Genomic DNA, 230,686 nt, shown 5'->3' on the forward strand with positions numbered 1-230,686 from the left:
GGTCCTGCCCAAGATCCTGCGCCTGCCCACCAGCGCCTGGATCAACAAGCCCGCCGAACCCGAACCCGAACCCCGCCTGACACCAGTCGGTTAACACCCGCTGGCCTCAATCCCTTGACACTTACCGCTTCGTTGACGCGACCACGGACCGTAAGTGTTAAATCAGAGGTGAACGGAGAGTGCAAGACGCGTACAGTGCGGGCCCTGTGCTACTCCCAAGGACTGCCAGATCATTGTCCTCATGGGGCATCTTGCCCATCCGGAAGAACCGCTCCTGGCCGAACGACGTTGTCCGGTCAGACGGAGAGGCTACTGACCCTCGCGATCGAACTCCCCGGCCTTCACACCCGTGATGAAAGCTCGCCATTCGTCGGGTGAGAAGGTGAGAATCCCATCACCTGCGTTCTTTGTGTCACGAACTTGGACTTGCATGCCCTGACGGCGCACTTCAACGCACTGGTCGCCGGTGTCAGAAGCCCTAGCCTTGTGCCAAGCGGTGTCGCTCATCGTCGATGCTCCTTGATCGGAACAGCCATGCCAGACAGAAGTCTAGCGTTTTGCATGAATCGCTGCACCGTTGCCTTCTCTTCGACGAACCGACCTCCATCGAGGGCAGCCACGTACGCGACTGCAGGTAGGTCGTCATCGTCGAACTGCAGAAGGGTGTAGGCACCTCTCATCGAGGGGTGCCCGCCCAGTGCGAACGGGAGGTAGCGCACGCTGATATTGGGTCGTTCGTCGAGCTCGATCAGGCGATTGATCTGCTCGGCGAGTACCGCTGGGCCGCCCAACTGGTGGTTGAGAGAGGCTTCGCTGAGAATCAGCTTCAGGTGAACCGGCTGGCTACGTTCGAGCGTGGCCGCTTGGCGCTCCACTCGCAGCTTGAGTAGTTGCTCGGCCGCTTCGGAATCAGGCGGGGGGTTTACGGCAAGGATGGACCGGTGATAACTATCGGTCTGAAGCAGTCCGTGGATGAGTTCTTCGTTGCACACCATGATGGTCGAAGCTGCTCGCTCGAGTTCGAGGTACAGGCCAAACTTCTGATCCCAGACCGCAGAGCTGAAGTCCTCCCACCAACCAGAGTCTTCTGCCTTCATAGCCCAATCGACCCACTGGGAACGGGTGCCAAGGTCCACCCGATAGATGTCGGCCAGAGCCTGAACTTCAGACCAACGGTAGGGACCCTGCCCAGTCTCGATTCGCCAGAGCTTCTGCCGGCTTCCGAAGACACGAGTATTAGTAACGTCGGTCATGGTCATCTTGGCGGCGATACGTGCCGTCGCCAAGGAACGGCCTAATGTGCGCTTCAACATTTCGCTCATACGGAGAGCCTTGCAGCGTCAGAGTTCTGGCTCAATGGGTACGTTTCGCAACAGTCAGCCCTACTACAAAGTACCTTAAATTTGGCAGCGCTTGATTTATCTAAGGTCTCGGCGTTGGGCGACACTTGATGTAGGACGCTGCTCATCGGGATCTGATGCCTGTGCGGCTGGGAGGAAGCCGGGCCACTACCGATGGCAGATCATCTGCGTCGTCCGCGAAGTCGCTTTTCCAATGGGCGCTCGACTGCGACATGCAGGATGCCGGCGAGAGCAATAGAGCTCGCAACGAAGATCAACTCCACCGCCACCGATTCGGGCCGCGTAAAAGGCGGGGGCCAGAGCCAGAGTAATGTGTCCCGCGCGAATGCATGAACTAAGTACAAGGCGAACGACCACTCACCCAGGACAATTAGGTAGCGTCGGCGAAATAGACTGGGTGCGCCCGTTGTATCGGCGCGTGCACCTGAAGTGATAAGTACGATCCAGGCGGGCATGAGTAACAGCGCCGCGTAAGCATCGGCCAGCGTCCAGTCAAGAAGCAGAATAAGGGCCACTTTTACCGCCGCAACGCAGATGTAAGACAAGACTGCAAATATTGCAGCCTGGCTGACGCGTAGTACGGGGATCGGATACCGCATAGCCAGGGCGATAATAATTCCGAGTGTGAATTCTCCGACTCTATACAGCGGATTGATGTAAGTAATCGCATGATTGAACTGCGGTGTCGTGAGGAGTAAAAAGACGGCTGGTGTGACTGCCAAGTAGAGAACAATCGCGACAGCCACCCTTAGAAGTTTCCCCGGCTGCATCTTGGAAAGCCAGCGGTAGGTGAAGGGAAAAGTAGCATAAAAAAAGGCCTCACATGAGAGAGACCAGCTAGGGGCGTTGCCAGCCAGATACCAAGAAGGCGTTGGTGCCCAGGCTTGTAAAAGGAGAACGGCAAAAATGGTCGTGTACCAGGTAGCGAAGGCAGGGCCAAAGACGAGCGTGCTCAGGGCGATCAAGGTTGTTACGATATGTAAAGGATAAACTCTGGCCCAGCGGCGCCTATAGAAGGCTTTAGGGCTGTCGCCCACCCGGGCAGACCAGGTCAACACAAAGCCGGATAAGACGAAGAAGAAGCTGACTCCCACTACGCCCAGGTCCGCCATAATGTTGAGCGCAGAGATATCAAGAATTGGCCGAAACGAGTGAACGGCGAGGATCAGCACTGCAGCGAAGAAGCGCATGGCAGTAAGAGAATCGAGCCGAGCTGGGTGTTGTTGGACAGATAGCGGGCCAGTGCTTTGGGCAGAACGCTGGGAAGTCGTCACACAGCCAATTATGGATATTACTCACAAGTCTCTGGCAGAAGTTACCAACTATAGGCCGTACACCCGAGGGGCGTCGGCTGGACTGGCGAGCACTAGCGCCACCGCGATGCATAGTGTGATACCCACGGACCACCTCTTTCCGGCACGGGATCGCCAAACGGGCGAGGGTAATATCGTCCGATCGAAGTTCGGTCTTCAGCAAACGTATTAGGCTGGAATCGACGGTCGAAATGCTCGGAATCTCTGACCCACAATGGGGTATACGGTAAGTTCCATGTGGAGACTTAGGGTGATTGCTGTCGAACGCTCTCTGCCTGGCGGGCTCGCGCGTGGGAAGTGATGCGGTGTCTCCACTCAACAGGTTCTGTCGATGGCGACAGAAGGCCGCCCAGCAACGGCGACACAAAATAGGGCTGTAATCGCTAGTCAGCCGCTAACGAATGTGGAGAACGGATGCCAGACCAGCTGCGCATTTCCGAGAACACCGAAGAAACAATTGAGTCCTCCCCGTCTATAGGGGAGGATGCGCCAAGTGGCAAGGACTGTCGGTTCGTTGTCCTCATTCCGAGCGTTCGCCCGGCAGAGGCCAGCCGGTTGATTGAGCGCATGGACTGGCCAGGCGCTGTAATAGTTGGTGCCAGTGGCGCGACTCCTGTCGACTCGTTTGAAATTCCAGAGCGTGAAGCACTGCGTGTACGGATCGAATCGGTTCCCATCGGGTACGCTTCAGCGCGCAACGCGTTACTAGACATTGCCCGAAAGGCCGGGTACTCCCACGGAATCTTCGTAGACGATGATATCGAGTTCGTTTCTGGAGGACTTTCCGAGCTGCTCCGCACGGCTCGAAGGTTTCCGGAGGCGTTCGTGGGGGGGAAAGTACGACGTAGAGTTGAAAATCAGGGGGCTCTGGCAAGGAATGTGCTGCCGGGGAGCTTCGCCCTCGCCGGAACCTCGCCGGCAAGTTTGTCGGCCAATGTTCTAGTTCTCCCATTGAGCGTTGAGTCGACGGAGACTAGATTTTCTGTGCTGCTCGACTTCACGGGTGGTGAAGATACGGAGCTGACCAGGCGCGCTGGTCGTCAAGGAGTCGCGCTTCTTCAAACGGAAGACATTATCGCGGAAGAAGTCTACGGCAGTACACGAGGATCCACCCACGCTCTTGTTCGGCGGCTTATCTGTAATCATGCAGTGCTTGGTCTGATTCGTGATCGGCGTACTGAGAATTTGGTGCTTGCATCTCGTGCAGTAAATCCCAGTCGCGTCGGCGGACTCCTTTACCACTCAGCGGCAATAGCGGCGACATTGTCTGCGCGATTTTCCCCCAGTCTTGCCCTGAGTCTTGCCAAAGCCGCTGGGTACGGTCTGGCTAAGCTTCAACTCCTTCCCACCCGATTGAATAAGCGCTACGAAACATGTTCGGTCGAATTTCTTGGAGGCTCTCGTTGATCTACATTCAACTCGCCGGGGGTATGGCGAATCAGCTTTTTCAGTGGGCTCACGGTCGGGCTCTGCAAATTCAGAATCCGGGGCTTTCCATCGCCTGGGATGCACGTATGGTCGTGCGACCAGCAGGAGCCGGTTACCAGCTGGCCTGGCTTTTGGACGAAGAATCCGTCATAACGCTCTCGTCGGCTTCTTCTGCTGGATGGCGTCTTGTCCAAGCTGTTTCGAAGGGCCTGTCTGACAAGATGTCGACGCGGTTGCCGGCGGTTCCGCCTGGAGGTCGTATGCGATCGACTTCGTTGGCCGATCTCACGAGCTTCAGTAACCATCAGTTGCATCATGACAACTACTGGGTCAAGGGATATTTGCAGGAAACGTCGGCACTCTTGCCTCACAAGGTGGTACTAGCTGAAGAACTTCAGCGTGCCTTAGATAAAGTCATTTCTCCTGAGCTTGCGCCGAAATTGGGGGAATCCTATGCAGTCGCCCACGTGCGACGGGGAGACTACGCATCCGTCCCGCGAAATCTGGAACGCTTGGGTGTTTGCGCACCAAGCTATTACGAGGCAGGGTTCTCCTTGTTGAAAAGTCAGTCAGAACGCTTAATCATAGTGTCAGACGATCCCAAATGGGCGTATGAGAACGTCGCAATTCTTTGGCCGTGGCCAGAGAAGGTCGAAGTATCAAGGTCGTCCTCACAGTTCGACGATTTTGCTCTCATCGCGCACAGCAGCGCAGCCATTTTGGCTAATAGCACCTATTCATGGTGGGCGGCTTTTGTCGGGTCGCCCACGAAAATCATTTCACCGTTTCCCTGGTTTGATATGGATGGTGACCAGGGGCCGGCGCTCGAAGACTGGGTGCTACTCAACAAGCGGACAGGGGATCTTGTTACAAATTAAAAGCAAAGACGGAAACTACCTTTGCATGTTTACGATGTTTTGAGCGATGGGCATAGTGCTTACTGGTCCGAGATCGTAGCTAGATGGAAGTACGGTTGGGCTTTTTCGACCAAATACCGAGTCCGGATAGAGAATAGGTAGCTCCGATAAGGTATGCAACAAGGCTTACCACCGCGCAGCCCATCGCCCCGAACATCATGATTGCTGGCACGAGAAGAACGACGGTGGCTAAGGCAGCAAGCGCAGTCGCCTTCGCCTGATGCGCTACCTTGCCAAGGGCGGCGAGGGCCCCTCCGCTTAAATCCATTAACATTCCGGGAACTGCAGCGAGTAGTAGTACGAAGAAGAGCATGGCGGCACCAGCGAACTCGTCGCCGTATAGGAGGGTCAGAACGAACCTTCCAAGAAAGGCCATAATTAGTGCTACAAGCAGTCCGATTATTGTGACGGCAGCAAGTGGGCGCCGCAAAATGGAAGCGTTCCCTTGCTGGGCAATCTGCCCCTGATAATTCATTTTCAAGGCACTTGTGAGCATCAGCATTGCTTCGCTCAATCCAACTGCGACAGCATACAATCCTAAGGCTTGTGGTCCCTCGACGCGTGCGAGTACAAGTTGATCAAGACGCAGTAGGATCGTAGAACCGATTCCAGCTACCCAAGCCGTGAGGCCGTATCTAAGGACGCCAAAGTCATCCGAAGGTTTCGCTTTGGGCGCTTTGAGCCAGGGGATGATCAGGCAAATTGCCCCGAGACTGACGGCGCCTGCGTAGACAATAAATCCTGTGGACGCTGTGAGGACGCCAAGGAAAGCGAGTAAAGCAACGATCAGGAGCCGAAGAGCGGCTTGAGACCACCTCTCGAATACAAGCGCTCCGGTGCGACTAAAGGCAAGGCAAGTACCCCTTGGAATGTTGAAGAACACCGCGGGGAGGCTCATACCCAGAACAAGAAGGTACATGTAATCGTGAGTGATTGCGGTTGCTGCTATTGCGCATAGCGATCCAACGAGTCCCGTTACACAGTAGATCCCACTGACCCGTCGCTCAGTAGAGGCTACACGGCCTCCTGATCTCCCGGTCGAAACCAAGATTGAATTTGACAGACCAATTTCGAGAGCAAATATTGCTAGGTTGAATAATGTAATCATGAGCGCGAATCGACCGCGTTCTTCCACACCCAGTGATCGAGCAAGAATGGGACCGCTGATCAGAGAGAGTAGGGCTGGCCCACCAATGCCACTCATAACGAGAGCAAGCCGCACGTAGGGTCGTCTGACCGATGTGCGTTGCGTTGTTGGTTCGGTCTCTTTCACTTCGGTAGTCATATGCTGTATGTCATCCAAGAAGCTCGGGTTGGTCGATTTTCGATGCCATGTGCTGCTACCCCTCCAACATCCTCCTGCAATCTCTCTCACGGATTGGCTGAGACCGCCCTGGTGCTGTCTCTATAGTTGCGATGGCGTTGGGCCGACATCCAATGCGCGAAGCAAGCGGGAAGTTGCAAAGCACGCATCGTCCGAAAGTTGTACGGTCACGGTGGGCCTCAATTGATCAAAGTACACCTGAGGTCGCCTCTTGTCGGGCCAAAGCGTGCCATCTCCTAAGTCTTTTTCCATAAATTCAGTCGCTTACTCCGAACGGCAGAGGTGATGGGACAGTTTGCCGGATTGCTTTGTGAAAGCAGAGATGCAACGGCGCAGCCTACGGCTTAGTGTCGTTGAATGCTCGATCTTCCAGACCACTCAGTGGTCAGACCCTTTCGCAGCCGTAACTAGTGACCTCCGGGGTTATTGGTAGTGGAGATGGCCATGGGATTTGGTAAAAGATTTTTTGGTGCCAACCTGGAAAACTGGCCAACTAACCCGTTGTACCCATTGCGCCGTCACCCGTTCTGGCAGGAGCCTTCGGATATCTGCAAGACGATGGGCAAGTGATCATTGGGCGAGATAATATGTCTCGGACGGCATGGGCGGGTTCGAGCGATAGTTTGATTCCCGTGGGTTGTGGCGCGCTACCGGCCCTTTTCGCCTCAGGCGAATTGACGCTCGCATATGTCGTTCGAATTATTCGGGGACGTCTATCTGGATCAGGGGTGAGGGAGATTCTTGTAAATCAGGTAAGTTCCTTGGTGGGTCGTGCTCGCGGCCGGCAGCATCAATGGGAAGTGGCGAACTTCAAGAAGTCCAGCCAACTTCGGGAGCACGCAGAGAGTCAGCTGGGGATCGATGTGATGATTCCAGTTATTGAAAAGGACCTGTGGTGTCTGGACCAAGTGATCGACAGTGTGAAAAGGTTCGTGCGACATCCAATTGGCAGGGTATTTATTGTTGCCCCGGCCTCTGTTGAATCGAAGCTTTCGCACTTGGATGTGGATTTTGTTTTTGAGGAAGATCTCATGCCTGAAACGGAATCATTTAGCTACCAGGTAGGAGCTGCAGACCGGCGAGGCTGGTTGCGGCAGCAACTGATGAAGCTCAATCTGCAGGTTTTGACGGAGCGGCCATGCCTTGTCATTGACGCGGATACAGTATTTGTTAGTCCGATTTCATACGAGTCAAACGGGCTAATCACTCATCTAGTGTCCGACGAGCGGCATCTTCCCTATCGGCAAGCGTACAGACGACTCGTCGGGGTGCTGCCGGTGAGTCGTATGTCGTTCGTTGCTCATGGAATGCTATTTGAGCCTGAAAAGCTTATCTCACTGCAAGAAAGATTGGAGCATAAGACTGGATCGACTTGGGCGAACGCCATTATTTCAGCCACTGACCGAACTGTGCTCAGTGGGTTTTCTGAGTATGAGACATATGGAAACTTTGTGAGGGTAGTTGAACCTGGTAAATATGCCTCTCAATATTGGTGGAACCTTGCCCTTCCCCGAGCGAAAGGCATCGGCCTAAACGATCTGATAAATGCCCATGGCGGTCGCTACTACACGGTGTCTCGTCATTCACATGCGCAGGCCTGAAAGCTGTCGCGATTTTGAGTGATTGATGTATCGAGGGTGAGGACTGTCAGGCTCGATCTGAGAGTTTCTTGGCTGGGACGCCTCCCCAGATTTCATTATCGGGGACTGAGCAGGTCACTACGGCGTTGGCCGCAATGATGGCAGACTCACCGACACGCGTAACCCCCGGCCCGCCAAGGATTTTCACGCCCGGGTAGAGAACAGCTCCGTCACCGATCTCAATCCCAACCATTTTGGATTGCTGCCATGGGACATGGGCGTCAGCCCTGCCAATTGTGACCTGGTGATAGAGCGTCACTCCCCGTCCGATCTTGGTGAGCGGATGAATGACAGTTCCCATACCCCGATGCTGCAGTTGGAGTTCGGGCCCGAGTGAGACTTCCTTCGGGAAGTCGACGCCGTACACGAGGAGCAGTTCGCGGGCTGCGCGGCCGAGTAGCGGGTGGCCCCGAAGGTAGACAAGCTTCTCCATGATTCCCATGAGCTGATCACATCCTGCTGATGGTGAGGTCTATGACGGTCATCATGTTGCTGACGACGTCGTTGATGTTGGGAACTGGCTGAGATGAGCGACGGTGCAGCAGGCCTGGACCATTTGCCATGTGGGAGAGCGCTTCTTCGGCGAAAGAGTCCGGACTGTCGGTCAGGATCTGGAGGTCTGTTCCAGGAGTGAGGAAGTCGTACTCCGGCGCATGGTGCGGGAACGGGGTGCTGAAGACAGGAATCTGCAGGGCCATCGCATCTACAGCTACCAAGCCCACACGACCAGGCATCCAGAGTGCTTTGGACACCGCGGCCATGTCGGCGAGCTCCGTAGCGTCAGCTCGTCGCATATGGCTGATGTAGCCGGCCGCGATTCCGGGCTTCAGAAGCGACTCTTCCTCCCCGGAACCGGCCACCAGAAGCAGGAATCGTTCATCGAGGCGATGTGCCGCGGCGCTTGCCTCAGTTAGGAAGGGAACCCTCTTGTCACCGTCCAGCCCGCCGGCGTACATGGCGACTGTCCTGCCTGAGATCTTTAGTCCGAAGGTCTCCGATACCGAGAGATCACGCAGACGTCGTTGATGGAGGCGCTCCTGTAGAACCGCGGTATCGGTCGAGTTTCCTACGGCCGTGACTTGGGTAGCAGGTACACCAGCAGAAATCAGATGCGCGCGACCCGAAGCGGTGTACGTCATGACATGGCTAGCACGTCGGGCGAGCAACGTCTTGACACGTTCCACGGACGGCCTGGACGCCCGAGTGTAGGACTTCCCATGACCCCAGAGAACAATCCCCCTCTTCTTTGGGCGGGGGAACAGAGCCTGCCAAGCGTTCACGTTGCCTACGTCCAGCTCCAGAATGCAGATGTCGCTCTGTGAGAACAGGTCTCGCAGTCCCCGGCGATACTTGAACTCGCCGACGGGCGTCTCCCATACGGAGGAGTCGACCTGTATATGCCAGGGTTGACTTGTGATGGAGTCGCCGCGCTTAGCCTGGGCTCCTTCAGCCTGGCCTGAAGCTACGATGAGGCGATCGCCTCGGAGTGCCAGCTTCTCGGCCAGGGCATTGAACAGGGGCACCCGGTAGTGCGGAACGTATGGTTGAACGTAGAGAACTTGCTTGCTCAAAACCTGACCGTTCTCGCTGGGGTACGTCCGAGGACGTCTGAGTACATTGCCGTGAGGTTCTGAACCATGGCCTCATTGGTCCACCGCTCCCGGTACAGCTGACGGCCTTTGTGAGACAGTTCGGTCTGGGCTGCCTGATCGGTGAGCAGGGCGGCCAGAGCTTCGGTGAAGCGGTCGACGGTTGGTTCGGCGAATCGCGCGGCGCCAGCATCGCTGATGATGCTCATCAGTGGAGTCTCAGTGGTCGATACGACAGGCGTGCCGATCGATAGAGCCTCGACGAGGACGAGGCCGAAAGGCTCGTTGCGAGCTGGGAACACGAAGGCTGTGGCGGTAGTGAGCTCCCGGTTCAACTCCTCGCGGCTCAGCTGTCCGATGTACTGGAGTCCGTTGCTGTCCGCCGCGGTGCTGCAGAAGCGGTGCAGTTCCGCCAGGTCGCCCTCGTCAGAGCCGGCGATCACGCCTTGTACGTCATGACCGAGTTCGCGTAGACGCTTCACAGACTCCGCGAAGACCATGACCTGCTTGCGAGGGTGTAGACGCGAGGCGAAGAGAAGTCGCTGAGGCCCTTTCGGGGGACTCCACGTCAGGGTCGGGAGCGGCACGGCGTTGTGGATCGTCGTGTTCCCCAGGGCCGCAACACCGAACGTGCTCAGATGCGGAACCTCGGCATCGGTGAGTGTCACGAAGTGAGCGACCTGCTTCAGGGCCGGACGGGTCAGGATGCGGTCGAAGCCTTTGAACAAGAGGTTCTTTGGTGCGCTGAGCATCCCGTGTGGCTGAACCACAAACGGGATGCGCATGCGCTGAGCCGTGCGGGCCGCGCTCAGCGAGAGGTAGTCACGGCAGACATGGATGTGCGCTAGGTCCGCATCCTTGAGTGCCGAGCGAACTGTTTCGATCCATCCTCGTCCCACCAAGAACCGGAGCCCCATCTGCTTGATGATGGGTCGCACGGGTACGAGAGACACTGGCAAGCCGCGTAGCTCTTGGGGAGGGTCTTGCCCCAGCCATCCCGCAACGAGTGTCACTTCGTGACCGGCGGTGCAGAGCGCGGTGACCTGGTTGACCACGACTTCCCAGACGCCGCCGGCAACCGATCCGGGACCGGCGAGGCTAGTGATGACCGCGATCTTCACTGATGGTGCTCCCTGCTGGGAACCTCGGTGAGATCGATGGTCTGTTCACGGTTGAGGAGGGCAATTTCTCTCCTCTTCGCACTGATCTGCCAGAAGTAGAAGGCGTGAGCGACGGCGTAGTGGAAGCCGGCCCTGCCGTCCAGGAACCCGCGGCGGGCCACGTATGAGTAGAAGAAGAAGGCGAGAGGCTTGAACGGGACTCGCGCATAACGCTTCCCACGTTCCGTGCGTACTCCCTGGACGGACTTGGCCAACGCCTCCCGTTCAGCGAGGTGGGCTTCCCAGTCGCTGTAGCGGTTATGCCGGGCGAAATAGTCGAACAGGGGGTCGCGGTCGTTGTGGTGCAAGGTCCCGGTGAGCCGGCCGATGCTGCCGTCAATCATGGGCTGGTAGTGGCCTTCGACTTCCCACATGTTCTTGACTCCTAGGTCATCGACGTGGGGCCAAGCCGACCGGGTGCGGTCGAGAAGCACGCGCTTGGTGACGCGGTGGCCGTGGCGGAGCATGCGGCCGAGGAACCAGTAGTCCAGTTCGACGTCATAGGCGGCATGGTCGAGTCGGCCTTGCATGAGCGCTGAGAGCTCGGCGGCCAGGCGCGGTGTCACCATCTCGTCGGCATCCAGGTACAACACCCAGTCGTACGTGAAGTCCAGGTTGAGGAGTGCCCATTCCTTCTTCTTGGGGTAGCCGCCGTCCCAGGTGAACTGGACGACCTTCGCATGGTGCTCCTCGGCGATGGCGAGGGTGCGGTCAGTGCTGTGGCTGTCCACGACAAAGACCTGCGCGAAGGGCGCGACGCTCTTCAGGGTGTGCTCCAGAACCCGTTCCTCATTGATCGTCATGATGATGACGGAGATCGGGATGGAGCCAGGGGTAGGGACCTTCATCAGAGTTCACCTGCTCCTCGGGTATCGGACACAAAGCTCGCTGCTGCAGACGACCGCGGTGTCGTCGCGAACTCGCCGAGGCGATCGGCGCGGCACTCATTGTGCGCAGAACACTACTGCAAGTGACACTAGGTGGCGGTGGAGTTGTTGATTGTGGGGCGATATGACCACCGGATGTCGGGTTGGGCTGGGTCGTCCTCGGTTTAATCGTCCCCCGAAGAGATGACTTTGCGGCGGTCCCAGAGTGGGTAGGGGACTCGCGAGTGGGGAGGGACTACGCAAAGGAAGTTTATTCGGGCAGCGCGCCGGAGCTCCGGTCCTTCAGTTCCGAAGACGTCGCGAGATCCGCCCGAATGGCGTTCTGTAGCGCGGGCTCGACCAGTGTGGCCAGCTCGGCTCTCGGGCGAAGAGATGCAGCCACGTCGAGAGCGGCCAGGGCTATGTCGGCGACCACGTCAGGTGGGACGCCGTCCAGGGCGCGAGCGACGCCGGTGAGCCCGCGCAGCACGGCCTCGGTCTGCCAGATCGGCGGTTTGGTCTCGTGTGAGGGGTGACTCGTTACCTGCTGGCGGAACGTGGTTCGCTCGGGGCCGGCTGGTTCGCTGCCGAACAGATGCTGGATGACTGCACTGCCGGCGGCGATGACCGCGAGGGAGATCTGCCGTTCCAGCTGGGCGTCATCTTCTTCCACGTCGGGGAAGAGCGAGCCCAGGTTGGCGCGGTCCAGGGGTAACAGCACGGTGAGGACAGTGCGGACGTACTCCTCATCGATCGCCATGTGAGTGCCCTTCGAGCCGGCGGTGGCGGCCTGATCTACTCGTTGACGTACTCGATGACCATCTCGGCTGCCTCGCGTACGAACTCGTCGTACGCAGCGCCGGTGAGACCGAGGAACTGGACGCTTGCGTAGCCCAGGAGCTGCTGAATTCGCTGGATTTCGTCTGGGGACAAGCCATCGATCATTGAATCGTCTTCGTAAGCCAGACGTATCACGGCTTCGCTCTTGACCGGAGGTAGCGCCTCAGCATTGGCGTATCGGCTCCGGGCCGTCTCGATGAAGTCCTGGATGCGGTCGCTTTCAGGAGGGTTCTCGCCGAGTGCCTTCTCGATGCCGAGCGTGAATACGGCGGCAACGCAGGCCTGGGTGCGTTCTATGCCGAACTCGCTGAACGGGATCGGAGGTTCGTCGGTCTCGGGGGCCAGCATCCAGCGGATGTGGTTCTCTTCGGCCGTTGCCATGTGCTCTTCGCCTCGCTGACGGGTCTCGGTGCGATTCTTCAAAGAAGAGTTGATGTTGAGCCTACCGCTCAGGGTCTTCCAGCTTGCTCCAGTGATGGAACTTCCGGATTGCCTGGCGCATGCCTTGCCCGACGGCGATCACCGTCACCACCGCGTCGACCGCGCTCCCCACCTCAAAGCCCTGGTTAGGCCCTGGTTTCCAGGCATCGCCGTGGGGTGGACGCGCGGCTGTCTCGGAGGTGGCACTTGGTGGAGGGGCGGGAAGCTTTCGATAGTCGCTGAAGGCATCGACGATCTTTTTCCCGGCCTCGGCAACATCCCCGGGATCTTCGGAGCTCGTACGCAGCGCCTCTGCCGCCTTGCTGAACCGGGATCTGCGACGCTTCGCGGCCGGCTTCACCTCGGGCTGCAGCGGGTCCTGATACGGAACGATCTCTATCCTTCAACCGCCGCCCTGTTTCAGGCCTTCGACCTGCTGAATGAGATCCTCGGTGGATTGCTTGAGGTTGTCGACGCCGCTGGTCATTGTCTCGAGCTGGGACTTTACGCTCAGCAGGGCCTCTGACAGGCCCTCCAGCCCGATGGCCTCAGCCTGCTGGATCATTTCGTCCGTCGAAGATTCGCTGCCCGCCGATGCGGCTCGTGCAGTGTCCAGCGCTGCGATCAAGCCTTCCAGCTCCGCGATCATGTCGTTGAGCGACGCCATGTTGCCCTCCGTGTCTAACTGCGCGAGTCGGTCGAGCGTAGCGACATGCGTCGGATTGTTGGACGGAATGTGATCAAACGCCCTCAAGGGGCAATGATTGGCACGAATTAATCGTTGTGGAGCCGATGATCCCGTCGACAGTCCGGAATGGCGGAGGTGGCCACATCGTCCTCTGTTGGAATCGTGGGCAACCAGAAGGGCCGGGGCACCCTCGTTGAGAAGGTGACCCGGCCCGTCATGCGTGGTTGATCAGACGATGCGGTGGTCGACCGTCACCGTCGTCGAGCAGGTGCCGATGTTCCCGGCCACGTCGGTGGCCTGGTAGTTCAGCGTGTACACCCGGTCGGAGCCGCGGGTCTGGGTGGCCCGGAGCTTTCCCTGGGTGTCGGGCTTGCCGGTCTCCCAGCCGACGATGTCGGCCGTGGAACTGCCCTGGTTGTCCGTGACCGAGGTCAGGCTGAAAGCGCCCGGACCGGAGAGCTTGTCACGGGTGCGGATGGAGACCTCGATCGGGATCAGGCCCGATTCGCTGGTCTTCAGGCGCTTCGGGCGGGGTGAGCAGTCGATCGAGGGTGCGGTCTTGTCGAGCTTGATCTCGTAGGTCTGTGGTTCCTCGACGTTGCCGTCCTTGTCGATGGCCTGGAACACGACCGTGCTCACGCCCTCCTTGGTGATGCGGATCGTGGCGGTATCGGCCTTCACGGTGGTGGTCTTCACCTTGGTCTGGCCGGAGACCGAATACGACAGGCTCTGCACGCCCGAGGCCGCGTCGGCCGCCTTCAGGGTCAGCGTGGTGTCGGCCGTGGCCCAGCCGCTGTCGCGGATCGCCGGGTCGGGCGTCACCGTGGTGGTCGGCGCCGTGACGTCTTTGGTGGTGATGCCCAGGTTCAGCACCGCGTAGTTGCTCACCGACCGGTCGTCGGTGCGGGCCACGGTGACCGTAAGGGCGTCGCTGAGCGCGTCACCGGTCAGGCCGGCCGGGGGAGTCACCGTCACGGTGACCTTGCCGTCGGCCCCCGAAGCCAGGTTGATCGGGTTCGGCTCCACCCCGGTCACGTAACCACTGGCGTCCACCGCACTCGTGGTGAACGAGCCGGCCGAACCATAATTGTGGACGTTGAACGCGAGTTTCGTGGCCACCCCGGCGGGGATCGTGGAGACGTCCGGTGCGGTGACCGCCAGCGTGGCCGGGGCGATCAGGTCGGAGCGGTCACGCACGAAGGTGCTGCCGGACTTGTCTTTTCCGGTGACGAACACGCGGAACGGTTCGGACGGCGTGGTGAACGTGCCGAAGAACTCCGACTCGAACTCCGTCAGCTTCAGCTTCGAGATCACCGTGCCGTCGGTGCGGCGCAGCTCGAAAGCGGCACTGGCGTAGTCGTCGCCGAGCGAGGCGTCGATGCCCACCAGCTGGCCGGCCGCCGGGGCGCCGTCGATCGGGCCCTGGTACTCCACCTCCGGATCACCGGCGACATCGGAGGGCGCCACGAACGTGGCCGACTCCAGCGAGAAGTTGCTGCGGCCGCTGACCACCGTGCTGGCCGTTCCGTCACCGGTCATGCGCAACTTCCAGGCGCCGACGGCGGGCTTGACCACGGTCACGATCTGCGTCGTGCCGGTGGATGGGGTGAGCACGGTGACGCCCGGGTCGGCTGGGGTCACGACCGATCCGTCGGGGCGCACCACCTCCAGGTCGAGCGAGCCGGTGGACGCCACGGAGAACGTCACCGTTCCCAGCCGCGAGTCGACCGGCACCGGCACCTCGGCCGCGACCGGGCTCAGGACCGTGGACTGCGAGAGCACGTCGACCAGGTCGGAGTGCACGACGGCGTCGGCGAGCTGGGTGATCACGTCGGCGTCGCCGTACGACAGGTCGAACACCTGGCCACCCGTGGCCCGGGCGACCTTCACATACGGGTTGGTCTCGGGAGCGGCCGCCGCGATGATGTCGTCACGGGTGCGGGCTGCCGCCGAGAGCTTCGGTGCCGGTTCCTGACCGGAACGCCCGGTGCTCTTGGCGCGCGTGGTGCCGGCCGACGATGAGAAGGGGCCGGAGCAGGAGCCGAACATCATCTGGTGAACCGTGATGTCTTTGTCCTTCGCCACCGCGGCCACCAGGTCGGCCAGACCCGCGTCTTTCGCGTCGGCGTCGGTGTAGCTGAACAGCGTGCCGCCCTTGTCCATGGCGTTCACCGCGGCCAGCTGCCCGGTCATGGACAGTTCGGGGCAGTCGCCGCCGCCACTGGCATACACGGACGAGATGGCCGATTTGAACGTGGCGGCGTCATCGGTGACGGTCAACGGGCCGGTGCTGGGGTCGTTGAACGGTGAGAGAACATATTGGCGAGGCTCTTCCGGGGTGCCGAGACGGGCGTCCACCAGCGTGGTCGCCTGGTTCTTCACCGACTCGATCACGCCACCCATGCTGCCGGTGTCGTCGATCGCGAAGCCCAGCGTCGGACCGACCCCGAAGAGGGCCGCGAGCTGCTTCTCGCTGAGCCGCGACTTGATCTCGCGTCGGATGAACTCCTGGGTTGCCTCGGTGGCCATCGCGGCTGCCTGCGGGTGTAGCGAGTCGTGCGGCGAGATGGCCCGCGAGTCGGTGTCTTTGTTGATGCCCGACACGCGCGACCCGGTGTCGAGAGCCCCGCCGTGGCGGCACTTCCCGGGCCGGTTGATCTTGTAGTAGCCACTGGTCAGCACCGGATCGGCGGAACCCGGAGCCGCCCGGCCGATCAGGGTGCTGCCGTCACAGGTGTTTTCCGTCGGGTCGGCGATCTTGCCGACCGAGGCCCCGGCCTTGCCGAGGTTGGTGTTGACGCCGGTGCGGCCCAACTCGATCCAGTTGGTGTGCGAGTAGAAGTCTTGCAGGGTGTGCAGGGCGCCACCGAGTGATTCCCGCGCGCCCGTGGTGTTGTTGGCGTCCATCTGGGTCTTGACCTGATTGACCAGATCGATCAGCCGGGCCTGGGACCCGCCGAAGTCTTCGCTGTCGAAATGCCTTTCGGAGGTCTGGACCTCGTCCACCTCGGCATTGGCGTCGTGGATCTCGTTGCGGGCGTCTTTCATGGTCTCGGTGAGATCCGAGATCCCGAAGAACTCCTTGTCCAGGGCCTCGACGGCGGTGTCGGTCATCGAGGTGTGGCTGGTGCTGCCCAGCGCCGAGTAGGCCAGTGCCCGGGTCGGTGCGAAACCCTGCGCCGAGAAGGCGTTGAGGCCCACCAGGATTCCCGCTGCGGTGGCGGTCACCCCGGCCCCGGCGATGATCCGGCGTCTGCCCTGATGTGTTCGTGGTCGTCTGACAGACATCTGATGTCCGTTCGTTGTGGACCGCCTGCGCGGTCCTTCCCCCATGACACAGGCCCCATCCCCCGGGGCCCGTCGTGCAGGACGGACTCTAGAGAGCTTGATCATGACGACGGACCCTCTGCGGGAGAGGTCATGCTTTCGCGGCGTGATGCGGTCCGAAGGGCGTAAACACCAAAGCCTCCCCACCAGCCATCTCCTTCGGCTAGCTTGATCATGTGCCGCCATCCGCCGAGGCATCATCCCCCGAACTCCGGGACACCTTGCGGCTCACCTCACCAGAGTCAGAATCTGGTTCGCCGAGCATCCTGGCCCATTTCTTCGATCCGGCCATCACGTCGAGCATCGTGCCGGCCGAGCGGGACCGTGACTGGATCTCGCAGACCGATCACCGGTTCGCCAAACGTTGTCTTCCGCTGATGCTGGCCAATCAGAGCGGCTGGTGGATTCTCAATCGGTCGTCGTTCCGGGCGGTCTGGAACGGGCGTAACGGGCGTGACGATCTGGTGCTCTCGACGGCCGCCGGCGCGGAACCGGGCTGGGCGGAGAGTCATTTCGGATATGGGGTCATCACGTTCTCGATTCCCGTGTTGTTCCGCACGCCGCCGGGTTACGACCTGTTGGTGCGAGGGCCGGCCAATCTGCCCAAAGACGGGGTGCAGGCGCTCGAAGGGCTGGTCGAGGCAGACTGGTCGGCGGCCACTTTCACGATGAACTGGAAGATGACGCGGGCGTTCGAGCCGATCCAGTTCGACGTCGGCGAGCCCATCTGCATGATCGTGCCGCAGCGGCGCACCGAGCTCGAGGAGTTCGCGCCCCGGCTGCTCGCCCTGTCAGACGATGCCGGTCTGCAGGGTCGGCATCAGTCCTGGAGCGACTCGCGCGCCGGATTTCTCCGGGAACAGCCCGGAAGCGATTCTTACGCCGGGCAATTGCACTATTTCCGGGGTGAAGACGTCGACGGGGCCAAGCACGTGGACGACCACCGGCTGCGGCGCTCGTTGCGACCGTTCACGCCGGATCCAACCGAAACTGAAACTGAAACCGAGACCGGGGGCCACTGATGCCGTTCAGAGCAGATCGCTTGCGTATCCAACTACCCTGTGGGGCCGGAGGGTCGATCCTGCCGACCCTGCAGACCCTGACCGCGAGTTGCGACGGTGGGTGCAGCGACTCGCCGCAGTCTGCGGTCTGCCCGCCGGTGCCGCCCCTACCGCCCTGCGGATCGGCGAGCCGGATCCGGGAGTTCGATCCGGACGACATCTGGGACCCGCTGGTCGACAGCATCGTGCTCCCCAAGGTTCAGGAGCGTCTCACCCTTGCCTCGGACGACCTTCCGTTGCTGCGGCGTCAGCTCGAGGTGAAGCTGAAGATGGCTGAGTTCGCCCAGGAAGCGGCCCAGCAGGCCCGGGCGAGGGTCGAGGAGCAGATGCGCGATCTGTCGGTCGCCGAGGAGCAGCTGGCTCAGCACCAGGCCGACGAGTAGAACGACGTGCCCCACCGCCCGGAGCGCTCCACGGCCCGGCCGGCGGTCTACCGATCGAACCCCGGGTATCGGCCGGTGGTGCTCGATCGGTTGCCGTCGGCCGAACGGGACTCTTTGAGCCGAGCCCACGACGGTTCGGAACTGTACGGCGCGCTGGTGCCGCGCGAGGGATCCGGCCTGGTGATGCGAGCACTGTCGTTCGAGTCGGCCCTGCTGTTCATGGCGCTGGCCGAGCCCGGACCTCTGCCGGACTTCGCCGCGGCACGGATGGGAGAGCGAAGTTCAACGTTGCGCCGGCTGATTCTCGACGGCGTTCTCCAGGTCTCCCGCCAGGATGAATTCATCTGCGGGCCCGAGTACTTCGAGGCCCAGAGCGGTCCGGTCGCATCGGGGGAGAGGGTGTACGCCCTGTCGATGGCCGCCCTTCGCTACGCGCAGCATCTCGAGAGTGTTCCGGAAGATCAGCTGGCCCAGAGACTCTACGGATACGGGCGGCTGCCGATGTCTGCCCGGCGGCGCCGGATGCTGCCCGACCGGGCGTCGGTGGCCGCCTTGCTCGGGGTGGGTGAGGTGACGCGAGGGCTGGCGTCGACCGGATGGACCGCCGGTGAAGACGAGCACTGGTATCACTGGTTTCCGCCGGCGCCCGACGGGCGGCGCCTGTCACCGCGGTACAAGCTGTATGTGAGTCCTGGAATTGAAGACGCAGGGGCAGCACTGGCGTCGGTGGCCCGAGTGCGTTCGTGCCTGGGTTTCAAGGCCGCTGCGGGAGTGGCCGGCATCTGCCGGCCCGACCGGATCGTCCTCTATTTTGCCGGCACCGAAGACCTGACCGCGGCCGCCGACACCTTGCGGGTACACCTGGCCCCGCTGACGGCGGCCGGGGTGAGTTTCACCGCGGCGGTCACCGACGACGGCATGCTGAGCTGGGGAGCCGACCCGCCGCGCGCCGACGGTGGCGGAACCCGGGCCACCAGCTGGCGGATGTTTCTGTGCCAGAGGCTGGCTCACTACCTGGTGGTGGCGCGCGAGGCCCGGGCGCCCGAGCCCTGGCGGTTCGCGGTCGAACGATTGCGCCTGAGCGGGATCGACACCGTGGCCTGGACCCCCTCGGCCCATTCCTGGGCAACGGCTCTCGAGACCGGATGAGATATGAGCAGCGACGACAGCACATCTGCGCTGATCCTGCCCGAAGACGTCGTGATCATGCCGGTCGAAGACGTACCCGCCGACCTGAGGGATCGATTCGTCCACCAGACCGGTGACTTCTGTGTGACGCGTCCTCTGGCTCGATCCGCCACCTGCGTGATCGACGCGCGCACCGCCGACCTGCTCGGATACTTCCGAACACCGAGCACGATTGTGGACGCGGTGATCGGCCTCAGTCAGGTCGGTTCGGCCGACGCGTTGGCGTTGCTCGACGAGGCCTTCCCGGTGCTGGCCGCGCTCACGGCCGAAGGTCTTCTCGTGCGGGAGAACTTTGGCACGGTGACCCCGGGTCTGGAGCCCGGGCACCGCCTCGGTGACGTGGAGATCGTCCGTTGCGTCAGGCTTCTGGACGATACCGAGGTCTACTCCGCGCGGCGTGTTACGGACGGCCTCGACGTGGTGGTCAAGCGGGCCGGTCGTTCGGCGGGCCAGGCTGTGATCCGGTCGCTGCACCACGAGGCGCGGGTGTTGCGCCGGCTGAAGGGTGACGGTGCCCCGGAGCTGTTCGATGTGATCGGCTCTGACGGTGATGAGCCGATCACGCTGATCGCGTCGTGGATCATGGGGGTCGACCTCGACACGGCATCAGCGGATGCCCGCAGCCAGGGACCGGCGTCGGGTGAACCCGTCGAACTGGCCGTGAAGGTGCTAGAGGCCTATGCGCGGCTGCACGGGAAGGGAGTGCTGCACGGCGATATCCATCCACGGAACCTCCTGATCGGACCGGCGTGCACGGTCACGGTCATCGACTTCGGGATTGCTCGGCTGCCCGGCGCGGGAGCTCCGGTGCGGGGTGGTGTGGACGTCTATCAGGCGCCGGAGGTGGCCAGGGCCCGCCAGGAAGACCCGCAGCTGCCGGAACCCACCGTCGCGGCGGAGATTTACTCGCTGGGTGCGCTGATCTACGGCGTGCTCACGGGTGGCCCCACCCACCTCTTCTCGCTGCAGCCCGATCGGATGCTCCGGCAGGTGATGGACGAGCCACCCTTGCCGTTCGAGCAATACGGCCTGCACAGCCCGCACGTGGAAGCCTGCCTGGCGGTGGCGCTGGACAAAGACCCTGACCAGCGGTTCGAGACGGTCGGCGATTTCACCCATGCCTTCCGCGCCGCCGCCGAACGTGACCGCAGCCCCATGCCCCTGGTCAATCTCCGGATCGCAGACGACCTGGACGAGTTACTGACCGAGGTGCTCGAGGAACTCGCGCCGGAGGGCGAACTCTACGCACGGGGGATGCCGGCGCCGACGGCCTCCATCGCGCACGGGGCCGCCGGCCTGGCCTACGGCCTGCTGCGCATTGCTGCGGCCCTGGACCGTGACGACGTGCTCGCGGCGGCGGATGTCTGGTCGACCGAGGCCGTGGCTCTCGCCGCCAGCGACTCGGGGCTGTCGGCCTTTGCGGACGAGACCCGGGCGATCGGGCCGCACCTGTTCGGCCCCGGGTCGTTCTTTCATCATGCGGGTGGCGTGCATGCCGTACACGCCCTGGTCTCGCAGGCGCGAGGCGACGCCGCCACGGCTACCCAGGCCATCGCGTCCTTCATGGAAACTGCCCGGCCTGACGAACGGTTCGATGTTGCCTTCGGCCGATCGGGGCTGGTGCTCGGCTGCGCGACCCTGTTGGAGACCTTCGGGCCTGACCACGCCGACCACGCTGCACTGCGGGGACGGGGAGACTCATTCTGCCGGGGGATCTGGGCGGAGCTCCAGACCGGGCCTGCGATTCTGGGGGCCTCGCACGGCCGGGCGGGCATGCTCACGGCACTCCTACGGTGGAGCCTCGTCACCGGTGGGTCGGTGCCGGAGGGCTTTTCCGATCAGCTGCAGGAACTGGCCCGACTGTCACGACCGTCGGGGCGTGGCCGGATCTGGCCCCGGAAGCTCGGAGAGACGGCCGAAGACGCCACCCTGGGGGCGAGCTGGTGCAACGGGGCCGCGGGCTATGTTCCTCTCTGGATTCTCGCTGATACCTGTTTCCCTGGCGAAGGTTACGCCGATCTGGCTCTGGTGAGCGCCTGGTCTGCCTACGAAGGAGCAGGCCCTGCCCCCGGTGGCTTCTGCTGCGGAACCACCGGACGGGCGCTGGCCCTGCTGGACCTGTATCGGTACACCGGTGACGGGCGGTGGCTGACCAGGGCGCGAACCCTCGCGAAGAAGGCCGAGGTGCCTGGCTCTTCGTCCTATCAAGGCCTGTTCCACGGCCGGATCGGGCCGGCTCTGCTGGCGGCTGAACTGGCCTCTCCCGATGTGGCCGGTCTGCCGTTCATGGCTGGCTCGTAACGGCCGACCGGCGCGCTATGAAAAGGAGCTCGTACTCCGGGGCTCGATCAGATGGTTTTTAGTCTGAGCCTGACTGCTGCGTTCCTTCATATGTCAGGGTCCCGCTCAACCCGTCCGATCCCGAAACTTTCCGTTGTGTACCGTCGGGAGACGCCTCTCCGAGCGTGAGTTGATCTGGGCACCAGCCGTTTTCACCCGGAGACTGGACCTTGACGGTCAATGTCTGCGGACCGCGCCAGATCAGTTGACCCCGGCAGCCGTAAGGGCTGTCGACCACCAGGTCCCCGGCCAGTTCTCCTTTGCTGAACGCACCGGTCAGGTTCACCGTGAGCTCTTTTCCCCCGGGGTCAACTGGGCCCGACCAGACTTGCGGCATGCCGGTCGGTGTGGCGCTTTCAATCGTGAGTGTGCTGGATGCCGTTGCTGGTGCGGCCGAGGAGACCTCATAGTCGGTGAGCATGAAAGATCCTTGATGTGCTTCGGCGACGATGGCGATCGTGCGGTCTCCATGGCGCGCTACCGACTGCACCGCGTCGCCCGCCATCCCGTAGGCCGGTGCTTCCGCTTGCCAGGTTGCGCCACCGTCCGCAGAGACCCAAACGGTGGTGACTGGCAGGTCGCCCAGATTCTTCGAGCTTCCGACAGCGATCAGGGTGTCTTCCAGTTGAGCAATATCGAGAACTCTGATGTCGCGGGATGAAATTTCTGAGGGGATAGGAAATTTGGCGGACGTTGACCAGGAGGCGCCCCCGTTGTCAGAGCGGGAATAGGTCGCCTCGACCGGCTGCCCGCTCTCGACCCCTAGGCTGCTCTCGTCCTGAGAGCTGGTCGAGGTGGTGGTCGGCAGGAGCTGCCAGCCGATGGCCGTGACATCTTCACCGGAGAAGACTGCCCCGTTCAGCATGTTCTGAGGGAGTGTTCCACCCTTGGACTGGATGACTTCGCGAGAATCATCAAAGGCGGCCACCTGGGATGTACTGGGGCCGTCACCGGAACAAGAAACCAGGACAGCCGGTTCAGATCCGGGTCGGACGCCGACCGGTAGGCAACCTTCACGTAGTCGTACCTCAGGTGCCCCCCAGTCGCCGGAGGGGCCGCGAACCCACACCTGTTCGTCCCAGACGATCACCGTGCGGTCGCCGTCCACGGCGACAGAGGGATATCCGAAGCTGCTGGGGCCCGCCATACGAAAATCTACGCCAGGGCCGGGCAACGTCACCCAGTGACGGCCGTCACGGGTCTCGTACAGCACCGCGTTGTATGAGCCTGGTGCGGTGATGGAGGGAATCTCGCCCAGGGCCACGACCCGCTGACCTTGCCCGGAGATCGCGAAGACGCTGGTGGCGCTGGCTTCACGGGCGCTCACGGCGGCCAGGTCACCCCGCGGCCAGGAGACGCCGTTGGAAGAGAACCACGACAAGGGCGCTCCGCTCACCGGATCGGAGCCCACGGCGACGAAACTCTCCTCATGGGCGGCGATCAGATGCGGTCGAGTCTCCATACCGAGAAGGAGCGGATCGAGGTTGTACCACTTCACGCTGTCTTCGCCCGGAGTATCGACCGGAGCCTCGCTCGAACAAGCTGCGGCGAGGCACGTCAGAAGGGTGAGCAGGAGGATCAGCCCGTGGCGGGGGATCAGCGCGGTGGACATGTCGCTCCGCTCCGGCCGTCGGCGGTGAGCTTCCGTTGGCCTTCATCGGTCTGGCTGAGGCGGTAGCGGGAAACGCCGGCTACGGCTCCGCCGGTGTACAGCGGACCGATCGTCTGGGTCCGATGGAGGCTGCCGCTGGTGTAATCGACGCTCACCGACCATTGATAGAGGGCGGAGCAGGCCCGGGCGTCGATCAGCACGTGGAGGGGTTCATCAGCGGTCACGACGTAGCCCCTCACCCCGGGTTCTCTGCTGGAGTCGGTTTTCTCCTCCTCGTCATTGGCGTCAACCTTGGTCAGTTCTCGCTGATCGAGATCAAGTTCGAGATGTTCCTGATGGGAAGGCCCGCCACACCCCTCCCCGGATTCCAAGAGCCAGTCATACTGCTGAACAGTAGTTTTGGTTATTTTGTGAAAGTGAACGTCTACCGTGGTGGTCCGATTCTCGGGCACGGTGATCAGTAGATCGAGGCGCCCCGTTCCCCAGGCAGCCGCTCCGGCCTTGGCCAGAACTCCGTGCGGTTCCTGGTTCGCCGGAATCTCGACCGCGTCGATGGCCGGACCGCCGTGCGGCATGGCCACGGCGATGGCGCCGGCGCAGGACGCCGTCGTCGGCCATTGCCAGGAGAGCTGAGGCTCCATACCCAACGCGCCCTCCACCCGATCACGAGCGAACCACGAAGAAATGTCGCCGCCCCAGGCGACCAAGCCCGTAGCGATTGCCCCCGCGGCCACCGCAGAGTAAGCCGCCAGCAACGGCCACCGACGCTTCGGGTCGGTGGGTGCAGCCTCGGCCGGCGGGCCGGCGATGCCCCGGAGAATGCGGGATCGCCGGGTGTGGCCGCCGGGTGCTCTGCGTGTCATGGGTCCCCCTGACCAGCGAGATCTGACCACAAGATCGTTGATCAAGATCGCACATTTGGGTCAGAACTACCCATGTCATGGCGACGGAAGGGGCCTAAATACGTTGTTCGGTCGCGAGGAGGGCTCGCTGCGGGGGTGCTTCAGCGGGCGGGCCGCGTCGCCGATGGGACGGGCATGATGGGTCGAGCCGGTGTCGTGCGGTCAGGTACTCCCGTGCAGCAGGTGCCTGAACAGGAGACGGTCTCTTCCCGGGGTCGGGTGGAGCAGTTCGGATATCGCATGGCCGTACCGACCCGGTTGGCCTCCGCCGATCAGGCCCCGCCGGTTCAGGCCAGGCAGGAGGGCGCCGCGCAACCCCCGACCGCGGTCACCATGGCCGTGACGGCCGATGGGCCGGGCTACGGCCCCCAGGATCGTCTTCGCGCGACCCGGGAGTGGAATTACTTCGAACTGTCCTGGGGAGCTGAATTTCAGCACAACCCCGGGCTGGGGATCAACGCGGGCGACGGCGAGGTGCGACAGCTCATCCGCTGGGACCAGGCGTTTGAGGTCAGTCACCAAGGTCCACCGCACGCCGGGTTCGCGGGTCTCCAGGCGAATGTCTGGCATGCGGACCGAGATGTGGCGGGGAATGTCTACGGCGATCGCAACGCACCCGGCACCCATCTCGAAGATGCCTACTATGCCGCTCCGGCCTGCCGGCAAGCGGACATGGATCAGGCGAACGGTCGCTACTACCGCGGGCACGATCTTCCTGCGGTGGAGAGTCGCTACCACGGTAGGTGGGATTTCATGCTCGAGGCACTCGACGTCAGCAACAACCCGGCGATGGTGGTCGGGCAGAGCGGGATCAAGGCTTTCGTGTTTTAGCGCGGTGGTCACGCAGGCCGGCCACCTTCAGGTTCGTGATCATGCGAACCTTCCCGGGGGAGGGTTCGCATGATCACGAACAAAGGGGCGTGGGAGATCGGGCCCTACCTCACTTGAGCTGGGTCAGGGGCACCGCGATCAGGTGGACCTTGCCGGGCCGGGCGCCCAGCGTGGTGTAGCCGCGGCCCGGGCGGATCTGGGTGCGTACCTGGCTGTGCGTGAGCCGGGCCCCGAGCAGGTCTGATTCCATGCTGTTCTGGGGAGCGAGCAGAATGCCCTGTCGGCTGCGCTTGGCCTCGCCGATCCAGCCTCCACCGGTACCCACCACGAGTTCCGGTGATCCCGCGAAGGCCATCCCCAGCTCATGGTCACGGCCGGTGGCTGCGATCTCCCGCAGCACCGCGCCCACCGGATGGGAGGGACCGAGCAGGTCCACGTCGTCGATGAGGACCACGGTGGGCCCCTGCTCGGCGTCGATCAGCTTGCGTAGTTCTTCGGGCTCGGGATGCAGACCGACCAGGACGTCGACGTTGCGGTGATTGATCATGCGCCGCAACGGTGACTCCCGGGGAGACAGCACGACCAGCCGGGTCCCGTTGGCCAGCAACGAGATTCCCAGCGCGCAGAGCACGTTGCTGCGTCCGGACCCGGCCGGGCCGACCACCGCGAAGCTGTTCTCCCGTCCGGCGAAGTCGACCGTCAGCGGGGTGGTGCCACCGTCGGCGAGCCCGAGCAGGGCCTTCAGCGGCTGGTGCTGCGTCTGCGGCCAGAGGCCGAACGCATCGGCGAACGACAGTTCGGACGGCATCGGCGGCACTGACACCGGCCGAAGGGCCTGCGGGATACCGAAGTCGCGGGCGGTCGTGGTCCGGCCGATCTCGCGCAGGGCGCGGGCCTGGCCCTCACCCGAGGGATCGGCGCCGAGCAACGCCACCTGTACTTCGAGCTGGTCCTGGGGCCGCCAGGCCCGGCCCGGGGAAATCACCGGTGGGATCCGGCTGATCGGTAGCCCGGTGAGCGACATGTCGCTGCGTTCGGTCATCCGCATGATCAGCTTGTTGTCGCTGAGCGAGGCCACCCGCCCGCCGAGCAGAACCCGGTCGGAGGTCATCACCAGGTGAATCCCGACCCCGGCACCCTCGCGGAGTATCTCCTGCATCTGGGCGTACAGATCCCCGCCGTCGTGATCGGTCAGGGTCGCCGCCAGCGGGTCCCAGCCGTCGACGAACACCACCAGGTGAGCCGGGGCCTGCCCGGCCGGCAGCTTGGCCCTCAGCTCGGGCAGGTCGGCGGCGCTGGCCTTGCCCAGCAGCTGGTGCCGGCGATCGACCTCGTCCATCAGCAGCCGGATCAGCCGGCCCAGACGCTCGATGTCGGAGCGCGGCACGACGCCCCCGCAGTGCGGCAGATCGGTGAGAACGCCCAGGGCGCTCCCGGCCGCCTCGATCCCGTAGATGTGCAGATCGGCACTGGAGTTGTCGCGGGCCAGAGCCCCGGCCACCGTGCGCAGTACCTGCGAACGACCGGCCCGCGGAGCCCCGATGACGAACAGATGGCCGTCGCTGCTGGGGTCGAAGTAGAGCGTGCGCTGCTCCTGCTGGCCGGGCAGGTCGGCCCGGGCGAACGGAGCCCGGAACATCCGGTCGACGGTGCGGCGGTCGATCCCGAGCTGCCGATCGGCCTCGTCCAGCTCTTCCAGCAGAAGACGCCCCGACAGCGCCGGCAGCCAGGGCCGGGGCTGCGGCGCACAGCCGGTGAGTTGCGTGGCCTCCTGGACCGCGTCGACGAGCTCGTCGAGGTCGGTGCGGGGAGCCTGGTCGCCGGGTGCGGTGGTGACCGTTCGGGCCGGGCCGGAGCGGCGCAGCGAGACCGGGCGACCCAGGCCGCTCCAGGTCAGCCGCTCGGCGACCGGCGCGGGGATCTGCTCCGGCGCCTCCGGCTGCTGGTCCTGCCGGGAAGTCCCGCCGACGTAACCGGCCTGGAAGGGCATGACGGAGCGGTGCCCGAGCCGGGCCAGCGCCCGGCCCGGGGTGCGGGTGGAGATGTGGGCGGCGTCATGGGTGTCGATCACGTCTGACGACTCGCCCGGGTCGGTGACCCGCAGGGCGATCCGCAGGTTGGTGTTGGCCTTGATGTCGCTGGTCACCACCCCGGCCGGGCGCTGGGTGGCCAGGATCAGGTGGATCCCCAGGGAACGCCCGCGCTGGGCGATGCTGACCAGACCGGGCACGAACGAGGGCGCCTCCCGGGCCATCGTGGCGAACTCGTCGATCACGAGCAGCAGTCGGGGCATCGGTGCCAGCTCCGGGGTACGCGCCCGGATCGCCTGGTACTCCGGCAGGTCCTTGGCCCCGGCCTGCGCCAGCATGTGTTCCCGCCGGCGCAGTTCGGCGGCGAACGAATCCAGGGCCCGCAGGGCGAGCGCCTCGTCGAGGTCGGTCACCATCCCCAGGGTGTGGGGAAGGTTCACACAGGCGTGGAAGGCACTACCACCCTTGTAGTCGACCAGGACGAACACCAGTTCGTCCGGGCGGTTCAGGGTGGCCAGGGAAATCACCAGAGACTGCAGGAGTTCCGACTTGCCGGATCCGGTGGTGCCGGCGACCAGGCCGTGCGGGCCGTCCGTCACCAGGTCGAAGTGCACGGGCCCGTCGAAGCCGGAGCCGAGCGGGAAGACGGTGCTGAACGGTTCCCGCGACCACCGGTCGGCGATCTGCTGGCCGGTGGGGACGTCGGGCAGACCGAGCAGTTCCATCATGCGCACCCGTTCGGGCAGCCCGGCCACCTCGTCCGGGGTCACGTCGCGCAGGCTGGACAGTGCGCGGGCAACGTTCTCGCACCAGGGCCGGCTGACGTCGTCCGGGCGGATCCCGGAGACGTCGGCCTGGTTGACCTGGCGCAGGGTGAGGGTCTGCTCACCGACCTGGACCACCGCGGTGCACTCTTCCGGCAGCAGTCGGTCCATCAGATCCACGGCCACCGAGAAGACCCTCACCGCAGGCCCTTCCACCAGGATCTTCATCACCCCGGGCACGTCGCGCAGCCAGCGCGCACCGTCCATCACGACCAGGATGTCGGGGTCGGCGAACAGCACCGTGCCCATCCGGGAACCCCGGGCCTCCTGCCGGGCCTTGATCAGCTGGAGCAGCTCGTTCACCCGGTTGGCCAAGGTCTCGGGATCGTTGCCGAACGTCAGCAGCGGGGAGCCGGGGCCCGCGGCGTGCGGTCGCACGTGAGGCAGCCAGCGAGCCCAGGCCCAGCGCTCGGGCATGGCCGCCGGCCCGTCCCCGACGCCGGGTCCGGCGAGCAGGTAGATCCGCAGGTCACGGGGACTGTGCAGGGTGGCGGCCTGAGTGACCAGCCAGCGGGCGACCGAGGCCGTGCGGTGCGCCGGCCCGGCGATCCCGACGACCCCCCGATCGGCGATCGACAGTCCGATCGGCACGTCCGGCACCTTCCACCGGTAGCGACGCTGTCCGTCTTCGCGGGCCGGATCGTCCAGCTCCATCAGCGAGGGCTGGTCGACGGTCCCGAACCGGGCCATGAGGAAGTCGCCGTCGGTGCGCCGGCGTTCCCACAGCCGACTGCCCGGTCCGGTGGCGATCAGACCCACCATGGCCGGATCGGGTGAGGCCTGGCAGCGGGCCTCCCGCTCCCGGTTGACCGTCTCGAAAACCTTGTGCTCGGCATCTTTACGGCGTTGCCGGTAGGTAGCGCTGTCTTCCCGGTAGCGCCGCGCCCCGCTGCGCCGGTCCTGCACCCAGTTGGCGATCATCATGATCGGGCTGATCAGGGTGATCAGCACGAAGTAGACCGAGTGGAACAGGAACACGAAGGCTATCCCGATGACCATCGGCGACAGCATCATCAGCAGGGGGAATCGGCGCTGGACAGGTGGTTTCGGAGGGACCGGGAGCTTCACCGGAGGCTGGGTGAGGGGTGGCACCAGCCGGGGCGGGCGGTTGAAGTCGCGGGCGATCTCGTCGACGGAAGGGCTGACCGCGGCATCGGCGTCGAACCGGTGCACCAGCCGCAGCAGCGTTTCCCCGATGGCCAGATCCATGCCCGGCTGCCAGCGACGCGCGCCCTGACTGCCCTGCATCATCTCCGCGTACTCGCGGGCGGCGTCTTCGATCACCTTGGCGTACTGCGGGTCGGGGGCGCCGACCTCCTCCCGCGGCGGCTCCGGCAGGCTGAGTCGCCCGCCCTCGACGGTCGCGGTCTCGTCGGCCAGGGTCATCCCGGTCTGGGTCAGCTTGTGGCCGCCCAGCCCGGCCAGCCAGGCCCGGCCGTGCCGGTCGACCGCCACTTCCGGCCCGCGTTCGGGTACGTCGGCCGAACTGAGCGTGACCCAGCTGCCGGGGGCCCGGCCGATGCCGTGGGTGCCGAGCTCGAGCGGCCAGATCCGGCCCGCGTCGGGGCCGCTGACCGCGTGGATCTCGAGCCAGTCGACCCCCGGCTCGGCCGGGCGCCAGTCGGCGTCGCGCGGCGGCGCCGGGGAGTCCAGGTCGAGCAGGTCGCCGCGCAGCATCCCGGCCTGCTCGATCGTCGCATCCGCCGGGAGCAGGATGCCCTTGCGGTACGGACGCGGCTGGTCGGGGTCGTCCGATGCCGGGTCGTCCGATGCCGGGTCGTCCGGTCGGGGGGCCGGGCGCAGGGGTGCCGGATCGAGGCCCAGAGCCTGCGCCGCGGCGGTGACCACCTCGTCGACGGTGTTGTGCTTGTTCACGTCCAGGACGATGTCGCCGATGTCGTCGATCTCGTCGGGGAGCGTTTGCCCCGGCGCGGGGCTGGACGCCAGGCTGATCACCAACTGCACGGGTGGATCCTTTCGGGGTGGCCGGTCAGGGTGACCTGGCCGCCGATGCTGTTCGAGAGGGTGCTTCTCACAACACGTCCTGGCTGCGGTCGCGGTGCGACCCGGCTGAACCGGCTGATGCTCCGCTGGTGAAGTCGTCGGCGGGTTCCGGCTCGTCGAGGGACCATCGCGGTGCTGTTGAGGCTGTCGGCGCTGTCGGCGCTGTCGGCGCTGTCGACGGTGGCGTCGGATCGGGCCATGCGGCGGCGCTCGCCGACGCCGAGCTGAATCCGGAATCGGCGGTGAACGTCTTCTCCGGACGAGCCCACTCGTCGTCCTCGTACACCAGCTCCGAGAGCTCAGTCAGCTCCGATTGCTCAGATTGCCAGGCCGGTCCGGGTGTTTCGGTGTAGGAATCGTCCCAGGCCGCGGGTGAGGCCGCCGCTGGCCGGCCGGTGATCGGGGCGGCGGCACTGATCGGTGTCTCGAGCGTGGGCTGGGGAGTGGTCTGCTGCGGCGCGGCGGGGTTCGGGCGGCGAGGGCCTCGGGCCAGCACTCTCGCCACGGCCTTCTCCACCGGGGCGGAGTCTGCGGTCAGTTCGAGATCAGGGGCATCCAGCCGACCGTCGGCGTCGATGGGTAGTTTCCAGCGCCGGCCGGGATAGGGCCCGGAGGTCACGACCCGCAGTTCGGGCAGGACGGAGACCAGCCAGGCCAGGGTCTGGGCCTGGGCCGGTGACATCCGGCTGCACACCAGCACGACCATCCGCTCGGCGGGCGGATGATCGAGCCGGGTCTGCAGTCGTTCCAGCACGGTGTCCAGATCCGGCCCGCGGAAACCCGGATGCACACCCGAGGTCACGATCAGGTCGAGTCCGTGACCGGCCAGCCCGCCCAGGAGTTGCGCGCTGATGGCGCACAGCAGGCTGTGCACCGGTCGCGGGGGACCGGACAGTTCGACTACCCCGGGGGCCTCCCACAGGTTCAGGAACAGCACCGCCGGGGTGCCGGGCAGCGCTGCCCGGGTGGTCCCGACGGCCAGATGGCCGACCATCCCGGTCTCCAGGATCGGCGTCATCCCGCTCCGGGCCGCCACCCACCAGCCGTGCGCCTCCCGAAAGCCCAGGGGAGTGGACGGAATGGTGGGGGCGGCGGGGAGGACGGCGACCACCTCCGCGCCGGACAGTGCGGCGTGACAGCGCAGGTCGTCCGGTTCGGTGCTGCGGTGCAGCGCGTCGGCGGTGGCAGCCCGCAGGATGCCGCCCAGATCGGGATCGGTCAGCTCGCGGGCCAGCAGGCGTACATCACCGGAGAAGCGGTGCCATCGCAGCAACGGACGGGCCAGATCGGCGGCGGTCTCCCGGAAGTACTGCCGAAGCCTTCCGAAAGTATTGCGCCACCCCCACTTACGTCCGTACCAGCGTCCGACGAAGCCGAGAACGACCAGCGCCTCGACCACGAGAACGATGGTCAGGAAGAAACTTCCGCTGAAACTGAAGCCGGTCATGGAACCTAGTCCGTCGGTGTTGTCTGCGAGGCGGTGGAGCGACAGCTGTTCTGTGTATCAGCTGGTGCCGCTGGAGGAGTAGCCCTTGTCGAGCTCGTTGAGGTTGCTGAGGATGGATTGGAACGTCGTGGAGAAATCGCCGATGTTCTTGATCGCCTCGTTCAGGTCCTCGGCGAACTTGGTGAACTGCTCACGCAGGAGAGGGCTGGACTGTTTCATCCACAGCCCGCCGCTCTCCTGGAGCAGGCTCTGCACCGACGTCTTCAAAGTGGTGAGAGAAGTGATGATGTCGTCCATGTTCGTGGACATGGTTTTCTGGACGTTGGTGATCTGGCTGGAGTCCACATTGATGTCGGGCATCGGATCCTCGTTCCTCGGTCTGCTCGGTCTGCTCGGTTGTGCTGATCAGCTCTTGCTGTCGCCGGAGCCGGCAGACTCCACGATCGACCGGTCCAGGTCTTTCAGCTGGGTGACGATGTTGTCGAACTGGTTGGCCCACTGCGGGATGCTGTTGATCGCCTCGGTGACCGACTTGTTGAAGGCCTCGTACTTCTCCTGCAGGGTCGGACTTGAGCTCGTCAGCCAGAGGCCACCGCCGTCGGCCAGCAGGCCGTCCACCGCCTGCTTCACGGCACTGAGCTTCGGCAGGGTGTCGTGGGTGGTGCTGTGCAGGTTGGTCGTCACCTCGACGACCTTCGTGTAACTCACCTTGATGTCGCTCATGTTCGGTTTCCCTTCTCCATCAGGATATTTCAGCGAGGTATGTAGTGATCGTCGACCGGTCCGGAGTCATCGGACGTATCGCTCTGTTCGTCGTCCTCGTCCGTCTCGTTCTCGGGAGGGCCACCGGTCTGGGTCCAGGTGTCCGACTCGTAGTTGCCCGTGTACTCCCGCCGCACTCCGTCCTCGTCCGTGACGACTTTCGTGTCGGTGTTGAGGAAGGTCTTGTAGTCGTCCTTGGTCTTGATCTCGTTCGGATCGTTGTTGGTCACCGTGGTCGTCGTGGTCTTGCCGTCGTCGTCCACCGTGACCGACTCGTACCCGAAATCCTTGACCACCTTGCCGTCGGCGTCCTTCTCGACGTCCGGGGTCACCGTCGTGGTCGAGGAGGAGTCGTTGTCGCTGTCCTTGGGATCCTGGAAAGAGCTCTTCACGGTGGAGTTACCGTTGGCCTGATATGTCGTCACGATCGTCTCCGTGGTGCCGTCGGAGTGCGTGATCGTCGTCGTGACCTTGCTGGGGGTGTCCGGAAAACCTGGGATTTCGTAATCGTACGAGGTGGTCTCGGAGTAGCCCAGGCCGGACGTCGATGTGACCGTGCTGGTCTCGATCTTCACTCTGCCCTCCTTGTCGTACGTCGTCTCGGTGAGAGCGCGGTTCTTCTTCTCTTCTTCAAGAGCCTTGATTTCTTCCGCGGTCGGCGCCTTGTCCGAGTGCGCGAATTCATCGCCGTCCTTGTTGCTGTTGGAGAAGTAGTCCGAGCCGGCAGGCCTGTCTCCCGCATCCTCCGGGACCGGAGTTTCGCCCTCGCCGTCGCCGTACTTGAAAAGATGCACCGGAGCCTGGTTGACCAGTGCGCCGTTCTCGTCGTAGATCGGGGACGGCGTGAACATCAGGTCTTTGTTCTTCAGGTACAGGTCGTGCTGATTCTTCTTAGACTCCCAGGTGCTCATGGCCTGCCGGCTCAGCAGCGATGACGCCTGCTGGGCAAAATCCGCATCCATGTCGAAGAACTTGGTGGCGACGCCGTCGAGCAGGAGGGCCAGGTCTTCCAGGCGGTCCATCGAGTCTTTGAAGGGCTTGTGCCAGGCAACGCGGAACCGCCGCAGTGCGCCGGTGAGCTCGCTGTCCCCGACCGCCCCGCTGTCGCTGTCCTCGTCACCCGTCCCTGAGGCCAGCTCGGGGACCTTGAACTCCACACTCCCCTTGAGCTCGCGGGCATCGGCGGCCATCTCGTGCAGCATGTCGTAGTCGATCTGTAGATCGGGACCGGAATTGTCCTCGGGCATCACGGTCTCCGTCCTACCTGGTGACCACCGGTGGGCACGGTCGGGTCGCAGGTGAGTGGGTGGGCCTGGACATTTTCCGCTGAGGTGCCGCCGGTCCGGTCGGGCACACCGGGAACTCTGTACCGATCGGCGTCGATTTCTGCATTTTCGGTCAGAGCTCGGAAGGTGCCCTGGCGCCGGATGGCGGCGAACGGGACGATTACCGGCTGGTGCCACGGGTTTGCCGACGGCTGGGGCACCCGGCCAAGGTTCAGCCACACCCCTGGGCGTCGGCTGAGGAGTGTTCTGGTGTCTCGTCCCCGTGACTGGTCGGCTCTCGAGCGTGACGATGACCCTACCCCGGGCGACCAGCAGGCCGTTTCCGACGTCGTCTCGTACATGAACCGGATGCAGACGGCCGCTAATGACGCCAACGATGGCATCGCCGCCATCATGCGCCGGTCGGGGGAGGGCGCTTTCGTCGGCAAGACCGGCGACTGGCTCCGCAAGGAGATCGAGGAGAAGACCAAAACCTTCCTGACAGCTGTTCACCAGGCGTTCAACGATGCGGCCCCGGCCCTGAGCTCGTACGCCACGAAGCTGAAGGACGCTCAGCTGAAGGCTGATACCGCGCTCACCGCGGCGCAGGCCCTGAGCGAGGACGATGTGGCCGGCCGACAGGCCGAGCAGCAGAAAGCGCAGGAAGCATCCGAGGATCTGCGTGAGGCCGCCCAGACGGCGGCCGATGCGGTCAACCGGGCGGCCGACGCGGCCGTCAACCCGTGGGCGAAGTCGGCGTGCGACCAGTTCTGGGACGCCGTCTTCTGGATCACGCTGGCGATCACCCTGGTGGCACTCGTCTTTGGTGGCGTCTTCGGGATGATCGCCTGGGCCGGGGCGCTGGCCATGGCGATTCACTCCACCGTTGATTACGCCCAGGGCAAGATCGGCCTCGGCGGACTGTTGCTGGCCTGGGCGGGCACGTTGTTCCCCGCCACGAAGGGACTCAACTCCATCTGGAAGTCCCAGGGCCTGACCTTCACCAAGTGGGCAGGACGCGGCTGGGACAAACTGGTGACGAAGTTCGGTGCGCGAGGGGCGGGCACCATCGTTCTCCTCTCCCCGGTGCTCGCCCCGGTGGGCCTTGCCGGGTGGCTGCTGTTCAAGGGCGGCACTTTCGCTGTCAAAGGGCTCCAGGGGCTGGGCAAAGCCGTCATGGCCCGTGGCTGGAATGTGGCCAAGATGGCCGTCGACTCGGTCAATAGCATCGGGAAGGCAGTCGAGAACTTCTGGGTGAACCATCTCGGAAAGGGCCAGTGGCTGCGGATCTTCACCCCGATCGAGGCCCACGAGGTACGGCTCATCGGACTCGGCAACGCCACCAAGCTCTCCATCGGCGGCCGCGGTCTGGGCATGACCCGGTACTCCAATGCCAGCATGCTGACCACGACGGGCCACGGGCTGGTGCAGATCTCCGAGGGCATCATCCGGCTCACCGGTCATGGTCTGGACGGTGGGATGCAGGCGTTCACCAGGTCCGGAACCTTCCTGACGCAGCTCACCCCCGATGAGCTCGCGGCGGTGGGCAAGCTGTCCGGGATCGTCAGTTCGCTGGACGGCGTGGTACCGGTCAACGACATCCTGAAGGCCTTCTCCGGATCCGAGATTCGCGATCTGCAGACCGGCCTGAGCAAGCTCGACGGCGGTGCGGGAACGAGCGCCCTCGACGGCACGCTCAACCCGGACTGGAGTTTCCTCACCCACGGCGACGACATGGTGCGCACGCCCAGCGGGCTGCACATCCCGCAGAGTGCCGTCTCGGCCGCGCACGGTGCATCCGGGATCGACGCCTTCTCGGCTTCGGGGATGGGTCACAACCTCGACGCGGCCGGCGTCAAGGTGCCCACCTCGGGGAACCTGGCCGACATCGACCTGGGCCGTGCGGGTGCGGGCGGTCTGACCGACCGGCTCCAGAACCTCGCCGACCTGGGTACCAGCGCTACTCCGGCCCGGGTTCCGGCCACGGGGATCAGTTCGGCCGCCGCGGTGAGCCATCTGGACACGCTCACCCGGATCGGTGACCTCAGCAGTTCCCTGCAGTCCGGGACGCTCGGGGCCGGCACCCGGGTGACCGACGGCATCTTCGAGGTGTCCACCGACGGACTGAAGATCACTGACGGTGTGCATCAGATCTCGTTCGACGAACTGAGGTTCACCGACGGAACGACGAGCATGGCTGCTGGTTCGGCCCGGCTGACCGACGGTTCCGCCTCGGTCGCCACCAGCAATCTCAAGGTCGTCGACACCGCCGCCGCAGCGGGGAAGGACACCCTCAAACCGCTGGCCGGCCTTCCGGGGCACGGTATCCAGGTGACCGACGGCGTCGCCTCGGTCGATCTGAGCAAGCTGATGGTGACCAACGGAGCCGGAAAGGCCCACCTGTCCACCGTGCGGCTGACCGATGCCAGTGGCTCGGTCGTGCTCGACATGAAGAACCTTCGGCTGACCGACGGGGTGAATTCGGTCAGCCTGGACAACGGCCTGAGCCTGGTCGACGGCGCCGGCCTGGCAGCCCGGTCCGGAACGATCGGCGGAGTCGACGGTTTGGCTGAGCACATCATCGGGGTGAGCACCGACCGGCTCGCGGCGCTGGACAACCTCAGCCAGATGATCAGCAAGGGAGCCGACGGCTCGACCACGCTCGACCTGTCCGGCCTGACCCGGGGGATGACCAAGGAGGGCGCCGCGGCGTCCCGGCCCGCTGTCGACCTGGGTTCGATCGCCCACACCAACAACGCCACGCTGCGTACGGCGATGGACGACTTCGTGGTCCACGAGTTCAAGAAACTCATGGACGGCGAATTCAAGATCATCAAACAGACCGACGAGTCGATCCAGGTGAAGCTCGACCGGAGCCCGGTCGACATGATCCGGGAGAAGTACGGCAACACGGCAGCCCCCCATGGCATCGCGGATGACGTCGTTCCAGGTTCGTCCCGGACCCGTCCGGCCAGTGGCGAGCCGGTTTCCTCCGTCCGAACGCCCCGGACCGGAGCCGGTTCCGCGACCCTTCCCCCACCCCTGGCCCGTACCGGTGACGTGGGCGACCTCCTGGCCGACCAGCTGCCCGGGGCCACTCGCCTCGACGATGTCGCCGAGCCCACCGCGCTGGACGGGGTGTCGGCGCTGAACCGCTCGGGCGACCACGTCGACGACGCCCTGGACAACGTCACGCCGGCCCACCAGGGATCGAGTAGTGCGGACGTCGACCAGGCCGGAGTTTCCGCGGAACGACCGGACCTGGCCGGCACCGAGGTCCAGACACCGGCCGTGACGCCTTCGACCGGCGAGAAGGTCGCGCTCTCGTTCGAGGAAGCGGTGGGTCCGCAGACCGGCGCGGCGGCAGTTCACCCCCCGTCCAGCGCGACACAGCCGGAACTGCCCACCCCGGGCCACCCGAATCCCGCCGTCGAGCAGCTCGAGACCCAGCTCAGCCGGGTCTGGGGGAACGCCGACCAGAACACCTTCGAGGCTGTCACGCAGTATCACCTGGCCCAGGGCGCCGTGGCCCAGGCCCAGACGGAACTGATCCAGACGCGGGCGCTCGGCCTGTCCACCGGCTTCGAGCTGGCCCGGCTGGAGAAGAACGTCCATGTGGCCCGTTCGGTGCTGGGCAAGGCCGAGGACCAGTTGAGCGATCTGGCCCTCGACCCGGTGGCGGTCAACCAGAAACTGCTCGATCTGGAAGCGATGGATGCCCGGTACGCGCTGCGCCGCCAGGAAGTGGTGAACCTGCACTCGCAGCGGGTTCTGGCGGCCGCCCAAGAGGCCGAGGCCGCATACAAGGCGGGGATTCCCGCGCCGGGCAAGCCGATCCAGGCCACCGGCCCGGCGTCGATGCACGTGGGGACGACGGATCCGGTCCAGGCGCTGAACGTCACCGCGGACGAGTGGGCCCAGATCGAGCGGGTGCTGAGCGATCTGCAGCTCAACCCGTCGGCGGTCAACCGGCGTGCGCTCGACACGACCCTGGACTCGCTGTCGGTCGACCGGCAGGCGTTCTCGGATCTGATGCGCAGCCGGGAGATCGGCCCGGCACCGTCCGAGCTCGCCCAGTTCCGGCAGGAGTGGGGTCGGACGACTGAGTCGGCGGAGGCCCCGGGACCGGTCCGGGGTGGCCTGAATGCGCAGGACATGGCGATGCGACAGGCACTGGCCCAGGCGCCCGAGTTCCGCTTCGTCCGCGACTACTTCTCCCAGCAGTTCATGCAGCACATCGACGCCTCGCAGCAGTACCTCAGCCATATCGGCGGACTGACGGCCGCCGATGCCGCGGAGGCGAATCTTCTGGCGGTCCGGCGGCTGGAGTACGCCCAGTGGGCCGCCGACCCGTTGCGCACCGGCTCGCATCCGGCCGGGATGAGCGAAGTGGACGTGCAGAACCTCTTCCGGAGCCAGGATCTGGCCATCCCGGAGGGCACCCGCAACCTGCCGGGAAACTCCCGGGACTGGCTCTCCCGCGGGGCGAACCACTCCGGGAAACCCTCCGGGGAACTGTCCCTTCAGGGTCTGGGCCGGATCTGGGACAACTACCTCGACCGGACCCGGCTGGCCCTGCGGGAACTCGGCTCAGCCGATCAGGCGGGGCCCGTGCCGGACCTGCAGTGGGCGCTGCAACGTCAGCTGGACGAGCTGGCTCCGTCGCTTCAGCAGGCATTTCGCCGCGAGATGCTGCTGGAGCGGCACCTGGTGCAGGCGACCGAGCAGTTCGACGCCCAGGTCAGTCAGGTCCTGCAGGGCTCCGGGCTCGACCTGAAGGCCGGCGCCGCGGAGATCTCCCGGGCCAGAAACGCCTTCGTCAATGATGTGCGCACCGACTTCGTCCGGGTCACGCAGCAACTCGAGGACGAACTGGGAACGGCCCCGCTGCCCGCGCTCGCCTCGGACGTCGACGACGTGTTCCTCGAGTACAGCCCGACGATGCTGAAGCCGGGGAACGAGACCGCCGGGGCCGCCGAGGATGCGGTGGGCGACGCACTGGCGACCTCCGGTGCCGCCCGGCCGGGCCCGTCGCTGGTGAATGACCCCCTGGTTCGCGCTCTGGACGACCGGCTGGAAGAAATTCTGGAACAGCGGTTCTGGGACCTCCAGACCGATGCTGCCGCCACGGCCCGGGTCACGGCCGACATGGCCACCCAGTCACCGCTGTGGAAGCAGACGCGCGCCGGTCTCCTCGACGGGGTCGCCGATCGCCTGCGCTTCGAGGTCGAGGCAACGACGGCGCTGCGGGCCGGCGGACGCGAGTTCGAGGACATGACCTTCGGCACCCGGATCGACGAGTCCCAGAAGGCCTTGCTGGGAGCTGATTTCCAGCAGGACCTAGGCGCGGCCTTCCATGAGGCATATCAGGCCTCCGGGTCGCTGCGCGGCTGGCTCGACGACGTGGGCTCCGACGCCTTCCGCGGCGGAGGCCAAGACTTCTGGCACGAATTCACCCCGGTGGTCACCTCCGAACAACGCCGGGAGCAGTTGTTCAACGCGTTCAAGAGCATGCCCGGCCAGCAGCGTGCTGCGACCGAGGGCGCGCACCTCGCCGCACCGGAGACGGCCGGTGTCCAGTCCACGGCGAGCCGCCCGTCGGCGGTGACCGAGCAACTGCATCAGCCTGCTGCGGCCACGCTCCGATCGGAGCAGGTGCCACTCGGGCAGGGTGCCGCATCGATCCCACTGCGGCGTCCCGCCCCGGTGTTCTCGAGCGTGAAGCTACTGCAGTCAGCCCCTGCCGAGGCGATCCTTCACGACGCGAATCTGATGCGGGTGCAGCTCGAACAGGCGGGCATGTCCACGCAGGCCGCGACCCGGGCGCTCGAGCCGTTCTCCGAACAGGCCCGGCACATCGTGGTCGCCGCCCAGAGATCCGAAGCCGCGACGAACGCACAGACAGCCGCTCATCAGCTCAACTGGCACTACCGACAGTTGCTGGACACCCGGTCTGCCTGGGTGGAGATGCAGGTCGACGTTCTTACCCTGGGCGAGCGCCTCGAGCAGCAAGCGCTCCAGGCGCTGAACCGGGCACCGCTGGAGCAGCTCAGTCCGGCCGAGCGGGCCGTGGTTCCCGACCAGGCGATCCGCAGCGTGCTCGGCCAGGTCTCCACCGACCTGGAGAGAACGCTTCAGACCTATGCCACGTCCGGGGAGTCGGAGGCCGCACGGGTGCGGCGGGTCCGCAGCGACGTCCATCGCCTGGTCACCTCGGTGGACCAGCAGATTCAGCAGGTGATCTCCGGCCCCACCGTGCCGGTCCTGCAGGATCGCTCCTGGGGGCTGGTGGCCCGGATGGGCAACCCGGTCGCGCCGGGCAGCCAGATGATCGCCGACGATGTCCGACGGCTGGCCGATCGGATGACCGAGCTGGGCCACGAAACCGAGCGGGTCCAGCAGGTGACAGCCGAATACCGAGCCGCCGCCGAGCTGATCGTGGCACCCGCCCGCGAGACCGCCGCTGCGACCGCGCTCGCTGCTGAACGCTACTTCGACCTCAACCAGAACATGCATGACTGGCTCAGCGCCCAGAAGACGGTGCAGGACTGGGTGGCGTCGACACAGCGCTGGTCCGACGCGCGGATCGCCCTGCTGAGCGACGGGCTGAGCGACGGGGCTACCCCGGCCGTCCGGGACCTGCTGGACGGGACCCGGGTCGACCTGTCGGCCCGGGCGACGCAGATCGCCGGGCAGGTGCAGGCACTGCTGAGCGCACCGGTCGGTAATGCCGGTCGCAGCGAGTTCGTGGCTTCCCTGACCGTGGCGCAGGAAGCACTCGCCGCCGGCCGGGAGGGGTTCCTCGACCACCTGCATCAGACACTCACACAGCTACCGGAACGAACCCTGGCGCACGGTGGTGAACGCGCCTCGACGGTGCCGGTCCCCGCCTTCGCCCCGCAGCAGTTGCCGGCGCAGGAACCCGCCAGGCCGCTGACCCAGGCGGCCGGTTTCGACACCTCGGTCATCCCGAGGCTGGACCCGTCGGCGGTACGTGGGCACCAGGGCCTGACCACCGAGCTGGAGAAGGTCTTCGCGGTTCGGCCGGATGCGCTGGCCGACTGTGTGTCGGTGTTGGCGACGCTGCACCAGGCGGTAGCCGGGGTGCGGGTGGCGGCGACGGTCGACGACGCCCTGACCTCGATCGCCGATCTGGGCCGGCGTCTGGGTAGCGACACCTGGGACCGGGTGGGCAGCTCCTGGGACGTGCTGGTCGAGACGGTGCGCCAGGGTGGGCATCTGACCGTCGGTTACGTGTACGCCTCTGCCATCAATGCCCCGATGCATGCCGTGGCCCTGGTGAACTGGCACGGTAACCCGTACTGGGTGGATATGCAGGCTGCCGGACTCGGGCTCGCCCCGGTCGTCCCGGTGGGCCACGTCCACGGGTACCGCCTCGAGGGGCCGCTGCCCGCGAGCGGAGCTCACGCACTGGTGCAGAGGCTGGACGGTCAACTCGTCAGACTGCCTACACAGGAGCAGGTCTCGACCGTTGACGCGTTGCTTGATCCGCCGACGACGCGTTCTCCCCGGATGATCGACGCGGCCCGGCAACTGGCCCGGGCGGGTGCGTCCGCCGAAGCCGGTACGAGCATGACGATCGGTCTGAGTCGGGGCCCGGCCTTCCGGGACGCCGCGTACCCGGGGCGCGCCGAGCTGAACCGGATCAAGAACGACAGCCTCCACCAGTTGCAGCAGCTCGCGCCCGATCAGGACTGGAAGCCAGTACTGCAACAGATCGAGACGAGCATCGGCGGTGCGTTCCGCGCCAGCCGGAACCTGGTGAAGGGATCGGTGTTCTCGGCTGCTGCCCAGGCGCTGAAAGATACCTACCCGCCGGCGTCCGCAGCGGTTTCGGGGCTCTTGTCGGCCTACGCCGGTGCACTGCTGGCGGCCTACCACAAGAGCGCCGAGACCGATGCAGCCCGGCTGCTCGATGAACTGTCCGACATCGACATGAGTACGGGATTGGGACCCGCCGCCCGGCTGCGTGGCCATCACGTCGACACCGGCGACATCGCGGATCTTCCGCCGTACGTCCTGGCCGGACAGCTCGGTAGCGGAAAGATCCTGCAGACCGACAAGTTCACCGCGGCCGAGGAGATGGCCCGCGAGACCATCCGACAGACCCGTCTGATCATGACTCCCGAGCACATGTCCGCTCTGGAGCGGTTGGTGCCCGGGGGTGTGATCAGCACGGCCGACATGACCCGGATGATGAACGGTGGCATTCGTCTGGGCGAACCGTTGCGTTCTGACGGCCGGCAGTACGAGCTGAGGGTGGGAGTCGAGCTCACCGGCGGGGTACCGCTGAAGCGGGCCGAGGGGTTCAAGGACTTCGAGGACGAGACCATCGCCTACGACGTCCGTTACCCGACCGGACAGGTCGACACCGGCGCCGGTCGGACCGCGCAGAGTTCGCTGCCGTCCAGCCTGAACAAGGCGTTCGGGCTGGGCACCTCATGGGTGCTGCGCACTTTGGGGGTTCCGCTGAACGCGCGGTTCGGTGTGCAACATTCCCTCGAACTGGCCAGTGGCACCGGCACCGAGTGGTCGCGCAATGTCAAGGGTTTGATCGGTACCACGGAGTTTCTCGCCGCGGGCCGGGTCATTCTGACGGTGCGGGAACTCGGCCAGGTCAAACCCCGGTACATGATTCCGATCGGTCACGGGCGTGTCTGGGTGAAGTTCTACAACGAGGTGGTAGGACGCACCCCGTCCCAGTCGGCTCAGTCGTCGAGTGGCGGCATCCTGGCTGCGCCGATGCGGGGTCCGGTGCCGGTACATCCTGTGATCAGCGCGCCTGCGCACCTGAGAATGTCCGGTCTCAGGGTCGTCTCGCCGCTGATCGACGTGTTCCACGCGGTCGAGGCATGGGACGGTCGGGCTCTGGAAGCGGCTGTGCGCGCACGGCTGAATGATCCGATGTCGGATCTTGTCAACAGGCAGCTCGACGCGTTCTTCCACACCGAGAACCTGCTTCTCAACTTCGGTCTCGTCACCGGGGGCAAGCTGCTGTCGAACGTCCTGGAGATGGGCAGCGGTCTTGCCTTCGGGGTGAGTGGGCAGATCGCCTCGGTTCAGCTCATCACGTCGGTGGCCAAGACCACTCTGCGGCAGGACTCCGGTTCCTCGGTGAAGATCGAGAGCAAGCGCGGTGTCTCGTCCACTCTCGACGCAAGTCTCACCGTCGCCGGCGGCTTCCTGCTGAAGCAGCACCCGGAGAAGGGCGGGCTGGGAAGCTATCACTCCGCCACCACGGCCGTCGGTGGCGGTATCAGCCGTTCCAAGCCCTTGACCCTCTCCTCGGGGAACAACGCGGGATTCAAGGCTGTCCTCGAGTACACCGGTCCGGCCCGGATGTACCGGGTGCGGATGGCGACGACCGTGGATTTCGTCGTGCAGAAGCCCAGCTTCCTGGCCCGCTTCACCTCACCGAACCGGGTGCTCGAGGCGGTCAATGTCTACACCACCGCTTACGTCTGGGTTCCCGAGCGCGAGGCTGAGCGGTTCGAGGAGCTGGTGCGCGATCCTCGGGAGGGTCGTGTTTCCGGCGAGCCGGTCCGGCACAGTGTCCCGGCGCCGATGCCGGTCTCCGACGAGTCGCTCAGTGCGCCGCTGACCGTCCAGGAGCCGGCCACGTCGTCCGCGATCGAGTCCGTGGTCGAGATCGACCTGGTGGAGGCACGAAGAGGCAACCAGCAGCGACAGATCACCGATAGCCAAGGAGAAATCCGTTACCTGCCGGCTAACCTCGTCCACGGACGGTCGTTCGGGCATGGCGGCGTCGATCTGGTGCCCGGGGCGGAGAAGGTGCTCCCGACGATCGAGCACCTGATCGAGGTCAAGAAGCCCGGTCTGCTCGCTGGGCTGCATCTCATCGAGCGTCAGACTTTCTGGCGCCAGGTGAATCACGTCTTCTCGGTTCCCGGTCTGCTCACCCGGATGCAGCGTGGTCTGGCGACCCGGATTCCGCTGACTCTGCCCGTCGGTGGGGTCGTGGTCCGGATCGTGGTGGAGCCCCGGCTCGGCCAGATGCTTGAGGCGCAGCTGCAGTCCGACAGCGCAGACCCCGCATCCGTGCACAACGGGACGATCGATGTCTCCTGGAAGAACTCGCAGCGGCTGGATCACAAATCGACCGCTGGCAGCGGCGTGCGCGGCACGTTCGACCTGCCCTTCCTGGTCTCCCCGGCGCTGGAGAAGAAGAGCGTGCGGGGCCTGATCCCGGCGGTCGGGGGCACTCACGCGCGCACGCACCAGATGGCCGCCGTGGGTGGTCAGGCGGTGAAGTCGAACCGCCGGTACAAGTTCTCGAAGAACCGGGTGCATCTGCTGCTGTTCGCGGCCGAGTTCCGGGTCGGTGTGAGCATCGATGCGCCCGGCCGGCGGATCGCCCAGAACCCCGGTGCCACCAGGCCCACCGCCGCAGCGATCGCATCGGTGCAGGGTGACGAGCTCGAGACCCCCTACCAGTTGCTCGAGGACGCGGTACCGCAGAGTCTGCTGGATCTTCCGTCCGGTGCCGTGACGGTCTCCGGGAAGATCCGTTTCGCGATCGCCGAGGATCTCCTGCCGACTCGCCCGGAGCAAGATCTGGCCTCGATCGGGAGAGTGACGACCGGCCTCACCTCGGCCGAGGTGAAGCAGTTCAAGGACACCGCCATGAAGCTGGACCGGCTGGCCAATCAGGTGGTCCCGGTCAGCCTGATCGGGCTGGACGCGATCGAGCGGGCTCTGGTCGGGCTGCTCGGCTCGGGTGGGAATGTTCATCAGGTGCGGTCTTTTGTGGAGAACGGGATCTCTCTGGAGCATTTGCTGGGCAACATTGAGCCGTTGCTGGACGGTACTGGTCTGCCGTTGAGTGAGATTCTCGATCCGGGAGTGGTGTACGACGCGCACACCACGGCGCGGATGCGGTTCTGGTTCGCTCCGCCCAAGCCGTTGCTGAAAACGACGGCGGGGGCTGCGGACGATGTGAACGAGTCCACTGTTCGCCTGGACTTCCAGGAGAAGTACTCGACCTCTACGGACGGCGGTTTCGGCCTCTCCGGGATCGGTGTCCATCGCATCCAGCAGGGCGCGCAGAACGAGGAAGCCACCGGTGGCTCACAGCCGTCCGGCGGGCTGTCCTCGATCCTCGTCGGCGCCGGTCTGTCGGGTCGGAGAGAGGGACGTCACGACCGCTCACGTAATGACAACCTGGGTGGCGGGGTTCGTCGCACCGGCCGGGACAACGACGAGCACAACCTGTACGAGACCGATGTGCTGGTGGAGATCCAGCTGTGGCGCTGGAGCGATTCCTTCGGGACCTGGAGCCGCACCGAGAGCGTCACGCATCTGCGGATCGAGCGAGGAGCCCGATTCCTGTTCAGCCTGGCCAACAGCCGTTCACTGAACCTCGCGCTGCCCGTGTCCGAGGTGGCCGCCCAGATCGCCCCGGAACCGGGCGAGGTCGAGGCAGCCTTCACCGGCACACCGGTGCCGGGGCAACTCGCCACCGAGCCGATGGCCGCCGCGCAGGTGCCGGCGGCGCCGGTTGCCGACGTCGAGGCGCAGACGCCGGTCCTGAGCCCGCCCAGTTTTGTGAACGACGGGCATCTGTTCGGGCTTTCCGAGGTGGTCGGGCTGCGCGATCCGGGGGCCGTGCTCACCCGGGTACAGACCCTGCTGGCCGATCACGTCGATGGTTACGCCGATCAGACCTGGCTGGACGTGCCCACCGGCGCCCGGGTGCCGCTGGAGGCGGTCCTGTCCGGCCGTAACCTCCGGGCCCGGATGGGCACCGCGATGGGCGCGGGCATCGTCCTGGTGCTGGTGCGGGACCTGCCGGTGGCTCCCTACCGGCAACTGGTGCAGGTCAAGGTGACGATGACCCTTGGCCAGGCGAGTTCCGCGGGCAAGAAGGTGCCGGTCTCACTGGACAACTTCATGCAGTCCTCCGGAAAGACCGACCAGACGGCCGGCAGCGGCATGAGCGTCTCGGGCGGTGGCAATGCCAGCGCCGGGCTCACCGTCGGCACCGCGGACCGGCCCGGTGGCGCCCTGGCACTCTCCGGCGCGTTCGGGTCGGCCGTATCGCTGACCGAGACCAGCAGTGTGAAGAACAACTTCCGGATCAAGCCGAAGACCAAGGACGCACTGGAGACCGTGCATCCGGTGAACTTCCGGGTGGAGCTGCGGGTGACGAACGAACCGTCGCAGTGGCTGGACAGCGTCACCGGAGGCCTGGCCTGGCGGCCCGATCCGGCCCAGGTGTACCGGGAGAACCTCAGCGGGGAACTGACCTTGCGCACCCCCACCGACCTGAGCGTGACCGGTCCGCTGAACGCCTCGCACACGTCCCATCACCCGTACCTGCGCGCAACCTCGGCGCCGGTCGTGGAACTGGGCGATCACCTGCCGGTCCAGACCTGGCTGTCCGGGGCCAAATTCCTTCCCGCGCATCTGCAGGCCGTGCTCACCGGCCACCGGCCGAACTCGATCGAGGCCTTCCGGGCAGCGCCTCCCGGAAGTCCGGCGCTGCAGCGTCTGCATCTGCTCGCATCGGAAGAGGGAATGGCCGCTGGGGCCCGGAGGATGTTGTCGCCCGAAGGACTCCTGGTCCCGGGCACCCCTGCGCCGGGCGCGGTCACCGATACGGTTCACGACCTGGTCACGAGGCTGGGGCTGGCCCATCTGGTGATCCTCAACCCGCCCGGCCCGCAGAGCGGCACGATCCTGCCGGTGCGAATCGGGACCGAGCGCACCATCGAGTCGGGGCAGGAGAGCGAGCAGGGCGTCACCGGGGACACCACGAGGGGTGGTTCGGGGGCGGCAACGTTCGCACATACCTACCTCCCCCCGGCCGGCAACGACCCGATCAGGTTGGGCGAGACTTCATCGCTGGCCGGCCAGATCGCCGGTGCGATGGCCGGTGCGGTAGCCCAGGGCAGTTCCGCCAACGCCGGACGGGTGGTCGAGGAGACCAAGGAACTCGACATCCAGGGATTCCTGTTCCGGGCGGACGCGGTGCACCGAACCTCCCGGAACAGCAGTTCACGACGTCTGGAGCAGGTCGGGGAGTCCACCGCCGCCGGAGAGCACGAACTCACCGTGGCCAACGGCGCCTACGTGCTGTTCGGCGAACGTGAGGCCGAGGCGCTGGGGCTGATCACGGTCGTGTCGGCGCCCGACGGTCAGAGCAAGGTGTACCGTCCCGGACCTCGCGCCACGATGGACGATCAGTCGCTCGGACAGCGCAGCCTGGTCCGTCCGCAGATCACCCGATCGGGAATCGCCCTGGACGACTCCTGGGTCGCTCGACGGCTGGGTGACGCGATCGCCCCGGTGCCGGGATGGCTGACCGTCACCGGCCGGTTCGACGTGGTGTCCCAGACAGTTCAGCTCGGCACCGATCCGCAGATCCACATGGACGCGGAGGAATTCGTCGCGTGGCTGTCGCAGCAGCCGCAGTGGGCGGGACGTTCCCTGATCATGCTCCTGGACGGGGCGGGTGCCCTGGCCGATGGCTCGGTGGCGGGTACGTTCGCGCACCAGGTGCAGGAACTGGCCGGGGTCGAGGTGCTGGCACCCACCGGTCAGCTGTTGCTGCTGCCGCCCCGCCCGCAGGTCGACGATGCCGTACCGCAGGCCTCGGTGGAGGTTCTGGACTCTGTCCCGAATATCACTGATCCACTGAGTTTCCGGTGGTTCGGGCAGGTGCACGTCGACGGTGTTCGCGCGGTGGGCGCCGATCTGGCCGCCGCGCTGCAGGCCGTCGGTGCCGCACCCACATCCGGGGAACTGTTCCAGTGGTTGCCGTTCGAGGTTCCGCTGCTCACTCCGGCCGGCTCGATCGCCACTGACCTGGACGATGACCTGTTCGGGCTCAGTGACGACGAGGGCCTGACCGAGATCCTGCTCGACGATGGCCGGTTCAGCGACGTCGACTCCCTCGACCAGGTCGGCCTCGCGACGATCGACGAAGCTGTCGAGGAGCAGGTTGACGTTCCCCCCGCGGTGATCGAAGAGGCATCCGTCACCACACAGACGGCGGTTGCCGATGAGATCCACTCGTCCGCACCGCAGTCCCAGCCACTGGTCCTGGCGCAGATCGCGCCGGCACCGCTCAGCGCGCACGGCCACCGGCCACGGGTCGACGCGACGGTACCGCTGGTCCAGCAGGAACTGGCGTTGCAGCTGGCGGCCCTGCCCGCTGCCGCCGGTCTCCGGGCCCCGGGCCTCACGCGGGTGCACGAACTCATCCGGCAGGTGCAGGCTTCCGGCATCGAGCTACCGACCGTGGCCGCCCTGGCCTGGGAGGTGTTGCGCCTGCATCTGAGCCTGGAAGGCGTCGATCTGGCTGATGCCACCCTTGCTGAAGCGACGGCGAACCATGGCGATCCGCAGCAGTTGCTCGGATCGGCCGGTGACGCGTTGCGGGTGGGCCGGGTGCTGAGCGACGACGTTCGGGTGCATGAGGTGTTCCCGGAACTGGCATTGGTGAATCCGGGGTGGGGTCGGGGTGGTGAGTTCGAGGTCAACTGCGTGCTCGCGTTCATCACGATGTCGATGGCCGTGCGGGACGGGGAGGCGTTCCAGACTTCGCCGAGTGCCATGTGGTCGCGTCAGGAGCTGATGGCGTGGCAGGAGCAGCAGCTGAATGTGGTGTCACCGCGGGTGTTCAGGTCGAGTGATCTGGATGCGGTGCGGGGCGTGATGCTGGGTGCGGGGGAGGGTGCTCAGGCGGGTTTGGTGTTTCAGGTTCCGGGTGAGGTTTTTGGTCATGTGGTGAATGTGGTGACCCGGGCTGGGCAGGTGTGGTTCCTGGATGCTCAGTCTGGTTCGGCTGCTGTTTTGCCGGATGGTGTTGCGGAGTTCGAGTTCTGGCCGATGTCGGCGGGGATCGCGGCGCTGGGGGAGCAGGTCGGGGTTACCGATCTGATCGAGTTGCCGGGGGTTGCGGGGGTCGGCGACTCCGTGACGACCGGTCTGACGCAGGCTCCTGCTTTCCGGGCAGACGCGCATCCAGGGCCTGCCGAGTTGAACCGGATTCTGGACGACAGCCTCGTCCAGCTGACACAGGTTGATCCCGATCGGGACTGGAAGCCGATACTGAAGCAGATCGAGAAGGCGATCGACACGGCGTTCAAGGCCGACCGGAACCTGGTGACCGGCTCGGTCCTCGAAGCCGCCGCACAGGGGGTGCAGACCACCTCGTTGCCGGCGTCCGCTGCGGGGTCGGACCTGGTGCCGGCCTACGCCGCAGCGCTCCTGGCGGCCTACCACAAGAGCGCGCAGACCGAGGCGGCCCAGCTGCTCGACGACCTGTCCGACTTCGACGTCAGTACGGGTACGGGACCTGCTGCCCGGCTGCGCGGCCAGCTGGTCGACACCGGTGACATCGCCGACCTTCCGCTGTACGCCCTCGCCGGGCAGCTCGGCAGCGGAAAGGTTCTGAAGACCGGCAAGTTCACGGCATCCGAGGAGATGTTCCGCGCAGCGAGCCAACTCACCGGAATGACTCTGACGCCCGAGCACATGTCTGCTCTGGAGCGGTTGGTGCCCGGCGGCGTGATCAGTACGGCCGACGCGACCCACCTGATGAACGGTGGCGTGCGTCTGGGCGAGCCACTGCGGCTCGGTAGTCGGTTGTACGAGCTGAAGGTGGGACTCGAGCTCACCGGTGGAGTCCCGCTGAAGCGGGCCGAGGAGTTCAGGGACTTCGAGGACGAGACCATCGCCTACGACGTCCGCTACCCGACCGCACAGCTCGACACCAGCGCCGGAAGAACCGCGCAGCGTTCGCTGCCGTCCAGTCTGAACGCGGCCTTCGGCCTGGGAACCTCGTGGGTGATGCGCAGCCTGGGGATCCCGCTGAACCTGCGGGCTGGTGCGCAACATTCCCTGGAACCGGTCAACGGCACCGGAACCGAGTGGTCGCGCAACGTCAAGGGGCTGATCGGTACCACCGAGTTCCTCGCTGCGGGACGGATCACGCTGATGCTCCGGGACCTCGACGTGGAAACGGCCGTCAGAACGGTCCCCATCGGTCACGGCCGGGTCTGGCTGAAGTTCTACAACGAGGTGGTGCGACGTACACCGGTCCCGGACCAGTCGTCCCGGATACCCGGCGGAGGCATCCTGGGTGCCCCGACGCGCGGTCCGGTGCAGGTGCACCCGGTGATCAGTGTTCCCGGGCACCTGAAGACGTCAGGCGTTCGGGTCCTCTCACCGCTGACCGACGTGTACCACGCGGTCGAGGCGCTGGATGGCCGTGCGCTGGAGGCGGCGGTACGGGCCCAGCTGGGTGGTCCGCACACGGCTGCGGTCGAACGGCAGCTGGACGTGTTCTTCCACACCGAGAACTTGCATCTCAACTTCAGTTTCATGGCCGCGAGCAAGCTGATGTCACATGTTCTGGACATCGGCGGACCACTCGCGTTCGCCCTGAGCGGTCAGATCACCTCGGTTCAGCAGATCACGTCGGTGGTCAAGACCACTCTGCGGCAGGACTCCGGTTCCTCGGTGAAGATCGAGAGCAAACGAGGTATCTCGTCCACACTGGACGCAGGTCTCAGCCTGGCCGGTGGATTCCTGCTGAAACAGCACGCGAGCAAGGGTGGGTTGGGCTCCTACCATTCCGCCACCACCACCGGCACCGCCGGGATCAGTCGATCCAAGCCTCTGGCCATCTCCTCGGGGAACAACGCGGGGTTCAAGGCTGTCCTCGAGTACACCGGTCCGGCCCGGCTGTACCGGGTGAAAATGGCGACGACAGTGACGTTCGACCTGGAGCAGCCAGGTTTCCCGACCGGGTTGGCCTCGCCGCATCGGGCTGTCGAAGACGTCGAAGCCTTGGTCGAAACGTACATCTGGGTGCCTGAGCACGAGGCCGAACGGTTCGAGGAACTGGTGCGCGAGCCCCGGGAGAGTCAGGTTCCCGGAAGCCCGGTCCAGCAGGTCCAGCAGGTCCAGCACAGTGTCCCGGCGCCGATGCCGGTCTCCGATGACTCGCTCAGTGTGCCGCTGACCGCGCCGGAGCCGGTCACGTCGTCCGTGGTCGAGCCGGTCGCCGGGATCGACCTGGCGGCAGCTCGGCAGGCCAACCAGAGCAAGCAGATCACCGATAGCCAGGGCAAGATCCGTTACCTGCCGGCTGACCTGGTTCACGGGCGGTCGTTCGGGCACGGTGGTGTCGATCTGGTGCCTGGGGCCGAGAAGGTGCTCCCGGCGATCGAGCACCTGATCGAGGTCAAGCAGCCCGGTCTGCTCGCCGGGGTCGGTCTGAGCGAGCGTCAGACATTCTGGCGTCAGGTGGTTCAGGTCTTCTCGGCCAGTGGTCTGCTCACCCGGATGCAGCGTGGTCTGGCGACCCGGATTCCGCTGACCCTGCCTGTCGGTGGGGTCGTGGTCCGGATCGTGGTGGAGCCCAGGATCGGCTCGATGCTTGAGGCGAAGCTGCAGTCCGACGGCGCAGACCCCGCATCGGTTCACAACGGGACGATCGATGTCTCCTGGAAGAACTCGCAGCGGCTGGATCACAAGTTCACTGCCGGCAGCACACTGCGCGGCGGGATCGACCTGCCGTTCCTGATCTCCCCGGCACTGGAAAAAACCAAGGTCCGGGGCCTGATTCCTGCTATCGGTGGTTCTCACGCGCGCACGCACCAGATGGCCGCCGTGGGTGGTCAGGCGGTGAAGTCGAACCGCCGGTACAAATTCGCGAAGAACCGGGTTCACCTGCTGATGTTCGAAGCGGAGTTCCGGGTCGGGGTGAGCGTCAGCGTGCCGACCCAGCGCATCGCGCATCACCCCGACAACACCCAGGACACCGCCGCACCGATCGAACTGGTGCTGGGAGACGAGCCCTCCACCTCGTACCACCTGCTCGAGGACGCAGCGTCGCAGCCCGCTGCGCAGGGTCTGCTGGATCTGCCGTCCGATGCCGTGACGGTCACCGGGAAGGCACGTTTCGCGATCGCCGAGGATCTCCTGCCGACTCGCCCGGAGCAAGATCTGGCCTCGATCGGGAGAGTGACGACCGGCCTCACCTCGGCCGAGGTGAAGCAGTTCAAGGACACCGCCATGAAGCTGGACCGGCTGGCCAATCAGGTGGTCCCGGTCAGCCTGATCGGGCTGGACGCGATCGAGCGGGCTCTGGTCGGGCTGCTCGGCTCGGGTGGGAATGTTCATCAGGTGCGGTCTTTTGTGGAGAACGGGATCTCTCTGGAGCATTTGCTGGGCAACATTGAGCCGTTGCTGGACGGTACCGGTCTGCCGTTGAGTGAGATTCTCGATCCGGGAGTGGTGTACGACGCGCACACCACGGCGCGGATGCGGTTCTGGTTCGCTCCGCCCAAGCCGTTGCTGAGTACGACGGCGGGGGCTGCGGACGATGTGAACGAGTCGACTGTTCGCCTGGACTTCCAGGAGAAGTACTCGGCCTCGACGGACGGCGGTTTCGGCTTCTCCGGGATCGGGGTCCATCGCATCGAGCAGAGCGGCGATGCCGAGGAAGGTTCCACCAGTGGCACGACGAAGGACGCAGGCCTGTCCTCGATCCTGGTCGGCGCAGGCTTCTCGGGCCGCTTCGAATCCCGCAGCGACCGCTCACGCAACGACAACCTGGGCGGTGGTACCCGCCGCACCGGCCGGGACAACGACGAGCACAACCTGTACGACACCGATGTTCTGGTGGAGATCCGGCAATGGCGCTGGAGTGCCGCGCTGGGCACCTGGAGCCGGACCAATGAGGTCACCCATCTGCGGATCGAGCGGGGAGCGCGGTTCCTGTTCAGCAAGGCCAACAGCCAGTCGCTGAAGCTTGAGCTGCCCTTGCCCGAACCCGTTGCCGAGATCACCCCGGAAACGGACGAGGTCGAGGAGGCCTTCACCGGGACGCCGGTGCAGTCGAACCCGGTCGCTGAGACGAATGTCGAGGCCCTGCCGGTATCGGCGCCCCAGGCCGAGACCGATCTGCCCGTGCTGAGCCCTCCCCGTTTCGTGAACGACGGGCATCTGTTCGGGCTGTCCGAGGTGGTCGGGCTGCGCGATCCGGGGGCCGTGCTCACCCGGGTACAGACCCTGCTGGCCGATCACGTCGACGGTTACGCCGATCAGACCTGGCTGGACGTGCCCACCGGCGCCCGGGTGCCGCTGGAGGCGGTCCTGTCCGGCCGTAACCTCCGGGCCCGGATGGGCACCGCGATGGGCGCGGGCATCGTCCTGGTGCTGGTGCGGGACCTGCCGGTGGCTCCCTACCGGCAACTGGTGCAGGTCAAGGTCACGATGACCCTGGGGCAGGCGGTGTCCGGCGGGACGAAGGTGCCGGTCGCCCTGGACAACTTCGCGCAGTCGTCCGGGAAGACCGACCTGGCCACCGGCGGCGGAACAACCGTCTCGGGCGGTGGCAATGTCAGCAGTGGTTTCACGGTGCACTCCACGGAACGGCCTGGTGGCGCACTGGCCGGCTCGCGGGCGTCCCAGTCGTCCGTGTCGCTGACCGAGACCAGCAGCAAGAAACACAACTCCCGGATCAAACCGAAGACCAAGGACGCGCTGGAGACCGTGCACCCGGTGAACTTCCGGGTGGAGCTGCGGGTGACGAACGAACCGTCGCAGTGGCTGGACAGCGTGACCGGAGGCCGGGCCTGGCGTCCCGATCCGGCTCAGGTGTACCGGGCGAATCTTGCCGGTGAACTGACCCTGCGCACCCCCACCGACCTGAGCGTGACCGGATCTCTGAACGCCTCGCACACCTCCCATCATCCGTATCTGCTGACCAGCAAGCCGGAACCGCTGGAGCTCGGCGAGCACCTGCCGGTCCAGACCTGGCTTCCCGGCGCCAGGTTCCTTCCCGCGCATCTGCAGGCCGTGCTCACCGGCCACCAGCCGAACTCGATCGAGGCCTTCCGGGCAGCACCTCCCGGAAGTTCGGCGCTGCAGCGGCTGCACCTGCTCGCCTCGGAGGAGGGAATGGCGGCCGGCGCCCCGAAGATGCTTTCGGCGGATGGTCTTCGGGTTCCGGGAACCCAGGTTCCCGGCGCGGTCACCGATACGGTTCACGACCTGGTCACGAGGCTGGGGCTGGCCCATCTGGTGATCCTCAACCCGCCCGGCCCGCAGAGCGGCACGATCCTGCCGGTGCGCATCGGGACCGAGCGCACCACCGAGTCCGGGCAGGAGATCGAACAGGGCGTCACTCAGGAGACCACCGGCGGCGGTTCGGCCGCGGCATCGTTCGCCCACACTTTCCTTCACTCGGACGACGAGCTGATCAGGCTCGGTGAGACCAGCTCGCTGGCCGGTCAGGTCACCGGGGCTCGGGCCGGTGCTGCCTCGAAGGGCAGCACCGCGAACGCCGGCCGGGTGGTCGAGGAGACCAAGGAACTCGACATCCAGGGATTCCTGTTCCGGGCCGATGCGGTTCACACGACATCTCGGGAGAGTAGCTCGCGCAGGCTGTCGCATCAGGGCGATTCAATTCCCACGGGGCAGCAGGAGATCAGCGTCGCCAACGGCGCCTATGTGCTGTTCGGTGAGGCCGAGGCCGAGGCACTGGGACTGATCACGGTCGTGTCGGCAGCCGACGGTCAGGGCAAGGTGTACCGGCCCGGCCTGCAGGCAACGGTCGACGGGCTGCAGACGGATGCGGCAGAACAACCGGTTTCGGCTCAGGTCACCCGGTCGGGGATCGCCCTGGACAGTTCGCGGCAGCTGGGTGATGCGCTCGTCCCGGTTCCCGGGTGGCTGACCGTAACCGGCCGGTTCGACGTGGAATCCCAGACCGTCCAGCTGGGTTCGGACCCGGCCAACCGTTGGGGGGCAGCAGCATTCGTTGCCTGGCTCGCGCTGCAACCGCAGTGGGCGGGACGTTCCCTGATCCTGCTTCTCGACGGGGCAGGAGCGGTGAACGGCAGGGCGGTGGCGGACACGTTCGCCCATCAGGTGCAGGAACTCGCCGGTGTGGAGGTGCTGGCCCCCACCGGCCGGCTGCTGATGCTGCCGCAGCCCCCGGACACGGTTGGCGACGCGGACCCGCAGGGCCTGCTCCAGGTGACGGACTCCGCGCAGAACGGTGAGCAGGAGAACGCCTTCCGCTGGTTCGGCCAGGTGCACGCCGACGGCGTCCGTACCGTGGCCGCAGATCTGGACGATGCGCTGAAGGCGATCGGCGCCTCACCGGCAGCCGATCAACGCCCACACTGGTTGTCACCGACCGTCCCCCTGCTCACCCCGCACAGCATGACCACGGCCGGCCACCGCAACGACGAGAACCTGACCGAGATCCCGCTGGAGGATGGCCCGTTCAGCGATACTCGCTCCAGCGAGCGGGCTGTGCCCGAGGCGGTCGAGGGCGAGGTGGATCGCGTTCTGAGGGACGTGGTGGCCGATGTGGTGGCGAACGCTGCGGTTGAGGACGAGGTGACTCGCGTTCTGGATGACCTGGTGACCGATGTGGTCGCCGGTCATCAGGCTGTTTCGGAACATGCTGATGCGCCTCAGGAGGCTGCGCCGTCGGCGCTCTCGCAGATCGCCCCGGCTCCACCTAGTGAGTATGGTCATCTGGGGCGTGATGAAGCGACGGTGCCGCTGGTCCGGCAGGAGTTGCTGCTGCAGTTGGCTGCGCTTCCGGATGCTGTCGGTGTCGTCCACCCGACCCTCACACAGGTGCGTGAACTGCTCGGGCCGTTGCAGGCGCCCGTCTACGACGGTTTGACCATCGCCGAGATTGCCTCGCGGGTGTTGCATGAATACCTGGATGGGCTAGGGGCGAACCGTGATGGTGTCGAACTTCCCGGATCCGTTGCGAGCAGTGAAGTTCAGCGCCGACCGCTCTCCGCAGCGGAGGTTTTCGCTGCTCTCAAGCGTTCGCGCGGGGTTCGCCCGGAATCGGCTGCCGAGGTCGAGCGGGCGGTCGGGGATTGGCTGGCCGCGGTGGATGCCCGGGGACCCGTTCGGGGAGCCCTGGCCGAGCTCGACGACAGTACGGTCCCGACCGACTGTGTCCTGCGGGTGACGACGGTCGCCCGGGCCCTGGGGGCACGAGAGGCCGTGCTGGACGACCGCGGAACCTCACCGGTTCTGGGGGATCTGCTGGCAGTGATCGGTGCCGACTGGTTCACCCCGGTCCGTTCGGTGAGCGAGGCCGAGAAAGCGATGGCCGCTGAGCCGGTGGGGTCAGTGGCAGTGGTCTACACGCAGGCGCCCGGACGGCCGAAACATGTTCTTCTGTTGTGGAACACGCTGGATGGACCGCGATGGGTGGAGACCCAGGCGGAGCCAGGAAGCCGGGTGCGTGGGCCTGGTGAGTCCGGGATCAGCGATGTCGGTCTCGGGATGGCCATGATTCCGGTGCCCGGTAGTGCCACGGTCGTGGGAACGAGACCGGAAACCGAACAGGGAAGCCGGACCGTTGAGGCACTGATTGATCCCGCGACCTCCGTATCACCTCAGGCACTCTTCGATAAGTCCGTCGTCCGGCTCAATGAGGCGCCGGACGAGGAACTCATCGACGACGTACATCGCCTCCTGCAGGCCGATGAGTCCCAGATCGTGAGGCTGTCCGGGCTGGCGGAGCTGCAACGTGAGGTGGCGCTCGTACTGGACGGTCTCCCCTTGTCGAGCGACGTGGTCAGAGCAGCGGACCTACGCTCAGATCTGATGTCCCGCGTCACTCCGGAGAACGTCGCGGCGCAGGTGAAGCAGCATGGTCGGTTCCAGGCAGAAGCGACCCAACATCGGCTCGTACTAGGGACCCGTACGGTCACGGTGGTCGCGCATCCGAGAATGCGGAAGTACCAGCCTCCCGCAGATGGACGGCAGACCGTTCACCTGATCTGGGAGTTGCGTGCCTACCGGCAGCTGTCGCTGTCGATGCACCGCACCTTGCAGCACGTCAAGCACGTGACCGCAGGGCAGCTGACCATACGCCCCAGCATTGAGGAATCGCTGGACGAGCAGAGGCGCAGGACGTTCGTTCGCCTGGATCTGTACTCGAGCCAACGATATCCAGCACTGAAAGGCATACTCGAAGGGGAGCTGGCGCAATGGAAGGAAACCTACAATGCGCAGTTGAAGGCTTTCCAGGCGAGACACTCTCCCTTCGATAGCCCCGAGCATCATTGGGACGTCGTTGAATTCGAGCGACGGACTCTGGACCTGTTGGACCGTGCGTTCCGTAGGGTGCTGGAGCGGAGTTCTTCGTCGGAGGACGTGTCGGGGGGGATGTCGCAAGCCCGTGACTGGGTGGTACGTAAAATCAAGGGTGATATTGAGCCCTGGCCGCTGTCGGCCGCGTCGGGTGACGATCCGAACACGACAGCCGAAGACGGCATTTCTGGCGACGCATCTTTCGATCCGTTGCAGAAATTCGTGGTAGATGCTGCAAGAACGGATGAATTCGATCGAGCGGAAGGGATTTCAGGTCGACGGAGGAAATTGGAGGAAACTGTTTGGGAAGGGCACTGGAATGCGATTGCGGAGGTGTGCGAGAAGTACAAATACACTATTGCCATACGTGAGACCGGTGCGTTCTCCATTGCCCGGATCAAGGAGGGCGCCAAGCCGAAACCGCACACCATCCTTGAGAAATCCATCAAAGAATCCTCGGTGCACAAGGCCTATGCGGATCGCTCCGTGGCCGAACGTGAAGAGGTGATGAGCTGGCTGGAGAGCCAGGACCTGCTGGGTTTTGTCGGTCATTGGGGGCCGAGAGGGCTGATCGGTGTCCGCATCGACAACCCTCCCCCGTACGTCCGGGAGATTCGCATCGCCGACCCGTCTCGGCCCGGCCAGTACATGAGCATCATTCATGATCTTGACGGGCAAGGGCAGTACGTGCCGCTGACCGTGCGGGACGGGAACGGCGAGCTTGTCGCGGGTGGCGGCCATGCCTTGGCCAAGCTCAAGGAGGATCCGCGGTGGAAGCAATATCTGTATACCGGGGACTACGACCTGCATGAGGCGTACTACGTGTACACCGGCCATGGTTCGACAGGCCGGGACTGGCAGATTGCCGAGGCATCGAACGAGAAAGTCGCATTCCTGAACCGGCTCAACGATGGGATCGCGAGGAACTCCGGAGAGGACGTGAAGCGCGCCGGTCGGGCATACCTGGGGGACGGGCGTCTGCACATGGACAGGCAGGAGTCTGCCTACGCCATGTTCCAGCACGGTGACCAGGCGACCTACCGGATGAATCAGTACCTGGAGGCGGCAGAGTCCGGCTCTGAGCAGGCAGTGCTGGTGCGGGCAGTCGCGACCGAGAGCGACGAGCCGATGGCCTGGTGCCGCTTCGGTCAGTGGTTCGTCACGTTGAACCGGGTGGAACACGCTGCACTGCGGGCCGCCTGGGGACTGGTTCCACCCAACAGTTGGAGTCCAGAGGTAGAGAAGAAGACGGCAGAGGGTCTGTACAGAACGGCCCGCTACACCGATGGCCGACCACCGGTCCACGCGGCCGCCAATGCGGTGCATCAGCGCCGGCCGCTGGGTTCGTCGGGCGATTCGTGGCGGATCGGCCGGGTGCTGAGTGATGAAGTTCGGGTGCGCGAGCTGTTCCCGGAGCTGGCGTCGGTGAATCCCTTGCGGGGACAGGGTGGTGAATTCGGGCTCAACTGTGTGCTGGCGTTCATCACGATGTCGATGGCGGTGCAGGAGGGTGAGGCGTTCCAGGCTCCGCCGAGTGCCATCTGGTCACGGGACGAGTTGGCGGGCTGGCAGGGGCAGCGGTTGGGTGTGACGGAGCCGGTGTTTTTCCGGTCGGGTGATCTGGATGCGGTGCGGTCGGTCATGCGGGCTGCGGGTGAGGGTGCTCAGGCTGGGTTGGTGTTCCGGGTTCCGGGGGCGGGTTTCGATCATGTGGTGAATGTGGTGACCAGGGACGGGCAGGTGTGGTTCCTGGATGCGCAGGCGGGTGCGGCGGCGGTTCTGCCGGATGGGGTGGAGGAGTTCGAGTTCTGGCCGATGTCAGCGGGTATCGCTGATTTGGGAGACCCGCCGGGGAGTGTGGATCTGGTCGCCTCGCAGACGCAGATCGTGCGGGACGCTGCGCTTGCAGCTGGGCTGGGCTTGGCCGGGGCCAAGGTCACCGGTGTTGATGTGGACGTAGATCTTTCGTCCGAGCGGTCGGCGCCAGCCGGCCAGCCTCGATCGACCGGTCATGATCCCAAGGTGGCTGACGGTGGCAGCTCACATGCACCTACCGTGCAGATGTCAACAGCGCGTGAGGGCGACCAGACTGGCGCCGTCGACGGGGCCCCCAGCGTCGACCAGGTCGGCGAAGCCAGTGAGACACCGAAATGGGAGTACAAGCCGTCTCTGGACGAGCCGTTGCGGGTTCTGACCGGAGCGGATGGCGGGGTCATGATGGGTGATGCCCGCGATCCTGTGGTCCGGCAGGCATTGGTACAGGAGTTTGCCCGGCGCGGTGCGGAACTTGATGGTGTTCTGATCGCGGTCTCGCATGTCTCGGGCGACCTTGCCCTGGAACTGTTGGCGTCGGGTGCGGCTTTTCGCTACAGCCCTGATGTCGTTCGTCAATCGGGTGACGGGACGTTCTATCTGTCCACCATCGCAGACCGAACCACAGGGGAAACCGCTGAGGCGACCGGCGGTTTCAGCGTCAGTAGCGCGCCAGGAACCGAGTTCCTGACCGGCTGGATTACTGCTCTACCCCGAGGCTGGTCATACCCGCAGACCGGTGAGGTGGTGGAGGTCACGGATGATCGGCGTGGCATCTTCATCCGTGAGAGCCGTCTGTCGCAGCCGGCCGCTTCATGGGAAAGCCGCCTGGCCGAGTCCAAGATCTTCAACGGGGAGTTGTCGGCGTATCAGGATCTGCTGGACGGAGATACCAGAACGCACCGTAGGGCATACCTGTATCGAGTCGCTTCCGGTGTTCTGATTACTGATCGGCCGGGTATCGATCTTCGGGCTCTGGAGCGTCCGGCTCAGGAACAGATGGTCATCTACACCCGGTTCACCGATCCCGGTCGGGCTGAGGACGAGGCGGACTATGTTGCTGCCGAACTTGACCTTTCGCCCGACCAGATGGTGCACCAAGACCTACCGGTAGATGCGACGAGTACATATGTCATTGAACGTCACGAGCTGAGTGCGGCCGGCACCTGGTCGTTCGCTCGTGGCCCTGCTCCTGTTGCTCTGCCCAACACGGTGGTGCAGCTGCTGGATCAGCAGCGGTATGAGACCGAGCCGGTTCAGTACCGCCATGTCGAGCGCACCCGATGGAACGCTCCGGCGCAGGCCGACGTCAGGGCCAGGATCGGGAACATCCTCAGTTCGTCGGGTGAGCTGAACCAGCAGGACGTGGTTTTCACTCACCAGATGACAAAATTCCTGTCGAGAGTCGTGCCGTCGGTGCCTCGGACACTCGGGGATGATGATGCGGCGGCAGGGATACCGGTGGCCGAGGAGATGGTGCTCGGGGTGCCGGTGACTGAGGGCACGGTGGCCGAGGACGTGGTGGCCGGGGTGCCGGTGACCGATGGCGTGGTGGCCGGGGTACCGATGGTCGGGGGACCGGCGGTCGAGGACGTGGTGGCGGGGGTACCGGTAACTGAGGATGCGCTGGCCGAGGACCTGGCGGCTGGGGTGCTGGTGGCCGAGGACGTGGTCGTCGGGCTACTCGTGGCTGAGGAGGTAGAACTAGGGGTACTGGCGCCCGAGGACGGGGTTGCCGAGGAGGTGGTGGCTGGGGTTCCGGTGGATGGAGAGGCCGAGCTGGGGGTCTTGGTTGCCGAGGAGGTGGTGGCTGGGGTTCCGGTGGATGGAGAGGCCGAGCTGGGGGTCTTGGTTGCCGAGGAGGTGGTGGCTGGGGTTCCGGTGGATGAGGAGGCCGAGCTGGGGGTCTTGGTCGCCGAGGAAGTTGCAGCTGGGGTTCCGGTGGCCGAGGAAGTGGCTGACGGGGGTGGGGCGCTGTCTCGGCCTTCCGCGGAAGAGATCGCTCACAATCAACTACGTGACGGTCTGCGCAGTGCTGTCACGCAGCTCGGTGCCGACTGGGAGGGGACACTGGCCCGGTGGGCCGAAGCAATTGCGATTCGGTCTGGTCCGGCCAATCCCTACACAGCAAGTCTTTTCGAGGTCCGCCAGTATCAGGTGCCAGCCGATGAGGTGCTGGGGCAGGATCGGGCGACCGGGCGCACAGTCACCGTGCTGGAGATGAACCAGATCATTCGTCTCCAGCCTCAGGGGACGGTGACCGGCGAGCAGATCCAGGAGATGACCCGCCGGGTGCAGCAGTCCTGGGATGCGGCCGTCAATGACACGCCAGTGGTGTCGTACGACGGTGAGTTGATCCTGGTCCGTTACCGCTGGGAGCTTGCGGTGGGGAACGGCCCAGCGCATCGGGTGATTCAGGTGCATCCGGCAGGTGTGGTCGTGCGGGCCAACACCTCGCGGGTGGGCGTGGACACTCATGCCTCCGTCGTCATTCACGAGATTTTCCACGGGTTCGGACAGCCGGATCGATACCGGGATCGCCCGGTAGATGCAACCACCCTGGCTGATGCCGATTCGGGTCATTCGGTGATCGAGACGAATCGCCGTCTCGACGTCTTCCGTCGTGGCTTTCTCAAGGAGCGTCGGGCCGACCAGGAACGGCGTGCTCGGATCACCGGTGAAGAACCGCAGGCGACGAAGGAGCGCCTTGGAAAGTTGAAGAAGCGCTTCGAGAACAGAGGTACACCCACGGTACGTGACGTTACCCAGACCTTGATGGGAGACACCCAGCCCTTGCCGCGGCTCACCATGCGGGATGTGTTCACCAGTATCGGCCTGGTGCGTGACGCTGGTGCCGAACACGACGTCGAGCCAGTTCGTCAGCTCTGGTCGGAGTACCGCCGGCTGCGTGGTGAGGCTGTCGCCGTTAGCGAAGGGCCGACGTCGACCGAAACTAACCAGCGTCTCATAGATCTCACGGTTCAGTGGTATAGGGTCGCGGAACGGTTATACGAGCAGTCGCTGGCCGAGTCCCAGTTGGTCGATGCTCAATTACCGGTCACCGACCTCGACGGTGGCGCCTTGTGGCATCCACGGCTCAAGGACCTCGACGACTTGGAGACATGGATCCGTCAGCAGATGGTTCAGGCAAGGAGTAACCCTCAAGCCTTCTGGGGCCTTCCACCTGCTGGGAGCATGGCGTCGGCGGCCCCCGTTCTGAACGATCCGGACGTGAAGCAGCCGATCGTGGACCCCACGACGTTCCGTTCTGCATCTCATCGAAGCGAGCCGGTCGTCGCGACCACCGCCACGGCCACCAGCTCCGATCAGACCGTTACCGGAACGGTTCTCACCACCGACCGGCTCGCTCAGGAGCTCGCGGATCTGGCTGAGGCCGAAGCGGGGGATGCCCGCCCGGGTGACCTCACGCGCACCACGTGGTGGGAGCAGGTCGGGCAGCGTGCAGCCGAGCAGGCGGAGCGCTACCCGTTGATGCAGCGATACCGGATGGCCTACCTCAGCGACCGAATGGTGCAGCAGCGGTTGGACGCGGCGGCCGGATCGGCGCAGTTGAGCGAGCAGGACCGCAGCGCTATCGGCAAGAGCCTGGACCGGGTGGTGGCCGTACTGCTCATGGAGGAGGAGAACCAGGGCGGTGGTGCCCCGGCCGACCTGGCGGTGCAGTCGGGTCAGCAGGGGCTGAGCGTCGAACGGGTGACGGTGGTCGGAGCCCTGATCGACGAATTGATCGATCGGCACTTCGGTCTGGGCCGCCCGCAGGCGCCCACACCGCGCTCGGCCTCGGGCCGATCACCGGTACTCTCCCGGGTCGAAGCGCCTCAGCAGCGCAGCGAAGCCCGTGGCTATGACGTGCTCACCGCATTGATCGCCGGTCTCGACGATGCTCCGGCTTCAGTGGGGGCAGTGACGGAACAGCCCGGCTCGCAGCAAGTCGTGCCGGATCCTGGTCAGCCACCGGCACCAGTACCGGGGGCGCTACCCCTGCACCCGGCTCCACTGCCGGAAGGCTCCGAGGGGGGACACGGCACGTCGGCCGGAACCGGAGCATCGACAGGCTTGTGGGTCGAGCCCGTCCCCGCCGGACATTCGGTTCAGGTGCTGGTCGAGGATGAGGACGACGAGACGGACGACGGTGACGAGAACCCGGATTTGGCGGGCACCGATGACTCCGATGAGACCGAAACCCGCGACGACCCCAGGGCACAGGCCCTGTCGCTGCTGATGACACATACGCAGCCGTCCCGTACGGGCAGGAGCGGCTCGCAAGCAGGCCAGGACCACCGTGGCGACAAGAGGTCGCCGCGCCACGACGATCTGAACAAGGAATGAATACAGTGACAGAGAAGCCGAATTCCCCTCGCCCGCCAGCAGGTGACGCCGGCCAGCAGGATGGCAAGCCCGACGAACACGCCGAGTTTCTCGAGTCGTGGAACCGGTCGCTCCTCGGGCGCCGTCCCTCGATCACGCTGCCCTGGCGCGGGCTACGGGGTGTGGCCGTGATCGGTGTCTCGTTCGTCGCAGTTGTTGGCGTGGTCCTGGGCGGCATGGCCACGGTTCAGGCAATGTCCCGGCCCGACGCCGACAAGGCGGCTCTCACCTCCAACAGTCTGCCCACCTCCACCGCCTCCTCCACCCCGACCGGCCTGGTGAGCCCCACATCCGGGCCCACCCGGACGAAGGCCCGGCAGCGCAACGGTGAGGAGGCGGTCAGGACCCGCACCCGTACGGTCACTCAAGCGGCTGCAGGCTCCACCGCCGGTACCGCACGGCCGAAGACGAAGGAAACGACCGAACCCAGCGCGAAGAAGACCGCCACGCAGCAGGCGGCAGCCGGAGCGACGACGAAGGCGAAGAAGTCCAACGTCGCGGCGGTCGGTCTGGTGAAAAACCTGATCACCGGCTTCTGCCTGGACCTGCCGGGCCAGTCCACGCCGGCCGAGAACGTTCTGGTGCAACAAGATACCTGTGTCAGTGGGACCGGTGACAACCAGGAGTTCCAGACCGTCTCCGCCTCGAACGGAAGTTTCCTGCTGCGCCAGAGCACCTCCCGCTGGTGCCTGGACGCCACCGGGTCCGGCAGCGTGCTGGCGGGAACTCCGGTGAACACCCACACCTGCCTGGCCGGGGCTGCCGACAACCAGATGTTCGTCAAAGAAGCGTCCGGATCTGGATTCTTCCTGGTCAACGTCAAAAGTGGCCTTTGCCTAGATGTCTCGAACGACGACGGCATCGATCAGCCCGGTGCCAAGCTGACATTGTCGAACTGCTCCAGCCAGGACGACCACATCTGGACCTTCACCGGCTGAGCCCTTGTACGTCCACCGCCGGCGCAGCAACCCGGCTGCGCCGAGCGGGCGGGCGTCACTGCGACCGGCGATGCCGGACCAGTCACCGGGCAACGTTGGAGCATACGATGTGAAGATCATGAACCCAGACCCAGACATCGAGCGATTCCTCGACTTCTCAGCGGGCATGGTGAACATCAATGCTCTCTTCCAGAACTGGGAAGACAACTTTGTCGAGGCGGTGGCGAACCTTCGTCTCGAAGCCGATCAGCAGAGTTTCCGAAAGGGCTTCGCCAAGAGCCTGGCCGGGATGGTCACACCCGACGAGTACGAGAGCCGGACCGGTTGGGACTTCGACTCGGCCGAGGAACTCCACGATCACCTGAAGTCTCTCTGGGTGAGGTTCTACGGTGATGCGGTTCCGGCCGACAGTCTGCGCTGACGAGTTAGCTTCGATCTACTCTCCGACCGGTAGCGAGGGTGCCATCAGGATGACCGCCGACAGGGTGGTCCCGCTTCCGGGCGGACTGGACACCGTCAGAGTTCCTCCGGCCGTTTCGATCCGGTCCTGAGGCCGATCAGTCCGTAGCTGTCCGGGGTGTGGGCCACGCCCACGCCGTCGTCGCTGGCGGTGTGGACGGCCAAGTGGTGGACCTACGCTGACACCCCCGGTGGTGTCGCGGGGGTCTGGACCGACAGCGGAACCTGCTGACCCCCGCAGGGGGGTGGTGCGCGTCCTCAATTCTGGATGTTCGCCACCCCTCTGTCCTGCGCGTTAATGAACGTAGCAAAACGTGACGTTACGGGTCTAAGATCGCGGCCTGTGAACTACTGGTCGGGGTGGTAGGGGGCCGAAGCCATGCTTCACGATCGACGTTGTGAGGGTCGTTGTGCCTGCTGAGACCCCGGTCGGAGTCAACTCGCGGATCTCGGCGCACACTTTTGACTCGGTCGTGCAGAAAGACCTGGTCGATGCCTGGTCGGAGACGGCGATCGACCGTGAGGTGCTTCAGCGGATCGTTCTGGGGCGGCTCCGGATCGAGGCCCTGTTGTCCGAGTGCCTCGTCTTGACCGATGCGCAGGTCTTCGACGGGGCCATCATCAAGCAGCTGGCGACCGGCAGACTGATCACCAGCCTGTCGCGCGGCGGTGACTCCGGAATCTCGGTGCCCATCGAGATCCGCGGCCGCGCGGCCACACTCGAACAGTGCCTGCCTCAGATATACATGGACAAGAAGCGGCCCAGGCCCTTCCTACCGTCCATTGTGTCCAACGGTTACGAGGTGCGGGAGTCGCTGAGGAACCGTCGCTCGCTGCCCCGGAAGTCGGGAATCGCCGGCTGCCTGCGGCTGCTGAAAGACGCGGGCGTCGACAGCGCGGAACTTGAGGAGATCGAGGCCGGCTGGCGGTACCTGCTGCAACTGGAGCAGGAGCACCGGATCCAGTACCGGCCCTGGACTACCCCGATGACGGGGCATCTACCGCTGGCCGAGAGTTATTGGCCGCGATCCGATCTCGAGCATCAATTGATGACGCAGCAGGGCCACGAGGCGTTCCGGGAAGTTCTGGACCTGGGCACGGACCGCAGTCGGGTGCTCCAGTTCGTGCGGGCCGAGGCGCTCGCCCAGCGAACCATGTCGGTGGACGATCGCTCTCCGGCCGAGGTCGACCTCGACATCATCATGCACTGGTTCAATGAGCGCTACCTGCGGGCGCTGGCGTTCCAGCAGGACGCGAACTATCGCGGTTCCAGTGCAATTCCGGGGAAGGACACGTCGTTCCACCTGCTCGAGCAGCTCGAGTCGCGCAACGTGCGGGTCATCGAGATCGACGTTCCCAGTGGGCTTCTCACCCACGTGGGCAATATGGGCACGTTGTACTGGGAGACCTGCCAGCAGGCGATGATGCCGCGTCTGCGGGAGTGGTGGCTCAACGGTGACATCGACCAGTTGCGACGAGTCTTCGACTACCTGCACGACGACTTCTCGAAGAACTCGCCGGAAGGCGAAAAGCTTTCCCGGACAGCCAAGATGTTCGGTTCGCTGTCGGTCGGGCGACTGACGCTCAACGCCTCGATAGCGGTGGGTGGTGCAGCGCTCGGTGAGGTGATGCAGGGGGCGGCGGTGGCGGTGTTCCTGATGATCTCCGAGAGCATGGTGGAGAGTCTCGCCGGGCCGACGCCGAAGAGAGCGGGTGTGGAAGTGACCAGTTATCTCAACGAGCCGCCGGCCTGATCACAGGCCGACCGCGGGAAGCAGTCCGGCCAGGAGAGCGCGCAGCAGGGCGACATCGGTGATGGCGTCGCGGGTGCAGTGCGGGTCGTTGCTCGATTCCCGGATGGTGCCCAGGAGATCTTCGACCGGCACCCACAGGAACTGGTCGATCTCGTTCACGTCTTCGGGCGTCGTTGGTGCCTCGGTGTCGGGCACCACGGCCGCGAACAGCCGGATCTGAGTGGCCAGCAGGCCGCCGTTGGGGAAGACCGCACCCAGGTCGATGAGAGCATCGGGAGCGATTTTCAGGCCGGTCTCTTCCTGGAGCTCGCGCACGGCCTCGGCCCTCAGATCTTCGGAATGGCCCATACCACGCGGAATCTCGAGCATCGACCGAGTGATCGGGGGGCGGTACAGCTGCACCATGCCGATGGACCGGCCGCGGATCGGGATGACGGCCACCCCGGGGATGCCCCAGTTCTCCACGATCCGAGCGAACCCGTTCTCGTGGTCTTGAGGATCACGGTCCACGTAGATCTGCACCCAGTCGCCGTGCGTCCACTCGGGAACTTCGGACTTCTGCAGGTTCCGGTGATCCACGACACTCCTCGGTCGATAACGAATCGCATCGAATTCTATCGCACGGCCTCTTCCCGGCCGATGGCTGAAGTGGGTGTGCGACAGGCAGACGTTCGGGCGTGACGACCCTACCGGGCATGGAATCCTTTGTTGCGCGCGACGTCTCGTCGCAAGACATCAAAGCCATCACTGATGGACGCCCCATCGCCCAGTGCGCTCGGCTCGCCTTGGGCGGTCGGGAACTCGACGGATTACACATGTAAGCTATAGAGTGTAATTACATCATGATTCGACGACGCCAGCGGAGGAAGATTATGCCCAGCACCCCGAAGCCGACCCCCAGAGCCGTCATCATCTCCGCGTGGGCCGTGCCCGTGATGGTGGCCGGCCAGTTCGCGATGCTGGCGATCATTCCGCTGGGCATTGCCGCGGCGGGCATCCTGCGCAACCGTCAACTACGTGGGCTGCGCGGATGGGTCGCGGCCCTCTCCGCGGCCTATGCTGCGGGTCTGCTGCTCTGGGCCATCGGCCCGGACCGCGAAACCAGCCTCTCCAAGGAACTTCACCCCGCGCACATGGTCGTGATCACCGCGCTGGGGGTCGCCCTGGCCGTGGCTTACCACCTGGGCCGGCGTCCGGTGGCCCGGTAGGCGGTGCCGAGCAGGTCCACGAGAGGTGCGTTGTTACCTCCATGCAGAACGACCGCCAGCGTCCAGGCAGTGCGCTTTCCGCCATTGTTCGTGCTGCCTGCCCAGTAGGTGGCGGGTTAAAGGCGTTCCGGGGTGCTCTCGTCTTCCGGCGTCGTGAACTGCGCGGCCAGCGACACCGCCCGAACGGCCCGGTCTGACAACCCCATGTCGTGATATTCCTGAGCACATTGTTCCAAGGCGCGGCCATCGCCGTGACCTGCGCGTGCATGGAGTACAGCGAGCCCTTCCGTGCTTTTGGCGATCTCCAGGCGGGCTCCAAGTGTCTGCGCCAGCTCTAGGGCCGTTGCGAAGATGTCTTCTGCGCGGTCGTCTTCACGCTCGAGAAGACATCTGCCCCAGCTATTGAGCGTTACCGCTTCGTTGAGACGATCTTCCAGGTCGCGCTGAATCTGCAAGGCCTGGTCGAACAGGTCATCGGCCTCGATAGGCCGTCCGAGAAGGTACTCGGTCAGGGCGAGTTCACGGGTGCTCGTGCCTATCCCCGAGGAGCTGTCCACATCGTCATAAATCTCGACGGCTCTGCGGAGCGTGGCCAGAGCAGCTGGGAGGTCACCCTGCTCACGGGCCAAGATACCCAGGCCGCGCAGGGAGTTGGCTTCACCGAAGCGGTCGCCGACATCCTCGTACAGGCCCAGCGCCTCGCGGTGAGCCGCTTCGGCCTCGGTCAGACGGCCGCGGATACGCAGAACGGTTCCGCATTCGTTCAGGGCGTACCCCTGGTGAACACGGTCGCCGAGCATCCGGTAGATCGCGAGAGCCTGCTCCTGATTGCCCAATGCGGCGGCGTAGTTGCCTCGGGCGGATTCCACCAGGCCAAGGTCGCGGAGCGCGTTCGCCTGGCCGTAGGTGTCTCCGAGCTCACCGAAGATGCTCTGGGCCTGTGACTGGGCCTGCGCCGACTCGGCGAACTTTCCATTGATCCGCAGCACCATGCCCAGGTCGTGCAGGGCTCCTGCATGGGTCAGCGGGTCATTGGCTGTCAGCGCCGCGCTCAGCGCTCGGCGCTGACATTGCTCGGCCTGCTGGTAGCGGGAGGCCAGAAATTCGACGATGCCCAGATGGTTCAAGGCGAAGGATTCGTCCGCCGGGGCTGCCGATCCGGCGAGCAGAGCTACAGCCTTCTCCAGGGAACCGCGTGCCAGAGCATATTTCGCCTGGAGTCGATACAGAAGTCCCAGACGGGCCAGAGCCCTTCCCTCTTCGATCGGGTCGCCGATCATCTGAGCGCTGTCGATGGCGATCTCCTGGACCTTGACCGCTTGGTCCCAAGGGCCGGCATGCTGCAGGAAGGCGGAGAGCGCGGAACAGAGCAGCACGGTCGTCTCGTGGTTTCCCCTCTCCGCCCCGGTCTGCAGTACTGCCAGAAGATTTCCACGGTGACGCTCGAACCACCGGAGGGCGTCCTCACGGTTACGTGGTTCGTCGGGATCAGCCGGGAACTGTTCGGTTCTCGGCGTCGGCCGTACACGCCCGAGCCAGCGATCAGCCGCGTTCGCCTTCTCCAGGTAGTACGACTCCACGCGGTCACCCGCCATATCCCTCAGGGTCGGGCTCAGGTGCATCTGCGAGCGGGCTGATGCGTAGGCACGCACCAGGTCGTGAAATCGATAGCGTCCGGCGTCGGTCTCTTCGAGAAGGTGATCAGCGTGGAGTGACTCGATCTCATCGACCGCTGTAAACATCTCGGTGCCCGCCAGAGCCGCGGCGATAGGGGCATCGAGATCCGAACCGGCGAAGGTTCCCAGATACAGGACGAAGTTCTGGCGAGAGACAGGCAGCTCGTCGAAGGACAGATCGAGCACGCTGGAGACGCCGTTCTCACCGGCCAGGTAGTGCGGAAGGCGATCCCGGACCTGGGTCAGTCGGATGATCAGGTCTTCGATCGTCCATGACGGGTGGTAGCGAAACCGGGCGGCAAGGAGCGAGATGGCCAGGGGCAGATTGCCGCACATCGCGGTGACGACCTCGACCCGGTCGCGCGGCAGAGTCCGAGGATCGCGGCCGGCGAGATTCAGGAACAGATCGGCGGCGTGGGTCAAGGGTAAGACATCCAGAACCTGCGCGGACTCGGCGAGCTCGAACAACCGTCGTCGGCTGGTCACCAGAACGAGGCTTCTCGGTGACTCCGGCAGCAAAGGCTCGACCTGGGCGTAGCTGCGGACATTGTCGAAAACAATGATCAGCCGCTGATCAGCGACAAGGGCACGCCACACCAGACTCCGGGCACGGACGGTGGCCTGGTCATCGACTCCCTGGGGGATGGCGGATGCCGGTACTCCCAGAATGACCAGCAGGGACGACAGCGCCTCGGCCGGGTTGACCGGATCTCGGCCCGGCGTATAACCGTCCAGGTTCATGAATACCTGACCGTCGGGGAAATCCCCTGTGAGTAGGTGCGCCACGTGTGTGGCGAACGTCGACTTCCCTACCCCCGGCATTCCGTCCAAGGCCTGAACCGGCAACGGCAGGCCTGATGCCAGGATCTGCCGGCACCGAGCGATCAGGGCATCGGATTCCTGTTCGCGGTCGACGAAGGCAAGGGCCGGGGTGGGAAGCGTACGAAGAACTGTCGGCACATTGGTGTCGGTGACGGGATGATCGGCTACGACTTCTGCCGGTTCCTCGTCGTCGAGCATGGTGAGGGCGACCGCAATGAACAACCCGGCGACGGCTCCGATGCCCAGGAACACCCACGGATGGTCTTGAACCGGCTTCAGCCAGCTCGGCCACGAAGACTCAGCTGACGCAAGGTTCGTAGCCATCCCGACCAGAGACGTCACGAAGAAGGACAGAGCAGCCAGCAGTCCTATCCGCCAGCGACCCCGCCGGCGGGACGATGCAGTGCGGTCATCTGTCACTGTTCGGGTTTCGACCAACGGTAGTAGACCTTGCCCTCGTCCTCTTTGAATCCCTGAGCAGTGTAGAACCGTGTGGCTGTGGGGTTGTTGCGGTCGGCGGTCCATTCCACCCGCGAACAGTCCTCGCGCGAATTCGCGATCTGCAGTATCTGCTCGAAGAGCAACGTGCCCAGACCTTTTCCGCGATGGCTCTCGGCCACGAACAGCTCTTTGACGAAGAGGGTATGGGTGGCTCCGGAGGCCGGCCAGAGAAATGAATACGAGGCAAAGCCTATGAGCGCCTGGCTCGAGCCGTCGAAGCAGACCAACGCCTGCGCCATCGGGAAGTCGCCGAACAGGGCCCGACGGGTTTGGGCGGTCAAGACCTCAGTGGAATCAATATGGACTGCACCGTAATACTTTTCAATATCCCCGAGTAATTCGACGATGGCATCGAGGTCTTGTTCTTCAGCTGATCGGAGTGTTGCATCCAAGGTGGTCATCCTCGCCCCCATTACGAGCGGTCAAGAGAGATCAACGCTACCCCATCAGGTCGGCGAGATGGCCGTTAGACGCCTTTCGGTCGCGCTGGCCACATGCCTGATCAAGACCTGCAGGTCGTCGCAGTACACCGATGGATTGAGGTAACCGGTCCCGACGGCGAAACGATGGGGCTTGTACCCGCCGCCGCAGATGGATACCAGTTCACAGGAACGGCATACCTCACCAAGGTCGTCCCATGATCCACTGACCCGATCGTTCAGGCCCGGGTGCCCACAGGCGTCCTCAAGCGTGTTCTCGAAGACAGACAGCCCCAGCTGGCTTTCACCCGGGCGGACAGCGCGCAGAGCGTCATACCCCTCGATGCCGCCGTCGGACTCGATCGTGACCATGCCCGACCCGGCCAGCCCGAGAGAATCGACCGCTCCGCGAGCTCCCAGCCGCAGAGCCACGATGTCGTCGAACATGCGCACACGGACCCGGCCCGGGCTGGTGTGCCATCGATCGAACACATCGCACAGCCACCGCCCGTACTCGGCTGCGTGCCCCGGAGTTCGTAGAGGTGGCGCCTGATGGGTCGCGTGGGGGAGAGCGAAGTCGATCATCGGTGCGCCCAGGTCGGCAAGATAGTCGTACGTCGCTACTGGATCGGCCCGCAGGTCTATCACCGCCAGCACACCGGCCAGCACGTCGTCTTTCTGCCGGAGCAGTCGTACGCCCTCGGCCGCGCCCGCCGCTGTGGACTGGCCGCGATGCCCTCGACGATGCAGGTCGTTGACTTCGGGAGGCCCGTCCAGGCTCACTCCGACCTTGACCTGATACTCACTGAACAGATCCGCCCAGCGCTCGTCGACCAGGACACCGTTGGTCTGCAAGACGTACGACACCTGGACGGGGGCCAATCGCGACCTGATGTCCGACAGCAGTTCGCGCATTCGCCGTAATCCCAGAAGCAACGGCTCGCCACCGTGAAAAACGACGTTGACCGTTGCCAGGCCCTGGCTTTCGCAGTACTCCCGAATTCTGTCGGTCGTCGCGGTCACCACCGCGCTACTCATGCGCGCCGGTAGCGTCCGCGCGACCTGGTCGGCGGAGTTGAAGACGTAGCAGTAGTCGCAATCGATGTTGCAGCGGTTCGCGACCTTGAGAACGAACGTGTTGACCGGCACGAACGCTCCTCAGGAGTGGCGGGGAGGGCTCAGGCCGTGGGAGTGGACGGTGAAGCGGGATGTGTGCCGGTGGCCAGCGCCGGCTCGTTGTGCTCACGCTCGATCTTCTGCTTCGCCAAGGCAATGGCCTGATCGAGCGCGTCGGGTGCGGTGACGTCGTGGTCTCTCACAGCATCTCCTTCGTCGAAAATTCAACGTAGTACGTCCGCATCGGACGCTAAAGAAGAGTCGGGCCTAGGTCAACGAGAGTGCAATTTGGGTGCCGAAAGCAGATCCGGACGTCAGTTGCGGGTGTTGACCAGCAGCCCGTCCAGAACGAACCGCAGCCGGCGCCGGTAGTCGTCGCGGGGCTGCTGGTCGCAGGCCCGCACCACCACGCCGCGTTCCAGGATCAGCTGGTTGATGTCGTCCGGGGTGATGTCGGCCCGTACCGTGCCCGCCTGTTGCGCGGCGCAGAGCAGGCCGGAGGCGAACTGCTGGGCACCGGCACACAGGTGGCTGAGGGGTTCGGAGTCGGGGGTCGTGCGCATCAGGACGTCGTTCGCGGCCGGCTCGTCGAACTGCAGGAGCCAGATGCCCAGCAGATACTGCTCGAACCGGTCCCGGGGGTCGTGCAGTTGTTCCACCGTCGCGATGATGTCCTGGATGCGCTCGGCCACCAGCTCGTCGACGACCGCGTCGATCAGGCCGCGGCGGCTGCCGAATCGGTGGTAGATGGTGCCTTTGCTGACCCCGGCGGCCTGGGCGACCTCTTCCAGGGGGGAGTTGAGGCCGCCGGAGCGGAAGACGTCGAGCGCGGCCCGGCGGATGCCCTCGGTGTTGCGCCGGGCATCGGCCCGCCGAGGCCGGCCCGGCGTCCCCGGAACGGTCACGCGGGCTGTGCGGCCCGGTCTTGCCAGGACAGATCCAGTGCCCGGCGGAACATTTCGACGGGCTGGGCACCGGAGATCGCGCGCTTGCCGTCGAACACGAAGAACGGCACGCCATTGATGCCCATCTGCTGGGCGGCGGCGACATCGGCCTCGAAGTCGGCCTCGTACGCGTCGCTACTCAGGGCGGCGATCACGGCCTCGCGCGAAAAGCCCAGTTCGACAGCCAGATCGGCGAGGACGCCGTGGTCGGCGAGGTCGAGGCCCTCGGTGAACTCGGCGCGGAACAGGCGCAGTACCATCTCGTGGTCGCGCCCCTCCGCCTTCGCGAAGTGGATCAGCCGGTGCGCGTCTTTGGTGTTGAAGACCAGCGAGTCGGCGAAGCGGTAGTCCAGCCCGGCCTCGGCGCCCTGGGCGGTGAGGTGCTGGTGCGAGGCGGCCAGCTGATCGGGGGACATGCCCCGGTCTTTGATCAGGTACTCGGTGACCGGGCGGGTCTCGACGGCCCCGGGGTGCAGCTGGAAGCTGTGGTAGCGCACCTGAACCGAGGACGCGTGGGGGAACGCCTCGATCGCCTGCTGGAGATGGGCGTCGCCCAGGTAGCAGAACGGGCAGACGACGTCGCTCCAGACGTCGATGGTGATCGGCTCCGCGGCGGGCCCGAATGCCCCCGCCATCAGAGACACACTCCGTCGACGCCGCACACCGCGGACTCGTCGGATGATTCCAGCATGGTCAGCACCGGTATCACCGGCAGAGCCGGCTCGACCTCGGTGCTCACAGAAGTTGACTCCATGGTCAAGGAGCCTGACTCATGTTGACGGCACCGTCAAGATGGCCCACTCCCCGGCGCGTGAGAGGAATGCCGGTAAAAACAGGTCTGACGAGAGCCTCGGCCTGGGCTGAGGGTCGATCAGACCTTGAGTGCCGTCAGCTCGGCCACGGCCCGGGCGACTTCACCGCTCTGGTAGCCGGTGATCCGGATCTCGGTCATGCCACTGGAAGACCCGGCGTCGGGGACCATCAACAGGAGCTCCTCGCGGGCCCGCACCGGGTCGTGCGGCATCTGGTTCTCCAGGCCCCCGACCGGGCCGGTGAGGTGGGCGGCCGACGCGACGATGACCCGGTGGCGGGGGAACACCCGGACCAGACGCGAGGTGTCGTGAGCTCCTGGCTGCATCACCAGGCGGTGCGGGAAGGAGATGATCGCGAGCTCGTGCCGTTCGGGGCAGGCGTACACGGCCGCGTGGTCGGCGCCGCGTCCGGTGCCCTGACTGGTTCCGACCAGCAGATGCTTCCAGGTGTCGGCGCCGCTCAGCTGCTGCAGGGCGTGCAGGGCGTCCCGCAGAATCAGGTCGAGGCTGGTGGTTACGGCATCGTTCGTCATCGATGATCCTCACGGTGACCGGCGGTAGGTCGTCTGTGGGGCTTGTTCGGCCAAGGACTCCCCGTGGTGAAGCACACCGGTGCGGTGACAGCCGATCGGGTCAACTATCACCGCGGGTGGTGTCAGCGCAGGAAGGATTTCCATCCCTGGGCCGGGCGCGTGCCGGGCGGCAGCTTCCGGAGCCGGGCCAGTACGTGCGGGTCCTGCACGTCGAGCCAGTCCACGAACTGCCGGAACGACACCAGCTTCACGCCGGGCTTCTTGGCCATCTCGACCAGGGCGTCCTCCACGGCGTCCATGTAGATGCCGCCGTTCCACTGCTCGAAGTGGTTGCCGATGAACAGGGGTGCCCGGTTGCCCTGGTGGGCCCGCTCGAAACCGGCGAGATAGGCGTCCCGGGCCTGGGCCCGCCACCGCGGCCACATGGCCGGGTCCCCGTAGGTGTCCGCCCCCGACTGCTTGTACATCAGGTTGTAGTCCATCGAGAGCACGTGCTTGCTCTTGCCGGCAGTGGCGTCGGGGAAGGGCAGGGCCTGCAGCGGAAGGTCCCACAGGCCGTGCTTCTTCGTGGGCCAGACCTGCGCCGCACCGGGTGACGACGCGTCGTAGCGCCAGCCCAGGCGCTCGGCGGTGGGCAGGAGGTGGGTCTGGCCCTCCAGGCACGGGGTGCGGCCGCCGATCAGTTCCTTCTCGTAGTCGAACGGCAGCGGTGGCAGGTCGCGGTCGCCGGTCGTGCCGGTGGTCGTCTTCCAGGTCTTGACGAAGCGCTTGGCCTGTTTGATCTCGCTGTCCCAGTCGGCGGCCGACCATCGGGAGACGCCATTGGTCCCGCAGAAGTGACCGTTGAAGTGCGTGCCGATCTCGTGCCCCTCCGTCCATGCTCTGCCGATCTGCCGCATGGTGGAGATGACGTGCCTCGTGGTCAGGAACGAGATGTCCGACGCCCCGACCGGGTGCTGGGGCGGGTGGTACAGCCGGCGGTGCCGTTCGGGCAGCGCGTAGAGGCCCGACAGGAAGAAGGTCATGCTGGCGCCGTTCTCCTGGGCGAGCCGGCGGAAGCGGGGGAACAGCCCGCTGTCCAGACTCGCCGAACCGTCCCAGGAGAACACCACGAACTGCGGCGGGACCTCACCCGGCTTCAATCGTTTCCAGCGCGGCTGATGCGGCTGGGGTCCCGTGTCGGCCGTCGACCCGTCCCCGATGGGACCTCCGGACGTCTTCGTCGCCGTGGGCGTTCTGGGGGCCGAGGTGGGCGGCGTGCTGATCCGAGGGGGATTCTCCTGGGCAGCCGGGATGCAGCCGGCGGTGACGGCAGCGGCGGACGCGCCGATCAGGAACGTACGTCGCGACGGCGCACGGCGGGGTGCGGGACTCACAGAAACTCCAGGTAGGTTGCGTGCGGAACACTTTCGGGGTTCAGCGCCCAAGATCTTGGATGCCGGTGTTCCGCCGGAAGTTCAGCAAAATCCCAGAAACTTCGTTGAGTGACCGGTCGTCACCGATAGCTCATTGCGGTGACATGCCGTGTGCTCGGTGCGGTCGGTGCGGTCGGTGCGGTCGGTGCGGTCGGTGCGGTCGGTGCGGCGAGGCCGGTGCGACAGCCCGCACGCCTTCGCCGGCGGATATCCTCGGCGCCATCAATGTCGAGTTCTCCAGTCGTCTCGTCAACGCCATCGACGCCCGCGAGGAATGGTTCGGCGTGCAGTTGAACGCCATGGCTGACGACCTGGGACTGTCTGTCCGATGAGAGGACGAAACATGCTGCCCGTGCTGGCTGTCGACGTCGATGGGGTCGTGGTCCACCCGCTGGAACGCTTCGGCGACCACTCCTGGAATCACTTCGTCGCCGAGGATCTGGACATTGACCCTCAGGATCTGGGCCAGCTGTTCTTCCGCACCTACTGGCCGGAGATCATCATCGGCGCCCGGGATCTGCGCGAGACCATGAATCAGTTGATGCCCCAGATTAATCCAGCGATCAGCGGCGATCAGCTGGTGGACTACTGGTTCGCCAACGACGCCCGGCTCGATCGGGCCGTGGCCGACGAGCTCCTGGCCTGGAAGCAGCGCACCGGGGGAGTGCTGGTGGCGGCGACCAACCAGGAACGTCACCGCATGGCCTACCTGATCGAGAAGGTCGGTCTGGGAGAGATCTTCGACGATGTCATCTTCTCCGGCGAGGTCGGCGCGACCAAGAGCGACCTCGCCTTCTTCGCCCGCGCACTGACCCGGCTCGGCACGGACACCCCGGAGTCGGTGATGTTCATCGACGACGACCCCGGCAACGTCGCCACCGCCACCTCAGCCGGCTGGAGCGCGTATCTCTTCACCGGAATCGACGGCCTCCGCCTGCTGCTCGCTCAGTACCCCGCTGCCGCCCGAGACCTGACGGCGGGTAGTTGATCGCGCCGAAGAAACCTGGCGGAAGGCGAATCAGCGACCCAGGAGATCCTGGCGAAGATCTGGGTCTTCACCCAGGATTCCGCCTGCGGTGTCGCGGTTGTGGCGGCCTGAGCTATCCGTGGACCAGGCATTCTCCGGATCATGGGTCGCAGTTATCGTGGCGCCGAGCATGTTGACGATCTCGAACAGGCGTAGGGCCTAAAGGTTGGGTCTGCCCGATTCGATCTCATATATGTATCGACGGGAGATGCCGAGACGCTGCGCCAATTCTTGCTGGGTCAGGTCGTTGGCGTAGCGCAGGCGGGCCACGAAGGCTCCAAGGTCCTCGGGCGATCGCACTACTGATCTGGCGGCGGTCGTGGAGGTGCCGGGGTCACTATTTACGGGCGTCATTGAGCTTCCTTGGTGCGTTGATATCTTCCCAAAGATCCAATGAGAGGATATCGGCGCACGGCATTGACGAGAGGATATTCGCCCATGGCTCGCGTGGTCTTCATGTGTGGTCCGGCCGGATCAGGGAAGTCGACGTTCGCCCGGCGCCTGGAGGAGCGGGGGATGGTGCGGCTCTCGTTCGATGTCGAGCTGTGGCGGCGAGGGCTTCCGGGGGCGCTGCCACCCGGGCCGGTTCGTGCCGAGGTCGAGAGCGAACTCAAAGAGAGACTTTTGTGGCTGGTTTCGGAAGGCCGCGACGTCGTCCTGGATTTCTCGTTCTGGTCGCGGGCGATGCGTGACGACTACCGCGGCCTGCTGGAGCCGTTCGGCGTGGTTCCCGAAACCATTTATCTGGCAACCGATCGCGAAACCGTTCTAGAGCGCGTGCGGGACCGGCGCGGGGCGCACGCGGACGACGCGGTGCTGAGTGAAGAGATGGCAGCGCAGTACTTCGACGGGTTCGAGGTTCCGACCGAAGCCGAAGGTCCCTTGCGCGTGGTCCATTTCCGGCGCAGCCGGGGCTCAGAGGTGGATGACGTGGAAATGGTCGAGCGCCACCACGATGCCGGCCAGCACCGCGATGAGGCCGGCAACGAGGGAGGAACTCATGGGCGGCGAGCGTAGGGGACGGTCGCAAGGCCGGCGGTGTACGGCAGATGAACCACCTCGTTGCCCGGCGATATGACCCTGAGTAACTCGATGATCACCTGAGGTGCCACTTGGGCGTTTGGTACCCTCTGGGCTGCGATTATGGGAGGGGCTCATGATGAAATCGCAGGGTGGGAAGCGGTGAGCGCGGCCTGGGCACAGGTGCGCGACTGGCGGTCGAGTGACCTGGAGGGCGCGGCGGCGAAGCTGCGTGACATCGAGGATCAGCTGATCGACACGGGCGACGGGCTGAGCAAGGTGGCGCCGCCGAGCTGGAGCGGTACGGCCTCCGACGGAGCCCGTGAACAACTGGATCAGCTCAAGGAACTGCTCGAGGACCGGATCGCCGAGGTGGCCGCGGTGCGGCGGGGGCTGCTGGACGCGTCGGACGGGGTCGTGGACGTCGAGCGGGCGGTGAAGCAGGCCGAGCAGTTCGCCGCGGACAACGGCCTGGAGATCACCGCGACGAACGTGCAGGACGTGCGCGGGCTGACCATGTGTTACGCGACCGAGCACGACGAGGAACTGGCCCGCGACGCGCGCTCGCTCCTGGTGGACGAGTGCGCCGCGTACGTCGCGGAGGCGGTGCGCCGCGCCGGGGATGTCGATCAGGACCTGTCCCAGGTGCTGAACGGCCAGGTGATGAGCGGTGCGCTGGCCCGGTACGACTACCGGAGCCCGGACGACGCGGCGCTGCGCGGTGAGAACGCCGGCGTTGCCGACCTCTACGGCCAGCCGGCGAAAGACGCTAAGCCGGCGCAGAACAAAGCCTGGTGGGACAGTCTCACGGAGGCCGAGAAGGCGGAGATCCTCAAGGATCACCCGGACTGGATCAACAACCGCAACGGGCTGCCCGCCGACGTCCTCGATGCGGCCAACACCGCCCTGCTGCCGGTCTACCAGGAGCAGGTGAAGGATCAGCTCTGGTCGCTCAAGAACGAGCTCGCCGGGCTCGGTCCCGACGACGAGGACCGGAAGAAGGCCCTGGAGAAGGCGATCGGCGAGCTCGAGGACAAGCGTGACTCGCTGGACACGGTGGATCGTCTGGGGAAGCAGGACAATACGATGATCCTCGGCCTGGACATCAGCAACCAGCGGGCCCAGGCCATCATCTCTAACGGGAACCCCGACACCGCAGACCATGTCGGCGTCTTCACACCCGGCCTGACCTCGACCGTGCAGGATATGGACGGTTACGCCGAGGACATGCGAAAGATGCGGCTGGGTGCGGAGCGTTCCCTGAACCGCGACCCGGCGACCGCCGGCGAGGACGCCGCCATGGTGACCTGGCTGGGGTATCAGGCCCCGCAGATCTCGGCCGAGAGCCTGACCGACTTCGACGGTGACTCGGTGGCCATGGCCAACAGCGCCCGTACCGGCGGCGACAGCCTGGCCGAGTTCTACCAGGGCATCAACATCAAGAACGACCATGCCGACATCACCGCGCTGGGGCACTCCTACGGTTCCACCACCACCGGGTACGCCCTGCAGCACGCCAACACCGGGGTGGACCGGGTGGCCTTCTTCGGCTCGCCGGGCCTGGGCGTCGACGACGTGAACGACCTGAAAGTTCCCTCGGGCAAGGTCTTCTACGAGGAGGCCAACTGGGACGGGGTCGGCGACCTGCAACGCTTCGGAAAAGACCCGAGCGAGATGGACGGGGTGGTGCAGCTGGACACCAACGAGGTCCAGGACGCCCAGGAGGGCAAGCTCTCGGGCATCACGCTGCACACCTCGTACCTCAACGAGGGCACGACCAGCCAGCACAACCTCCAGTCGCTCGTCGCGGGTCAGGAAGACCGGGTCGTGGAGGGCGACCACAACGTCCCGCTCGGCGAGATCCTCCGGGACGGCGTGACCAACCCCCTGGGGCCCGGCGGCGAGATCGGCGAGCGCCTGGGCGAGAAGATCGGCGAGGAACTGGTAGAGGTAAAGGACTCGGCCGTGGACCTGGCCGAGGCCGGGGCGAAGAAGGTCGCCGAGGGGTTCTCCGACGTGGCCGCCGGGGCGGCGGAGAAGAGCTACGAGGTGCGTCAGGGCGTCGGCAGTATCTACGAGCAGCTCAAACGGGCTGCGATGGGCGATCCGGGCGGTCTGCGGTGAGATTGATGAAGCGTGGGCCACGGGCTCGACGAACCGGCAGCGTCGTCGCTGCCCTGACCATCGCCCTGACAACCGCCCTGGCCGTGGCCGGGTGTGGTGACGGAGGAGGAGAGAGCGTGAACGCGTCGATGTCGCAGGCGGACGCCGAGAAGGAACTGCAGTCGCGACCCTCGTACGAACAGGGCTCGAAGGACTACCTGGCCATGCTCGCCGAGATGCGCGGGGTCTTCGACGAGTTGGCTCCCGACCTGAAATGGACGCAGAAGGAGCCGGCCGAGGTCAGCTCCGGCATCTGTGCCCCGCCCTTCCAGAAGATCGAGGCAGCCGAATCGGGCACCTTCGAGGCCGGTTACGCGCAGGGAAGCACCCCGGACGCGGCCTGGCCGGAGGCCAAGCAGAAGCTCATCGACATCGCCGCCCAGTACGGCTTCACCGTGGTCAACGAGCTGAGAGACGCCCCCCAGGACCGGGCCATCACGATCAGCAACGGTCAGGACGCCACCGTGGAGTTCGGCGACTACGGCAACACCACGCTGGCCGTGAACGGATCGTGTCTGCTGCACGAGACCGCGAAACCGGGGAACAGCAGTGGTGGCTGACGACGGCCGGATCCCGGATCCACTGAACCCGTACCGGACCCCTCCACCGCAACCACCCGCGTCCTCCGGTGGCCCGCGTCCCTCGTGGGAAGCGATCAGCATCGTGACGGCCATCGTGCTGGTGACGGTGGTGGTCGTCGTGGGGCTGGTCGGCGGATTCGTCCTGCTCATGGGTTTCTGGTGATGAACCGGGTCGGGTGAGACCCGATGCCCTGTCGATGCCCTGTCGATGCCGGTAGCGATTCAGTGGTGCGCGCGATACCAGGCGATGGTCTGTTCCAGTGCCTCCTCGTGGCTCGTCACCGAGAACGAGGAGAAGGTGTGGACGAAGGCCGAGTGGTCGACGATCCACGGCCGGGTGCGCTGGTGGTCGAGTTCCGAGTACCCGCGAAGTCTCCGGTCGAACAGAGACATCGCGCGTGGGGTCAGTGCCGGTAGGCGGATGAACCGGCGTGGCGTACCGGCGATCTCGCCCGCCAGCGCGGCGAAGGCGGAGACCGCCAGGGTCGGGGCGGCGGGGGTGTGCCAGGCCCGGCCGTCGGCCCGTTCGTCGTCGCCCAGCACGATCAGCGCCCGCGCCGTGTCGGAGGAGAAGGCGAAGGTGTGGGGGAGTTCGCGGGGTGCGAACCACAGGGGGTTGCGGCCCCGCACCAGACGCTCGATGATCATCTCGTCCGGCAGCGAGGTCCGGGAATCGGGGCCGTAGTAGTCGCTACTGCGCCCGAGCGTGACCCGCGCCCGGCCCTGGGCGTGCGCGGCGAGCAGCGTGCGTCCCAGGCGGGACCGCAGCTTCTCCTTGGGGCCGACCGGCCGCTCGGGGGTCTGCTCGTCGAACGGCCCGTCGACCGGGCCGTAGCAGTACAGGTTGTCGGCGAACACCAGCTTGGCGCCGGTCTCCTCGGCGGCCGCGATCGCGTTGTCGACCATGGCCGGGAACAGGTCGACCCAGTCGGGATAGGGCACGTTGGTGGCCAGATGGATGACGGACGCATCCCGGCACGCGGCGATCGCGGCCGAGCGGTCCAGGAGATCGGCCCGGTGGTTCTCCACGCCGTCCGGAAGGCCGGCCCCGCTGCGGGTGACACCGCGCACCGGCCGGCCCTGCTCGACGAGCTGACGGGCGATCTCGGCGCCCAGTCCGCTGCCCGCCCCCAGCACCACCGTCGTCTCGGACATGGCTCCTCCTCGGCCGTGAACACATCTAACAAAAGTTAGACCCTGTTACGAAAGTACACTGTCATCACGAGCAAGGGGAAGGGTCCATCGATGACGGGGTCACCGGGCAACCGGCGCGAGCGCTACCGCCGTGAGGGAACGGACGAGATCAAGCGGCTGGCCATGCTGCAACTCGCCGAGTCCGGGTCGGCGGGCATCTCGCTGAGTGCCATCGCCCGGCAGATGGGGATGACCGGGCCGGCGCTGTACCGCTACTTCGCCAACCGCGACGCCCTGCTCACCGCCCTGATCCGGGACGGCTACGCCGACCTGGCGCAGGCCATCGAGCAGGCGGCCACCAGCGGCGCCGCCCTGCCACCGGACCGGCGGCTACGGCAGATGGCCGAGGCCTTCCGGGCCTGGGCGCTCGCCGATCCGCATCGCTACCTGCTGCTGTTCGGCACGCCGGTGCCCGGCTACCAGGCGCCGATGGACACGTTCGAGACGGCCTTCGGCACTCTGACGGTGCTCTCCACGGTCGCTGCCGAACTGCTGGGGTCCACCGAGGGCGGGGCCCCGCTCCGCCTGGCGACCGTGCTCTGGACGCGCATGCACGGCGTGGTCAGCCTGGAGGTCGCCGGTCAGTTCGCGCACCTCGACCTGGACCCGGGGGAGTTCTTCTCCGAGGAGGTGGAAAGTGCTGTCGCGCAGGCCGGTCGGTGAACGGTTGCGCTCACGTCACAGGCTGTAGATGAGCCCCTTCGCTCCCGCACCTGAGCGTCGGCGTCTGAGATCGCTCATCTGTTCAGTCGTCGCCGGTGACCAGCCGGTGTAAACGCACGGCGGTGATGCCCTCGGCCAGGGCCGGGCTCTTCAGCACGTAGGCCTGCTGGGGCACGATCCGGTAGCCCAGCTCGGCCACGGCGTGGTCGGCCTCGGCCCGGTCGCGGGTGTAGAAGTGGGCGCGTGCTCTCCTGTTCCAGAGTCGGTACAGCGCAACCGCATCGGGCGGAGCAGACTTCGGGCTGCTCGCCCGGAAGACCCACAGTGAGTCCAGCCGCACCTCGTCGATGTACCTCGCCCGCCCGAGCAGCTGCGTGGCCTCGGCCCGGTCGACCGTGTAGATCTGGTCGCCGGTCCGGCGGTGGCGCAGCCGGTAGAGCGGTGTGGTGCGGATACCGACGTGGAGCACTGGCCGGCTGAACACGAACATGCTTGCGGACGAGTCGGTCTCGTCGCGGTAGCCCTGGTCCAGCCGGGCCCGTTTCTCCGCCGGGTCGGTCGTGTAGAAGTGTGTCTGCATCGGAGCCTCGGAAGGGTCGGTCAGCGCCGGCGGCGCAGCGGCGGGAGCGGGACGGTGACGGCATGCGGGGAGTCCGGGGCGGAACGGGGGACGTACGGGGCCGGGTACTCGGCCTGGAGTTCGTAGCGCTCCCGCTGGGCGGTGCGGGCCAGCGATTCGCTCGTCGTGGAGAAGTGCGCCCGCAGGCGGGGATTCCACAGGCGAAGGAGCTGGTCGGAGTCCGGGGGAGCGAGCGCGGGGTCGGTCACCGAGTAGACCCAGGCGGGATGTTCGTCCGACTCGTCGGTGTATCCGGCGGGGACCAACTCGGCGGCGCTGGTCGTGTAGAAGATGTCGCCCGTGGCCAGGCTGTGCAGTCGGCGCAGGCGCACGGTGCGGTTGCCCGCGAAGTACACCGACTGCGAGAACGCCCAGATCGGTCCGGTCGCTCCTTCGGGTGGTGCCGCCTCGCCGGGTCGCGCGCTACCGGCGAGCGCGGCTCCCGCGAGCCCGAGCTGGATCACCCCTCGTCGGGACAACGGCGATCTGAGCGCATCGGGCACAGGCATGCTTCCCCCACATCACTGGATCCAGGGACGAGGCTCTCACCTACTTGCCAGTCCATCGAATGCCACGCCCTGGCCCCCACCGCCTCTTCGCCTGATCACGAACCGGAGGGGGAGGGGGCGCCGCTGATGGGGTGATTCTCGCGCCGGGGCTGCTACTCGACGATCATGGCCGTACCGATCTGCCGGAATCCCAGGCGCCGGTAGATGCGCGCCACGTCTTCGTCGGCGGCGGAGAGGAAGACCGTCCCGATCCCGCGTTCGGTGGCATCGGCCACCAGTGCTGAGGTGACGGCCGCGCCGTGTCCTTCGCGGCGTCGCGAGGGCAGGGTGCCGACCCCGACGATCTCGGTGACGCCGTCGAGGGGGTTGTGCTGGCCCGCGGCGACGGCGGTGCCGGTCTCCTCGTCCACTGCTGTGAAAACTGTTGCTTGTTTTCGGATTCGCATCCGGGAGTGCTCTACCGTGCCGTCGGCCTCGGCCTTCGCGCTCTCTTCGAGGAGCTCGGGCAGGCCGGCCGTGCCACCGGCGAAGGCCAGTCGCTGGGCGGCGATCGCGGAGGGCAGTACCGTGCTGTCGGCGTCCAGTACCCGTGCGACTGGAAGTGGCGATGTCCCGGTCCCGGTCCCGGCCCCGGCCTCGGCGAGCACCAGGAGTGGGCACTGAGTGATGTGCAGGCCCGCGGCCTCGACGACGGACCTCAGACCGGGGGCGTTCTCCGCCACCCACTCGAAAGTCTCGGCCAGGCCGAGTTCACGCTGGCGGGCCTGCACGGCGCGGACATGTTCCACCGTCACGGTTTCCCGGCTGCCGACCGTGGGGCGGGCGTAGAAGGGGAAACCACCGGCCGCCTGGCGCACGAACAAGGTGAGCGGACCGAAATCCTCGGTGCGGGCGCTCATTCGCGGCACAGCGTCGTAGTACCGCTCCAGCTCCTGGAGCTGCTGCCGGACATTCATCGATGTGGTCATCCTGTTCTGCGGTTTCTGCGATTCTTCGGGTCGCAGTCTGGCATCTTCGGCCGTGAGGTCCCCTGCCTCCCCGGAACGGTCCGCATGGATCACGAACGGGCCCGGAAAAACGTTCGTGGCCACCGCGCCAGGGCAGGTGAGCTCGCCGGTTAACGAGATTGTGCGCATCCGGGTCGTCTGCGCGTAACTCGGGCCGGGTTATCTGTCGGTTGATCGAAAGTCGCCCGTCAGATCCGCCTGACCGAGGAGTTGCCCGTGATCACCGCTGGTGTCGGACTGTCCGTGCTCATCGTGCTGGTCGTCGGCATAGCCGTGGCCCGCAAGGTCGACGGCGACAGCGCCAACTATCTCGTGGCCGGGCGCCAGCTCGGGGTGCCCCTGGTCGCGGTCGCCCTGACCACGGCCGCCGTCGACAGCAACGCGACGGTCGGGAACACGGACCTCAGTGCGACGTACGGGTTCTGGGCCGGGGCCTCGCTCGCGCTGGGTCTTGCGGTCTGCCTGCTGCTGGCCGGGTTGTTCCTGGCCCGGCCGATGAACCAGATGGGGCTCTTCACCCTCGGCGACTTCTTCGCGCGGCGCTACAACCGGCCCGTCGAGGTGGTGTCGTCGGTGCTCATGGTTTTCGCCTTCACCATCCTGCTCGCGGGCAACCTGGTGGCGATGGGCTTTCTCATGGAGACCTTCACCAGCATGTCGTACGACGCCGGCGTGGTGCTGGCCGTGTGCCTGGTGCTGGCCTACACGATCGGTGGTGGGCTGTTCTCCGACGCCTACACGGCCGTGATCCAGGCCGTCATCACCGGGATCGCCACCGTCGTGCTCTTCGTCTGGGTCGCGAACGAGTACGGCATCGCGATTCCCGACGGGCTCGGGCCCTTCGATCTCGGTCAGCTCACCGACACCGGCCAGGGAGCGGCCGTGAACTGGGCCACCCTGATCTCCCTGGGCATCGGCGACCTCGTGGCCATCGACTTCATGCAGCGTATCTTCGCGGCGAAAAGCCCGGCCGCGGCGCAGAAGGCGTGCTTCATCGGGGCCGGCGCGACGGCCGTCGTCGGTGTGCTGTGGTCGCTCATCGCCCTGACCTCGGTCTCGGCGCTCGGCCTGACCAGCGAGAACGGCCCGATCATCTACCAGTTGCTCGACCATCACGCCCCCGTGATCCTGGCGATCCTGTCGCTGTCGGGCATCGTCGCGGCGTCGTTCTCCACGGCCTCGGGCGCCATCCTGGCCACGTCGGCCGTGGCCGTGCGGAACATCGCCGGAGTGCGCCGCGAGGTCGCTCCCGGCCACCACGACCCGCTGCTGCGCTGGACCCGCGTGGCCATGCTCCCCGTCGTCGCCGTGGCCGTCGTCCTCGCGATCCGGGTGAGTCAGACCGGCATCCTGCTGACCCTGGCCTTCGACCTGATGCTCGCCTGTCTGGCCGGGCCCTTCCTGCTGGGCCTGTTCTGGAAGCGCTCCACCTCGACCGCGGCGCTGGTCGCCGCCGGTGTCGGCCTCGCCGTGCGGCTGGTACTGCTGGCCCTGGTGCCAACTCTCTACGGCGTCCCCAATGACCTCTTCTATATCGACAACACCATGGTGGACGCTGGTCTCGACGGCTGGGCGACCTTGGTCGCCGCTTCGGTGAGCCTGGTGGCGTTCGTGGTGACCTCGCTGCTCACGAGCTCGCAGCCCGACGAGGAGATCGACCTGCGCACCCTGCCCGCAGGGGAGATGTCCGTGTCGGGTGGCTGACCCCCGGGTGCCCGGTCTCAGGCGTGGGCCTCGCCGGCCTGCCAGAGGGCGCTGACCGGAACGGCTCGCATCTTCTCCCCGAAGGGCAGTGTCGCGGTGCCGGTGTAGAGCACGACACCGGTGACGAAATCGTCGCCGAGTCGCTCGGCCAACCGGCGTAGACCGCGGAAGTCGTCGGTTCTCACGGTCGAGGCCGCCTTCACCTCGATGCCGACGACCTGACCGGAACGACTCTCCAGCACCGCATCGACCTCGTACTTGCTGTGGTCGCGGTAGTGGAAGAGGTTGACTGCCCGGTCGGACCAGGTGAGTTGCCGCGAGAGTTCCGACAGTACGAAGGATTCCAGGAGAGATCCGAACGGGGAGTCCGGACGCAGCAATGATCTCGCATCGGCGGCGATCTCGTTGGCGGCGATCCCGGAGTCGACAAAAATCAGCTTGGGCGTGCTCGTCGCGCGGGTACCGAGGTTACGTGACCAGCCCGGGACCCGCTTGATCAGGAAGATCTCCTCGAGCGCCTGGAGATAGCGGGCAATGGTCGGCCTGGTGATCCCCAGCTCGGACGCCAGAGAGCCCGGCACGATGAGGGTCGCTGATCGGGCGGCCAGGAGACGGACCATCTGCCGGAGAGCACCCTTGTGCTGGATCTCCGAGAGCTGACGGATATCGCGGTCGATGAGTGATTGGACGTAGGCGTCGAGGAAGCGTTCCCGGCGTCGGTTGTTCTCCCGGGCGGTGGCCTCCGGGAGGCCACCGCGCACGATCCTCGCGGCGTAGTCGGCCCGGGTGATGCTCGACTCGTGATGCAGATCAGGGCCGAGCTCGAAGATCGCGTCGACGAAGCCGTCCGGCTCACCGTTCAGCTCTCCCTGCGACAGCGGCCACAGCTCGACCGTCTCCATCCGGCCCGGAAGGGCGTCCGGGGCGTCGAGCATGCCGAACAGCTGCGAGGAGCCTGTGAGGAGGTACCGGCCAGGTCGAGGATCCTCGTCCACGGAGGCCTTGATGGCCAGCAACAGACTCGGAACGCGCTGGATCTCATCGATGACCAGAAGCTCGGAGAAGTCGACGAACCCGACCGGATCGGTGATGGCTGCCGCTCGTTCCTGCTCCCGGTCCAGGTCACGGCGCACCGCATCACGGTCTGCGGCGACGACCCGTACCAGCGTGCTCTTGCCGGCCTGGCGGGCTCCACCGACCAGCACGACGCGCGTGTCCGCCAGGGCCGCCGCGACCTGCCGGGCGGCGTGACGGGGAATCCAATCAGGGTTGGGCACGTTCGGATGCTACCCCCAGATGTTCAATCTGCGACGTCGGCTCGTTCAATCCGCGACGGTAGCTTGTTCGTTCTGCGCATTGTCCGCTGATCGCCGGGGAGAGCTTTCCCTAGGTCAGAGGCGCTGCTCCTGGAGTGATCGACATCGGTGGCGACGTGGTTCACGAGCTCCATCGGCGGGGCTGACACGAACAGGGCGTTGCGGGCCCGCAGGCCCAGGCGGGTGCGAGGGCCGTCAGACGGCCGGCTGGCGGGGGTCGTCGCTGCGCAGAACCGGATTCTCCGCGAGCGGGTGGGTCAAGCGCCGGTCAAACTTCGAGGTGTCCGCCGAGCGATATTCTGGTGCGCGGTTACCCGTTGGTCGGGGACGATGGAGGACGAGGTCATCGGCGCCTCAAGATCGGCGAAAGTTTTCTTTGAGAAAATTCGTCCGCTGGCCGAAAACCGATCCGCCGTCAATTCATTCGACCTGTGAATGTGGTGGGATACGAATATGTCCACGAGCCGCAGTGTGATGGCGCCCGAGGTCATACTGCGCGGCGCCGCAGTGCACTTCCAGCGTCATTCCACCCTTGACATGGATCTGCTGGCCCGGGAGCTGGCGATCAGCCGGGCTACGCTCTACCGCGCCGTGGGCAGCCGGGACCGACTGCTGGGCATGGTGTTCGGGACGATCAGCCGGTGGATCTTCCAGCTGGCCCGCGACGAGGTCCGGCCGGTCTGCGGGCCGGACGGCGTGCTGGCTGTCACCCGCGCCTACGTGAAACTGCTCGACCAGGCGGTGCAGCTGCGCACGTTCATGCAGGAAGATCCGCAGATTGCCGCGAGGGTGCTCTTCACCCCGGCGGGTGACGTGATGCGTCGGTCGGTGCAGGAGCAGACGGCGACCTTCCGCGAGGCCGGCATCGGCGGTGACGACCTGGAAGATCGGGCTTTCCTCTACGTACGCCTCGTGGAATCGGTGCTCTTCTCGGAACTGCTGGGCACCGGCCAGGTTTCCCTGGCCGGTGCCGAAGGTGCCCTGCGTGCCCTGCTCAGGGAGTAAAGCTGCTGCAGGTGTTCGAGTACTCAGACACGGCCAGGTCGGACGTCGGCCCGGGACAGACGAACTGGCGGTACCGCTCGTCGTTGTCGAGGAACAGTTTCAGCCACGAGATGCTGTACTTGGCGATCGTGGTGTTGGAGCTGTTCGGCGCGAAGTGCGAGGCGCTGCGCAGTTCCAGGTACGCCTTGCCCGGGGTGCTCGGCAGGCTCCGGTAGAACGGTTGTGCGTGCGAGGCCACCGGTGCCACCGTGTCGGCCTGGGCCCCGACCACCAGCGTCGGAACCCGGTTGCCGGAGAACGACTTCGTGGTTTCCCAGGGAGTCAGCGGGATGGCCGCCTGCAGGGCCGGCCGGCTCTTGGACGCCTCCAGGGTGCCACCGCCGCCCATCGAGTGCCCGATGACCGCCTGGCGCGAGGCGTCGATGCGGGAGCTCACCCGGCTGTCCTTGGTGACCTGGTCGAGCGCGGCCAGGAGCTGCCGGCCCCGGCTGTCGGGCTGGTCGGACGTGGTCAGCGTGTCGATGTTGAACACGACGAAACCTTGCGTGGCCAGGCGCTGGGCCAGCCACGCCATGCTCGACTTGTACGCGGTGAAGCCGGGTGCGATGGCCACGACACCGAACGTGCCCTGGCTGGTGTCGGTCGGGTAGTAGATGTCACCACCGCCGAAACCCGTTGCAGCAAGGCGAGAGACGGATACCTGGCTGGTGGCGAACGATCCGCGGGCAGCCTCGATGCTCGAATTCGTGGGCGCCGGGCCTCGCTGGTACGACTCCTGTGCGCTGGCGTTCTGCGCGAACAGCAGGCCGGCGGCCACGAGTGAAGCAGAAACCATCGCTACCAAAGGCTTACGGCGCCTGGAACCACGTGTTCCGATTGTTGGGAGGGACACTTCGAACTCCTTACCGAGACGGGTCGGGGTGCGAATCGATCGTGTCCGGCCCACGGTGCTGCGCACAACTGTCTCGGCCCAACGTGAGACGGACGTCCGGACAAACTGATTGACCTGACTTGCTTTTAGGCCGGGCTTAGGCCGTCCAGGTCGAGTACGGTGAGAGTGCGGCGCGGAGCTGGTGTGCCGTCGCCGCGCGGGAAACCGAACCGGGTCGCGATGCCGTCGCCGTAGGTGGCCGCGAACTCGTGTGGCAACACCACTCCCGCCAGGACCGTGGGCCGCAAATAGTTGCGCCGGTCGTCGGCGATCTGATCGAGAACCCGCTCCGCGTCACCGCGCGGGGGCAGGCGCAGCAGCGTGAGATCGGCGCGTTCCAGGGGTTTGGCGTAGTTGTCGAGGTACTGCCGGCGGGTGTCGAGCGACGTCCAGCCCTCGCGGCGTGGATTGGCCCGGGCAGCGGCGGTCGCCGCCGGGTCGGGGTCTTCGGGCAGGGAGAGCTCGTCGAGCACCCCGACCGCGAACAGGTGAGGGCTGTAGCCACGCTCGTCGGCGATGCTCTCCGCCGCCCGCCGGGCCGTCGCGAGTGCCACCCCGTAGGCCTGCCGCAGCGACGCCGATCGCACGTAGAGCGTGTGGGCCGGCTCCTGCGCCCAGCTCAGTGCCTGGCCGACCAGGTCTTCGGGGGCGGCCGCACTGAAGGCCGCCCAGGTGTGGGAGCGCCACTCGGGGCCGACGGCGCCGCTCCACCAGGAATCCGGTTCGGTCATGGGGACTTTCTATCCGGTCCGATTCCCGGGGTCTAACCGTGCCCGGGAGGCGAGAATCGCCCGGGCGGGCATCATGAGGAGATGTTCCTCTTCTTCTCGAACCGTCTCGGATGTTTCGGCTCACTCATGGTCAGCCTGGTGGTGACGGTGATCCTCGTCGCCGTCCTCACGCGCGGTTTCTGAGGGTGCTTCAGGGCCCAGAACGATGACGCGGAGGGCCAGCCGGTCAGGCTGGTGCCAACTGATGGCCAGAGGAGAGCATCCATGACCTCATGCTCATGATCCTCACCGGTCACCCCACTGGTCGCATGTCCAGGTTCGGGAGGTTTCACTGTGCTGTCCGGCCCGGCCGGGCGATAGCCTGAACCGGCACAGAAACGACAAAGGCGCCGGGCAGAGCCGCCTGGGCGTGGATCGGGAGGGGAACCGTGGCCGAGTCGGAGTCAACCGTGGAGTCGCAGGGAGAGAGCGAGAGCCTGACCACGCCTCATCCTGATCATCTGGTGCCGAACTCGGCCCGGATGTACGACTACTGGCTCGGGGGCAAGGACAACTACGCCGCTGACCGTCAGCTGGCCGAGCTGTTCCTTCAGAAGATTCCCTCGATGCGCGAGATGGCCAGGGCCAACCGCGACTTCGTCACCCGGGCCACGCACTACCTGGCCGCCCACGGGGTGCGGCAGTTCATCGACATCGGCACCGGCATCCCGACCAGCCCCAACCTGCACGAGACCGCGCAGAGCATTGCGCCGGACGCTCACGTGGTCTACGCCGACAACGACCCGGTGGTGCTCGCCCACGCCCGGGCTCTGATGATCAGCAACGAGGTCGGGCAGGTCGCCTACATCGACGCCGACGTGCGGAAGCCGGAGCAGCTCCTGGGCAGTACGGAACTGCGGGAACAGCTCGACCTCGACCGCCCGGTCGCGCTCATGCTGGTCGCGGTGCTCATGCTCATCGATGACGCCGAAGACATCCACGCCACCGTGGCCCAGCTGCGCGACGCTCTGCCGTCGGGCAGCTACCTCGCGATCACCCACCCCACGGCCGACTTCGACCCGCCGGTGGTGCAAGAAGTCACCGACTCCGCCCGTGCCACCGGCATGACCTTCGTACCGCGCTCACGCGACGAGGTGGCCAGCTTCTTCGGCGACTGGGACGTGGTGGAGCCGGGCATCGTGCCGGTGCGGGCCTGGCCCGACGAGAACGTGGACGGCGCGAAATCGGCCTGGTACTGGGCGGCCATCGCCCGCAAGCCCTGAACAGGTATCCCGTGTTCGTGATCATGTAATCCCTAGCCTCCGGCCGGGAGGGATCTCACCTCGCCGGGGAAGTGGTGACACCACCCGGCCGAAGGCTGGGGATCGCATGATCACGAACGGGGGATGAGGCCAGGTCAGCCCTGGGTTGCCCTCGGCTGGGCAGCACCGGTCGATGTGCTGCTGGTCGATGGCTGGATGGTGGCGGGTGTCGTGCCCAGCAGGGTCTGGCGCAGTTTGTACCTCACCAGGGCCGGGCTCAGTTGCTCCTCGAAGTACGGGGTGAGGGTGCGGGCGTAGGTGGCGGTGAGGTGATGGTCGTCGCGGTACATGAGCATGTCGCCCATCACCGCGGGGCACCGTTCGGCCGCGCAGATCTTGTCGTTGAGGTCGATCACCGGGGTGTCGGTCTCGGCGGAGGCGGCCTTCACCATGCCGGAGTTACGCAGGGCGAACGGCCTCGATCGGGAACAGGCCATCAGGTCTTCCAGGTGCGTGCTGACGCACTCCGGCATGTCGTGCAGCATGCGCGGGGTCTCGGCGATCGTGACCGTCGGGATGCCGGCGTTCTGCATCTCGTGCAGCCGCACGTTCAGGCCCCGGATCATCTCCTGCCGGTTTGCCTCGCCGGTGAGCCCGACCCCGTTCCTGACCGTGGCGTAGTACTCGAGCTGGGTGGTGACGAGCAGATCGGGATGCTCTTTCAGTGCCTCCTGCTTCACCGAGTCGTTCCAGGTCACACAGTTGGAGTACTCCACCTTCGGTGCCTGGTAGCGACGGGTGTCGGAGAACGCGCAGCCGGCCTTCGTGATCGAAGTCAGCTGCCAGTGATGCTCCTTGGCGATCTGGATCAGCGTCGGCAGCCACTGGCCCATCTTCGAGTCACCCACCGCCATCACCCGGGGGCCGACGCCTCCGGTGCGATAGTCGAAGACACACAGATTGATGGTGTCGTCGGCGTAGTTCGAGGGACAGTCCCGGTCGTAGATCTCGCCGTTGTCCACCGCGGCCTTCTCCGGGCGGGGGGTGAGAGCCGTCGCGGTCTGCTGTAGTTGTGTGGGGGCCGCGGCGCCCAGCGCATTGACCGGGTCATCAACGGATTTGGCCTGGGTCAGGGCCTGACCGGTGCCGGCCCCGATCACCACGAGCGCCAGCCCGGTGGCGATGCCGATGCGGGTGCGGGAGAGCAGTTTCGCCTGACGGGTGGGCTGCTCGACGAGGTAGTAGGTGACGGTGGCCAGGACCACGCTGATACCGACGATCGCCCAGCCCTCCTGTGGGGTCAGTGTTCCGTCGCGCTCGGCGAACACGACCAGCGGCCAGTGCCAGAGGTAGAGCGAGTAGGAGATGTCGCCGATCCAGGTCAGCGGCCTCAGTGCCAGCACGGTCTTCACACTGTTCGGTGCGTCGCCGAAGCCCAGCACCAGAACGGTGCCGATGATGACCATGGCGGTGAGCGGACCGGGCCACATGGTGGTCGGCTTCACCACGAACAGGGACACGAAGATCAGGGCGAGCCCGGCCCAGCTGAGAAGACCGGTCCACCGTGGGCGCTCCGGCCCGTTCCGCCAGGCCGGGCGGCTCGCCATGACCACTGCGCACAGGGCACCGGCCGCGAGCTCCCAGACCCGGGTCTGCGTGGTGAAGTACGTCTGGGCGCTGTAGGTGGCCAGCGCGAGGGTGAACGAGCCGACGGTGATCAGGCCGATCACCGCGATCGCGACCTTGCGCGTGCGAGCCAGCAGCACCAGGCTCATGAGCAGCGGCCAGAAGACGTAGAACTGCTCCTCGATGGACAGCGACCAGTAGTGCTGCAACGGGCTCGCCGCCGCGCCCTCGGCCAGATAGTCCACCGAACTGGCGGCCAGCCGCCAGTTCACGATGTAGGTGCTGGCCGCGACGGCGTCGGAGCCGATGCTCTCCCAGCGGGCGGGCGGTAGGTACCAGCGTGACACCACACAGGTCACCAGCAGCACCAGGGCGCTGGCGGGCAGCAGACGGCGCAGGCGCCGGGCCCAGAACGTCGGCAGCGAGATCCGGCCGGTGCGGTCGTGTTCACGCACGAGGAGGCCGGTGATGAGAAAGCCGGAAAGAACGAAGAACACATCGACGCCGATGAAACCACCGCTCGGCCCGAGGCCGGTGTGGTAGAGCAGCACCGTCAGGACAGCCACGGCTCGCAGACCCTGGATGTCGTTGCGATGGGACGGCCTAGGAGCCGTCGGGACGCGTCCGGCGGGTGGCGGCGCGTCGACGGGAGCTTGCTTCACAACCCCATAAAAGCTCAAGAGACGAAAATGGTTGTCCGGTTTTGGGATTTTTTACACCAGGTTCTTTCGTCGTGCACGTTCATGATCGATCTGCTCCGGTTCTTGGGACGGCCCGTGCATAATCGCACGCGCCCGGAAGCTCCCGGCCTGGTTTGGATGTCCGGGCACCGGGCGATCGAATAAGAACGCTACCCGTGCATCCGGTCGCCGCGCAGCGTTAACCCGTTGTTCATGGCCACACAGAAAACGGACAGGCCGGGGCCGCAAAAGCCCCGTCCTGCCCGTCGGTTGGTCACATGCGTCACTGGTTGATCGTGGTGATCCCGAAATCACTGCTGGCCGTGCGGAAGTCCTGGTATAAGACCCGGGTCTGCGGGCCCCAGCCCTGCTGTCCCGTGTTGTTGCAGTCCCACAGCTGCACCTTCGCGCCGTTCGTGTTGATGGCACCCAGATGCGCGTCCAGGCAACGGTTGTTGTATATCGAGCGGATCGGTCCGGCTACTGAGCCGTTGAACTTCCACTGTTGCTGGGCGGAGCCGTTGCACTGCCACAGCTGGACGATGGTGCCGTTCCCGTTGATCGTGCCCAGGTCGGCGTCCAGGCAGTACGCCTGATTCGTAGCACTACGGATGGAACCATCGTTGTTGAACACGAAATTCTGCTGCATGCTGTTGTTGCAGTCCCAGAGCTGAATCCTGGTGCCATTGCGATTCAGGTTGTTCGCGTCGGCATCCAGGCACTTCCCGTTGTACGAGACCTTGATCGGGTAGGAGGAACCGCTGCCCGAGATCGTTCCCTTCGCCGTCACCTTGTCACCGTTCAGGGTGAACACCGGTCCGCCGCTGTCGCCCGGGCGGGAGGCAATGCCGCCGACCGAATACGCCAGCACCAGATCGGTATAGGTCTCGCCGCCGAAGGAGTAGCTGTACGAGAAGTTGAGCGAGTTCTGGATGTTGCACTGCGCGCCGCTCGTCATACCCGACTGGCAGATCCACTCGTTCGGGAAGGTGTCGCCCCAGCCGCTGACGGCCTTCGTGAACTGGGCCCGGTCCTCATAGCGCTTGGTGCCGCCGCCGTCCCAGATCCGCCCCGAGGCGCCGGCGGTGATCAGCATGATGTCGTGTGCCAGGTTCTTGCGCTCGCCGGCGCCGACCGTGCGGGTGGCGTCGCCGTTCTTGAAGACGCCACCGGTCCAGCCGCAGTGCCCTGCCGTCAGGAGGTACTGGGTGCTGCCCTGCCGCACCGCGAAACCGCTCGAACACCAGCCGCCCCCGGGCGTGGTGATTCGGCCGCCACCGTAATAGGGGGCGTAGTCGTCTTGGCGCCAGCTGGGTTTCGGGGCCGGAGCCACCTCCATGCGGATCTTCACGGACGAGGAGTCGAGCGCCCGGGTCCGGAAACGGTTCACCGTGGCGGTGGAGATCGGGGAGGATGTCTGAGCGACCAGCCCGCTGCCGTCGGCCGGCACCCGGACCCCGTAGACCGGGCCGTCCGTCGCGGTGATGTAGACCATGGCCTGCTTCTCGGCCTTCCTCAGCTCGGTGCGGGAATACCGGGCCGGATGCAGAGAGGCGGTTTTCTCGCCGCGCACCAGCGCTTGGATGCCGGCCGGCGCGGTGCCCTTCCAATACACGCTGACGCCTTTCGATGTCAGCGAAATGCCGGTGTAGCCCGCGTGCGGCCCGGACTCGATGCGGTCGCGCAGGCGCTGGGCCGCCGCCACGAGTGGAGCCTGCTGCTGCATACGCGACTTCTGGGCGGCGGGCACGTGTGCGAACGGTTGTTCCTCGGTGTGGGTCGGCTTGGGATCGTCCGGAGCGGCCTGAGCCGCGATCGGTGTGGCGACGAGACATCCGGCGATGAGCGCGGGAACGCCCAGAATTTGCCAGCGATGGAACATTTCGGCCCCCAGGAAGACGGGTGGCTCACAGGGAGTGTGAGGTGCCCAGGAGAGCCGCACCCGGCCGGGCCGGATGCAGAAGATGATCAAACTCCATCGTTCGGACGAGCGGTCCCCCCACCTTCCCCGTTCCGCCGGTGAAATCCGCACGTGTGGGGGAATGATGAGCGGGGCGTGGTGTTGCCGCCTGTGGACATCCAACGGTGGAAGGAAACGTTCGAGCATGGAGTACACCCGTCTTGGCCTCTCCGGGCTCAAGGTCAGCCGGATCGCGCTGGGCTGCATGAGTTTCGGAACGCCCGAACCCGGTGCCGGCTGGCCGCTCGCGCAGGACGCCGCTGAGCCCCTCTTCCGGCGGGCTCTCGATCTGGGCATCACGTTCTGGGACACGGCGAACGTCTACCACCACGGCACGTCGGAGGAGTTCACCGGCCGGGCCCTGAAGAAGTACGCCCGGCGCGACGACATCGTGCTGGCCACCAAGGTGTTCTTCCCGGTGCACGAGGGGCCGGGCGGATCGGGTCTGTCGCGCAAGGCGATCATGGAGCAGATCGACGCCTCGCTGACCCGGCTGGGTACCGACTACGTGGACCTCTACCAGATTCACCGCTTTGACCCGCAGACCCCGGTCGAGGAGACGATGGAGGCCCTGCACGACGTGGTGAAGGCCGGCAAGGTGCGCTATCTCGGCGCCTCGTCGATGTGGGCCTGGCAGTTCTCGAAGTTGCAGTACACGGCCGATCTTCACGGCTGGACCCGGTTCGTGTCGATGCAGAACCAGTACAGCCTGGTGCAGCGGGAGGAAGAGCGGGAGATGTTCGGCCTGCTCGCCGATCAGGGGGTGGGCAGCATCCCGTGGAGTCCTCTGGCCAAGGGCTGGCTGGCCCGGCCGTGGAACACCACGACCTCCCGTACCGGTACCGACGACCTGACCCGGCGTTACAACGAGGAGGCTTCGCACAGGCCGATCGTCGAGGCGGTCGAGCAGGTGGCGGCCGCGCGCGGTGTGCCGATGGCCCAGGTGGCCCTGGCCTGGCACTTCACCAACCCGTCGGTGGCCGCACCGATCGTGGGCCCGTCCACGGCGAAACACCTGGAGGACGCGGCGGCCTCGGTGGACATCCAGCTGACGGACGACGAGGTCAAGATCCTCGAGCAGCCCTACACCCCGCGCCTGCCCAGCGGTTTCAGCTGACCCCTCCGCCCTCTGTTCGTGATCATGCAAAATCTTCCCGGCGTTCTAGAACTGTTCGGCTGAGAGTTCTAGAACGCCGGGGAGTGGGGGCACCTCCCGGCCGAAGGCTGGGGGATTTGCATGATCACGGAGGTTTTTGGGGGGTGTCAGGCGGGGGAGGGGTGGGCTTTCAGCCAGGCCTCGATCACCTCGTAAGCCCTCTCCCGCACCGGTGGCAGGGACAGGAGAACGTCGTGGCGTGCGTCCGCAATCGGCACCACGGTGGTCTCACCACCGAGACAGCCCGCCCAGCGGGCGATCTGGCGCACGTCGAGCACTCCGTCGCTGCGGTCGCTGGCCTCGGTGTACTCGGGCCCGAAGTTCGACGTGTCGGAGCGCAGCACCAGCGAGGGCACGCCGATGTCGAGGCCGCGGTGCAGCTGGGCGTGGCCCCGCCGGATCGCGTTGAGCCAGCCCGCGGTCACCGGGAAGCCCTCGAGCGGTTTGAGGGCGATGTCGAAGTCCCATTCGCCGCTGACACTGGTGTGAAGCGTGCTGCCGTAGATGCTCGGCGGCAGGCTGAACACGCGGAAGGGGCTGGTGCGGGCCAAGATCCGGAGCATCCAGGTGCCCGGTCCGCGCAGGGCCGCCCGGCCCTGGAGATCGAACCACGGGCTGTTCAGGATGACGCCGACCACGGGGGTGTTCACGCCGGTGCGCCGCTTGCGGTCGAGGTACAAGGGGACGATGAGCCCTCCCGTCGAGTGGGCGAGGAGGGTGACGGGAGTGCCCGGGTGATCCTGTTCGATCAAGGCCAGCGCCTGATCGAGCTCCGCGTCGTACTGCTGCAGGTCGGCGGCGTAGTGCGGGGTCTGGCCCGGCGTGCGCGCCCGCCCGCACTTGCGCAGGTCCAGCGCGTAGACGGCGAGGCCGCGGGCCGCGAACCAGTCGGCCATCTGCGTCTGGAAGAAGTAGTCCGAGAACCCGTGCACGTAGAGCACCGCCCCGCGCACCTCCTCGTCCGCCCGGGGGGTGCGGCGGACCACGACGGCCCGGACCTCGCCCTCACCGTCCGGATCGGTGCCCAGCATCAGCGTGTGCTGCTCGTAGCCGTCGCCGAGGAGATCTCCGGTCCAGGAACTCATCTGCTGATCATCTCTATCCGTACGCTGGGACCTGATGGAACTGCTGAGGCAAAAAGTAGACACTGCGGCTCGGGCCGTGCGCCGGGCGGGCTGGCTCCGGGTCGTCTACGAGGCCGCCCTCGCCCTGTTCTGCGCCTTCACCGAGGTCGTGCTGTGCGCCGCCTACGCGCCCACCCAGCAGAGTCTGGTCGTGATCGGGCTCTTCGGCCTGGCCGGGATGTGCGCGGCGCTGGTGATCGTGCCGCTGCGTCGGCTGCGCCCGATGACCGCGCTGGGCCTGGGGGCGGCGCTCGGTCTGGTGCACTTCGGCACCGGCTTCATGCTGATCGTGCTCGCGGCCGGGGCCGGGTACCGCGCGCGGCGTGCGCCGGCGATCCTGCTCGGCTTCGGGTTCGTGCTGGTCATGAGCATGATCGGTGCGGTCGCCCAGACCGACAGCGGGCTGCTGTTCGGTCTCCTCGTCGGGGTGATGCTCTTCTGCCTGAGCGCCGTCGCGCCCGCCGCCGTCGCCGCGATGATCGCCCAGCGCCGTCTGCTCGTCATGACCATGCACCAACGCAACCTCGAGCTGCACCAGGAACGGCTGCTGGTCGCCGGCCAGGCCCAGGCCCGTGAGCGCAACCGGATCGCGGCCGAACTGCACGACTCCCTGGGCCATCGCCTGACGCTGATGTCGCTGTACACGGGTGGGCTGTCGCAGTCCCTCGTTCCCGCCGGGGCGAGCTCAACGACGTCCACCATGACCGCTACCCCACAGGTGACCGAGGCGCTCAGCCTGCTGCGCGACACCTCCGCGCAGGCGATGGGGGAGCTGCGGCAGATTCTGCGGATCCTGCACCAGGACGGTTCGGTCGAGGCGGGGCGGTCACTGGACGAGGTGGAGGCCACCGTCGCCTCGGCGCGGGCGACCGGCACCCCGATCGAGCTGGTGCGCAGTGGCGAACCCCGGCCGCTGAACCTGCTGGCCGAGCACGCCGCGTTCCGGGTGGTGCAGGAAGGGCTGACGAATGCGCTGAAGTATGCCGGGGGAGCCTCGGTGAAGGTCGAGGTGCGGTTCGAGGACGACGCGTTGTTCGTCGAGGTGCGCAACCGTCCCGGGCGCTTCTGGGAGGGTCCGAGTACCGGCCAGGGTTTGCTGGGGCTCGCCGAACGCGTGCGGCTGGCGGGTGGCGTGTTGTCCCACGGGCCGGTGGACGCCGGTGGCTTCCGTCTGGGGGCCCTGCTGCCCTACGAGTCGGAGGTCCCGGAGACGATGCTCGACCCGGGCGACTTCCCGCAGGAGATCCGGCGCAGCGGCCGCCGGCAGCGCAACGGGCTGATCGCGGTGGTGGGTGCGCTGGGCGTGGCCCTCGTCGCCGCGGTCGGGGCCTACGTGACCGCCGGATCGCCGGAGCCGTTGCCGGAGAACGTGTTCAACTCGTTCCGGGCGGGTGATGACGAGGTCCGCACGCGCGAGCTGCTCCCCACCGCCCCCCTCGGCTCGCGCACCACCGACCAGGGCGCGTCCTGCGAGACCTATCTGGCCGACCTCTCCGTGCAGCCGGAGAGCGGCGGCGAGGTGCGCTACGAGGTCTGCTTCCGGGGCGGGGTGGTGGACAGCAAACGCGTGCTCCAACCGCGGGGGAGCGGGTGATCGACCTTGCACCAGGCAGGACAAGGGAGGTCTCGGCGCCGTCGTACGTACGGATCTGGTGGCTGATCGGACTTGCGCGAGCGTCCGGAATTCTTGCTTTTCCGGTCTGGTGACCGGTGATCTGTCACACAGCGTGCCCGGTCAGGGCGGGCGTATCGGCGTTGCGGCGCTGCCCGCGGTAACGACCGGGGGAAATGCCGTGGATGCGCTTGAAGGCGTGGCTGAACGACGACTCGGTGGAGTAGCCCAGGGAGTGTGAGAGGGCGGCGATGGTGACGTCGTCCTCCGTGAGCGCGCGTTCGGCCAGGCGCATGCGCCAGTGCGTGAGGTAGGTCAGCGGGGGCATGCCGGCGGCCTCGCGGAAGCGCTCGGCGAACGTGGTGCGCGACATGGCGACGGTGCGGGCGAGGTCTTCGAGGGTCCAGTTGCGCTGCGGGTCGGCCTGCATCCGGTGCACGGCCGGGGCCAGGCTGGGCGTGGCCAGTACCCGCAGCCAGCTGGGCGGGCAGGCGGTCGGGTCGGCCAGGTAGCCGCGCAGCACCTCGACGAACAGCAGGCTCGCGTACTGCTGGGCGGCGAACTCGGAACCGCCCTGCTCATTCTCCATCTCGCCGAGGAGACGGTCGAGCAGCCAGCGCAGCGCCGGGGCCTGGCCGTCACTCGCCCGGATATGGGTGAGGGGTTCCAGTGCGGCCAGCAACAGTTCCTCGCCGCTGCGGTCGAGCGCGATGTGACCGCCGACCAGGGCCACGTCGGGTCGCTCGCCCAGCTGCACGGTCTGGCTGTTCCGGTCGTGGCGCCGGAACAGCGCCTCCCCGTCGGTGGGGCTCAGGCCGGGATCGCTGGACATGATCTGCCGCAGGTCACCGTGCACCACGGCGATGTCTCCCTCGGCCAGCCGGATCTGCCGGTCGGCACCGGGGACGGTCAGCCAGAACTCACCCCGGACCGGGGCGACGAGCATCAGCGGGGCGTGGGCCTGCAGCGTCAGCGACCAGGGCCCCTGGGCCTTGAGGGCCCGGGCGAGCACGCACCGGGCGTCGATCAGGGACAGGGCGGCTGACAGAGGGTCACTGGACACCTCCGTACTTTCGCGCAAGTTCCCCGAACTCTCAAGCACAGTCAGGGCGGCTCCTGACCGAGACGATGGAAGCGTCCCCCGGCACGTTCGACACCGCGAGAAAGCACGAGGCACATGCCCACCATCACCACCCCCGACGGCGTTGACATCTACTACGTCGAGCACGGCACCGGGCAGCCGATCATCTTCAGCCACGGCTGGCCGCTGAACTCCGACGCCTGGGCCCAGGAGCTCAAGGTCTTCGCCGACGCCGGCTACCGCGCCATCGCCCACGACCGTCGTGGTCACGGCCGCTCCAGCGCGACCACCACCGGCAACGACATCGATACCTACGCGCGTGACCTCGCGGCCCTGGTCGAGGCCCTCGACCTGCGGGACGTGGTCGTCGTCGGCCACTCCACCGGTGGTGGCGAGGTGGTGCGCTACGCCGCGCAGTACGCCGCCGGCCGGGTCGCGAAGGTCGTCACCATCGGCGCCGTCCCGCCGCAGATGGTCGCGAACGACGCCAACCCCGACGGTGTGCCGATCGAGGTCTTCGACGGTATCCGCGAGAGCGTGCTGAAGGACCGCTCGCAGTTCTGGAAGGACCTGTCCGAGTCGTTCTTCGGGGCCAACCACGGCCGTGACGTCTCCCAGGGCGCGAAGGACGACTTCTGGCGGATGGGCATGACGGCCGACCTGGTCTCTGCCTACGACTGCGTGAAAGCCTTCTCCGAGACCAACTTCGTCGAGGACCTGAAGGCCCTCGAGGTGCCGATCTTCATCGGCCACGGCGACGACGACCAGATCGTGCCGCTGGCCAACGCGGCCGAGAAGTCGATCAAGCTGGTCAAGGACGGCACGCTGAAGATCTACGCGGGCGCCCCGCACGGTGTGCACGGCGACTTCCAGCAGCAGTGGCAGAAGGACGTCCTGGCCTGGCTGGCCTGATTTCTTTCCTGATGTGGCCGGTGCGGTTAGCACCGGCCACATCGTCATTTCCAGACGAAGACGCGCAGCGGGAGCCGTCGCCCCGGGCGATCGTGAACCCTCGCCGGGCTGGTGTACACAACGCAGACCAGCCGCTCCGCCCTGGGGCTACAGCCGACCGGACCCGGCGGGTCACGAACGGGTGGCAGTCCGGGGCGCACTCACCCGAAATCCCGTGATCGTGGGCGTTCGGTACGGTCACGGTGGACCGAACGCACACGATCTGCAGCATGGCCCTGGCCGCAGTTCACTGACGGCGCAGTAACTTCGTCCACGGTGCGTGGACCGGGCCGTGCGCTCAGTCGGTTCGGGAGGCCCGAACGCCGTCCAGAGCCATGGTCAGGACGCGCTCGCGTTGTTCGTCGTCGGCGAAGGAGGATCCGCTGACCGCATCTGACGGGCAGCGGGACCGCAGCGGACGTGCGTCCCTCATCGACCGTCGTGCGGGCTCACGCGTAAGCGCCGAAGGACTCGTAGCCCCCGGGCTCCTCGACCGGGGGCTCGGGTGCGGGCTCGGGCTCTTCCGGCGCCGGCCCGGAGACCTCTTCCAGGTCGTCGATCAGGCGGATGATGTCGGCCACGAGCACCTGCTGGCCGCGTACCAGCTCGGCTGCGGTGTCGACGTTCTCGCGTACCTTGCCGACCGCGCCACCGACCTTGCCGAAGGCGGACTCGCCGCGCCGGGAGGCCTCGTAGCCGTGGTTGATATCCAGCCGGACGTCGTCCACCAGGCGGATGACCTCCATGGCGGCCTGGCTGGAGCGCTCGGCCAGGCGCCGGACCTCCTCCACGATCACCGCCAGGCTCTCCTTGGCGACCTGGTCGCGGCCCAGCTCGATCGACATGGTGAAGGCCGCCGCGTTGGACTGCCGTGCGAGATCGGCGAGGAACTGGGAGACCTCGCTGACGTGGTTGGCGGTGCGCTGGATCATGGAGAGCGAGGTCAGGGTGGCGGGCGCCGAGTTGGTGCCGGTCATGGCCTCGTCGTGGGCCTGGCTGAGCATCACGTCGGAGCGGGTACAGCGGGCCGCCACCAGGGCGGTGATCTCGGAGAGCTTCTGCGCGGTCTCGGACATCGCCCGGCTCTTCACCTGCAGGCGGTACTGAAGGCTGACGAAACTGCTGACGTCGTAGGAGTAGTGGACTACACGCAGAGGCTTTCCGTCGAGGTCGAGGATCGGGTTGTAGCTGGCCTGGATCCATACGTCGCGACCGTACTTGCCCTTGCGCTGGAACCGCCCGGAGATCAGCTCGCCCTTGCGCAGGCGCATCCAGAAGTCGCGGTACTCCTCCGAGGTGACGTACTCGCGGGAGCAGAACATGCTGTGCGGCTGCCCGAGCACCTCCTCGGCCGCGTAACCCATGGTGCGCAGGTAGTTCTCGTTGGCTGAAAGAGTCTTTCCGGAGAGGTCGAACTCGGCCACGGACTGGGCCCGGTCGATGGCCTCCAGCTTTCCGCCCAGGTCCACGCTGCGGGTCTTCTCCTGGGTGACGTCGACGGCGAACTTGACGATCTTGGTCGGGATCCCGTCGGCGTCCAGCACCGGGCTGTAGGTGGCGCGGATCCACACCTCGGCACCGGACTTGGTGACGCGGCGGTACTCGCCCCCGTCGTGCTGGCCGCGCCCCAGGCGTTCCCAGAACTGCTGGTACTCGGGGGCCTGGGCCTCGTCCGGGCGCACGAGCAGGCTGTGGTGGCGGCCGATGAGTTCCTCCGCCTGGTACCCGAGCAGATCGAGGAAGTTCTGGTTCGCGCCGATGATCTTCCCGGACGTGTCGAACTCGATCATCATCTGGGACCGGTTGATGGCCGCCATCTTCCCGGCGTAGTCGGCGCTGCGCCGCTTCTCCTCGGTGACGTCGAGCGCGTACTTGATCACTTTCCAGGGCCGGCCGTCCGGGTCGAGCACCGGGTTGTAGGTAGCACGCAGCCACACGTCGTCGCCGTAGCGCGAGCGGCGCCGGAACTCCCCGGTGACGAACTCGCCCCGCCGCAGCCGGCGCCAGAACTCCTCGTACTGCACCGGATCCTCGTCCTCGGCCAGGAAGATCCGGTGCTGCCGGCCGATCACGTCGCCCAGCTCGTAACCCATGATCATGAGGAAGTTGTCGTTGGCCGTGAGGACCGTCCCGTCCAGGCCGAACTCGATCACGGCCTGGGACAGGTCGATCGCGGCGACCTTGCCCTCGAACTCGGCCGTGCGGTTCTTCTCCGCCGTGATGTCGAGGGCGTACTTGACCACCTTCCAGGGCCGGCCGTCCGGATCGAGCACCGGGTTGTAGGTGGCCTGCAGCCAGATGTCGCGCCCGTCGCGCCCGACCCGGTGGAACTCGCCGGAGACGAACTCACCGGCGCGCAGCCCGGCCCAGAACTCCTGGTAGGCGGCCGACGCGGCGTACTCCGGGTCGACGAAGATCTGGTGGTTGAACCCGACCACCTCGGCGCGGTCGTAGTCCACGATCGCCAGGAAGTTGTCGTTCACGGCCGTGACCGTGCCGTCGAGCGCGAACTCGATCACCGCCTGGGACCGGTTGATCGCGGCGACCCGGCCCTCCAGATCGGTCTGCCGGCGCATCTCACCGTCGATGACCCGGGCGATCAGCACGACCCGGACGATGCGGCCGTCGGTGCCGGGGATCGGTACGTAGTGTCCGCGCAGCCAGACCGGTTCGCCCTGCCGATCGCGGCGCCGGAACACCCCGCCCGCGGACTGGCCGGCGCAGACCCGGTCCCACAGGTCGTGCAGGGCCGCGCTGTCCGCCTCCTCCGGTGAGCACAGCCGGGTGTGCGGCAGGCCGGTGAACTCGTCCGCCGCGTACCCGAAGCGTTCCAGGGCCCAGCGGTCGGCGGTGATGATCTCGCCCGAGGTGGTGAACTCGATCTGCATCGTGCCCTCGGTGAGGGCCTGGAGCTCGGCCTGCCACTCCGCCATCGCCGCGACCGTCTCGCTGAGGTCGCGCAGCATCAGCAGGGTGCGTGCCCCGGTCCGGGCGCGGTGCGACAGCCGGACGGCGCGCACGTGGTCCGGTGTCAGGGTCAGCGCCAGCGGGCGGTCCTGCGAGGCCCAGCCGGGACGGGGCTGCGCGTCGGGCAGGTTCTCCAGGGAGCGGCCCAGCAGTTCCTCGACGGTCGATCCGGTCAGCGTCTGAGGTTCGATGCCCAGGGCCTGTGCGGTCTGCCACGTCAGCGAGACGACACGCTGGGTGTCGGTGTCCACCACCAGCACCAGATACCCGGACAGCACGGTCTCGACACACGCAGCTGACAGCGCGGCCTCGTCCACCTCGAGAACCTCGGATTCACCCACGGAAGGTTGTCTCGACCCCTGGCCCCTCCTGGTTGAGCCGGGCCGGGCGGTCAGATGATCGCCGGCCCCTTGACCTCAAGCAGAGTTCAGGTCCTAGCGTGGGGCGGACGAGTACCTGGAGGCCCGTACATGACGTCTGCACGCCCCGATCCGAACGTTACGCCCGCCGCATCGCTCAACGAGCGCTTCCGGGCCGGCTTCCGGCGGCACGCCGCCGGTGTGAGCCTGGTGACCTGTGCCACGCCGGCCGGGCCGGTCGGCCTGACCGCGTCGAGCCTGGCCTCGGTCAGCGCCGTGCCGCCCATGCTGTCGTTCTCCGTGGCCCACAAGAGCTCCGCGGGCGCCGACCTGGTGGCCAGCGACCGGATCGGGGTGACGATCCTGGGGGAGGACGACGCGCTGGTGGCCGCGGCCTTCGCCCGGCACGGGGCCGAGCGGTTCACACCGGAGCAGGGCTGGGAGGACGGCGAGGACGGCCTGCCGGTGCTGAAGACCGCCCCGGTGACCATGTGGGGCCACCCGGTGCACGTGCTGCCCGCGGGGGAGTCATGGCTGGTCCTGGTCGAGGTGACCCGCGTGGAGTTCGGGCCGGCGGGCGGGCCGCTGATCTATCACGACCGGGCCTTCCGGTCGCTGCAACAGCTGCCCATCGTGCTCGAGCGCCCAGCCTCCGCTTGACCTCAACCGAGGTTGAGGTCCTAGCGTCCTGCGAACGAACCGGAACGTACCCGAAGACCGGAGACCACCATGCTTCTCGCCCCCACGCACGATGTCTCGGCCCACTGTGACCTGCCCTGCGGCGTCTACGACCCGGCCCAGGCCCGGCTCGAGGCCGAGTCGGTGAAGGCCGCCATCACCAAGGCCCTGGCCAGCGACGACGACGTGTTCAAGGCCCGTGCCCTGGCCGTCAAGGAAGAACGCTCCGACCTGGTCAAGCACCACCTCTGGGTGCTGTGGACCGACTACTTCAAGCCCCCGCACTTCGCGGCCTACCCGCAGCTGCACGAGCTGTTCAACGAGGCCACCAAGCTGGCCGGGGCCGGCGGAACGAAGGGTTCCTGGGACCCGGCGGTCGCCGACGAGCTGCTCGCGAAGATCGACGAGATCGCCGGGATCTTCTGGGAGACCAAGAAGGTCGCCGCCTGACCGCTCAGGAGGCCCGGAGCTGATCCGGGTCGACACCCAGTACCCGCAGCAGCCGCACGCTGCGGTTGGCGGGCTCGCTGATCAGGCGTTCCAGCAGCTCGGAGGTGTCGCGCGGCCAGTCCTGGCCCAGCAGCCGGCGCGGCGGCACCATGTCGTCACCCAGGCTGCTGTTGGCCATGGCCGTGCGCACCCGATCGTGATCCAGGCCGGCGGCCACCAGGGCCCGGGCGCCCTCGAACGTCTCCGTCGAGTTCCGCAGTAGCTGCGGATAGGCCTGTGCCACGGTGTAGGTCGTCAGGAGCGCGAGCAGCACGTCGTCGGTGCGGGCCTTCCCGCCGTCCCGGCGCTCGGCGATGTCGCCGGCCTCCAGCCGGACCCACAGCACCGCCTGTCCGGAGAAATTCTGCGGCAGCACCTTCACCAGCTGTGACAGCCAGAACTTACCCAGATCCCGCGGTACGTAACGACGGTGACCGGCCAGGGCGTCGCGGGTGGGCCGCAGTTCGGGCGGCATCGGGTCGTCCCGCCCGGGCACCTCGTCCCGGCGCAGGCCGGCCTCCAGCTGGTCGATGTCGACAGCCAGCTCGGTGAGCACCTGGACCGCGCGGCACTCGCGGTCGGCGAGCAGGGCCAGCAGCAGGTCGACCGGGGTGGCCCCGGTGGTTTCGCCGGCTCCGGTGTTCACGGACGCCTGCTCACGGCAGCGCTCCAGCGCGGCCCGCGCCGCGTCACTGACGTACACCGGCTTCCCGGCCAGATACTCCAGCTCCGGCATCTCGTGGCGGCCGGCCTCGGGCTGTGTGTCGTCGTCCGACCAGGCAGCCCGGCGCACGTGCCACAGCGTGAGGTCGTACGGCGCGAGAAACTCCTTGATCCGCTCGCGCGAGGCCAGACCGGCCAGCAGATGGTTGGTGCCGACCCCGTTCATGCCCCCGCCCTGGGCGTGGCCGTGGGACAGGGCCCGCCGCAGTTCCTTGTCGGCCGGGTAGTCCGTCGCCTGTGTCGTCATACGGACGATCCTCGACGAGAGGGGCCGTCCCGGGCGTCGGCCAGTGGTCGCATCCGGGCCGGTACGACGAAAGTGGTACGGCGCAAAGGGGCGCACCCCCGCTCGGGTCAGGGCCGACCGGGGGTGCGCGTTCGGGGGGTTAGGAAAGACTCCCGCAGGAGGAGGAACTGGTCGACCAGCCGGAGTTGCCACCCTCGTCGGTGACCGTAAAACCGCTCCCGCAGTCGTAGACCGGCTGGGCGGCGCCGACGTTCGTAGCGGTCACGTCTTTGAACGTGGCTGAACCGGGGGCCTGGAGCTGAAGGACGAAGGAGCCCGTGCCGTCGACGGTCACGTCGGAGAAGCTCACCCCGGTCACGCTGCCCTCGACGACATGGATCGCGGCGTAGGAGCTGTCGAGGATCGTGGTGTCGCTGACCTTGATCCGGGCACCGCTGATGCCCTCGTTCAGGCCGTCGAACCAGAGGGCCCCGACCCCGAACTTCCAGTTGCTGTCCAGGTTCCCGGCCCGGATCAGGGTGTTGCCGCTGAGGTCGAACGTGCCCTGTACCGCGGTCTTTCCCTGCACACCGGGATACCGGTTGCCCACGTGGATGCCGCCGCCGTTCACCACCGTGTCGGACACCACGTTCTTCGTGACGGTGATGTCCTGACCGCCGTAGATCGCGATGTTGTTCGCCAGAATCGGTGCCACCACGGTGTTCTGGGTGAAGGAGTTTCCGGCGTTGTCGTCGTCCTGCGCCCACATCGCCAGGCCGTCGTCACCGGTGTTGCGCACGAACGTGTTCTGCACCCTCGAGTTGGTCACGCCCTGGTGGAAGTTCACGCCGTCGGCCGTGGTGTCGAGGATCCGGCTGTTGCGCAGCGTGAAGTTGTCCATCGGGCCGTCCATCCAGGCGCCGACCTTGGTGTGCTGCATCCAGACGTTGTCCACGACGGAGTCGCTCATCGCGCCGCCGATCGCCTGCCGGGGCGCGCTGTCGTCGCGGTCGGTGGTCTCGCCGATGATCGCGAGGTTCTTCACCGTGACGTTCCGGCTGGGGCCGCCGTCGACGACGTACCTGCCGTAGAAGCCGACATTGTCGCCCGTCAGCACGCTGTGCCAGGGGCCGGCTCCGGCCACGGTGACCCCGTCCACGATCAGGTGGTCGGTGACCTTGAACGTGCCTTCGGGCACCCACACCGACTTCCCCTGGGAAGCCCCGTCGTACAGCGCCTTCTGGATCGCGGCGGTGGCGTCGGTGCGGCCGGTGGCGTCGGCGCCGTAGTCCCTGGCCACGTCGAGAGCGCCCGCCGGGGCCTCGCCCGCCTCGTCCACCATCTCGAAGTCGGCCAGATCAACCGTGAAGGTGGGGGATTCGCTGATCGAGGTGACGCTCACACGCACCTTCGAGCCGGCGGTGAGGGTCTTGCCGAAGAGGGTGCGGGCCTCGTCGTAGAAGTGGTGCGGGTTCTCGCCCGGGGTGTTCGTGAACGGATAGGCGCCGTAGAACCAGCCGTACCGCGAGGTCAGGCCGAGATCCGTGAGCCGGTCGCCGTCGGTCTCCACCGCCACGCTCGTGTCGCGGCCGGTGCCCGCCGCGTTGTCGGGCAGGCTGTAGCGCAGCACCATCGAGTTGGCGTCGGCGGGCAGGGTGAACTCGACGTACTCGCCCACCGCGTCGAGCGTCACCGCGCGGCGGCCGGAGGCCTCGGAGGGCAGCGTGCCGTAGGTGCGGCCGGGGCCGATCATCGTGCCGTCGGTCGCGGCGTCCTCCGCCTCGACCTCCTGGAACGGTACCTGCGCACCCCGTCCTTCGACCCCCACCGGTGAGATCGCGGAATGGGAGGACGTCGTGGTCGCCGCGGTCTCGTCGGTGCCGTTCCCGGTCTCCTCGGCGGCGGTCGCGCTCATCGCGGCGATGCCGGCCGTGAGCAGGCCCGCGGCGGCCACGGCCGCCGTGGACCGGCGATGGATGCTCTTCATGAAGGTAATTCCTTGCGTCAGGGTGCTCGGAACTGTACAGATGAATGAAAGTTATTGGCAAGAAAGCATTTTTATGGGCAAGGGATTCGCACTGCCTTGATTTTCGGTTAGCGCGGAGGGTTTTTCTTGAGGGTTATTTAGCTACTGGGCGAAAGTTGCTTTATGGGTGGGTGGGAGTGGCGCACCCGCTGTGCCGGGAACGCGATGTGCCTGGGGTCGCGGTATGACCGACGGGCGCATCGCCTCGGTGGGAGGGGTGGTGGTGACCCGTGGGGGAGTCGAGGTGTTCCTGGAGCCGCGGCCGGAGGGGGACGCGCGGCTGGGGGCCTGGGTCGACCGCACCGGACATCTGCATCAGGAACTCGATGCGCGGGGCCGGTACGACGAGACCCGGGCGGGCCGGCGTCACGCCTGGAAGGGCGGTACCGGGTCCGGGGGAACGGGTCGTCCATCTCGACGACACCGGATTCTGGGCTTTCGGGGAGTTCGCCGACGCGGAACTGCATCACGCCGGTTACGTCATGAGTCCCGGGGAGTAACGACCGGTGAAATAATCGCCCGGGTGTTCGGCGCAGACCACGGTGTTTTCGTGAACCGGCACACCTGTGCTTATCGTGATCCGGACATGATGAATTCTTTGACGGCCGAGCGCCATGACCAGGTGCTGGGCACCGGTCTGAACGTCGTGGTTTTCAGGATGGCCGAAAGTCCCGCCTGCCGGCAGTTCCAGCCTGAGCTCGACGACCTCGTCAGACGCCGGCCGGAGATCGCGGTGTGGACGGTCGAGGCGATGAAGGAACGCGCGCTCTCCACCCGTCATCATCTGAAGGCCCTGCCCAGCATCGTCATCTATCGCGACGGGCTGCCCTGCCGGCGGTTCGCCGGGGCGATGGCGGCCGACGCGCTGTCGGACGCGATCGACGAGGTGGCCGTCGCCGACATGGGCGAGGAGCATCAGGACTGGATGCTCTGGATGGCCGAGACCGGTGAGGCCGGTTCGCCGTACATCGATGGCCAGGCCTCGGCAGATCCGGGCGAGGTGGGTACTCCCGGTGGCCTCGACCACTCGGCGTCCCGGCGCCCGGATTCCCGCGGGCAGGCCGTGGAGCTGGACCCGGTGGTGCCTTCCCGGCCGGGAGTCCCCATGACGGAAGGCGTGGGCGAACCGCTCGCGCCGATGATGCCGGCCGCCTCGATGAGGCCGGCCAGGCCGATGAGGTCGGCGATGGCGGCCACGCTGGCCACACCGATGGGGGCTGTCGTACCCGCCGGGGCCGGGTTCGCACCCCGGCGAACGGATGACCCCGTTTCGGGTAGAAATCTGGAATCCCTCATGAATTCGGCCACGATCGCCTGGTACGCCGGGGATGCGGCTACAGCTATTCGCGACTTCACTACTCTTCTCGAGATGGATCCGACATCGGAACAGGTCCTGAGCTCGCGAGGGCAGGTGCTGGCCGACAACGGAGGAGGCGTCACTGCCGTGAAAGACCTCGACCGGGCAATCGCCGGATCGATCGACGAATTCTCCGCGGCCTATGCGCGATCGGCCCGGGCCCTGGCCCTGGCCCAGAGCGGGCGGCACGACGAGGCCGACATCGACATGGCCGAGGCGCTCGCGGTCACCCCGAACAGTGCGTGGGCGCATTTCCGCAAGGCCCGCATCCTGTTGCTGCGCGGTGATCTCGCCGGCATGGACTCCGCGTTGCGCCGGGCCATGGAGACGGCCGAGCCGCCCCTGACCGAGCACCAGCGGGCGATGGCGCAGGCGTTGCTGCAGCTGACCTGACCTGACCTGACCTGACCTGCGCAGACTAGGGTTTCCGGGCGGACGCGGCCAGGCTGGCCACCGTGGTCACGACCAGCGTCCCGATGATGACCGTCAGGGACAGCCAGATCGGGATCTCGCCGCCGAAGGGAGCCCAGTCCGCCCAGTGGTACTCGTGCATCGCGTGCAGCACGAGCTTCACACCGATGAAGGCCAGGATGAACGACAGGCCCAGCGACAGGTAGATGAGTCTCTGCAGCAGCCCTCCGATGAGGAAGTAGAGCTGCCGCAGGCCCATCAGGGCGAAGACATTGGCGGTGAAGACCAGGTACGGCTCCTGGGTGAGGCCGTAGATGGCGGGGATCGAGTCGAGGGCGAAGAGCAGGTCGGTGCTGCCCAGGGCGATGATGACGAAGAGCATGGGCGTGATCAGCCGTTTCCCGTCCCGCACCACGGTCAGGGCCCGGCCCTCGAAGTCGTCGGTGGAGGGGAAGCGGCGGTTGACGAAGCGCATCAGGGCGTTCTCGGTGACCTCGTCCTCCTCGTCACCGTGATTGCGGTAGTCGGCCACCAGCTTGGCGGCGGTGTAGACGAGGAACGCGCCGAAGATGAAGAAGACCCACGAGAACCGGCTGATCGCGGCCGCGCCCACGGCGATGAAGACCGCCCGGAACACCAGGGCCAGGATGATGCCGATGGTCAGGGCGTACTGCTGGAGATGGCGGGGCACGCCGAGTTTCCCCATGATGATGAGGAAGATGAACAGGTTGTCGACCGACAGGCTGTACTCGGTCAGCCAGCCCGCGAAGAACTCACCCGCGTAAGCGCTTCCGGCGGTGGCCCAGACACCCAGGCCGAAGATCACCGCCAGCGCCACGAACACCGTGACGGCGATGCCGGCCTCGCGCATCGACGGTTCGTGCACGTTGCGCCCGATGACGAACACGTCGAGGCCCAGCACGGCGATCAGCACGATCGCGGTGATGACCCAGGTGTACAGGTGAACGTCCACGATCGGGTCAATCGGCAGCCGGACGGGTCGCCTTCACCCCGACCCGCGGGTACGACTTCCGTCGTACGGCGGTGTAGACGGATGGGCGACGCGTCCGCGGGTGCTGCCGCAGCAGGATCAGGACATGACGACGACGGCCCGCGCACCCTTCCCCGGCAGCGACGAGTTCAACCAGATCTGGACCCGTGCCTTCATCCACGCCGACGAGAGTGTCGGCACCCACCACCTGCTGCGCGGCATGATGCACAGGCAACCCGTGCGCGACGCGCTGGACGCCTACGACATCACCGAGCAGGTGCTGCGCGGACTCGTCCAGCAGGAGGCGGACGAAACCGGTGACGTCGGGCGGATGCTGGCCGTCACGGTGGAGCCGACGCAGTTCTCCTCCGCTGCCGCGGCCGCCCTCGACCGTGCCCAGGACAGCGCCTCGGTGACGGGCCGGGCCGACCGCAGCCCGGTCGACGTGCTGCTGGCGATGCTCGGGGACTCGCAGTGCCGGGCCACGGGCATCCTCGCCGAGTGCGGCGCCGACATCGCCGAACTGCGCGATGCCCTGCGCGAGGGACGGGTGCCGGCCCGCCACGAGCGACTGCCCGCCTCCCTGCACCGGACCCGCGACGCCCTGATCGGCCGGGTCCGCTACGAGCCCCAGGGCCGGGGCGTGGTGCGCTGGCTGCGGAAGGTCGTGCTGAGCCTGGCCGACCAGAACCTGGCCGCGAACCCGGTGTTATGGGTCCGGCTGGAGGCCGCCGAGCTGGCCCGGGAGAAGGGCCGCCGGCTGAGTTCCGACGACGTGCTGCTGGCGCTGCTCACCACCCACCAGGTGGCCCTGGCGTACCCGCACCTGGTGGGGGGCGGTCAACACCGCTACGGCGGCGGTCAGGCGCTGGCCGCCGCCGGGCTCGACCACGACCACGTGCGCGACACGATGGCCGTCACCGACCTGGGCCGCGACGCCCTGCCCCCGCCGGCCAGCTTCGGCGACTGGCCGCAGGACACCCGCCAGGTGCTCGAGCGGCTGGTCTGTGTGGAGGGAAACCGCAGCGCCCGGCTGCTGAGCGCCCTCGGCGTCGGCCTAGTTCCGGACCACACCCAGCCGATGTGCGATTAGGGCTGCCTGCACCCGGTTCTCACACCCCAGCTTGGTCAGCACCCGGCTCACGTGGGTCTTCACCGTGGCTTCGCTGATCCACAGCTGCGTGCTGATCGCGGCGTTCGAGAGGCCCTGCGCCACGAGCACCAGCACCTCGCGCTCGCGGGCGCTGAGCTCCCGCAGACCCTTCTCGGCGAACTCGGGCAGCTCGATCCCGGGCGCGGGTGAGGCCTGGGTCGACGCTCGGGGCGACGCGGCGGGCGTGGGTGCGTTCAGGCCGTCGAGCAGCTGACGGGTGACCGCGGGGGAGAGGAACGCGTCCCCGTTCGCCGCCGCCCGCACGGCCCGGGCCAGGTCCTCGGCCGCCGCGTCTTTCAGCAGGAACCCGGCCGCCCCACCGGCCAGCGCCCGGGTCACGTAGTCGCTCTCGCCGAACGTGGTCAGGATGATGACCACCGCCTCCGGCCAGCTCTCGCGCAGCCGGATCAGGGCGGTCAGGCCGTCGGTGCCGGGCATCTGCACATCCATGAGCACCACGTCGGGCCGGTGCTCGAGGGCCTTCTCGACGGCCTCGGCGCCGTCGCCGGCCTCCCAGGCGACATCGATGCCCTCCACCATCGACAGCACGAACCGGATCCCGCCGCGCACCAGGGCGTCGTCGTCCGCGATCAAGACCCGTACCGGTGCGTCCGTCATCAGGTTCCCTCCGTGCGTACCCGTTGCTTGCTCACCAGAACGTCATCCTCATAACAGAATTCGTAGTTGATCTCGTAGTCTTCGTAGTCCGGTTGCTCGGAGATGTCGCCCGCGTAGGTCTCGCAGCGCTCCCCGTTCTCGGTCACCCGGGCCGACACCTTCTGGTCGTCGGTCAGCAGATGACGCAACCGGTCCTGGTCGTCACCCACCCGGATCGACCGGTACACACCGATGTCCACCGGCATCGGCGCGGGAATCGTCACTACCGCCCCGATGCACGAGCCCAGCGACAGCACCAGCGCCGCGATCACCGCGACCAGGCCGATCCGCTGCCGCCGGCTGCTGCGCCGGATGTCCTGCGGGAAGTCACCGGTCTCGGCTGTTCTGACCGGCGTCGGTACATCGGCCCCGTACGGGAGCATCGCCCCCAGACGGAAACCACCGGCGTCCACCGGCCCGTGGGACAGCACGCCACCCGCCAGCCGAACGCGTTCGGCGAGCCCCAGCAAACCCTGCCCGCTGCTCGGCCCGACGTGTGGGCGCCCGTCGAGATTGCGGACCTCGACGAACAGCGCGTCGTCCTCGTACCGCACCTCCACCCGAACTGCCGCCCCACTGGCGTGTTTCAGGGCGTTCGTGAGCCCTTCCTGCACCACCCGGAACGCCGCGTGCTCGGCCAGCAGCGTGAGCGGGCGGGGTTCGCCCACGCGCACCAGCTCGATCGGGGTACCGGTCTGCCGCGCGGCCGTGACCGTCTGCTCGACCTCACCCAGCGTGCGGGCGCTGCCGGTGACCGACTCGTCCTGGTGCAGCACCTTGAGAATCTGCCGCAGCTCACCCATCGCCTGGGCCGAGGTGTCCCGTAGGAGCCCGACGGCTTGGGTGCTTGAGGACGTCGGCCCGCTCGCCGGCGTGGGTGTCGCGCTCTGGGTTTCGCTCTGGGCCAGCCCACCCGCGTACAGCGAGATCAGCGTGAGGCGGTGGCCGAGGGAGTCGTGCAGCTCGGCGGCGATCCGGTTGCGCTCGCGGGCCTGGGCCTGCCCGGCCACGAGCAGTCTTTCCTGATGCAGTTCGAGGTTGCGCTGATGCATGGTCATCACCAGCAGACGGCGCTGGGCGATCATCGCGGCGATCGCGCCCGGCAGCACGGCGAACGAGGCGAACGTGGTGACCGCGATGAGTACCGCTCCGCCCCGCCCGAGTTCCTGGTTCTCGGGCTGGAGCAGGATCCCGGCCAGGCTGGCAGCCAGTGCGATCAGGTAGCCCCCGACGATGGCCAGGGGTTTCTTGGCCCGGTAGCCGGTGGAGGCGCTCAGCACGGCGACGAGCAACGTGATGCCTCCGGCCGGGATGCTCGCGAGTGAGCCCAGCACCAACGCGGTGACGGGGCGCGTGAGCCGCAGCGGAACCAGGATCAGGGAGGACAGTCCGGCACCGATCGCCGCCAGCACCTGGGCGGCGGTCGGCGTTTCGCCGGGGCTCCAGATGATGACGGCACTGAAGTTGACGGCGCTGCAGAGCAACACCAGGCCGCACTCATACACGACCCGGCCGGCGCTCGCCCCGCGAACCGCCTTCCACCAGGTCGCCAGGGTCCGGGTCACGGCTCTCAGGGCTGCCATCGCACCACGAGCCTAGGGCATGGGGGTAGCTCACCGGGTGCCCCAAAGTGCTCCGTGGGAGTCACTTTCCGTGATGAATGCGGTTGATTGCGTAACGGTCGACCTGGGGAGTGGGGCTCCCGACCGTGATCACGGCAGAGGTGTCGTTGCTGGGTGGAGGAGACGGCGCAGCCAGTTCAGGCGGGTCGCTACCGTCTCCTGCGAGATCCGGGCCTGCGGGGCCAGCACTGCGTATCCGTGGATTCCGCCGGGCCAGACGTGCAGTTCGGCCTTCCCGCCGGCGGCCCAGATGGCTCCGGCATAGGCAATATCCTCGTCGCGGAACGTCTCCGCGGAGCCGACGTCGATGAAGGTCGGGGGCAGGCCGGACAGGTCCGTGGCCCGGGCCGGGGCCGCGTAGGCAGAGACGTCCGGGTCGCCGTGGGCCGGGCCGAGAAGGGCCTCCCAGCCCGTCTCGTTGCTGATGCGGTCCCAGTTGCCGGTGCCGTTCATCTGCTGCGCGGAGACCGAGTCGTTGCGGTCGTCGAGCATCGGGCACAGCAGCATCTGGCCGAGCAGGGCGGGGCCGCCCCGGTCGCGGGCCATCAGCGTCACCGCGGCGGCCAGGCCGCCGCCCGCGCTGCCCCCGGCACAGATGATGCGGGCCGGGTTGATGCCCAGTTCACCGGCGTGCCCGGTGGTCCAGACCAGCCCGGCATAACAGTCCTCGGCCGGTGCCGGATGCGGGTTCTCGGGGGCCAGCCGGTACTCGACGGAAACCACGGCCAGGTTGAACTCCCGGGCCGCGATCAGCGCCTCGCCCATCCCGCCACGGTTGTCGCCGAGGATCATGCCGCCACCGTGGATCCAGTAGAGCGCCCCGGTTGGTGCTGTCGTGGCGGTGGGGCGCAGGATCAGCAGCGAGATCTCCGGCGCCCCGTCCGGACCGGGCACCGAGCGGTCTTCGACGCTGAAAAACCCCTCACACCGTAGGTCTTCGTCGGTCATGGGGCTCAGCTGGGATCTCTGCGACCGGAGGAAGGGGATCAGGTCGGGGGTGACCGAGGCCGGCTGGGTGGCGGCCAGCGGCTGCCAGGCCACATTGACCTCCGGGTCGAACTCCGGGGCGGGGCCGATGATGGGCATCCGTGCCTCCTGATACGCGCGAAACTGCTGTCGGCTCGTCAGTATTGCAATATCAAGTCGCGTATCAGGGCGACTCGGTGAGCATCGCGTGAATCGACCAGGTCAGGGCGTAGCCCACGCAGACCACGGCGTGCAGCACCCAGAGCCAGAGCAGCAGGCCGGTCGTGACCCCGACGATGGTCAGGCCGCCGAAGGGGCGGCCGAGATCGACGGGCAGGGCCAGGAACAGCGTGAAGCCCTGGAGGAAGCCGGAGATGAAGGCCGCGGTCACCACGGCGGAGATCCAGGCCGCCCGCCAGCTCGGTCGTCCGGGGGCCACCACGCGGAACATCCAGGCCAGCGGTGCCCAGAGGATCACCCAGACCAGGTTGAGCCCGAGGTACGAGGCCACGGCGACACCGACCAGGCCGTTCTCGGTCTCCAGGTTCTCCACGGTCGGCGTGATCACCAGCAGGGCCAGCAGCATGAGCGGGGCCAGGCCGAGCAGGGGCAGCGTGAGAATCCGGGCCCGGATCGAGGGCGGGGGAGCGGAGCGGTGCCCGGCCGGCATCAGCCGGGCCAGCGCCTTGCCCAGTCCCCGCCCGTAGGCCGAGGCCATGAACACGGCGAGCAGCACGGACGGCACCGACAGCGACAGGCCGGCGTTGAACAGCCCTATCACCCAGCGGTCGGCGCCCTGCTCGGCCGGGATCGCCGAGGCCAGGTCGGCACCGTGCTCGGCGATCAGCTCACGGCCGAACAGCAGCCCGGCCGAGGCGATGGCGACGAGCAGGGTGGGCACCGCGGCCAGCGCCCCGTAGAGCGCGGCACCCGATGACAGCAGGGCCATGTCGGTGCCGGTCAGAAGCACGCGGGTACCCGCCACCGCCCGGGTCACTGCAGATCGAACTCGTGACCACCGGGTAAGCACCGGCCCAGCATCACGTAAGCAGCAAGCATCGGCACGCCAAGCCCCCCACCCCCTTGTTCGTGATCATGCAAAACCTCCCCGCAGTTCTAGAACTGTGATCGCGAGAGTTCTAGAACTCTGGGGAGTTTTGCATGATCACGGAAGGTTGGGTGGTTGTGCGGCTGCCCCTCTTCGGGGACGCGAGGGTTGGGCGGGGCTGTCAGTGGCTGGTGGGGGCGATGGGGGCTGGACTTTCTGTTGGAGGGGTTTGGTCTGGCATCGTCAGTTCGTGGGGAAATCGACGGGATACGACGGAGCTGTGTTGTTGCTCGACCTCGAGAGCTGTCTGGGGGCCCAGCCAAAACTGCAGACGGTGCGCACGAAGGTGCCGGCTCTGATGGCGGCCGCGCAGCCGGTGGAGAGAGTGGTGGCGGCCTGCGCCTCCTCGCGCATCGAGCTGGACCGGCGGGCCGAGCTGATCCGCCTCGGCGTCGATCTGCATCTGGTGGGTGACGAGCGGGACGCCGCCGACATTGCGCTCCTGCAGGTTGCCGAGGCCTGGGCAGGCAAGGGATGCAGACGGTTCGTGGTCGCGTCGTCGGACGGGCGCTTCGCCCGGCTCGCGCAGTTCGGGAGGCTGGAAGTCCTGGTCTGGGAGAGCAAGAGCCCACCGCTGAGCAAGGTGCTGAAGGCGGCCGGGCAGGTTCGCCGGGTGCCGGTGCCCGGCACCCGGATCCCGGTGCAGTCGTCGCCCGCGAAGCCGGCACACCAGCCTCTGCTCACGATCGTGCCGGACGGATCGCGCGACCCGGTGGGCGAACGACCGGGCGTACCCGGGCGGATGCTGGGTGACTGGAGCTCGAAGGCCGCCGTCACCTTCGCCGCCGGGGTGCTGTTCGGCGCCGGTTCGGCTTTCGGCTCGGCCATGGTGAACAGGGCCGTCAATAGAGGGATTTAGGCAAGATTTGAGGCGAGGTGGTGCGCGCCCGGTCCCCGAGGGGGCCACCCCCACGGGGGCCCGAACCGAGCGCGCACCTGCACCGCGGCCGCGACGGAGGGATGTCTGCTGGACGCGATGCCTTCCAGCCGCAGCGAACTCCAGAGGTAGGGAGCCGCACCGCGGCGGTTCTGGCCGCACTCTCAGTGGACCGCGTGCCGGGCCCGTAGCCAATCGCCCCGAAGCGGACACCCCGTTTGTCTCCATGATCCACGCGCTGTGCCACCTCGTCCTCAATTCTTGTTGTTGCAGGTCAAGGCCATGTTCGGAGCCCGGCCGAAAATAATTCCCGGCGAGGGGCAACCTTTCGGCCCCGCCGACTGACTAAGGGGACGTCAGAAGCGCGGGGCGCCGGTGAGTACGGCGGTTCCCAGGACCTGTTCAGGGCAGGTTCTCAGGAACACGATTCAGGCCTGTTCAGGGCAGTCCTGATGACTCACCGGCCCCGCGCGGACACTCCTTCGATGCCTCGGACGCATCACCCGTCTGCCCAGGAAAGGGAGCCATGCAGTCGCATCGCACGAATCACGGGAAGACCGGTAGCGGTCTCACCCGTGGCCGCATGTCGCGCATGTTCAGTGGCAAGCGCCGTCTCTGGACCGGTCTGGTTGCCGGTATCGCCCTGGCCGCGGCCGCGGGCACCGTCGCATCGGCTGCCAACAGCAGCTCGTCCTCGACGAGTTCCGTTAGCGTTGCCGCAGTTTCGACGCCGACCGGCCCGACCTCGCTGAGCAAGACCTGGCCGACGCCGACGGGTACCACCAACCTCACCGCGACCAAGGCGATCAGCGGCACCTACGACGGTGGCATGAAGCGCTTCCAGGGCTGGGGCGGTACCCAGGACGAGGGTCAGGACCCGCTGTTCACGGTCGCCAACGGCGGCACCATCAAGAACGTGATCATCGGCGCGAAGGCCGGCGACGGCATCCACTGCCTGGGCACCTGCACCATCCAGAACGTCTGGTGGGAGGACGTGGGCGAGGACGCCGCCACCCAGAAGGGCAAGGTCTCCGGTCAGGTCATGACGATCGACGGTGGTGGCGCGAAGAAGGCCAGCGACAAGATCTTCCAGCAGAACGGCCCCGGCAAGACGGTCATCCAGAACTTCGTGGCGCAGGACTTCGGCAAGCTGTACCGCTCGTGCGGTAACTGCTCGACGCAGTACCAGCGCTCGGTGGCGTTCTACAACGTCATGATCGTGGAGCCGGGCAAGTCGCTCGCCGGCATCAACACGAACTACAAGGACACGGCGACCTTCAAGTGGGTGCGTCTCTACGACGCCAACAAGAAGATCTCGATCTGTGACCGCTTCACGGGTAACAGCAGCGGCAAGGAGCCGACCAAGACCGGTTCCGGCGCCGACGGCACCTACTGCAAGTACACGTCCTCGGACATCACCTACAAGTAGGCGATAGTCGCTGCCTGACGGCAGCTTTTCGAGAAGATCCGGTCCGGTCCCGTTGCAGGGGCCGGGCCGGATCTCGTGCGTTCATGGTGGACGCGGTCCCTCACCCTTCGGGTGCGCCGAAGTCACCCCCGCGCTCCGGTGAAAGCGGAAGCAGAGCTTCCGGTATCGGTGCCAGGCTGGCCGTATGGACGCAGAGAACCCGGACTGGAACCACCTCCTGCGCGAGCAGTGGGAATTCCACTGGAATCAGCAGCTACGGCCCCGGCTGGAGGGCCTGACCGACGACGAGTACTTCTGGTCGCCGGTGCCGGACGCCTGGAACGTGCGGCCCCGCGGCACCTCGTCCGCACCGGTGCAGGGTGGCTCCGGCCATTTCACCATCGACTTCGCCCATCCCGAGCCCGATCCGGCCCCGTTCACCACCATTGCCTGGCGACTGGGGCACGTCATCGTCGGCGTGCTGGCGGCCCGCAACGCCGCGCACTTCGGAGCGCCCGCCGCGGACTATTTCACCTGGGACTACGCCGGTGACGCGGCCACCGCCCGGACCCAGCTCCAGGAGCAGCTCGACGTCTGGTCGGAGGGCCTGCGAGAGGTCGGCACGAAGGGTCTGCTGGTGCCGGTGGGCGAGGCGGAGCCATACCCGCAGGCCCCGATGGCCGAACTGGTGCTGCACATCCACCGCGAGCTGATCCATCACCTGTCCGAGGTCGCGCTGCTGCGTGACCTGTACCGACACATGTACCGGCACACCGTCAAGGGCTGAGGCAGGGCATTCGGACGGGCGGGGAGCCGGACGAGGTATCAGGATGGGCGCTGAACGGACGCGCGCCGGCTGCACGCGTCGAGCAGCCCGTGACCCCGTCCGGACACCGACCCAGGGAGCCGTGCCGTCGTGACGACCACGTCCGCCGTCGAACTCTCGCCCCATGACCGTACCCGCATCCTGATCCGATCGATCGGGCTGTGTGTGCTGCTCGCCGCCCCCGCGGTGGTGATCCGCCTGTCCGGTCTCCACGTCGAGCCGGTGGTCGCGATGATCGTCTACGGAGGAGCGGTCTTCGCGGCCTCGTTCGTCCTGGCCTGGGCGGCGGAGGCGGCTCAGGTCGACATCTCCGGGGGCCTGGCGATCGCCATCCTGGCGCTGATCGCGGTGCTGCCCGAGTACGCCGTCGACCTGTACTACGCGTACACGGCCGGCAGCGATCCGGAGTATGTGCAGTACGCCGCCGCCAACATGACCGGTTCCAACCGGCTGCTGCTCGGCCTGGGCTGGCCGGTGGTGGTGCTGGTCGGGCTCTGGGGCCTCAAGCGCGTGCACCAGCGGCGCGGCCACGTGCTGCCGCTGGACGCCGGCAACCGGCTGGAGATCGGATTCCTGCTGCTGGCCGGGATCTTCGCCTTCATCATGCCGCTGACCGGGCAGATCCACGTCTGGATGGGCGGCGTGCTGTTCATCTGGTTCGGTTACTACGCCTACCGGCTCAGCCGCGGCGCCGTCGAGGAGCCGAAGCTGCGTGGCGCGTCGGCCGCGATCGGCACGCTGCCGCAGACCGCGCGCCGCCGCACCCTGATCGGGCTCTTCGTGTTCGCCGCCGCCGTGGTGCTGATCGCCGCCGAGCCGTTCGCCCACAGTCTGGTCGAGGGCGGGAAAGACCTTGGGGTAGACGAGTTCCTGCTGGTGCAGTGGGTGGCCCCGCTCGCCTCGGAGGCCCCGGAATTCATCATCGCCATCATGTTCGCGGCCCGCGGCAATGCCACGGCCGCGATCGGCACCCTGATCTCGGCGAAGGTCAATCAGTGGACGCTGCTGGTGGGTTCGCTGCCGATGGCCTACTGGGCGGGCGGCGGCTCCCCGGCGCTGCCGCTGGACGGCCGCCAGGTGGAAGAGGTGCTGCTGACCGCCACGCAGACCATGCTCGGCATCGCGCTGATCCTCGGCCTGCACTTCCACCGCTGGTCGGCCTGGATCCTGCTCGCGCTCTTCCTGGTGCAGTTCCCGGTCACCGGTACCCACGGGCGGATCGTGCTCAGCATCGTCTACGCGGTGGTCGCGCTCATGGCCCTGGCGTGGAACTACCGGCACCTGGTGCCCACCCTGCGCGCACCGTTCGCCCGGGAGCTGATCCCTGAGTCGGAGTACGCCGGGCACCAGCCCTGATCATTTGCCGTAGCCGGCGGCCTGGAGATTGAACAGCTCCGCGTAGCGCCCGCCGCCGGCCAGGAGCTCGGCGTGCGAACCTGTCTCGACGACCAGGCCCTCGTGCATCACGAAGATGCGGTCGGCATGTACGACGTTGGCCAGGCGATGCGTGATGAGGATCGTGGTGCGCACGCCCTGACGTGCCCGCAGGTCCTGGAACAGGGCATCTTCCGCACGCGGGTCGAGCGCCGACGACGGCTCGTCCATGATCAGCAGATCTGCGTCGCGGTAGAACCCTCGGGCCGCGGTGATGCGCTGCCATTGACCTCCCGAAAGGTCTTGCCCCTCTTTGAAAGTACGGTCGAGCAGTGTCTGGTAGCCGTGCGGTAGTTCGATGATCATTTCGTGGGCCACCGCACGGTGCGCCGCCAGCTCGATCTTCGCCTGATCGGCGGTGGTGGCCAGATCGCCCATCGCGATGTTGGTAGCGGCCGAGTACGGCCACTGGTGATGGTCCTGCAGCACCACACAGATCCGGCCGGTCAGGGCAGCGCGATCCCATTCCTCGTAGGGCCGGTCGTTCCACAGCAGCGCACCGTCGGTGGGCTGACGCAGCCCGGCGATCATGGCTGCCAGGGTGGACTTACCCGAGCCGTTCTCCCCGACGAGTGCGATGGTCTGCCCGGCGGTGATGATGAGTGAGACGTTGTCCACGGCGGGGGCGGGGCGCTCGGGATACTGGAGGTTGATGCCCCGCAGTTCCAGGTGGTGCAGCGCGGCCGGACGGGCCAGGCCTTCGTCGACCTCGGGAGTGAAGTCGCGGGTGCGCTCCAGGAAGGCGATGTGCTCGCGAACGTACTGACCACTCTCGAAGACGTTCTCGAGCTGGAACGTGACGGAGGACAGACCGGCCTGGGCGGCTTGGACCGCGACCACGCAGGTGACCGCGGCCGAGAGGGGGATGCGGTCTGAGGCCAGGAGCAGACCCAGCAACGCCCACACACCGGTCAGGCCGATCCCGCCGAGCACAGCCCCGACCGCGGTGGTCGCCGTGACCCGGCGGGCCAGGCGGAGTTCTTCGGTCGTCTGCGCCTTCATGACCATGTCGTACTGCCCGAGAAGGAAACCCCGCAGGCCGTAAGACCGTAGCTCCGGGGCGGAAGCCCGCTCGGCCATCTGACGCTGGAGAACCCACAGACGGCGGCGGCGGACGGAACTCGCCAGATAGCTGGCGTACTGCAGGTGGCCCGTGCGCAGCGCGGCGTAGCTCCTCGGCAGGGTCGCGACGACAAGTGCCAGCAGTAACAACGGGTTGAGAACCAGCAGGGCCACCGCCACCGCGAGCAGGTTCACCAGGCCGGCAAGAGCGTCGGCGGTGGAACGGACCAGGTCGTTCATGTGGTCACCGCCGCGGCTGGCCCGTTCCATGTCGTCGGAGAAGGTGTCGGCGTCGAACGCCTCCAGCCGTACCGCTGTGGTGGCTTCGAAGAACCTGCGCTCCGCTGCCTGCCTCACCCGCGGACTCAGCCCGGTCTGGGCGTGCCCCACCACGATCGCGAGGGAGCCACGGATCGCAGCCACCCCGGCCAGCACGAGCAGGGCGGGAAACGCTGCCCGGACCCGGTCGGGGGTGGGGCCGTTGCCGAACAGCTCCACCAGGACCCGCTGGGTGGACAGGAGCCCGAACGTCGACATGACTCCGCCGCCCAGGGTCGCCAGCCCCACGAGAAGCGTGCGGAGACGGTCGGCGCGCCAGGCCACCGACACGGCGTGCACAGCCAGGTACGGGAGCTCGGCGAAGACCCCGGCCACCGGCGTCTGCACGCGGAGTTTCACGCCGTGTTCCCACCAGGCTGATCGCAGCTCGGGAAGTACTGACAAGTCAATGTTTTCGTTGTTGTTCTCGGCTGTCCGGGGCACCGTGCTCGCGTCCACCGGCCCACTCTCGCGGGGTACCTGGAGGTAGTCGATGCCGGGTGCAGCGGGAGGTCCGTGGCTCCCCACCCCCCCCCGGAGGTGGGGTGCGGGTGCGGGAACCTCGCGGCGGTGTCAGGGTCGGACCATGACCGACCCAGTGAACAAGGCCGCCGCAACTGCCTCGAACCTCGTCGAGGGGCAGGGCGTGAACGCGGGCGAGCAGGACCAGGCCGCGTCGGCCCACGACGACGTCCGGCGCGGCGGCGACCCGCAGAACGCCCCGGACCCCCGTGAGGGCTTCGCCGGATACCCGTCGCAGAAGTCCGACGAGGAACTGACGGGCGGCTCGATCTCGAACGACCCGCAGGCGGAGCAGAAGGACGGCACCTCCGGCCAGGACGAGGGCCTGATGAACTAGAACAACTCCTTCCGTGATCATGCAGAACCTCCCCGGAGTTCTAGAACTCTCAGCTTCACAGTTCTAGAACGCTGGGGAGGTTCTGCATGATCACGGAAGGTTTTTTGGGGGGGGTCAGGGGGTTCGCTCGCCGGGCTTGACCAGGCCGATCTCGTAGGTCAGCACCACCGCGTGCACCCGGTCGCGTAGTTCCAGCTTCATCAGGATGCGGCCGAAGTGGGTCTTCACCGTCGCCTCGGCCACGTGGAGGTCCCGGGCGATCTCGGTGTTCGACAGGCCCAGCCCGACCAGCCGCAGCACCTCGCGCTCGCGGTCGGTGAGCACGTCGAGGCGGCCCTGGGGGTCCACGGCGTCGTGGGCGGGGTCGAGGCGGCCGGCGAAGCGGTCGAGCAGCACCCGGGTCACCCGCGGGGCCACCACCGACTCACCCGCCGCGACCACCCGGATGGCGCTGAGGAGTTCTTCCGGGGGAACGGTTTTGAGCAGGAATCCGCTGGCGCCGGCCTGGAGGGCGGCGAACGCGTCCTCGTCGGTGTCGAACGTGGTCAGCACCAGAACCTTCGGCCCGTCGGGGTCGGCGCAGATCGCGTGGGTGGCCTCGACACCGTCCATCACGGGCATCCGGATGTCCATGACCACCACATCGGCCGGCACGGACTTCAGTAGCCGCAGGGCCAGGGCGCCGTCGGAAGCCTCACCGACCACGTTGATATCGGGCTGCGCCTCCAGCAGCATCACGAAACCCGCACGGATCAGAGGCTGGTCGTCCACCACTGCCACCTTGATCATCAGCTCAGTAATCCTCTCACCGGCATCCGCGCCGTGACCCGCCAGCCCACGCCCGCGTGCGGACCGGCCTCGAAACTACCGCCGTGCGAGGCGATCCGCTCCTGCATGCCGGCCAGACCCGTGCCCGACCGCCCGGTGTCCACCCGTGGTGTACCGACACGTCCGCCGTTGTCGGTCAGCTCGACCACTGCACCGTCGTCGCCGAACGTCACCGACACCCGCACCCGCGTACCCGGGCCGGCGTGCCGCAATACGTTGGTAAGCCCCTCCTGCACGATCCGTACGATCGTGAGCTGCTCTCCCTCGGTCAGTTCGACCATCGGGGACGTCATGGCCAGGTCGACCTCCAGGCCTGCCTGACGGGCCTGGTCGGTGAGCGGTCCGAGCCGTTCCAGGCTCACCCGGCGCCGGTCGTCGTCCTGCTCCTTCCCGCTGCCCCGCAGCACGTCGACGATGCGGTGCATGTCGTCGAGGGCCTCGCGGCCGACTGCGGCAATGGTGCGGAGCGAGGCCTCGGCCTTGTCCGGGCTACTGCGCAGGGCGTACCCGGCCCCGTCGGCCTGCACGATCATCACGGCCAGGCTGTGGGCCACCACATCGTGTAGCTCGCGGGCGATGGCGGCCCGCTCGTCGGCCAAGGCGATCTCGTTCAGGTGCTCGCGCTCTCGCTCGGCGGTCAAGGCCCGCTCCTGCAGCGAACTCACCAGCAGGCGGCGGGTGCGCAGTACGTAAGGGGTGAGCCAGACGGCCGTGAACAGACCGAGCACGGCGATCGAGTAGGCGATCTCCGGGCCGTCGGGCCGGACCGTGGTCAACGGCCAGGCCGAACGAACGGTCAGCGCCGCCAGCCCCAGGAGCCAGAGGAGCCCGGCGAGGTAGGCGTGCCGCAGCCGGGGCGCGTGATAGACCACCGTCACCATGGCCACGGCGACCGCCACGTCGTGCGCGAGCGGCATCTCGGGACTGAACAGCACCTCGAGCACCCCGAGCAGACTGACCACCGCGAACACCCCGACCGGCCGGTGGCGCCGCCAGACCAGGGCCACGGCCATGGCCACACCGGTCAGGACCCCGGGCAGCCACTCCCGGCTGTCATTGCTCGCGGCGGTGGCCACGATCATGGCAATGGTCAGATCGACCACCGTGCCGGGCCAGTGCCCGAGGTCGTCGCGGAACCGGCGGATGCTCTCCCTGACATCGCCAGGCATGCCCTCAGCCTCCCGCGCCCAGAGCCGCGATCGGGCTCACCCGGGCTGCCCGGCGCGACGGTAGCAGGCCGGCCAGCGGGGTGACGAGGAGGAGCAGCAGGACCATCGCGACCAGTTGGAGTACCGGCAGTTCCAGCGGGGCGTTCAGATTCAGGGCCAGCAGCGACAGCCAGGCGTAGGGGATGCCCAGAGCCAGCCCCAGCACGGTACCGAGCATGCCGTACAGGCAGGACTCGGTGCCGATCAGTCCACGCAGACCCGGCCGGGTCAGGCCCAGAGCCCGCAGCAGGCCGAACTCGCGGATGCGTTCCATGACCGTCAGCGACATCGTGGTGCCGACCCCGATCAGGGCGATCAGGACGGTCAGCCCGACCAGTCCCAGTGCCGCCGCGAACAGCTTGGCCACGGCTGAGCGGACCGAGTCGCCCTCCGTCCGCAGCGACGACAGACCGGTGCTCACCTTCGGCCCGAGCAGACTGCGGATCCGGGGCTCGGCTGATGCGGGGGCATCGATCACCACGCCGGTGTTCCGGGTCGGCGCACCCAGCGCGGTCAGTTCCGACGAGGTGACGACCAGATCCGCCTCCAGCGGCCCGTTCCCGCTCAGGACCGCCTTGACGGTGAGGGATTCGCCCTTCCCGAGCCGGATCTGGTCGCCGACCGTGACACCCATCTCGTAGGAGACTCGGTCGGAGATCACGGCCCGACCGGTCAGACTGCCGTCGAGGGTGCCGTGCGGGGGTTTCACGGCCTGCATCGCGGGCAGCGAGGCCAGGTCGAGATCCGTTGCGGTGTAATCGCCGACCGGGAAGATGCGATAAGGGCTGAGGACGCTCAGGGAGGATTGCATCCGCAGCTTCTGTATCGTCGCGTCGGGCACCCGCCCGTCGACCACGAAGTCCGCCGGGGAGTCCATCGCCAGGCCGCTGTCCACCACGGCCTGGGCCGAGGCCGCGGTCACCACCGTGCCCGTGACCAGCGTGACGCCGAGCGCCACCACCACGGTCACTACCGCCGCGCGGCGCGAGGCGCGGCGCAGACTCTCGATCGCCAGTTCGCCGGTGGTGCCCAGTAGTCTCAGCGCCGGGGCCAGGCACCACAGCAGGGCGTGCACCAGCAGCGGGCCGAGCGCGATCATCGCCAGGAACACCAGGGTTCCCGAGGCCACGATCTGCAACAGGTTGGCGTCCAGGGAGGTGTACTCCTGCCCGGCCACGGGCAGCGCCGTGATCACCTGGTGGACCAGACCTACCGCGCCGGCTGTGAACAGCAGACCGAGAAGCAGCCGCAGCAAACCGATTCCGGAGCGGGCCGGGGTGGTGTCGGAGCTACGCAGCGCCTGCAGGGGGGAGACGTCCGCCGCTGACAGCGCGGGGGCCACGACGGCGCCCGCGGTGAGCAGGCCCGCGCCCAGCACGGTGACGACAGCGGCCGTGAGCGGGAACCCCGAAGGAGCGAGCGAACGCCCCCAAGCTCCCGACAGCGCCACCGCCAGCTGGACCGCGCCGAAAGCCGCCGCCACACCGAGAACCCCGGCAACCAGACCGGTCAGCGCACCCTCGATGGTCAGTGCCACGCCGATCTGACCCTGCTGCCCGCCGATTGTGCGCAGCAGGGCGAGCTGCTTCAGGCGCTGCGCGAACACGATCCGGAAGGTCGAGGTGGCCACGAGCATCGCCGCGATCACGGCGATCAGCACGAACACTGAGATCGCCGTGAAGACCTGGTCGAACTGCCGCACCGCTTCCTTCGCCTCGGCCGTGCGGACCTCGTCACCGGTGCGGATCCTGGCGTCGCCGAGGATCTCGGCGACGGACCGCGTGGTGCCCGGCGCGGCCGCGAGGTCGATCCGGGAGAAGTCCTGCTCACCTAGCTGCGAGACGATGGTGTCCGGCGCGAAGGCCATTCCGGTGACGTCCGAATCCACCAGCCCGGTCACGGTCACCCGCAGAATTGTCTTCTCGGTCCCCGACTCGCCGCCGAGGAGAATCAGCTGGATCTGCGCACCCGGCTCGATCGACCAGGCCTTGGCCGTGGCCTCACCCAAGGCGATCTGGCGTGGACCATCGGGGTATTGGCCCCGCGTCAGTTTCTGCGTCGCCAGCGGGCCCGACCCGGGATCGGCCTCCACCTCCAGACGGCGCCCGGCCACCCCGGCAACTTCGAACGAAGCCGACAGCCGGGCGCTTGCGGCGACCACACCGTCCGTCGCTCTGGCCTTCTCGAGCTGTGCGCGGCTGAAGGTGGCGGGTGTACCGGCCTCGGCGACCAGGGAGGTGCCGGGGGCCGTGGCACTGAACGAGTTGAGGAAGGTCTGAGTGGTCACCTGATAGGCGAGCACGGTGGAGAAGACGATGAAAGAGGCCAGTAGGATTGATAACCCGGTCATCAGACCGCGGCCGGGCCGAAGCCGCACGCCTTCCAGCTGGGTGCTCAGCACGGTGAGGTTCACGCCACGACCTGCCCATCGCTCAGTTCGATCACGCGGTCCGCGTGCTCGGCCGCCCGGGGGTCGTGCGTCACCATCACCACGGTCGGCCCGAGATCGGCGGTGATACCCCGCAGCAGGGCGAGAACCTCTTTACTGGAACGTGAATCCAGGTTCCCGGTCGGCTCGTCGGCGAAAACTACCTGAGGCTCTGAGATCAGGGCCCGGGCAATGGACACCCGCTGCTGCTGGCCGCCGGACAGTTCCGACGGCAGATGCCGCAACCGCTCCGAAAGTCCCAGCGAGCCGACCAGGTGGTCGAGCAGGCGGGGATCGGGGGTGCGGCCGGCCAGTCTCAGCGGCAGCGTGATGTTCTTCGCCGCGCTCAGCTGGGGCAGCAGGTTGAAAGACTGGAACACGAATCCGATGCGGTCGCGCCGCAGACGGGTCAGGGCCCGGTCGGAGAGCCGGGTGATGTCGGTGTCCCCGACCAGCACCCGTCCGTCCGTGACCGCGTCGAGCCCGGCCAGGCAGTGCATCAGCGTGGACTTGCCCGAGCCGGAAGGCCCCATGATCGCCGTGAACTCACTGGCTCTGAAGGTCACCGACACCCCGTTCAGGGCCCGGACCGCGGTCTGCCCGTGGCCGTAGGCCTTCACCAGGTCGATGCCTTGGAGGGCGGCGGTCACCGGGTGGCCGTGAGGTTGAACGTGGGAATGGTGAGCTTGTGGCTCTTGCAGTGCGAATTGGCGGTGTTGATCAGCTTGTCCCAGTCGTCCTTGCCCCAGGGGTCGGCCGGATCGTTGTAGAACGCGAGCTTTTCGGTATCGTTTCCGGCCACCGCGTAGGCCAAGCTCATGTACCCCGAGATCGGGGTCTGGAGGTAGCCGTCGCTGATGGTGTTCCAGGTCTTGCGCTCCTGGGCGTAACTGGACTCCAGCGCGGTCTTGCCCTTCGGCAGGTGCTGCACGGTGTCGACCAGTTGCTGGGCGGTGCGGCAGTCGGCCGCGGTGGCCTGACTCGGTCCGCGGTACTTCTGCCAGACCGCGGTACCACCGAAGTAGATGCCGGCCAGTAGGCCGAGGGTCAAGAAACTCAGGACGATGTCACGGGGGCGGATTCCGCGGGTGTCGGTGTTCATGGGATCCATCGTGCTGAAGGGGCCGAGGCCGGGTCGTCGGACCTGGATCTGAATCGGGGAGGACGCATGTACGACCCCAGTCGTACACGGTGCGGCCGGGCTCCTGCATGATCGCGGCATGGAGATGTTCGATGTGGTGGCCGTCGGTGCACTGAACCTCGACTACATCGCGCCGGCGCCGCCGCTGTCCGGGGTGGCCTGGGGCGCCGAGACGGCGGTGGACGCCCGTACCGTGCTCGACGTGCTCGACCTGCTCGATCCCATGACCGTCACTGTCGCGGCGGGTGGGTCGTCGTTCAACGTGGCGTACGCCCTGGCCCATCTCCGCACCGGTCTGTCGATCGGTTACCTGGGGGTGGCCGGAACCCCGGTGGGACAGGCGGTTTCCGGTCTCGATGAGCTAAGAGCCGTGGGGGTGGACGTGAGTGCGGTCGGGCGGTCCCGCCGGCTGCCGGGCCTGTGCCTGGCCCTCACCCACGAAGGTGACCGCACGCTGCTCACGCACATCGGTGCGAATGTCGAGACCGCCGCGTACCTCGACGAGCGGTTCGGCGAACTGGCTGCCTACCTGGCCCGGGCCCGGGTGGTGCACGTGACGTCGTTCCTCGACCGGGTGACGCCCGGGGTGCTGCTGCGCCTGCTGGCCACTGTGAGGCAGTTGCGGCCGGAGGTGGTGATCGCCCTCGACCCGGGCCACGTGTGGTGCGCCGAACCCACGCCCGACATCCTGGGCATCATCGGGCAGTCCGACCTACTGTTCGTGAACGAGGCCGAGTTGCGCCTGCTGGCGGGACATCTCGACATTGAGGACGCGACCCTCGCGGCGGGCGTGCGGGGTCACCTTCGCCCGGGGCGGGCGGTCGTGGTGGTGAAGTCGCCGTCCGGGATCGCCCTGCACGGGGCCGACGGCGTGCGGACAGTGCCGCAAAAGACGGTGGCACCGGGCGAGATCGTCGATTCGACCGGTGCTGGTGATGTCCTCGCGGCGGGACTGCTGGCCATGCTGGTAGCCGGCAGTCCCCACCCGCGGGACATGGAATCCGGTGCCGCGCTCGGTCTGACGCTGGTCAGGCACAAGCTGCGGCACCTCGGTGCTGCGGGCCACGGGGAGTTCGCCGCGCTGGCGCGGCCCTTCGTGACCCGGTGAGAACCCTGGGGGACCGACCCGCCGGAAGGCGGGTGGACGTCTTCAAGAAGGCTTGTGGGATCAGCCCTTACGCGGCGTGCGGTTCTCCGAGGAGATCATCCAGGCCTGCTTCTCCAGGTCGTGGATGATGCTGTGCAGGAGGTCGGCGGTGGTCGGGTCCTCGCGGTCGACGTCGTCGTGCACGGCGCGCGCGGTGGCGGCGACCTCGCGCAGCATCACGGTGATCTTGTCGACGGCCTCGGCGGTGTCGACCTCGTCGGAGCCGAAGTCGGTGAGGCTGGTCTGGGCGCTGACGGCCTTGGGGCCGGCGTCGGGGATCACGTCGAGGGCGCGCATACGCTCGGCGATCGTGTCGCTGTGCTCACGGCCCAGGTCGACGATCTCGTCGAGCTGCAGGTGCAGGTCGCGGAAGTTCTTACCGACGATGTTCCAGTGGGCCTGCTTGCCGTAGAGGTGCAGGGCCACCAGGTCGACCAGGACGCGCTGCAGGTTCGCGCCGAGGATCGCGGAGGCGTGGAAGCCGTTCAGGCCGGTGTTCTGCGACGCGAGGGTCGTCATGGTGAAGCTCCTTGTCTCGGGGTGCAATGACCACCCTGAACCCTTCTTTTGATTCTGTCAAAAGAAGTAGGTGAGCCTAACCTATGCTCATCGTCGCAGGTCAGAGCCATTTTGCGGGCCCTTGGGACTTAGGCTCGGCTAACAGTTCCTGGTCAGGACGGGTCTTCGTCCTCTGGTGCGAGGTGCTCGATCGAGGGCGGCTCCTCCATCTGTGGGTCCCACCCGGGGAGCCCGTGCCGCTGCGCCGCGCGATGGACGGCGGGCAGCACCTCGTCCGGCCGGCCGAACGGGAGGGTCGGTACGAGTACTTCGAGATGTCGGGGGAGCCCTCTTCCGGCTCGGTGACGTCGGCTCTGATCAGGCCTGATGACAGTGCGTCGTCCGGGTGGCGAGTAGGTGTCAAGTGCACTGGCGGAAAGGGGCTTTCCATGGTCAAGTTCTGGTCCGGTGCAGTGCCGCACCTGCGTCGTGATCTGGCCTTGCGAAAGCCGCAGAAAAGAGACTTCCGTTGCCTGAAGCCACACCCGCCACCCTCCAGGTCTGGCCGGGTAAGCCCTACCCGCTGGGTGCCTCCTATGACGGGTACGGCACGAACTTCGCCCTCTTCAGTGAGGTCGCGGAGCGGGTCGAGCTGTGCCTGTTCACCGAGGACGGCACCGAGACCCGGATCGACCTGCCGGAGATCGACGCCTTCGTCTGGCACGCGTTCGTGCCCGGGATCGAGCCGGGGCAGCGCTACGGATACCGTGTGCACGGTCCGTACGACCCGCCGGCCGGGCACCGGTGCAACCCGAACAAGCTGCTGCTCGACCCCTACTCGAAGGCCATCGACGGCCAGTTCGAATGGGGCCAGAGCCTTTTCAGCTACAACTTCGGTGACCCGGACAGCTTCAACGACGAGGACTCGGCCCCGGCCATGCCGCGATCGGTGGTCATCAACCCGTTCTTCGACTGGGGCACCGACCGGCCGCCGCAGCACGAGTACGCCGACTCCGTCATCTACGAGGCGCACGTCAAGGGCCTGACCCAGACCCACCCGGACATCCCGGAGCAGATGCGCGGCACCTACTCGGCCATGGCGCACCCGGCGATCATCGAACACCTCAAGGGTCTGGGTATCACCGCCGTCGAACTGATGCCGGTGCACCACTTCGCGAACGACTCCACCCTGATGGACAAGGGCCTGTCGAACTACTGGGGCTACAACACCATCGGGTTCCTGGCTCCCGACCCGAAGTACAGCTCGCTGCCGTCCGCTGGCAGTCAGGTGCAGGAGTTCAAGGCGATGGTGCGGGCGCTGCACGAGGCGAACATCGAGGTGATCCTCGACGTGGTCTACAACCACACCGCCGAGGGCAACCACATGGGCCCGACCCTCTCGATGCGCGGGATCGACAACGCCGCCTACTACCGCACGGTGGACGACGACCACCGCTACTACATGGACTACACGGGCACCGGGAACTCGCTGAACGTGCGGCACCCCCACGCCCTGCAGCTGCTGATGGACTCGCTGCGCTACTGGGTCACCGAGATGCACGTCGACGGTTTCCGTTTCGACCTGGCCTCGACCCTGGCGCGCGAGTTCTACGACGTCGACCGGCTGTCGAGCTTCTTCGAACTCGTGCAGCAGGACCCGACGGTCAACCAGGTGAAACTGATTGCCGAGCCGTGGGACGTCGGTCCCGGCGGCTATCAGGTGGGTAACTTCCCGCCTCAGTGGACCGAGTGGAACGGCAAGTACCGCGACACCGTTCGTGACTTCTGGCGTGGAGAGCCCGCCACGCTCGGCGAGTTCGCCGCCCGGATCACCGGTTCTGCTGACCTGTACGAGCACTCGGCCCGGCGCCCCGTGGCCTCCATCAACTTCGTCACCGCGCACGACGGCTTCACGTTGCGAGACCTGGTGTCGTACAACGAGAAGCACAACGAGGCGAACGGCGAGGACAACAACGACGGTGAGAGTCACAACCGGTCGTGGAACTGCGGCGTGGAGGGCCCGACCGACGACGCGACGGTCAACGCGATGCGCTCACGTCAGCAGCGCAACTTCATCGCCACCCTGATCCTGTCGCAGGGCGTGCCGATGCTCTGCCACGGTGATGAGCTGGGCCGCACGCAGAACGGCAACAACAACGGTTTCTGCCAGGACAGCGAACTGACCTGGGTGGACTGGGAGTATGCCGACCAGGAACTGCAGGAGTTCACCCGGGCGGCCTCGGCCCTGCGGGCGAAGCACCCGATCTTCCGCCGCCGTCGCTTCTTCGACGGCCTGCCCGTGCGCCGTCGCGGGGCCGAGGGGGTTCCGGACATCAGCTGGTTCCGTCCCGACGGCTCCGAGATGACCGATGAGGACTGGGACTCCGGCTTCGGCAAGTCCGTAGCCATGTTCCTCAACGGCCGTGGCATCACCGGCACTGACGCCCGGGGTCAGCGCGTCACCGACGACTCGTTCCTGCTGATCTTCAATGCCCACCACGAAGACCTGCAGTTCACCCTGCCGCCGTCGGAGTACGGCGAGTCGTGGCGAGTCGTGCTCGACAGCCAGCTCGCGGCCACCCCGGAGGAGCAGGTGAACGAGGCCAAGGCCGGTGGCACGCTGCTGGTGGAGGCCCGGTCGCTGGTCGTGCTGGCCTGCGAGTAAACAACCCGATCGTGATCAGGCGAAGTGTCCCCGAGAGTTCTAGAACTCCGGGGACACTTCGCCTGATCACGAGGTGTTGGCGGCCGGCTGCCAGGTGACGTCCAGCCACAGCTGATCGCCGCTGATCAGACGGCTGATCTGTACCGGCCCATCGGTGTCGGTCTCCTCGGGGAGCGTATCGAGGGCGCCGTCCACCACTACGCTCAGCGTGACCTGGTCGTCCCGGGCGACCACGGTCAGCCGGGCCCGGGAGCGGGCCCCGGCCAGCACCGGGATCACCGGTTCGGTCAGGGCGCGGCGAGCCGGCAGCGGAAGCTCCGGCAGGGTGCCCCGCACCGAGGCCTGCACCGATGTGCCCTGCCGCTCGGCCACGTCGATGCAGGCGGAGATCTCGTGGCTGAGCGGGTCGGCGACCTCGTCGCTCTCGGCGAACAGCCGGCGCATGCGGGCGGCCTCGACCGAGCAACGGCGCCGCACCTGGGGGTCGGCCGGGTCGAGCAGGCCCTCGGCGATGCCCTCGAGCAGGGGTGTGGTGGTGGCGGAGAGGTCGATGTACCGGTTCTGCCGGTCGCCGTGCACCTGCTCGGCCACCCGCTCGGACAGACGGATGCGTTCTTCCTCGGCCGCGGTCTCCCGGGCCACGGCGGCGGACTGCTCCAGCGACACGGCGGCCACCGCCACGGCGCCCTGCCAGCTGGCCACGAGGAGACTGGTGACGCCCATCTCGACCAGCGTCGACTTGTCGCCCTGACCGGCGGCCAGCACCTGCACCAGAGAGATCGCCTGCTGCAGGGCCAGCGCGCCGAAGAACCAGCCGAGCGGCAGGTCCATCAGCAGCAGCACGGCGAACCAGCCGAACACCTTCCACGACCAGTGCGGCGGCAGGATCATCTGCTCGGGCCTCACCGCCGCCGTGGCCAGGACCGTCGCGACCAGGGCGACGATCACCAGGGGCCAGCGGAGCCGTCCCCACGGCCGCTCGCGCCAGACCATCCCGGCGGCCAGGGCCAGCAGCACGACGAGCACGGTGAGGGACCCGTACTCCAGCACCGGTGAGCTGTAGGCGTCAGGCGTGGCCACGGCGATGGGCAGGAACCAGACACAGAGCACGGCCGTGGTCACGCCCAGCGTGGCGATGTGCAGCCCGCGGATGAATTCGTCGGCGATGACCGTGCGAGCGGAATCAGACACCGGCCCACTCCAGACGTACGACGGTGCCCGACCCCGGCACCGAGCTGACCGTGCCGACGCCGCCCGCCCGGGTCATCCGGGCGGTGATCGACTCGGAGATGCCGCGGCGCGTGAGCGGTATCCGGTCCGGTGCGAAGCCGACGCCCTGGTCGCGGATCTCGACCACCAGACCGGAACCCTCGCGGCTGATCGAGAGCGTTGCGTCGGGCACCCCGGCGTGCCGGGCCACGTTGGTCAGGGCCTCGCGCACGCTGTCGCGGATGGCCAGAGCGGGCAGCGACGGCACCATCAGTTCGCTCAGGGGCGGGTGGTGCACGGTCACCTGCCCGGCGGCCGTGGTCTCGGCGAGCATCGTGGCCAGGTCGAGCACGGGTTCCGGCGTCACCGTCCGTACCTCCGGGTCGAGCAGAGCCAGGTCGCGGCGGGCCTGCTGCTGCAGCCAGTCGCTACGGCCGGGCACCGTGCCGAGCCCGACCATCAGCAGCGTCGCGGCCGCGGTGTCGTGCAGCGTGGCCAGGTGCTCGCGCTCGTCGGCGCGCCGGGCCCGGCTGAACTCGGCGGCGGCCCGCTCCCGGTCACCGGCGGCCAGGTACTCGTCGGCCCGTCGCCCGCCCCGGCGCACCATGACGAACAGGCCGCGGGAGAGCAGGGCGTCGGCGAGCAGCCAGATCGCCGGTGCGGGCCAGGTACCGCCGTTGTCGCCGATCGCGGTCTGCACGCCCACCCAGTAGGCCGCGACCAGCAGCACCGCCGCCAGCGCCCCGACCCGCGGCGAGGTGTGCCATTGGTAGGTGACGATGGTCATGGCCACCAGGGCGTTCATCCAGCCGGTGCCGTCGGGCACGCTGTCGGGCGGGATCAGCCAGTACTGGCCGGCCAGCACTGCGCAGGTGATGGTCAGGTCGGCGGTCAGCCACCGGACGCCGACCCGGTCGCCGCCCTGCATCCGCAGCATCCGGATGCAGAAGACGAGGGTCCAGGCGACCAGGACGGTGGTCGCGGCCGCTGCGACGCCCAGGCGGGTGCCGGACAGCAGGAACAGGCCGAAACATCCGCAGCCGACGGCCACGACCATGCGGCTGAAGGCTGCCCAGCGCAGGCTGATGCGCAGCATGGAACGCTCGACGGGGTGCGGCACGCGGAAAAGTATTACAGAACGGTCACCCGGGGTCACTGGCGCCGGTTCTGCCGGCCCGATTAGGTGAGTGAACACTGACGAAAATGTCCGTTCACCGACTGTACGTGTCGGAGCGGGTGCCCGGCCGGGGCGGCTCCCCGTAGCTTCCGGAGCACCCATGGTTGACCAGCACCCATGGGACTGATGTTTACGGAGACTCCGATGAGAAACCTGCCCATGCTCGGGCTGACGCACGGGAATCGCAGCGCGGTCACCTGCAACCTCAAGTGTGACAACGCCTGCTCGCGCCCGGCCCCGAACAGCAGTTGCGAGCCGACGTTCCAGCGGGTGGCGTCCTCGGCGCTGAGCCGCCGCGCCCTGCTGGCCGGGGGCGGTGCGCTGGCCGCGGCCGTGGCGATGCCGGTCGTGCATGCGCAGGAGGCCGAGGCGGCCTCCCTGAAGTCCGGCGGTTCGCTGACGTTCACCCCGATCACCTCGGTCGAGTCGACGAAAGACGCGTTCACGGTGCCGAAGGGGTTCCGCTGGGACCCGATCATCCGGTGGGGCGACCCGCTGTTCAAGAATTCCCCGGCGTTCGACCCGACCAAGCCCGACGCCAAGGCCCAGGCCCTGCAGTTCGGCTACAACAATGACTATCTCGACATCATCGAGACGAACAAGCGCGGTACCGAGGCGCTTCTGGTGTGCAACCACGAATACACCAACCGGGCCATCATGTTCCCGCCGACCACGTCGGCCGCCGAAGAGGCCGAGGTGCTGCGCACGCTGAAGGCCGCCCACGGTTTCGCCGTGGTCGAGCTCGAGCGCGCCCGCCGCGGCGGCCGCTGGTCGTACGTGCGCGGTGGCCACCACAACCGCCGCATCACCGCCGACACCCCCTTCCGCTTCGACGGCCCGGCGGCCGGCTCGGACCTGCTGAAGACCAAGGCCGACCCGGACGGGGTCAAGGCGCTGGGCACCTTCGGCAACTGCTCGGGCGGCACGACCCCCTGGGGCACCGTGCTCTCCGGGGAGGAGAACTTCAACGGTTACTTCGTGGCCGACCCGGCCGCCCGGGGCAGCAAGCGCTACGGTCTGACGGCCGCGGCCAGCACCTACGGCTGGGAGAAGATCGACCCGCGTTTCGACGCCACCGGCGCCGACTACGCCAACGAGCCGCACCGTTTCGGTTACATCGTCGAGATCGACCCGACCGACCCGACGTCCACCCCGGTCAAGCACACCGCGATGGGCCGGATGAAGCACGAGGGTGCGAACGTGCGGGTGGACGACGACGGCACCGTCGTCGCGTACATGGGTGACGACGAGAAGTTCGACTACCTGTACAAGTTCGTCGCGAGGAACAAGTTCCGCAAGGGCGACTCCCGGGCCGCGCGCAAGCACAACCTCCAGCTGCTCAGCGAGGGTGACCTCTACGTCGCCAAGTTCACCGGCGAGGCGCAGCCCGACAATGCGAACCTGGGCTCGGGCGAGTGGATCCCGCTGACGAAGAACGGTAAGTCGGCGGTCACCGGCTTCACCCTCGACGAGGTGCTGGTCTTCACCCGGGAGGCTGCCGACGCGGTCAAGGCGACGCCGATGGACCGCTGCGAGGACGTGCAGCCCGACCTCAAGACCGGCAAGGTCTACGTGGTCTGCACGAACAACGACGCCCGCGGCACCACCGGTAAGCCGGCCACCGACGCCGCCAACCCGCGCGCGGTGAACAAGAACGGCCACATCATCGAGATCACCGAGCGCCGCAACCAGGCCGACGCCACGAAGTTCACCTGGGACCTGTTCCTGGTCTGTGGCGACACCGACCAGGCGGGAACCTATTTCGGTGGCTGGGAGGGGCCGGTGGCCCCGATCTCCTGCCCCGACAACATCGCCTTCGACTCGGCCGGCAACCTCTGGATCTCCACCGACGGCCAGCCCAGCTCGATCAAGAAGAACGACGGGCTGTTCAAGGTGCCGCTGCACGGCAAGGAGCGCGGCCACCTGGTGCAGTTCCTCGCGGTGCCGGTGCAGGCCGAGACCTGTGGTCCGGTCGTCCACGACCGGGACGGCTCGGTCTTCGTCGCCGTGCAGCACCCGGGCGAGGACGGCACCTGGGCGGCGCAGAACTCGTACTTCCCCGACTACGTCGCGGCCGGGGCCAAGCCGGCCAAGGGTGCCTGGCGCGGCCCGCGCCCGGCGGTCGTGCAGGTGACCCGGTCCTGAGGCGGTTCCACGGCTCCCCTCCCGGATCCGGGACGGGAGCCGTGGGCTGTTGGGCGGACGCGAATCCGGTGCGGTTCGGTTCTTCCTGAGATTTTTGGTGTTCAAGGGAATTCGCCGGGGTCTTTTCGGGATGTGCGGTCCCGGGGCGGGTGCGAAGCTGCCGCCCATGCCGATGAGTTCGAGCGAGGGCAAGGACTGGATCCGCGAGCGTATTGCCGTGCTCGCCGTCGAGAGACCCGTCACGGTGCTCGACATCGGTCCGGGGGTGGGCACCTACGCCAAGTTGCTGGCCGGGCTGCCGGTGGGACGGGTCACCGGGATCGAGATCTACGAGCCGTACGTGCATACGTACCGGCTGCGGGAGTACTACGACGAGATCATTCTGGGGGACGCGCGCACGCTGGCCTTCCCGGAGGCCGACGTGGTGATCCTGGGTGACGTGGCCGAGCACATGACCGAGGACGAGGCGCTGGGCCTGTGGGCGAAGGCCCGTGCCGCCGCCGCACGGGCCGTCTATCTCTCGATCCCGGTCGTGCACTATCCGCAGGACGAGATCGAGGGCAATCCGCACGAGGTGCATGTGGTGGACGACTGGAACCACGAGCGGGTGCTGAAGGCCTTCGAAGGGATCGGCGAGTCCTGGACCGGCACCGAGGTCGGCGTGTACGAATGTCTGACTGCATGAGCCGGGTCCTGCAGATCCCGGGCGATCATCCGTACGTCCGCAGTGCCTGTCCGCCCGCCTACCGGGCCGCGGTCTCGCCGTCGGCGGTGCCGAACCCGGCGTTGTCGGTCGCCTGGCTGCGCGAGCACCGGTCCGAGTTGGACATCGTCCATCTGCACTTCGGTTTCGAGCACCTGGACGCCGACGGACTGCGCCGCTGGGTGGATGAACTGCGGGCGTTACGGCTGCCTCTGGTCTACACCGTGCACGACCTGCGGAACCCGCACCAGGACGGACCGGAGCCGCACGACGCGAATCTCGACGTCCTGATCCCCGCGGCCGGGTCGGTGCTGACCCTCACGAAGGGAGCGGCGCGCGAGATCCGGCGCCGCTGGGGGCGTCGCGCCGATGTGGTGCCGCACCCGGCCGTCTTCGATCCGGCACTGCTGGCGTCCGGACCCGCCGACCGGTCCGGTCCGCCGACCGTCGGTATTCACCTGAAAGACCTGCGGCGCAACGTGGTCGAGCCCGACCGGGTGGTGCGGGCCGCGCTGGCCGGGGCCCGCGAGGTGGGTGGCCGCCTGCGGATCGACCTACACCCCGGGGCCCTGCGCCGTCCGGAGCTGCGCCGGACGCGCGAACTGGGCCGCCGGGGCGAGATCGATCTGCGGGTGCACGGCCGGTTCGACGACGCCGAGCTCGCCACCTACCTCTCGCAGCTGGACGCCTACGTCCTGCCGAACCGCTTCGGTACGCACTCCGGGTGGCTGGAGGCCTGCCGCGACGTCGGCACCCGGGTAGTCGCGCCCTCGTGCGGGTACTACACCGAGCAATGGGACGATGTGGTCGGCTATTTCAACGACGAACGGGCCGGGTTCGACGAGGAGTCGCTGAGCGACGCCGTGCGGGAGGCCCTGACCCGGGCCCCGGTGGCCCCGGTCGACGCGGGTTTCCGCCAGCGGCAGCTCGCTCTCGTGCGGTCGGTGCACACCGACGCATACACCCGCGTCCGCCCGGCGGCCCTGCGGGAACACACGTGGGGGACGGGCCGGGTGGCGGTGTGAGGGAGTCGTGGACGGGCCGATCCGTCACGCATCTGGTCGTCGGGCCGCCCGATCACGGGGTGACGATTTTCGCGCGCCGGCTGGCCCGTCACACGGACGGACGCCTGGTGGAGGTCCCGGATCCGGGTACCGCCGGCGTAGCGGCGGACCGACGGGGGGACGCGGGGGTGCACCTGCACTACACCGAGGCGCTCTTCGGCCCGACCACGGGAGAAGCGGCCGAGGCCTTCGTGCGCCTGCGCAGCGGGCTCGGCGGGCGGGTCACGGTCACCCTGCACGATCTGCCGGACCCGGCCGACGAACCGGGCCGCTACCGTCGCCGCGCTCTCGGGTACGGCCGGGTCGCGCTGGCGGCCGACGCGGTCTGCGTCAGTAGCGAACACGAACGGGCTCTGCTGGAGACGCTGCTCGACCGGTTCGCGGACGCCGCGCGCCCGGCCGGGCTACGGGTGATTCCGTTGCCGGTCCGCGCTCCTGTCCGTCCGGACCGGTGGCCGCCGGTGGCCCCACAGGTGGGGGTCTTCGGCTTCGTCTACCCGGGCAAAGGACACGACGACGTGCTGGAGGCGATGGCCGGCCTACCGGAGTCCGTGGGACTGATCGCGATCGGGCGGGTCGCGGACGGGCACGAAGAACTGGCCAGGCGCCTCACCGCGCGGGCGGCCGCCCTCGGGCGCCGTCTGGAGATCACCGGTTTCGTGCCGGACGACCAGGTGGACGAGCGTCTCGCCCGGGTCGCCGTGCCGATCGTCCCGGCCCGGACCATCTCCGCCTCGGGATCGCTCAATACCTGGCTCTCGGCCGGGAGACGTCCCCTGGTCGCCGACGGACCCTACGCCCGCGAACTCGACCGGGCCTGCCCCGGGGCCGTGACGCTCTACCGGCCGGACGGGCTCGCCGGGATGATCCGGGCCGTGCTGGCCGACCCCCGGCTCGGCCGGCTGTTGCAGCCGCTGCCCGGGGAACGTCTCGAGAGCGGTGTCGCGGCGGCCTACGGTGCCTTCTTCCGGGAGGCGGCCGAACCGTCGGCGGCCGTGGCGTGATCGACGAACCTCTGCGACTGCCGCACGGCGGGTTCGTGGTGCCGGGCAACCGCTGGGACCTGGTGCGCGAGCGGGACATCCCGATGCCCGAGATCACCGTGGTCGTGCCCTGGTACCGCCATCGGGAACAACTCGACCTGGTGCTGGAAGGCCTGGCGCAGCAGGATTATCCGCGCACCCGCTTCGAGGTCGTGATCGCCGACGACGGTTCGCCGCAGCCCCTGCCGGGCGACCTGCGGCCGGAGGCCGACCTGCGGATCAGGGTGGTGCGGCAGGACGACCGGGGATTCCGGGCCGCCGCGGCCCGCAACCTGGCCGTGCGCCACAGCGAGGGCAGCGTGCTGGTCTTCCTCGACCAGGACACCGTTCCCTTGCCGGGTTACCTGCGGGCCCTCGGCCGGTGGCCCGCACTCCTGCCCGACGCGCTCGCGGTGGGCCGTCGTGAGCACGTGGACCTGGAGGGCTGGACCCCGCAGCGCCTCCGCGAGGGGTGGGGCCCACCGGCCCTGTTCCCCTCCCCGACCTGGCTGAGTGACGCCTACCGGGACTCCGGGGACCTGCTACGCGCCGACCGGCTGTCCTACCGGTTCGTCATCAGCGCCGTGATGTGCTGCGGGCGAGACCTTTTCCGGGAGACCGGTGGCTTCGACGAGTCGTTCACCGAGTACGGCGGCGAGGACTGGGAGTTCGCCCACCGGGCCTGGAACGCGGGGGCCGTGCTGGTGCACGAGCCGGGGGCCGTGGCCTGGCACGACGGGCCGGACTGGGCCGGGCGGGAGAGCGAGGCCGGTCGCCGGGCCGCCAAGTCCGCCGAGAACGAGGCGCTGGCCCGGCGGATCCCGGCGCCGGGTCGTCCCCCGGAAGACGCCACGGACGGTGGCCCGGCGGACGTTGTGGTGCTCGGGCCCGGGGCGTCCCCGGACCTGGTGGCCGGCTGTCATGTCCTCCTCGACGGCCCTTCTCCGGAACCGGCCGGGGAACTGCTCGACCCGATCGTGGCCCGGCTGCGGGAGCAGGGGGCGGGAGAGATCGCCGGTCCCGGCCTGCGGGTCGTTTCCACCCGGGCGCTGACCCGGACCCGGCGCTGGGAGAAGCACTTCCCCGGGCGTGACCTGATGTCCGACCTGTTCGGGGCTCTTCCGCCGGGATCGTGACGGTCCGATCAACGGTCTGGGGAGCTGGCAGGATCAGGGGCTCACCTGGACGGGGGTGGCGATCGGTTTCCTGTCGGGGCACTTCATGCGAATCCTGGTGCGCCGGGCGGATGAACGCTCGCCCCGGTCGTGACCGCGGTGGTCAGGAGCGGCCCGGCCAGCAGGTCGTGGGTCACCTCACCCCGCACGTGTTCCTCGATCACCGCCAGGGCGGCCTTGGCCCCGGAGAGCCCGGCGGCATGCCGGGCCGAGATCCGGTCCCAGAACGGGTGGGGCTCGGACCGGGGCCGGGAGTAGGAGAAGCCGGGCCGGAAGAGCTCGTACCGCAGGCCGTCGCGCCAGTGCTGGAAGGTGGTCTCCCCACCGCCGAGGTCGAGCAGACTCAGGCTGTCGGTGCCTTCGGACAGGATGTCGAGCGACGGCTTCTCCAGGGGCCGGTCCTGGTGGCAGAAGGCCCACTGCCCGAGCATTCCCACTCTCAGCACGGTGGCCTCGGCCCCGAACATCTGCTCGTCGACGGCCTGTTGCCAGGTGACCGGGCGGGCCGTGCCGGGATCCACGCCGTACCGGGTGAGGATGTCGGTGGGGGAGAGGCCGCGGGTGAAGGTGATGACGAAGCCGACCTCGCTGAGGCTCCAGGGGGCACGGCGGGCGGCGGCCATGTTCGCAGTGTAATTGCGGGTGGACTGGCGGTGCCGGGCAAGTGCGGGATCCTTTTCGGATGTCTCAGCCTGATCCGGAACCCCAGCCCGATCCGGAGCTCGATCCGGCGGTGTACCCGCCGATCGACCCGCGTGAGCCTGCCCCCGACGATCCGGGCGAGCTCCTGCCGGACACCCCGGAGACCCTGCCCCCGGCCCCGGCCGAACCCGGCCCCGGCGACCCGGGCGACCCCGACCCGGTCCCCGAACCCTCGTAGGGGACCGACGGAGGGCAGAGCGTCCCTCCTCCTCGTTCGTGGTGGTGCGAGAGATAGGGGTGGAGCGTCACTTTTCCCATTCGTGATCATGCAAAGTGTCCCCAGACCGAACATTCGGTCTGGGGACACTTTGCATGATCACGAACGAAGGAGGGGACGATGCCCGGCCGCGGTGTCCTCGGCCGCCGGTCGATGCTCCTGGGTCAGGTGTTAGGGTCCCCTTACTTTCCCTCGACAGGAGTGCTGGTGACGCCCGCTATCGACGCGCCGCCGGGCGAGCAGCCCGCCACTCGTCGGCAGCCCCCTGCCCGCGTGCGCACATTCACGGGTCTGATGGGTTTGCTGGGGCTTCTCGTGCTCCTGATCGTGTCGATCACCCTCAGCCTGGTCGTCGGGTCCGGCCATGTGCCGCTGAGCGATGTCTGGAACGGCGTGTTCAGCCCCGACCGCTCGGTCGAGGGGCAGCTGATCATGCGGGAGCTGCGGATTCCGCGCACCGTGGCCGGGCTGCTGGCCGGGGCGGCGCTGGGGCTGGCCGGGGCCGTGATCCAGGGCGTCACCCGGAACCCGCTGGCCGACCCGGGCCTGCTCGGTATCAACGCCGGGGCCTCGGCCGCGGTGGTGTTCGCCATCGGCTGGCTCGGGATCACCGCGGCCGACGGCTACATCTGGTTCGGCTTCCTCGGGGCCGCGGTGGCCGCGACCCTGGTCTACGGGGTCGGGTCGCTCGGCCGGGAGGGTGCCACCCCGGTCAAGCTCGCGCTGGCCGGGCAGGCGACGAGCGCCGCCCTGATCGCCCTGACCACGGCGATGCTGCTCAAAGACACCGAGACCTACGACCGCTACCGGTTCTGGCAGGTCGGCTCGCTGACCGGTCGGGACGCCGAGGTGATCGCGCAGGCAGCGCCGTTCGTCGGGGTCGGGGTGCTGCTCGCGCTGGCGCTCGGCCCCCAGCTCAACGCCCTGGCCCTGGGCGACGACGTGGCGCGAGGGCTGGGCCAGAAGGTCGGCCTGATCCGGGTGGTCAGCGCGGTGGCCGTGGTACTGCTGACCGGCGCGGCCACCGTCATCGCCGGGCCGATCGCGTTCGTCGGCCTGGTCGTCCCGCACGCCGCCCGGATGCTGGCCGGTGCCGACTACCGCTGGCTGCTCGTGCACTGCCTGTTGCTGGCTCCTTCGCTGCTGCTGGTCTCCGACGTGATCGGCCGGCTGATCGCCCGGCCGGGAGAGCTCCAGGTCGGCATCGTCACGGCCGCGGTCGGGGCCGTCCCGTTCGTCCTCCTGGTCCGGCGGCGGAAGATGGCCGAACTGTGAGCCTCACGACCGATGACGAGGTCCGCGCCGTGCGCCGGGCCCGGCACACGGGCCGTGGCCGGGAGGTCGTCGTCACCACGGTCCTGCTCGGGGCCATCCTGGCGGCCTTCGCGCTGAGCCTGTCGATCGGCGACTTCGCGGTGCCGATCCCCGACGTGCTGGGCGCGCTGGCCGGCCGGGGCAATGCCGGTACGCACTTCATCATCATCGAACTGCGGCTGCCCCGGGCGCTGACCGCGGTCTGCGTCGGCCTGGCACTCGGCCTGGCCGGTGCCGTCTTCCAGGCCCTGCTGCGTAATCCGCTGGCCAGCCCGGACATGATCGGCGTGACCCAGGGGGCCAGCGTCGGCGCGGTCCTGGCCTCGATCACCTTCGGGATCAGCGGGACTGCGCTCTCCTTCGCGGCGCTGGCCGGTGCCGTGATCACCTCGACCCTGATCTATGCCCTGGCCTGGCAGCGCGGCGTCGCAGGGTACCGGCTCATCCTGGTCGGCATCGGCGTGGCGGGTGCCCTCACCTCGATCGTCTCCTACCTGTTGACGAGCTCCGAGGTGACGGTGTCGCAAGACGCCCTGGTCTGGCTGGCCGGATCGCTGAACGGGTCTTCGCTGGAACAGTTCTGGCCGCTCCTGGGGGCTCTGGTGGTGCTTCTGCCACTGACGGCTCTGGCGTCGCTGGCGTTGCCCGTGCTGCAACTGGGCGACGACACCGCGGCCGGTCTCGGCGTGCCGGTCGAGCGCAGCCGCCGGCTTTTGCTGGCCTGCGCGGTCGGCCTGACCGGGGTGGCCGTCGCGGCGGCCGGGCCGGTGGCGTTCGTGGCGTTCGTGGCCGGGCCGGTGGCCCGTCGCCTGCTGCCCGCCAAGGGCGCGGCGCTGCTGCCGGCGGCCCTGATCGGTGCGCTCCTGATGCTGGTGGCGGACTTCGCCGCGCAGCACCTGCTCTGGTCCTCGCAGTTCCCGGTGGGGGTGGTCACCAGCCTGATCGGTGCCCCGTACCTGCTCTGGCTGCTGTCCCGGGCCAACCGGATCGGCAAGGGTGGATGAACACGTGACGACCGAACACACGCTCATCGCACGGGACCTACATCTCGGGTACGAGGGCCACGAGGTGGTGACCGGTCTCAATCTCGAGGTCCCGCCCGGCCAGGTGACGATGATCGTCGGCCCGAACGCCTGCGGAAAGTCCACCACCCTGCGCTCGATGGCCCGCCTGCTCGCCCCCACCTCGGGTGCGATCCTGCTGGACGGCAAAGACATTCAGCAGACTCCGACCAAGGAGGTGGCCGGCCTGCTCGGCATCCTGCCGCAGACCCCGGTGGCTCCCGACGGAATCATCGTCAGCGACCTGGTCGGCCGCGGCCGCTACCCGCACCAGGGCTGGCTGCGCCGGTGGACGGCACAGGACGACGAGGCGGTCGCCGAGGCGATGCGGGCGACCAGTGTGCTGGACCTGGCCTCCCGGCCGGTCGATTCGCTCTCCGGCGGGCAGCGTCAGCGGGTCTGGATCGCCATGGCCCTGGCCCAGCGCACCGATCTGCTGCTGCTCGACGAGCCCACCACCTACCTCGACGTGGCCCACCAGCTCGAGGTTCTCGACCTGCTGATCGACCTGAACGCCACCCGCGGCACCACCGTCGTGGTGGTGCTGCACGATCTGAATCTGGCCTGCCGGTACGCGGACCATCTGGTCGCGATGCGGGACGGCAAGGTCATGGCGCAGGGGAACCCGACCGAGGTGGTCAGCGCCGAGCTGATCAATGAGATCTTCGGGATGCGGTGTTCTGTTGTGCCGGACCCGATCTCGGGAACCCCGATGATCGTTCCGATCGGCCGGCACCGGGCCGGTGTCGCCGTTACCGAAGCGTGAAGACGCTGCATACTTAGGTAATGCTAAGCTAACCAACATGAGTTTCCTACTGCCCCGGCGGCGTTCAGCACGCATCGCCGTCATCGCCATCGCTGCCGCGGCAATGGCAACTGCCCTGACCGCCTGCGGTGACTCCGATTCCGACGCTTCCGCGGCGTCCTCGGAAACCTCTGCCACGAGCGTCTTCCCGGCCACCATCGCGACCAAGTTCGGCGACGTGAAGATCGACGCCAAGCCCGAGCGGGTCGTCGCGCTCGGCTGGTCCGACGCCGAGACCGCGCTCGCCCTGGGCGTTCAGCCCGTCGGTGCCAGCGACTGGCTGGGCTTCGGCGGCGAGGGCGTCGGCCCGTGGGCGCAGGGGAAGTACACCAAGGCTCCCGAGCTCATCGCCACGATGGAGCCGGAGTTCGAGAAGATCGCGGCCCTGGCGCCCGACCTGATCCTCGACGTGCGCTCCAGCGGCGACCAGAAGCGTTACGACACCCTCAGTAAGATCGCCCCGACCGTGGGCGTCCCCGAGGGCGGCGACAACTACCTCACCACGTGGGAGCAGCAGACCACGATGATCTCCGAGGCGCTCGGTGTGCCGGACGAGGGCAAGAAGCTGATCTCCGACACCAACGCCGAGTTCGCCCGGTACGCCGACGAGAACCCCGACTTCAAGGGCAAGACCATCACGGTCGGCTCGAAGACCAGCGAGGGTTACGGCGCCTACCTGACGGGTGACGCCCGGGTCGACTTCGTCGAGAAGCTCGGCTTCGAGAACAACCCGACCGTGCAGAAGCAGGCCGGTGACAGCTTCTTCATCAGTGTCTCGGGCGAGAACCTGAAGCAGCTCGACGCCGACGCGGTGCTGATGATGCCGATCTTCATCGATGCCAAGGAGATCACCGACGACGCGCTGTTCAAGGCGGTCCCGGCGGTGAAGGCCGGTCACGACGTCGTCATCGACGACACGAACATCAGCAACGCGTTCTCGGCCGGTACCCCGGCAGCGACGTCTTACGCCCTGGAAAAGGTTGTGCCGCTGCTGAAAACGGCCCTCGGTTCCTGATCCCGCACGACGCGCACGGTCATGACCGGCAGAAAGCCCCGGCCCACCACGGGCCGGGGCTTTCTCGTGCGTTCTACAGACCGTCGGCGATCGCGGCCGTGACCTTCAGCCAGGCCGTGCGGCTGGCGGGAGAGAGTGCGTCGTACGTGATCGGACCGCCGGAGACCAGGGCGGGGTCGTGGGGCACGTCCAGCACCGTCCGGGTCAGGCTGTTGAAGTGGTCGTGCAGCCGGTCGTGCAGGGCCGGTTCCGGCTTCTTGCCGGGGGCGCTCAGCACCGTGACGGCGTTGTGCACGAGCTCTTCCTTGCCCGCGGCGCGCAAGCCGTCGGCGAGCCAGGCGGCGGAGGCGGCGGTGTCTTCGCGGATGGTCGAGACGATCACCAGCTGGTCGGCCGAGTTCACGGCAGCCTGCCAGTTCGACGCACGCATGTTGTTGCCGGTGTCGACCACGAGCACCCGGTAGAACCGGGCGAGGGCCTTGTGCAGCTGGTCGAACGCGGCGTCGTCGATGCTCGCGGCCGAGGCGGCGTCTTCGTCACTGGCCAGCACGTCGAACTGGGCGCTGCCCTGCGACCGCACGTAGTTGTCGAGATCGCCGACGCGGGAAGACCTCACGTCGGTGAACCGGTCCAGGTCGCGGAGCAGGTCGACGGCCGTGTTGGTGTGCCGGGCCGGGTTCGCGCGCCAGCCCAGCGTGCCCCGGGTCTCGTTGTTGTCCCAGGCCAGCGTGTAACCGCCGCGGTGCATGCCGAACGTCGAGGCGATCAGCAGCGAGGCGGTGGTCTTGTGGGCCCCGCCCTTGGGGTTGACCACGACGACCGTCTTCGGGCCGCGCAGGCTGCGCTGCACCGAGTTCACGGCCTCGCGGTACTCCAGCTCCCGGCCGTTCGGGGTGGGGGAGATCAGGCCGCCGCTGACGCGTCGCACCAGCGCCTGCCAACCGTACGTGGCCGGGCCGTTGGGAGCGGGCGGACGCGTGGCGAGCAGGTCGGGGAGGGTCGGTTTAGGCTGCGGCACACCAAGTTCCTTGGCAGTCTGGTTGGTGGCGGACGGGATCGGCACGGCACCGGTGGGCGGGGTGTTCGGGGTCACGGGAGTGGACGGCGCAGCCATGACGGTGGCTTCGGCGGGGTCCACGGGGCGTACGGACGAGGTGGCCGGCACCGGGGTCGCCGGCGGTGGGGCGGGAGCGGCCGTGATCTTCGGGGGAGCCATGACGGTCGGGGAGGTGGTGGTCACGGCCTGCGTCACGGCGACGGTGTCGGTCTCGTCCTGATCGGAGGAGCCACCCAGGGCCTCGCTGCCGGCCGTGCGGGCGCCGAGGGCGTCGCGCAGCGGGCCGTGCTTGGAGCGACCGAGTTTCGGACGCCGGGCGGAACCGGGCAGGGGGCCGGGGGCGACCTGTTCCCAGGAGCGGGCGGTGCTGTTGGCCGGCTGCTCGTCGAGCGGCAGCACGCGGCCGTCGGGGTGTACGACCAGCTGTGAGCGGCCCTCGGGGTCAACGGTCTCGACCCGCAGCGGCCGGCCGAGGCCCGCCGTCTGCACACTGAGGTGCTCGAGCACGGCGGCCCGGGCGCGGGCGACGTCGCCTCCGCCGCTGAGCACGGTGCGCGGGGAACCGTTGATCGTGACTTCGGCCGTGCCGTCCTCGGAGATGTTGGCGCTGACCTTGGGCCAGTCCGGCACGGCGCCGTACGGGTCGGTGTTGCTCACGCGGCTGCCTTTCTAGGTGCGGGGTGAAGGCGCGCTCAAGGGCGCCGGCCGACCTTCTGATGATCAACCAGACTGAAACGATCGGGCATCACGGAAGATACGGCACAAGTCAACTGATAGTCACGAAAGCGCTAAAACGTGACACAAATGTTTGGCATTCGAAGAGGTTAACAAGTCAATGAATGGGCGGAGTGTGCAGGATCGCGAACGGTTTGTCGGCCGTGATTCGGGAGTGATCAGGCGCACGTGCGATCGACGGGGCATTTCCGGGCGTGCTTACTCTTGGCCGGTGAGCAATGTGGAGGACCGGCCCGACGCGGTGGTCTGTGAGAACACGCCGGCCCCGGGCATCGAGGTGCTCGGGCCCCGGGACGTCCCCCTGGGCGGCCCGCGCGCCATGTCGGTGCGCCGCACGCTGCCGCAGCGACAGCGCTCGCTGATCGGCCCCTGGTGCTTCCTCGACCACTACGGCCCGGACGACGTCGAGGTCACCGGGGGGATGCGGGTGGCGCGGCACCCGCACACCGGGCTCGCCACGGTGAGCTGGCTGTTCACCGGCGAGATCGACCACGTCGACTCGGCCGGGTTCGCCGCCCGGGTGCGGCCCGGGGAGGTGAACCTGATGGTGGCCGGGCACGGCATCTCGCACCAGGAGATCTCCACCCCGGCCACGCACACGCTGCACGGCGCCCAGCTCTGGTATGCGCTGCCCGACGCCACCCGCGACATGGCCCCGACGTTCCATCACTACGCACCCGAGCCGATGGTCGACAACGAGACCGAGATCCGGGTGTTCCTGGGATCGCTCGCGGGCAGCGTCTCGCCGGTGCCGACCTACACCGGGCCCGTGCTCGGCGCCGAGATCCGGCTGCCCGCCGGGGTGCATCTGGATCTTGACCTGCAACCCGGCTTCGAGCACGGGGTACTGACCGACGGGGGATCGGTGGCCGTCGACGGAACGGACATGGCACCCGACCATCTGGCCTACCTCCCACCGGGGCGGAACCGCGTCCGGCTGCTGGCGGGTGCAGTGCCGGTGCGTCTGCTGCTCATCGGTGGTGAACCCCTGGGGGAGCAGATCGTGATGTGGTGGAACTTCGTCGGGCGCGACCACGACGAGATCTCAGCCTACCGGGCCGCCTGGCAGGCTGAGATCGGCGCCGAGCCAGGGCTTTCCGGGAGCGCTGAGGCCGGCGACGCGGCGCGGGGACGCTTCGGTGACTTCCCGGCCGGGCAGCCCGCGCCCCTTCCCGCACCCGTCCTGCCTCCCCTGAGACTCCGACCGCGTGGTTGAACACTGCGTGACCGGGGCGGGTACGCGTCCTCAATCAGGGGTGTCCGGAACTGGATTCCGGTGACCGGCAGTGGATGTGCGACGACGGTCAGTCAGGCTCAAAGGCCTTTCCGCACCAAGGGAATCGAGGGGGGCGGGGAGGCATCGGAGTGAGAGCCCAGGCGACTGTGGATTGCGTGTGCAAGACTCCGTTGCTCAAGGAAAAGAAAAATCCGTTTCGTGACGATGCAGGACAGGACACCGACTCACGTGGCAGAGCTTCAACTCGAGGTCCAGGGCGAGCACCACGACATCCAGATCTCCCCGGAGGCGCGCCTGGCCGGCTCCAAGATCAAGGTGCGGGACAACGGTGGTCCCTGCTCCGTGCACATCGGCGCGGGCGTGACCGGCAAGTGGAGCCTTTCGGTCTCCGGTGGGTCGAAGATCGTCATCGGCGAGAAGTCGACCTGTGAGAGCGCCATGATCGTCGCCCACGGTGCCGACATCGTGATCGGCGAGGACTGCATGTTCTCGTTCTCGGTGGAGATCCGCGCCACCGACACCCACGCCATCTACGACATCGACTCCGGTGACCGCATCAACCCGGACAAGCCGATCACCGTCGGCGACCACGTGTGGCTGGGCAAGCAGGTGATGATCCTGAAGGGCGCGAATGTCGGCTCCGGCAGCATCATCGGCGCCCGCGCGGTGGTCTCCGGAACGGTGCCGCCGCTGTCGGTGGCCGCCGGCGTCCCCGCCCGGATCGTGCGCCAGAACGTGATCTGGACCCGCCGCATCGGCAAGGGGCAGCTCGACCTCGACCCGGCCGCGATGGCGATCGTGGAGAGCGTGCGCGAGTCAGCCTGACGAGGGCGACGCCGACATCCGGTGGGGTCGGTCCAGCAGGGTCAGCAGTTTCAGGTTGTCGGCCGAGCTGCTACCGGGATCGGTGCTGTAGACGAACATCGTCTGGTCGGCATCACCCGGCAGGGTCAGCGCCTCGAAATGCACGGTGATGGGCCCTACCTCAGGATGGGTCAGGCGCTTGGTGCCGAACGTGCGCTCGTGCACCCGGTGATCGCCCCAGGCCGCGCGGAACAGGGCGCTCTTGATGGTCAGCTCGCCGACCAGCTGGTTCAGTGCGGGATCGTCGGGATGCCGTCCGGCATCGAGACGTAACGTGCCGACGGCGTCGGCCGCCACCGTCTCCCACTCCGTGAACCGTTCCCGCGCCACCGGATCGAGCAGCACCCAGCGGGTGTAGTTGCGCTCGCGGGCCGGTAGCCGGCGCCAGTCGGTGAACAGCGCGGTGGCCAGGGCATTCGCCGCCAGCACGTCGGTGCGGCGGCCCAGGATCAGCACCGGATGGTCCACCATCGACGCCATCATCTGCTGCAGCGCCGGGCGTACCCGTTGAGCCGGTCCGGCGGAGGAACCGCGGGTGGGGCGGGCCAGATCGATCAGATGAGCCCGGGAGGCATCGTCCAGCCGTAGGGCCCGGGCCAGGGCCTCGACCACCGCCTCCGACGGGCTGCTGTGCCGGCCCTGCTCCAGGCGCGTGTAGTAGTCCACACTCACCCCGGCCAGCTGCGCGACCTCCTCGCGGCGCAGCCCCCGCACGCGCCGGGGCGAGAGGCCCGCGTCCAGCCCGGCCTCCTCGGGCGAGAGCCCGGAGCGGCACGTGCGCAGGAACTCGCCGAGGTCGGTGCGTGCAGCCATACCTCCCATGGTCGCTGTCGAGCGACCGGAAACGAAGCCCCTGGGTGGGCATGCCGTTCCCCGGTACCGCGGGGCCGGGTACCTGCTGGTGAGCGGGCCGCGAGGTGGCGAGTCTGGATGACGTACCGAACACCGCCCCTCGCAAGGAGAAACACCATGTCCACCTGGTTCGTCACCGGCACCTCCCGCGGACTCGGCCTCGATCTGGTCCGCCGGCTGCTGGAACGCGGCGAGAACGTCGCCGCCACCACCCGTTCGGCCCAGCGGCTCGCCGAGGCCCTGGGCGGTTCCGGCGACTGGCCGCGCCTGCTGGTGCTGGAGGTCGACCTCGCCGACGAGCAGCAGGTCACCCGGGCCGTGCAGGTCGCCCAGGACCGTTTCGGCGGCCTCGACGTCGTGGTCAACAACGCCGGCTACGGATTCCTCGGTGCGGTCGAGGAGGTCAGCGACACCGAGGCCCGGAAGATGTTCGACGTACAGATCTTCGGCGTCTGGAACGTGCTGCGCGCCGTGCTGCCCGCGATGCGGGAGGCCGGGCGGGGACACATCATCAACGTCTCCTCGATCCTCGGCCTCACCGCCTTCCCCGGCTGGGGGCTGTACGTCGCCGGGAAGTACGCGCTGGAGGGCCTCACCGAGTCACTGGCGGCCGAGGTGGCCGGATTCGGCATCACGGTCAACCTGGTCGAGCCCGGCTACATGCGCACCGACTTCCTGCGCCCGGTCTCGCTCGGGCTGCCCTCGGAGCAGAGCACCGGCTACCCGGCGATCCGTGAGATGACGCAGCAGCACCTGGCCATGCCCGGCACCCAGCTCGGCGACCCGGCCAAGGCCGCCACCGCGATCATCGAGGTCGCCACCCGCGGCGACGCGCCCCTGCACCAGCTGCTCGGCTCCGACTCCCTCGGCCTGGCCGACGCCCGGATCGAGGCCCTGCGGGCCGATATCGAGGCGAGCCGGGCGCTCGGGGTCACCACCGACATCCAGCAGTGAGGACGAGGCACCCGGCCGGTCGGTCGGGTGCCCCTTCCGCCGTGGGTCGAGGTGCGCCCGGTAGCCGGAACGAGCAGGCTGGAGACAGCATCGATGTGCATCGATGTGCCCGGCGATGAAGGAGTGCGCATGTCCGAGTTGCTGACCGGCGACCTGTACCAGTTCGAGTCGATCCTGGACGAGGACGACCGGAAGGTGCTGGACCGGGTGCGTGCCTTCCTGGATGCGCAGGTGCGGCCCATCGCGAACGACTACTGGGGCCGCGCCGAGTTCCCGTTTCAGCTGATCAAGGGTTTCGCCGATCTGGACATCGCCTGGCTGGCGAACCCGGTGACGTCCGGCGGACCCCAGCGAAGTCTCCTCAACGGCTTCCTGGCGATGGAGCTGGCCCGGGCCGACGCGTCCGTTGCTACGTTCTTCGGGGTCCATGTCGGGCTGGCGATGGGCAGCATCAGCGCCTGCGCCTCGGACGAGCAGAAGCAACGCTGGCTGCCCCCGATGTCGCGGATGGAGAAGATCGGCGCGTTCGCCCTGACCGAGCCGGAGAGCGGTTCGGACATCGCCGGTGGGATGCGCACCACCGCACGCCGCGACGGTGACGCGTGGGTGCTCGACGGCGCCAAGCGCTGGATCGGCAACGCCACCTTCGCCGACCTGATCGTGGTCTGGGCCCGCGACGTGGAGGACGGCAAGGTCAAGGGTTTCGTGGTGGAGAAGGGCACACCCGGTTTCACGGCCACGAAGATCGAGGGCAAGATCGCCCTGCGCATGGTGGAGAACGCGAACATCACGCTGGAGAACTGCCGGGTGCCGGAGGCGAATCGGCTCACCGGGGCCCACTCGTTCCGCGACACGGCGGGGGTGCTGCGCCGGACCCGCAGCGGGGTGGCCTGGCAGGCGGTCGGCGTGATGATGGCGGCCTACGAGATCGCCCTGGCCTACGCCAAGGAACGCGAGCAGTTCGGCCGGCCGATCGCGGGATTCCAGCTGGTGCAGGATCTGCTGGTGCGGATGCTCGGCAACACCACGGCCTGCCTGGGCATGGTGGTGCGTCTGGCACAGCTTCAGGAAGAGGGCACGTTCCGCGACGAGCACTCGGCGCTGGCCAAGGCCTACTGCACCACCCGCATGCGCGAGACCGTCGGCTGGGCCCGGGAACTGCTGGCGGGTAACGGGATTCTGCTGGAACACGACATCGGCCGATTCGTCGCCGACGCCGAGGCCCTCTACTCGTACGAGGGCACCCGCGAGATCAACACCCTGATCGTGGGCCGCGCGGTGACCGGAATCAGCGCCCTGACCTGATCCGACCTGACCTGACCCGACCTGAGCGCCGCCCAACCTCCGCCGTGCGCCTCAACCTCTGCCGTGATCATGCAAAACCTCCCCAGAGTTCTAGAACTCCAGGGCGAAGAGTTCTAGAACTCCGGGGAGGTTTTGCATGATCACGAAGGGTTTTGGGGTTAGGCCTGGGTGGTGGGGGTCGTCTTCTTCGGGTCGAGCGGGTCGCTGGTGCCGCCCAGCAGCTGGCCCAGGTCGAGGCCACCGGCCTTGGCGGTCTCCAGTACCTGCAGGATGAGTGACGGCACCGAACCGGCGACGCGGTTGAGGGCGTCGTTGCCGTCCTGGCCACCGTTGCTCAGCACCGTGAGGTTGCTGATGTTGCCCATCGGCGCGGCGACCTCCTTGGCGATCAGGGGCAGCACCGCGATCAGGTCGGGCAGCACGCGCAGGCGGGCGGCTTCGTCGTTGAACGCCGACAGGGCCTCGGCCAGTTCCTTCTGGCCCTCGGCCTCGGCGAGCAGGGTGGCGCGCTGACCCTCGGCGGCCGCGAGCAGCTTGGCCTTCTCGACCTCGGCCTGGGCGGTACCTTCCCGCTGGAAGGCGGCCGCACCGGCGGTACGGGCCTTCAGGTCTGCCTCACCGGCGAGTTCGCGGCGACGGGCCTCGGCCTCGGCATTGGCGATGGTGACGGCTTTCTGGCCCTCGGCGCGCCGGACGGCGGCCTGACGCTCGGCCTCGGCCGGCGCGATCACGTCGGCCTCCAGGGCCTGCTTGCGCTGGGCCGCACGCTGCTCCTCGACGGCGATCTGCCGCTCGGTACGCTGACGTTCGGTGTCCACGGCGGCCAGCAGCACGGCCCGCTCGGCCTCGCGCTCGGCCAGCGGACCGGCCTGGGCGGCCCGGGCCTGGGCGGCCTTGACCTCGGTGTCGATCTCGGCCTGCTTCATCGAGAGGGCGCGCTGGGCCTCGGCGATGGCCTCCTGCGACTTGGCCTCGGCGGTGCGGCCCTGCTGGTCGGCCTCGGCGGCGGCGATGCGGGCGTCCCGGCGGGCCTGGGCCTCGCCGACCTCGGCGTCGCGGCGCACCTCGGCAATGCGCTTGCGGCCCAGGGACTCGATGTAGCCGTTCTTGTCGCGCACGTCCTGCACGGTCAGCACGTCGAGTTCCATACCGATCGAGGCCAGGGCGGCGCCGGCCTCCTCCGCGACCGAGCGGGTGAGCTGGTCGCGGTTGCTGTTCAGGTCTTCCACGGTCATCTTGGCGCAGATCGCGCGCATGTTACCGGCGATGATCTCGGTGAGCTGGTGGCGCAGTTCCTCGCGGTTGGCGGTGAGGAAGCGCTGCGTACCGGTCTCGATCGCCTCGTCGGTGGAGCCGAAACGCACCAGCGACACCACGTCCACGGCGATACCGACACCGTTGCTGGAGATCGCGGAGCCCACGGAGACCTGAATGTTGAACGGCTCCAGGCTCATGAAGTCGACGCGCTCGAGCACGGGCACCCGGAACCGGGCGCCACCGCGCACGATCTTCGGCCGGCCCCGGCCGGTGAAGACGGCCACCATGTTGGGCGGCACCTTCACGTAGTTCTTCGCGTAGAGGATCGTCAGCAGGAAGAGGGCGACGACCACCGCGGCCACGGCGATCAGGACAGAGGTGAAACCGGTCATCGGTCGGATCCTTGGGTCGGGGGAACGGGTTCTGGGGGGAGGGTTTGCATGATCGCGGACGAGGTGGTCAGTCCGAGAAGGCGCTGCGGTGCACCAGGACACCACCGTCGACGAGGTCGACGACGGTGACGGCGGTGCCCTTCGGCACGCCCTCGTGGTGGTCGGACGACGCGGTCTGGGTGATGCGCGCACCGGCCCGGTCGTGGAACGTCACCTGTCCGGTGCCGTGCGGGAGGATGTCGAGCGTCACCACACCGGTGCGCCCGATGTAGCCGTAGCGGCTCGTCAGCGAGTTGTACTGCTGTCGCGCCATCGGTTTCAGGATGAAGCGGTGAGTTGCCGCGCCCACGGCCAGGAATCCCGCGGCCGCCACCGGCCAGGCGAGCAGCGCCGGGGCGCCCGCGGCCACCGCGACGAACCCGGCCGCCCCGAAACCCACCAGGGAGACGGCCAGTACGCGGATGCTGAACCAGGCGGGGGCGTCCAGGTCGGCCGAGCCGTCCGGGATGTGGCCCACCGCGTCCGCCGGCGGCCCGCCCGCAGATCCGGCCTCGTGGCCGAGGTCGCCGGGCCCACCCGCATCACCGTGCCCGCCCAGCTCACCGTCGTGCCCGCCCAGCTCACCGAGCACGAGACTCAGCAGCAGGACGAGAAAACCGGTCGCACCGACCGCGATGAAGAGGGTCTGCGAGTCTGGCATGGCGCTGGCGGCCCTTCCGTAGGCGGTCGGCGTCGATGATTCGGGTGGCCGGTGAAGCGCGGTGGTGCGCCCCTCCACCCATCCTGACGTCGGCACCTCAGTATGTGTTGCATGTGTGCTCACTGTGATGTGAACGACAGGTTGGGTGACAGTCCAAGGTCATTGAAATCGGCCGGAGGTCATTCTTTGACTGGATCAAGGTCCCTGCGGTAAACCCTGCCGAGCGCGGTTCTTGTTCACCGCTCGTCATGCTCACCGTGGAGCTGTGGAGAGGAACCGGTGCCCGAGGCCATCGTCGTCTGCGACAGCCTGGTCCGCATTTATCAGACCGGCTCGATCGAGGTCCAGGCGTTGCAAGGGCTCGACCTGCTGGTCGAGGCGGGCGAGATGATCGCCGTGGTCGGGGCCTCCGGCTCCGGCAAGTCGACCCTGCTCTCGCTGCTCGCCGGGATCGACGCCCCCACAGCCGGTAAGGCCCGGGTGGCGGACTGGGACCTGCTCGACATGTCGGCCCGCGACCGGGTGAAGTACCGGCGGCACACCGTGGGGTACGTGCGGCAGCAGACGGCGCAGAACCTGGTGCCCTACCTGACCGCGGCCCAGGTGGTCGACCTGCCGATGACTCTCGCCCGGGTTCCCCGCAAAGAGCGGGCCGCGCGGGTGAACACGCTGCTCGAGGCAGTCGGGGTGGGGCACTGCGCGGACCGGCGCCCGGGGCAGATGTCCGGTGGCGAGCAGATGCGGGTCGCGATCGCCGTCTCGCTGGCCAACCGGCCGCGGGTGCTGCTGGCCGACGAGCCCACGGGTGAGCTCGACACCGAGACCTCGGCCCAGGTGTTCGGCGTGCTGCGTGACGTCAACCGGGATCTCGGCGTGACGATCGTGGTGGTGACGCACGACCCGGACGTCAGCGGTCAGGTCGAGCGCACCGTGGCGATCCGCGACGGGCGCACCTCCAGCGAGGTGCTGCGGCGCACGTCGACCGGGGTCAACGGCGACGACGAGGTGGTGCACGAGGAGTACGCCGTGATGGACCGCGCGGGACGGGTGCAGTTGCCCAAGGACTACATCGAGGCGCTGAACCTGACCCGGCGGGTGCGGCTCGCGCTCGAGGAAGACCACGTGAGCATCAAGGCCGACGAGGCGCCCGGGGAAAGCCCGCATGATCACGAACCAGGGGATGAGGGACGACGTGACCGGGGGTGAAATCATGCTCGGTGTCCGGGGGCTGAGTCATGCCTACGGGGCCAACCAGGTGCTGCACGACGTCTCCTTCGACGTCGCGGCCGGCAGTATGGTCGCCCTGGTCGGGCGCTCCGGCTCGGGCAAGACCACCCTGCTGAACATGGTCGGTGGACTGGACCTGCCCGACGCCGGAACGGTTCTCGTCGACGGCACCGAGGTCACGACCCTGGACGAGGCGGGGCGCAGCCGGTTGCGGCGCGACACCGTCTCCTACGTCTTCCAGACCTTCGGCCTGATACCGGTTCTCTCGGCCGCCGAGAACGTCGGCATTCCGCTGCGCATGCGGCGCACACCTCGCAACGAACGCGAGAAGCGGGTGGCGAAGCTGCTGGACCTGGTCGGGCTCGCCGACCACGCCCAGCAGCGTCCCGACGAACTCTCCGGGGGCCAGCAACAACGGGTGGCGATCGCCCGCGCACTCGCGTCGTCGCCCCGTCTTCTCGTCGCCGACGAGCCGACCGGGCAACTGGACGCCGAAACCGGGCTCTCGGTCATGGCTCTCCTGCGCGGAGTGGTCGAGTCGGAGGGCGTCACCGCCCTCGTCTCCACCCACGACCCGGTGATGATGCGCCTGGCCGACCGGATCGTGCGGATCTCCGACGGCCGTGTCGCCCACGGCGAAGATGCTGCCGGGTGAGACACCAGTGCTGAAACTTCTGCTCCGCCGGGCCAGGTCCTCCTGGCCATTGCTGGCGGCGGTGGTCGCGGTGGTCACGATCGGCGGAACGCTGCTCGGGGTGTCGGCGCGATTGCTCACGGTCTCGGCCGGCACCGCGCTCACCGCGGGGATGTCCCGGACCGAACCGGCCGAGGTCGAGACCATCGCGTACCTCAGCGACATCCAGAACGAGAACGCCGCCGGGGTAATCGCCGACACCGGAGAACTGCTGAAGGACGCGGTGAGCCCTCTGGGCCCACCGGTGACCCAGACCCGGGCCTCCAGCACGATGCGCACCCTCGAGTTCCGGGGGGACGGTGCTGCGGTGGGCTACCTCACCGGGATGGACGACCTGTCGCGGGCAGTGCGGCTGACCGCGGGTGAATGGCCTGGCGCCGCGCCGGTGAACGGAGTCCTGCCGGTCGTCGTCCTGGAGTCCACGGCCCGGGCGATGCGCCTGGAACCCGGCAGTCGAGTGCGCCTGGGGTCGCAGTCCAGCGCCCGCTTCGGCAAGGACGACGGTGTGGAGCGCACCGATCTGCTCGTCACCGGTGTCGCGGCGCCCCGGCAGAACGCCGGCTGGGACCGGGATGTGCTGGGGGCTAAGGGATTCGACCAGGCCGTGGCTGTCGGCTACGCGGGTACGGCCCCTGGCGCGGGGCCCTTCCTGGTCGGGACGCCCGCTCTGCTCGGGACCGGTCTGGCGCTCGACCGGATCCAGGTCGATGTGGAACCGGCCCTGAACGCCGCGGACGCCGGAAAGCTGGACGCGGTGGCCACCCGGCTGGCGACGGCGGACCGGCGGCTGGGAGACCGGCTCGGTGACCGCGTCCACCAGCAGCGGGTCGCCTCGACCCTGTCGGGGACCGTCACCCGGGTGTACACGCAGCAGGCCGTGACCCGTTCCACCGTGCTGGTCGTGGTGTTGCTGGGCACCCTGCTGACCGCATCGGCCCTGCTGCTCGCCGGGCGCCTGGTCAACCGGTCGAGAGCGGCCCAGACCGCGCTGTTCTCGGCGATGGGCGCCGGACGTGGCCAGCAACTGGGGCTGGCCGCGGGGGAGGTGGCCGGGCTGGCCCTGATCGCAACGGCGCTGTCCGTGCCGGCCTCGTCGTTCGGCCACGCCGCACTCACCCGGCTCCCGGCCCTGCGCCACGCCGGGCTGAGCACCGGGCCGGGCGTCAGCGGCGGGCAGGTGCTGGTGATCCTGGCCGGCGTGCTGGTGCTGTCGGCCGTGCTCCTGCTGCCGGCGTTGCGGTCGGACCCGGCGGCCCAGGACGCGGCCGAGCAACGGGGGGGAAAAGAACTGCTCATGCGCTCGGGCGCCGACCTGGCCCTGGTCGCCCTGGCGGTGGTGGGCTGGTGGCAGCTGCGGGTGCAGCCGGCGGCACAGTCGGGCACCGACGCCGTGCGCATCCTGGCGCCCGGCCTGATCCTTCTCGCCGGAGCCGCCCTGGTGGTGCGCCTGACCGGCCTGCCGCTGGGGCTGGCCGACCGGGCGGCCCGGCGTTCGAGGCGATTGGTCCTGCCCCTGGCCGCGTTCGAGGCATCCCGGCGCCCGCAGGCGATCGCCGCCGCGCTGCTGCTCGTGCTGGCCGCGGCGTCCGGGACCTTCGGGCTGGCGCTGGCCGCGACCTGGCAGCAGTCGCAGGCCGACCAGGCCGACCTGGCCGTGGGCACCGATCTGAAGGTGGAACTGGCGGGTCCGGCCCAGGCCGGGCAGGCCGAGGTGCTGCGCGAGGCCGTCGGGGGAACGATCTCGCCGGTGCTGGAGCAGGACGTCGCGGTGGGGCAGTGGCTCGGTGGTACCGGCGGCGTACCGCACCTGGTGGCGCTGAACTCCTCGGACGCCGGGGACCTGCTGCGGGGAAGGCTGCCGGCGGGTAGGTCGTGGGCCCAGATCGGCGCGGCGATCGCCCCCGAGGATTCCGCGCCCTCGGTAGCGCTGAACGGCCCCGTCGAGATCACCGGGAGCACCGACAGTGCGAGCACCCTGCAGATCACCCCTCAGCTGGTGCTGCAGGACGGGGCGGGACTACGCAGCACCTGCGCACTCCAGCCGATCGTGCTCGATGGAGAACCGCATCGGGCGGCCGACTGCGACACGCTGCCGGAGAACTCCCGGGTCGTGGCGGTCGTCGTCGACCTCGCACTGGGTCCGGCCGCCGATCCGGGGGACCTGATCGGAACCGGTTCGGTGAAAGTCTCCATCCGGTTCCCCGGGGCCGACGGTGATCCGGGCCGGTGGAAAGCTTCCAGCTACGGCCGGCAGGACGGTACCCGGGTCGTCAGTGTCACCGGTGACGGTGTGCGCGACGGCTCCGACGTCGTCTTCCATCTTGACGCGGTCGTGCAGCTGGCCGACCTGTACTACGTGAACGGCCAGTTCGTGATGGCCGGTTTCGTAGCTCCGCAGGATGTTCCGGTGGTCGTCTCACAAGACTTCGCCGACGTACTGGGATCCGGGCCCGGCGACCGGTACAGCATCCTGATCAATACCGTGTCGGTGCCGGTCAAGGTCGTGGCCGTGGTTCCCGACGTACCCTCCGCGCCCGGCCGGAGCGCGATGCTCGCCGACGCCGACCTGCTCGGCCGGTTCCTGACGGCGCAGGGCGCCCCGCCGACCGTGGGGAATGCCTGGTGGGTGGGTCATCCGGAGAACTCCTCCGGGGCAGGAAAGCTTGGCCTCGGCGAGGTGACAACGAGAGATGCTGAACATCAGGAACTCTCGGAGGGTCCCCTGCGCGTCGGGGTACCCGCAGCCATGGCGATGCTGCTGCCTGCCGTGCTGCTGCTCGCCGTGGGCGGTCTCACCCTGCACGTCGTCTCCGACCTGCGGTCCCGGGCGGGGGAGGTGGTCCGGCTGCGGTCGCTCGGTCTCACCCGGCGCACCGTGACCGGAATGCTGCTGGCCCAGCACGGTGGCCTGCTCGTCCTGCTGGTCGCCGCCGGCACTGCTCTCGGAGCGATCACGGCCGCCGTGGTCGGTCCGCTCCTCATCCGTTCCGATCTGGGAGCGGCCCCGGTGCCCGACGCCTTGTTCCGCTGGCCCTGGACCCACGAGATCCTGCTGCTGGCCGGGCTTCTCCTGACCGGCCTGGCGGTGATCCGCGTCGTCAGCGGGATCCAGGTGCGGGCCGGCGACCGGAGGTCCCGCCGATGAGTCTTCACCGGCCCAGTATTCGCGGCCGGGCCCGTGCCGATCGGGGCCCGCTGCTGCTGACCGCCCTCGTGGTGTTGGTCGCGGTCCTGCTGACCGCTGCGGTTCCGCCCCTCATCGACCGCCGTGCCGACCGGGCCGTGACCGAGGCCGTGGGCGATGCCGGTGACGCCGCCAACATGATCGCGCAGGTGCCCTTCGAAGCCGAGATACCCGGCTATCCCCGGGTCCGGCGGCCGAACTCGGCCACCGTCGCCGACGGGTACGCCGGATCTGCGCAACAGTTGCTGGATCCCACCCTCAGGTCGGTGTTCGGGCCGCCGGTCGTCAGTGTCTCCAGCAGTGACCTGGAGCTCAAGACGGGTGACCGGCCCGGCCGGACCCTGCGGCTGGTGTACGTGGGCGAACCGGCTCCCCTCACCTGGATCGACGGCAGCCCACCCGCCCAGGATTCCTCTCGGGGCGAGGAGCGGGCCGGACCCGCTCCCTGGCCGGTCTCGGTGGGACTGTCCGAAGCCGCCTCCGAAGTGCTCGATCTCGGCACCGGCGACCGGGTCCGTACCGAGGACCGCGAGGGCGGCCGGGTCGAATTGCGGATCAGCGGGATCTACCGGGCCCAGAACCCCTCCGACCAGGTCTGGAAGGCCCAGCCGCAACTGCTGGAGCCCGTCGTGTTCACCGATACCCGGGGCATCACCACCAGCTTCACGTCGGTGCTGCTGTCGGCGGACTCGCTGCCGGACGGCCGCCTGGCCACCGCGCCCACCGACATGGGCGTGACGATCGAGTTCATGCCGACGGCGGGTTCGATCACCCGTGACAACGCTCCGACCGTGATCGACTCGCTGGTCGAACTGGGAGCCGGATCCGGCGTCGCGCAGGACGATGGCCCGGCGATCGATTTCAATACCCGCCTGAGCGGTGTGCTGGAGAGGGTTCTCGACCAGATCTCGGTGGCGACCGCCCTGGCCATGGTGTTGCTGGGGGCCGTGCTGGTCGCGGTCGGCCTGGCCCTTCTGCTCACCGCCGACCTGCTGACCCGGCGCCGGGGCGGGGTGCTGACCGGGCTGCGCCGGCGCGGGGCCTCGTTGCCCGGTCTGTGGGCCGAACTGGCCGTGGAATCGCTGTTTCTCACCCTGCTCGCGGGCGGGACCGGACTGTTGCTCGTCCGCTGGTCGGTCGGTGCGGTCTCCCTGACCTGGCCGCTGCCCGTGCTGGTGGTCGCGGCGCTGGGCGCGCCCACCGTCGGGGTGGTGACAGCGGCCCGGGCGACGACCGGCCGGGCCGCGCCCGCGAACCGGTCGGCGCGGCGCACCCTGGCCGTCACCCGTCAGCTGCGGCGCCTCACGGCCGAGGCCGCGGTGCTGCTCGCGACCGTCGGCGCCGTGATCGCCCTGAGCCAGCGGGGTATCGTCACCCAGGACGGGGCCGGCGGGGCCGCCGCCTCGCTGTTCCCGGCCCTGGCCCCGACCCTCGTCGCGGTCACCGGGGGCATCCTTCTGCTGCGGGTGCTTCCGCCGGTTCTGGAGGGTCTTCTGCGGGCGTCCGAACGGTTCCGGGGGAGTCTTCCGCTGCTGGCGGCGAGCCGGGCCCGGGCGACCGCGGGCCGCGCCCTGCCGCTGGTGCTGATCGTGACCTCGGTGTCGCTCGGGGTCTTCGCGCTCTCGGTGCGGGCCACGGCCTCCCCGACCACGTCCGCCGCTGCCCGGCTGCCGGCGGACGCCCGGCCACTGGCCGGTGCCCTCGCCGACGGGCTCCGTGACCTGGCTCTGGTGACCGGCGTCCTCCTGTTCGTCCTCGCCGTCGTGGCCCTGGTGGTCGGCGCGCTGGGCGGGGCCCGGGAGAGGGGCGAGACCGCAGCCCGGCTGCGGACTCTCGGCCTGACGGGGGCCGACACCCGGTGGATCTGCCTGGGCGAGCTGCTGCCGGTCGCCCTCGTCGGGGGCCTGGTGGGCTGGGTGCTCGGCCGGGTGCTGGCCTCCCGGGCGATCGGCCTGCTCTCGCTGCGGGTGCTGAACGATCTGCCGGCCGACCCGCCGTTGGTCGTGCCGGTGATCACCTACGCCCCGGTGGTGCTGCTGATCGTCACGGTGGTGCTGGTGGCGGCGGTCGAGTCGTCGCTGCGGCGCCGGGAGCGTCTCGGCCAGGTCCTGCGCGCCTAGGGCGTGTTTTGAAAGTCCATGCCTACTGCGGGGCACCCGGTGGCCGCCTGGCGGCACCGAGTGGGGCCCCACGTAGAACACCGCTACGAGGGGCCCCACCCGGCACCCCCAGACGGTCACCGGGCACCTCCTCGCTACGGCAGCGACTTCCAAAACACGCCCTAGTGGCCTGGAGAATTCAGGCCGACCAGATACGTCACTCCGGGTACTCAAGGTCTCACGCAGCGGTATCTTCTGGTGGATGGGAGGGTTGCCGATCGGTCTACGCGGTGATCCGTCGAATCGGGGGGATTCGTGGGCAACCATCGGTCAGCTGCGTCCGGAGCGGGCGCTGACAAAATGCCGGTGTTCAAGGGGGCCAGACAGCTTCTGGAGTGCTTGGAGCGCCTGGTCTCCCGGCCGCGCCGGAGGGAGGCCCCGGCCTTCTCCGGCAAGACCCGGGCGGTGCCGGGCATCCCGCTCGTCTGCCTGAAACGGGCGGATGACGGTGGTGCCCTGATGGAAGGGCTGGCCACCTATCTGAAGGACGCCGAGCCCCGGCGGATCCCGCACGTGATGCACCGCTGCCGGCCCCCGGCTCCCGGTGCGGACGCCCTCGACGACATGGCGAACGGGCTGCTGCGGATCGCCCGGGAGCTGGCGAGCGGCCCGAACGCGGCCGGCGGCCGGATCCGGTTCAGCCGCTTCGGTCTGGTGCACTGGCTGATCCGGCAGGACCTCGGCGCCGACCACATCTACTCGGACGGTCTGCTGCGTCGGCGGTTGCGTGACCGGGAACTGTCGTGGTCGCGGTACACATCACTGTTCTCGGACGAACTGCCGGAGCTCCTGGACGCACCGGTGGCGCGATGGGCCAAGCTGGTACGCGTCGTCCCGCCCCTGTGGTTCCTCCTGCGCCTCAGTGCCCGGGTGCCGGGCGTCGGCACCGAGTACCGGTGGCTGCTGCGCCAGCCGTACCTCGAACCGCACAACCCGGGAACGGTTCTGGGGTTCGGGGTGCGGCTGACCGAGGGCCGGCGCGACGCCGAGGAGCCCGACGAGGTACTGCTCCTGCTGGTGAAGGCCTTCCTGGCCGACCTCACCCATGCCTACCGCCGCTCGTTCTGGCACCCGCGGGGAGCGCGCCGCACCGCCTACCCGGTGGTGCTCCTGGACGATGCCGAGGAGGGGGGTTTCCTGCTGCAGCACCTCGTCCAGGAGATCCGCAGCCACCCGCGCGGCGTCTTCGACCCGCTGGTGCTGGTCGCCGCGGCGCAGGTGTTCCCGCCGGACGCGCTGAGCGGTGGACGCACCGGTTCGGGCGTGATGCGGTGGGCCGCGTCCGAGGCGGTCGACGGCTACGAGGCGTGGTGTCGCCGGGACGCGGGGCGTTCCCGGAAGGAGGATGCCTGGCACCTGCTGATCAGTGTGCCGCCGGTCGAGGTGAAGCCCGCGCCGGACGCGGACGACGAGCAGTACGCGGCGCTCTGGCATGCTGCCAACAACGCCCGGCGGTTCGAGGTGGCGACGCCGGCGTTCTGGGCCCGCGCCTGGGTGACACCGGTGGTCCTGGTGCTGCTGATGGCCGGGGGTACCGGCGGCTGGTTGGCAGCGGGACGACCGGCCGCACCCGGTATCCACCTGTCCCTGCCCCATCTCTTCTCCGGGGATCAGAAAGAGGCGACCGACGGCTCCCTGGTCCCGGCGAGAACGGACGAGGTGCGGCTCCAAGAAGCCGGGCTACCACACTGTTCGGAAGATGCTGCGGGCCATCGTCATGTCCAGCTGGTGCAGCAGTCCCCGGAGCGCCACGAATGTGTCGGGGTCTCCGGGCAAATGGCCGCCTTCGCGCCTCAGGATCCCTCGGCGGCCCAGTTCGACGCCACGCTTTCCGTGCAGAACGACCGCGCTGAGGAGTTGAAGCGGGCCGCACCGGAGCGGCCGGTTCTGTGCCTGGTCTACGTGACAGCGTTCGAGAGCCGGGGCAAGGGCGGCGTGGCGCCGGACAACACAGAACAGAAGCTCGAGTTCATGGGCTATCTGAAGGCGCAGCAGCGACAGAACACGGTGCGCGACGGTCCTCAGCAGCCGATCGTGCGGCTCCTGCTCGGGAACGCCGGGCCGGGTATGAGTAACTACCCGACGATGCTGGACCAGCTCGGTCCGGCCGGAGACGGGTGTGATGCTCTCGGCGTGGTCGGTCTCGACGAAAGCTCCGCCACCACCAAACAATTGATACTCGAACTCAACGACCTCCAGTACCCGGTCGTGTCCGCGACACTCACGGCCGACAACCTGGCCGACGGAGCCAGGAACTATTTCTCCGTGGCCGCGCCCAATTCCGTGCAGGCGGCCGAGATCGCCCGCTGGGCGGCGCCCCGGACCGACGGTCGGCCGGCTCCCCGTGACGTGGCGGTGATCTGTCCGCGCGACGCCGGCAATCTCTGGAGCGAAACCCTCACGAAGTTCTTGCGCGAGCAGTTCGCCGGGCCGCGGTGGAACCTTACGGTGTATGCCTACGTCCCGGATCGTCACGAGGCCGCGGAGGCCGAGGAGGCCGCGGGTGGGGGCGCCTGTGGCAGTGGTGCGGTTCGGGTGGACGAACTCGAGGATCTGCCCGCGCAGTTGCGGGACCGGGGTGACCCCCTGGTGGTCTTCGCCGGTCGGGGCGAGGATTTCGGGGTCTTCCTGACCCATTTCGACAATGATCTTGATGTGATCGCCGCCGACGACGTTTCCAGTGATGTGGCCCGGCGGGGGAACAACGGAACCTTGGACGGTCGCGAGTTCTCCTACGTTTCATTGGCTTTTGCCGGAGAAGGAGAATCGTCGGCGAAGCAGGAGTACGCCGGGTACCTGACGTTCGAGGGTATGAATAACATCAGGGCGGATGTCGACGGGCACGCGGCCCTGGCCGAGGCGGCCGCGTTCGCCTACATTCGTGCGGCCCGGGCCGTTCGCGCGGACGGGCTCGCCCTGGGGCGCGAGCGACTGATCGAGAAACTACGTCTCCAGGCCGGTGACCGGGCCGGGCTGCCGGGCACCGGCCGGCTGGAGCCGAAAGTCTGGTCGGGCGTGGACTGCCGGGTCTGTGTTCTGCGGGTCACCGAGAACATGCGCGTCCTGCCGGACCGGTGACGTCCGGCCGCTGGGGGCGGCTTCTCAGATCAGGTCCTCGAAGCGGCAGTTACGCACATCCGGATCGGGTAGCACCTCGAACCGCACGGCGTGAATCGTGCTGCGTTCCTGGAGGATCGCCAGGCACAGTCGGTGCATGCCGTCCATCAGCCGGCCGTCCGGCCGCAGGATGATCGGGTAGGTGGGGTCCACCGCCAGGATCAGGCGGGCGTGGTTCAGCACGCGGCGCACGGTGGGGGGTGAGGTGGCGTCGGTCCAGTAATCGGTGTCGATCTCAGGGAACGCGGTCACGGGTACATCGTGCTGGGGCAGGTCGCGGCTCAGGTCGATCAGGCGGGCCACGTCCCAGGCGTCGTGGCGTCGTGGCCGCGACCGGACCCGGCCGGCCAGAAGTGGTACTGCGGGCGCATCACGTCAATCTAGCCCGCTTGCCAATCGGAACGCGGTTCCGTATCGTCAGCGGAACGCAGTTCCGGTTAGCTGCCTCGGCGCTGGCCCGGACTGGAATCCCTTGAGAGGAAAGCTCACTCATGTCCGAAAAGCTTGATGTCGGCGCCCCCACGCAGATGATCTCGGTGAAGCCCGTCGTGCTGCCCGCCCCCGAGCGCGGTGCCGATCTGCAGGTACGGGTGTCTGCGCCCACGACGGGCGAGAACCTGCCGGTCATCGTGTTCTCCCACGGTTTCGGCAAGTCCCTGGAGGCCTACGCGCCGCTGGCCGACTTCTGGGCCTCGCACGGGTTCGTCGTGATCCAGCCGACCCACCTCGACTCCCACTCGATCGGCCTGACGCCGCAAGACCCGCGCTACGCCGACATCTGGCGCTTCCGCAACCGTGACCTCACCCGGGTGCTCGACGAGATCGAGGTGATCACCTCGTCCGTACCCGGTCTGGTGGCCCGGATCGACCGCGACCGCATCGCGGTGGCGGGGCACTCCTGGGGCGCGACGACGGCGAGCATGCTGATCGGCGCGCGGGTGGTGGACGATGCCGAGGACGTCGCCGACAACCGGGTCAAGGCCGCCGTGCTGCTGGCGCTCGCGGGCACCGGTGGCGAGGACCTGACCCCGTTCGCGGCGCAGAACTTCGCGTTCATGAGCCCGGACTTCTCCGGCATGACGCCGCCGGCCCTGCTGGTGGCGGGAGACGCCGACCAGTCCCTGCTGAGCGTCCGCGGTCCGGAATGGTTCACGGACGGCTTCCACCAGGCCCCGGGGGAGAAGCACCTGCTCACGCTGTTCGGTGCGGAGCACTCGCTCGGCGGGATCACCGGTGCCGGAGTCACCGAGACCACCGACGAGAACCCGGAGCGGGTGGCCCTGATCCAGCAGGTCACGGTGGCCTACCTGCGCAGCGTCCTGGGGATCGATCCCACGGCCTGGGCCGCCGTCCAGGGCGCCCTGAACGACGGGGCGAGCACGCTGGGGAGTCTCGCCGGCCAGGGCTGAACACGTCGGGGGCGCGGCGTGCGGGACACTGGGCGGATGCTGTCGATCCCGGGGGAAGCCCGTGCCTAGGGCCGGACTCGATCCCGCCGCCGTCGTCGCGGCCGGAGCCGCCCTGGCCGACGAGGTCGGGTTCGGCCGGCTCACCATGGGCATGCTGGCCGAGCGGGTCGGGGTGCGCACGCCGTCGCTCTACAAGCACATCGCGAGTCAGGACGACCTCAACCGCCGCATCGCGGCGCTCGCGGTCACCGAGGCGTCCGAGGCGGTCGGCGCGGCCACCCAGGGTTACGCGGGTAGGGACGCACTGGCCGCTGCCTCCCGGGCCTTCCGGGGCTACGTGGTCGCGCACCCGGGCCGGTACGCGGCCACCGTGGGCGTGGAGCCGACCGGCCCGGACGACCCGATGGCGGCGGCCAGCGTGCGACTCATGGCGGCACTGGAGGCAGTGCTGCGAGCCTACGACGTGTCACCCGGCGAGATGACGCACGCGCTGCGGGCCCTGCGCAGCTTTCTGCACGGGTTCGCGACCATCGAGGCCGGTAACGGGTTTCAGTGGGCCGCCGACGTCGACGAGAGTTTCGAGTGGCTCATCGCGCTGATGGACCGGGGCCTGCGCAAGAGCGACTGAACGCGCGTAACGGGCCTTCCTCCGGCATGATCCACGCATGGCAACCGCGGTCGTCTTCACCCCTTCACCGCTGCTCACGGTCACGATCGAGGCCCAGCCCGACGGCACTGCCGAGCTGCATGTGCACGGCGGCGGGCAGGGGGTCTGGATCGCCCGGATGATGTCCTCCCTGGGATGTGAGACGCGTCTGGCCGGTCCTTTCGGCGGCGAGAGCGGCGAGGTGCTCCAGCCGCTGATCGAGCGCGAGGGCATCGTGCCGCTGGCCGTACCGGTGCCCTACCCGAACGGCGCCTACGTGCACGACCGGCGAGAGGGGGAGCGGTCGGTGGTTGCCACGCACAACCCGCCCACCCTGGAACGCCACGACCACGACCAGCTCTACGACCTCGCCCTGATCGAGGGTCTCGCGGCCGACGTGGTGGTGCTCGGCGGCCCGGACGGCGAGCACGTGGTCGAGCCCGACACCTACCGGCGCCTGGCGGCCGACCTGAGCGCGCAGAACGTCCCCGTGGTGGTGGACCTTTCGGGAGACTACCTGGAGGCCGCGGTGTCCGGGGGCGTGCACCTGGTCAAGGTCAGCCACGAAGAACTGCTGAACGACGGGCGCGCCCGGTCCGACGACCCGGACCACCTGATCGAGGCCGCGGCGAAACTGCGGGAGGCCGGCGCGGCCAACGTGGTGGTGTCCCGGGCCGGGGAGCCCGCCCTGGCCCTGCTCGGCGACCGCGCGGTGTCGGTGCAGACACCGACGTTCCAGCGGGCCGACCATCGTGGCGCCGGTGACTCGATGACCGCGGGCCTGGCCGTCGGCACGGCCTCCGGGCTGGACCTGGACCAGGCCCTGATCCTGGGCGCTGCGGCGGGCACGCTCAACACCACCCGGCACGGCCTGGCCACCGGCGAACGGGAACTGATCGAGCGGTTGCGTGAACGTGTGACCCTGCAAGACCTCTAGGGCGTGTCGACCCTCCAGACCCTTCAAGATCCGGGAGGTGGGCGAGCGGTGCGAGCCCTGATCACGAATGACGACGGTGTGGCCAGCGACGGCATTACCACCCTGACCCAGGCGGCGCTCGCGGCCGGCCTCGACGTCACGGTGGCCGCACCGCACGAGGAGCGCAGCGGAGCCAGTGCGATGCTCTCGGTGCTCGAGGAGGGCGGCAAACTCCTGACCGAGCGCGCAACGGTGGCCGGGATCCCCGCCCTGGGCGTGCACGCGTCCCCAGCCATGATTGTCTTCGTGGCCGTGCGAGGAGCTTTCGGCGAGCCACCGGACATCGTGCTGTCTGGTGTCAACCACGGCCCCAACACCGGCCAGGCCGTGCTGCACTCCGGCACGGTGGGGGCCGCGCTGACGGCCGTCTCACAAGGGCTACCGGCCCTGGCGGTATCGCTGATCGGCTCCCGGCCGGTGCATTTCGACACCGCCCGGGTCGCGACCGACCGGGCCCTGGGCTGGTTCCTCCAGCACCTCGCAACCCCCTACGTGCTGAACGTCAACGTACCGGACATCCCGCCCGGGCAGCTGCGGGGCCTGCGGCCCGCCGGGCTGGCCGCATTCGGTGCGGTGCAGGCCGAGATCGGCGAACGTGGAGAAGGTTTCGTGACGGCGACCTTCCAGGAGATCGCCGACGAGCCGGCACCCGGCACCGATGTGGCGCTGTTGCAGGAGGGCTGGGCCACGGCCACGGCGCTCCGGCCCCCGATCGCCTCGGACGCGGTGGACCTGTCCGGGATCTGAGAAGAACTCAGGACGCGCGCGAGGTACGCATGACCGATCGGGCCACGGCGGCCGCCATCACACCCGGCATCTCACGGAGAGTGGGCCGGTGGGGCACCGCGGGCGGGGTGTCGATGTAGACGGCGGTGGTGGTGTCGAGGGTCAGCTCGGTGAGTTCGCCGGCGAAGCAGCCCGAGGCGCCGATCTCCAGCCGCCAGTCCTGGCGTTCCATCTGGCGGGTGAGCCACACGGCGTCCAGGTCGAGGGCGAGGGCAATGTCGTGAACGGTGGCGGTCCCGCCCATCTCGAGCAGCGCGTTGTGCACGTGGGCAGGCGTGCACTCCTTGCCCGCCATGGACGTGCGGGTGTTCGGGGCCCGGTCGTGGGCGGCGGCCTCGGCCGGCGTCAGATACTCCACGACGCAGACAGTGTCACCGTTCTCGTGCTTCCAGCCGATGTGCGAGATCAAGGTCTGGGGGCCGAGCTGACGTTTCGCCCGTTCCCGGGCCTGGTCGTTGTTCTTGACCGAGCGTTTACCCGCGTACGGATAGGTCACCGTTTCCATGACGGCTCCTCCGCTCTCCGATGAGGGGGAAAGATTTGAGGGCCCCGTCGGCACGGTCGCGGTGAGTGTTAGCCGCTTCAAGTAGCGGTTCGGGGAACAAGCGGGCGCAACCACCCACCCGGCGTAACCAACCTTCGGTATTGCGTCAGACCTGTCCAACCCGTCGGATCGTCCACGGTCATCGGGCGTCCGGTGAGGAATGCTCCACCAGCGTGCCCAGGCGGTACGACAGGGTGGCCAGTTCCTCGGCCGTCGAGCGCGTGTCGCCGGCCGCCGCCTGATGGTTGCGGGTGGCCGCGGCCATGGCGGAGATCGCCCGGTCGGTCTGCTCCACGGCGATCGTCTGCTGGCTGGTGGAGCGCTGAATCTGGCGCGCCGACTCCATCGTGGTGGCGACCAGCGCCACGATCTCCTCGAAGCTCTCCACCGCTTCCACCACGTGGGACGCCCCGGCCTCCACCACGTCCGAGGCCTCCCGGCTGACCCGGCGGGTGTCGTCGACGGCGCCGGCCACCGACTGCACCAGTTCGCCGATCTCCCGGGTGGATCCGCCCACCCGGTCGGCCAGGGCGCGGATCTCGTCGGCCAGGGCGGCGAACCGGGTGGCGTCGCCCCCGGCACCGGCCGCCTCGATGCTCGCGTTGATGGCCACGATATTGGTGAGCTCGGCCAGCTCGGAGACGATCTCGACCACGCCGGAGATCTGCCGGGCCTTCGTCGTCAGGTCGTCCATGTGCTGGTCGACCGAGCCGGAGTGCGCCCGGATACGGTCCATGGACGACTGAGTGGCCAGCACGACATCCCGGCCCTGCCGTCCCGCGTCGGCCGTCTGCCCCGCGGCTGCGACCACGTCCTGGGCTCCCTCGGCGATCCGGCGGGACTCGGTCAGCATCTCCTTGACGGTCGTGGCGATCTCCGCGGCCGAGCTGGCCTGCTCGCTGGCCCCCTCGGCCTGCTTCTTGGCGCTGTTGCGCAGGCCGGCCGTAGACACCTGCACCGAGCGGACCGCGGTCATCACCTGACGGCGCACCAGCCGCACGGTCAACCCGGCCGACGTGGTGGCGCCGATCAGGATGACGAGGAACGACACGATGATCTGCACGATGCCGACGTGCGCCACCCGGGTGGCGGCCTGTTCGCGTTCCTCCACCAGACCCTGCAGGTAGGTGAAGAGCTCGTCCATCGACTCGGTGGTCTGCAGTCGCGCGCCGTCGATGTTCTCCCAGGCGCGCACCACCGCTTCGTCCCCGGCGCCCGACTGCTTCAGGTTGACCGGCCCGGCGTCCAGATCGATGAAGTCGGCCTGCAGCCGCTCGATCTCGGCGACCAGGTCACGACCGCGCGAGGTATCCACGGTCTGGCGCAACAGGGTGAGCTGCTGGGAGAAGAGCTCGTCCTGGCGGTACTGGTCGCCCAGGTACTTGCCCTCGCCGGAGAACAGGTAGCCGCGGTTGGCGGCGGCCCGGGCGTCGCGGATGTCCATCAGCGTGCGGGCCTCGAGCACGAGCGCGGTGTCGTGCTCGATCACCCGGTCCTTGCGGTCGACCACCCGTTGCACGGTGGCCAGGGACAGCACCGCCATGGCCAGCGTGAGCACCAGCACGAAGGCCAGGGAACCGAACACCGCGGTGCGCACGGTCGGTGCGTGCCGTCCCCATCTGCGTCTTTCCGTCACCGCTGACCCCCGTCGCGTCGTCCTGCCCGATGTCGGCAGATGCTGTCGCGACCTTGAAGGCCGGTGGGGTGTCAGTCGAGGTGTCAGTCGAGAAGGCGGGCGTGCAGGTGCATGTCGTGGTAGCCGTCGCTGTGCCGCAGAGCGCGCACGGCGGTGCCTTCCAGGGCGAACCCGCAGCGTTGCGCGACCCCGCACGAGGGTTCGTTGAAGGTGGAGTGCTGCAGCGTCAGACGGTGCAGGCCGACCTTGCCGGACCAGTCGGTGAGCACGGTGACCGCGCGGGAGGCGACCCCGGACCGACGGGCCCGCGGGGCCACCCAGTAGGCCACCTCGGCGTCGCCGTACTCCAGATCCAGGGTGCGGAAAGCGATGCGGGCGAGCTGGTTCTCGCCGTCCGTCACGGCCCAGTCGGCACCCTGCTCGGTGAGCCATTTCCGGTTGGCCCGCTCGATCCAGCCGGTGGCCTCGGGCTCGTCGTCCAGCGAGAAGGTGTGCCATCGCTGGATCGCCGGGTCGGAGTAGGCACTCACCAGGAAGGACTCGTCACCGGCCCACCAGGGGCGCAGCAGCAGACCGTCACCCTCGATCTGCGGCTGGGGACCGGAAGACCAGGAACCGGCCGGGACGACGGGTTCGTTGAGGGCAGGCATACCCGCCAGTTTAGGCGCCGCTCCCGGGCTTTTCGTGGGGTTATCGAGCGGCCCCACAGCGAGATGGAGGACGACGTACCCGGCCGGGTACGTCGTCCTCCATCTCGCTGTGGTCCGGCGCTCGGGGGATCAGATCTCGATCGTGCGCTCGAGGTTGGCCAGCTTGTGGCGGGCCAGGGCCAGGTTGGCGCGGCGCTTGTCGAGGGCCATGTACAGGAACAGGCCGTGGCCCGACTGCCCGCGGATCAGCCGGATCAGGTGGTACTGGGTGTCGAGGGTGATGAGGATGTCCTCGATCTCCTCGCGCAGCCGCAGCGACTCCATGGTGCGCATCTTGGCGCGGACGATCTCGGTGTTGCCCGCGGCCGCGACCTCGAGGTCCAGGGAACCGTTACCGCCGGCCTGGCCGAGGGTCATGCCGCTGGTGAAGTCCACGAGCGCGGCACCGATGGCCCCGTCGATCTGCATGGCTTCCTTGAGGATGATCTCGATGTTGGACACGCTGTTTTCCTTCCGCATGGAACTGGGGGTCAGCCCCCCGTTTCCGACACCCGACGTCCGGCCACTGCTCACGGTGACCGTCCGAACGCGGCCTGCGTAGGGACTTAAGTCCCGCCAAAACCGGTGCAGCACCGCATCGCCACTCTTTCGGTGCAGCTCGCGTTCAGCGTCGAACCCTTGATCGCGGCGCTGTTCTGGAATGGGCACAACAGAAACGGCGCCGGCTCGATGAGCCGGGCGCCGTTCGTGGGGTGGTGCTGCAGATTGACCCAGATCGCCTCAGATCTGGATGTTGCGCTCCAGCAGGGCCAGCTTGTGGCGGGCCATGGCGAGGTTGGAGCGGCCCTTGTCCAGAGCCAGGTACAGGAAGAGGCCCGCGCCGGCCTGGCCGTTGATGAGGCGGATCAGGTGGTACTGCGTGGTCAAGGTGATGAGGATGTCCTGGATGCCCTCACGCATGCCCAGGGCCTCCATGGTGCGCATCTCCGAGCGCACGACCTCGGTGTTACCCGCAGCCGCCACCTCGAGGTCCAGGACGGCACCCCCTGCCTGTCCGAGCGTCATGCCGCTCGTGTAGTCGACCAGAGCGACGCCGATGGCGCCGTCGATCATCATGGCTTCCTTGAGGACGGTGTCCAGGTTGCTCACGGTTGTGTTTCCTTCCGGCCACGAGGGCAGTTCTGTCGAGCGAGCAAGCGTGCTGCGCGGCGCCGGCGGGCCTTCGGTGGCTGGGCTGAGCGGAGCCGTAGGTCTCACTTGGTTGTCGGTCCCGATGGCGCCCAACTGATGCGGTCATCAGGGCTCGCAGTGGTCCTATCGGGCGGTGACTACGCTCCGCAAGCTGTGCGGGGCCGCTGTGGCCGACGGCACACCAAAATCGGCGTGTTCCTGCACTACGCGGTGGAAGCGTCACGCTCCGCCAGTGTCGATGCGTAACCCAGGGTGATTTTGGCCGGTCGAGCTCCGTCACCCGTTCGGAGCAGGGGCAAGGGCAAGCCTCCCTTCGGGCGTCAGCGGCCTCGCACGTACTGCGGCGGCCAGGGGAGGTCGTCGCCGAGTTCGGCGGCGGCCCGCTGCGGCCAGCTGGGCTCCCGCAGCAGGACCCGGGCCAGCAGCACGGCGTCGGCAGAACCCTCGGTCAGCACCTGCTCGGCCTGCTTCGGCTCGGTGATCAGGCCGACAGCGGCGGTGGGCAACCCGCTGACCTGCTTCACCTTCGCGGCGAACGGCACCTGGTAGCCCGGGCCGACGGTGATCTTCTGATCGGGGTGGTTACCTCCGCTGGAGACGTCGACGAGGTCGACGCCGTGGTCCTTGAGGGTGGTCGCGACCTGCGCGACCTCGTCGACGTCGAGCCCGTCCGGCACCCAGTCGGTCGCGCTCACCCGCACCAGCAGGGGAGTGCGGTCGGGGATCGTGGCCCGCACAGCGTCGACGATCTCGATCAGCAGCCGGGAGCGCCCGGCCAGGTCGCCGCCGTAGGAGTCGGTGCGCAGGTTGCTCAGCGGGGAGAGGAACTGGTGCAGCAGGTAGCCGTGGGCGGCGTGCACCTCGAGCACCTCGAACCCGGCCGACACCGCGCGCCGGGCCGCATCGGCCCAGGCCTGCACCAGTGCCGGGATGTCGTCGAGCGCCAGCTCGGCGGGCACGTCGAAGCCGTTGTAGGCGTTCTCGGAGGGCGCGACGGTCTTCCAGCCGCCCTCACCGGCGGGTACCGAGCCCCGCCCGCGCCACGGCGCGTAGGTCGAGGCCTTCCGGCCCGCGTGCGCCAGCTGGATCGCAGGCACCGAACCCTGCTCCTTCACGAACCGGGTGATGCGCTCGTAGTCGACGGCCTGGGAGTCGTTCCAGATCCCGGCGTCCTGCGGCGAGATCCGGCCCTCGGGGACGACCGCGGTGGCCTCCTGCATGACCAGCCCGGCGCCACCCCGGGCCAGGGAGCCGAGGTGGACCAGGTGCCAGTCGGTCGGGTGCCCCTTCTCGCTGGAGTACTGGCACATCGGGGAGACCCAGGCGCGGTTCGGCACGGTGACGCCGCGCAGGGTGAGCGGCGAGAACAGAAGACTCATGCCTGCAGCCAACCACGGGGCGGCCGGACTGCTTCCCGGTCGCCCGCCGACGCCGACGGCGGTGGGCCCCGGGGAGCCCACCGCCGTCCGTTCCCAGATCCGGAAGCCTCAGATCTTGAAGCCTCAGATCTTGAAGCGTCCGACCAGTTCGTTGAGGTTGCCGGCCACGTGAGCCAGGTCGCCGGCGGCGCGCTGGGCCTCGGCGATACCGGTGCTGGAGGACTGCGAGGCGTGCGAGACGGCGTCGACATCGGAGGCGATACGGCCTGCGGCGCGGGCGGTCTCGTCGATGCTGCGGGCGATCTCGGAGGTCACGGCGGTCTGTTCCTCGACGGCCGAGGCGATCGTGGTCTGGTACGAGTTCACGTCTTCGATGGTCCGCGAGATGTGGTCGATGGCGTTGACGGCGGCGCGGGTGTCGGCCTGGATGGCCTCGACCCGGTGGCTGATGTCCTCGGTGGCCCGGGCGGTCTCCTGGGCGAGCTGCTTGACCTCCTCGGCGACCACGGCGAAGCCCTTACCGGCCTCGCCGGCCCGGGCGGCCTCGATGGTGGCGTTCAGTGCCAGGAGGTTGGTCTGTTCGGCGATCGAGGTGATGGCCTTGACCACGTTACCGATCTGCTCGCTGGACTCGCCCAGTTTGCCCACGATCTGGGTGGCCGAGGCGGCTTCGGTGGCGGCTCCGGCGGCGACGCGGACGGCCTCGGCGGAGGAGTTGGCGATCTCGCGGATGCTGGCCGACATCTCCTCGGTGCCGGCGGCGACGGTCTGGACGTTGCCGGAGACCTGGGCGGAGGTGGCGGACAGGCTCATGGCCTGGTTGGTGGTCTCTTCGGAGTTGGAGGCGACCTGGGAGGAGACGACGCTGAGTTCCTCGGCGCTGCCGGCCAGGGTGGTGGAGCTGGTGCGGATGTCTTCCATCGCCGACCGCAGCGCCGCGGTGCTCTGGTTCAGGGCACCGGCCATCTCGCCGACCTCGTCCCGGCTGTTCACCGGCACGGTGACGGTCAGGTCGCCCTCGGCGAGAGACTTCAGGCCGTCCCGGACCCGCAGCACGTTGGAGACGATCATGCGGGCCAGCCACCAGCCGAAGGCGATCATCAGCAGCACGCCGATGGCGATGATGATCCAGGACTCGACGACCGAGGTGTGGGCGGATTCGTCGGCACTCTTGGCGTCGGCGCTCATGTCGGCGACGGCGTTGTCGGCCAGGATGTTCAGGTCGTCGCGGACCTGGTCGGCCTGGGTCGAGAAGTCCCCGGTCACCAGCGCACCGATCGTGCGGTACTGGTCACCGGTCAGGTTGTCCTGGCTGGCCAGCGGGGCGATCTTGTCGGTGTAGAAGGTCTGGACCACGGCGAGTTGCTTCTGGGCTGCGGCAAGCGTGGCGGCGTCCTGCGGGTCCAGGCCGCTCGCTCCGAGGACCTCGAACTTGGCGGCGACCGAGGTGAAGCCGTCGGCGACGTCGTTCTGGGACTTCTTGCTCGCCGCACCGTCACTCAGGGCGGTGAGCAGGATGTTGCGCCGGATGCCGGCGAACTCGGAGCGGGCCTGGAGGGCGACCACGGCGCGCTGGGCGTTGACGGTTACGATCTCGTTGCTGGCGTCCGACACCGAGTTGACGGCACGTTGCCCGATCACGCCGATCCCGATCGCGAGCAGGGTGGCCACGACGATCAGGCTGAAAATCTTCTTCAGCAGGGTCAGATTCATGAAGAAGACGGCGGGAGTCAGGGAACGGCGGTGAGCCGTCGGCACCTCGGCGGCAGACATGGAGTCCTCTCGTGGCAATGCGTCTCGTCGCCCGCCAATGGATGAGGGCGTTTGACGGACTGCGGTATCAACGTGTCAAGACAGTCGTCGACGGAATGCCACCGGCGGTGAGAGAACTGTTGACCGCTCATGCATTTGGCTCAGTGCCACAACCGGAATGTCACGCTGGGCCGATCGCGGAACGGCGGTGGGGAGACCCACTGCCGTTCCGCGTCATCACTGTTCCCGGATCGTGCAGCTTCAGATCGTGAAGCGTCCGACCAGTTCGTTGAGGTTGCCGGCCACGTGAGCCAGGTCGCCGGCGGCGCGCTGGGCCTCGGCGATGCCAGCGGTGGAGGACTGCGAGGCGTGCGAGACGGCGTCGACATCGGAGGCGATACGGCCCGCTGCGCGGGCGGTCTCGTCGATGCTGCGGGCGATCTCGGAGGTCACGGCGGTCTGTTCCTCGACGGCCGAGGCGATCGTGGTCTGGTACGAGTTCACGTCTTCGATCGTGCGGGAGATCCGGTCGATGGCATCCACCGCGGCGCGGGTGTCGGCCTGGATGGCCTCGACCCGGTGGCTGATGTCCTCGGTCGCGCGCGCCGTTTCCTGGGCGAGCTGCTTGACCTCCTCGGCCACGACCGCGAAGCCCTTACCGGCTTCACCGGCCCGGGCGGCCTCGATGGTGGCGTTCAGTGCCAGGAGGTTGGTCTGTTCGGCGATCGAGGTGATGGCCTTGACCACGTTACCGATCTCTTCGCTGGACTCGCCGAGCTTCCCGACCGTGTGGGTGGCCGAGGCGGCTTCGGTGGCGGCTCCGGCGGCGACGCGGACGGCCTCGGCGGAGGAGTTGGCGATCTCGCGGATGCTGGCCGACATCTCCTCGGTGCCGGCGGCGACGGTCTGGACGTTGCCGGAGACCTGGGCGGAGGTGGCGGACAGGCTCATGGCCTGGTTGGAGGTTTCCTCGGAGTTGGAGGCGACCTGGGAGGAGACGACGCTGAGTTCCTCGGCGCTGCCGGCCAGGGTGGTGGAGCTGGTGCGGATGTCTTCCATCGCCGACCGCAGCGCCGTGCTGGCCCGGTTCAGGGCGGCCGCCATCTCGCCGACCTCGTCGGTGTTCGTCACCGGCACGGTCCTGGTCAGGTCACCGTCGGCCAGGGCGATCAGGCCGTCGCGCACCCGGCTGATGGTGGAGACGATCATCCGCGTGATCCAGTAGCCGAACGCGACCATCAGCAGGATGCCGGCGGCGATGATGATCCAGGCCTGGACGATCTGCCGGCGGGCCGAGGACTTGGCGTCCGCAGCGGCAGCGTCCATGTCGGCCTCGGCATTGGAGCCGAGGGTGTTCAGGCCGTCGGAGACCTTGGTCGCCGCGGTGGCGAAGTCACCGGCGATGTACGCGCCGAGGTCGCGGTACTGGTTGCCGCTGAGGTTGTCCTTGCCGATCTGCGTCAGGATCTTCTCGGTGTAGAGCTGCTTCACCGCGGCCAGGTTGGTCACGTCGGCCGCCAGCAAGGCACTGTCCTCGCTGTCCAGACCGCTGGCGGACAGGTCGTCGAGCCGGGCCGAGACGGCGTCGAAGCTGTCGGACACGTCTTTCTGGGCCGTCGTCGAGGTGTCGCCGGTGGTCAGGGCCGCGAGCAGGATGTTGCGCCGCAGGCTGGCGAACTGGATCCGCGCGTTGAGGGCGTTCGAGACCCGCTTCGCGGTGACCGTGACGATCTCGTCGCTCGTCGCCTGGACCGAGTTCGCCGTCCGCTGTCCGATCGCCCCGATCCCGATGGCGAGCAGGGTGGCCACGATGATCAGGCTGAAGATCTTCTTCAGCAGGCTCAGGTTGGCGAAGAACGCGGCGGGAGACGTGGCGCGACGTGGCGCCGACGACGCTGCGACGGCAGACATGGACGTCCTCTCGGGGAAGAGTCTCGTCACCTGCCACGGAGGGTGCGGCGTCCGACGGACCGGTATGACAATTCGTCAGACACGTTGTCGTCGGCCACCGCGGGTGTGGTGAACATCAGGCCTGGCGCCCACCCGTTCGGCGTAGCCACTGAGCTCCGCGGTCACGTTCGGTGCCCTCATACGCTGCCGGAATCCCCGCCCCGCTCGGGCCGCAGGTGCTTGCGCGACCCCTCGACCTCGGCCAGCTCGTCCTCGTTCAGCTTCCGGGTGTCGCGCAGCGGTACATACGGCTCCGCGCCCTCGGGCAGACCGTCGTGCTCGGCCCGGGCGCGTTCCAGCTCGGCGTTGAACTCGGCGCCCAGCAGGATCGCCAGGTTCGAGATCCACATCCAGACCAGGAAGATCACGATGCCGGCGAAGGTGCCGTAGGTGGCGTCGTAGCTGGAGAAGTTGGAGACGTAGAAGCCGAACCCGGCGGAGGCGATCAGCCAGAGGACGACGGCCAGGAAGCCGCCCGGCGTGACCCATTTGAAGCCCTGCTTGGCGTTCGGCGTGGCCCAGTACAGGATCGCCAGCTCCAGCATCATGATCAGGAACAGCACCGGCCACTTCACGATGCTCCAGGTGGTGACGGCGGCGCTCCCGAGACCCAGCAGGTCACCGGCGCGCTCGGCCACCGGGCCGGTGAAGACCACGATGATCACGGCCATCAGCAGGAGCACCACCATGACCACGGTGGTCAGGATGCGGGTGGGGAGCGTCTTCCAGATCGGCCGACCCTCGGGGATGTCGTACACGACGTTCGAGGCGCGCATGAAGGCGGCGACATAACCGGAGGACGACCACAGGGCCGTCGCCAGACCGAGGACGAAGGCGATGCCCGCCGAGGACGGCTTGTTCCCGACCTGGCTGAGAATGCTGTCGAGGGTGCCCTGGAACGAGCCCGGCACCACCTCGCCGAGGTTCTCCTTCAAATCCTTGATGGCGCTGTCGGACAGGAAGCCGAACAGCGAGATCAGCACCAGCAGGGCCGGGAACAGCGCCTGGATACCGTAATACGTGAGGGCGGCAGCCGCGTCGGAGAGATTGTCGTCCGAGAACTCCTTGCCCGCCCCCTTCAACACCCGCATCCAGGAGCTTTTCGGTAAGTGGACGGGCGACGTGGTCGGATCCTCGGGAGGAAGATCGTCCGGAGCGGTCTGCTGTTTCTTCGATCCCCACATGCCGTCACCGTGTCACGGGGCAGGCGTTGCCGCCGGTCGAGAAGGCCCCCTACCAGCAGGTATATGACCTTGTGTCCGCCTGTGGGGCACGGGCCAAAGCGGTCAGGACCGCACCGGCCCCCGCAGAACGGTCTCACGCATGGTGTCGGGGGCGCCCGGGGCCACGAACTCCAGCCACCAGGTGGCGCCGCCCTCCTGAGCCGCACTCACCGCACGCCGCTCGGCCTCCTCGTCGTGCAGCCGGCGGCGCCCGCCGACGGCCACGTCGAACGGCTCGGCGCCGCTGCGGTGTTCACCGATCTGGTGGACGAGGGAACGGATCTGGGACGCGGTGAAGTCGCTCCAGGAATCGGTGTCGGTGAGCTGGTAGGGCACGATGCCGTCGGCGCGGGCCGCGCGGCGATGTACGGCGCCGGCCTGCGCGCTACCCCCGACCCAGACCGGAACCCCACCGCCGGGTCGCAGCACCACACCCTCCGGACCGATGGGACGGCCGGCCAGCAGGTCGAGCAGCTGGCCCAGGCGCTCGTCCATCCGTGGCCCTCGGGGGCCCGGTTCACGGGCGAAAAACGTTCCCCGGTCGGCTGGATCGCCTAGCCCGACGCCGAGTACGGCCCGGCCGCCGGACAGATCGCGCAGGGTCAGTGCCTGCCGGGCCAGCTGGACCGGGTCGCGGTGCAGCAGGCCGGTCACCGTCGTCCCCAGCCGAACGGTCCGGGTGCGCAGGGCCACAGCGGTGAGTATCAGCCACGGGTCGAAGGTCGGGGGATCGTCGCCGCGGTAGTACACGAGGTAGTCCTCGAAGAAGACGCCGTCCCAGCCCGCCTGTTCGGCGTCCACACCGAGCTGGACGAGGAGTGCGGCGTCGATGCCGTCGCCCCCGCAGGGCAGTTCCAGGCCGTAATGCATGACATCAGACTAGATGTGACCCAGGTCACTCGAACTTTCCGGGTCGTGCGAGCCATCTCAGTAGGTGTCCGCCGGGAGGCGCCGCGGCGGAGGGCGTGCGCCCCGGAGAGCATGAGAACCGCATCCCTGAAACATATTTCTGAAGGAGTACCGCCATGAGCAAGGTCATCTCGTCGTTCGTGGTCGCCGGCGTCGCCGCCACGGCCCTGGTGGGCGGCGCGGTCGCGGCCTCGGCCCAGAGCGGCACGCAGTCGTCGACGGCCGCCACGGTCGCTGCGCGCAGCGGTGACGGCCTGAAGTACAAGAAGCTCGAGGAGCCTTTCACCACGCCGGTGGGCCCGTGCGCGAAGGACGGGACCACCGTGCAGATGACGAACTGTGTGCTGAAGCGGATCGTGGCCACCGACCACACCGTGAACGTGCTACAGAAGCAGCGTTTCGAGTACGCGATCACCACGAAGGCGCGTAAGGCGTACCTGCGTGACGATGCCGCGTGGCTGAAGATCCGCGCCGAGAAGGCCGATGCGGTGCGTGAGGGTGGTTCGCTCGATTCGATCCGGGTGGCCGAGAAGATGCTGCAGATCAGCAAGAAGCGGGTGAAGGCGCTCGAGAGCTGACCGTCGGCAAACCAGCAGTGAGGACGCGTGGGGGCACCCACGCGTCCTCACTGCTGTTTCTGCTCTTACATGTGGACCGCGACGTGCTCGTTCTCGGCGGCCATCTGGGCCGTGACCCGGCGCGAGGGGTAGAGCGTGAAGGCGACCAGTGCGGCAGCCGCGAAGAAGACCGCCGACCAGATGAAGACCGCGTCGTACGCGGCCAGCTGGGCCTGGACCATCACGTCGGCCGTGGTGGCGTGCGACGTGACGTAGTCGGTGGCGGCGGACGCCGAGACGCTGCTCAGCAGGGCGACGCCGATCGAGCCGCCGACCTGCTGGGCGGTGTTCACGGTGGCCGAGGCGACACCGGCCTGGTGGGCCTCGACGCCCATCGTGGAGGAGCCCATCGCGACGGCGAAGATGCAGCCCAGGCCGAGACCCGACAGCACCAGACCCGGCAGCAGCGCGGTGAGGTAGCTGCTGTCGGCACCGAAGCCGGTGAACAGCAGCATGCCGGCCGCGGCGAGCAGGGCGCCCACGCCGACCTGGATCTTCGAGCCGAGGTTGTTCTGGAAGGCCGGGGTGCCGTTGAACTGGGCGCTGACGCCGATCGCGACGACCATCGGCAGGAAGGCGAAACCCGACTTGATCGGCGTGTACCCGAGCACCTGCTGCACGTAGAAGGTGACGAACAGGAACACCGCGAACATACCGATCGCGGCGATCAGCATGACCAGGTAGGAGGTTCCGCGCACCCGGTCGAGGAGAATGTTCATCGGCAGCAGCGGGTGCCGGACCAGGCGCTCGGCCACGACGAATCCGATGACCAGCACGATGCCGGCGATCAGGCTGACCAGGGTGACCGGGTCGCTCCAGCCCTCGGTCTCGGACCGGGCGAAACCGAAGACCACGAAGAAGATTCCGGCGACCGCGAGCACCGATCCGGGCCAGTCGAACGACAGCTTGCCGCTCTCGCGCTCGTTCGCGGGCAGCAGGCGCAGGCCACCGATCACGGCGAGGACGGCGAAGAAGACGTTCACGTAGAGGCACCAGCGCCAGGACAGGTACTCGGTCAGTGTGCCACCGAGCAGCAGGCCGACTGCCGCACCGGAACCGGCGACGGCGCCGAAGATGCCGAAAGCCTTACCGCGGTCGGGCGAAGCGGCGAAGGTGACGGTGAGCATGGCCAGGGCGGCGGGAGCCAGCAGGGCGCCGAAGGCACCCTGCGCGGCACGGGCCACGATCAGGACCTCGTAGCTGGGGGCCCAGCCGCCGAGGGCGCTGGCCGCGGCGAAGCCGACCAGACCGACGAGGAACCCGAGCTTGCTGCCGAACATGTCGTTCAGTCGGCCGCCGATCAGCAGGAGGCTGCCGAAGGCGAGGGAGTAGGCGGTGACGACCCACTGGCGCTGCGCGTCGTCGAACTGCAGGTCGGTCTGCGCGGCGGGCAGGGCGATGTTCACGATCGTCGAGTCGAGCACGACCATCAACTGGGCGATCGAGATGACACCGAGGATCAGCCACTGCTGGCGACCCGCCGGTGTGTCGGTGCTGGCCGCCTGGGGCGAGCGGTCGGACATGTCCTGCCTTTCGAAGGCGTGGAGGAGCGGAATAGCTGTTCCGGGGTTGTCACCACCATAGCGGAATAGTTGTTCCGCGTTGCTAGGCTGAATTCGTGAGTACTTCGTCCGGGCGCGCCGCGGCGTCTGCGGAACCCGGTGAGAAAAAGGCGGACCGGATCCTTCAGGCGGCCGGGGACGTCTTCGCCGCCCAGGGGCTGGGGGCCACGCTGGCGGACGTCGCGGCCCGGGCCGGGGTGGGCGTGGCCACGGTGTACCGGCGGTTCGAGAACAAGGACGAGCTGATCCTGGCCTCGTACGAGATCCGTTTCCGGCAGTCGCAGGCTGACGTGCTGCGGGCGATCGAGGAGCCGGAACCGTGGGCGGGCTTTGTCGAGTTCTTCGAGGAGGGGGTGCATCTCTTCTCGCAGGACCGGGGCTTTCGCGAGTTCGTCGTCGGCGGCTACGCGGAGAGCGTCGGCTGGGCGCGGGTCAGCTCGCACGACCACGTCGAGACCGTGATCCGGCGGCACCAGCAGTTCATGCAGAAGGCCCTGGAGCAGATGCTGCAGCGCTGCCAGGAGGCGGGGGTGGTGCGCGACGACGTGCACCCGAGCGATCTGCTGGCTCTTACGATGGCGGCGGTCAGCAGCATCGATCTCGGTGCGCAGAAAGATAACCCGGCACTCCACCGGCGGGTCATCGGAGTGATCCTCGACGGCCTGCGACCGGCCCGGGACGCGCCGACGCCCCTGCCGTCGGCCACGTCGGGCTGAGGGCAGGGGCGCCGCGGATCCTCAGTTACCGCGTCGCCGCAGCCACACGAACAGACCGGTCAGGAAGGCGAAGACGCCGCCCAGGGCCGGAAGGAGCCACGGGCGCTCCCGGCGCTGCTGCTGCACGGCCTCCTGGGCCACGTGGGCCTTCTCGGCCGCGATCACGCGGGCCTGTCCGGCCTTGGCCCGGGCCTGCTCGCCGGTGACCTTCGACTGCTCGGTGACGGCGGTCTTCGCCGCGACCGCCTGAACCTTGGCGGTCTGCTGCACCTCACCGGCCTTGAGCTTCAGCTCCTGGGCCTTGACCCGCGCGGCGCCCTGCACCTCGTGGGCCTTGGTCAGGGCGGTGTCCTGGGCCTGGAGGGCCTTGGTCCGGGCGGCGTCCTGCACCTGGTGCGCCTTCTCGGTGGCGCGGGTCTTCACGTCGGTACGGGCGGCGAGGGCCTCGACGGTGTCCGCGAGCTCGTCGCGGGTGTGGTCGATGTCCTCACGGATCTCGTCGGCGCTGCGGCTGCCGTTCTCGTCGCTCATCGGTGCGTACTCTCCTTCACGGCTTCGACGTCGTGCTTCGTGCTGTCCACGGCCTGGGTCGGCACGGGGGGAGTGGCCTGCTGGAACTGCCGGCGGCCGATCAGGGCCATCACGCCGGCCACGACGAGCAGCACCGCGGCCACGATCAGCGCGGCTGCCCAGGCCGGCATCGCCTCGGCCAGGCCGAGCACGGCCGCGGCGATCAGCACGCCGGTGCCGAACAGGGCGACCAGGCCGGCTCCGCCGAAGGCACCGGCACCGATGCCCGCGTGCTTCGCCTTCTCGGTCAGCTCCGCCTTGGCGAGCTCGATCTCCTGGCGGGCCAGCTGCGGCACCAGGCGGGTGATGTCCTGGACCAGTTCGGGGGCCGACTTGTCCTGCGCAGGCGTCTGGGGGGCGGGGTGCGTCGGGACGGGCCCGGGAGCAGCCGATGTCATGCTCGAAGGCCTCTCGTTCATCACGCTCATGGCTTCTCCAAGGTCGCGTCTCACGTTCTTCTTCGAATCTAGGTGTGCCCTGGCCAGGCGCATTCTGAGTTACCCCCGGCGATGCGGCGCGGGGATCCGGACAGATGCCCCCAAGATCACGCGATACTGGCCGCATGACTGATGTGCAGCCTGAGGACGAGACCGTGGGCCGATCGGGGGCCGGCACGCTGGTCTGCGTCGTACTGCTGGTGCTGACCGTGGGCCAGCTGCTGGTGGCCACCTTCTTCGCCTCGGGACTGGAACAGTTCGAGGACAAGGGTTTCGGGGCCCGTCTGGTGCTCTACCCGGCGATGATGCTGACGGTGCCGGCGATCTGGTGGCTCACCACGAAGCGTCGTGACGACCCGCCGTGGGCCGCGTTCGCCTGGATCATGCTCCCCTTCCTCGTCGACGTGACCGGCAACACGCTGAACCTGTACGACGCGGTCGGCTGGTGGGACGACGCCAACCACTTCGTGAACTGGATGTTCCTCGGGCTCGGGGCCGGTCTGCTGATCACCCGCGGGCAGGCACGGCCGAGCTGGGAGATCGTGCTCCTGGTCGCCGGTGTCGGCGCGATCATGGCGATCTTCTGGGAGATCGGGGAGTATTACGCGTTCATCCGGGGCGGCACGGAGCTCGGCACCGCCTACACCGACACTCTGGGGGACGAGGTGCTCGGCACGTTCGGAGCCGTCACCGCCGGGGTGATCACGGCGGTGCGTCAGCGGCGGTAGGCCCCGCCCTCAGCCAGAAAGGCGAGTCGTCGCAGGCTTTCGGTGTTGCGCGGTGCGATGCTCAGCTGGCGGAGGGGCTGGGGTACGAGCTTGCCCGGCCCGGAGGAGGCGTCTTCCTGCATGCGCACCAGGCAACCGCCGTCCTCGTCGTCCTCGAGTTCGAGGTAGACCGTGGCCTCGCCGATCGGCCAGCCCTTGGCCTGCAACACCAGCCGATGGTCCTGGACGATGTCGACCACCTGGGTCTCGTCGTCCAGCAGGGCCGGCCACACACCGACCGAATGGTGAATCTTGGAACCCGGTTTCGGCCAGGCGTCGTCCACCGCCCGGATCCGGGAGGCGCCGACCACCCAGCCGGCGTAGAGCCAGCCGTCGGACAGAACCGCGAAGACGTCCTGCACGGGGGCCTGGATGTGCCGCTTGACCTCGATCATGGCCCTATTGCACCGCAGATCCGGCCGATGCGTCACTCGACCGTGGTCATGACGATGAGCGTGCCCGCCGTGCGGGCGTCCACCTGGTGCAGCGCGCCGGCGGTGACGGCGACCCGGACCAGGACCAGCCGGCGCATCGACTGCTGGAGGGTGAGGGCCGACCGGTCCCGAGGGCCGGGGGCCACCGGGGGTTGCTGCTGGGTGGGGTTCGTGGTTATCCGGTCGGTGCTCCGCCTCGCTTTTCGTACTGGCCGGCGCGCAGAGTCGTGGTGGAAGGGCGACGCACCCCGGACAGAGCGCGCCGTGGGACAGACAGTCTGTTGCCTGTGCCCTTCTCCGCCCGGTGCGACGCGCGGTACAGGTCGCACCGGGCGGAGAAGGGTTTCCCGACCTATCGACCGCCCCTGCGGTCAGGGCGTGGGCATTCCCCCGGTCACGGTGAGGGTCTCGCCCACGGTGTACGACGACTCGGCTGAGGCCAGGTACACGTACGCCGGCGCCAGTTCGGCCGGCTGCCCCGGACGGCCCAGCGGGGTCTGCTGCCCGAACTCCGGAAGAGCCTCGGACGGCTGACCGCCGGCGGCCTGCAACGGCGTCCAGATCGGGCCGGGGGCCACCACGTTCACCCGGATACCGCGCGGGGCCAGCTGCTGGGCCAGCGCCTTGCTGAAGGTGTTGATCGCGGCCTTGGTGGTGGCGTAGTCGACCAGCGTGGGGGAAGGGCTGTAGGCCTGCACCGAACTGGTATTGATGATCGCCGACCCGGCCGGCAGGTGCGGTAGCGCCTCCTGGACGATCCAGAACATCGCGTGGATGTTGGTGCGCATCGTCAGGTCGAAGCTCTCCGAGGTGATGTCCTCGAGCTTCTCCTGCGTCTGCTGTCGGCCGGCCACGTTGACCACGAGGTCGAGCCCCCCGAGCTCCTTCACCGCGGTCCGCACCAGGCTCCGCGCGAACTTCTCGTCGGCCACGTCACCGGGCGCCTGCACCGCCGTGCGTCCCGCCTGCCGGATCAGCTCGGTCACCTCGTCGGCGTCGGGCTGTTCCTCGGGAAGGTAAGAGAGCACCACGTCGGCCCCCTCGCGGGCGTAGGCGATGGCCACGGCCCGGCCGATGCCCGAGTCGGCGCCGGTGACCAGCGCCTTGCGGCCGGACAGGCGGCCGGACCCGCGGTAGCTCTTCTCCCCGTGGTCGGCCTTCGGGCTCAGCTTCCGGTCGAGGCCCGGGCCCTCCTGGTACTGCTCGCCGGGCTGCGCCATGCGGTACTGCTCGACCGGGTCGGTGAAGGTGTACTGGTCGCTCACAACGCTTCTCCTGTTTCCTGAATCTTCGGTTCAGCCGCGGACCGGGGCCACCGCGTCGGCCATCACCAGGTCCGCGCGGTCCCAGGCCCGGTGCAGGCCCGCAGCTGCGACGAGTTCGGCGACGAAGGTCTTGTCGGCGCTGTCGCCGTGCAGCACGCCCGGACCGTCGGCGGGGATGCCGGAGGCGGTCAGTGTCTCGACGCCGTCACCCCAGGCCCCGACGGCCTTGCAGTGCCGGTACATCTCCTGCAGCAGCACGACCGTCTTGATGTCGGGCGCGGTGCTGGTGCCCCCGGCGACCAGCACGGCGTCGAACTCGATCGAGCGGGCCGTCAGCGGGGTGCGCTGCACGGTCTCCTTCGAGTGACCCTTGCCCACGAACCCCCCGGTCGGGGCGATGATCAGGAGCTCGGCGCCGAGCTTGAGCAGCGCCTTGCGCACCGCCTTGACCCCGCTGAGGTCGGAGGCATCGTCGACGATCACCCCGATCTTGCGCCCCGCGATCGGGCCCGGCACCTCGACGATCTGCGAGAGGGCAGGGGAGAGCTCGACCTCGCCGACCTCGGTCAGACCGGTCGGCATGGGCAGACCCAGTCCGGCGGCGACGGTCGCGCACAGCTCGGCGTCGACCTGCGCGAGCACCGTCAGCTCGCGCTCCTTGATGCTCTGCTCGAAGCACTTACCCAGCTCGAAGGTGAACGCCTCGGCGATGTGCGCCTGCTCGAGCGGGGTCAGGCTGCGGTAGAACAGTGCGGCCTGGGTGAAGTGGTCCTCGAACGACAGCGGATTGGCCCGTACCGCGTTGCCCTCGATCCGGCGTGGCGTCTGCACGTACCCGTTCTCCAGGTCGACGGCGGGCAAGCCGCCGTCCAGGCTGTTGGGCCGGTACGGCGCCACCCCGGTGTGGATCGCGGTCTGGTGCATGCCGTCGCGCAGCATGTCGTTCACCGGCACGTGCGGCCGGTTGATCGGCAACTGGCTGAAGTTCGGCCCGCCCAGCCGGGTCAGCTGGGTGTCCAGGTAGGAGAACATGCGGGCCTGCATCAGCGGGTCGTTCGTCACCTCGATGCCCGGCACCAGGTGGCCGGTGTGGAAGGCGACCTGCTCGGTCTCGGCGAAGTAGTTGGTGGGGTTGCGGTTCAGCGTCAGGCGGCCGAGCAGCTGTACCGGCGCCAGCTCTTCCGGGACGAACTTCGTCGGGTCGAGAAGGTCGATCCCTTCGAAGGTCTCGGTGCCGTCGTCGGGCAGCACCTGAACGCCGAGATCCCATTCCAGGAAGGCCCCGGCCTCGATCGAGTCGGCCAGGTCGCGGCGGTGGAAGTCGGGGTCCATGCCCGCGGCGATCTGTGCCTCCTCCCACACCAGGGAGTGCACGCCGGCGACCGGCTTCCAGTGGAACTTCACCAGGTGCGACTCACCGGCGGCATTCACCAGCCGGAAGGTGTGCACCCCGAAACCCTCCATGGTGCGGAAAGACCGCGGGATGCCCCGGTCGCTCATGTTCCAGAACACGTGGTGGGTGGCCTCGGTGTGCAGCGAGACGAAGTCCCAGAACGTGTCGTGGGCCGACTGCGCCTGCGGGATCTCCCGGTCCGGCTGCGGTTTGCCCGCGTGGATGATGTCGGGGAACTTGATGCCGTCCTGGATGAAGAACACCGGCATGTTGTTGCCGACCAGGTCGAAGTTGCCCTCGTCGGTGTAGAACTTCGTGGCGAACCCGCGGGTGTCACGCACCGTGTCGGCCGAGCCCTTCGAGCCCAGCACGGTCGAGAAACGCACGAAGACCTCGGTCTCCTTGCCCTTCTCGGCCAGGAAGCCGGCCCGGGTGATGCTCGCGCCGGTGCCGTACGAGGTGAAGACGCCGTGCGCGGCGGCGCCCCGGGCATGCACCACCCGCTCGGGGATGCGCTCGTGGTCGAAGTGGGTGATCTTCTCGCGGAGGTGGAAATCTTCCAGCAGGGTCGGGCCTCGCTCACCTGCCTTCAGCGAGTGGTCGGTGTCGGGAAGCCGAAGGCCCTGGGCGGTGGTCAGGTGGTTGCCCGACTGCGCGCGAGAGTCGACCGTCCCGACGTCCTCGGTCTTCACCCCGGTCGGGCTGACGGATTCGGGGGCGGTCTGGTCGGGCTTACGGCGAGTGGCCATACGTGACTCCTGTGCTGGATGGGCTTTCGAGGGGTGGATCAGGTTGATCAGGGCTGATCAAGGTTGATCAGGGCTGGAAGACGACCTTGACCATGCCGTCCTGCTTCTTCTGGAATTCGGCGTAGGCATCCGGGGCCTGCTCCAGGGGCAAGGTGTGGGTGGCGAAGCCCTCGACACCGAGCGGGTCGCCGTCCAGCAGGAGCGGCAGGATCTCCGGCACCCAGCGCCAGACGTTCGCCTGTCCCATGCGCAGCTGGATCTGCTTGTCGAACATGGTCATCATCGGCATCGGGTCGGCCATCCCGCCGTACACGCCGCTGAGCGAGACCGTGCCGCCCCGGCGCACCAGGTCGACGGCCAGGTGCAGGGCCGCCAGCTTGTCCACGCCGATGGTCTGCATCATTTTGCGGGCCACCGGGCTGGGCAGGAAACCGGTGGCCTTGTGGGCCAGACCGGCGCCGGGCGAGCCGTGCGCCTCCATGCCGACCGCGTCGATCACCGAGTCCGGGCCCCGGCCGTCGGTCAGGTCGCGGATCAGCTCGGTGACGTCGTCACCGTGCTGGTTCAGGTCGATGGTGTGCACACCGTGCGCCGCGGCGCGCTCCAGACGTTCCGGCACCAGGTCGACGCCGATGACCTGGCGGACCCCTCGGTGCTGGGCCACTCTCGTGGCCATGTCGCCGATCGGCCCGAGGCCGAGCACCACCAGCGAACCGTCGCGGGGCACGTCGGCGTAGGCCACGCCCTGCCAGGCGGTGGGCAGTACGTCGGAGAGGAAGAGGAACCGGGTGTCGGGCGGACCCGTCGGCACCTTGATCGGCAGAGTGTCGCCGAACGGTACGCGCAGATATTCGGCCTGCCCGCCCGGAACCTGCCCGTACAGTTTGGTGTATCCGAAAAGCGAAGCTCCCATGCCCTGCTCGCGCACCTGGGTGGTCTCGCACTGTGACTGCAGGCCCTGTGCGCACATGAAACAGGCGCCGCAGGAGATGTTGAAGGGGATCACCACCCGGTCGCCCGGCCGCAGCTTAGTGACCTGCGGGCCGACCTCCTCGACGATGCCCATCGGCTCGTGACCGAGAATGTCGCCGGGGTCCAGGAAAGGGCCCAGGGGTTCGTAGAGGTGCAGGTCCGAGCCGCACAATCCGGTCGAGGTGACGCGGATGATCACGTCGGTCGGGTCCTGGATCTTCGGATCGGGTACATCCTGCACCCGGATGTCTCGCTTGCCCTGCCAGGTGACGGCGCGCATCGGTCTCCGTTCCACGGTGATGAGTGGGGTGTGACGGATCCGCGGTTGCTTCACGGCTGAGTCCAGCTTCCGGAACTGGCCAAGATCCAATGGATCTCGTCCCACCCGCGACTTTGCCAGATACCTCCGGGTACGCCAGTCGAACGTCGTTCGAAGGCCTGAGGACAGCCGTCCGGGCACCGCTCGCCACTGCACCGGTCGGCAACCCGCGATGCCGCGATCGGCACTGGACCGGGGAGTAGGGCCGAAAGCTGCCCACACTTTCCCCAGGGCGGGGACGAAGCCCTGACCGCCTGCCCTGGAGGTGCTGTGACTGCCGATATCCGTCCCGTTGCCGTTCCGAAGGTTCCGCTGGTGAGGTCCGGTCGCGACGAGGCCGCGCCGCCGGGCGCCTGGCTCGACCGGCATCTGGAAGACCTGGCCCGGGGTCTGGGCTCGCTGCATCGTCAGGCCGGCCTGCTGGAGGGCTGGGGGAGACACCTGGCCGACGTTCTCCAGTCCGGTGGCCGGCTGCTCGTGGCCGGTAACGGTGGCAGTGCGGCGCAGGCCCAGCACCTGACCGCCGAGCTGGTGGGCCGGTTCCTGGAGGAGCGCCGGCCTTTCTCGGCCCTGTGCCTGAGCGCCGAGACCTCGACCCTCACCGCGCTGGTCAACGACTACGGGGCCGAGGAGATGTTTGCCCGCCAGGTGCAGGCCCACGGTCGCGCGGGTGACGTGCTGGTGCTGCTCTCCACCAGCGGCCGTAGCCCCAACCTGCTGGTGGCCGCCGAGCGGGCGGCCGCGGGTGGCCTCACCGTCTGGGCCCTGACCGGCCCCCGCGGCAATCCCCTGGCGGAGATCGCGGGCGAGGCCCTCTGCGTCGAGGCCCGCGCCACGGCCACGGTGCAGGAAGTGCATCTGGTGGCCGTGCACGCGATCTGCGCGGCGGTGGACGCCCGGCTGCGGCAGGTGGCGGTGGTGGCCCGGTGAACCGTTCGATCGTGGTGCTCGGCGACGTGCTGCTCGACCGCGACGTGCACGGCACCGTCACCCGGATCGCTCCCGACGCCCCGGTGCCGGTGCTCGACACCCTTCGCACCGTCGAGCGGCCGGGAGGTGCCGGGCTGACGGCCCTGTTGTGTGCGGCGCCGGGCATCGACGTGACCCTGGTCGCCCCGCTGGCCCCCGACGAGGCCGGGCGCCGCCTGGAAGAGCTTCTGGTGTCTCATGTCACGGTGGTCTCCCTGGAACCGGGAGGCCCCACCCGCACCAAGACCCGGCTGCGCGCCGCCGGGCAGAGCCTGCTGCGGCTGGACGAGGGCGGCCCGGGCGGCCCCCCGGTCGCCTCGGTGGGAATGGTCGAACAGGTGCTGAGGTCGGCCGATGTCGTCCTGGTGTCGGACTACGGGGCCGGCCTCACCCGGCATCCGCAGATCCGCCGCCTCCTGGCCCGGGCGGCCCGTCGCCTGCCGGTGATCTGGGACCCGCACCCGCGTGGGGGAGAACCGGTGCCCGGATGCCTGCTGGTGACGCCGAACCTCGCCGAGGCGATCCAGAGGGGTGAGGCGGGGGAGACCGATCCGGTGGTCCTGGCCGATGTACTGCGGGCCCGCTGGCGGGTCCGGGCCGTCTGCGTCACCACCGGTGCCGACGGCGCCTACCTCGGCCAGGCCGGCAATGAGGTGCTGTACCTGCCCGCCCCGGTGGCGCAGGGCGATCCGTGCGGCGCTGGTGACCGTTTCGCTGCGTCGGTGGCTGTTTCGGTGAGCAGGGGACGAGTGCTCTCCGAGGCGGTCGCCACTGCGGTCACGGAGGCGTCCGCCTGGGTGGCCGCGGGGGGCGCGGCGTCGTTCCGTCCGGCTCCCCGTCACGCGCCTGCTGGTTCCGTCGCATCACCCGGTTCGGCAGGACCGGCGGGCCGCGGGGTTCCTGCCGATCAGCCAGGTCAGTTGCGTCGGCAGGGTCCAGCGGGTCAGATGGGTCAGATGGGTCCGGAGCGTGCGCCCCGATGGGCCGGTGAGGTCGGCCCCGCCGGTCCGGTGACCCCACCGGAATCGCGTCGGGAGACCCACGCCGACCACGGCGTCCTGCCTGAGGGGGTGGCCCAGGGCTGGCCGGCCGTCGAGCAGCACGTGGCCCGTGTGCGGGCCTCCGGAGGCCGTATCGTCGCCACCGGAGGATGTTTCGACCTGCTGCACGTCGGCCACGTCTCCTGTCTGCAGGCCGCGCGCCGGGCCGGCGACACGCTGGTCGCGCTGCTCAACTCGGATACCTCGGTGCGGCGCCTGAAGGGGCCGGGACGGCCGGTGGTGCCGCAGGACGAGCGCGCGCAGATGTTGGCTGCCATCGAAGGTGTCGACGCTGTGGTCATTTTCGATGAGGACGATCCGGTGCGGGCGCTGGGCCGGTTGCGTCCCGACATCTGGGTGAAAGGCGGTGACTACGGTGGCGTGATGATGCCCGAGGCGGCGCTGGTGCGCAGCTGGGGCGGCCGGGTGCTGTTGCTGCCGTATCTGCGGGGACGCTCCACCACGGCTCTGCTGGAGCGCGCCGGGCCCGGATGAAGGGCCGGACGGCACATCCGCACGACCAGGGTGCCCGGCGGTTCGTCCACCGGACCCACCCTCTCGGTGGCCTGCCCGGGCGGTGGTGACGGACCCCGTGACACCGGACGCCGACGTCCACCATGGGCGGCTCTGCACGCACGACGTGCGGGACGGCGCCCTCGACCGGTCAGAGGACGGCCGGGCTCGGCTGGGCTCGGCCGACCCCGGCCGACCCTTGCCACGGCTTGGTGCGGATGCCTAGCGTCAGGGCCAAGACGCTGGAGTCCGGAGGAGAATCGTGCAGCTGGTCAAGGCCGAAGTCGTTGTCACCAGTCCCGACCGTAACTTCGTCACGCTCCGTCTGGAGACGGACGAGGGGGTGGTGGGGTTGGGTGACGCAACCCTGAACGGCCGCGAACTGGCAGTGGTGGCGTACCTGCAGGAGCACGTGGTGCCGCTGCTGATCGGGCGGGACGCGGCGCGGATCGAGGACACCTGGCAGTTCCTGTACCGCAGTGCCTACTGGCGGCGGGGGCCGGTGACGATGGCGGCGATCGCGGCGGTGGACATCGCGCTGTGGGACATCAAGGCCAAGGCCGCCGGGATGCCGCTCTACCAGTTGCTCGGTGGGGCCTCGCGCAACGGGTTGCTGGCCTACGGGCACGCCTCGGGCAAGGAGCTGCCGGAACTGTTCGACAGCATTCGCGAGCACCAGGAGAAGGGGTTCCGGGCGATCCGGGTGCAGACCGGGGTGCCCGGGCTGAAGTCGATCTACGGCATCGCCTCCAACGCCACCTACGACGGCGGGCGCTACGACCACGAGCCCGCCCAGCGGGGTGACCTGCCGCAGGAGGAGGACTGGGACACCCGCTCGTACCTGCGACACGTGCCGACGGTGTTCGAGGCGGTGCGCCACGAGTTCGGTCCGGAGCTGCCGTTGCTGCACGACTCCCACCACCGTCTGACGCCGATCCAGGCGGCGAAGCTGGGCAAGTCGCTGGAGCCGTACGACCTGTTCTGGCTGGAAGACGTGACGCCGGCGGAGAACCAGGAAGCACTGCGCCTGGTGCGGCAGCACACCACCACACCGCTGGCGATCGGCGAGATCTTCAACACCGTCTGGGATTATCAGCTGATCATCCGGGAACAGCTGATCGACTACGTGCGCAGTGCGGTCACCCACACCGGGGGGATCACCCACCTGAAGAAGGTGCTCGACTACGCCGGGCAATACCAGATCAAGTCCGGTATGCACGGGCCCACCGACATCTCCCCGGTCGGCCTGGCGGCGCAGATGCATCTGGGTCTGGCGATCCACAACTTCGGGATCCAGGAGTACATGCAGCACGGCGCCCGGACCGACGAGGTGTTCCGGCAGTCGTTCACGTTCACCGACGGCCTGCTGCACCCGGGGAACGAGCCCGGGCTGGGGGTGGAGCTCGACCTCGCCGAGGCGGCGAAGTACGAGTACCAGCGCGCCTATCTACCGTTCAACCGGCTGGCGGACGGCACGGTGCATGACTGGTGACTCGATGCTCTCCCGGGGCCGCGGCTCCGGGAGAGAACCGAGCACGATGAAGTGCACCTGGTGAGCGATGGTGACCGTGTGGTCGCCGAAACGCTCGTAGAAGCGGCCGAGCAGGGTCAGGTCGACGGCCGGTTCGACACCGTGCGGCCAGTCCGGATCGATCAGGGTGGCCAGCAACTTGCGGTGCAGGCTGTCCATCCGGTCGTCGACGGCCGCCACCTGGCTCACCAGGCGCACGTCGTGGGTCTCCAGCAGATCACGGGTCATCGTGGTCTGCAGAACAGCTATCTCGCCCATCTCCCGCACCAGGTCGCAGGAGACGCCGGGCGCGGCGCAGCGCGGGTACCGGCGCCGCACCAGTTCGGCCACGTGCCGGGCCAGGCCACCCATCCGCGCGAGGTCGGCACCCACGCGCAGGGCTGCGAGAAGAGAACGCAGATCGCCGGCCACGGGCGCCCAACGGGCCATGATGCGCAACAGGCGGTTCTCCAGGCCCTGGTGCAACATGTCCATGCCGCGGTCGAGATCGATCACCTGCTCGGCCCGGGCCACATCGGTGCCGACCAGCGCGGCGGTCGCGCCGCGCGCCGACTGCTCGGCGAGATCGCACATCTGGAGCAGGATCTCGTCGACACGAAAGAGATCGGACTGATAGCTGTCACGGATACCGGTCAATTCGCGTCTCCCCGTAATTCCCCGTAATTCCCGGTAACACCGACGGTTCACCACCCGTCACGGGCCACCCGAAGATGGTCCTGTTCGCGCATTGTCGCAGAAGGGACGAGAACCGCATCCAGGTGACAGATGAACGCCGACGGACGAACGGATGGCGGGTTTCCGCTTTCCGAGCGGGTTTCGAGCCGACGGTGGTGGCCACGAGCGAAGAATGTGGTGGTCAGGCGCGCAGAGGCTTCAGATCGCCTGGCCTCCCGTCACCGGCAGCACGACGCCGGTCACGAAGGAGGCGCGGTCGCTCAGCAGCCAGGCCGCGGCCTGCGCGATCTCCTCGGGGCGGGCCGCGCGCTTCATCGGGATGGCGGCCGTGCCCTGCTCGATGATGCCCGGGCTGGCCCGCTCCCAGTCGGCCACCATCTCGGTCAGGGTCAGGCCCGGGGCGATCGCGTTGATCCGGATGCCCTGCCCGGCGTACTCCACCGCGGCGCTCGCGGTCAGGCTGTTCACCGCCCGCTTGGCCGCGCCGTAGGCAGGCAGGGCCGGGTTCGCGACCAGGGCGCCGATGCTGCTGCAGTTCACGATCGCCCCACCGGTTTGCGCCATCGCCCGCACCTGGGCCGCCACGGCGAAGTACACGCCCTTGTAGTTGACCCGGTTGACCAGGTCGAAGTGCTCTTCGGAGGTGTCCCCGACGGGGCCGGGCGGGATCGAGACACCGGCGTTGTTGAAGGCGCCGTCCAGCCGGCCGTGCCGCTCGATCGTGGTCGCGACGGCCCGGTCGATGTCGGCGACCACCCCGAGATCGGCCACCACGTAGGAGGCGTGCCCACCGGCGTCCTCAATCTGGGTCGTGACCTCCTCGAGCGCGGCCGCCCCCCGCGAGGCGAGCACCACGGTGGCCCCCTCGGCGGCGAACAGCCGTGCGGCCGCCGCCCCGATGCCGCGGCTGGCCCCGGTGACCAGGATGACCTTGTCGTTCAGCAGTGTGCTCATGACGGCCAGCCTGGAACCGGCCGCCGGGAACAGGCAGGCCCGGACCGTACCCCTCACCGGAGCGCGCGCCCGGTCCTGACCCGGTCATGATGAAGACGTGAACCAGCGAGAGCTCGGCGCCTTCCTGCGTCTGCACCGTGAGCGCATCCGGCCGCAGGACGCGGGGGTGCCGGTCTCCGGACCGCGCCGCACACCCGGACTGCGCCGGGAGGAGGTCGCCGGCCTGGCCCACGTCTCCACCCAGCACTACACCCGTCTGGAGCAGGGACGTGGGTCGCTGCCCTCGCGTCCGGTGCTCGCCGCGCTGGCCCGGGCCCTGCGCCTGGACGACGTGCAGCGCCGTCACCTCTACGCCCTGGCCGGTGAGGCATTCAGCGTCCCTCCCGGACCGCCGTCCGACGTCCCCGACCACGTCCGTGAACTCATCGAGCGACTCCCGGACACCGCGGCGCTGGTGCTCGGCGCGGCCTACGACGTGCTGGCCTGGAACCGCCTCGGGGCGGCGCTGTTCGGCGACTTCTCGGCCCTGGCGCCCCGGGAGCGGAACCTGCTGCGGATGTACCACCAGCCGCAGGTCCGGGCGAAGGTACCGGTCGTCGGGCGATTGCTCGACGACGGCGCGTTCCTGCGGTCCGCCGCCGGGCAACTGCGGATCGTGATGGCCCGGTACCCCGGCGACGGTGCCACCCGGCATCTGGTCCGGGACCTGCTCCGGGACAGCCCCGACTTCGTGCGGCAGTGGCCGGCCGGCGAGGTGGTCGAGGTTCCGCACCTGAGGAAGACTTTCGACCATCCGGCGGTGGGTGTGCTGGAGCTGCGCTGCGACCTGCTCGCCGTCCCCGAGCGCGACCAGCAGGTGATCCTCTACACGGCCGATCCGGGATCGGCGGCCGAGAGCGCGCTGCGCCTTCTCGGGGTGATCGGCACCCAGCGGATGGACGTGTCCAGCTGATCCCGAGTCAGGCCCTAGGCTCCGCCCATGAGCTGGGAACAGGCGCTGACATGGAGCTACGTGGTCGGCGAGTACATCATCAAGTTCTTCGCGGTCGGGACCGTGCCGGAGAACCGGCGGCCGGCGTCGTCGTCCGCCTGGCTCCTGCTCATCCTGTTCCTGCCGGTCGTCGGTCTGCCGCTGTACTGGCTGATCGGGAGCCCCTACGTGCACGGGCGGCGCTACAAGATCCAGGCGCAGGCCAACCACATCCTGGCCGAGCGCTCGGCCCACCTGCCGCTGGTGCCCGAGGGCGTGAGTCCTTCGGATGCCCTGACCGGCCTGCTCCGGCAGAACCGGCAGCTCACCGGGATGCCCTGCGTGGACGGGCGGGTGCGGGCGGTGCACGACGACGCGGCCGACACGTACCGGGCGATGGCTGCGGCGGTGGATGGGGCGACGCAGTACGTGAGCGTCGAGTTCTACATCATGAGCTGGGACGACACGACCGACCCGTTCTTCACCGCGCTGAAGAACGCGGTCGGGCGCGGAGTGCGGGTGCGATTGCTGATGGATCACCTGGGATCGCGGAAGTACCCGCACTGGAACATTTTCCAGAAGCGACTGACGCTGGCCGGGATCGAGTGGCACCTGATGATGCCGATCAAACCGCTGGAAGGCCGCTGGCGCCGCCCCGACCTGCGCAACCACCGCAAGCTGCTGGTGGTGGACGGTGAGGTGGCGTTCATCGGCTCGCACAACATGATCGACCCGCACTACGGCAGTGAGACCAACGCCCGGGTCGGCCGCGCCTGGCACGACCTGTCGCTGGAGGTGACCGGTGAGGTGGTGGCCTCGGTCGAGGCGGTGTTCGCGACCGACTGGTTCATCGAGACCGGTGAGCTGGTGCAGGCCCGCCGCCCGGTGCAGGACCCGGTCGACCACGGCGAGAACGCCCTGCAGATCGTGCCGTCCGGGCCGGGTTTCCCGACCGAGCCCAACCTGCGCCTGTTCGTCAGCCTCATCCACATGGCCACGAAGCGGGTGGCCATCACCAGCCCGTACTTCGTGCCGGACGAGTCGCTGCTGGCGGCCATCACGACCGCGGTCTACCGGGGGGTGAGGGTGGAGCTGTTCGTCGGGGAGCAGGCCGACCAGTTCCTCGTCGGCCACGCCCAGCGTTCCTACTACCGCGCGCTGCTGGAGGCGGGCGTGCACATCCACCTGTACCCGGCCCCGGCCGTGCTGCACGCCAAGTACCTGACCGTGGACGACGAGGTCGGCGTGATCGGCTCGTCCAACATGGACTTCCGGTCGTTCGCGCTGACCTACGAGGTGATGCTGCTCGGTTTCGGCGGTGACCTGGTGAAGCGGCTGCAGACGAACGACGAGCTGTACCGGTCGGTGTCGCGGGAGCTCACGCTCGAGGAATGGCTGCAGGAGCCCTGGCGGCGGCGGTACGTGGACAACGTGTGCCGGCTCACCGCGGCGCTGATGTAGGAATAAGTCCCCGCTGAAGGGGTTCAGACGAATGCGCTGTGCCGATTCACCGAGGGAGACACCATGAGCGAGACCTATCGTGCCGTCCGGTTCCACGCCTACGGCGGTCCGGAAGTTCTTCAGGTCGAGGAGCTTCCGCTGATTGCTCCGGGTGTGGGAGAGGTTCTGGTCGAGGTACGGGCGGCCGGGATCAACCCGGGCGAGATCGCCCTGCGCAGCGGGGCGATGAAGGACCGGTCCCCGGCGACGTTCCCGTCCGGGCAGGGCAGCGACCTGGCCGGGGTGGTGCTGGCCGTCGGCCCGGACGTGGTGGCCCCGCAGGTGGGTGACGAGGTGCTCGGCTGGTCGTGGACCCGGTCCAGTCAGGCCTCGCACACGATCGTGCCCGCCGGCCAGCTGATCCCGAAACCCGCCGCGCTGAGCTGGGAGCAGGCCGGCTCGCTGTACGTGGTGGGCGCCACGGCCTACGCCGCGGTGCGGGCCGTGAAGCCGATGGCGGGTGACACCGTCGCGGTGTCCGCCGCCACCGGGGGAGTGGGCACCCTGGTCGTGCAGATGCTGCGGGCGCGGGGCGTGCGGGTGCTGGGCATCGCCTCGGCGGCGAACCGGGAATGGCTCGAGCAGCGCGGAGCGGTCTGGGTGGAGTACGGCACCGGTCTGGGCGAGCGGCTGCGGGTCGCCGCGGGCGAGGACGGGATTGACGCCTTCATCGATCTGTTCGGCCCGGAATACGTGGAACTGGCCGTGGAGCTGGGCATCCCGGTGGAGCGGATCGAAACGATCATCTCTTTCGAGGCTGCGGCGCGGTTCGGGACCAAGGCCGAGGGATCGATGACCGCCACATCGCCGGAGATTCTCGCCGAGGTGGCCGACCGGGTGGCGAGCGGCGACCTGGATCTGGTCGTGGCCGCCACCTATCCGCTGGAGAAGGTGGCCGAGGCGTTCGAGGAACTGGGCCGGCGGCACACCCGCGGCAAGATCGTCCTGGTCCCCTGAGAACTGCCCCAAGGGCCACTCGGAGCACGAAAATTGCCCGTTCCGGCCGTTTGAGCTGGGCCAAATGGGTGGTTTCCCGCGGGACGCAGGGTGACTGCACCAATACTTAGGAGTTAACACCCAGTCCTGCCAGTTACTGGAGGGAACCAGCCGATGTCGGCCGCCGTCCGCCGGGCAGCGCTCGTCGTGACGGCGGAGATGGCTGTCACCGTCGTTGCCTGGGCCGCCCTGAAGGTCCTCGACCTGCGCCAGAGTCCGCTGCCGAGCCTGCTGCTGGCCTGGGGCGCCTGCTTCGTGCTCTACACCGCGCCGGTGCAGGACTGGCTGGCCCGCCGCACGAGTGCCGCCGGGCAGGCGCCGAACCTGGTGCTGACCTCGGTCGCGGTCTGGGGCGCGATGACCACGACCGAGCTGCCGAGCATCTATCCGGTGGTGATCGGGGCCCTGGCCATGGAGATCGCCCAGCGCGACTCCTCCACCCGCACCGCCCTGACCGGCCTGGCGCTGATGGCCCTCGGCACCGGCGCCTCCCAGCTGGCGGTGCACGCCGGCTGGATCTCCAGCGTGATCGCCCCCGTGCCCTCCGACCATCTCGCGGTGGTCCTGACCGCTGTCGGTGGCGTGGTGCTGGTGCGTGGGGTGGCCGTGGCCCGGCGCTCGGCCTCGACCCGGACCGCCCTGGTGCAGGAACAGCGGCTGCGTCACGAGGAGCTGCAGTACGTCGCGGGGCACGACACCCTGACCGGTCTCCTCAGCCGCCGGGGCCTGGAACCGGTGGCGTCGGCGGCCGGGGCTGCGGCCCGGCCCGGGCACGGGGTGGCCCTGATGTTCCTCGACCTGGACGGCTTCAAGGCCGTCAACGACGCGCACGGGCACGCCGTGGGCGACGAGCTGCTGGCCGGGGCCGCAGAACGGTTCGCCGGGGCCCTGGGGCCGGACGCCGCCCTGGCCCGGATGGGCGGCGACGAGTTCGTGGCCGTGCTGCATCCCGTCAGTTCCGCGGCCGCGGCCGACCAGCGGGCGAAAGACGTGCAGGCTGCGCTGGAGGACGACTTCGTGCTCGACGAGCCCGGGATCGTCGTGCACGTGGGTGTCAGCGTGGGTCTGGCCTGGTCCGACGAGCCGATCGGGGTGCAGCGGTTGCTGCGGGACGCCGATCGGGCGATGTACCGGGACAAGCGACGGCGCAAGGGTGAACGCCGGATCGGGTCCCGTGCGCTCGACCTCGACGCCGTGTCAGAACTGAGCGTCGGGGTGACCGGCCGGGGTTGAGCCGGGGCGCTCCAGGAGATTCAGGATCGCGGCCAGCAGCCGCAGGCGGGACTCGTCGTGCCAGCGGCCGTGTTCGGACTCCTCCCGCACGTCGTGCAGTAACTGCCGGGCGTGCATGATGCGGCGGGCCCGGTGCGTGGCCCGGTGCCGGGTCTGGTCGTCGGCCAGGTCCAGCAGCAGTTCGTCCAGCGTCAGGAGAGCGGGCACAGGCGTTGCGGTGGGCTCGTCGCGGCGCGGGGACGGGAGGTCCGGCCGGACCTGACCCTGGTCGTGGCGCACCTCGAGCAGCAGATGGCGGACCTGCCGCAGCAGCATCGCCCGCTCTTCGGGCTCCCCGTCGAGGCCACGGTGCAGCAGACACTCGGCCAGTTCCAGTCGAGGGTCGAAGCGCACCTCGAGCCTCGCGTCGGGGGCCAGGCCGCGGCCGGTGCCCCGGGGCCGCCGCGCCGGGGGCCGGACACGGCGCCGGACGCTGTCGGGCGCGGTCGTGGCGACCGGGCCGGTGCCGTCCTGGTGGGTCGTCATGCGGGTTCCCCCGAGTTCGAATCGCCGGTGTGAACGATGCCGGCGGCCGCGAGCAGGGGCACAGACGGGACGGGCGGAAGCTCGGCGTCCAGCCGGCGGAGCCTCTCGTGGGCCGAGTGGGCCGAGTGGGCCGAGTGGGCCGAGTGGGCCGAGTGGGCCGAGTGGGCCGAGTGGGCCGGGACCGGTTCCGTCACGGCCGACGGGTGTGGCGGCCGTCGCGGCGCGGGCCGATCGCGTCGTCTGCCGTGCCGGAGAGCCGTGGCCAGATCTGGGTGACCCACAGTTCCCAGGCGAACTCCACCGCCAGGCCCTTGCCGATCTCGATGACGATCTCGGCGGAATTCTCCTGTGGGCCGGTGCTCACTCGCAGGGAACTCCCGAGGTCGACCATGCGTGGCTCGAGCTCGGTGAGGTCGAGCATCTGCTGATCGCCGTGTCCCGGGCCACCCTGCCGGGGTACCGGAGGGCGCCGGCGGTTGATCATCGACCCGGCCAGGACCTCGTCGATGACCGCCTGGATCTCGTCGACCCCGGCGCTTCCGCGGGCGAACACCCAGCGGCGAGCCCCGTCGTTCTCAGTCATGGCGTCAGAACCCCCGTTTGCAGCCGCCCTCAACAGTCTGAGTTTAGGGCGACCGCGATCGCATCCGGAGCGCCGCGCCGGAAAGTGACCCCACCCGAACGGCGTTCGAACCGCTACCCCCGGAAGGGCAAACCCTTCCGAAGGTATCGTGACCGGGCGATTACGCCGTCGTGTCCTGGCGGGAGCTCTGCCAGTCGGCGACCATCTTCTTCGGGGCCTTCTGGCGCCAGGCGGCCACCAGGAGCTCGTTCATCAACCCGGGGTCAGCCTCGGCCAGCGTCACCTTCACGCCGTCGAGTTTCTGCCCCCACCAAAGCTCTTCACAGGCTTCGGGCTGCTCGGACACGGCCTCGTGCACGTTTTCTTCGGGCACGAACACGTGTATCTGATCGCGTTCCGGCGGCATCGTGGCGAAGATGCTGCCGCGTACGCGAAATGACGTCATGGCGAAGTGCGGCTGCTCGCGTGTCTCGGGTAGGCCGAGTGCGAGTGCGCGGACCTCAGTCTCATCCATGGTCGTTCCCTCTCGACCGGCGGACCCAGAGTGGCTCCGGATTGCTGGGACAGACTACTCCCCCACCTGTACTGATTGTACTGACGGGTGAGTACCGGGCCGGACGGCGAAGTGCCCGGCCGCTCGATCCGGCCGGGCACTTCGTTCTGGTCAGCTCCTCGACCCGGAGCTGATCGCACAGCGGTGGATCATTTCGGCGCTCTGCCGCCGGTTGCGCTGGGGCGGCAGCTGAATCCGCTGGGTTATCAGCGGGCCAGGTGGTCCAGTTCGCCGGACTTCGCGCCGGCGACCCAGGCGGAGAATCCCACCGGGTGCAGGCGCAGGGTCGGGCCCTGACCGTGCTGTTTCGTGTCGCGGACCTCGACAGCGGCCTGGTGCTGCCGCATTTCGACGCATGAGCCGGTCGCGCTGGATCGGGCGGCCTTGATCCAATGCGTCGGGTCGGGGGTGGTGCTCATGTCACGAACTCCTTCACTGGGACGGACTTGCCGTACAGTTCGCCGAAAATTCTCCTGTACTCGGCCAGTTCGCGCGCTGTCTCCATGTAGCGCGAGTCCAAGTGGCTTTCCGTGTACACCACGGCCGGATCTGCCGGGTCGGGAAAGTCCAGCAAGGTGAAAACGCCGCCCGCGGTCCAGGGGTGAGGTCCCTCGGAGAACGGGCGGATTCGAATGTCGATCTGATTGCTCAGGTCCAAGAGGTGTTCGATCTGATCTCGCATCACATCGTCCGAGCCGACGGTGTACCGCAGCGCGGCCTCCCCGAGAACGATCCTGATGTCACAGGCAGGATCATTCGACATTAGCACGCGCTGCCGTTCTAAACGGAATTTAAGTCGTTTCCTGCGAACCTCGTCACTCGGCCCTTTCAAGGTACCCAGAATCGCATAGGCATATGCCGGGGTTTGCAAAAGCCCATGGACGACATCGCCATCCCAGGCGCGCATGTGAGTACAGGCGGCCTCGAGGTCGGCGAGTAATCCAAGATCCCCGGAAACGACGTCGCGATAACTGTCCACAATGCCCGGTTTGAGGGCACTTCTACTGAGATGGATAAGTTCTTCCGTTTGACTGTCCGGTATGTCATAGATTCTCGACAATTCGCGGATGTCACCGGGCTTGGCGAGCGTTCTTCCGGATTCAATGCGGTAAATCTTGGTGTGGTGCACCAGCAGTGCAGTAGCCGCGTCTTCCTGCGTCTTGCTGGCGCGTTCTCGCCACCCTTTCAGTCGCTGACCGACTCGTCTTTGTGCCAAAGACGGTGGTCGCTCGTGCTTCCCTGCATCAGTGGCCATAGCGCGCATCCCCTCGTGCCCAGCCTGCTTTTAAACCCTTCCCCATGGCCGCTGTAACGCATTGCCTGCAATGCAGACCATGCATATGGCGGCCTGTGAGATGCAGGGTTGCACAAAACGTGCCCTGTTCGCCACCTTGGGTGACATGTCCGATACGCGCAGTCGCAATGTGGCAGTACCTCGGCGCCGCCGCCCTACGCGTCGGGTCGAGCCCACCATCAGTCTTCATCGCGATGATGGTGGGGTTTGTGAGGCGTGCGGTGCTATTTGGCCTTGTTCGGGGATCATCTCCACGCTCCGGACCGGCCGGGTCGAACTGCCGCTCGTCAATGGACGGGGTTACAACACCGGAGTCGCCGTGACCGCGGCGATCATGGACGATCTCGTCATTCTCTGGGCCGGCGACCGGACGCTGGCGGTGCTCCACCGGGGGCCGCTCGCGGACTGGCTGTGGCATCCCGCAGGCTGCCGGCTGATCCAGGACGACATCGTGCTCTACGACCAGGACGGTCGTCTGGGGCTGACGATCGATGAGGAGGCGGCGTACTTCGTGGACGACCAGGCGGTCGAGACACTCCGATCGGTGATCATGAGATGAGCGTCATCCCGAGGCAGGAAGCCTCGTCGTCGACGGAGCTGCGAGCTCATCTGCGCACCGAACTGGCAGAGTTGGAGCGCACTCTCGTGGGTCCGCTGCATCAGGTGAAGTCTGAGGGCGACGAGGTGCGGGCTGTGGCACGGCGGCGCCTGCGGCACACGGTGGAGGCGCTGACCTTCGTGCTCGACGCGCATCCGGTGGACGGGGCGGGGCGGTGTCACACCTGTGGCCGGCTACGCAAGTGCCCGGCGTCGGAGCTGCTGCGGGCCTGGGTCTCCGGATGGCTGAACACCGGAGGGCTGGCGATGCGCAGGGAAGGAGATCCCGAGCTGGTGTCGAGTCGGCGTCTCGAGTAGGGGTTTTCACCTACCTGGGTCATCGATCGAGCCCGGTGTTCCTGGGTGGAGTAGCGGCAGTGATGGCAAGAGGCGGATTCAGCGGGTTCAAGAGGGTGGGGCGGCGGTCCGATGGTGCCGCCGCCTGGGTCTCTCATTCTCCAGTGAATGTTTGTACGAGTTCTTCGTGACTTTGCAGAAACTTCCCGGTCGGTCCACGGGGTACGGACCGGGGGGTTTCTGGAAGGTCAGGTGGCTAGTCCCGAGACGGAGGTGGTTGTTCGGTATCACGTGCCCGGAACACGAAGGGTCACGGGTCGCGAGCGATCCGGGTCGCACGCGGACACATCCCCCCGCACGCATCCCTCAACCCGGTGATGTCGCGGCCCGTGGCCCTTCCGGAAAGGCTGTTCGTCACGACGTGGGAACGGCGAGGAATCGTGATCGTGGACAAGGTTCCCGGCGATCTACGGGCGCTGCGGGGTGAGCCGGTCGCCGGGGGCCCTGTGCACGATCACGGCGGTACTTCCCCTGAACCGGGTGGGGATGGGCGTGGCGCGCGTCCATCCCCACCCACAGGGGTTCAGTTCTGCGGGTGGGCGTGCACGCAGCAGTAGTGCGAATCCAGCGGCAGGCAGTGGGTGTACGGCCACAGGACCACCCAGTCGGTCTTGCGCGTCCTGGGTTCGGGCAGGTCGCGAAGTTCTCGTACCGAGGTGGCTGCGCGCTGGTGCGGCATCCGCGTGACCTCGAGCCTGGCGTTCTCTGGCATCCGGTTCTCTGGCATCCGGCGAATCTCCCTGCGTCGTGCGATGGAACCCCTGTGACGAAGTGTTGACTCTGTGTAATGTACTGAGCGATGCGTGGTCGGTGAGTGCAAGACACGGGGGAAAGTCGATGGCCGAAGTGACGAGTGTGTACGGCAGCGAGACGGCGGGTCCGGACGACGACCCGGTCACGGTGACACGGGCCGGGGCGGCCACCGGGCTGACGACCGAGCTGGCCCTGTGCCTGGCGCCCGACCTGCACCGCAGCCTCATGGCCATGTTCGCCGAGTACGGCGTCGCCTCGATCGAGGAGGGGGTGCTGAAGTCGCTGGGACTCTGGCGGTACCTCGACCGGGCCACCCACGAGGGTCGCCAGGTGGTGGTGCTCGACCCTCAGCACCCGCAGGGGCCTTTCGACGTGGTCGACCTACGGAGCTGGTGACCCGGCCCGGATGAAGCCGGCGACCCGTTCGCCGATCAGGATCGCGGTCGCGGCCGGGCCCCGGGACGGGGTGCCCGGCAGGATGGACGTGTCGGCGATCCGGACCCCGCTGATCCCGTGGACGGTCCCGTACTGGTCCACCACCGCGTCCGGATCGGACTCCGGGCCCATGGCACAACTGCCGCAGGCGTGGATCGCTGTGCCCAGATGCGCGAGCATCCAGGCGTCCAGCTGCTCGTCGTCGTTCAGCACGGCGTCGTCGAGTTCGCTCAGGCGGCGGAAGTACTTCTCGAAGGCCCGGGTCCGCAGCAGTGCCACTGCCACCCGTACGACCTGGCGCATCCGGCGCAGATCCTCGGGTGCGCTCAGGTAGTGGTATTCGATCGTCGGTGCGACGTGCGGGTCAGGCGAGGTGGTGGTGATCGTGCCCCGTGAGGCCGCCTGCTGCACCGCCACCGAGAACGCCAGATCGTTGCGCGTGGCCACCTGCTGCATCAGCCGGTGCCACGGGACGCCCCTCCGGTTGCGCAGGATCGCGAGCCATGGGCGCGTGAGCGGGAGCAGCCTCGCAGGCCGGTGGCCGGTGGGCCGGCCGAGCGCCTCGGCCAGGGGTTTCAGGTGCGGCAGAATCTCCAGATCCCCGTCGTGGGGTGAGTGCTCGGCGGTGAGATGGAGCACGCTCTGGAACAGGTCGCGCTGGCGGCGTGTGGTCAGGCGGCGCCTGGGGGTCCAGTTCACGGAGATGTTCGGGTGGTCGGAGAAGTCTTTGCCGACACCCGGGGAGTCGTGCACCAGGGGGATCCCGGCCGCCTTCAGTTCCGCGGCCGGTCCGACGCCGGAAAGAGCCAGCAGGTGCGGTGTTTTGATGGCGCCCGCACTGAGCACGACGAGCGGGGTCGCGATCACCTCGACCCGGCCGTGGGTCTCGACCTCCACGCCGGTCGCCCGCGTGCCGTCGAAGACGATGCGCCGGGCCAGGGTGTCGCCCCGTACGGTCAGGTTCGGCCGGTCGCGTGCCGGGTTGACGTAGGCGATGCCGGTGTTGATCCGCACGCCGTCCAGCGCGTTCACCGGAAGAGGCCCGTAGCCGGCTGTCTCCTGGCCGTTCTTGTCCGGCTCCGGAACGAACCCGCGCTCGGCGCAGGCCTGTGCGAAGGCCCGGGTGACCGGGTGCTGCGACTGCGGGGCCCGCGTGACCGGCATCGGCCCGTCGTGACCGTGCAGTTCCGAGGTCGGTCGGTCGTGGTCGTTCTCGAGGCGCCGGTAGAACGGCAGGCACTTCTCGTAGGTCCACTCGGTGTTGCCGGCAGCCGCCCAGCCGTCGAAGTCGGCCCGTCGGGCCCGGATGAAATAGGTGCCGTTGATGGCCGTCGAGCCACCGAGGATCTTGCCCCGGGCCACCCGGTAGCTGAGGTCGGGCGTGAGGTGGGCCAGGAAGGCCCAGTTGTTCGGATGCCCCGGTACGGCTGCGCCGAGCCCGCCGGCGTCAAGGATCTCGGACGGGAACCCGGCCGTGGTCGCGACATCGGGCCCGGCCTCGAGCAGCAGCACGTTGCAGGCCGGGTCTTCACTGAGGCGGGCGGCGAGTGGTGCGCCGGAAGCGCCGGCCCCGACCACCACCACGTCGTACGCACTCATCCTGGCCACCTTAGTGCGTGGTGGTGCGGTGCCCGCCGCCTCCTTGTTCGTGATCATGCGAACCTTCCCGGGACGTGGGGCGCCTCCTGACCGGCGGCCGGGGGATAGCCTGATCACGAACGAAGGACGAGGGCGGAACGCAGTCCTGAAGTTGCTGGAGGATCGGGTCTTTCCGCTCTGGCGAGTTCGGCTCCCTCATGCGTTGGCCGACTCGTTGGCGCTCTGCTGGGCCTGGGCGGAGAGGGTGAGCACCGCCGCCTGTTCGCGGGAGACGACGCCGAGGGTGTGAGCGGTGACCGTGATCCGGGTGGCTGTGCTGCCGAGGCGCATCGTGACGTTCCGGGTGGCGCGGTTCAGGCCGAGGCCGGTCCGGCGTACGGCCGTCACCTGGGTGCGGGCCACGGCGGCCCGGTCCCGGGTGCGGGCGTAGCGGACGCGCCAGGCGGCCGCGACGCTGGTGGCGCGGGGGGCCTCGACGGCGACGACCACGGAGAGCACGCTGGCCAGCAGCACCAGGACGCCGACCCCGCTGAGCGCCGTACGCAAGCCCGCCTGGCCGGCGAGCAGGCCGATCAGGGGCGGCCCCGCAAGGGGTCCCACATAACCGACGGTCGCCGCGAGTCCCACGCCCTTGGCCCCGTTGAGCACTCCGGCCCGGCCGATGGCCAGGGGGAACACGTTGGCCAGGCCCAGGCCGACCATCAGGAAGCCGCTGAGGGCGATCGGCAGACTGGCGCCGAAAGACACGGCCAGCGTGCCCCCGGCCGCCAGAAGCGTTCCGCCCAGCAGCATTCGGGTGTCCCCGAGGCGCGCGACCAGACGGTGGCCGGCCATCCGGCCAATCGCCATCGCGAGGCTGAAGAGCGCGTATCCGGCTGCCGCCAGACCGGGACTGGCGTGCAGGTTCTCCCGCAGATGCAGAGCGCCCCAGTCGCCCAGGGCCCCCTCGGCAAAGGCCGTGCAGGCGGCGATACCACCGAGCGTGATGATGACCGCGGTGTGCGAAGAGAAGCGGCCGGGCAGGGACGGTGCCGTCTGCTCCGGCAGCAGGTTGACCGAAATCAGATGACTACCAGCTGGTTCGGTCTTGGAGTGGCGTGCCCGGCGGCGACGGGGCGAGGGTTCCCGGGCGGGGCCGGTGACCTTGTCGATCACCCGGGTCAGCCAGGCGCAGACCAGGAGGCAGACACCGGCGACACTTGAAAGGTGAAGCACAGCTGGTAAAAGCCCGGCCAGCACACCGCCGGCGGCCGATCCGACCAGGCCGCCCAAGCTGAAGACGGCGTGCAGGGAGGACATCATCGGTCGCTTCGCCCGGGCCTCCACCTCCACCCCGAGGCTGTTCGCGGCGACGTTCGCGGCCCCGCTGGCCAGGCCGAAAACCAGGAGTGCGCCACAGAGTTCGGGCAGATTACCGGCGAGTGCGGGCAGTGGCAGGGTGGTGGCGAAACACGGCACGGTGACCTGCCCGACCCGTCGGGAACCGAAACGGGCGCAGAGGAAACCGGTAACCTGCATGCTGGCGAGCGCCCCGAGCGAGATGCAGAACAGGGCCGCGCCGAGAGTGGCGGGCGTCAGCTGGAGGTCCCGGGCGATGTCGGGAACCCGGGCCGCCCAGCTTCCGAAAGTGATGCCGTTGAGTGCGAAAAAGATCGAAGCAGCGAAAAACACAGGGTTTTCCTCAGTATCAGTCGGCAGGCCTGAGGTCGGTGCGGACCGCTACGTGCCGCTACAGCGACCTGACGGTCGACTCCGTCGGACGCGTCCGCGTCCAGGAGCAAAGACCGCGTGGCAGGCGTGGATTGGCCCCCGTGGCCAGACAACAACCAGCGTGCAAGCAGTTCAGGGGGCGGTCAACCGGAGGGGTTTCCCCTCCCCACCGCAGGGCTGACCTGCGCCTTCGTAGCTTACGCGAGCGTAGGTGAAACGTTGTCGTGCGGAGCGGCCGTTACGCCGACCGCCGAACACCCACCGGATGGCCCAACGGGAGCCGGTCATCCAGCCTTGGTGATCCGGCCCGGTGAAGGTCATGTGGTGTTTCCTTGTCCCGGATTGGCTGTTGTGATGCACAACGGGCGAGGACGGCGGATATGCACCAGAGGCTGAGTGGCGCCGTCCGGTTGCGGCGCTCGACCCCGGACCTCCTGCTGGCGGCCGGGGTGGTCGTGCTGTCGGTGGCCGTGCTGGCCGGTGTGTTCGGCCGGGAGGGTTTGGCCCGCCGGGCCGGTTCCCTGGAACAGGCCCGGGCGGAGACGGCACAGCAGGTCCGGATCCAGACCGCGCGCACGGCTCTGGTGATCGCTGACACCGACGCGGGCAACGATCTGCTGACCGGTGCCGATCCGGGACAGTTCAGCTACCGCCTGTTCGCGTACGACGCCCAGCCGGCGTTCCTCGGGCTGGTCACCGCGGCGCGGACCGACGAGGACGCCGCCTCCTTGGCGACGGCGAACAAGTACCTGACCAGGTACGTCATGCAGGTGGCCGCGGCCCGGACCCTGGCGCAGGACGGCCGGCGCGACGAGGCGGCCGGCGCGCTGGCCGAGGCTTCGCAGGTGCTGCACACGCAGGTGCTGCCCCGGCTGGCGCAGGTGCAGCAGGCCGGCCGGGAGCGGCTGGCCGATGACGGGTCGGCGGCCGACACCGCACCGGTCATCACCGTCCTGGCCGGCATCCTGGCGGTGCTCGTGATCATCGCCGTGCACCTGTGGCTGACCCGCCGCACCCGCCGCCTGCTGAACCTCGGTCTGCTCACCGGGGTGGTGGTGCTGGTCCTGGTGACCGTGGCCGGGGTGGCGGTGGTCGTGGCGAGCCGGCAACAGGTGAGCCAGGTGCAGGACCACGCCTTACGGATCGCCGACGCCGTGGTGGAGGCCCGGTTCTCGGCGTTCGACGCCCGCTCGTCGGAGGCCCGGGCCGCGCTCGACGGCAGCACGGTGGACGGTGAGCAGGCCTGGCAGGCGTCCTACCAGGATGCCCTGGCCCGGTTGCGGACCGCGGCGGCCGGGGAGCCGCAGGCGGTGCGGGACGACGTGGCGAACGTGACGGGCAAGCTCAGCTACTACGGCGGGGTGCACGAGCGCCTGCTGGCGCGGGCTGTTGAAGGAGACGACGCATTCGTGCGGCGGTCCGCGTCCAACCCGGCACCGGGCGGTGCCGTGGGTGCGTTCGAGGCCTTCGACGCCTACAGCGGGGCGCTGCTTGCCCGCCAGGTGCAGACGGCGGACGACGCCTGGGAGTCGGCCGGGGCGAACCTGCGGCTCGTCGGCTGGATCACGCTGGTGGTCGGTCTACTGGCAGCGGTGCTGGGCTGGGTGGGCATCGCGGCCCGGCGGCGCGAGTACCGATGATCCACCCCGGGTGAGCGGGAAGTGACCCCATCGCCCTGTAATCATGATTACGCTGTAAGTCATGACGACCGATGAGCCCACTCTCTACGACTGGGCAGGCGGGGCGGCGGCCTTCGGGCGGCTGATCGATGCGTTCTACGACCGGGTCGAGGGGGACGACCTGTTGTCACCGCTCTTTCCCGGCGGAGTGAGCCGGGCCCACCGCGAGCACGTGACCCTCTGGTGGTGCGAGGTCTTCGGGGGCCCGGCGCGGTACACCGCTGAGCTCGGGGGATATCCCTCGATGCTGCGGCACCACATCGACCTCGGCATCACGCCGGAGCAGCGCTTCCGCTTCGCCACGTTGATGAGCCGGGCCGCCGACGACGCCGGGCTGCCCGCCGACCCGGAGTTCCGGGCGGCCTTCGTCGGGTACGTGGAGTGGGGCACCCGTCTGGCCTTCAGCAATGCGCAGCCGGGCGCCGAGGTGGTGAAGGAGGCACCCGTGCCCCGCTGGGGCTGGGGCGTGGCGCCTCCCTACCTGCCCTAACTCATCACTTGTCGTGCAGGGTCGGGTAGACACTGCCGAAGCTGACTTCCTTGCCGAAGCCGGAGGCCACGATCACCAGGATGCCGAGGGCGACCGCCAGCAGGACCAGCGCGAAGATCAGGTAGGCCAGTGCCCGGCCCGCCGGGTGCGGGGCGGGAAGGGCCCCGGCCGGGTGTTGCTCGGCATCGCCGCCCGTGCCGTAGGCCATGGCGCGGATGCCGAGGGCGAACAGGGCGGGCAGGCCGGCCCCGAGGATCAGGCCGACCCCGAGGATCTTCCAGATGGCTTGCCACTCAAGGTAAAGCGTGTGCATGTCAAGGTTCCTCGTCAGCGGGATCAGAGCGGGAGCAAAGCAGGAGCAGAGGGGTTCGGGCCTGCCGTCAGGCGGGGAGGTGCTGCTCCGTCTGCAGGGCCTGCACAGCCGGCAGTGCCGGGTCGTCCGGGTTCGTGCCGTCCCACTCCGCGTTGACGTTGCCCGAGTGCACCGGTGCCTTGCGCGAGTGCAGGAACATGGCCGCCGAGACCGCCACCAGGAATGCGGTGATCACCAGGGCGCCGAGCAGCCCGCCGCCCAGCAGGTCGGCGAGGTACCAGGTGGCGGCCCCGACCAGGCCGGCCGCGGGGAGCGTGATGAGCCAGGCGCCCACCATCCGCACCGCCACCCGCCAGCGCACCACCGCACCGGGCCGGCCCACCCCCGATCCGAGGATCGAGCCGGTCGCGACGTGTGTGGTGGAGAGGGGCAGCCCGAGGTGGCTGGAGATCAGGATGACCGCGCCGGAGGCGCCCTCGGCGGCCAGGCCCTGGGGCGAGGTGATCTCGACCAGGCCCTTGCCGAGCGTGCGGATGATCCGCCAGCCGCCCAGCGAGGTGCCGGCGGCGATGGCGACCGCGCAGCTCGCCTTGACCCAGAACGGGATGTTCTCGGTATCGGTCCAGTGCCCGGAGGCGATCAGGGCCAGGGTGATGACGCCCATCGTCTTCTGGGCGTCGTTGGTGCCGTGGGCCAGGGAGACGAGCGAGGCCGAGCCGATCTGGCCCCAGCGGAAGCCCTTCTCGGTGAAGCGTGCGGCCACCCCGGTGGTGATCCGGTAGACGAGCCAGGTGCCGAGCGCGGCCACCAGGCCGGCGATGAAGGGCGACATCAGGGCGGGCAGAACGACCTTGCCGATCACTCCGTCGATCTTGGAGCCGTCGCCGTTCCAGTTCACGCCGCTGGTGCCGAGGCCGGCCAGGGTGGCGCCGATCAGCCCGCCGAACAGGGCGTGGGAGGAGCTGGAGGGCAGTCCGAGCAGCCAGGTCAGCAGGTTCCAGGTGATGCCGCCGATCAGGCCGGCCAGCACGATCAGGAGCAGGTCGCTGCCGCCGCCGGTCAGCAGTTCGGGCCGGGGCAGGCCGTCGGAGGTCTGGATCTTCACCACCGCGTTGGTGACTGTCAGTGCCACCTCGACGGACAGGAAGGCTCCGATGAGATTCAGCACGCCGCACAGGACGACGGCGACCCGTGGGGTCAGGGCGCCGGTTGCGATGGAGGTCGCCATCGCGTTGGCCGTGTCGTGGAAGCCGTTGGTGAAGTCGAAGGCCAGGGCGACCACGACAACCAGGACGAGAAGCACCGTTGCGGTTGTCACGGCAGCAGCGTCGCGCCCGAATGCAGCTCTGTTCCAGAGAAGTCCGCAAACGGTCGGGCAGAGTTTGCCCGTCGTTCACCGAAGGTCACGGGATGATGGCCTGTTTGCCATCGGTCACTTCGCTCGGTGACCATTGACAAGAGGCGAACGCCCTCCTTCCTGGTCGACCGGGGCGATCAGGAAGACCTGGAGGCAGGTCGTGCCAGGAGCCGGCTTCAGACCTCGAAGTCGGCCAGGGGCCAGCCACCGGCCGCCAGCCGGCCGGAGACCCGGGCGATGTCCTGCGCGGAGGCGGTGTCGAGGGTGGCGTCACCGATCATGCGTTCGACATCGCCACTGGTGATCTCGACGCCGAGTTCGGCCTGCATGGACAGATCGGCGGCGATCTGGTGGACCTCGGTCTCGGTGAGTTTGCGGCGCAGCAGGCCGAGCAGCGCCACGTAGTCCTGCTGCGGCACGCCGCTGGGATATCCGGCTCGCAGCCAGGAGACGACGCGGTTGACGATGGAGATCTCATCGGGCACCGGAAATCACTGGTCCTGGATCGTCGGGTAGATGCTGGCGAAGCTGAGTTCCTTGCCGAAGCCGGAGGCCACGATCAGGACGATGCCGAGAGCGACCACCAGCAGGACGATCGCGAAGCACAGTCCGGCCAGGGCCCGGCCGATCGGGTGCGGTGCGGGGGAGCTACCGGCCGCGTGCTCCTGCGCGTCACCGCCCGTGCCGTAGGCCAGCGATCGGATGCCCACCGCGAACAGGGCGGGTAGTCCGGCCCCGAGGACGAGGCCGGCCACGGTGATCTTCCAGAGGTCTTCCCACACCAGTGAGAGCGTGTGCACGTCGGATCTCCTCTTCTTCGCATCAGGTCGGATCAGGTCGGATCAGGTCGGATCAGGCTGCGGTGGTCTGGTGGGCGGCGGGCGCCTCCCACTCGTCGTTGACGTTGCCCGGGTGCACGGGCTCCTTACGGGAGTGCAGCCACATCGCGACCGCGGCCGCGGTGAGCGCAGCGGTGATCACCGCGGCACCGAGCAGCCCGCCACCCAGGAGGTCGGCGACATACCAGGTGGCGGCCCCGACCAGGCCGGCCGCGGGGAGCGTGATGAGCCAGGCGGCGACCATCCGCTCCGCCACCCGCCAGCGCACCGTGGCCCCGGGCTTGCCGATGCCGGAGCCGAGGATCGAGCCGGTGGCCACGTGGGTCGTGGACAGGGCGAAGCCGAGGTGACTGGAGATCAGGATGACCGCCCCGGAGGCCCCCTCGGCGGCCAGGCCCTGCGGCGGGGCGATCTCGACCAGACCCTTGCCGAGCGTGCGGATGATCCTCCAGCCGCCCAGGTAGGTGCCCGAGGCGATGGCCAGGGCGCAGCCGGCCTTCACCCAGAACGGGATGTTCTCGGTATCGGTCCAGTGCCCGGAGGCGATCAGGGCCAGGGTGATGACGCCCATCGTCTTCTGGGCGTCGTTGGTGCCGTGGGCCAGGGAGACCAGCGAGGCCGAGCCGATCTGGCCCCAGCGGAAGCCGGTCTCGGTGAAGCGCTGTGCGACCCCGGCCGTGATCCGGTAGATCAGCCAGGTACCGACGGCCGCCACCAGCCCGGCGATGATCGGTGAGGCCAGCGCGGGCAGGATGACCTTGCCGAGCACCCCGTCCACCTTCGAGCCGTCGCCATTCCAGTTCAGGCCGCTGGTGCCGAGGCCGGCCAGGGTGGCGCCGATCAGCCCGCCGAACAGGGCGTGGGACGAACTGGAGGGCAGCCCGAGCAACCAGGTCAGCAGGTTCCAGGCGATGCCGCCGATCAGGCCGGCCAGCACGATGATCAGGAGGTCGGACCCGCCGCCGCTGAGGAGGTCGGGCCGGGGGGGCGCCGTCGGAGTCCTGGATCTTGACGACGGCGTTGGTCACCGTCAGAGCCACCTCCACGGACAGGAAGGCACCGACGAGGTTGAGGGCGCCGGCCAGTGCGACCGCGACCTTGGGGGTGAGGGCGCCGGTCGCGATGGACGTGGCCATGGCGTTGGCCGTGTCATGGAATCCGTTGGTGAAGTCGAAGGCCAGAGCCACGACGACGACCAGGACGAGGATGACCGAAGCTGTCGTCACAACCGCCAGGGTTCACCCCGTATCGGGTTCTGATCCAGGGGTTCGCACGAGGCGTCCGCAACTGTTTGCCGCTCGTTCACTCAGTGTGCTGAGGCAACTACTTCTGGCGGGGACCGGGCGCGAGCCGGCGGCGCAGCACCTCACGAACCGCCTCCGCGGAGGGCTGTTCCAGTGCCTCCGAGGCCAGTTCGCGGGACTCGCCCAGATCGGTCGTCCTGATCGCCTGCTTGATGTCCGGCACCGAGCGCGGGGTCACGCTCAGCTCGGTCACCCCCAGTCCGGCCAGAAGGGGGACGGCCCGCACGTCGGCGGCGAACTCCCCGCACACCGCCACCTCGGCCCGTCCGGCGGCACCGTCGCAGGTGGCGCGGATCAGCTTCAGCACGGCCGGGTCGAAGGGGTCGCCCAGGGTCGCGACATCGTCGTTGCCGCGCTCGGCGGCCAGCGTGTACTGGGTGAGGTCGTTCGTGCCGATGCTGAGGAAATCGACGTACGGGGCCAGCGACGCCGCCTTGAGGGCCGCGGCCGGCACCTCCACCATGATCCCTACGCGTAGTCCGACCGGGGCCCGGGCCCCGACCACCTCGTCCAAAAGCCTTCTGGCCGATCTTAGTTCGTCGAGGGTGCTCACCATCGGGAACATCACGCCGACCGGCGTCTGCCGGGCCACCCGCACGATCGCCCGCAGTTGCTCGGTCAGGATCGCCGGGCGGCGCAGTCCCAGCCGCAGCCCTCGGACGCCGAGGAACGGGTTGGCCTCCACCGGCATCGGCAGGTAGCCCAGCGGTTTGTCGCCCCCCACGTCCAGGGTGCGCAGGGTGATGCGCTCGCCGCCGAACGCGTCGGCCAGATCGAGATAGGCCGCTTCCTGCTCGTCGACGTCGGGTGGGGTGTCGCGGCTCAGGAACAGGAACTCGGTGCGCACCAGCCCGATCAGGTCGGCGCCCCGGGCCCGGGCCGCGGTGGCTTCCGCCGGGGTGGAGGCGTTGGCCCCGACGGCGATGCGGACGCCGTCGCGGGTGACGGCCGGGGAATGGGTCTGCCGCAGAGCCACTTCACCGTTGCGGCGGGCAGTTTCGGCTCGGGCGCGGAAATCCTGCTGGGCGTTGTCGCTGGGGTCGATCACCAGCTCGCCGGTCGTGCCGTCGAGGGCGACGACCGTGCCGTCGGGCAGCTGGTGGACGAAGGCGCCGGCCCCGGCCACGGCCGGGATGCCACGGGCCCGGATCAGGATCGCCGCGTGTCCGCTCGGGCTGCCGGCCGCCATCACCACGCCCCGGGTGACATTGCCGTCCAGGGTGGCGGCCTGGGCCGCCGTGAGGTCTTCGACAACCAGAATGCCCGGCCCGGATAAGGTTTCCTCAACCGGGTCAATCGGGGGAAGTAGCTGGGCCAGCACCTGTTCGCCCACCGCGCGCACGTCGGCGGCCCGGGCGGCCAGGTATGGGTCGGCGAGACCATCGAACCGGCCGGCGGTCTCGCGGGCCGTCGCGGCCCAGGCGCGGGCCGCCGGCTCGCCGTCGCCGATCCGTGCGTGCGTGCGGCCGAGCAGGTCCGGATCGTCGAGCAGGGCCAGGTGGGTCTCGAAGATCTCCGCCTCGTCTCGGGCAAGAAGACCTTCCAGGCCGGTGATATGGCGGCGCACGGCCTCCCGGGCGGTCGCCAGGGCGCGCTTCTCGAGTTCGGGTGTTCGATGGTGGACGTCTGCCGGCCCTGGGTCGTCGAGTCGGGGTGCGTGGGTGGCCCGGTGGACGGGGCCGATCGCGATACCGGGGGAGGCCGCCGAGGCGGAGGCCGAGGGCTTCTGGCGGCTGACGAGATCGTCCACCGGCCCGGTGGGCTCGCCGAAATTGCTCGCCGCCAGCGCTGCGATGCGCTCCAGGGCGATGAGGGCTTCGGCCCCGGTGGCCCGCACCTGGACCTCGTGCCCGGCCAGCACCCCGAGCGTGGTGACCCGGGTCAGGCTCAGGGCCGGCACCCAGACCGAACCGGTGGTGGCGTTGCGGATCTCGACCTGGGCCTCGATCTCGCGCAACCGGGTCACCAGTCGTGCGGCCGGGCGGGCGTGCAGGCCGTGGGCCGGGGTGATGACGAACCGGGCCGACTCGGCCGGTGCCTGCCCGATGGCCGGACCAGAGAGTTCCGGCGTGGTGCCGGACCGCTCGTACGGCTCGGACTGCTCGGACTGCTCGGACAGTTGGGACTGCTTGCCCGCCAGGCCGTTCCGGGCCTCCGTGGCCACCTCACCGAGCCCGGCGCCGCCGGCTGCCGTGACCACCGCCGCCACCAGTCCCTCGACCAGGGGAGCCGGGCAGAGCAGCACGCGCCGCCGCGTTTCCTCGTCCAGGAGTTCCAGGGCCAGCTCGGCCGAGAGCACCGCGCTGCCCAGGTCCATGAGCACGAGCACGCCCGCCGCGCCGTCGACCGAGGTGACCGCTTCGCCGATCGCGACGGCATCGGTGCCCAGCGTCTCCTCGTCCAGCCCCGCGGCCACGGCCACCCGCACCGGTGCACCGGGCGTCATCTGCCCGGCCAGCGCCACCGCGGCCCGGGCCAGCGGACGGCTGTGCGAGACGACGACGATGCCGACCGTTGCGTCCATGAGCGCTACTGGTTGTCCTCACCGTCGATCATCGTGTTCGCGGCGGCCCGGAACAGCAGGGCCGTGCTGGTGGCGCCCGGGTCCTGGTGCCCCACGCTGCGCTCGCCCAGGTAACTGGCGCGGCCCTTGCGGGCGAGCATCGGCGTGGTCGCGTCGCGCCCCGCCTCGGCGGCGTCGGCGCTGGCCCGCAGGGCCTCGCCGAACGGCCGGCCCTCACCCAGAGCGGTCTCCAGCGTCTCGACGGCCGGGATCAGCGCGTCGAGCATCGTCTTGTCGCCGGCCACGGCCTTGCCCCGGGCCAGCACCCCCTCCAGCCCGGCACGGAACGCAGCGGCCAGCGAGTCCGGGCCGATGGCGTCGCACTCCCCGGCCGAGGTGGCCATCCGCAGGAAGAACGTGCCGTACAGCGGCCCGCTCGCCCCGCCGACCGAGCTGACCAGCGCCATCCCGGACTGCTTGAGCATGGGCCCGATGCTGGGCGGTGTGGCGTCATCGGCGAGCACCGACACCACGGCCTTCAGCCCTCGCGTCAGGTTGGACCCGTGGTCGGCGTCACCGATGGCCGAGTCCAGCTCGGTCAGCTGTGCCGCGTGCTCCTCCACGTCACCGGCGAACCGGATCAGCCAGGACCTCAGTGTGGTGACATCGACGATCTCGCTCAATCAGACTCCCCAGCGCAGTCCCGGTGTGTTGACCGGGGCATCCCATAGCCGAACCAGATCATCGTCCACCTTGAGCAGCGTCACCGAACAGCCGGCCATGTCCAGGCTGGTGATGTACGGCCCGACCAGCGAGCGCACCACCCGTACCCCGGCCTTCTCCAGCCGGGCCGCGACCTCGCCGTACATCAGGTAGAGCTCGATCAGCGGGGTGGCGCCCAGGCCGTTGACGAAGGCGATGACACCGTCACCATCGGTGAAGTCGAGGTCGTCGAGAATCGGGTCGAGCAGCTGTCCGGCGATCTGGCCGGCCGGGGCCAGGGGCACACGGCGACGGCCGGGCTCGCCGTGGATACCGACGCCGATCTCCATCTCGCCCTCGGGCAGGTCGAACGTCGGCCGGCCGGCAGCGGGAACCGTGCCCGAGGTCAGGGCCATGCCAATGCTGCGGCCGTTCGCGTTGACGCGGCGCACCACGTCGGCGACCTGCTGCAGCGGGCGCCCGGCCTCGGCGGCGGCCCCGGCGAGCTTCTCGGCCAGCACGGTCACCCCGACGCCGCGACGGCCCGCGGTGTACAGCGAGTCCTGCACGGCGACGTCGTCGTCGGTGATCACCGCGACCACCTCGATCCCGGTCTCCTGCGCGGCGATCTCGGCCGCCATCTCGAAGTTCATCACGTCGCCGGTGTAGTTCTTCACGATGTGCACGACCCCGGCGCCGGAGTCCACGTTCTTCGTCGCCTCGACCACCTGACCGGGTACGGGCGAGGTGAACACCTCACCGGCGATCGCCGCGTCGAGCATGCCCAGACCGACGAAACCGCTGTGCAGGGGCTCGTGTCCGGAACCACCGCCGGAGACCAGGGCGACCTTGCCGGGTACCGGCGCGTCGGCCCGGTAGACGATCCGGTGGGCCAGGTCGACCCGTAGGCCCGGATGGGCGGCGGCCATACCCCGCAGGGACTCGACGACCACGTCCTCGGGTGCGTTGATGAGCTTCTTCATCGAGTCGCTCCTGCCGTCGGTGATCACCGGTGAGGCGACGGTACGCCGTTCTCCGGCGGGGGACCAGGGACCGGGTGGGACGAACGAGGCGGACGGCGCGGATAGGGTCGGCGAGCTCGCCCCCAGACACCTTTCCGAGAGGCACGACGTCATGACCGACACCAGCCGTGACGAGACGCATCGGGGCATCCGGGCCACCTATGCCGCGTTCATCGCCACCGGTTTCATCTTCGCGAGCTGGGCGTCGCGCATTCCGCAGTTCAAGGAGCAGCTCGGGCTGAGTGCCGGGCAGCTCGGGCTGGTGCTGCTGTCGATCGCGATCGGCTCGCTGGTCGCCCTGCCGATGGCCGGAGCGATCGTCACCCGGTTCGGATCCCGGCGCACCGTGGCCACTCTCGCCGTCCTGGACGGTGCGGCGCTGGCCGTGGTCGCCCTCGGTTACGAGGCCGGGGTGCCGGTCGTGGTGCTGGGTCTGGTGCTGTTCGGGTTCGCCCAGGGCGGCTGGGACGTCGCGATGAATGTGCAGGGCGCCGTGGTGGAACGCCGTCTGGGCCGGGCGATCATGCCACGTTTCCATGCCGGGTTCAGCCTCGGAACGGTGGCGGGGGCCCTGCTCAGCGCCCTGATGGTCGGGCTCGGCGTGCCGGTGCCGCTGCACCTGCTGGTGGTCGCGGCGGTGGTCGCGGCTTACGTACCGGTCGCGGTCCGTTCCTTCGTGCCCGACACCGAACCCGAGCCGGAGAGCGAACCGGCGTCCGTGAAGACCTCACCGTTGCTGGCCTGGACCGAGCCGCGCACCCTGCTGATCGGCCTGTTCGTGCTGACGTTCGCGTTCGCCGAGGGCACGTCCAACGACTGGGCCAGCGTGGCCCTGATCGACGGGCACGGTACCTCTGACACCGTCGGCACGCTCGGGTTCGCCGTGGTGCTCGTCGCGATGACGGCCGGGCGCTGGTTCGGCCCGCACCTCCTGGACCGCTACGGCCGCGCCGGGCTGCTGCAGATCATGGCCGTGACCGCCGCGGCCGGGCTGCTGCTCTTCGTCTACGCGCCCACCGTGCCGCTGGCCTTCGTGGGCACGGTCTTCTGGGGGCTCGGTACGGCGCTCGGTTTCCCGGTGGGGATGAGCGCCGCCGCGGACGAGCCCACCCGGGCACCGGCGCGGGTGAGCGTCGTCGCGTCCATCGGCTACTGCGCCTTCCTCGGCGGCCCGCCCCTGGTCGGTCTGCTGGGTGACGTGTTCTCGGTGCTCACCGCGCTGCTGGCCGTCGTGGTCGCGATGGTGGTGGCGGTGCTGGTGGCGCCGGCGACGAAACCCCCGGCTACGGCTTCAGAATGATCTTCCCGCGGGCGTGACTGCTAACGCCGGCTGGTGTGCACGATCGTGCCCACCCCGGTGAGGATCAGGCCGAGGAAGAAACACCCCCAGCTGAGGACCAGGCCGATGCCCGGGTCGCCGGCCGGGTGCAGGGCCACATGCAGGGCGAACGAGACCAGCCCGCTCACCGCCAGCACCACGCCGGTGATGATGCTCAGGCGCAGCAGGCCCTTGGTCTCGCGCAGGGCGTGCAGCACGGTCGTCCCGGCGGGATAGGGCACCGTGCCGCCGACCGCGACGCCGTGCCGGTCGGCGCGCACGCCTCGCAGCCCGGCCGTCGGCTCGTATCCCAGAAGTGCTTCGCCACCGTTTGATTCGAGATCGTCGAGCAGGTGCTGCACCGTGCGTCTCAAACGCTGGTCGCGCAGGGCAGTGGCCACCTCGTGCTCGGCCTCGGACAGCGACTGCAGGCTGCCGCCGTGCAGCTGCCGCAGAGCCGGGGCACGGAAGACCAGACTGTCGTAGAGCTCGGTCAGCGCATGGTCGACGGCCTGGGCCGGACCCGGGCCGATACGTCCCGCCAGCAGGCTCGCCCGGCCTGCCGCGAGTGCGGAGAGGTAGCCGACGACAATGCTTTCCATGAATCCCCCCGGATCGTCACGCCGGTGAGCATGGCACAGCGACCACCGCCGGAGAGGGGGATTCGGCAAAGACCGACCGTTCGCGGGGAGGTTTTGCATGATCACGGAAAAATACTCGTCGTGATCATGCAAAACCTCCCCGATGATCAGGAACGGCGGCCGCGGACGGCGTGGGCCGGAACGACCTCTCCCGGTTCCACCGTCGCGCCGCGCAGAACTGTCGCCCGTGCGGCCACCCAGGCACCTCGTCCGATCGTGATCGCGGCGTTGTCGAACTCGAACGCCGGGTCGCCGTGGCGATGACTTCCGGTGCAGAGCATGGCTTCCTGGCTGATGCACACGTCGTCGCCGAGGCTGATCGGCTCGAGGTTCAGCAGCCAGGAACCCTCACCGATCCAGCAGTCGTCACCGATGGTCAGCTTCCACGGCCACAGCACCCGCACCCGGTGGCGGATCAGGACCCGTTCGCCCACGGTCGCGCCGAACGCCCGCAGGATCGGCGGCCGGAACCGGGCCGGTAGCCACCACTTCGAGAACACCAGATTCATCGTGGCGAACCAGGCGGCCTGCCAGAGCTTCGAGCGGCCCTTGTCGTAACCGGCGCCGGTGAAGGCGGCCAGGTCGCGCCCGGGCCGGAGGGCGCGGTCGTGCGGCGTCAGCAGGATGTCGAGGGCGGGCACGCGCCGGTGCCCCGGGCTGGGCACCGACCGGATGGTCTGGATCTGCGGTAGCTGCTGGATCGGGTCGGTCTCGCTCATCCGGCGACGCACTCCTCGACGATCGCGTCCAGACGCGCGGCGGCGGCCTCGCGTCCCAGGTGGGCCTGTGCGTAGGCGCGCCCCAGCACGCCCATCTCGGCGCAGTGGGTGGGCCGTCGGCGCAGCGTGAGCACGCTGTCGGCCAGGGCGGCCGGGTCGCCGGGGGCGATCAGGTGGGCGGCGCCGTTGGTGCGGCGCAGTTCCTGCGCGGTGGCGCCGTCGGGGGCGACGGCCGCGATCACGGCACGCCCGGCGGTCAGGTACGAGGTGAGCTTGCTCGGCAGCGACATGTCGCCGACACCGGGCCGTTCGTTCACCACGAGCAGGTCGGCGGCGGCCAGCGACTGCGGGTACTTCACGCCGTCGAGCGGGTCGACGAACTCCAGGTTGCTCAGGCCCCGGGCCTGGGCGCGGATCGCGGCCCGCTGGCTGCCGTCGCCGATGATGACGAAGCGCACGCCGGCGTCGCGCTCGGCGCAGATCCGCGCGGCCTCCACCAGGTTCCCGAGATCCTGCTTCAGGCCGATGTTCCCGGTGTGGACGACGGTGAAGACGCCCTGGGGCCAGCCGAGGGCCTGCCGGGCCTCCGGTCCGGACAGGCCGCAGGCGTGAATGTGCGTCCAGTTCGGCAGCAGGCGGATGCGATCGTCCGGTACCCCGTAGGCGTGCAACTGGGGGCGGAAGGCGTCGCTCACCACGGCGACCAGGTCGGCCCGAAGCAGCGCGTACCGTTCGACCGCTGCGGTGGCGGCGCTGACCCGTCCACCGCCTCCGGAGATGCCGCTCTGCGTGGCGGCTTTCGCCATCAGGTCCTGCACCACGACGATCAGCTTGGCGCCGGTGCGACGGGCCACCCGGGCGCCGGCCACCGCCCCGCCGAGCGCGGGGGTGACGGCGACCACGACGTCCGGTCGTTGCCCGATCGGGGTACTCAGGCAGTTCATCAGGAAGGTGAGCTCGTAACCGGCTCGCCGGACTGCACTCTGGCGGGCGGGCACGTAGTGCCGCAGGCGTCGGATCAGCAGGCCGTCGTGCTGACCGAGCCCGGCCAGCCCGTCGAACGCGTCACCGACCTGGCGGGCGATCTCACGGGTGCGCAGGCGGAAGCGGTACTGCGGTTCGAGCTGCCAGTTCGGGTAGTGCGGCATGCCGGTGAGCACGGTGACGCTGCGGGCCCTCGTGGTCAGGTGGTCGGCCATGCCGGTGGTGTACGGGGCGATGCCGGTCGGTTCGGGGGCGTAATTGATACCCACCACGAGAACGTGTTTCGAGCCCAGCGAGGTGGTACTCCGCTGGGCGGGAACCACCGGCGCCTTGGGCAGGATGACCGGAAGCTCGTGCGGGGTGAAGGTTGAATCCATGGTCAGTAGGCTCCCGAGCCCTGGGTGACGGCGCGGACGGTGCGCCACAGAATGGACAGATCGAGCGCCAGCGACCAGTTGTCGACGTAGCGCAGGTCGAGCCGCAGCGACTCCTCCCAGGTCAGGTCCGACCGGCCGGAGACCTGCCAGAGACCGGTCATCCCCGGGCGGACCCGCAGCCGGCGGATCTCGGTGGGGGAGTAGCCGGCCACCTCGGTGGGCAGCGGGGGACGCGGACCGACCAGGGACATGTTGCCGCGCAGCACGTTCAGCAGTTGTGGCAGCTCGTCGAGCGAGTACTTGCGCAGTACCCGCCCGATCCGCGTGATCCGGGGATCGTTGCGGATCTTGAACAGCACACCGTTGCCCTCGTCCACCTCGGTCAGGGCGGACAGCCGGGCCTCGGCGTCCACCACCATCGAGCGGAACTTGTACACGGTGAACTCGCGGCCGTCGGTGCCCACCCGGGTCTGACGGAACAGCGCCGGGCCCCGGCTGGTCACGCGCACCACCAGGGCCAGGGTCAGCATCAGGGGACCGAGCAGTGTCAGCAGCACCAGGGTGGCGCTGTAGTCGAAGGCCACCTTCAGCGCGCGGCGGGTGCCCTTCAGCACCGGGCGTTCCAGGTGCAGCAGCGACATCCCGGCCAGCGGCCGGATCGACAGCCGGGGCCCGGCCACCTCGACGATGCCGGGGGAGACCAGCAACTCGACGCCGCGTTCCTCCAGGGCCCAGGACAGGCGGCGCAAGGCGTGCCCGGACAGGTCGGGCTGGGAGACCACGGCCACCGCGTCGGCGTCGGCCAGGTGCACGGCCTGCAGCACATCGCCCGGGGTGCCCAGCACCGGGACGTCGTGCACGTGCGAGAGCACGACCTCGCCCGCGGGCAGGCACACGCCGACCGGGACGATGGCGTGGTGCAGGGAGTTCTCGGTCTGGTGCAGCTGCTCGATCAGGGCGATCGCGGCGTTGCTGCGGCCCACCACGATCGTGCGGTGCAGTCCTTTGCCGGTGGAACGGGCCTGGCGCAGCCCGATCCGCAGCACGCAGCGGCAGGCCATGCTGCCCAGCACCGCGCACGGCACGGACATCAGGGCGATGGTGCGGGGGAAGTTGCCGTTCAGGCAGTAGGCCGCGGCCGCGACGCAGGCGAAGAGGATCAGCCCGGCGCGCGCGATGCGGCGGTACTCGTCCGGCCCGGCCCCGATGTAACGGTGCTCGTAGGTGCGGTAGAGCCAGGCGAGCGTGACCCAGGTCAGCGGCAGCAGGAGCGGCAGCACCAGGTAGGCGTCCGGCACGGTGTTGAACCGCACCCGCACGGCCAGCGCGGCGGCGAGTGCACCGACGGCCAGGTCGCACCAGCGTGCATACCGGCTGTAACGGGACATCAGCACCCTGGGTCGCTCCAGGCGCCGGGTGATGCGGTGGCCGATGCGGACGGACGGTACGAGCAGTTCCTCGAACGTCGCCTCGGCCGGGTCCGCGAACGGACCGGGAAAAGCGGGGGGATCCGATTCCGCCCGGGGGACGGGTGGCGTGGTCGACGGTTTTCGGTCGAACAGCTGGTCGATGGACAGACCTGCTCCAGAAGCCTCTGAAACGGACATCGAAATTCGGCCCCCCACGGCGCGGAAAAAGGGTCCGGCTGGATAAAGACCCCCATTGGCCGACGTCGGATCCCGATGTTCAGGCTAGGGCGAATGATCTTACTGTGTGCTGTCTTTCCCGTACTTACGGTGCTTGCGAACCGTTCGGTCCGGGTCTGTGGCTCACCTGGGGGAGGCCCGGGTTCGCCAATCGGCTGATCTTTACCCGGGGGAATTCACCGGTGCCGGCCGACCTAGGGCGCAGTGGTATTACGGCGGCGGCAGAACCAGGATTTCCCGGCGGGGTGGAATCAGCTGTTCCAGCATTCACATCAGCATTCACACTGACGCCTGAGTGAAGGCATTCGCGACGGGCCCGGCCACCGGGAGTGCCGGCGGGGGCCTGACAGAACGCCGTTGCCTTCCCTGGCCGGCTGATTGCTCCGTGTTGCTCAATCACTGTGTGCAATCAGAAAGGTACACCAAGTGCCGAAGCGCTGCGGCGTGAAGGTATTGACTGGTAGCTATGTGTGATTAATGGTGATTTGAACCGACTGGCCCGTGCGGGGGAGATGGACTCCCGCAGACGGGGCGCGCGTGCCGGCGGCCCCGTATGAGGAGCGACAGGTGACTGTGAACGAGACCACCGGCGCCGGGGCGGCCCGGCACCTTGCACCACCCAGCCAATCGTCAGCGCCGCCCGACGACCTGGTGACCCGCCTGCTGTGCGCCGCCTGCTATCTGCACGACGACATCGCCGACTCGGTCGAGGCGAACCTGCTGACGCCGTCCCGGCGTGCGCTGAGCCCGAACTGGCAGGTCGACCAGGTGGCGCTGGGCCGGCACGCGGCCCGGGCCACCGGGCTGCGCACCGCCCGCGACCGCTGGCTGCTGACCGAGCTCTGGTACCTGATCGGTCTGGGCGTGCTGGGTCTGCTGCTGACCTTCACCGGGGTGCTCAGTCTGTTCCAGCTGGTGCTGGCCGTGCTCTTCCTGGCGTTCTGGGCCTACGTGGTGGCGGCCGGGATCGTCTACCACCAGATGCGCTCGGCCCGGCGATCGGCGATCGACGTGGCCCTCGACCCCCGCGCCGACCCGCCCCCACGGCTGCGCCGGGCCTCCACCGAGGAAGCCCTGCGCGATCTGAACCATTGCAACGCCGTGCTCTACCGGGCCGACACGGCGCCCTTCGTGGGCTCCGGGGTCAAGCTCGACAACTGGCAGATCACCATCGACATCAGCCGCCGCACCGAGCCGGAGTTCGAGCCGGTCACCGGTGCGGCGCTGCAGGCGGCCCTGCTGGAGCTGCTTCCCGGCAAGATCACTCCGCGGCCGTCGGGGGCCCACCGGCTGTACGTGCGGGGCGGAGCGGGCTCCCTGGGGGTGGACCTGTACCGGTTCGGTCCGCTCGAGCCCGGCCTGGACCGGGACGGCGAGCTGAACTACCGCCGGCCGGTCACCGTGCTGTCACCGCTGGCCTTCCGGCCGTACTTCGACCGGCGCGACGAGATCGCCCGCACCTACACCTGTTTCCAGCAGTCGGCCTGGGGCGGGCAGGTCGTGGTGACGCTGTTCGTGCGGGCCTGGGTGGCGAACGAGACACTGTTCATCGAGGGTCAGGTCTACGCGCTGCGCCCGCTGCACTCCGAGCTGTACGAGGTGAGCGAACTGGAGACCGGCACGGTCGCCGAACTCCAGGAGCTGGGCCGGCTCGCCCTGATCGACGCACCGGCCCTGCTGATGAACGCCCCCTCGACGATGATGAAGAAAATGCGGGCGGCCCGGCTGCGGGCGGCCAACGCCGACGAGGCGGACGCGGAGATCGCCACCCGCCGCGACGTCGACTTCGGTGCGGTGAAGAGCGTGCGGGAGCAGGTGACGAACTACGACCTGGGCGATCACTTCGCGGCCGCCGACGAGGAGGTCTACTACCAGGCCTTCGTGCGCCGGGCGATGGAGTGCATCGGGCTGTTCCTCACCTCGCGCGGTGTGGACACGACCGAGTTCTCCGGCCAGAGCGCGGAGATCATCACCCGGACCAACGAGAACGCCCGCAGCATCTACGGTGCCGCGACGGGCGGCTGAGCCGCGCGTGCCGAGCCGATTCGCCCAGGCCTCACCCCGTCACGTCTTCCGCGCCCTGGGAGTGCGCAACTTCCGGCTCTTCGCCGGTGGGCAGGTGCTGTCGGTCACCGGCACCTGGATGATGATCGTGGCCCAGGACTGGCTGGTGCTCGGGATGACCGACCGCCCGGGCCCGGTGCTGGGCCTGGTCACCGCACTGCAGTTCGTGCCGCTGGCCCTGTTCATGCTGTACGGCGGGCGTCTGGCCGACCGGCACGACAAGCGGCTGCTGCTCATCGGGGCGAACAGCGTCTCGGCCGTGCTGGGACTGGTGATGGCCGGGCTGGTGCTGAGCGGGCAGATCACGATCTGGCAGATCTGTGTCTTCGCGTTCGCGGTGGGTACGGTCAACGCCCTCGAGGTGCCCACCCGGATGTCGTTCGTCAGCGAACTGGTGGGGCCCGCCCTGCTGCCCAACGCGTCCGCCCTCAGTTCCGCCTACTTCAACATCGCCCGGGTGGCGGGCGCCGCGCTGGCCGGGGTGCTCATCGCCGGGGTCGGTGAGGGATGGGTGCTCGTGCTGAACGCGCTGAGCTACGCCTTCAGCGTGGCCGGGCTGGCCCGGATCCGGGTGGGTGAGCTGCACCGCTCGTCCGTGCGCCCGCGGGACGGGATCAGGGCCGGGCTGCGCTATGTGGCCGGTCGTCGTGACCTGCTCTCCCCGATCGCCCTGGTCGCCGTGATCGGCCTGTTCGCGCTCAATTTCCAGCTCACCCTGCCGCTGCTGGCGAAAACCGTGTTCAGCGCCGACGCCGGCGAGTTCGGCCTGCTGTCAGCAGCTCTCGCGGTCGGCTCGCTGGTGTCGGCCTTCGTCACCACCGCCCGCACCAGCCGGCCCCCGGCCCGGCTGGTCTGCCTCAGCGCCGTGGCTCTCGGGGTGGCCGAGCTGGCCGCCGGTCTGGCGCCCACGTTCGGCAGCGCGATGATGCTGCTGGCGGTCGTGGGCTTCACCTCCATGTACTTCGCCCAGGCCGCCAACCACCGCATCCAGCTGGGCAGCGACCCGCAGTACCGCGGCCGGGTGCTGGCGCTGTACTCGCTGATCCTGCAGGGCACCACACCGCTCGGTGCGCTGGTGATCGGCTGGGTCAGCGAGGGTCACGGCGCCCGCTGGGGCCTCTACCTCGGCGGGGTCGCCGCGCTGGTGGCGGGGGTGGTGGGGCTGGTCCACGAACGCACGCAGCGATACCGGGTGGACGACGTGCCCGACCCGGGTGGGTCGTCCACCCTTGATCTCCCGGAACCGGAGGAGAACCGGCGCGAACTGGCCCCTCCGATGCGCCGGATGCCCTGAACCGGCCGAGAGCGGTTTCGTGACGTGGCGGCGGCAACGCGCCCTAGTGGGTCGCGTCGACGTGGGCCACCGGGTGCCGCGGGAAGGTCTCCTTCGCGCGGTAGGCCAGCACCAGGGCGACCGCGGTCATGATCGAGCCGAGCAGGGGCAGCAGCGCCAGATAGCCGTGGCCGTAGAGGCGCTCGCCGATCAGGGCACCGCTGCCGATGCCGATCTGGAACGCCACCACCTGCACCGAGGCCGCTGCGTCCGGGCTGCGAGGAGCCCGGCGGATCACCGCGGCCTGCAGGCTCAGTGACATGGGGGACGAGGAAAGGCCCCAGAACAGTACGGCGATCACGGTGACCACCAGGCCCGGGGTGCCGACGAGAACGGCCATCGACGCCGCCATGCCGCCGAAGATCGCCATCATCACCAGGTCGGGGCGGCGGTCGATGAAACGCCCGGCGAGGATGTTGCCGAGCACCCCGGCCACCCCGAAGCCGAGCAGCAGCAGGGCCAGACCCCGCCCGTCCAGGCCACCGTCACGGCGTACCAGCGGGGCGATGTAGGTGTAGGCGGCGAACTGGCCGACCACCGCGGTGAGGGTGATGAGACAGCCGGGCAGGGTGGCCCGGGAGCGGACCTGCCGGGCCGCGGCGCGGAGCTGGCCGCCCAGGGTCT

Annotated in this window: 181 protein-coding genes and 1 pseudogene (1 of these 182 cut by a window edge); 77 read left to right on the forward strand and 105 right to left on the reverse strand. The window is 67.9% G+C overall.

What is annotated here, in order from left to right:
* Positions 1–309 precede the first annotated feature (309 nt).
* The 3 genes from QSK05_RS15700 to QSK05_RS15710 form a co-directional block, all read right to left on the reverse strand.
* A complete protein-coding gene (locus QSK05_RS15700) occupies positions 310–507 on the reverse strand; it encodes a DUF397 domain-containing protein (RefSeq protein ID WP_285597951.1) in 198 nt (65 codons plus the stop codon).
* A complete protein-coding gene (locus tag QSK05_RS15705; RefSeq protein WP_285597952.1) occupies positions 504–1,322 on the reverse strand; it encodes a helix-turn-helix domain-containing protein in 819 nt (272 codons plus the stop codon). Before QSK05_RS15705 ends, QSK05_RS15700 begins: the two co-directional genes overlap by 4 nt.
* Before the next feature lie 200 nt (positions 1,323–1,522).
* The gene (locus tag QSK05_RS15710) at positions 1,523–2,635 is read right to left on the reverse strand and encodes an acyltransferase family protein (RefSeq protein ID WP_285597953.1); all 1,113 of its coding nucleotides are present in this window, start codon (positions 2,633–2,635) and stop codon (positions 1,523–1,525) included.
* Positions 2,636–3,088: 453 nt separating this feature from the next.
* On the opposite strand from QSK05_RS15710, the gene QSK05_RS15715 reads away from it, so the two are divergent.
* Positions 3,089–4,081: a glycosyltransferase family protein gene (locus QSK05_RS15715; RefSeq protein WP_285597954.1), complete on the forward strand. Its 993-nt coding sequence runs from the start codon at positions 3,089–3,091 to the stop codon at positions 4,079–4,081.
* A complete protein-coding gene (locus QSK05_RS15720) occupies positions 4,078–4,980 on the forward strand; it encodes an alpha-1,2-fucosyltransferase (RefSeq protein WP_285597955.1) in 903 nt (300 codons plus the stop codon). Before QSK05_RS15715 ends, QSK05_RS15720 begins: the two co-directional genes overlap by 4 nt.
* Positions 4,981–5,059: 79 nt before the next feature.
* Here the strand turns inward: QSK05_RS15720 and QSK05_RS15725 are convergent, their stop codons facing one another.
* A complete protein-coding gene (locus tag QSK05_RS15725) occupies positions 5,060–6,304 on the reverse strand; it encodes a lipopolysaccharide biosynthesis protein (protein WP_352301429.1) in 1,245 nt (414 codons plus the stop codon).
* Positions 6,305–7,143: 839 nt separating this feature from the next.
* Here QSK05_RS15725 and QSK05_RS15730 point away from each other — a divergent pair.
* Entirely contained in the window at positions 7,144–7,944 is an 801-nt protein-coding gene (locus tag QSK05_RS15730; RefSeq protein ID WP_285597956.1) for a DUF6492 family protein, read from the forward strand.
* A 46-nt stretch (positions 7,945–7,990) separates the two neighbouring features.
* Here the strand turns inward: QSK05_RS15730 and QSK05_RS15735 are convergent, their stop codons facing one another.
* The 9 genes from QSK05_RS15735 to QSK05_RS15775 all read right to left on the reverse strand — a co-directional run bounded on the left by QSK05_RS15735 (position 7,991) and on the right by QSK05_RS15775 (position 16,834).
* On the reverse strand, positions 7,991–8,425 hold the full coding sequence (locus QSK05_RS15735; protein WP_285597957.1) for a serine O-acetyltransferase: 435 nt from the start codon (positions 8,423–8,425) through the stop codon (positions 7,991–7,993).
* A gap of 7 nt (positions 8,426–8,432) precedes the next feature.
* Positions 8,433–9,122 carry a glycosyltransferase gene (locus tag QSK05_RS15740; RefSeq protein WP_285597958.1) on the reverse strand — a complete coding sequence of 230 codons (690 nt, stop codon included), beginning with the start codon at positions 9,120–9,122 and terminating at the stop codon, positions 8,433–8,435.
* Positions 9,123–9,550: 428 nt separating this feature from the next.
* Positions 9,551–10,693: a glycosyltransferase family 4 protein gene (locus tag QSK05_RS15745; protein ID WP_285597959.1), complete on the reverse strand. Its 1,143-nt coding sequence runs from the start codon at positions 10,691–10,693 to the stop codon at positions 9,551–9,553.
* A complete protein-coding gene (locus tag QSK05_RS15750) occupies positions 10,690–11,580 on the reverse strand; it encodes a glycosyltransferase family 2 protein (RefSeq protein WP_285597960.1) in 891 nt (296 codons plus the stop codon). The genes QSK05_RS15745 and QSK05_RS15750 overlap by 4 nt, the downstream gene beginning before the upstream one ends.
* A gap of 289 nt (positions 11,581–11,869) precedes the next feature.
* Complete coding sequence (locus tag QSK05_RS15755; RefSeq protein ID WP_285597961.1) at positions 11,870–12,358, reverse strand: hypothetical protein; 489 nt, start codon at positions 12,356–12,358, stop codon at positions 11,870–11,872.
* 35 nt (positions 12,359–12,393) lie between these two features.
* Positions 12,394–12,819, reverse strand: coding sequence for a hypothetical protein (locus QSK05_RS15760; protein ID WP_285597962.1), 426 nt, complete (start codon positions 12,817–12,819; stop codon positions 12,394–12,396).
* A 61-nt stretch (positions 12,820–12,880) separates the two neighbouring features.
* On the reverse strand, positions 12,881–13,219 hold the full coding sequence (locus QSK05_RS15765) for a hypothetical protein (RefSeq protein ID WP_285597963.1): 339 nt from the start codon (positions 13,217–13,219) through the stop codon (positions 12,881–12,883).
* Between the two features lie 42 nt (positions 13,220–13,261).
* Positions 13,262–13,525, reverse strand: a complete 264-nt coding sequence (locus QSK05_RS15770) for a hypothetical protein (RefSeq protein WP_285597964.1) — start codon at positions 13,523–13,525, stop codon at positions 13,262–13,264.
* Between the two features lie 249 nt (positions 13,526–13,774).
* Positions 13,775–16,834, reverse strand: coding sequence for an OmpL47-type beta-barrel domain-containing protein (locus tag QSK05_RS15775; protein ID WP_285597965.1), 3,060 nt, complete (start codon positions 16,832–16,834; stop codon positions 13,775–13,777).
* A 215-nt stretch (positions 16,835–17,049) separates the two neighbouring features.
* Between QSK05_RS15775 and QSK05_RS15780 the strand changes: the two genes are divergently transcribed.
* Genes QSK05_RS15780 through QSK05_RS15795 form a run of 4 tightly spaced genes read left to right on the forward strand, consistent with a single transcriptional unit; the run spans position 17,050 to position 21,806 of the window.
* Entirely contained in the window at positions 17,050–17,895 is an 846-nt protein-coding gene (locus QSK05_RS15780) for a DUF6065 family protein (RefSeq protein WP_285597966.1), read from the forward strand.
* Positions 17,896–17,915: 20 nt separating this feature from the next.
* Entirely contained in the window at positions 17,916–18,317 is a 402-nt protein-coding gene (locus QSK05_RS15785; protein ID WP_285597967.1) for a hypothetical protein, read from the forward strand.
* A 6-nt stretch (positions 18,318–18,323) separates the two neighbouring features.
* Complete coding sequence (locus tag QSK05_RS15790; RefSeq protein WP_285597968.1) at positions 18,324–19,466, forward strand: hypothetical protein; 1,143 nt, start codon at positions 18,324–18,326, stop codon at positions 19,464–19,466.
* A gap of 3 nt (positions 19,467–19,469) precedes the next feature.
* Positions 19,470–21,806 (forward strand): lanthionine synthetase LanC family protein, encoded by a 2,337-nt coding sequence (locus QSK05_RS15795; protein ID WP_285597969.1) that lies wholly within the window; start codon positions 19,470–19,472, stop codon positions 21,804–21,806.
* Positions 21,807–21,864: 58 nt separating this feature from the next.
* On the opposite strand, the gene QSK05_RS15800 is transcribed toward QSK05_RS15795, so the two are convergent.
* Together QSK05_RS15800 and QSK05_RS15805 are read right to left on the reverse strand one after the other, a co-directional pair.
* Positions 21,865–23,457: a beta propeller repeat protein gene (locus QSK05_RS15800; protein ID WP_285597970.1), complete on the reverse strand. Its 1,593-nt coding sequence runs from the start codon at positions 23,455–23,457 to the stop codon at positions 21,865–21,867.
* A complete protein-coding gene (locus QSK05_RS15805) occupies positions 23,442–24,098 on the reverse strand; it encodes a hypothetical protein (protein ID WP_285597971.1) in 657 nt (218 codons plus the stop codon). Before QSK05_RS15805 ends, QSK05_RS15800 begins: the two co-directional genes overlap by 16 nt.
* A gap of 435 nt (positions 24,099–24,533) precedes the next feature.
* Between QSK05_RS15805 and QSK05_RS15810 the strand changes: the two genes are divergently transcribed.
* Positions 24,534–25,190, forward strand: coding sequence for a hypothetical protein (locus tag QSK05_RS15810; RefSeq protein ID WP_285597972.1), 657 nt, complete (start codon positions 24,534–24,536; stop codon positions 25,188–25,190).
* Between the two features lie 109 nt (positions 25,191–25,299).
* Here QSK05_RS15810 and QSK05_RS15815 read toward each other — a convergent pair whose 3' ends face one another.
* The 5 genes from QSK05_RS15815 to QSK05_RS15835 all read right to left on the reverse strand — a co-directional run bounded on the left by QSK05_RS15815 (position 25,300) and on the right by QSK05_RS15835 (position 33,504).
* On the reverse strand, positions 25,300–30,009 hold the full coding sequence (locus QSK05_RS15815; protein WP_285597973.1) for an FtsK/SpoIIIE domain-containing protein: 4,710 nt from the start codon (positions 30,007–30,009) through the stop codon (positions 25,300–25,302).
* 67 nt (positions 30,010–30,076) lie between these two features.
* Positions 30,077–31,495, reverse strand: coding sequence for a hypothetical protein (locus tag QSK05_RS15820; protein WP_285597974.1), 1,419 nt, complete (start codon positions 31,493–31,495; stop codon positions 30,077–30,079).
* 57 nt (positions 31,496–31,552) lie between these two features.
* Positions 31,553–31,855, reverse strand: a complete 303-nt coding sequence (locus tag QSK05_RS15825) for a hypothetical protein (RefSeq protein WP_285597975.1) — start codon at positions 31,853–31,855, stop codon at positions 31,553–31,555.
* A 45-nt stretch (positions 31,856–31,900) separates the two neighbouring features.
* Positions 31,901–32,218, reverse strand: a complete 318-nt coding sequence (locus QSK05_RS15830) for a hypothetical protein (RefSeq protein ID WP_285597976.1) — start codon at positions 32,216–32,218, stop codon at positions 31,901–31,903.
* A 29-nt stretch (positions 32,219–32,247) separates the two neighbouring features.
* Entirely contained in the window at positions 32,248–33,504 is a 1,257-nt protein-coding gene (locus tag QSK05_RS15835) for a hypothetical protein (protein ID WP_285597977.1), read from the reverse strand.
* Between the two features lie 288 nt (positions 33,505–33,792).
* On the opposite strand from QSK05_RS15835, the gene QSK05_RS15840 reads away from it, so the two are divergent.
* The 4 genes from QSK05_RS15840 (at position 33,793) to QSK05_RS15855 (ending at position 66,010) form a co-directional block, all read left to right on the forward strand.
* Positions 33,793–62,820: a toxin glutamine deamidase domain-containing protein gene (locus QSK05_RS15840; protein ID WP_285597978.1), complete on the forward strand. Its 29,028-nt coding sequence runs from the start codon at positions 33,793–33,795 to the stop codon at positions 62,818–62,820.
* A gap of 5 nt (positions 62,821–62,825) precedes the next feature.
* A complete protein-coding gene (locus QSK05_RS15845) occupies positions 62,826–63,797 on the forward strand; it encodes an RICIN domain-containing protein (RefSeq protein ID WP_285597979.1) in 972 nt (323 codons plus the stop codon).
* A gap of 118 nt (positions 63,798–63,915) precedes the next feature.
* Positions 63,916–64,218 carry a hypothetical protein gene (locus QSK05_RS15850; protein ID WP_285597980.1) on the forward strand — a complete coding sequence of 101 codons (303 nt, stop codon included), beginning with the start codon at positions 63,916–63,918 and terminating at the stop codon, positions 64,216–64,218.
* Between the two features lie 436 nt (positions 64,219–64,654).
* Positions 64,655–66,010, forward strand: coding sequence for a hypothetical protein (locus QSK05_RS15855; RefSeq protein WP_285597981.1), 1,356 nt, complete (start codon positions 64,655–64,657; stop codon positions 66,008–66,010).
* On the opposite strand, the gene QSK05_RS15860 is transcribed toward QSK05_RS15855, so the two are convergent.
* The gene (locus QSK05_RS15860; RefSeq protein WP_285597982.1) at positions 66,011–66,589 is read right to left on the reverse strand and encodes an NUDIX hydrolase; all 579 of its coding nucleotides are present in this window, start codon (positions 66,587–66,589) and stop codon (positions 66,011–66,013) included.
* A gap of 293 nt (positions 66,590–66,882) precedes the next feature.
* Between QSK05_RS15860 and QSK05_RS15865 the strand changes: the two genes are divergently transcribed.
* The gene (locus QSK05_RS15865) at positions 66,883–67,218 is read left to right on the forward strand and encodes a hypothetical protein (protein ID WP_285597983.1); all 336 of its coding nucleotides are present in this window, start codon (positions 66,883–66,885) and stop codon (positions 67,216–67,218) included.
* A 116-nt stretch (positions 67,219–67,334) separates the two neighbouring features.
* On the opposite strand, the gene QSK05_RS15870 is transcribed toward QSK05_RS15865, so the two are convergent.
* From QSK05_RS15870 to QSK05_RS15905, 8 genes are all read right to left on the reverse strand, one after another.
* Entirely contained in the window at positions 67,335–69,968 is a 2,634-nt protein-coding gene (locus QSK05_RS15870; RefSeq protein ID WP_285597984.1) for an ATP-binding protein, read from the reverse strand.
* Between the two features lie 164 nt (positions 69,969–70,132).
* A complete protein-coding gene (locus QSK05_RS15875) occupies positions 70,133–70,618 on the reverse strand; it encodes a GNAT family N-acetyltransferase (protein ID WP_285597985.1) in 486 nt (161 codons plus the stop codon).
* A gap of 45 nt (positions 70,619–70,663) precedes the next feature.
* Positions 70,664–71,785: an FxsB family cyclophane-forming radical SAM/SPASM peptide maturase gene (locus QSK05_RS15880; protein ID WP_285597986.1), complete on the reverse strand. Its 1,122-nt coding sequence runs from the start codon at positions 71,783–71,785 to the stop codon at positions 70,664–70,666.
* A 29-nt stretch (positions 71,786–71,814) separates the two neighbouring features.
* Complete coding sequence (locus QSK05_RS15885; protein WP_285597987.1) at positions 71,815–71,955, reverse strand: hypothetical protein; 141 nt, start codon at positions 71,953–71,955, stop codon at positions 71,815–71,817.
* 111 nt (positions 71,956–72,066) lie between these two features.
* A complete protein-coding gene (locus QSK05_RS15890; protein WP_285597988.1) occupies positions 72,067–72,657 on the reverse strand; it encodes a TetR/AcrR family transcriptional regulator in 591 nt (196 codons plus the stop codon).
* Complete coding sequence (locus tag QSK05_RS15895) at positions 72,654–73,331, reverse strand: DsbA family oxidoreductase (RefSeq protein ID WP_285597989.1); 678 nt, start codon at positions 73,329–73,331, stop codon at positions 72,654–72,656. Before QSK05_RS15895 ends, QSK05_RS15890 begins: the two co-directional genes overlap by 4 nt.
* A gap of 236 nt (positions 73,332–73,567) precedes the next feature.
* On the reverse strand, positions 73,568–74,041 hold the full coding sequence (locus tag QSK05_RS15900; protein WP_285597990.1) for a hypothetical protein: 474 nt from the start codon (positions 74,039–74,041) through the stop codon (positions 73,568–73,570).
* Positions 74,042–74,163: 122 nt separating this feature from the next.
* On the reverse strand, positions 74,164–75,417 hold the full coding sequence (locus QSK05_RS15905; RefSeq protein WP_285597991.1) for a polysaccharide deacetylase family protein: 1,254 nt from the start codon (positions 75,415–75,417) through the stop codon (positions 74,164–74,166).
* Between the two features lie 367 nt (positions 75,418–75,784).
* Here QSK05_RS15905 and QSK05_RS15910 point away from each other — a divergent pair, with 367 nt between their 5' ends.
* Positions 75,785–76,444 (forward strand): HAD family hydrolase, encoded by a 660-nt coding sequence (locus QSK05_RS15910; protein WP_285597992.1) that lies wholly within the window; start codon positions 75,785–75,787, stop codon positions 76,442–76,444.
* Between the two features lie 198 nt (positions 76,445–76,642).
* Here the strand turns inward: QSK05_RS15910 and QSK05_RS36370 are convergent, their stop codons facing one another.
* A complete protein-coding gene (locus QSK05_RS36370) occupies positions 76,643–76,837 on the reverse strand; it encodes a helix-turn-helix transcriptional regulator (RefSeq protein WP_352301449.1) in 195 nt (64 codons plus the stop codon).
* Positions 76,838–76,921: 84 nt separating this feature from the next.
* Here QSK05_RS36370 and QSK05_RS15915 point away from each other — a divergent pair, with 84 nt between their 5' ends.
* The 4 genes from QSK05_RS15915 to QSK05_RS15930 all read left to right on the forward strand — a co-directional run bounded on the left by QSK05_RS15915 (position 76,922) and on the right by QSK05_RS15930 (position 80,410).
* Complete coding sequence (locus QSK05_RS15915) at positions 76,922–77,500, forward strand: P-loop nucleotide/nucleoside kinase family protein (protein ID WP_285597993.1); 579 nt, start codon at positions 76,922–76,924, stop codon at positions 77,498–77,500.
* Positions 77,501–77,665: 165 nt separating this feature from the next.
* Positions 77,666–79,627 carry an alpha/beta hydrolase gene (locus QSK05_RS15920; RefSeq protein WP_285597994.1) on the forward strand — a complete coding sequence of 654 codons (1,962 nt, stop codon included), beginning with the start codon at positions 77,666–77,668 and terminating at the stop codon, positions 79,625–79,627.
* Positions 79,628–79,743: 116 nt separating this feature from the next.
* On the forward strand, positions 79,744–80,226 hold the full coding sequence (locus QSK05_RS15925; protein ID WP_285597995.1) for an LppA family lipoprotein: 483 nt from the start codon (positions 79,744–79,746) through the stop codon (positions 80,224–80,226).
* The gene (locus QSK05_RS15930; protein ID WP_285597996.1) at positions 80,219–80,410 is read left to right on the forward strand and encodes a hypothetical protein; all 192 of its coding nucleotides are present in this window, start codon (positions 80,219–80,221) and stop codon (positions 80,408–80,410) included. The genes QSK05_RS15925 and QSK05_RS15930 overlap by 8 nt, the downstream gene beginning before the upstream one ends.
* A 59-nt stretch (positions 80,411–80,469) precedes the next feature.
* Here QSK05_RS15930 and QSK05_RS15935 read toward each other — a convergent pair whose 3' ends face one another.
* On the reverse strand, positions 80,470–81,402 hold the full coding sequence (locus tag QSK05_RS15935; protein ID WP_285597997.1) for an NAD-dependent epimerase/dehydratase family protein: 933 nt from the start codon (positions 81,400–81,402) through the stop codon (positions 80,470–80,472).
* A gap of 90 nt (positions 81,403–81,492) precedes the next feature.
* On the opposite strand from QSK05_RS15935, the gene QSK05_RS15940 reads away from it, so the two are divergent.
* Positions 81,493–82,104: a TetR/AcrR family transcriptional regulator gene (locus QSK05_RS15940; RefSeq protein ID WP_285597998.1), complete on the forward strand. Its 612-nt coding sequence runs from the start codon at positions 81,493–81,495 to the stop codon at positions 82,102–82,104.
* An 82-nt stretch (positions 82,105–82,186) separates the two neighbouring features.
* Here the strand turns inward: QSK05_RS15940 and QSK05_RS15945 are convergent, their stop codons facing one another.
* From QSK05_RS15945 to QSK05_RS15955, 3 genes are all read right to left on the reverse strand, one after another.
* Positions 82,187–82,684: a hypothetical protein gene (locus tag QSK05_RS15945; protein ID WP_285597999.1), complete on the reverse strand. Its 498-nt coding sequence runs from the start codon at positions 82,682–82,684 to the stop codon at positions 82,187–82,189.
* Positions 82,685–82,704: 20 nt separating this feature from the next.
* On the reverse strand, positions 82,705–83,232 hold the full coding sequence (locus QSK05_RS15950) for a hypothetical protein (RefSeq protein WP_285598000.1): 528 nt from the start codon (positions 83,230–83,232) through the stop codon (positions 82,705–82,707).
* A gap of 152 nt (positions 83,233–83,384) precedes the next feature.
* Entirely contained in the window at positions 83,385–84,188 is an 804-nt protein-coding gene (locus tag QSK05_RS15955; protein WP_285598001.1) for a GNAT family N-acetyltransferase, read from the reverse strand.
* A gap of 267 nt (positions 84,189–84,455) precedes the next feature.
* Here QSK05_RS15955 and QSK05_RS15960 point away from each other — a divergent pair, with 267 nt between their 5' ends.
* The gene (locus QSK05_RS15960) at positions 84,456–85,943 is read left to right on the forward strand and encodes a sodium:solute symporter family transporter (RefSeq protein ID WP_285598002.1); all 1,488 of its coding nucleotides are present in this window, start codon (positions 84,456–84,458) and stop codon (positions 85,941–85,943) included.
* Positions 85,944–85,960: 17 nt separating this feature from the next.
* Here QSK05_RS15960 and QSK05_RS15965 read toward each other — a convergent pair whose 3' ends face one another.
* Positions 85,961–87,220: an ATP-binding protein gene (locus QSK05_RS15965; RefSeq protein WP_285598003.1), complete on the reverse strand. Its 1,260-nt coding sequence runs from the start codon at positions 87,218–87,220 to the stop codon at positions 85,961–85,963.
* 492 nt (positions 87,221–87,712) lie between these two features.
* On the opposite strand from QSK05_RS15965, the gene QSK05_RS15970 reads away from it, so the two are divergent.
* Entirely contained in the window at positions 87,713–88,264 is a 552-nt protein-coding gene (locus QSK05_RS15970) for a QsdR family transcriptional regulator (protein WP_285598004.1), read from the forward strand.
* Here QSK05_RS15970 and QSK05_RS15975 read toward each other — a convergent pair.
* Together QSK05_RS15975 and QSK05_RS15980 are read right to left on the reverse strand one after the other, a co-directional pair.
* Complete coding sequence (locus QSK05_RS15975; protein WP_352301457.1) at positions 88,254–89,099, reverse strand: alpha/beta hydrolase family protein; 846 nt, start codon at positions 89,097–89,099, stop codon at positions 88,254–88,256. The genes QSK05_RS15970 and QSK05_RS15975 overlap by 11 nt on opposite strands.
* A gap of 182 nt (positions 89,100–89,281) precedes the next feature.
* Positions 89,282–89,926, reverse strand: coding sequence for a hypothetical protein (locus tag QSK05_RS15980; protein ID WP_285598006.1), 645 nt, complete (start codon positions 89,924–89,926; stop codon positions 89,282–89,284).
* A 503-nt stretch (positions 89,927–90,429) separates the two neighbouring features.
* On the opposite strand from QSK05_RS15980, the gene QSK05_RS15985 reads away from it, so the two are divergent.
* Positions 90,430–91,188: an SAM-dependent methyltransferase gene (locus QSK05_RS15985; protein ID WP_352301629.1), complete on the forward strand. Its 759-nt coding sequence runs from the start codon at positions 90,430–90,432 to the stop codon at positions 91,186–91,188.
* Positions 91,189–91,322: 134 nt separating this feature from the next.
* On the opposite strand, the gene QSK05_RS15990 is transcribed toward QSK05_RS15985, so the two are convergent.
* Together QSK05_RS15990 and QSK05_RS15995 are read right to left on the reverse strand one after the other, a co-directional pair.
* Positions 91,323–93,455 (reverse strand): acyltransferase family protein, encoded by a 2,133-nt coding sequence (locus QSK05_RS15990; RefSeq protein ID WP_285598008.1) that lies wholly within the window; start codon positions 93,453–93,455, stop codon positions 91,323–91,325.
* A gap of 301 nt (positions 93,456–93,756) precedes the next feature.
* Positions 93,757–95,355: a ricin-type beta-trefoil lectin domain protein gene (locus QSK05_RS15995; protein WP_285598009.1), complete on the reverse strand. Its 1,599-nt coding sequence runs from the start codon at positions 95,353–95,355 to the stop codon at positions 93,757–93,759.
* A 223-nt stretch (positions 95,356–95,578) separates the two neighbouring features.
* Between QSK05_RS15995 and QSK05_RS16000 the strand changes: the two genes are divergently transcribed.
* The gene (locus QSK05_RS16000; protein ID WP_285598010.1) at positions 95,579–96,550 is read left to right on the forward strand and encodes an aldo/keto reductase; all 972 of its coding nucleotides are present in this window, start codon (positions 95,579–95,581) and stop codon (positions 96,548–96,550) included.
* Positions 96,551–96,696: 146 nt separating this feature from the next.
* Here the strand turns inward: QSK05_RS16000 and QSK05_RS16005 are convergent, their stop codons facing one another.
* Entirely contained in the window at positions 96,697–97,674 is a 978-nt protein-coding gene (locus QSK05_RS16005) for an alpha/beta hydrolase (RefSeq protein ID WP_285598011.1), read from the reverse strand.
* A 34-nt stretch (positions 97,675–97,708) separates the two neighbouring features.
* Here QSK05_RS16005 and QSK05_RS16010 point away from each other — a divergent pair, with 34 nt between their 5' ends.
* Positions 97,709–99,307 carry a sensor histidine kinase gene (locus tag QSK05_RS16010; RefSeq protein ID WP_285598012.1) on the forward strand — a complete coding sequence of 533 codons (1,599 nt, stop codon included), beginning with the start codon at positions 97,709–97,711 and terminating at the stop codon, positions 99,305–99,307.
* Between the two features lie 124 nt (positions 99,308–99,431).
* Here QSK05_RS16010 and QSK05_RS16015 read toward each other — a convergent pair whose 3' ends face one another.
* On the reverse strand, positions 99,432–100,388 hold the full coding sequence (locus QSK05_RS16015; protein ID WP_285598013.1) for an AraC family transcriptional regulator: 957 nt from the start codon (positions 100,386–100,388) through the stop codon (positions 99,432–99,434).
* A 114-nt stretch (positions 100,389–100,502) separates the two neighbouring features.
* Between QSK05_RS16015 and QSK05_RS16020 the strand changes: the two genes are divergently transcribed.
* Positions 100,503–101,318, forward strand: coding sequence for an alpha/beta fold hydrolase (locus QSK05_RS16020; protein WP_285598014.1), 816 nt, complete (start codon positions 100,503–100,505; stop codon positions 101,316–101,318).
* 488 nt (positions 101,319–101,806) lie between these two features.
* Here the strand turns inward: QSK05_RS16020 and QSK05_RS16025 are convergent, their stop codons facing one another.
* Positions 101,807–104,665 carry a methyl-accepting chemotaxis protein gene (locus tag QSK05_RS16025; RefSeq protein ID WP_285598015.1) on the reverse strand — a complete coding sequence of 953 codons (2,859 nt, stop codon included), beginning with the start codon at positions 104,663–104,665 and terminating at the stop codon, positions 101,807–101,809.
* 129 nt (positions 104,666–104,794) lie between these two features.
* On the opposite strand from QSK05_RS16025, the gene QSK05_RS16030 reads away from it, so the two are divergent.
* Both QSK05_RS16030 and sodN read left to right on the forward strand, forming a co-directional pair.
* On the forward strand, positions 104,795–105,343 hold the full coding sequence (locus QSK05_RS16030; RefSeq protein WP_285598016.1) for a flavin reductase family protein: 549 nt from the start codon (positions 104,795–104,797) through the stop codon (positions 105,341–105,343).
* 69 nt (positions 105,344–105,412) lie between these two features.
* A complete protein-coding gene (gene sodN / locus QSK05_RS16035; RefSeq protein ID WP_285598017.1) occupies positions 105,413–105,811 on the forward strand; it encodes a superoxide dismutase, Ni in 399 nt (132 codons plus the stop codon).
* 4 nt (positions 105,812–105,815) lie between these two features.
* On the opposite strand, the gene QSK05_RS16040 is transcribed toward sodN, so the two are convergent.
* Together QSK05_RS16040 and QSK05_RS16045 are read right to left on the reverse strand one after the other, a co-directional pair.
* A complete protein-coding gene (locus QSK05_RS16040; RefSeq protein WP_285598018.1) occupies positions 105,816–106,820 on the reverse strand; it encodes a Clp protease N-terminal domain-containing protein in 1,005 nt (334 codons plus the stop codon).
* Positions 106,821–106,959: 139 nt separating this feature from the next.
* A complete protein-coding gene (locus tag QSK05_RS16045; RefSeq protein ID WP_285598019.1) occupies positions 106,960–108,786 on the reverse strand; it encodes a glycosyl hydrolase family 28-related protein in 1,827 nt (608 codons plus the stop codon).
* Positions 108,787–109,009: 223 nt separating this feature from the next.
* On the opposite strand from QSK05_RS16045, the gene QSK05_RS16050 reads away from it, so the two are divergent.
* Complete coding sequence (locus QSK05_RS16050; RefSeq protein ID WP_285598020.1) at positions 109,010–110,575, forward strand: Atu4866 domain-containing protein; 1,566 nt, start codon at positions 109,010–109,012, stop codon at positions 110,573–110,575.
* Positions 110,576–110,600: 25 nt separating this feature from the next.
* Here QSK05_RS16050 and QSK05_RS16055 read toward each other — a convergent pair whose 3' ends face one another.
* Positions 110,601–111,566: a TerC family protein gene (locus QSK05_RS16055; protein ID WP_285598021.1), complete on the reverse strand. Its 966-nt coding sequence runs from the start codon at positions 111,564–111,566 to the stop codon at positions 110,601–110,603.
* Positions 111,567–111,690: 124 nt separating this feature from the next.
* Between QSK05_RS16055 and QSK05_RS16060 the strand changes: the two genes are divergently transcribed.
* Positions 111,691–112,677 carry a Clp protease N-terminal domain-containing protein gene (locus QSK05_RS16060; RefSeq protein WP_285598022.1) on the forward strand — a complete coding sequence of 329 codons (987 nt, stop codon included), beginning with the start codon at positions 111,691–111,693 and terminating at the stop codon, positions 112,675–112,677.
* On the opposite strand, the gene QSK05_RS16065 is transcribed toward QSK05_RS16060, so the two are convergent.
* From QSK05_RS16065 to QSK05_RS16080, 4 genes are all read right to left on the reverse strand, one after another.
* Complete coding sequence (locus tag QSK05_RS16065; RefSeq protein ID WP_285598023.1) at positions 112,642–113,355, reverse strand: response regulator; 714 nt, start codon at positions 113,353–113,355, stop codon at positions 112,642–112,644. The genes QSK05_RS16060 and QSK05_RS16065 overlap by 36 nt on opposite strands.
* Positions 113,355–114,977: a sensor histidine kinase gene (locus QSK05_RS16070; RefSeq protein WP_285598024.1), complete on the reverse strand. Its 1,623-nt coding sequence runs from the start codon at positions 114,975–114,977 to the stop codon at positions 113,355–113,357. The genes QSK05_RS16065 and QSK05_RS16070 overlap by 1 nt, the downstream gene beginning before the upstream one ends.
* Positions 114,978–115,106: 129 nt before the next feature.
* A complete protein-coding gene (locus QSK05_RS16075) occupies positions 115,107–116,102 on the reverse strand; it encodes an alpha/beta hydrolase (RefSeq protein WP_285598025.1) in 996 nt (331 codons plus the stop codon).
* Positions 116,103–116,166: 64 nt separating this feature from the next.
* Complete coding sequence (locus QSK05_RS16080) at positions 116,167–116,952, reverse strand: YhjD/YihY/BrkB family envelope integrity protein (RefSeq protein ID WP_285598026.1); 786 nt, start codon at positions 116,950–116,952, stop codon at positions 116,167–116,169.
* Positions 116,953–117,280: 328 nt separating this feature from the next.
* Here QSK05_RS16080 and QSK05_RS16085 point away from each other — a divergent pair, with 328 nt between their 5' ends.
* The 4 genes from QSK05_RS16085 (at position 117,281) to QSK05_RS16100 (ending at position 121,557) form a co-directional block, all read left to right on the forward strand.
* Positions 117,281–117,949, forward strand: a complete 669-nt coding sequence (locus QSK05_RS16085; protein ID WP_285598027.1) for a hypothetical protein — start codon at positions 117,281–117,283, stop codon at positions 117,947–117,949.
* Between the two features lie 544 nt (positions 117,950–118,493).
* Entirely contained in the window at positions 118,494–119,396 is a 903-nt protein-coding gene (locus QSK05_RS16090) for a pectate lyase (RefSeq protein ID WP_285598028.1), read from the forward strand.
* A 184-nt stretch (positions 119,397–119,580) separates the two neighbouring features.
* Positions 119,581–120,162: a DinB family protein gene (locus QSK05_RS16095; RefSeq protein ID WP_285598029.1), complete on the forward strand. Its 582-nt coding sequence runs from the start codon at positions 119,581–119,583 to the stop codon at positions 120,160–120,162.
* A 129-nt stretch (positions 120,163–120,291) separates the two neighbouring features.
* Positions 120,292–121,557: a calcium:cation antiporter family protein gene (locus tag QSK05_RS16100; RefSeq protein WP_285598030.1), complete on the forward strand. Its 1,266-nt coding sequence runs from the start codon at positions 120,292–120,294 to the stop codon at positions 121,555–121,557.
* Here the strand turns inward: QSK05_RS16100 and QSK05_RS16105 are convergent, their stop codons facing one another.
* Entirely contained in the window at positions 121,558–123,510 is a 1,953-nt protein-coding gene (locus tag QSK05_RS16105; protein ID WP_502879777.1) for an ABC transporter ATP-binding protein, read from the reverse strand.
* A gap of 91 nt (positions 123,511–123,601) precedes the next feature.
* Between QSK05_RS16105 and QSK05_RS16110 the strand changes: the two genes are divergently transcribed.
* Positions 123,602–123,874, forward strand: a complete 273-nt coding sequence (locus QSK05_RS16110; protein ID WP_285598032.1) for a hypothetical protein — start codon at positions 123,602–123,604, stop codon at positions 123,872–123,874.
* Positions 123,875–123,988: 114 nt separating this feature from the next.
* Here the strand turns inward: QSK05_RS16110 and QSK05_RS16115 are convergent, their stop codons facing one another.
* From QSK05_RS16115 to QSK05_RS16135, 5 genes are read right to left on the reverse strand one after another with little or no spacing between them, the layout of a single operon-like run.
* Positions 123,989–124,663, reverse strand: coding sequence for a response regulator (locus tag QSK05_RS16115; protein ID WP_285598033.1), 675 nt, complete (start codon positions 124,661–124,663; stop codon positions 123,989–123,991).
* Positions 124,663–125,871, reverse strand: coding sequence for a sensor histidine kinase (locus QSK05_RS16120; protein ID WP_285598034.1), 1,209 nt, complete (start codon positions 125,869–125,871; stop codon positions 124,663–124,665). Before QSK05_RS16120 ends, QSK05_RS16115 begins: the two co-directional genes overlap by 1 nt.
* A gap of 4 nt (positions 125,872–125,875) precedes the next feature.
* Entirely contained in the window at positions 125,876–128,323 is a 2,448-nt protein-coding gene (locus tag QSK05_RS16125) for an FtsX-like permease family protein (RefSeq protein WP_285598035.1), read from the reverse strand.
* Positions 128,320–128,988 carry an ABC transporter ATP-binding protein gene (locus tag QSK05_RS16130; protein WP_285598036.1) on the reverse strand — a complete coding sequence of 223 codons (669 nt, stop codon included), beginning with the start codon at positions 128,986–128,988 and terminating at the stop codon, positions 128,320–128,322. The genes QSK05_RS16125 and QSK05_RS16130 overlap by 4 nt, the downstream gene beginning before the upstream one ends.
* Entirely contained in the window at positions 128,985–129,440 is a 456-nt protein-coding gene (locus tag QSK05_RS16135) for a hypothetical protein (protein ID WP_285598037.1), read from the reverse strand. Before QSK05_RS16135 ends, QSK05_RS16130 begins: the two co-directional genes overlap by 4 nt.
* 118 nt (positions 129,441–129,558) lie before the next feature.
* Here QSK05_RS16135 and QSK05_RS16140 point away from each other — a divergent pair, with 118 nt between their 5' ends.
* Positions 129,559–130,587 (forward strand): carbohydrate kinase family protein, encoded by a 1,029-nt coding sequence (locus QSK05_RS16140; protein ID WP_285598038.1) that lies wholly within the window; start codon positions 129,559–129,561, stop codon positions 130,585–130,587.
* A gap of 60 nt (positions 130,588–130,647) precedes the next feature.
* Here the strand turns inward: QSK05_RS16140 and QSK05_RS16145 are convergent, their stop codons facing one another.
* Positions 130,648–131,145 carry a Dps family protein gene (locus QSK05_RS16145; RefSeq protein WP_285598039.1) on the reverse strand — a complete coding sequence of 166 codons (498 nt, stop codon included), beginning with the start codon at positions 131,143–131,145 and terminating at the stop codon, positions 130,648–130,650.
* Between the two features lie 508 nt (positions 131,146–131,653).
* Between QSK05_RS16145 and glgX the strand changes: the two genes are divergently transcribed.
* Positions 131,654–133,789 carry a glycogen debranching protein GlgX gene (gene glgX / locus QSK05_RS16150; protein WP_285598040.1) on the forward strand — a complete coding sequence of 712 codons (2,136 nt, stop codon included), beginning with the start codon at positions 131,654–131,656 and terminating at the stop codon, positions 133,787–133,789.
* Positions 133,790–133,855: 66 nt separating this feature from the next.
* Here the strand turns inward: glgX and QSK05_RS16155 are convergent, their stop codons facing one another.
* Entirely contained in the window at positions 133,856–134,980 is a 1,125-nt protein-coding gene (locus tag QSK05_RS16155) for a hypothetical protein (RefSeq protein WP_285598041.1), read from the reverse strand.
* Positions 134,973–136,118 (reverse strand): sensor histidine kinase, encoded by a 1,146-nt coding sequence (locus QSK05_RS16160; protein ID WP_285598042.1) that lies wholly within the window; start codon positions 136,116–136,118, stop codon positions 134,973–134,975. The genes QSK05_RS16155 and QSK05_RS16160 overlap by 8 nt, the downstream gene beginning before the upstream one ends.
* A gap of 201 nt (positions 136,119–136,319) precedes the next feature.
* Here QSK05_RS16160 and QSK05_RS16165 point away from each other — a divergent pair, with 201 nt between their 5' ends.
* The 5 genes from QSK05_RS16165 to QSK05_RS16185 all read left to right on the forward strand — a co-directional run bounded on the left by QSK05_RS16165 (position 136,320) and on the right by QSK05_RS16185 (position 142,245).
* A complete protein-coding gene (locus QSK05_RS16165; RefSeq protein ID WP_285598043.1) occupies positions 136,320–138,320 on the forward strand; it encodes a PhoX family protein in 2,001 nt (666 codons plus the stop codon).
* A gap of 166 nt (positions 138,321–138,486) precedes the next feature.
* Positions 138,487–139,005, forward strand: a complete 519-nt coding sequence (locus tag QSK05_RS16170; protein WP_285598044.1) for a class I SAM-dependent methyltransferase — start codon at positions 138,487–138,489, stop codon at positions 139,003–139,005.
* Positions 139,002–140,048, forward strand: coding sequence for a glycosyltransferase family protein (locus tag QSK05_RS16175; RefSeq protein WP_285598045.1), 1,047 nt, complete (start codon positions 139,002–139,004; stop codon positions 140,046–140,048). The genes QSK05_RS16170 and QSK05_RS16175 overlap by 4 nt, the downstream gene beginning before the upstream one ends.
* Positions 140,045–141,091, forward strand: coding sequence for a glycosyltransferase family protein (locus tag QSK05_RS16180; protein WP_285598046.1), 1,047 nt, complete (start codon positions 140,045–140,047; stop codon positions 141,089–141,091). The genes QSK05_RS16175 and QSK05_RS16180 overlap by 4 nt, the downstream gene beginning before the upstream one ends.
* A complete protein-coding gene (locus QSK05_RS16185; protein WP_285598047.1) occupies positions 141,088–142,245 on the forward strand; it encodes a glycosyltransferase family 2 protein in 1,158 nt (385 codons plus the stop codon). The genes QSK05_RS16180 and QSK05_RS16185 overlap by 4 nt, the downstream gene beginning before the upstream one ends.
* An 83-nt stretch (positions 142,246–142,328) precedes the next feature.
* On the opposite strand, the gene QSK05_RS16190 is transcribed toward QSK05_RS16185, so the two are convergent.
* On the reverse strand, positions 142,329–142,907 hold the full coding sequence (locus QSK05_RS16190) for a hypothetical protein (protein WP_285598048.1): 579 nt from the start codon (positions 142,905–142,907) through the stop codon (positions 142,329–142,331).
* Positions 142,908–142,966: 59 nt separating this feature from the next.
* On the opposite strand from QSK05_RS16190, the gene QSK05_RS16195 reads away from it, so the two are divergent.
* The 5 genes from QSK05_RS16195 (at position 142,967) to QSK05_RS16215 (ending at position 147,398) form a co-directional block, all read left to right on the forward strand.
* The gene (locus QSK05_RS16195) at positions 142,967–143,164 is read left to right on the forward strand and encodes a hypothetical protein (RefSeq protein ID WP_285598049.1); all 198 of its coding nucleotides are present in this window, start codon (positions 142,967–142,969) and stop codon (positions 143,162–143,164) included.
* 333 nt (positions 143,165–143,497) lie between these two features.
* Positions 143,498–144,478: a FecCD family ABC transporter permease gene (locus QSK05_RS16200; protein ID WP_352301643.1), complete on the forward strand. Its 981-nt coding sequence runs from the start codon at positions 143,498–143,500 to the stop codon at positions 144,476–144,478.
* On the forward strand, positions 144,475–145,521 hold the full coding sequence (locus QSK05_RS16205; RefSeq protein WP_285598051.1) for a FecCD family ABC transporter permease: 1,047 nt from the start codon (positions 144,475–144,477) through the stop codon (positions 145,519–145,521). Before QSK05_RS16200 ends, QSK05_RS16205 begins: the two co-directional genes overlap by 4 nt.
* A 4-nt stretch (positions 145,522–145,525) precedes the next feature.
* Positions 145,526–146,344 carry an ABC transporter ATP-binding protein gene (locus tag QSK05_RS16210; RefSeq protein ID WP_285598052.1) on the forward strand — a complete coding sequence of 273 codons (819 nt, stop codon included), beginning with the start codon at positions 145,526–145,528 and terminating at the stop codon, positions 146,342–146,344.
* A gap of 37 nt (positions 146,345–146,381) precedes the next feature.
* Positions 146,382–147,398, forward strand: coding sequence for an iron-siderophore ABC transporter substrate-binding protein (locus QSK05_RS16215; protein WP_285598053.1), 1,017 nt, complete (start codon positions 146,382–146,384; stop codon positions 147,396–147,398).
* Between the two features lie 73 nt (positions 147,399–147,471).
* Here the strand turns inward: QSK05_RS16215 and QSK05_RS16220 are convergent, their stop codons facing one another.
* On the reverse strand, positions 147,472–149,112 hold the full coding sequence (locus tag QSK05_RS16220; RefSeq protein WP_285598054.1) for a MinD/ParA family ATP-binding protein: 1,641 nt from the start codon (positions 149,110–149,112) through the stop codon (positions 147,472–147,474).
* Between the two features lie 289 nt (positions 149,113–149,401).
* Here QSK05_RS16220 and QSK05_RS16225 point away from each other — a divergent pair, with 289 nt between their 5' ends.
* Positions 149,402–150,406 carry a pirin family protein gene (locus tag QSK05_RS16225; RefSeq protein WP_285598055.1) on the forward strand — a complete coding sequence of 335 codons (1,005 nt, stop codon included), beginning with the start codon at positions 149,402–149,404 and terminating at the stop codon, positions 150,404–150,406.
* A gap of 249 nt (positions 150,407–150,655) precedes the next feature.
* Positions 150,656–151,252: an acyltransferase gene (locus tag QSK05_RS16230; protein ID WP_285598056.1), complete on the forward strand. Its 597-nt coding sequence runs from the start codon at positions 150,656–150,658 to the stop codon at positions 151,250–151,252.
* On the opposite strand, the gene QSK05_RS16235 is transcribed toward QSK05_RS16230, so the two are convergent.
* On the reverse strand, positions 151,244–152,104 hold the full coding sequence (locus QSK05_RS16235; RefSeq protein ID WP_285598057.1) for a helix-turn-helix transcriptional regulator: 861 nt from the start codon (positions 152,102–152,104) through the stop codon (positions 151,244–151,246). The two genes, QSK05_RS16230 and QSK05_RS16235, sit on opposite strands and share 9 nt — an antisense overlap.
* Before the next feature lie 156 nt (positions 152,105–152,260).
* On the opposite strand from QSK05_RS16235, the gene QSK05_RS16240 reads away from it, so the two are divergent.
* Positions 152,261–153,097 (forward strand): SDR family NAD(P)-dependent oxidoreductase, encoded by an 837-nt coding sequence (locus QSK05_RS16240; protein WP_285598058.1) that lies wholly within the window; start codon positions 152,261–152,263, stop codon positions 153,095–153,097.
* A gap of 129 nt (positions 153,098–153,226) precedes the next feature.
* Entirely contained in the window at positions 153,227–154,402 is a 1,176-nt protein-coding gene (locus QSK05_RS16245) for an acyl-CoA dehydrogenase family protein (protein WP_285598059.1), read from the forward strand.
* A 158-nt stretch (positions 154,403–154,560) separates the two neighbouring features.
* Here QSK05_RS16245 and QSK05_RS16250 read toward each other — a convergent pair whose 3' ends face one another.
* Positions 154,561–156,051: a flotillin family protein gene (locus tag QSK05_RS16250; protein WP_285598060.1), complete on the reverse strand. Its 1,491-nt coding sequence runs from the start codon at positions 156,049–156,051 to the stop codon at positions 154,561–154,563.
* 67 nt (positions 156,052–156,118) lie between these two features.
* Complete coding sequence (locus QSK05_RS16255) at positions 156,119–156,751, reverse strand: NfeD family protein (protein WP_285598061.1); 633 nt, start codon at positions 156,749–156,751, stop codon at positions 156,119–156,121.
* A gap of 279 nt (positions 156,752–157,030) precedes the next feature.
* On the opposite strand from QSK05_RS16255, the gene QSK05_RS16260 reads away from it, so the two are divergent.
* The 5 genes from QSK05_RS16260 to QSK05_RS16280 all read left to right on the forward strand — a co-directional run bounded on the left by QSK05_RS16260 (position 157,031) and on the right by QSK05_RS16280 (position 167,093).
* Positions 157,031–157,957 carry an ABC transporter ATP-binding protein gene (locus QSK05_RS16260; RefSeq protein WP_285598062.1) on the forward strand — a complete coding sequence of 309 codons (927 nt, stop codon included), beginning with the start codon at positions 157,031–157,033 and terminating at the stop codon, positions 157,955–157,957.
* Positions 157,958–157,961: 4 nt separating this feature from the next.
* On the forward strand, positions 157,962–158,633 hold the full coding sequence (locus QSK05_RS16265) for an ABC transporter ATP-binding protein (protein WP_352301646.1): 672 nt from the start codon (positions 157,962–157,964) through the stop codon (positions 158,631–158,633).
* Positions 158,602–161,817: a hypothetical protein gene (locus QSK05_RS16270; RefSeq protein ID WP_285598064.1), complete on the forward strand. Its 3,216-nt coding sequence runs from the start codon at positions 158,602–158,604 to the stop codon at positions 161,815–161,817. The genes QSK05_RS16265 and QSK05_RS16270 overlap by 32 nt, the downstream gene beginning before the upstream one ends.
* Complete coding sequence (locus tag QSK05_RS16275) at positions 161,814–163,976, forward strand: FtsX-like permease family protein (RefSeq protein ID WP_285598065.1); 2,163 nt, start codon at positions 161,814–161,816, stop codon at positions 163,974–163,976. The genes QSK05_RS16270 and QSK05_RS16275 overlap by 4 nt, the downstream gene beginning before the upstream one ends.
* A gap of 378 nt (positions 163,977–164,354) precedes the next feature.
* Entirely contained in the window at positions 164,355–167,093 is a 2,739-nt protein-coding gene (locus tag QSK05_RS16280) for a type 1 periplasmic-binding domain-containing protein (protein ID WP_285598066.1), read from the forward strand.
* Positions 167,094–167,117: 24 nt separating this feature from the next.
* On the opposite strand, the gene QSK05_RS16285 is transcribed toward QSK05_RS16280, so the two are convergent.
* Positions 167,118–167,435: a hypothetical protein gene (locus QSK05_RS16285; protein ID WP_285598067.1), complete on the reverse strand. Its 318-nt coding sequence runs from the start codon at positions 167,433–167,435 to the stop codon at positions 167,118–167,120.
* A 188-nt stretch (positions 167,436–167,623) separates the two neighbouring features.
* On the opposite strand from QSK05_RS16285, the gene QSK05_RS16290 reads away from it, so the two are divergent.
* From QSK05_RS16290 to surE, 4 genes are all read left to right on the forward strand, one after another.
* The gene (locus QSK05_RS16290; RefSeq protein ID WP_285598068.1) at positions 167,624–168,541 is read left to right on the forward strand and encodes an alpha/beta hydrolase family protein; all 918 of its coding nucleotides are present in this window, start codon (positions 167,624–167,626) and stop codon (positions 168,539–168,541) included.
* Positions 168,542–168,602: 61 nt separating this feature from the next.
* The gene (locus QSK05_RS16295) at positions 168,603–169,169 is read left to right on the forward strand and encodes a TetR-like C-terminal domain-containing protein (protein WP_285598069.1); all 567 of its coding nucleotides are present in this window, start codon (positions 168,603–168,605) and stop codon (positions 169,167–169,169) included.
* Positions 169,170–169,206: 37 nt separating this feature from the next.
* A complete protein-coding gene (locus QSK05_RS16300; protein ID WP_285598070.1) occupies positions 169,207–170,124 on the forward strand; it encodes a 1-phosphofructokinase family hexose kinase in 918 nt (305 codons plus the stop codon).
* A 48-nt stretch (positions 170,125–170,172) separates the two neighbouring features.
* Positions 170,173–170,910, forward strand: a complete 738-nt coding sequence (gene surE / locus QSK05_RS16305) for a 5'/3'-nucleotidase SurE (protein ID WP_285598071.1) — start codon at positions 170,173–170,175, stop codon at positions 170,908–170,910.
* Between the two features lie 7 nt (positions 170,911–170,917).
* Here surE and QSK05_RS16310 read toward each other — a convergent pair whose 3' ends face one another.
* From QSK05_RS16310 to QSK05_RS16355, 10 genes are all read right to left on the reverse strand, one after another.
* On the reverse strand, positions 170,918–171,454 hold the full coding sequence (locus tag QSK05_RS16310; RefSeq protein WP_285598072.1) for a hypothetical protein: 537 nt from the start codon (positions 171,452–171,454) through the stop codon (positions 170,918–170,920).
* Between the two features lie 178 nt (positions 171,455–171,632).
* The gene (locus QSK05_RS16315; RefSeq protein ID WP_285598073.1) at positions 171,633–173,090 is read right to left on the reverse strand and encodes a methyl-accepting chemotaxis protein; all 1,458 of its coding nucleotides are present in this window, start codon (positions 173,088–173,090) and stop codon (positions 171,633–171,635) included.
* A 122-nt stretch (positions 173,091–173,212) separates the two neighbouring features.
* On the reverse strand, positions 173,213–173,779 hold the full coding sequence (locus QSK05_RS16320) for a GNAT family N-acetyltransferase (protein ID WP_285598074.1): 567 nt from the start codon (positions 173,777–173,779) through the stop codon (positions 173,213–173,215).
* Positions 173,780–173,908: 129 nt separating this feature from the next.
* A complete protein-coding gene (locus QSK05_RS16325; RefSeq protein ID WP_285598075.1) occupies positions 173,909–174,280 on the reverse strand; it encodes a hypothetical protein in 372 nt (123 codons plus the stop codon).
* 279 nt (positions 174,281–174,559) lie between these two features.
* Positions 174,560–174,928, reverse strand: coding sequence for a hypothetical protein (locus tag QSK05_RS16330; protein ID WP_231484242.1), 369 nt, complete (start codon positions 174,926–174,928; stop codon positions 174,560–174,562).
* Between the two features lie 362 nt (positions 174,929–175,290).
* Positions 175,291–176,349: an NADH:flavin oxidoreductase/NADH oxidase gene (locus QSK05_RS16335; protein ID WP_285598076.1), complete on the reverse strand. Its 1,059-nt coding sequence runs from the start codon at positions 176,347–176,349 to the stop codon at positions 175,291–175,293.
* A 123-nt stretch (positions 176,350–176,472) separates the two neighbouring features.
* The gene (locus QSK05_RS16340; protein ID WP_285598077.1) at positions 176,473–178,122 is read right to left on the reverse strand and encodes a methyl-accepting chemotaxis protein; all 1,650 of its coding nucleotides are present in this window, start codon (positions 178,120–178,122) and stop codon (positions 176,473–176,475) included.
* Positions 178,123–178,362: 240 nt separating this feature from the next.
* Positions 178,363–180,012, reverse strand: a complete 1,650-nt coding sequence (locus tag QSK05_RS16345; protein ID WP_285598078.1) for a methyl-accepting chemotaxis protein — start codon at positions 180,010–180,012, stop codon at positions 178,363–178,365.
* A 176-nt stretch (positions 180,013–180,188) separates the two neighbouring features.
* A complete protein-coding gene (locus QSK05_RS16350) occupies positions 180,189–181,142 on the reverse strand; it encodes a YihY/virulence factor BrkB family protein (protein WP_285598079.1) in 954 nt (317 codons plus the stop codon).
* 195 nt (positions 181,143–181,337) lie between these two features.
* Positions 181,338–182,144: an LLM class flavin-dependent oxidoreductase gene (locus QSK05_RS16355; protein WP_285598080.1), complete on the reverse strand. Its 807-nt coding sequence runs from the start codon at positions 182,142–182,144 to the stop codon at positions 181,338–181,340.
* Positions 182,145–182,299: 155 nt separating this feature from the next.
* On the opposite strand from QSK05_RS16355, the gene QSK05_RS16360 reads away from it, so the two are divergent.
* The gene (locus tag QSK05_RS16360) at positions 182,300–182,761 is read left to right on the forward strand and encodes a lysozyme inhibitor LprI family protein (protein WP_285598081.1); all 462 of its coding nucleotides are present in this window, start codon (positions 182,300–182,302) and stop codon (positions 182,759–182,761) included.
* Between the two features lie 65 nt (positions 182,762–182,826).
* On the opposite strand, the gene QSK05_RS16365 is transcribed toward QSK05_RS16360, so the two are convergent.
* A complete protein-coding gene (locus QSK05_RS16365) occupies positions 182,827–184,323 on the reverse strand; it encodes an MFS transporter (RefSeq protein ID WP_285598082.1) in 1,497 nt (498 codons plus the stop codon).
* Between the two features lie 95 nt (positions 184,324–184,418).
* Here QSK05_RS16365 and QSK05_RS16370 point away from each other — a divergent pair, with 95 nt between their 5' ends.
* Positions 184,419–185,078 (forward strand): TetR/AcrR family transcriptional regulator, encoded by a 660-nt coding sequence (locus QSK05_RS16370; protein WP_285598083.1) that lies wholly within the window; start codon positions 184,419–184,421, stop codon positions 185,076–185,078.
* A gap of 21 nt (positions 185,079–185,099) precedes the next feature.
* On the opposite strand, the gene QSK05_RS16375 is transcribed toward QSK05_RS16370, so the two are convergent.
* Together QSK05_RS16375 and QSK05_RS16380 are read right to left on the reverse strand one after the other, a co-directional pair.
* Positions 185,100–185,609, reverse strand: a complete 510-nt coding sequence (locus QSK05_RS16375; RefSeq protein ID WP_285598084.1) for a DUF3618 domain-containing protein — start codon at positions 185,607–185,609, stop codon at positions 185,100–185,102.
* Positions 185,606–186,076, reverse strand: a complete 471-nt coding sequence (locus QSK05_RS16380; protein WP_285598085.1) for a phage holin family protein — start codon at positions 186,074–186,076, stop codon at positions 185,606–185,608. Before QSK05_RS16380 ends, QSK05_RS16375 begins: the two co-directional genes overlap by 4 nt.
* A gap of 134 nt (positions 186,077–186,210) precedes the next feature.
* Between QSK05_RS16380 and QSK05_RS16385 the strand changes: the two genes are divergently transcribed.
* Entirely contained in the window at positions 186,211–186,813 is a 603-nt protein-coding gene (locus tag QSK05_RS16385) for a DUF2238 domain-containing protein (RefSeq protein WP_285598086.1), read from the forward strand.
* On the opposite strand, the gene QSK05_RS16390 is transcribed toward QSK05_RS16385, so the two are convergent.
* The 5 genes from QSK05_RS16390 to QSK05_RS16410 form a co-directional block, all read right to left on the reverse strand.
* The gene (locus tag QSK05_RS16390) at positions 186,801–187,247 is read right to left on the reverse strand and encodes an SRPBCC family protein (protein WP_285598087.1); all 447 of its coding nucleotides are present in this window, start codon (positions 187,245–187,247) and stop codon (positions 186,801–186,803) included. The genes QSK05_RS16385 and QSK05_RS16390 overlap by 13 nt on opposite strands.
* A gap of 32 nt (positions 187,248–187,279) precedes the next feature.
* Complete coding sequence (locus QSK05_RS16395; protein WP_285598088.1) at positions 187,280–187,432, reverse strand: hypothetical protein; 153 nt, start codon at positions 187,430–187,432, stop codon at positions 187,280–187,282.
* Between the two features lie 225 nt (positions 187,433–187,657).
* Positions 187,658–188,551 (reverse strand): SDR family oxidoreductase, encoded by an 894-nt coding sequence (locus QSK05_RS16400; protein WP_285598089.1) that lies wholly within the window; start codon positions 188,549–188,551, stop codon positions 187,658–187,660.
* Between the two features lie 30 nt (positions 188,552–188,581).
* A complete protein-coding gene (locus QSK05_RS16405) occupies positions 188,582–190,693 on the reverse strand; it encodes a catalase (RefSeq protein ID WP_285598090.1) in 2,112 nt (703 codons plus the stop codon).
* A gap of 67 nt (positions 190,694–190,760) precedes the next feature.
* Complete coding sequence (locus QSK05_RS16410) at positions 190,761–191,945, reverse strand: zinc-dependent alcohol dehydrogenase (RefSeq protein ID WP_285598091.1); 1,185 nt, start codon at positions 191,943–191,945, stop codon at positions 190,761–190,763.
* A gap of 354 nt (positions 191,946–192,299) precedes the next feature.
* Between QSK05_RS16410 and QSK05_RS16415 the strand changes: the two genes are divergently transcribed.
* The 3 genes from QSK05_RS16415 (at position 192,300) to manD (ending at position 195,998) form a co-directional block, all read left to right on the forward strand.
* Positions 192,300–192,914, forward strand: coding sequence for a D-sedoheptulose-7-phosphate isomerase (locus tag QSK05_RS16415; RefSeq protein ID WP_285598092.1), 615 nt, complete (start codon positions 192,300–192,302; stop codon positions 192,912–192,914).
* Complete coding sequence (locus QSK05_RS16420) at positions 192,911–194,488, forward strand: PfkB family carbohydrate kinase (RefSeq protein ID WP_285598093.1); 1,578 nt, start codon at positions 192,911–192,913, stop codon at positions 194,486–194,488. Before QSK05_RS16415 ends, QSK05_RS16420 begins: the two co-directional genes overlap by 4 nt.
* A 280-nt stretch (positions 194,489–194,768) precedes the next feature.
* Entirely contained in the window at positions 194,769–195,998 is a 1,230-nt protein-coding gene (gene manD, locus QSK05_RS16425) for a D-mannonate dehydratase ManD (protein ID WP_285598094.1), read from the forward strand.
* Here manD and phoU read toward each other — a convergent pair.
* Together phoU and QSK05_RS16435 are read right to left on the reverse strand one after the other, a co-directional pair.
* Positions 195,954–196,673 carry a phosphate signaling complex protein PhoU gene (gene phoU, locus QSK05_RS16430; protein WP_285598095.1) on the reverse strand — a complete coding sequence of 240 codons (720 nt, stop codon included), beginning with the start codon at positions 196,671–196,673 and terminating at the stop codon, positions 195,954–195,956. The two genes, manD and phoU, sit on opposite strands and share 45 nt — an antisense overlap.
* Positions 196,674–196,910: 237 nt before the next feature.
* A complete protein-coding gene (locus QSK05_RS16435) occupies positions 196,911–197,666 on the reverse strand; it encodes an SDR family NAD(P)-dependent oxidoreductase (RefSeq protein WP_285598096.1) in 756 nt (251 codons plus the stop codon).
* A 97-nt stretch (positions 197,667–197,763) separates the two neighbouring features.
* Between QSK05_RS16435 and QSK05_RS16440 the strand changes: the two genes are divergently transcribed.
* The 4 genes from QSK05_RS16440 to QSK05_RS16455 all read left to right on the forward strand — a co-directional run bounded on the left by QSK05_RS16440 (position 197,764) and on the right by QSK05_RS16455 (position 202,365).
* Positions 197,764–198,618 (forward strand): helix-turn-helix transcriptional regulator, encoded by an 855-nt coding sequence (locus QSK05_RS16440; protein WP_285598097.1) that lies wholly within the window; start codon positions 197,764–197,766, stop codon positions 198,616–198,618.
* Positions 198,619–198,645: 27 nt separating this feature from the next.
* Positions 198,646–200,097: a cardiolipin synthase gene (gene cls, locus QSK05_RS16445; RefSeq protein ID WP_285598098.1), complete on the forward strand. Its 1,452-nt coding sequence runs from the start codon at positions 198,646–198,648 to the stop codon at positions 200,095–200,097.
* A 63-nt stretch (positions 200,098–200,160) separates the two neighbouring features.
* On the forward strand, positions 200,161–201,093 hold the full coding sequence (locus QSK05_RS16450; RefSeq protein ID WP_285598099.1) for an NADP-dependent oxidoreductase: 933 nt from the start codon (positions 200,161–200,163) through the stop codon (positions 201,091–201,093).
* Between the two features lie 153 nt (positions 201,094–201,246).
* A complete protein-coding gene (locus tag QSK05_RS16455; RefSeq protein WP_285598100.1) occupies positions 201,247–202,365 on the forward strand; it encodes a GGDEF domain-containing protein in 1,119 nt (372 codons plus the stop codon).
* Here QSK05_RS16455 and QSK05_RS16460 read toward each other — a convergent pair.
* The 5 genes from QSK05_RS16460 to QSK05_RS16480 form a co-directional block, all read right to left on the reverse strand.
* The gene (locus tag QSK05_RS16460) at positions 202,330–202,890 is read right to left on the reverse strand and encodes a hypothetical protein (RefSeq protein ID WP_285598101.1); all 561 of its coding nucleotides are present in this window, start codon (positions 202,888–202,890) and stop codon (positions 202,330–202,332) included. The two genes, QSK05_RS16455 and QSK05_RS16460, sit on opposite strands and share 36 nt — an antisense overlap.
* 190 nt (positions 202,891–203,080) lie before the next feature.
* Positions 203,081–203,473, reverse strand: a complete 393-nt coding sequence (locus QSK05_RS16465; protein WP_285598102.1) for a hypothetical protein — start codon at positions 203,471–203,473, stop codon at positions 203,081–203,083.
* Between the two features lie 160 nt (positions 203,474–203,633).
* The gene (locus QSK05_RS16470) at positions 203,634–203,987 is read right to left on the reverse strand and encodes an MmcQ/YjbR family DNA-binding protein (protein ID WP_285598103.1); all 354 of its coding nucleotides are present in this window, start codon (positions 203,985–203,987) and stop codon (positions 203,634–203,636) included.
* A gap of 245 nt (positions 203,988–204,232) precedes the next feature.
* A complete protein-coding gene (locus QSK05_RS16475) occupies positions 204,233–204,445 on the reverse strand; it encodes a DUF397 domain-containing protein (protein WP_285598104.1) in 213 nt (70 codons plus the stop codon).
* Positions 204,442–205,281: a helix-turn-helix domain-containing protein gene (locus QSK05_RS16480; protein WP_285598105.1), complete on the reverse strand. Its 840-nt coding sequence runs from the start codon at positions 205,279–205,281 to the stop codon at positions 204,442–204,444. Before QSK05_RS16480 ends, QSK05_RS16475 begins: the two co-directional genes overlap by 4 nt.
* 358 nt (positions 205,282–205,639) lie before the next feature.
* Between QSK05_RS16480 and QSK05_RS16485 the strand changes: the two genes are divergently transcribed.
* Positions 205,640–205,879 carry a hypothetical protein gene (locus QSK05_RS16485; RefSeq protein WP_285598106.1) on the forward strand — a complete coding sequence of 80 codons (240 nt, stop codon included), beginning with the start codon at positions 205,640–205,642 and terminating at the stop codon, positions 205,877–205,879.
* A complete protein-coding gene (locus QSK05_RS16490; RefSeq protein WP_285598107.1) occupies positions 205,876–206,235 on the forward strand; it encodes a hypothetical protein in 360 nt (119 codons plus the stop codon). The genes QSK05_RS16485 and QSK05_RS16490 overlap by 4 nt, the downstream gene beginning before the upstream one ends.
* 562 nt (positions 206,236–206,797) lie before the next feature.
* On the opposite strand, the gene QSK05_RS16495 is transcribed toward QSK05_RS16490, so the two are convergent.
* The gene (locus QSK05_RS16495; protein ID WP_285598108.1) at positions 206,798–206,986 is read right to left on the reverse strand and encodes a hypothetical protein; all 189 of its coding nucleotides are present in this window, start codon (positions 206,984–206,986) and stop codon (positions 206,798–206,800) included.
* Positions 206,987–207,111: 125 nt separating this feature from the next.
* On the opposite strand from QSK05_RS16495, the gene QSK05_RS16500 reads away from it, so the two are divergent.
* On the forward strand, positions 207,112–207,423 hold the full coding sequence (locus QSK05_RS16500) for a hypothetical protein (RefSeq protein ID WP_285598109.1): 312 nt from the start codon (positions 207,112–207,114) through the stop codon (positions 207,421–207,423).
* On the opposite strand, the gene QSK05_RS16505 is transcribed toward QSK05_RS16500, so the two are convergent.
* A complete protein-coding gene (locus QSK05_RS16505; protein ID WP_285598110.1) occupies positions 207,409–209,061 on the reverse strand; it encodes a GMC family oxidoreductase in 1,653 nt (550 codons plus the stop codon). The genes QSK05_RS16500 and QSK05_RS16505 overlap by 15 nt on opposite strands.
* A 195-nt stretch (positions 209,062–209,256) precedes the next feature.
* Positions 209,257–210,732 (reverse strand): MFS transporter, encoded by a 1,476-nt coding sequence (locus tag QSK05_RS16510; protein ID WP_285598111.1) that lies wholly within the window; start codon positions 210,730–210,732, stop codon positions 209,257–209,259.
* A 419-nt stretch (positions 210,733–211,151) separates the two neighbouring features.
* On the opposite strand from QSK05_RS16510, the gene QSK05_RS16515 reads away from it, so the two are divergent.
* Together QSK05_RS16515 and QSK05_RS16520 are read left to right on the forward strand one after the other, a co-directional pair.
* The gene (locus QSK05_RS16515) at positions 211,152–212,411 is read left to right on the forward strand and encodes a GlnX family signal transduction membrane protein (protein ID WP_285598112.1); all 1,260 of its coding nucleotides are present in this window, start codon (positions 211,152–211,154) and stop codon (positions 212,409–212,411) included.
* A gap of 61 nt (positions 212,412–212,472) precedes the next feature.
* A complete protein-coding gene (locus QSK05_RS16520) occupies positions 212,473–212,940 on the forward strand; it encodes a group II truncated hemoglobin (protein WP_285598113.1) in 468 nt (155 codons plus the stop codon).
* Positions 212,941–212,944: 4 nt separating this feature from the next.
* Here the strand turns inward: QSK05_RS16520 and QSK05_RS16525 are convergent, their stop codons facing one another.
* The 8 genes and pseudogenes from QSK05_RS16525 to dhaK all read right to left on the reverse strand — a co-directional run bounded on the left by QSK05_RS16525 (position 212,945) and on the right by dhaK (position 220,941).
* On the reverse strand, positions 212,945–213,253 hold the full coding sequence (locus QSK05_RS16525; RefSeq protein ID WP_285598114.1) for a hypothetical protein: 309 nt from the start codon (positions 213,251–213,253) through the stop codon (positions 212,945–212,947).
* 67 nt (positions 213,254–213,320) lie between these two features.
* A complete protein-coding gene (locus QSK05_RS16530; protein WP_285598115.1) occupies positions 213,321–214,571 on the reverse strand; it encodes an inorganic phosphate transporter in 1,251 nt (416 codons plus the stop codon).
* Positions 214,572–214,786: 215 nt separating this feature from the next.
* Positions 214,787–215,095, reverse strand: coding sequence for a DUF3349 domain-containing protein (locus QSK05_RS16535; RefSeq protein ID WP_285598117.1), 309 nt, complete (start codon positions 215,093–215,095; stop codon positions 214,787–214,789).
* A gap of 6 nt (positions 215,096–215,101) precedes the next feature.
* Positions 215,102–215,410, reverse strand: coding sequence for a hypothetical protein (locus QSK05_RS16540; protein WP_285598118.1), 309 nt, complete (start codon positions 215,408–215,410; stop codon positions 215,102–215,104).
* Positions 215,411–215,462: 52 nt separating this feature from the next.
* Positions 215,463–216,675, reverse strand: a pseudogene (locus QSK05_RS16545) (inorganic phosphate transporter).
* 97 nt (positions 216,676–216,772) lie between these two features.
* Positions 216,773–219,277: a phosphoenolpyruvate--protein phosphotransferase gene (gene ptsP, locus QSK05_RS16555; RefSeq protein WP_285598120.1), complete on the reverse strand. Its 2,505-nt coding sequence runs from the start codon at positions 219,275–219,277 to the stop codon at positions 216,773–216,775.
* Positions 219,278–219,282: 5 nt separating this feature from the next.
* On the reverse strand, positions 219,283–219,939 hold the full coding sequence (gene dhaL, locus QSK05_RS16560) for a dihydroxyacetone kinase subunit DhaL (RefSeq protein ID WP_285598121.1): 657 nt from the start codon (positions 219,937–219,939) through the stop codon (positions 219,283–219,285).
* Positions 219,940–220,941 carry a dihydroxyacetone kinase subunit DhaK gene (gene dhaK, locus QSK05_RS16565; protein WP_285598122.1) on the reverse strand — a complete coding sequence of 334 codons (1,002 nt, stop codon included), beginning with the start codon at positions 220,939–220,941 and terminating at the stop codon, positions 219,940–219,942.
* On the opposite strand from dhaK, the gene QSK05_RS16570 reads away from it, so the two are divergent.
* Complete coding sequence (locus QSK05_RS16570; RefSeq protein WP_285598123.1) at positions 220,928–222,280, forward strand: MFS transporter; 1,353 nt, start codon at positions 220,928–220,930, stop codon at positions 222,278–222,280. The two genes, dhaK and QSK05_RS16570, sit on opposite strands and share 14 nt — an antisense overlap.
* Positions 222,281–222,300: 20 nt before the next feature.
* Here the strand turns inward: QSK05_RS16570 and QSK05_RS16575 are convergent, their stop codons facing one another.
* From QSK05_RS16575 to QSK05_RS16590, 4 genes are all read right to left on the reverse strand, one after another.
* A complete protein-coding gene (locus QSK05_RS16575) occupies positions 222,301–222,900 on the reverse strand; it encodes a hypothetical protein (RefSeq protein ID WP_285598124.1) in 600 nt (199 codons plus the stop codon).
* Positions 222,901–223,046: 146 nt separating this feature from the next.
* Positions 223,047–223,658 carry an LbetaH domain-containing protein gene (locus tag QSK05_RS16580; RefSeq protein WP_285598125.1) on the reverse strand — a complete coding sequence of 204 codons (612 nt, stop codon included), beginning with the start codon at positions 223,656–223,658 and terminating at the stop codon, positions 223,047–223,049.
* A complete protein-coding gene (locus QSK05_RS16585; RefSeq protein ID WP_285598126.1) occupies positions 223,655–225,019 on the reverse strand; it encodes a glycosyltransferase in 1,365 nt (454 codons plus the stop codon). The genes QSK05_RS16580 and QSK05_RS16585 overlap by 4 nt, the downstream gene beginning before the upstream one ends.
* Before the next feature lie 2 nt (positions 225,020–225,021).
* Complete coding sequence (locus QSK05_RS16590) at positions 225,022–226,626, reverse strand: sugar transferase (RefSeq protein WP_285598127.1); 1,605 nt, start codon at positions 226,624–226,626, stop codon at positions 225,022–225,024.
* Between the two features lie 606 nt (positions 226,627–227,232).
* Between QSK05_RS16590 and QSK05_RS16595 the strand changes: the two genes are divergently transcribed.
* Together QSK05_RS16595 and QSK05_RS16600 are read left to right on the forward strand one after the other, a co-directional pair.
* Positions 227,233–228,690 carry an AbeC-like domain-containing protein gene (locus QSK05_RS16595; protein ID WP_285598128.1) on the forward strand — a complete coding sequence of 486 codons (1,458 nt, stop codon included), beginning with the start codon at positions 227,233–227,235 and terminating at the stop codon, positions 228,688–228,690.
* A 7-nt stretch (positions 228,691–228,697) separates the two neighbouring features.
* A complete protein-coding gene (locus QSK05_RS16600) occupies positions 228,698–230,023 on the forward strand; it encodes an MFS transporter (protein WP_285598129.1) in 1,326 nt (441 codons plus the stop codon).
* 43 nt (positions 230,024–230,066) lie between these two features.
* On the opposite strand, the gene QSK05_RS16605 is transcribed toward QSK05_RS16600, so the two are convergent.
* A protein-coding gene (locus QSK05_RS16605; protein ID WP_285598130.1) for an MFS transporter crosses the window boundary here: on the reverse strand, positions 230,067–230,686 show its 3' end. 631 nt of this gene lie beyond the right edge of the window; 620 of the gene's 1,251 nt are visible here — the last part of the coding sequence; the start codon falls outside the window, past its right edge; its stop codon occupies positions 230,067–230,069.

Source organism: Kineosporia sp. NBRC 101731 (assembly GCF_030269305.1).
Lineage (GTDB): Bacteria > Actinomycetota > Actinomycetes > Actinomycetales > Kineosporiaceae > Kineosporia.

Coding starts and splice junctions, on each gene's coding strand:
- QSK05_RS15700 (WP_285597951.1), bottom strand. CDS start 507: ATGAGCGACACCGCTTGGCACAAGGCTAGGGCTTCTGACACCGGCGAC.
- QSK05_RS15705 (WP_285597952.1), bottom strand. CDS start 1,322: ATGAGCGAAATGTTGAAGCGCACATTAGGCCGTTCCTTGGCGACGGCA.
- QSK05_RS15715 (WP_285597954.1), top strand. CDS start 3,089: ATGCCAGACCAGCTGCGCATTTCCGAGAACACCGAAGAAACAATTGAG.
- QSK05_RS15725 (WP_352301429.1), bottom strand. CDS start 6,304: ATGACTACCGAAGTGAAAGAGACCGAACCAACAACGCAACGCACATCG.
- QSK05_RS15735 (WP_285597957.1), bottom strand. CDS start 8,425: ATGGGAATCATGGAGAAGCTTGTCTACCTTCGGGGCCACCCGCTACTC.
- QSK05_RS15740 (WP_285597958.1), bottom strand. CDS start 9,122: ATGACGTACACCGCTTCGGGTCGCGCGCATCTGATTTCTGCTGGTGTA.
- QSK05_RS15750 (WP_285597960.1), bottom strand. CDS start 11,580: ATGAAGGTCCCTACCCCTGGCTCCATCCCGATCTCCGTCATCATCATG.
- QSK05_RS15755 (WP_285597961.1), bottom strand. CDS start 12,358: ATGGCGATCGATGAGGAGTACGTCCGCACTGTCCTCACCGTGCTGTTA.
- QSK05_RS15760 (WP_285597962.1), bottom strand. CDS start 12,819: ATGGCAACGGCCGAAGAGAACCACATCCGCTGGATGCTGGCCCCCGAG.
- QSK05_RS15770 (WP_285597964.1), bottom strand. CDS start 13,525: ATGGCGTCGCTCAACGACATGATCGCGGAGCTGGAAGGCTTGATCGCA.
- QSK05_RS15775 (WP_285597965.1), bottom strand. CDS start 16,834: ATGTCTGTCAGACGACCACGAACACATCAGGGCAGACGCCGGATCATC.
- QSK05_RS15795 (WP_285597969.1), top strand. CDS start 19,470: ATGAGCAGCGACGACAGCACATCTGCGCTGATCCTGCCCGAAGACGTC.
- QSK05_RS15800 (WP_285597970.1), bottom strand. CDS start 23,457: ATGTCCACCGCGCTGATCCCCCGCCACGGGCTGATCCTCCTGCTCACC.
- QSK05_RS15805 (WP_285597971.1), bottom strand. CDS start 24,098: ATGGAGCCTCAGCTCTCCTGGCAATGGCCGACGACGGCGTCCTGCGCC.
- QSK05_RS15820 (WP_285597974.1), bottom strand. CDS start 31,495: ATGACCGGCTTCAGTTTCAGCGGAAGTTTCTTCCTGACCATCGTTCTC.
- QSK05_RS15825 (WP_285597975.1), bottom strand. CDS start 31,855: ATGCCCGACATCAATGTGGACTCCAGCCAGATCACCAACGTCCAGAAA.
- QSK05_RS15830 (WP_285597976.1), bottom strand. CDS start 32,218: ATGAGCGACATCAAGGTGAGTTACACGAAGGTCGTCGAGGTGACGACC.
- QSK05_RS15835 (WP_285597977.1), bottom strand. CDS start 33,504: ATGCCCGAGGACAATTCCGGTCCCGATCTACAGATCGACTACGACATG.
- QSK05_RS15850 (WP_285597980.1), top strand. CDS start 63,916: ATGAACCCAGACCCAGACATCGAGCGATTCCTCGACTTCTCAGCGGGC.
- QSK05_RS15865 (WP_285597983.1), top strand. CDS start 66,883: ATGCCCAGCACCCCGAAGCCGACCCCCAGAGCCGTCATCATCTCCGCG.
- QSK05_RS15875 (WP_285597985.1), bottom strand. CDS start 70,618: ATGACCACCTTGGATGCAACACTCCGATCAGCTGAAGAACAAGACCTC.
- QSK05_RS15895 (WP_285597989.1), bottom strand. CDS start 73,331: ATGGCGGGGGCATTCGGGCCCGCCGCGGAGCCGATCACCATCGACGTC.
- QSK05_RS15900 (WP_285597990.1), bottom strand. CDS start 74,041: ATGACGAACGATGCCGTAACCACCAGCCTCGACCTGATTCTGCGGGAC.
- QSK05_RS15910 (WP_285597992.1), top strand. CDS start 75,785: ATGAGAGGACGAAACATGCTGCCCGTGCTGGCTGTCGACGTCGATGGG.
- QSK05_RS36370 (WP_352301449.1), bottom strand. CDS start 76,837: ATGACGCCCGTAAATAGTGACCCCGGCACCTCCACGACCGCCGCCAGA.
- QSK05_RS15915 (WP_285597993.1), top strand. CDS start 76,922: ATGGCTCGCGTGGTCTTCATGTGTGGTCCGGCCGGATCAGGGAAGTCG.
- QSK05_RS15935 (WP_285597997.1), bottom strand. CDS start 81,402: ATGTCCGAGACGACGGTGGTGCTGGGGGCGGGCAGCGGACTGGGCGCC.
- QSK05_RS15940 (WP_285597998.1), top strand. CDS start 81,493: ATGACGGGGTCACCGGGCAACCGGCGCGAGCGCTACCGCCGTGAGGGA.
- QSK05_RS15945 (WP_285597999.1), bottom strand. CDS start 82,684: ATGCAGACACACTTCTACACGACCGACCCGGCGGAGAAACGGGCCCGG.
- QSK05_RS15950 (WP_285598000.1), bottom strand. CDS start 83,232: ATGCCTGTGCCCGATGCGCTCAGATCGCCGTTGTCCCGACGAGGGGTG.
- QSK05_RS15955 (WP_285598001.1), bottom strand. CDS start 84,188: ATGAATGTCCGGCAGCAGCTCCAGGAGCTGGAGCGGTACTACGACGCT.
- QSK05_RS15970 (WP_285598004.1), top strand. CDS start 87,713: ATGTCCACGAGCCGCAGTGTGATGGCGCCCGAGGTCATACTGCGCGGC.
- QSK05_RS15975 (WP_352301457.1), bottom strand. CDS start 89,099: ATGGTTTCTGCTTCACTCGTGGCCGCCGGCCTGCTGTTCGCGCAGAAC.
- QSK05_RS15980 (WP_285598006.1), bottom strand. CDS start 89,926: ATGACCGAACCGGATTCCTGGTGGAGCGGCGCCGTCGGCCCCGAGTGG.
- QSK05_RS15995 (WP_285598009.1), bottom strand. CDS start 95,355: ATGTTCCATCGCTGGCAAATTCTGGGCGTTCCCGCGCTCATCGCCGGA.
- QSK05_RS16000 (WP_285598010.1), top strand. CDS start 95,579: ATGGAGTACACCCGTCTTGGCCTCTCCGGGCTCAAGGTCAGCCGGATC.
- QSK05_RS16005 (WP_285598011.1), bottom strand. CDS start 97,674: ATGAGTTCCTGGACCGGAGATCTCCTCGGCGACGGCTACGAGCAGCAC.
- QSK05_RS16010 (WP_285598012.1), top strand. CDS start 97,709: ATGGAACTGCTGAGGCAAAAAGTAGACACTGCGGCTCGGGCCGTGCGC.
- QSK05_RS16020 (WP_285598014.1), top strand. CDS start 100,503: ATGCCCACCATCACCACCCCCGACGGCGTTGACATCTACTACGTCGAG.
- QSK05_RS16030 (WP_285598016.1), top strand. CDS start 104,795: ATGACGTCTGCACGCCCCGATCCGAACGTTACGCCCGCCGCATCGCTC.
- sodN (WP_285598017.1), top strand. CDS start 105,413: ATGCTTCTCGCCCCCACGCACGATGTCTCGGCCCACTGTGACCTGCCC.
- QSK05_RS16040 (WP_285598018.1), bottom strand. CDS start 106,820: ATGACGACACAGGCGACGGACTACCCGGCCGACAAGGAACTGCGGCGG.
- QSK05_RS16045 (WP_285598019.1), bottom strand. CDS start 108,786: ATGAAGAGCATCCATCGCCGGTCCACGGCGGCCGTGGCCGCCGCGGGC.
- QSK05_RS16050 (WP_285598020.1), top strand. CDS start 109,010: ATGACCGACGGGCGCATCGCCTCGGTGGGAGGGGTGGTGGTGACCCGT.
- QSK05_RS16060 (WP_285598022.1), top strand. CDS start 111,691: ATGACGACGACGGCCCGCGCACCCTTCCCCGGCAGCGACGAGTTCAAC.
- QSK05_RS16065 (WP_285598023.1), bottom strand. CDS start 113,355: ATGACGGACGCACCGGTACGGGTCTTGATCGCGGACGACGACGCCCTG.
- QSK05_RS16070 (WP_285598024.1), bottom strand. CDS start 114,977: ATGGCAGCCCTGAGAGCCGTGACCCGGACCCTGGCGACCTGGTGGAAG.
- QSK05_RS16075 (WP_285598025.1), bottom strand. CDS start 116,102: ATGCCCATCATCGGCCCCGCCCCGGAGTTCGACCCGGAGGTCAATGTG.
- QSK05_RS16090 (WP_285598028.1), top strand. CDS start 118,494: ATGCAGTCGCATCGCACGAATCACGGGAAGACCGGTAGCGGTCTCACC.
- QSK05_RS16095 (WP_285598029.1), top strand. CDS start 119,581: ATGGACGCAGAGAACCCGGACTGGAACCACCTCCTGCGCGAGCAGTGG.
- QSK05_RS16110 (WP_285598032.1), top strand. CDS start 123,602: ATGACCGACCCAGTGAACAAGGCCGCCGCAACTGCCTCGAACCTCGTC.
- QSK05_RS16115 (WP_285598033.1), bottom strand. CDS start 124,663: ATGATCAAGGTGGCAGTGGTGGACGACCAGCCTCTGATCCGTGCGGGT.
- QSK05_RS16120 (WP_285598034.1), bottom strand. CDS start 125,871: ATGCCTGGCGATGTCAGGGAGAGCATCCGCCGGTTCCGCGACGACCTC.
- QSK05_RS16135 (WP_285598037.1), bottom strand. CDS start 129,440: ATGAACACCGACACCCGCGGAATCCGCCCCCGTGACATCGTCCTGAGT.
- QSK05_RS16140 (WP_285598038.1), top strand. CDS start 129,559: ATGGAGATGTTCGATGTGGTGGCCGTCGGTGCACTGAACCTCGACTAC.
- QSK05_RS16145 (WP_285598039.1), bottom strand. CDS start 131,145: ATGACGACCCTCGCGTCGCAGAACACCGGCCTGAACGGCTTCCACGCC.
- QSK05_RS16165 (WP_285598043.1), top strand. CDS start 136,320: ATGAGAAACCTGCCCATGCTCGGGCTGACGCACGGGAATCGCAGCGCG.
- QSK05_RS16170 (WP_285598044.1), top strand. CDS start 138,487: ATGCCGATGAGTTCGAGCGAGGGCAAGGACTGGATCCGCGAGCGTATT.
- QSK05_RS16175 (WP_285598045.1), top strand. CDS start 139,002: ATGAGCCGGGTCCTGCAGATCCCGGGCGATCATCCGTACGTCCGCAGT.
- QSK05_RS16190 (WP_285598048.1), bottom strand. CDS start 142,907: ATGGCCGCCGCCCGCCGTGCCCCCTGGAGCCTCAGCGAGGTCGGCTTC.
- QSK05_RS16195 (WP_285598049.1), top strand. CDS start 142,967: ATGTCTCAGCCTGATCCGGAACCCCAGCCCGATCCGGAGCTCGATCCG.
- QSK05_RS16200 (WP_352301643.1), top strand. CDS start 143,498: ATGGGTTTGCTGGGGCTTCTCGTGCTCCTGATCGTGTCGATCACCCTC.
- QSK05_RS16215 (WP_285598053.1), top strand. CDS start 146,382: ATGAGTTTCCTACTGCCCCGGCGGCGTTCAGCACGCATCGCCGTCATC.
- QSK05_RS16235 (WP_285598057.1), bottom strand. CDS start 152,104: ATGGCTGCACGCACCGACCTCGGCGAGTTCCTGCGCACGTGCCGCTCC.
- QSK05_RS16240 (WP_285598058.1), top strand. CDS start 152,261: ATGTCCACCTGGTTCGTCACCGGCACCTCCCGCGGACTCGGCCTCGAT.
- QSK05_RS16245 (WP_285598059.1), top strand. CDS start 153,227: ATGTCCGAGTTGCTGACCGGCGACCTGTACCAGTTCGAGTCGATCCTG.
- QSK05_RS16250 (WP_285598060.1), bottom strand. CDS start 156,051: ATGACCGGTTTCACCTCTGTCCTGATCGCCGTGGCCGCGGTGGTCGTC.
- QSK05_RS16255 (WP_285598061.1), bottom strand. CDS start 156,751: ATGCCAGACTCGCAGACCCTCTTCATCGCGGTCGGTGCGACCGGTTTT.
- QSK05_RS16265 (WP_352301646.1), top strand. CDS start 157,962: ATGCTCGGTGTCCGGGGGCTGAGTCATGCCTACGGGGCCAACCAGGTG.
- QSK05_RS16275 (WP_285598065.1), top strand. CDS start 161,814: ATGAGTCTTCACCGGCCCAGTATTCGCGGCCGGGCCCGTGCCGATCGG.
- QSK05_RS16290 (WP_285598068.1), top strand. CDS start 167,624: ATGTCCGAAAAGCTTGATGTCGGCGCCCCCACGCAGATGATCTCGGTG.
- QSK05_RS16300 (WP_285598070.1), top strand. CDS start 169,207: ATGGCAACCGCGGTCGTCTTCACCCCTTCACCGCTGCTCACGGTCACG.
- QSK05_RS16310 (WP_285598072.1), bottom strand. CDS start 171,454: ATGGAAACGGTGACCTATCCGTACGCGGGTAAACGCTCGGTCAAGAAC.
- QSK05_RS16320 (WP_285598074.1), bottom strand. CDS start 173,779: ATGCCTGCCCTCAACGAACCCGTCGTCCCGGCCGGTTCCTGGTCTTCC.
- QSK05_RS16335 (WP_285598076.1), bottom strand. CDS start 176,349: ATGAGTCTTCTGTTCTCGCCGCTCACCCTGCGCGGCGTCACCGTGCCG.
- QSK05_RS16340 (WP_285598077.1), bottom strand. CDS start 178,122: ATGTCTGCCGCCGAGGTGCCGACGGCTCACCGCCGTTCCCTGACTCCC.
- QSK05_RS16345 (WP_285598078.1), bottom strand. CDS start 180,012: ATGTCTGCCGTCGCAGCGTCGTCGGCGCCACGTCGCGCCACGTCTCCC.
- QSK05_RS16350 (WP_285598079.1), bottom strand. CDS start 181,142: ATGCGGGTGTTGAAGGGGGCGGGCAAGGAGTTCTCGGACGACAATCTC.
- QSK05_RS16355 (WP_285598080.1), bottom strand. CDS start 182,144: ATGCATTACGGCCTGGAACTGCCCTGCGGGGGCGACGGCATCGACGCC.
- QSK05_RS16360 (WP_285598081.1), top strand. CDS start 182,300: ATGAGCAAGGTCATCTCGTCGTTCGTGGTCGCCGGCGTCGCCGCCACG.
- QSK05_RS16365 (WP_285598082.1), bottom strand. CDS start 184,323: ATGTCCGACCGCTCGCCCCAGGCGGCCAGCACCGACACACCGGCGGGT.
- QSK05_RS16375 (WP_285598084.1), bottom strand. CDS start 185,609: ATGAGCGACGAGAACGGCAGCCGCAGCGCCGACGAGATCCGTGAGGAC.
- QSK05_RS16380 (WP_285598085.1), bottom strand. CDS start 186,076: ATGAGCGTGATGAACGAGAGGCCTTCGAGCATGACATCGGCTGCTCCC.
- QSK05_RS16385 (WP_285598086.1), top strand. CDS start 186,211: ATGACTGATGTGCAGCCTGAGGACGAGACCGTGGGCCGATCGGGGGCC.
- QSK05_RS16390 (WP_285598087.1), bottom strand. CDS start 187,247: ATGATCGAGGTCAAGCGGCACATCCAGGCCCCCGTGCAGGACGTCTTC.
- QSK05_RS16405 (WP_285598090.1), bottom strand. CDS start 190,693: ATGGCCACTCGCCGTAAGCCCGACCAGACCGCCCCCGAATCCGTCAGC.
- QSK05_RS16410 (WP_285598091.1), bottom strand. CDS start 191,945: ATGCGCGCCGTCACCTGGCAGGGCAAGCGAGACATCCGGGTGCAGGAT.
- QSK05_RS16435 (WP_285598096.1), bottom strand. CDS start 197,666: ATGAGCACACTGCTGAACGACAAGGTCATCCTGGTCACCGGGGCCAGC.
- cls (WP_285598098.1), top strand. CDS start 198,646: ATGAGCTGGGAACAGGCGCTGACATGGAGCTACGTGGTCGGCGAGTAC.
- QSK05_RS16450 (WP_285598099.1), top strand. CDS start 200,161: ATGAGCGAGACCTATCGTGCCGTCCGGTTCCACGCCTACGGCGGTCCG.
- QSK05_RS16455 (WP_285598100.1), top strand. CDS start 201,247: ATGTCGGCCGCCGTCCGCCGGGCAGCGCTCGTCGTGACGGCGGAGATG.
- QSK05_RS16460 (WP_285598101.1), bottom strand. CDS start 202,890: ATGACGACCCACCAGGACGGCACCGGCCCGGTCGCCACGACCGCGCCC.
- QSK05_RS16465 (WP_285598102.1), bottom strand. CDS start 203,473: ATGACTGAGAACGACGGGGCTCGCCGCTGGGTGTTCGCCCGCGGAAGC.
- QSK05_RS16470 (WP_285598103.1), bottom strand. CDS start 203,987: ATGGATGAGACTGAGGTCCGCGCACTCGCACTCGGCCTACCCGAGACA.
- QSK05_RS16475 (WP_285598104.1), bottom strand. CDS start 204,445: ATGAGCACCACCCCCGACCCGACGCATTGGATCAAGGCCGCCCGATCC.
- QSK05_RS16480 (WP_285598105.1), bottom strand. CDS start 205,281: ATGGCCACTGATGCAGGGAAGCACGAGCGACCACCGTCTTTGGCACAA.
- QSK05_RS16490 (WP_285598107.1), top strand. CDS start 205,876: ATGAGCGTCATCCCGAGGCAGGAAGCCTCGTCGTCGACGGAGCTGCGA.
- QSK05_RS16495 (WP_285598108.1), bottom strand. CDS start 206,986: ATGCCAGAGAACGCCAGGCTCGAGGTCACGCGGATGCCGCACCAGCGC.
- QSK05_RS16500 (WP_285598109.1), top strand. CDS start 207,112: ATGGCCGAAGTGACGAGTGTGTACGGCAGCGAGACGGCGGGTCCGGAC.
- QSK05_RS16505 (WP_285598110.1), bottom strand. CDS start 209,061: ATGAGTGCGTACGACGTGGTGGTGGTCGGGGCCGGCGCTTCCGGCGCA.
- QSK05_RS16515 (WP_285598112.1), top strand. CDS start 211,152: ATGCACCAGAGGCTGAGTGGCGCCGTCCGGTTGCGGCGCTCGACCCCG.
- QSK05_RS16520 (WP_285598113.1), top strand. CDS start 212,473: ATGACGACCGATGAGCCCACTCTCTACGACTGGGCAGGCGGGGCGGCG.
- QSK05_RS16525 (WP_285598114.1), bottom strand. CDS start 213,253: ATGCACACGCTTTACCTTGAGTGGCAAGCCATCTGGAAGATCCTCGGG.
- ptsP (WP_285598120.1), bottom strand. CDS start 219,277: ATGGACGCAACGGTCGGCATCGTCGTCGTCTCGCACAGCCGTCCGCTG.
- QSK05_RS16570 (WP_285598123.1), top strand. CDS start 220,928: ATGAGCTTCTTCATCGAGTCGCTCCTGCCGTCGGTGATCACCGGTGAG.
- dhaK (WP_285598122.1), bottom strand. CDS start 220,941: ATGAAGAAGCTCATCAACGCACCCGAGGACGTGGTCGTCGAGTCCCTG.
- QSK05_RS16575 (WP_285598124.1), bottom strand. CDS start 222,900: ATGGAAAGCATTGTCGTCGGCTACCTCTCCGCACTCGCGGCAGGCCGG.
- QSK05_RS16580 (WP_285598125.1), bottom strand. CDS start 223,658: ATGAGCGAGACCGACCCGATCCAGCAGCTACCGCAGATCCAGACCATC.
- QSK05_RS16585 (WP_285598126.1), bottom strand. CDS start 225,019: ATGGATTCAACCTTCACCCCGCACGAGCTTCCGGTCATCCTGCCCAAG.
- QSK05_RS16590 (WP_285598127.1), bottom strand. CDS start 226,626: ATGTCCGTTTCAGAGGCTTCTGGAGCAGGTCTGTCCATCGACCAGCTG.